Genomic DNA, 181,030 nt, shown 5'->3' with positions numbered 1-181,030 from the left:
GCCACTTGTTTCTGGCCGAAGGCACCGATTACCGATTACCGGGCGAAGCCACCCTTTTCTGTCCGAAGGCACCGATTACTGATTACCAGGCGAAGCCACCTGTTTCTGTCCGAAGGCACCGATTACTGATTACCGGGCGAAGCCACGTTATTAAGCACACAATTGCCTTTCTACCCTTTGCAATAACGTCTCATGGTTAAATGGCTTCAGTACTACATCGTTTGCACCAACATGCTGGATTGTATTGTAAATTTCGGGTTTACCAGATATAATAATGATGGGGATGTGGCTCGTCTGAGGATTATTTTTGATAGACTGACAGATGATACGGCCATCTACATCACCCAGAAATATATCTGTGATCACCAGGCTTGGCTTTTTCTCTTCGACTAAAGACATAGCATCTAATCCGGTGGACGATGTATATACATCAAACCCCTTAACCGTCAGGATTGACTCTATTGTTGCAAGTACGTCGGCATCATCTTCTATTACCAATATCTTATGTTTCTTGCTGTTTTTCATGAACAGAAGTAATACAAAATAGATGCCATTTTAATTTGGGTAAGGCGACGATTCAATACCCACGGCCAATTGCCCTCATTCAACAGGCCTCGGCGGTCACTGCGCCTTCTCCCAGCGTTCAGCATCTCTCAATTCTCCACTCTCAACTCCCCACTTTTAAGCGTTTAGTAACTGTCAACCCTCAACTCTCAACTTTTAAGCGTTTAGTAACTGTCAACTCTCAACCCTCAACCCTCAACTTTTAATCGTTTAGTAACTGTCAACTCTCCACTCTCAACTCTCAACTTTTAAGCGTCTAGTAACTGTCAACTCTCAACTCTCAACCCTCAACTTTTAAGCGTTTAGTAACTGTCAACTCTCAACTCTCAACCCTCAACTTTTAATCGTTTAGTAACTGTCAACTCTCCACTCTCAACTCTCAACTTTTAAGCGTCTAGTAACTGTCAACTCTCAACTCTCAACCCTCAACTTTTAAGCGTTTAGTAACTGTCAACTCTCAACTCTCAACCCTCAACTTTTAAGCGTTTAGTAACTGTCAACTCTCCACTCTCAACTCTCAACTTAAAAAATAATTTTTAGCAGAGTCTTCATACTTACCACCTATTTCGCTTTCGATGGACAGATTCATCTACTAACGGCACCATTGGGGACTTGAACCCTGACTGTAATGCACCAGCCTTATTCAGTTGACGGTGGACGGTTGACGGTTGACAGTAGCATGATGCATAGCCAGTCGGATAAGTAGCGCTCCTCTCCGTATAGCCGCTGTCAACCCTCACCTGTCAACTATGAGGGAGGTCCCCGTCCACTTAACCGCCCCAATCTTTGCTCTTTGTTCCCTGCCTTGCCGGCAGGCAGGTTTGTTCCTTGCTCCCTCATTCCACGTACCTGGCTACCTTATAAATCGACCGCACCAACAGCTTCCTTCGGTACACCCCATCTCCTGCCCGACCACCGCCCGCTCAGCCCGTGGGTGAATACATTAAATTTTGATCTTGCCATTTTAGTAAACTTTAAAAGTTTAAAAAATCAGCGCCTCTGTTATACCGGTATGTGGTGCTCGGATCAAACATCGCAAGGATTCAAAAGCCAGCGAAATTCTGACCGGATTTGACCGAATTTGACCGGGTTTGACCGACCTCGTGGCATAAACCCGCAGAAAATGGTGTGATTATGAAAAACCCGCAGGTTTACGCAAGGTTAAAGACAGTGCTATCTCAGGGTAATCTCAGGGTGATCTCAGTGTGATCTCAGGGTGAAGAACAAAGGAGAATTTGGATCGGGATATGTGCGGTTTTTAGGTACAAACCTGCAAGTCTTACTGACATAAGCTCGCTGTGCACTCCGTGAACTTTGTATTCTTCCTCTGTGCACTCCGCGTTAAAACCTTAACGCTTTACAAGCCGGAGGCTTTCACATAATGTTAATTTCACCGCGAAGGACACAGAGGAAGGAATGGAGCACACTGAGGAAGACAGGGGTAAGATTTTTTGTCCTGGGTTTAAGAATTTATTGGGTCCTTAAATTTAACAGACTAGAGGTTCCAGCCTGCGCTGGAATGACATGGCTTTTTAGTAAAATTAGGAGATTCCAGCCTGCGCTGGAATCCTATTTCATAAACCTGTTCACCAAGTCTAAAACTGCTTGCCGATGGTAATAACATCTGCCCCCAATTTTGAAGTACGGCAGGATGCCATCCCTACGACGCCGATAAACGGAGCTGGTACTCCAATGTAGATTATTTCTCAGGTCGGTATCATCCCACCAGTCGCCTAACTCGGCAGCTCAATTCCCTTTATCTGCATATGCAAAATCAGTTGCTTCCCGGCTTCCAAATAGCTAGTTCCGGAACTACCTTGGTTAAAACTTAGTCCCACTTGAAATATTGGGTCCGCCAGGAGCACTGCAGCCACAATTACCATCAATTGTTTTGAGGAACTTTCTAAGAAAACAACGATCGCAGGCTATTCCGTATTTGTTCGACTGTTTGCTGCCAAATCTTGAAGACATGCTTCATCAAAATACCTGAGGGGCTGGTCCTGGTTCCTGTCTATTACCGCGTACATTATACAATCCTCATTTTCGCAATGGGCTTCGCGTTTCCGGTCATCATGATCGCTCATCATTGGGGACCCTTTATTAACCAGGCCCAGCAGGTGACCAAATTCATGGAGTAAAAGCTCGGTCTCTAATATTTCCGACCTTGACGCTTCGAAAGCGTTGAGGCGATTCCGTAGTGACTTTCCATAAATAATTATTGTCGTGTTTCGAAAAGCCTGCCCCAGGATATATTTATTATGAAACTGCCCGTTTGTATATAGAATGTAAATTGCGATTTGATCTTTCTTAGTCTTGATCACCCGGTTCGCCCTTCTCAAAGTGTCCACTTCATTCCTTGTTAAAAGCGTATCCTTTACAGCGGCAATTTCCTTTACGAAAATCTTTACGCCTTCCGGTTTATTCAAACACTGATTTAAAAATACCCTGAGATTCGCTATGGCATTCATATCTGGTCTGAAGCCAGTCATGTAATGTATTTCCACTCGTAAGGACTTGTATTTATCGGCACGCAGCAGATCCCCTGCCGACTCCCCGAAGTTCTGTTCGTGGAAAGAGAAATCCACGTCATCCTGTAAGCTCAACTGCTTCCTGTTTTCACAGCTTATACCCAGTAACACTAATGCTAAAAGTACCACTCCCCCAGTCTTAATCAATCGCATGCAGAGTCCGATCTTATGTCAAGATGAATGTTAAATGGTTCGACGATTTGTCAGATATTTTCCTAAATCGGGACGATATTATTTTTTCCAAACTGTCCTTATGAATTTTGCACTTGAAAATTCTTTCCCGTTAATTTTATTGTTGCACATGCCGTGATCCCAGCCTCGACGTATTTCTGTATTACTGGTTTCTGTGTAGTATAGGGTATCATTACAATTGCAGACAGTAGGATCAGTATTAATACTTTCATTACTTATGTATTTATTATCAAGTCGGTAGAATAGTCTCCTGTGATGAACACTTCAGCTATTACTTTGTGTGAACTGATTTGCTTCTTTCTCTCCCGTTTCCCTAATAGAGCCGTTTAGGGAATACCCAATTATGGCATTAAATGCATCACCTTTCTCGCGCCAACCAGGCAGATCAGTATCCAAGACCATTACTAATTACCTGATTACCTCGATCTCCGATTACCCGATTACCGATTACCAATTACCGATTACCGTTCACCTCGATCACCGATTACCCAATTACTGATTACCGATTACCCGATTACTGATTACCGATCACCGATTACTGATTACCAATTACTGATCACTGATCACTGATTACCGATTACTGATTACTGATAACCGTTCACCTCGATCACCGATTACCCGATCACTGATTACCGATTACCGATCACTGATTACCGATCACTGATTACTGATCACTGATTACTCATTACTCATTCTCAACACCCGCACATAAAAAAAGCGCGCCACCCTCATCGGATGCCGCGCTTCGTTTATTAATTTGATCGATTAGTACCCCGGATTTTGAGGCAGTAATTTCGGGTTTCTCGCAAGTTCTACAGATGGAACTGGCCAGATTGATTTATTTATATCGGTAATACCAAGGAACGATTGTAATCGCCCGGTTCTGACAATATCATGCCATTCATGTCCTTCAAATGAAAGCTCAAGTCTGCGCTCCTTATAAAGAGCCGCTCTGAAGTCGGCAAGGGTAGCAGGATTAACAGCTCCAAGCCCCGCCCGGCGCCTAACTTCGTTTAAAAGCTTCAGGGCGTCAGCACTGGGATAGGCTGTTTCCGCTAGTGCTTCAGCTTTCGCTAACATCACTTCCGCCGTACGGAAAACAATGATATTATCATCCCTGGTCCCGCCCCGCGAATACTTTTTCATATAGTTCGCAGCATTAGCAAAGCCGATAGTGGCATCTTTCCGAACATCACCGGTTTCATAGGCATTGAAAAGATCGTTATTGACATCAATGGTTCGTGTGCCTGACAGCGAGCCCGGAAGAAAAGTAGTTGCCAGGTTATTTTGCAGTTGGGTATCATAATTGATCTCAAAAATCGATTCCGCAGAGTTTTTAGTAAGGAACAGGTTCGCATAAGCCACTGTTAAAGTTTCCCCTTTCCGCGATAAAACCTGGTTAGCATCAGCAATTGCTAAAGCGTAGTTCTTTCTCGTCAGATAGATGCGAGCCCCTAATGCATATGCCGCAGCTTTTGTTGCCCTTGCCGTTCTGCCTAATCCTGTGAATGTTTCAGGCAAATTTGCCTTTGCAAAATCAAGGTCGAGAATGATCTGGTTATACACTTCTGCGACTGGAGTTCTTGCAATCTGCAGGCTAGCCACATCCGGACTTTCTGTAGGCTCAGTAACCAATGGCACCGCCCCAAAATATCTGACCAGGTTAAAATACGTGAATGCCCTCAGGAACCGCGCTTCTGCAATTACCGAATTTTTAGCTGCATCGGCCATGCCCGGGATCTTAGGAACATTTTTTATAACCACATTAGCGGAATTAATAAGCACGAACTGCTGGTCCCAAAGCCCCGTATACTGTGAATTATCAGCTACGAAAATCAGGTTATTCAATTGCTCAAACTGCCTGTTGAGGGCATTACCCTTTGTATTTTTTGTTGGCAATTCTGCAAAAAAGATATAATTCGGACCAAGGTTCGCCAGATGGCGGTATGTTCCGATGATGGCTGCTTCAGCGTCCGATTCCCGTGTAAACAAGGACTGGGTACTTACCGAATCTATGGGTTCCTGATCGATCACATCACATGATGAAACCGTCAGGTATAAAAAGATTATTAAATATATTTTCTTCATGATTTCTTTTCTTAAAACTTAGAACGTGGCATTTAAACCTAATGAGAACGACCGGGCTTGAGGATATGAACTCATATCAAACCCAAGCGTGGTGTCATTTCCATTGGCATTTACTTCAGGGTCATATCCACGGTAGTCAGTCCATGTTAAAATATTCTGGCCTGCAGCGTAGATGCGAATATTTTTGATCCCCGCCTTCTGTATTAATGCATTTTGGAAATTGTATCCTAAAGCCACATTTTTTACGCGCAGGAACGAACCATCCTGCAATACCCGGTTAGAAACGGATCCGTTCCGTGTTGGATCACCCCAGGCCGCACGATGCAGCTTTGTGATATCTCCCGGCTTTCTCCAACGCTCACGGGCCAGGGTCGAAGAGTTGAACCAGGTATGCAAGCGGCCGTAAGAATACTCAGCCTGATTAAAGATCATATTGCCATAAACAAAGTGCATAAATACAGAAACATCAAAACCTTTATAAGAAACCGCATTGGTAAAGCCGCCGGTAAATTTAGGTTGTGCGCTGCCTAAGACAACGTTATCAAGAGTCGTTGAAGCCAATGGATTGTTGCCATCACCGTCTACGTCTTGTATGATGTAATTTCCTGTTGCGGGATTGACACCTAAAATATTCCAACCAAAAAAGGTACCTAAAGGATAACCCTGCTTAACAACGCTGGCATAACCATTAAATCCAAGGGGTATATCCCCCCCAGGCAGATTAGTTACTTTGTTCCGGTTAAATGCAATATTGAAATCAGTAGTCCATTTAAAGTCGCCTTTATCGAAATTCACAGTGTTCAGACCTAGCTCTAAACCCTTGTTCTCCACATTTCCTACGTTTTGAACTGAGCTTGTAAAGCCAGAAGAACGTGGCAAAGAAACAGCCAGTAATAAACCTGAAGTGTTTTTCTTATAAATATCTGTTGTGAAATTAATCCTCCCCTTCAGGAAACTTAGGTCCAAACCTATATTCGTCTGTTCGGTACTCTCCCAGGAAAGATCCGGATTCGCTAACTGGGTTTGCGAAAGCCCGCTTGCTCCGATATAATTGAAGCCTCCTGCAAATAACCCTCTTGATGTGAAATTACCGATTTCCTGATTACCGGTTTTGCCCCAGCTTGCCCTAAGCTTCAGATCTTCAAGCCAGGTCAGACCTTTTAAAAAGTTTTCCTGGCCCAGGCGATAAGCTGCCGACACCGAAGGGAAACTTCCGTATTTGTTATTTTCAGCAAATCTCGAAGAACCATCCACACGATAACTGGCAGCTAAGTTGAACTTATCTTTAAATGAATAATTTAACCTGCTGAAGTAAGAGGTAAGTCCCCAGCTTCCACCTGTTGAGGTTGAATTCTTAATTGATGCAGAACCCAGTGTCTGTATAGACTCTAATGCAAAATTGGTAGCTGAAGCAATCGTTCTGTTAAATTTCGATTCCTGGTTAGAATATCCTAACAGTACATTAAAGCGATGATTTTCACTAAGACTCTTGCTGTAATTAAGGGTATTCTCATTAATCCAGCCAATATCCTGGGTCATGCTGTTAGTTCCCGAACCGTTAGAAGTTCTACCCAATACCGTAAGCTTATTAGGTGGAACAAAGAATACCTCTTCCAGTGTTAAATAATCTAATCCGATACTACTTCTGAAATTCAAGCCCTCTAGGATCTTCAACTCTACAAAAGCATTTCCTAAAGCTCTGTTATTAAAGGCATCATTTCTAACCTGGTCGGCAATGATCAGCGGATTATCAATGTTACTGATATAAGGATCATTTGGATTTAAAGAACCGTCGGCATTTCTGGCAGGAACAGCAGGTGATTTAACAATGGCTACCGCCACAATTCCATCGCGGTCGCCCGCACTTACCCGATCTGTTTTTGAGCGGTTCATACTCATGTTGATACCAGCTTTCAGATTTTCATTTATTTTTTGATCGAAATTGAACCTAAAATTCCCCCGGCTGAAACCGCTTCCAATAACTACACCGGTTTGATTCAGATAACTCCCTGACAGGAAATATTGAGTTTTCTGCGTTCCTCCCGACAAGGAAAGTTCATTGTTGGAAATTGGAGCCCTCCTGAATATTTCTTCCTGCCAGTCGGTGGTTGGCAGCGCAGCCGGATTGGCGATCGGCGGGGCATTTCCTACATTTACGTTGGCCTCATTGATCAGCTCTCCCCATTCTGGTCCGCCTAAAAGCGGGATTCGTTTTGCGACTTCCTGAAATCCGAAATAGGTATTGTAGGTAATTTTTGTCTGATCCTGCTTACCTCGCTTGGTAGTGATCACGATAACTCCATTGGAAGCTCTTGACCCATAGATAGCTGCGGCTGAAGCGTCTTTCAGAATATCTATGCTCTCGATATCATTTGGACTGATATTCGAAAGCGGGTTTTGAGCAACAGAGCCTGCAGCTGCTCCAGCATAATTTCCTGTATTCATGGGCACGCCATCAATGACGTATAAAGGATCATTGCCTCCGTTAATCGAACTGGCACCCCTGATCCGTACAGTTGCACGACCGCCGGGAGTACCTGAATCCTGAGTAATATTTACTCCTCCTACTCTACCCTGCAGCAATTGTTCCGGACTGGTAATTGGAAGGTCGGCGAGTTTTTTGTTTGCAACAGATAGTGAACCAATTGCACTCGAAACATCTTTCTTGCTCTGTGTACCATAACCTACCACCACAACTTCATCCAGGGCCTTCTGATCTTCGAGCAGCGTGACATTGATAGCTGTCCGGCTGCCGGACGAAATCTCCTGATCTACAAACCCCAAATAGCTGAACACCAGGATACCTGGCTCGGGAATCGTAATCGTATAATTGCCATCAATATTTGTCGAGGTACCGATGCTTGTGTTTTTCAATCGCACACTAACTCCCGGAAGCGGTGCGCCTTTCGAATCTGTCACGCGACCACGAATTTCCTGTGGCGGCACCAGCCGATCTAACTTCCGGTTTTCAGTTGCCTTGAATTTGTTGTGGGATCCCAGGGACTCGCGGCCCTCCGAATTCATCCCAAAGCTGGCAGTTAAGGAGAGGAAGATGACTCCGTTTACAAGACCCGCAGTCCTGAGAACTGAGACGGGTATCCTGCTTCTAAATAATGGGTACAATTTTCTCATAGTTTTTTATTTGGTGCGTTTTGTAAGAGTGAAGAATGCGACATCTGAAACACCTCATTCAGTTTCACTAATCTAATGAATTTATTGTAAAATGAATCGCTTAAGATTCGGGTTCAGCCAAGGTTGGCGCTTTGATGAATTTCCGTAAATTGCAAGGCCTGCCCTGAAGAATTTTAATGATAAAACTTAGCCTCGCAATATTTACGTGTTTGCTTTACACCCATTGTGCAAATGCCCAACTACCACCCAAGAAAATTGTAGTTAATGGCGTTACCGCCCATCGGGGCCATTCTGCAGCCTTTCCGGAAAATACCCTGGCATCAATTCAGGGAGGAATAGATGCCCGTGCAGATTGGGTTGAACTTGATATTTTTAAAACCAAAGATGGAAAGATAGTGGTATGCCACGACCCTTCTACCGGACGGGTAGCAGATAAAAACCTGGTAATAGCCGACGCTACTTTTGAAGAGCTCTCCAAACTTGATATGGCAACGGATTTTCGAAAGCGCCAGGGACTGACCATCGCTCAATGCCCAATTCAGCGAATTCCTTTATTGAGTGATGCCCTTGCTATGATCATGAAGCAAAAACTGACTAGTTTATCAATACAGCCTAAGACAGATATTGTTGCTGACGCTATTGCGATTGTGCGGGCAGCGGGAGCCGAAAAAATGGTCGGCTTTAACGACGGAAATCTAAAACTAATGTCGGATGTGAAACGTATTGCTCCTCAAATCCCGGTCTTCTGGGATCGTCCTGCGAACACTGATATTGACGAGGACATCCGAATCGCTAAACAAAGAGGCTTTGAGGCACTTATTATCAATTATAAAGGGATAAGTCCTGATATGGTCAGAAAAGTGAAAAATGCCCGCCTACAGGTCGGGGTATGGACAGTAAACAAGCGCGAGGATATGCTGGCACTCCTAAAGATGGGTGTTGAGCGGATTTATAGTGATGATCCGAGCTTATTGATCGAAGTTAAGAGGTCTTTAGGCAACAAATAATTTGCGCAGGCAAATTTCAAACCGGTAAGTATTTCGTTGTGTAAGTCATAAGGCTAGTTCTCACGATCACTAAATAGCTTTAAATTTCACCTGTCTGTCGTCTTCCCAAACACAAAGTATTTTCCCATTAGGCATAACGTAAACCCGCGGTGAAATCCCATTCCCGATCTCCATTGTCGTTTCCGTATTTACTTCTCTGACTTTGACAGTTTTATTATCCTGCCAGGCTATTATAGTCCTGTTCTTGATTTGTGCCATGCTGACGTCCCGGCCAGTTCCCACTTTCATTTCAGCTTTCTTTTCCGACCAAAAATAGACTTCACTATTTCGTCGCCAGGCAGTTGATACAATTCCGCTTTCATTGATTGACAAGCCACCACCGTCCATCGGACAGGCATTCAGGCGCCAGGTATCAGTTCCTGATTTCTTAGGTTCTGAGAAAGATTTGCCTTTATTAATTGAGACTGAATAGTAAACATCCCTTGAGCCCATTAGCCAATTGCGGAATCCAACCACCAGTCGATTATTACTGTAAGTTATGTTAGGCCTGCAACATTCACAAACATGGCCCTCAGGTGATTTGTAGATCATTAGATTTTTTGACCATGCGGACGACTTTCCATTAATGGATGAAAAGAAGATATTATTCTTTTTCTCCATTCTTATATCAAGCCATACCGCATAAAAGTTATCCTCCTTATCGGCCGCCAGAGCCATTAATCCTTCAACTGCTGATCCCTTAATATCGTTAACATTGGCAGACTTACTCCATTGTTTAGTTGAATGATTCAATCGGAATGAATGCACAGTACCTGCTTTATCGATTGCAGAAATCATGGTAAAATTCTTAGAAGATGTAATTTGAGGCCCACGGGTATGACCTAAATGCATTTCTTTTATTTGGCCTACCATAACCGGCTCAGAAAAAGTAAGTCCATTGTTTGCAGAGGTCATACAAAAGATGCGCTCCCCTTCGCCATACACCATGCGAACAATTCCCTTAGTATCTATCGATATATTTGGTTGCTGGCCCTTAATATCGTAAACCCTACTACCGGAAGATATCAGCATAAGGAAGGCAATGGCGAAGTTTATCATATGAATCTAGTTCAGCTTTAAAGATAAGTTGTAATTATCTGTTTACCCGTACTGCTTAAAATTTCATGAAATTAATTTTAGAAAACAAAAAAGCCCTCCGGAGAGAGCTCTGTTCGGTATTTTCAGACTAAACTTTTTCCGCTTCAAATCCTGCCTCTTTAACAGCTGCAATGATTTCTTTTTCTGAACCCTCAGTTCCTACGGTGAGAATCCTTTGCGGATTGTCGAGATCCACCTGCCAGTTATTTTCTCCGGCTGCTTTATTCAAATGAGGAGTTACAGTAGCGAGGCATCCGGTACATTTGATATTGGTCTTAAATTTTAATGTGTTCATTGTTGTAAATATTTATGAGTTAAAATTATTCGAGATTTGATGCTTTTAAGCGTAAGCTGTTTGTTACTACAGATACAGAACTTAAAGCCATAGCTGCTCCTGCAATCATCGGATCGAGCAGGAAACCATTGTAGGAATAGAGAACACCCGCAGCGAGAGGGATTCCGATGACATTATAAATAAATGCCCAGAAGAGGTTCTGTCGAACTGTTTGGACCGTCCGTTTAGATAATTTCAATGCCTTAGGTATCGCTAAAAGGTCGGAAGTTATGAGCGTCATCTTAGCTACGTCCATCGCGATATCCGATCCTTTGCCCATCGCAATGCTAACATCGGCCTGCGCAAGGGCATGCGAATCATTAATTCCGTCTCCAACCATTGCTACTATTTTCCCCTGTGATTGAAGTTCTTTTATAAAATCCGCTTTGTCTGATGGCAGGACTTCAGCTTTATAATGCGTAATTCCCACTTCATGGGCAACAGCAGCAGCAGTCTGTTGATTGTCACCGGTAAGCATATACACCTCAATATTCATTTCCTGAAGTGCTTTAATAGCTTTCGCAGAGGTTTCCTTTACTTTATCAGCAATAGCGATTATCGCCAACACCTCATCCTGATCGGCAAAATAAACTACGGTATTGGCCTTTTGCTGGTATATTTCTGCTTTTCCAGCTAAACGTTCATCGATCCGAATATTATTTTCAGATATCAGTTTTCTGTTCCCCACATAGAATGTGTTGTTCCCTGCGACACCCTTTACCCCCCTGGCGGTAATGCTTTCAAATGATGAAACTTCAGCTCCGGAAACTCCACTTTCTTGTAAGTGTTTAACAACAGCTTCGGCCAGGGGATGCTCCGACTTTATTTCCAGGCTATACAGTATTTCTTTCAACGTATTCATATCAGCCGCCTTTGAATTCCAATCCACACTATTTACCACCGGTTTCCCTTCGGTAATGGTCCCTGTTTTATCGAGAATGACAGCATTTACCTTATGTCCCAATTCCAGGCTTTCGGCATCCTTGATTAGGATATTATTATCAGCACCCTTTCCTATACCCACCATAATTGCTGTGGGAGTTGCAAGGCCTAATGCACAGGGGCAGGCAATAACCAAAACTGTCACCGAGGTCAGCAATGCATGCGTGAATGCATTTTCACCGCCAAGGAGCATCCATGTGAGGAATGTAAGTATCGCAATGCCAATGACTACCGGAACAAATATTCCAGAGATCTTGTCGACAAGCTTTTGAACAGGCGCTTTACTACCTTGTGCTTCCTGTACCATTTTTATGATCTGCGCAAGAAGGGTATCACTCCCTACTTTCTGTGCCTTGAACTGGAAGCTTCCTTTTTGGTTGATGGTTCCGGCAAATACGCGCTCGTCTTTCATTTTTTCCACAGGTACTGGTTCTCCGGAGATCATGCTCTCATCTACATAGGAAGATCCGGAAATAACTTTTCCATCGACGGGGATCTTCTCCCCTGGCCTGACCATTATAATATCACCTTTATCTACAGAAGCAATAGGAACTTCCTTTTCGGCACCATCAATTATTATTTTGACCGTTTTAGGCTGTAAGCCCATCAGTTTCCTGATTGCTGATGAGGTATTGGACTTCGCTCTTTCCTCGAGCAATTTACCTAATGAAATAAAAGCGATGATTACGGAAGCTGCTTCATAATAAACGTGGGGGTGCAATCCCCGTTGATGCCAGAATTCAGGGTAGAACGTATTAAAAGCACTAAATAAAAATGCAATGCCTGTACTCAAAGCTACCAGCGTATCCATGTTAGCCTTGCCATGGCTCGCCTGCTTCCAGGCATTGATAAAGAAAGATCGGCCAAACCAAAACAGCACCGGGGCTGTAAGGATCATGGAGATCCACGGTGAATAAGGTGCGTCCATAAAGAACATGCCCAGTACAACAACTGGTAAAGAAAGTATTGATGCCCAGATGGTCCTGTGCTTTATTTCCTGATAATGCTTGTGCTGGAGCTCTTCCTGAACTTCCGTGGGGTTTTCGACATCGACAAGTATATCATAGCCAATAGAACGAACTGCCTTTTGTAATTCCAAAGGACTCGTTTGCTTCTCATCATATTCTGCCCAGGCCGTCTGATTCGCGAAGTTGACACCAGCATCCGAAACACCAGATGAAGATTTGAGCATCGATTCGACACTGACGGCACAGGCTGCACAAGTCATTCCGGTAACCGGAAAAGTCTTTCTGCTAGCTTTATTCGATTTGCCTGAGGTTTGAATTGCTGTAGTTGCTGACATAAGCTTGTTTGTATACTACAAAATTACGCCAGTTTCGGTGCCGGATTCTTACAAAATTCAGTGAAAGAGTTACATTACTTCATGTTTATACAGGGCATTCAAATAGAATCTAAGGATTTCCTGTTCTTATCAATAGCCCTGGTTTTTTTAAATTGTGAAGGAGTTTGCCCTGTGATCTTCTTAAACTGCGCTGACAGGTGGGCTATGCTGCTATAACCAATCCTATCAGCTATCTCACCCAGACTGAGTTCATCGTAGAATAGAAGTTCCTTAACCTTTTCGATTTTTTGCCGGATAATATATTGTTCCAGGGTAATCCCTTCAACTGACGAGAATAAGGCACTCATGTAATTGTACTCATGAAAGAGCTTGTCGGAAATAAGCTTCGGCCAATTTATTTTCTCTTCTAAAGTATCAGCGCGGTGAATTTTCTCGATAATGAGATTTTTTATCTGTTCAATCAACCTGGTTCTGTTATTATCCAGCAATTCGAATCCAAGTCCTTTTAACCTCACCTGAAGTAGAGAACGAGTATCCTCGTCGAGCTCATTTTCTTCTAACCTTACCACACCCATTTCGACAAGGATAGGGTGCAGTCCGAGGCTGTTTAATTCGTTGCTTACCGCTGCAATACAGCGGTTGCAAACCATATTTTTTATATGCAGTTCGAGCATCTTTTCAAAATTCAGTGTTCAAATTCCTAATCTAGAATTTCAAAATTTATTAATAAGTTACGGTAATTCCGCCCCCTAATCCCATATCACTATCGTAATGGGTGGAAAGCGAGAAATACTTAGTTACTATATATCTCAGACCTCCCATATACTCTTTATCGGTATTACCCATTAAATTGAATCGAAGCCGGGGGCTAAGCGGAATATCTTCTCTCATCAACTGAAACCTGAATTTCCCTTTGCTGTCGGCCCTCATTTCTGCTATAAATAACATCGGCAGCGTGTATTGCACCCCTGCAACAAATGCCTTGCGGTTATCCTGGTTACTCATTTGACCAAACATGTTTTTCTCGACCATGCTCCCCATACTATTCTGATGGTAGTCAAAGCCGATAAACGGAAACCACCACTGCATCCGGCCGATATATCGGCCAAAGTAAGTTTCCACCTCGTTTCCATGATCCTGCTTTAAGCCTAATCGCCACTCCGTAGACAGCCGGAGCCTTGTATTAGCCAACATGAATTCCCCATCACTTCCATTACTCTCCAGGCCTATAGAACCCATCGGATGAAACATACGGTCGTCTCTGAATAAGCGGCGCTGGGCAAGCTTAGGATCTGGTACGTCTGGATTAGGGGCTGAGTTTTCATAGCTAAAGATTCTTCCCATACCGCTCATCATATGATATAAAATATGGCAGTGGAAAAACCAGTCGCCGCCAGGCTCTGTTGCTGCGAATTCAATCGTGTCCAATTCCATGGGCATAATGTCTATGACATTTTTCATCGGAGCTTGCTCGCCCTGGTCGTTCAGCACACGAAAATCATGACCATGCAGGTGCATGGGGTGACGCATCATACTGTTATTAAAAAGGATAATTCGTAAGTTCTCCCCTTTCTTGATCAGGATCTTGTCTGACTCAGATACGGTCTTATTATCCAGCGTCCACACATACCGGTTCATATTGCCTGTCAGATCAAATCGTAACTCCCGCACAGGGCCGGGAGGAAGTGTCGTTTTCTTGGGGTCACGAAGCATGTTATAGTTCAAAGTCACGATATCTCTTGCATCACTATCCTTATCAGCCATATTGTGACCGGAATGATCCATCGGTTTTACCGCGTCATTCATCTTCATTTCAGATACAGTATCTATTTCGGCAGTATCACTCGCAATCTCAGGTCCTGTGATTTCCGGATACATCACGGTATTCATGTCCATGATCTGGTTTTGCATCTTCATACCTTCCATCTGAACCATATTTCCCTGCATATCCATCATCTCATTCATCATCTTCATTCCTGCAAAATATTTCAGCCTTGGCAATGGTTCCGCAGGCACCTTAGGTCCGCTGCCTAACCATAGTGATGTTGACTTGGTGCGGTCTTCGGCAGTCGCTAAAAACTCGTAAGCTTTGTTTTCAGGAATTGTAACGACCACATCGTAAGTCTCTGAAACAGCGATGATCAGCCGGTCTACTTCAAGCGGCTCTACATCATTCCCATCAGTAGCAACTACCGTCATCTTCCCTCCGGAATATTTTAGCCAGAAGTAAGTGGAAGCACCTGCATTTGCTATGCGAAGCCTTACTTTGTCACCTGCTTTAAATTGCGGCTGTTCGTATTGGTTCTTGCCGTTGATTAGAAAGCGGTCGTAATATACATCACTCACATCCATGGCGTTCATGCGCTTCCATTCATTTGCAACCTTGATGTTAAAATGCCCTCCCCTGATAGCTTCAGAATAACTCTGTGTGCTTCCCTTTTTTATAGCAAACCAATCGGTAGCTGCATGCAAACTTCGATCAACTTCCTTAGGATTCATGTCGGTCCATTCACTTAACATGACCGGTACGGTGGGAATATCCCATTCGTTGCGCTTCAGCATGATAAATGCACCATACATTCCAATCTGCTCCTGTAATCCGGTGTGGCTATGATACCAATGCGTACCGTGTTGAATGATAGGAAACCTGTATACGTGAGTAGTACCGGGCTTAATAGGCATTTGAGTCAGATTTGGAACGCCATCATAGCGATTGGGCAGAAAAAGGCCGTGCCAGTGCAATGACGTTTCTTCTTTTAAGCGGTTATGAACGTGTATTTCCGCAGTGTCGCCCTGGGTAAATGTAAGTGTTGGCATGGGGATCTGTCCATTAACCGCGATAGCCCGTTTGGCTTTGCCTGTAAAATTCACGGTCGTATCGGCAATGTACAAATCATACTTCACTGTCCTTGGCGGGGTATTGTTTGCAATAGTTTTAATCGGACCAAGGTTAGCTTTGGCAATTTTAATTGGATCCGTCTCGTTTATACCGTCCTCCACTCCACTCTCTGCCGTGGGCATCACATGGTTCCTGTGATCTTCTGCGGGTTCTGCAATGGGTTCAGGCTTTCCCGGTAGGCCTTCATTCTTTGACGGGACGGCCGGGCTCGCTTTTTTCGCTGGAGCGGCCTTTTTAGCTGGTGCAGAACGTTCCGGAGCTGCCGATTTCTGAACTACCAGTTTCATCCCGCATTTAGGACAATTACCAGGTTTATTGGATTTTACCTCGGGATGCATAGGGCAGGTATACACAACAGCCGATTGTAGAGCGGGGCTTGCTTTAGCAGGACTTGCAGCTTTCGCAGGACTTAAAGCTTTTGGAGCGGGAGTCTTTTTAACCGGGGGACGGGCCGCAGGCTTTGGGGCTTTCGCCTTCTGTAATACTAGCTTCATCCCGCATTTAGGACAATTGGCTGGTTTAGCCGACTTCACCTCTGGATGCATTGGACATACATAAACAGCCTGCACAGCTGCGGACACGGAATGAGTATGCTCTGGGCGCTCCGCATACAGCGATTGCCCGAAACAAAAGCTAATGAGCAGTAGTATAAATAGCTTATTATTCATCATTGATTAATTAGAAATTTCATTCAAGGCTCCTTCAAGCCATTCGTTTAACAATTTTTGATCGGTTTGGGATAGATCAGCCTCCCTGTGAACAGCCTTGTAAGAAGGTAGCGGCATACTTTTGTCTTCAATTGAACCTTGTATTGACTTCAGTTTACTGCGCTGCCGCCGTTTTGAGTATTCCCCAAACTCATCAAAATTTAACTCTGCCTTACCCTCCTTAATGTGCGAAGCCAACCACCAGGCCCCAGGTTGCAAAACAGCATACCAGGGATACCGGGTATTATTGCTATGGCAATCATAGCAGGAGTTCTGCAAAATCGCCTGAACTTCAGAAGGCACTCTGATCACCGTGGCAATACCTGCCTTTGAAACCTCCGAGCTTCGATTACGTGCTGGCTGGAAAAATTGGATTAAAACAAAAATTGCCAATACAATCATTGAACCTTTCTTAATCCGGTTCATTGCTTAATTCAGCTCTTCTTTAACAGTGCCACACGTTAACATTGCTTGACCTAAATAAGGGTTGCTCACTTCTTTGCTTTCGCTTAACCAGTTAGCACCTTTGTTTTTATTATACATCGGACAGTTTGTATAGTACAGCTTTTGCCCTGCCCCCATCACTTTAACGAGCTCATACATCTCCGCACTCAGGGTTTCAAAGTGTTCCCGCTGATGAACCAGGTTTCCTTTGTTTGAAGCAATATGTTCCGCATGTTCAATCGCGTCAGCTTCAATATCATTATATACTTTGGTCTGGTCGGCATTTAATGCAGTTTTATCAAACCCTTGCAACGAACCGGCAAGCTTAGTTGCCGCACTAGCGGCATCCGCATCGTTATCCTTTGTAAGGGCATTCTTAATTTCCAGATAATCTCCAAGGATGTTGCTGACAGTTTTTGCAGGAGTGCTACCCTCATTCGATACCGACGTTGTACTGTCCGCCAGTTTTTTTTCAGATCCAACATTGTTGCAGGCAACAAAAAGAGTTGCTGCCAGGGTAAGGCTTAATAGGATTGTCTTCATGTCTTTAATTTTTACGATAGCAATCTTGAATGATGCAATCGTGTCAGTTTTAGAAAAGTTTCAGTTAATGATGAATTGAATTTTATAAACCATAGGTAAAATGACACCTATGGTTTTCCAAACTGCTTATTTCAGAGTTTCCACTACCTTGCCGCAGCTAAGCATGGAACTGCCATAATATGGGTTCTTAATTGCCGGGGCATTGCTCAACCAGCTGGCTTTTACCATTGGGCAAAACGCTTTGTAAACCGGATCAGAACTGAGCCTGGTGGCCTTGGCGAGTTCAAACATATTCTCAGAGAAAGCCGAAAAATACTCCCGGTGCTTTTTGAGTTCCTTGGTTTTAGCAATACTTGAAGCATCTTTCACTAACGCTGCCCTGCTTGCCTCAGTTAAATTTGAAGCTTCTGCTGCTGCCTTAATAAAGTCATTGGCTTTGGCACTGGCCAAACCTGCGTTTCCGCTAACTAAGGCATCTTTAATCGCATAATATTCGGAAAGTATGGTACTTAAGGCCGCTGTTTTTTCCTGAGCAAAAGAGGCCTGACTAAACGTGGCTGCCACCATAGCAACCATTAAAAATATCTTTTTCATATGTTTTGATTTAATGTGTAAGCAAAAACAACCGTGATGGAAAAACCATTAAGGACATTGGCAAACGAAAAAATCAAATCAGGAAACTTTGAATAGCAATGCGGGTATCTGGTATTGGGGGGTGATGATTCCGGGTTAAATACCTAGAATTCGGATGATGTAATGATCTGGTGAAAGCTTCTGCATTGTAAAAAGCCTTGATAAAAAGTATTATGAAGTCCGGCTGGAAGTTGAAATTGACTGCCTTTTGGGTTAGCTTATCACATTTCTCAAATTTCGCTGCTTCGTCTCTGCAACAGTCATCCGGGGTACTTTCTGTTCGCTTACTGTGGTCTGACTCCCAGTGCGAATTATCAGCCCTATGATCATGTGTATTCTTCATGTCTGCAGATCTATGCTCATGACCAACTACTGAAGAATGACTATGCTTGTTTCGAGCCGTTGCGGGCGAGCTTTTACCCTCCCCTGCATTATGATGGTTCTTATTATAACCCATATCAATCCCTGTTGCACATGCAAAACTCACCACCGTACTCAAAGAAAATACGATCAGGAGAAAAATTGCCTTAAGCTTTATGGATTGATTTCGCTTCATCTATACGTGCAACAAAGATATGTCCTATTTGATTTCAGGGTTTATATAATTCATTGAATTTTTTATAAAATTTCCGCATTAGGCATAAACCTTCTGGCACTCATCGCACCAATGGCATTTGCGGCCATTCTTCCCAATTTCTTCATGCTTGATGGGTGTACCATGAACCGGGCATGTTTTCTTAAGATATACCGAAAAGTGATTTTTTGCCACCCCTTTCTCTTCCCAATCCAGGTAATCAAAGGAAAAATCAACGGCCTCTTTGATGATCTCCTTACGCTTATTTATGGGCAAAGCTCCAACTGTACTGGCAGGATGGACTTTCGTTCTGTAAAGAGCTTCATTTACACCTTTGTTCCCTAACCCGTTAAATATATCCTGATCGATCAGCATGTCTGAGATTAGTTCATCCTCATGCTTTGCTAGCTTCCCCAGGGCCTTTGTCGCGTCCCATTTCGGGTTCATAACATCCGTGGTCCAATCGAATACCTCATCCAGCGGCTCATCGATATAGTAGATCGTGCCAGCATAGAAGCTGAATTCGCCCTTGCTAAACTTCAAACCGAGACGTAGTTTCCCCTTCTCATTACTTTCATTGATCTTCACTTTCCCAAACATCAGCAGGTGGTAGCGCACGGTAAAATCAGAAAGTCGAATCAGGATCTGCTTTCCAAAAACCAGGATTTCTTTTATGGTTTCCCCTTCAAGCCGCTTTGGCTCGAAATCCTTTTCCTGGGTTGTGGCTTTTATGATTTTTTGTCCTACGAAGGGCTGTAGATCTTTAACAATAAGTCTTATCTGAGGAGCTTCTGGCATAGTGTAACTGCTTTAGGATTACAAATTTAATAAAAGGCCGGATTGTTTCTGATCCTGGTAAACTGGAAAAAATATCTCATTCAGAAAAACTTAAGACCATCATCTTCAACATGTTTACTGCTTTCACCGAAATTGATAATGAACTTCGCTACTTGTTCCTGTTCAGCAATGGTCAGGACATCTCCATCGTAGATCCAAAACCCTTCGGTGTCAAATAAGATACGTCCAAAATAATCTGGGTTTTCACTGTAAGCCGTGAATAACTCGTAGCTAACAATTCCGCTGGCCGCTGTATTGCCGATAATTTTTACAACTTCATTAGGGCCGCGTTCGCGCTTGATCCAGGCTTTTGCCTCATTCATCAGACTGGTGTTGTGCATCATGATAGAACAAAAGTGGAAATAATTCTGGTGATAACAGAATTATTTACTAATTATTTTAGCAAATCTTATGCCATCCGAATCTTGATTATTCTTTTATTGACACCAACTCCCTTTCAGTATTCAGATCGATCTCTTCAGTTTTGAGAGTTATTTCGCGAACAATTCCGTCGAGTTCTGTCGCAGAATCAAATACATACCCGAGAAGTTCCTTTTTCAGCTCTTCATCACTGGCGGGATGTTTTATCAGATCGACAAGGCCCATAAGCCGTGCAATTGGCGCCCTGACGACATGCGATTGTATCCAGGCAATTTCGCTGAATCGCTGATTTTGCTTTTCTATGGCTTCAATGTAATTCGTTCTTTCTAGCTCCGCAATCTTACGGTTGTTGATGTTCTGGAAGTTTCCATACAGCTTCACTACATTCCCATTCACCCTTTCAACCTCTCCTATCGACCTGATCCATTTTCTTTTGCCTATAGCCGTAAGGATTTCGAGTTCCATATCCCAGGGAACACCAGTTTCTATTGCCCGGTGAATTGCGGTCCTGACCGTATCCCTGATTAAACCTTCATCGTAAAAGCTCAGCCAGCTTTCAATGCCCGGAACGAAGTCTTCTTCCAGATCATGAATTTTTCTTGCGATAGGACCCCAGTAAAGCGAGCCCTGCTGAATATCTAATTCCCAGCTGCCAATCTCAGCCAGCCTGTTGGACTTTTCGAGCAGAAATTCCAGATTTTTCTTTTCAGTAACATCTTTTGCAACAGCAAAGATCAGGTTGTCTTCTGGCGAAGGAGTGCTGGCCCAGGCGAGCCATACAACCTTCCCTGCTTTGCTGATACAGCGATTTTCAAAATGGACAGTTTTGCGTCGTCTTGACAAATTCCGGATGACCTTATCGGTGCGCTTTTGATCATCAGGATGCACAAAAGTGGCAATTGGGTTGCCAAGCAGTTCTTCTTCCGAATATCCCAGGATTTTACACGCTGCCGGATTGATCTTTTTGAAATATCCGTCGTTCCCAGCGACTGTAATCACATCAGGGGCGAAGCTAAATATCTGGCTAAGCTCCTGGTCTAGTTGTTTTCGTTTGATCTCAGAACTGAGGTGCTTGCAAAATTCATCTCTGAATGATTCATGTTCAAGGAAATTCTGGCCCTTCTCCTGGATGCCTAGTACAAGGGTACCAAGCAATTCGTCGTTATAGCTGAGCGGCATCCCGAGAGCAGTTTTAATGCCAGACATAAGCGCAGCTTCATGTCGTGGAAACTGCAAGTCCTGATCGATACTATCCCAAATAATAAAACTACGGTTTTGCCATACTTTGCCCGGAATTCCCTCTCCTATTTTTAAGCTCTTGATATTACGCGATGCCTGGTAAAATTCCTCCATCTCAGGACTTTTCGCAGATTTTGATACCAGTGTCATAGATTTAAGGTCGGATTCCAAAAGCCAGATCTCGGCGATAGCAATATCACCGTAATGGAGAAGGTTGCCCAGTACCTTACTGAGAATATCATTCAGATGCTCCCTGGGGCTGTTAAAAATGAGACTTGTTTCTGCCTGTAAGGTCTTTTGTTTTTCGGCGATCCTGCGCCGGGTAATATCCTGGATTGCTCCAACCATCTTCACGGGTACCCCCTCTTTATCGCTGATCAGGATACACTTATCCTGCACAAAAGCATAGTCACCGGAATCTTTCTTGAAACGATATTCTAAGGTCCAGCGCTTTATTTGCCCTTGCTTTGCTTTCCTGATAAATGTTCTTACATGTTCTATATCGCCCGGGTGAATAAATTCTTCCCAAAAGGTTTGACCCGGACCGGCCTGGACAGATCGGCCAAACAAAGCCTTGAATCCGCTACCCCTGTAAACTTCGTCAGTTCGCAGGTCCCAATCCCAAATAGCATCAGATGTAGCCTTGGTGACATATTCATAACGCGTATTGCTTTCTTCAAGTTCCTGCTGGGCCTGTTTCCATTCGGACACGTCAATACCAATACATTGTATTTCGCTTGGACGGCCTTTGGAATCAGTGAGGCATATGAAGTCCCACAAGGTAGTCACTACCCCTACACCCCCTTTTCTTGGTTTATCAACAAATACCTGGAAAACCTTGTTCAGGTTTGCAAAACATAGACTTACTGTTTCTAGCACCTGATCATGGTGGTATTCCATTACAGAACTCAGCACACTCATGCCAATGATTTCACGGCTCCCATATAGCCAGCCAAAATCCTGCACAAACTTTTGATTATAGAAAGTATAGTTACCTTCCAGATCTGTACGGATCATGTAATTGGTCTGCGATTCAAGGATCCCGCGATGCCGTGCTTCGCTGATTAGTAATTTCTCCAGGGCCAGCTTATCTTTTGTTATATCCTGTACCGTACCTTCAAAAATTAGTATTTCACCCTTTTCATTCCGAATCAGGTTTCCCAGGGCATGTACCCATTTAATGGATCCATCAGGTAGCAGAATACGATGTTCGACATCATGCTGTACACCATCCTTGAAAGCCCGTTCGCGGCTTAACATAAATTCTTCCTGGTCGTCCGGATGGATAGTATTGAAATGTGATTCGAAGTCAAGTTTGAAAGTTCTTTTATCACGTTCCCAGATATTGTACACCTCATCAGACCAGTATAAACCTTTTTTATCGGGAAATGATTGCCAGTACCCTACCTTGGCAATCTTCTGCGCGGCCAGCAATTTCGTTTCGTTTTCTTTGATTAGCTGAAATGCGATATCCCGTTCGGTTACATCGTTACAAGCAGCCATCATACAATCACGCCCGTCGTACTTAATTTTATACACGGAAACATCAGAATGAACGAGGGCGCCATGTTTTTTACGGTGTTTAAAAATTCCAAAGTTCAGCGCTCTGTCAGCTATCTCAATATGCTCATGCATTTCCCTTAATCGATGAGATTCGATTTCTGATTCGGAGAGAATATCCAGAATGCTTCGTTTGAGAAACTCGTCACGGCTATAACCGTATTTCTCTATTGCCGTATCATTAACATCAAGGATGCCGAAGTTTAAAAAGTCGTATACAAAAATTGGCAGCGGACTCGAATGAAAAAGCAGCCTGTATCGCTCTTGGGAGCTAGTCAGCTGTTCCAGAACCTGATGACGTTCGGTGATATCCGTGGCGGTAACAAATGCGCCAATAATCTCTCCGGATTCTCCCCGGGCAGGTTTATATTTTAGCGAAAATATGCGCTTTTCTTTTGTATCAGGTTCGTAGACGGTTACTTCAGAAAGTTCGGATCCCCCCAGCAATACGTTCGCGTATAGCTGCGCAAGTCCAGGACGTCTTTCGGGGCTGACATATGTAAGAATAGAATCACCTTTAATTACGGTGGTATTAAAATATCTCTGGTAAAGGTGCTGGAACTGGTTATTGTATGAAACTATGTTCAGATCAATATCCAACAAAACAAATGATTCCTCAGTATTGCTGATCATCAAATTATTCTCAAGCTCTGCTTCCTTTTTGTCGGTTACATCACGGAAGTTGTCGACAATCCCATTGATCATTGGATCATGGAACATATTGGTCAATGTTGCTTCGATCCACCGCCAGCTGCCATCCTTATGCCTGATCCGGGCGGTTTGTCCATTTATCGTTTCTCCGGGACGTACCATTGCCTCTGCCATTCTCCGGGAAACGCTGACTCTGTCAGCAGGGTGTAGGATATCTTCAAGACTCAGGGCAAGGGCCTCTTCTTCTGAATAACCTAACACACGGGTGATTGATGGCGAAACATATATTGCTTTGCCATTTGCTCCAAGAATGACTATCGCATCATCGCCATGCTCAACCAAGGTCCGGTATCGTTTCTCACTCGTGATCAGCTCAAATTCTGCAGCCTTCTTCTCGGTCGCATCCTTTGCTATACAATACATGATCTGGTCTGCCTCATCCCACCGGGCGGACCACACAATATTTACAAGTGTCCCATCTTTTCTGACATAACGGTTCTCAAAGTTGGTCATTTCAGTGCCGCCTATGATATCGTAAGAGGCTTTCAGGGTTAAATCTTTGTCTTCGGTAAAGACAAGATCAATATACGGTCTGCCGATTAGTTCTTCAGGCTCAAAACCCCAAATCCTTTTAGCCGCGGCACTGACACTTACAAAACATCCTTCACGATCAACTGTACAAATTACGTCCAGTGAAGATTCCATGATCTTTTGAGTGGAATTCCTCGCACGTTCAAGGTCAAAAGAAGACTGGGATGCTAACTTAGGCAAAACAATCGTTTGGCAGACAAATTTAACCGCTCCGTCATCCAGGATCGGCGAATGGTCGAAAAGGACGAAATCGTTTGAGTCACCGTCCTTTACACCATATTGGACATTGACTTTGCTAACCTGGATAGCATTCCCTGTTGAAAACACATCTTGAATGGCTTGCTCCAGGCGGTTGACATCGTGGATGTCCAGAGTTGACACACCAGTAATAAAATCCTTATAAACCAGATCGATGCCAGCTTGATCCGGAAGTCCCAATAACTTTTGGTAGCAGTTGTTTGCAAACAGAAGCTGGTTTGAATTTTGAGAAAGACCTATTAAGGCCAGGGGCGCAGGGGAAATTTTAAGAACCTGCAATAAATCGTCAACACTAATCATAATTCATCATTCGTAACAGGAAACACGCCATGAATCCTTTACGCAGAAAAAACTAATATCCTTCCGCCCGTTAAAGTATTGACAACTGCTAAATATGCATAGTTTTATTTGGGATTGAAAGAAAGTTTTGTGAAAAATTAATCTTTTTTTCAACAGTGCTGGTCGCAACCCAGAGAACCCTATTCCTTACTAGTCTACAAGAGATATGTGGCCTTTGAGCTGTCCGGTATTATTGCCCAGATCAAGGTGGTAATAGTAAGTGCCAACTGGCAGCCTAGTACCCTTATATCTGCCATCCCAGTTATTCTCGTAGTTTTTTTGCCTGAATACTATCATGCCACTGCGATCTACAATCCTTAATTCATTGCCCGGATACTGTTCAATGTTCCTCACAATAAACATATCGTTAATCCCGTCAGCATTCGCGGAAATCAGGTTTGTACAGCTAACTGCTGGCTTGATGGCAGCAGGTGCAGCAATTACTTCAAATGTTCCCGGTTCAAGTGTCAGGGCATAATTTTCACCCAGACTTAGGTTACCTATTGTTATAGGATAAGTCCCGATTGAACTGCCGGGCGCTATTTGTAAGCTCCCTGTAAACTCATCCGTTTTTAACACCATTCCGGCAACAAGTTCAAATTTAATCGGCGGGACAGCTTCGCCGCCAAAACCCGATTGGCCGGGAACAGGCCGAATGATAATATTTCGCGGCACCACTGTTACAGCACGCTCGAGACGTGCTGCTGCGAATTCGCTGTTGCCTTCCTGCACTGCAATTATCTTTGTACTGCCAGTTTTTAAGATTTTTACAGAATCCCCTGCGACTTGCAGTATTTCCGGATTCAAAGTATAATATCTAACAGGTAGCCCAGCTGAGGATTGCATCGGTCCGGCATTAAAAGCCGGGTCACCGTAAATTTTACCAGGAATATCACCTAGTTCGATAGCCTGCTGCTGCAGTGGCTTGGTTGTCAAGGTCCAGGATTGAGATTGGGCGGAGGTGTTTTTAAATAAGTTACCAGAAGTATCGCTAACCATTCCAAACTCTGCATTCACCGAAATGGATGCACCTGCAGGCATACTTTTCACTTTAAGGGTAATAGTTTTATCATCGTCTGAAATAATAAGCTCATTGGCGGCAAATGCGTCAGACAAGTTATACTTACGCACAAGCTGGTCTCCGGTATAAAAGGATAGAGATCCGGATTTGTTTAAACGTATCTCTTCTTCAAAATTTATCATCAGATCGAAATTTCTCCCTAATCCTGTCGTCCCGTTCTCCGGAAAAATCTTTGTTATTAGGGGAGCGATAGTATCTCTAACAAGCACAGCGATAGATTTCACATCACTTCCGTGTTCATTACTGGCTTTAAGTACAACCTTATACTTGCCCAACTGTGATTTTTCAGCAATACCTGCTAGGCTTGCCTCAGCGGATATCTCTTTAATTGAATGGTTGTTAAAGTCGGCCACCATGAGCTTACCTTCCTTATTTATACATAAGCCCATGGGATTCTTAAACGACTGAGTATCGTCCTTCACCTCCCCTACAGCAAATGGAGTGATCGTACTTACTACACCTGAATTACTTAATCTCCTGATCGTGTGGTTCAACTGATCTGAAACATAAAACCCACCTTTTGGATCAATAATTATACTTGTAGGATACCTGAAGGCTGCATTCTTACCATTACCGTCAAGTTTCGAAAATTCGCCGCTTCCAGCAAGAGTTGATACTAGGCCATCAGGGCTAATTTTCCTGATCCGGTTATTGATCTGATCGGCCACAAAGACATACCCTAAACTGTCAACAGCAACACCTGTTGGCGAACTAAACTTTGCAGCGGATCCTTTCCCGTCTGCAAATCCAGGCTGACCGCTGCCAGCTAGAGTTGTTACGATTCCGTCGGGTGAGATCTTTCTTATACAATGATTACCGCGGTCTGCCACATAGAGGTTTCCCTTTATATCCCTGCAAATTCCTGATGGATATCGGAACTTTGCATCTTGAGCAGCACCGTCTACGTACCCGCTTGTTTTACCACCTGCAAACGTTGATACCATACCGTCCGCACTGATCATGCGGATAGCATTATTTTCCTGATCAGAGATAAAAAGTGCACCGGTTTCGCCCACCGCAATACCAAATGGGGAATCAAAACGGGCTTCAGCCGCAGCACCATCTTTGAAGCCCGCGCTTATACTGCCAGCTACCGTTGAGACAATTCCTGCCTGATTTATTTTCCGGATTCTATTGTCAGCCTGATCGGCGATATAAAGGTTTCCTTCAGAATCTGTAGTCAATGCACAGGGTGCATAAAACCGGGCTGACAAGCGCGGACCATTTGCTGTTCCTAAAACTGTACTCCCGGCGAACAGTCTAAAAAACACGCCAGAACGGAAAGTCAGAAAATCAGGTTTAACATCAGCACTGATCCTTGTTTCAAAAGGATTAGCCGATGCTACTTTAATAATGCCTTTGTATTCTTTTCCATAACTTATTGACGCAGGGAAATCGCTAGCAATTATTGGAGCCCCCAGGTTTACAGCTGATTTTCCCGCATTTGATTTTATAGAATCATTATTAAACCGGGTATTTGAAGGAACTGATCTATATGAGTTCGAAAATGGAGGTATTTCGTAATGCGAAGTGATCATAACATCACTTCCTAAAACCAAGCATGGGCAGAAAGTCAATGCTATTATCAGAAAAAAATTAATTCTCCGCGGATATCGGCGAAAAAACTGCAACGCAACATTTACTGCACTCATATTCTTCGATTTGGCAAACATTATTCACGAAACTCAAACCAATAAAATATTCCCCTTGGGGACACTACAATCGCCTTCTACTGAGTAGAGCTAAATAGGTTACGCTTATTCTGAAACAATTAGATATGAGTCAGAATTTCAGTCGATTAATTTTTTCGCAGCATTGCTTTATGGGATAATAACAGGTATTAAATCGGGCACAAAAGGTTCCATTGAAACAATTTCTTACAAACTCAACAATGGAATGGGGGTGATGGGAGAAGGTATATATTCCGAGTGACTGCAGCCTGAAACCGTTAAAAAATACGGGTATAACGCCAAGGATAAACCCAGTCAGGCTAATCGGGCATGGACTAAATAGGACATTCCATGTTCAAGCCAAAGTTGGCCTGAAAGACAGAGGTAAGATGAGAGACGTGGAATATTTTATCAATATTGCCGCTAAGCATTTTTGATTTACAGTCTATCTACACACCCTGATCAATATAAAAGATCTTAACAGTACGATGAATATGCTGGATTTTAAATTACCACAGCCCGAGGGAAATCCGCAGTTGACGTAAGGCCTTATTCAGGTGATTTTCAACAGTTTTGGTAGAAATGTCCAGCTTGGTAGCTATCTCTTTATGAGAAAGCTGTTCTTCTCGGCTCAGCTTATAAACTACCTTGCATTTTTCAGAGAGATTATTCACGATTGAATTGACATATGAAAGCAACTCACGATGTTCAATATTTCCGTACTCCGATGGTGTTTGCAGTCGATCCTGAATATTCTCAAAAATATCCTCTCTCACCGAGCCGTGACGTACCTGGCGGAATACTTCGTAACGAACAGATGCAAAAAGGTAAGATTTCAATGAAGCTTTTATTTCTATCTGCTCCCTTTTATTCCAAAGGTTGATAAAAAGTTCCTGGATAATGTCCTCGCAGGCCTGTTGATCCTGAAGCATATTGAATGCTGAGTTGTAGAGCAAGCTCCAATATTTTTTATAAATGACTTTCAAGGCCAGATCATCTCCTGCACGCAAACGATCCATCAGTTCTGTGTCATCTATAAATATCATCTCAGTCATAAGAAGTTTAAACTTATTTAAAAATAATTAAAATTCAAAATATAACATTTCGACAATTTGCCCTTAACAAACGATCCTTTTGAATTAAATCAGTTTTCAAACACCTGCTCCTGTAAAAGTGCATAATCTCCATATTATCTTATTAATATTTTTATACACACTAGGGGGAAAAGTATTTTTTAGACTCTTTTATTATAATGTAACTAAAATAAGATAGAATTAAACCGCATCTGACGGGAGAATTCTGCAAATCAAATGTATTTTCACGCTGCAATCAATCATAACACTAAATCCTAATTTATTTACAATGAAACAAAAACAACTCTTACTTTTTTCTATGCTGATCTTCTTCTGCACAGGGCTTATGGCTCAGCAAAACGAGCCAGTTAAGCCTTATAGTATTGTCATCAAGGGCGGTCATATCATCGATCCTAAAAACAATGTGGATGCGGTAATGGATATTGCCGTTAAGGACGGCAAAATTGCACTGATTGCTAAAAACATTGATGGTAGCCAGGGCACTCAGTTAGTTAATGCAAAAGGAATGTATATTACTCCGGGACTGATCGACCTGCATGTGCACTTCTTTTGGGGACAGGATGGTACAGGTTATATGAATGCCCGTGCTGGTCTCCCTGCAGACGGCTTTACTTTTCCAGCAGGCGTTACCACTGTTGTAGATGCCGGCAGTCCGGGTTACAAAAGTTTTGAGTTATATAAGAAACAAACTATTGATCAGTCGCAAACACGAGTACTGGCAATGCTTAACATTGTTAGTGAAGGTATGGACAGCCGGAACGAAAGTGACATAGAGCACATGGATCCGAAAGCCACAGCCGATATGGCGAAGAAATACCCGGAGCATATCGTTGGCGTTAAGCTGGCGCATTTCAGCGGCCGCGGGCCTTTAGCGCACTCCTGGATTCCTACGGACAGGGCCCTGGAGGCGGGAAGACTCGCAAATATCCCTATCATGGTGGATTTCGGCTCGGCTACGCCATTCCTGCCGCTTGATTCACTTTTTAACGTAAAATTCCGCCCTGGCGACATGTATACACATGCGTTTGGAGGAGATCCGCAAGTCGGCCTGACCACTCAAAGCGGACGCGAATCGATCGTAAATGTTGACACGAAAAAGGTTAAGGATTATGCGATCAAAGCACAAAAAAGGGGCGTAATATTCGACGTAGGTTTTGGCGGTTCCAGCTTCCTTTTCTCTCAGGGTATCCCGGCTATCAAAAGTGGCTTCTATCCTAATTCGATCAGCACTGACCTGCACACAGGAAGTATGAACAATGCCATGAAGAACATGCCTAATATTATGTCACTATTTATGGCAATGGGAATGCCATTTAAAGATGTCATCAAAGCTTCAACATGGAATCCGGCACAGCAGATAAAACGCCCAGAATTGGGGAATCTATCAGTGGGCTCCGATGCTGATATCGCTATCTTCACTCTCAGAAAAGGTGATTTCGGTTATTATGCACGTGACGGTAAGATTGCCGGAAAAGAACGTCTTGAAACAGAAATGACGATCCGGGCAGGAAGAATTGTTTACAACCTGAATGCTATTGCTGAGCCAAATGTAATACCAAACGCGCCAAGAGTAAGGCCAGCAAATGGTGGCCCAAGACAATAAGATCCATTAATTAGAAAAATACAAATGCAATCATTTAATTGCAGCATCAGACAAACAGGGCTTTTAGCCCTGTTTTTGTCATGTGCACTATCTGCTGCTTCCCAACAAACAACTACAGCACCTTCGCCTGCACCCACCAGACAGGTGGCACCCATAAAAACTCCGGTATCGCTGCGTCCGGATGTCACCATTGAAAAAGTAATGGACATCGGACCACTCGGGGTGAGGCTTATACGCAACCCAAAGACGGGGGAATTTTGGTACTCTACATTTGATGGAAATGTTTTTCGCATATCCGATTTTGATACCCCTAAAGCCGCAGAACATAAAGTATTCTCGGCGGCCGATCACGGTATCACGAGGCTTCAGGGTGCGACTTTTTTAAACAATACCCTGTATTTATGTGGGAACATCAGTGCAAACGGCGGCAAAGGAACTAAGGGGAGGATGGTAAAATATGATGTGTCAAAAGCAAAGCCGGCATTAGTCGAAGTTTTTAACACCGTTGAATATGGTACCAATGCCACAACTTTTGATCATGGCTGGAATGCCCTGGAGATCAGTCCCGACAAAAAATACATCTATGTAAATTCGGGAGCCCGGACAGACCACGGAGAAGTTCAGGATAACCGAGGTGCTTACCCGAACGCCCGCGACAATGGATTGACTTCTAAAGTTTACCGGTTCCCGGTTGGTGCAGAAAACCTGGTTTTGCCTGCTGAAACTGAAAAAATGAAAGAACTGGGATACATTTATGCCGAGGGGATACGGAATGCCTATGATATGGCATTCGATGGAAACAATAACCTTTTTGGCGTGGTGAATTCAGGCGACTACGACCAGTCAGAAGAAATGTTCTGGATCAGACAAGGCCATCATTTTGGATTCCCATGGCAAATGGCAGGCGTTGAAAATCCGCAGCAGTTCTCTCCATGGGTGCCAGATCCGGCTACCGATCCGTTCATTAGCCCGGGAGCGCACGCATGGGTAGTTAAATATTTCAGAAATGATCCTGATTTTCCAAAAATCCCTGCGGGTGTTAAATTCTCGGCAGGTGTCCAGAACATCGGACCGGCAGCTAATGAGTACCGTGATATTGCTACCGGGAAAATTGTAGATGGCGACATAACCGGCCGCTCCGTAAGTACATTCAACGCGCACAGCGTGCCACTCGGATTAGTTTTCGACACGAAGAACGCTCTTTCACCTGAATTTAAAGGCGATGGTTTTGTTTTCAGATATGGCGGCGGCTCCGACCGTCCGGGCACTAACCTGCTACGAAAAGGTGGGAAAGATCTCCTCCACATGGACATGCAGTACAATGCCGCAGCCGACAATTTTTACATGAAAACTACCAGTATCGCAAATAACTTTAATGCCCCGGTGGACGCAGTTCTGCTCGATAATAAAATTTATGTGATCGAGCATGGAGCTGAGGGTTCGGCTGGAGGGAGGATTTGGAAGGTGACATTGCCGAAGAGGTGAAGAGGTGATCGGGTGATCGGGTAATAAGTGATCAGTAATCAGTAATCAGTGGTCAGTGGTCAGTGCAAACGTACCAATATGCATAAAGAGCGTTTAGTACTGGCCGAAGGCTCCGATTAATGATTACCGGTCGCTGCCACTTAAAAAAGGGCGAAGCGACTTAAAAAACAGCGGTTAGTACTGACCGGAGGCTCCGATTACCTATTACCGGGCGCAGCCACTTAAAGCTGCCCTCCATTTAAAAAATTATCTTACTTTTAAACATAAACCATAGACATTACGAAATGCAAAACCCAACTCCAGATCAAAATTTTGAAAAGCTTGGATTAACCCTTCCTCCTGCCCCAGCGCCGATTGGTGTTTATAAGCCCTGCTTAATTGACGGAAAGTACCTCTACGTTTCAGGACATGGACCGGTACAAAACGACAAGCAACTTATCAGGGGAAGAATTGGAAAGGATATGACACTTGAAGAAGGAAAGTTTGCTGCGCAGCAAGTTGGCCTGACCATCCTGTCTACTATAAAAACTAATCTTGGCAGCCTCAATAAGGTTAAACGAGTTATTAAAGTCCTTGGGATGGTTAACTGCACGTCTGATTTTGAGGCACATCCTAAAGTTATAAATGGCTGCAGTGAACTTTTTGCAAAGGTATGGGGAACTGAGAACGGTATTGGTGTGCGGAGTGCTGTAGGTTTCGGTTCGCTTCCTGACAATATACCTGTAGAAATCGAGTGTTTATTTGAACTGGCTAATAGTCCGAGTAATCCGTTGAAGTGAGGGTGAAGAGTAATAGGTAATTGGGTAATCGGGAGATTAGTAATCAGTGATCAGTAATCAGTGCTAACGTACCATACTGCTTACGGCGATTAGTTACCGGCCGAAGGCACTAATTACCGATTACTTGGCGAAGCCACTTAAAAAACGCGTTTAGTTACCGGCCGAAGGCACTGATTACTCATTACCGGGCGAAGCCACTTTTAAAAAGGGCGAAGCCACTACTTAAAGCGTTTAGTCACTGGCCGAAGGAACTGAATACTGATTACCGGGCGAAGCCACTTTTAAAAAGGGCGCTGCCACATATAAATGCACTAATATCAACCATACATTATAACCTTTCTCGAACTAAACATGGAAACAATCTGGGCCCAAAATTACGACCCTTTGAATAACCCCTGGATGTCAACGATACTGGCTGCTCTGCCGATCATTGTCCTCCTCGGATCCATTGCGATTTTTCATATGCGGATCCACCTTGCAGCGATACTAGGATTAGTCGTTGCCATTGCTGTTGCCCTATTTATATTTAAAATGCCAGGAACCGCAGTAAGTGCCACTACACTTTATGGAAGTGCATATGGGCTTTTCCCTATCGGGTGGATCGTACTCAATTTGATTTTCCTATATCAGCTTACCGTTGACAAAGGCCTCTTTACGTTGATACGAATGCATTTATCGACTATTGCGCCCGATCCACGGATCCAGGTGATATTGATTGCTTTTGCGTTCGGGGCATTTTTTGAGGGAGCCGCTGGCTTCGGCACACCCGTTGCGATAACGGCTGCTATCCTTATTCAACTTGGTTTCAGGCCGCTGGCAGCTTGCGGACTTTCTTTAATAGCCAATACCGCTCCGGTTGCTTTCGGTGCTTTAGGAACGCCGATAATCGCCCTTGCTGCGGTTACCGGAATTGACATTCACCAGCTTTCTGCAATGGTTGGCCGTCAGCTTCCGTTTTTTTCGCTCATCGTTCCATTCTGGGTGATCTGGGCAATGGCGGGTTTTAGAGGCATGGTCGCTGTCTGGCCGGCTGCATTAACCGCGGGCTTGTCCTTTGCAGTAACCCAATTTTTAGTATCTAACTATCACGGCCCATGGTTGGTTGATATTTTTGCTTCGATAGCATCTATCGTTTCTTTAATCGTGCTACTTAAGTTCTGGCAGCCGAAAACCATTTGGGAACTACCTGTTTCCGAAGATACTGTGGCAATAGGTAAAGAACCTGCTGTAGTGAAACGTAAAGATATGATTAGAGCCTGGACACCATGGGCAATACTCGTAATATTCATATTTGCCTGGGGAGTGCCAACCGTTAAGACTGCATTAAACAAAATATCCGCACCCGAATACAAAGTGGCCTATCTACATAATCTGGTTAAACGAACTCCCCCAATTGCGCCGGAACCGACGGCAGATAAGCCGGCCAAAACTGAAGAAGCCGTTTTCAAACTCAACTGGATATCTGCAACCGGAACCGGGATTCTCGTAGCCGCAATTATTGCAGGGTTTGCGATTGGATATTCGCTCAAAGAAATGCTTAGAGTATATGGACAAACCTTCTGGCGTGTACGGTTTTCACTGATCACCATTGCTGCGATGCTGGCACTGGGGTATGTTACCAAGTACTCGGGGGCTGATGCTACTATGGGGCTCGCGCTGGCAAAAACAGGTGTGCTTTATCCCTTCTTCGGCACAATGCTAGGCTGGCTGGGTGTGGCCCTGACGGGTTCAGACACAGCCTCGAACGTGCTGTTCGGAAGTCTTCAGACAATTACGGCTAAGCAAACCGGCGTAAATCCGATCTTGATGGCAGCTGCAAACAGTTCGGGCGGTGTAATGGGAAAGATGGTCGATGCACAGAGTATAGTTGTAGCGAGTACAGCTACCAACTGGTATGGTCACGAAGGTCAGATACTGCGCTATGTATTTTTTCATAGTATCGCGCTTGCCGCATTAGTTGGACTATTGGTATTTCTGCAGGCTTATGTTGTGCCGTTTTCGGATATGGTTGTGAAGTGAGTTGGACAGCGATACCCATCCAGCTCACTGAGTTTTTAATGGTTGCCATGCATTGCGAGGAGGCACGGTGAAGCAACCTAGGCATCCCATTCGTGAAACTTGATACTTGATTCTTGCTACTTGATTCTTGCTACTTGATACTTGATACTTGATACTTGATACTTAAAAAAGCCCAATAACCATCAAAGTTATCGGGCTTTTCAATATCAACAAGGCTTCTAAACCGCAGCCTTAGTAAATTCCTCTTTCAACCTGCGGGCAACGATCTTCTCCTCGCCCGGGATCATTACAAAAGTTGCAATTGACATACTATTTCTACCAGGGTTAATTTCAATAGAAGGATTGCCGTTTCGGAGGTTTTCCGTCATTTGCTGAGTGCTAATCTTTACCACTGCCGGATCCCATTTCACTTCTAATGTAGGAACATGATTAGCAAATGGGGGAACGAACTTCCGAGTTGTTACACCTTTTAATACTTTAACCGTATTATCAATCGTTGCGATCTGGTCTTCCCATAATTTCCATTCTGAGTCGGCAGTGTTGATAAATCGTTCAAGAGCTACATATAAGCCTAGTATCTCTTCTTTATTAACCTTATGACCCCGCCCGATCGTATTGGAACGAGGGGAGGCGCTCAGGCGTGCCGCAGCGATCAGGTCTTTTTTACCCATCAGTATTCCAGAACTTTGAGGTCCGCGAATTGCCTTTCCTCCGGAACAACATACCAGGTCGTATCCTAAGTCGTTAAACTTCCAAAGATTCTCTACAGGTGGCACATCTGCCGCCATATCAATCATGGTGGGAATGTTATGCTTCTTTGCAATCCTCAACCATTCTTCATGACCAATCTTTCCATTATTTGCATTAGCATTCAGGAAGTGCAACAGCGCTGTTTTATCGGAAATAGTACGTTCAAGCTCCTCTACCCCATCGACCTGGATGATCTTCACGCCACAATTAGTTAGTGCCTGATTATATCCAATATCATGACCTTTCTGCATAATCACCTCGGTCTTCATGCCGGTACCCTCTAAATGGGGAAGCATAGCCGCTTTCTTCGCGTCCAACCCGGTTAAAACACCTGCCATTCCCAGCATCAAAGCAGAAAATGCCCCGGACGTTACTGTAGCTGCTTCCGCATGTGTTAGCTCCGCAATTTTTGCACCTACCTTATCCTGAAGCTCATCGATCATACAGAATGATTTAGAAGAATTCTTGATCGTGTCAACCACTTCGTCGTGCATTAATGAACCTGTCATAAATGTGATGGTCCCTCTTGTATTAATAAAGGTTCGTACACCAAGCTCCTTATATAAATCTCTTTTTGCCGCTGGTGCAGGAGAGATAGCTGCCTGGGCGGTTTCAGCAATTGCACCTCCAGCCAAAGGCAGTAATGTAAGTCCTTTTATGAGGTCTCTTCTTTTCATCTTATTTTTTTTATTGTAATTATTTCTCTGAACCAACACCTAGGTAAGTTCTTAATTTTTCACTCTCAAATTTATCCGCAGCTTCCTGATCAGGCTTCATCAGGGAAACAATGATTCCCACAATGAATGCAGATGTCATAGACACTAATGCCGGATTCTTCAATGGGAAGATTGCTTCAGCGTTACCGAATACATCCACCCAAACTGTTGGGCTTAGTACTATCAAGATCAAAGAAAGTGCAGCGCCGAAGACTATGCTCCAAACGGCTCCGGCAGTTGTGAATCCTTTCCAAATTATAGACATTAGCAATGCAGGGAAATTGGCACTGGCAGCTATCGAGAAAGCCAGACCCACCATAAATGCAACGTTTTGTCCTTTAAATATCAACCCCAAGCCAATTGCTAATAATCCGAGGAAAATTGTTGCCCGTTTGGCAACTTTTATCTCGCCTTTCTCATCTGAAACACCCTTCTTTACCACATGCACATAAAGGTCATGAGAAATGCTGGATGCACCTGACAAAGTTAACCCTGCAACAACAGCAAGGATCGTGGCAAATGCAACGGAAGCAATGAATCCAAGGAATGCACTTCCTCCTACATGTTCAGCAAGTAACAGTGCTGCCATGTTACCACCTTTATCCAGGCCTTCAATTGGTAGTTTACCTACCAAAGCCATAGCTGAGAAACCGATAAAGAATGTCAGGATATAGAAATAACCAATAAAACCGGTTGCAACAAATACCGACTTTCTTGCGGCTTTGTCATCAGGAACAGTATAAAAACGCATCAGGATATGTGGCAAGCCGGCCGTTCCAAGCATCAATGCTAATCCTAAAGATATCGCGTCTAACGGATTAGTGATATAGCCTCCGGGAGCCAGCATATCGGCCCCATACTGAGTTCTCACTGAATCAAACAGATCGCCAGGACTAAAATTGAATTTCGCCATAGCGAGCAAAACAAGTATGGTAGCTCCCGATAAAAGTAATACTGCTTTGATAATTTGTACCCAGGTTGTCGCGATCATACCGCCAAAAAGAACATAGCAGGTCATTACAATTCCTACCACAACTACGGCTATCTCGTAATCAAGACCGAACAATGTTTTAATTAATGTTCCTGCTCCAACCATTTGAGCAATCAGGTAAAAAGAAATGGTTAAGAGTGATCCTACAGAAGAAGCAATTCGGATCGGTCTTTGTCTTAATCGGTAGGCAACTACATCGGCGAAAGTATATTTTCCAAGATTACGCAAGGGCTCAGCGATAAGGAACATAATCAATGGCCAGCCAACAAGAAATCCGATAGAGTAAATTAATCCATCATAGCCTTTGGTTGCAACCATTCCGGCTATACCAAGAAAAGACGCCGCACTCATGTAATCGCCTGCAAGAGCCAGACCATTTTGAAATCCTGAAATATTACGGCCGGCTGCGTAAAATTCTGAACCAGTTTTTGTTTTCTTGGCTGCCCAATATGTGATATACAATGTGACTACAACAAAAAGGAAGAAGATTGCAATAGATACAGGGTTAGCAGTTCCCAATGTGGATTCAATTCCTGAGGGGGCGGCTTGTAGAAGTAAGTTTAGAGACATATAAATTTTTGAATATTTGTTTGATTAGAGATCTTTCTTAATTTCTTTTACCGCGGCATCATAGTAATTATTTGCCCAATACACGTACACACCGGTAATTAGCCAGGAAAATATAATAATACCTAGCCCCACAATGATTGCAAGGTTGAGGGAATCTCCTATCGGCATTTTTAGGGTTTCCTTCTGATAAGCAACAACCATTAAAAACCCGATATATACAAAAAGCATCAGGAAAGTAAATGTCAGAGAAATGCTCCATCTGTTTTTTACCAGCTTCTGGAAAGCGGGACTTTGAAGTACTTCATGTGTTTTAGTCTTACTCATAAAATTTAGTGAAATAGTTTAGTGGTTGGATTTAAAAATTTGACTGGCTGCATTGGCTTGCATGCTCATAAAGTGTATGATTATGGTGACAATTAAATCAGTTTATAAGTCTATGAAAAAAAAATGAAATAAGAAGGGAATTGGCTGGCAAAGTTTGCAGGTAATCAAAAACGTTACGGTGGGGTGTGAGGGATTAGGCATTAGGGATCAGGTACGACCTACGGCCTAAATACCCAATACGTAATGCCTCGAAAAAATGAAGAATGATAAACGTCTCATCTGCTATCAAAAACTGAAATATTTTGAATTTACTCGTGTTCTAAGACCTGATGCCTAAAACCTATAACCTAACCCCCTTTTCCCCCATTGTCACAAATACACTATATCAACAAATCAAGTACTTAATTTACTAATATTGACCCAGATAACAACTTAATCACATATGATTAGAATATTTACGAATAAACAATCGGGGCATTTATCCTGCCTTTATACTATTGCATTCATGCTCCTGGGATCAGGATTCGCATCAGCACAATCTGACGATCCGAATTTGGGAATTATACCCGCACCATTTTCGGTTCAAAAAGCAGCCGGCACATTTACATTCAGTCAGCTCACGCAGATTAAAGCGGATAATCCTGCTGAAAGATCAGTTCTGCTATTGAAGGATTTCCTTTTAACCAACCAGCATTACAATAATAAATTATCGAAATACGATCCCAAAGCCCGTCCGGTTCGTGGCGTTACGACACTGATCATAACAAGTGCTGGTTCTGAAAATCTAGTCGCTGAAGCTTATAAATTAACGATTGAACCAAACAAAATAACTCTCATAGGGAAAGATGCCGGATTATTCTATGGCATACAGTCGCTGATTCAGCTCTTCCCCGTGGTTCCCCAAGGCAGCGTGACACTCCCATGTGCTATAATAGAAGACAAGCCAAGATTCTCATATCGCGGGATGATGCTTGACGTATCAAGACACTTCTTTACCGTTTCGCAGGTAAAGCAAATCATCAATATAATGGCTTCTTACAAACTAAATAATTTTCACTGGCACCTTACCGATGGTCAGGGCTGGAGAATTGAGATCAAGAAATATCCTAAGCTAACAGAGGTCGGTGGAACCAGATTATTGACCTCATTCGGCGGTAACAGGGACTGGCCTGATAATGTTCCATACACCGGATTTTATACTCAGGATGAAATTAGAGATGTAGTGCAATATGCCTCAGAACGCTTCATTAATATCATTCCTGAGATCGAGATGCCCGCGCACTCAGACGCAGCTTTACGCGCCTACCCGGAATTAAAATGTATCCCGGCTCCCGGTTCTACAAATCCTAACCGCGGCAATAGCATCTACTGCCCTACCGAAGAAACATTTACGTTTCTTGAAGGGGTCTTGACGGAGGTTATGGCCTTATTCCCGAGTAAATTCATTCACATCGGTGGAGATGAAGCTAATAAACAGCCCTGGATCGAATCACAATATGCACAGGAGCTTAAGAAAAGACTGAATCTGAAAGACGAACATGAAATGCAAAGCTATTTTATACAGCGTATAGAGAAGTTCATCAATTCAAAAGGAAGAAGCATAATTGGGTGGGACGAGATCCTTGAAGGAGGTCTGGCTCCAAACGCCACAGTAATGAGCTGGCAGGGAGAACAAGGTGGAATTGCAGCAGCTCAGCAAAAACATAATGTCATCATGAGTCCTCAAACAAACGGCTTATATTTCGATCATTATTACAGCCGCAATTCCCAGGAACCGGTTTCATTTCCTCGATATGCATCACTTGCCGACACTTATAACTATGATCCTGTTTCGAAAGTTTTAACACCTGAGGAACAGAAGTATGTTATCGGCGCACAGGGAAATTTATGGACAGAATACGTGCCGACCTTTGCTAAACTTCAACTGCAAGTGTTTCCTAGGATGTTTGCACTGTCAGAAATTGCATGGAGCGAGGTTGCAAATAAAGACTATAAGCAATTTGCTGAAGTAAGGCTTGCGAAGCATTTTGCAAGGTTGGAGGCTATGGATTTCAACTTCCGTGTTCCGCCAGCATTGGAAGTTATTGACACTATGGTCGTCGGACCAAAGTTCACCTATGCCCCGAAATCGGTGATACCCGGCGCTAAGATTTATTATACATTAAACGGGCGAAACCCTTCTGATGCAGATTGGGAATATCAATTGCCACTTACCTTTGAAATTCCCTTGAATGAAAAGAGGGAGTTCAGAACAACGGTCATTACTCCGGATGGCCGGAGAAGTTTATCCACCCGCACGCTAATGCTTAATAAAGCACCATTGCAGGCCACAAACATACCAGGTACTAATGCTGGCTTGAATTTCAAGACTTTCAACGGTTCCTTCAGCATGCCTGAACAACTTGACAAGGCCGTTGCTGACAGTTCGGGCAAGGCATTAGACGTGCTTAATGAAGCGATCAAAAGAACACACCCGAACGTAGGCATCATCTATGATGGATATTTGAATATTCCAGCAGATGGCATCTATAATATGTCATTATCCTCATTCACAGATGCGGCATTATGGATAGACGACCAACGAATTATTCCGGGTGAAGAGTCGGTCCCTCTTATGAAAGGAAACCATAAAATTAAAATTAATTATATCTACAATGCCCCGGCAGCTCCGCCGGCAGGATCTCCAGCTAACTTCCGCATTCAGCGTCCGGCTCCATTGAGAGTGTATGTTTCTGAAGCGGGAAAAGCAAGGAAAGAAATTGATAGGGAGAGTTTGTTTTATTAAGAGAAGTCACTCGGCGCAGCCACCGATTTCTCCAAGCCTAAACATAAAAAGCCCCTTGCTTCCAAAGAAACAAGGGGCTTTTTAATTATCGTTACCTCCTATTTATCCCACCAGATCCTGGTTAGGAAATTATCAGGGCCTTGGTTCGCTACAGCCTGATTGTAATTTTCGGTATTAATGCTTTGCTCTGCCGCTGGATAGCGCAAGCGGCGCTGAATAATTCCACCTGTTTCGTTCCCTGGATAGTTAACAGGGACTAGCACGGGATAACCAGTTCGTCTCCAGTTTGAGAAAGATTCGATATTATTCATGTATCCAAATAACGCTACCCACATTTCACTGTGGATTTGTTCCATTTGCTGTGCAGTAGTTCCTCCGGTATAGGGATTGGCCGCAAGGTAACTAGCCGCTGCTGCTGTTGGATTCGGAATTACCAGAGCATAGTTTGGATATAAGGTTGCTGAAGTTATACTTGCTGTCACAGCTTTATCAAAGTGTTCCTTTGCCGTACCTGGTCCCCAGCCGCGGAGTGCAGCCTCTGCAAGCAGAAATTCAACTTCTGCATAGCTTTGGTAATGCGTTGGAGCTTCCAAATGAGCGATCGTATGCTGGTTCATTTCAGAGTAGTCTCGTTGCATGTTAGCATTCCAACCCGGTATTGCGGTAGCAATAGACGTATAATCAAATCCACCCGGTAATCCCTTTGCTTTTGCATGGGTCGATTCGGCCGGAAGATTTGCAATGTTGATATTACCTTGCCACAATGTAGAGTAGAATGGCAGTCTTGGATCATTTTTAGCTTTCAAGCGATTAATCAGGGCTTCATTAAGTTTCGAAAAACCTAATCCCGCTGCAGAAGCAGGATTACCCTCAACAGTTTGCATCTGACGTGAATTCCAATTCCAGTTAGTACCGGAAGCTGATGTGTGAGGTACTTTCGCATTATCAGCGTTGCTTGTCATAACACCACCGGCAATTGCCTTCTTAACCCAAGTTTCAGCAAGGGTTGGATTCGCTTTAGTCATGCGCATTCCCAAACGCAGCATTAATGAGTTAGCAAATAACTTCCATTTGGCAGGTGCGCCATTGTAAACAAAATCAGCGGCACCATAAGACGGTTTTGCCGGATCCAGAGCCTTCGATGCTTCCTCAAGTTCTTTTAACATGTCAGCATAGATATCGGCCTGCTTATCGTATTTTGGTTTAAAGATCCCGTCAAGTGCGCGTCCAGCTTCGGTGTAAGGCATATCTCCATAAAGGTCTGTAACCCTATGTAAAATATCTACACGAAGAATGCGGGCGATGTTATATTGGTTTACCATATCAGTCTTTCCCTTCGTCAAATCGAGGATCTGCTGAACCTCCTTCAGTTCAGTACTAAAAGCTGTATTCCATAAACCATTATTGTAATCAGCCTTACCCTGATAAAGATACTTTACACCTGTCCACTGAAAGGCGTTCAATGATGAAAAATATTGTATCAGAGACCCGGCCTGTTTTGAATTTGGGTAAAGTGTGTTGCCATCCCCAACGCCAGCATGCCTCATGATCGCTGCTGAGAAAACCGCAGGAATTACAGGCTCTACATATGCGTTTGGATTTTTGTTCATCTCCTCAAATCCTTTATCACAGGATGACAGCAGCAAAGCCGCCAGAACCCCAGCCTTAAGGGTCAGTCCTGTTAATGTTCGTTTTAATTTCATAACTATGAATTTTAACAATGAATGCTTTCTTTAATACTAGAATTTAACCATCAGATTCAAACCGAAGCTGCGAGTTGTGGGTACTCCAAAGTTTTCAAGTCCGAATGAAGTACCGCTAACGCTGTAACTTGATTCCGGGTCGACATTTGGCACGTTGTTATGCAGCATGAAAAGGTTTCTTGCTACTAGCGACAAGCTGGCTGACTGTAAAGGTGTCTTGGCAATCAACGTTCTTGGCAATGTATACCCAAGGGTTAATTGACGAAGCTTTACAAAATCAGCATCGTAGACAAACTGGTCGGTAATGGCAAATGCAATTCCCTGGTAATACTGCTGGGCTGGAATGGTTTTCACGAAAGGAGCACCTGTTTGATCAACACCATTCAATGAAACCCCGTTTTCACGAACACCATTTTCGATGGTCCGCTTATCAAGCCCGTAACTTGTACCGTAAGCATTTGTAGATGTGTACAAAACACCGCCAAATTTACCATCAAGAAGAACTCCAAGAGATAAATTTTTGTATCTGAAGTTATTTGACAATCCCATAGTTAGCGGTGGCACCCCGCGGCCAAGATCGACGATTGAGGCACTTTGCATTGGCAAGCTGCTTCCGCTATTATACATAATTTTACCGCTTGCATCCGTCCTGAACGTATAACCGGATACCATTCCGAACGGTTTGCCGACATAATGGTTTACAAAAGCATTCTGTGTTCTTGGAGATCCGCCTGCGAGTGTACTCAAGCCCGGTGCAATACTAACAACCTCGTTGTCATTATATGCTACGTTCAAACTAGCATCCCAATTAAATCCAGTACTTGATTTGATTGGGGTACCGCTCAACAGCATTTCTATCCCACGATTTCTCATTTCGCCCACGTTCAATCTTACAGATGTGAACCCACTTGTATTTGGGATGGTGGCATTGACGATATCATCCGTAGTAATTTTTTGGTAAAGTGTCAGGTCAAGGCCTAATCTCCCGCCAAGCATTCTGGTTTCTAATCCCGCCTCAGAGGTTGTCGACGTGAACGGCTTCAAGGGATTTGGAACAGTGCTTCCGTTTACCGTCATCAAAGGCTGACCAAGGTGCGTTATTGCGCCAGCAGTGTAAGTCAAATCCAATCCATAAGGACCCGGGGTACCACCACCTACCTGTGCCCATGATCCACGGATTTTCGCAAAGTCAAGCCATTCTGGTTTAGATTTCCATACTTCGGATGCTACAAAGCTAAGTCCAGCAGACGGATAAAGTACATGGTTACTTGTCGGTGAAAGTGTTGAGAACCAATCCTGACGAGCGGTAAGAGTCAAATACAGGTAGTCGTTAAATCCAATATCAGCAGAACCGAAGAGAGAATTAATAGCTGATTCTCCGAAGCTCTCGCTGAATGACTGACTTTTACCGTTCGAAATAAAATAGTTATAAGGAACATTCAAATCACCACTATTCAAGCTGTTGGTTGCACTCTGATTGTACATCATGTTTCCGCCTACAAAAGCGTTCACGGAAAATTTGCCAAAGACATTATCAAATCCTAACAATCCCTCGATGTTAGTTTCATAACCAGTGGTTCTACCTTTCTGGTAGGTTCCTGCAAGATTTGTCAACGCACCTGTTGCTCCAATTTGCCAGTTCTCACGCGTGAAGTAATCGATACCAGCACCACCACGAGCGTAAAGAAAATCAGTGATATTCCATCGGGTCCTGAATGAACCAATTATACGGCGCCTCTGGTCTTCGTTCTGGTGTTTATTTACAGCGAAGTATGGATTTGCAACAAATGGATCATCAGCCCATTGAACTTCCCTCAAGGTGGTAGGATTGTACCCCGGCTCCAGGCTTCTAACATCAAGACTTGTAGCCATTACCCCAACTGACGCATTTGGATTCTGAGTGAAATCGCCAATATTAGTCCTGTTTTTATTTATTTCAATATTGTATTGTGCACTGCCTTCAAACGTGATCTTATTATTGATATTAGCATTTGCCGCAAGGTTAAAGGTATTCCGGTTCAAGGAAGAATTTGGAACAATTCCCTTATTTTCCATATCAGAAACCGAGAACCTGAAGTTCGCATTTTGGTTTCCGCCTGTTAATGCAAGGTTGTTCGAGAAAGTAGTACCGGTATTATAAAAGTTTTTGTTGTTATCTTTTTGTGCAACATACGGGCGACTTTGGCCATCAAACTGAACCACGCTCGATCCATCTAATTTCGGTCCCCATGAAAGCCTACCCTGGGACATGGCCTGTGCTGCGTCTGTCGGCTTTAATCCAAGACTTCCCTGACCGTAAACATATTGCCAGTCCGGAATTGTGATCACGTTATCGGTAGTGAATGTGGAATTATAATCCACACCCAAACCTTGCGATCCACGTCCTGACTTTGTGGTAATAAGGATAACACCCGCAGCTGCCCGTGATCCGTAAAGTGCGGCTGCTTGTCCCCCTTTTAAAACCGAAAGTGTTTCGATATCATCAGGGTTGATACTAATCAAACCATCACCCCCATCACGGCCTCCAAAGGTTCCTGGAGTACCATTGTTTGAATTGTTAATCGGAACCCCGTTCACCACATACAATGGCTGGTTATCTGAAGAAAACGAGCCATTACCTCGAATAACCACACGGCTTGAACCCCCTGGACCGGTAGCTGTGCTACTCGCATTCACCCCAGCTACTTTTCCGGAAAGAGCATTTCCTAAGTTATTTTCCCTTGCCTGTGTAAAAGAATCGCCTTTTACCTCGGTAAGTGCGTACGATAATGCTTTTTTATCTCTGGATATACCCAATGCTGTTACAACAACTTCACTCAGTGCCTGAGAATCGTCAGCAAGCTGAACGTTGATTGTCGAACGGCCATTCATTGGAATTTCCTGGGTAATGAAGCCTATATAACTGAAAACGAGGGTTGAATTAACTGGAAAATTGAATGAGTAATTTCCTGAAGCATCGGTAGAAGTTCCAATATTACTGCCTTTAACCTTTATACTAACCCCTGGCAAACCTTGCCCCGTTCCATCAGTAACCTGTCCTCTGACAATGTCTCTGACATCTGCTGCAGATGTCTCGGAAAGCTTAACCACCACTACTTCATCAACCACCTCAAATGTTAGTGGCTGGTTTTGAAGAACCTGGCTCATGACATTTTGAATAGTACCCTGTTTTGCGAGGACACTAATTTTTTGATCCAGGTTAACCTGATCCAGGCGATAAAATATTGAGTACTTACTGTTTTTCTCAATTTGTTTGAACATCTGTTTGACAGTGGTGTTCGTCTCATTGAAGTTGAACGATTGCGAATGAACTTCGGCATGAAGCTGTACAATCACCGCAAACGTGAATAACGCTATTAATTTCATAGCCCGGATAGTTTTTCGCCGAAATTCAGCGCATAGTGTTTTTTGATAAAGAATAATCATAATTTTGACTGTTTTTAGTTAATACTGGCTTCCCAAAGCATTGGGTATTAGCTATTGATTGCAGGACCGGGGATGTTAGCGCATCCTCGGTTTTTTTTCAGGGTCTGGCTTTATATCATAGGCTTTCGCTATTTAAATTTTCACTTCCCCAGATCGTGATGATCCGACCTTTTTGTTCATAATTTATATCTGTTGTTTCCTTCAATATCTGTAGTGCCTTCTCCACCTTATCAACCTTCTTAAAGCTCCCGGTAAAGGCATAATTTTTAAGCTTTATATCGTTCATCACAATTTCAACATCATACTTTCTTTCCATGATCTTGGAGATTTCCTGAAAGGTCTTACCTTCGAAAACCAGCAAATCTTCAGTCCATCCTGTATACACTTCAAGCTGTGAGGAATTGACCTTTTGAACCTTTGCTTCGATGAGGTCGGCAGGTGCAGACTTTTTCTCTCCAGCAACAGCCAGCGGAGCATAGTTCAGCTTGAGGACCTGTTGTTGTTTGACGGACACAGTCTCCGCTTTATCAGAATTAAGAGACAGCTTTCCTTCAATAGATACTTCTCCCTCAATTACCGCAGTTTCGAACTCCAGATCATCAGCATAAGCTTTAACATTGAAAATAGTTCCTATATCCCTGATGGTGTGGCGGTTAGTTTTCACTATAAATGGGCTTTTATGTTCGGCTATATCAAAGTAAGCTTCTCCATCGAGATATACCGTCCTTGAACCGTGCCCAAAATCCTTGTCAAATTTTAGTACGGTACCTGCATTAATCCAAACAATGGTACCATCAGGTAAGACTGTTTTTCGGGTAGATCCCTTCGGAACATTAATTTCATTTTGTGCCAAAGCTGCTCCGGCAAAAGACGTCGCCTTACTGCTTTGATAAAAATAAATGCCGATCGCACAGATCAAAATGACCGAGGCTGCAATTGCAATTCGTGCAAGGCTTATGATTGGTTTTCTTACTATGACCGCATTTTCGCCAACACCAGTCAAAAAGTTTGAGTAAGCTCTTTCGGTATTGATTGCATCGAGATCATAGAGTAGTGATTTTTGCCATGCCTCATAATACTGTACATAAAAATCCTCATGCACCTTACTGCTGCCAATCAAATATTTAACCATGGCCGTTTCTTCTTCCGACGACTGGCCGGTTATATATTTAACAATTAAAATTTTGTCGTTTTCGTTCATGCTTGTAGAATAAAGACAATCAGCCACCCCCCTTACCCCCAAGTGGTATTAAAAAAATATTAATTTTTTGTTAATTCACTAGAGAAAACAAACCAGAACTGCGCCCAGGATATATTCAAGGCTCTTTTTAAGCTTATCGAGGGCGATAGTGATCTGGCGTTCTACCGTTTTCTGAGATATATTCAGTCTTTCGGCAATTTCCCGGTTTTTCAAATATTCAAACCTGCTCATCACAAAAACCTGCCTGCATTTTTCGGGAAGGGTATCAATTGCAATTTTTATCTGCTGCGCCATTTCTTTTTCCAGATATGGGTCAGTAGGATGCTCCGGAACTTCGTCAATCAGTTTATTTCTAATCAGATAACCGACATAGTCATTCTCGATTTTTTGATGCTTCAGGTAATTTAAGGACCGGTTCTGGACCATTTTATACAGATAACCCGTAACTGAGGAGGTAAAAGCCAAGGTTTCGCGCTTTTCCCAAAGGAAAGTAAGGGATTCTGAAACAATTTCCTCTGAAACATTAACATCATTCAGAAACTTATTCGCAAAAAGGACAAGATTGGCATAATTGGATTTAAAAACATCTTCGAATGCCTTTAAATCCCCATTATTAATCTTAGTGATGAAGTCGACTTCAGTCATAGTCCCGTTACTGTCGCGTATGGATAGATTCGACCTACCAATATAGCGAAATTAGGGAAGAGATGTAGCAGGAATTGAGTAGCGAGAATTGTATTAGGAATCGAGACAAATTCAGGGAAAAGATTTCAGGGAAAGATGTCCAAAAACGACCAAGGAATAATATAGAAAGACCGAAAAAGGAATAAAGAACAAAGAATAAGGACTTTGGGTATTACATTTAAAATGGTCCTCCCATCAAAATGGTTACGTTACGGCTTTTATTCTTTGCTCTTTGTTCCTTATTCTTTGCTCCTAAACGAACAAGCAATTCCCCATTCCAATCCCCTCAACTCTGCCAATCCCCGCAAACGGCCAATAGCAGAATAACCTGGATTAGTATGCTTTTTGAGATCATCCAGCATTTGATGGCCATGATCCGGGCGCATAGGGATCGAGATTTTTCTTCTGCGCGAGATCTCTACGATTTGTTTAACCACAGCGTACATGTCGACATCCCCTTCCAGGTGATTATCTTCAAAGAAATCACCGAATTCATTTCTTTTGGTACTGCGGAGATGTATGAAGTTAATCCGATCGGCATAGCGGCTAACCATTTCAGGCAGATTATTATCCTCCCTGACCCCAAATGATCCTGTACAAAAGCACAGGCCATTATTTAATGAGGGAACTGCGGAGATTAAAGCATCGATATCTTCCGAGGTACTTACAACCCGTGGCAGGCCTAGAATGGCGTATGGCGGATCATCCGGGTGAATGACCATATTTACACCAGAGTCCTGGGCAACAGGGATGATTTCGCTCAAAAAGTAAATAAGGTTGCTACGCAGCCTGTCCCGATCAATGCCCTTGTAGGTATTTAGGGCTTGCTGAAACTGTTCGATTGTAAAGCTTTCTTCACTTCCTGGTAATCCTGCGATAATATTGCGGGTTAACTTATGTTTTTCCTCATCCGACATTGCGGAGAAACGCTTCTCAGCACGCTCAATATCCTGAGCAGTATAATCCTTTTCTGCATTGGGGCGTTTCAAAATATACAGGTCAAAGGCTATAAACGCAGCTTTTTCAAAACGAAGGGCCTTCGAACCATCCTCCACAGTGTAAGAAAGGTCCGTTCTGGTCCAGTCGAGGACAGGCATGAAATTATAAGTGACGCATAGTACTCCGCAGCTTGCCAAGTTCCGGATGCTTTGTTTATAGTTTTCAATATATTCCAGGTAAGGACCTGTTTGTGTTTTTATATTTTCATGTACAGGTACACTTTCCACGACACTCCATATCATACCCGCCTGCTCCACTTCAATGCGGCGTTTCTCTATTTCTTCTACAGTCCATACCTGACCATTAGGAATGTGATGCAAGGCTGTAACGACACCCGTACAACCGGCTTGTCTGATATCACACAGGCTCACTGGATCCTTCGGTCCATACCAGCGCATCGTTTGCTGCATAAGAAAGTTCCGGTCCTTTTCCGTATTAGCACTCATTATACACCTCCAAAAATTGAGAAACCACCATCGACACAAACCATAGAACCAGTAACAAACTTCGATGCGTCGCTTAAAAGCCAAACCAGAGCGCCCTGCAGTTCATCCGGATGCCCGAATCTTTTGAACGGTGTCTGGCTAATTACTTTTTGACCACGCTCAGTGAATGTTCCATCTGGATTGGTGAGCAGGTTCCTGTTCTGTTCCGTAAGAAAAAATCCGGGTGCCAGGGCATTCATGCGGATTTTATCTCCATAACGGTTAGCAAGCTCTACGGCAAACCATTGGTTGTAGCAATCAACAGCTGCTTTCCCCATATTGTATCCAAGCACGCGGGTGATCGCCCGTTTCGAGTTCATGGATGATATATTCACGATGCTCCCTTTTTCAGAGGTTTGAGCAATCGCCTCACCGAATATCTGGCTGGGAATAAGGGTTCCCCAGGTATTAAGATCCATCACTTTTTTCATTCCCTCGATATTCATTTTAAAAATATCGGCTCCCGGGAGAAGGACTCCTTCAGGCTGGTTCCCTCCAGCTCCGTTAACAAGCCCATCGATCTTTCCATAAGCATCCAGGACCTTATTCTTCGCATCAACGAGTTGTGATTCGTCCATTGCATCTGCAATCAGCGCAATTGCTTTACCACCATTTTTATTGATCAGATCGGCTCGCTCGTTCGCTACATCCTTATTCCGGCCGAGGATACCAACTGTACCACCGGCCTTTACAATTCCTTCGATGAATGATTTACCAAGAATACCGGTTCCTCCGGTGACGATAATTACTTTGTTTTCGAGTGAGAATTCGCTCATTTACGTTGTACGTTTAAAGTTCTACATGATACATTATGTATCATCATTCATGCGCAAGATAATAAAGATAAAAAGGAGTCAAAACCTATTACGTATAACTTATAGCGTAATACTCAAAAATCCTTCTCCTGACGGAATATCCAGAGAGATTGTCTTACTGTTACTATCATAGGTGTAATTGTGAACTGCTACACCGTCTAATTCTACTTTAGTTGGTTTTGCTGCGCTACCAATTTTCAGTTTCGCACCCTTGTCAACTGAATATTTCAAGCCTTCAGGAGAAAATTCAAAACTGAGGGGCACATCCGAGCTTAGCGATCTGCCGCCCGAACCGTCATTAAATACTTTAGCAAGCGCGACGAACACCCGGTCCGGGCTCCAGACAATTGCAGCGGCGTCAGACTGAGCATCGGGAGCATTATACGTCTTGCCTGGACTGGTACTAAACGCGAAGGTTTTGCCTGATGCAGTGCCGCTAACGAAGCCGTCGCCCTGTATAGCCTTTATATCCGCAGTAAGGCCCTGCGTTGTCGTCAGTAAATTAGCCATCACCAGAGGCTGACCGTTTTTGGTGGAAGCCGATACTGTTAGCATGCCCTCTTTTTTTAAATGCCGTTCCCTTTGTAAAGTGTACAGATAATGGGGAGTTTCAACTGCCTTACTTTCAACTGCTGATGGTGCTATATGCATTAAATTTAAGGTAACACCATTCTTGGTAATTGTTGAATTGCTATTGTCTGCTATTATGTCATCCAACTCAGCCGTCTGATACAATAGGGTAAGTTTCGCATCCTTTTCAGATGGTATGGCTGTGTCGAGCATCAGGATGGTTCTAGGTTTGATAAAAACAACATTTCTTGATAGCGATTTTACTTTATCAAAATACAACCTGCCGATATTGCCAGATGAAAACGCAGCATCTTTACCATCCAGGAAGTTCGCGATAAACGCGTGGTCGTTGAATCCCGGTGCAAAGTTCAGATGATCACCCGTACGCTGACTTTGTTCATTATCATCAATCAGAATGGTTGAATGCGCAACTGGCTGGATCAGCTTAGGCTGATACAATGGATCATCATAGTACGTTGAATTCTTTAAATGTCGTTCCTCAATGAAGATCTGCCCTTTGTCGGCAAGCCAAAAACTCCCCTGATCGATGTGCTGGTGATTATAGAATGCGCCCGTGCGCATCACAAAAGCAAAATCGTCTTTTTCCCATCCGCTTTTAAATACAGTTGTTCCGATTTCACGAAATGCCTTAACAGGGTTTTCATCAAAAGGGCTATCCTGCGGGATTCCCTCAACGTCGAATAATACGTCTTCAAATGTCTCACCTGTTTTCATGAAATTATAGAACCAGCTAAGCCGAGGTTCTCTGCGTTTTTCAAGCAGAAATGCCCAGAAGTTAGCAGGGGTCATTTCACCTTTTGAGTCGCCATATTCAAACCAGAGTTTGTTCTTTATATTTCCAGCATAGACGAACTCCTTATAGGTGCCCTCAAGTGGTGCTGTCAGGTCGACATTAAACACATTTTCTAATGAGGGTAGACTATATGACATATTTGAAAAAGAGTAGCTGTTATAACCATAGCCTTCTCCCCAGGCGCCATCCTTTGAATCCACCACTCTATTGATAAACTTGTAATATTTCAGCATTGCACCGGTAAAATACGGCTCGAGATTTTGAGTCTCCGGTCCATCATCAAAAACTGCCGCCATATTCATAAGTGAGCCTCCAAGGATCATAGCCAGCCAATTGGATGTCGCTGCCGTGATATCGTCGTTATAAACGTAAGTCCTGTGCGCGCCATCTACGATATTTGTCATAATCGCCTTGCGAACTTTAGTGCGTTCTTCAGGACTCATCACATCATATGCAAGATCATACGCTTCAGCCACTCTGTGGGCCCAGCTTCCAGTGCGATGTTCGCTGTAGCGCCCACGGTTTGTCTGCCAGGGATGTGTCCAGTCCGGCCATTCCGAAAGCTTTAAGAGCACATCTTTAACATATGACCCTGCTTCTTTATCTCCGTGAAAAGCATAGGCCCTGGCGTTTAATCGCAACGCTTCACCTGTGTGATAAATCTTATTCCCCCATGCATTCCATGTTGGCAGCCAGTCTTCTTTCGGAAATTGATCAAGGTCATAAATTAACGTACTAACCGGTATGCTCTCACGCTGCTTCTTTGCAGAAACCAGAATATCATCAAAAACTTTTTTGAATTCAGGCTGCTGAAGTTTGGTTTTAAGCGCATTTTTCTTGTCGGCGTCAAACATCAGGCGGGGATGTTTTCCCGCGATATTTTCCGGCGCAATGTGAATGGTAAATTCTGTTGCGGCCAGTATCTTGGTTCCGTCCCGTGCAGTGAGCTTTCCAATGTAAAGGCCATTAGGAAAGGAAAGAGTCAAAGGTTTCAGCGTCCAGCCCGTCGCTCCTTTGTTGAGGTCTGATTTATGGAATGATTTTGTTGGATCGGCAAATGATACTATTTCAAGGCTAACTTTTTTTGCAGGTACAGGCCAGTCTCCGGATACTTGAAGTTTATCGTTCTGGTAATAGTGTTTTTTGGGAATATAGGATGCATACTCCGGAAGTTTAAACATCTCCGGCATTGAAAAACGGAAATTTGCTTCACGTGATGCTGTTAGTGAAATATCGTCTATCCCAAAGTAAATGGGCATGTTAGGATCTGCCGAAGGGAATTTAGCAAGAAACGCCAAGGCATAAATCCTGACCTTACTTTTTCCAGCAACCGATGGGTTTTCCCTGGCAATATCATTAAAACTTAGTGATGCGATTACCCATTTGTTCCGTTCAGGATTACTGATTGTATAATCTAACTTACCATACTCTCCCGCAGCGAATCTTATCTTATAATTCTCAGCAACAGTATTTGATTTCAGATAATACCTGAAAGTAAGTTTTGAATCCGGGGTCAGATACATATCGAGGAGCTTTTGCGCGCCAGCATAGGCATCAACATTTGTAAATGCTGTGACTTTTTGAACAACTGAAATATTAGCATCACCGGGCACCATTTCGTTCGGCCGAAAATCCTGATTGTAGGCAATATCCTGCCAGTGTGGGTATGAAGCCCAGGCACCGAGCTCGCGGTCTTCAAAATTCTCGGTATAGGTCCATGGCTCTAACACCACATCGGGATTTGACGGTATAACCTTGGCTTGCTGAGCCTGTAAATTTACTGCTGCTAACACAGCAATTATGAATGATAATTTTCTCATTCTCTGGCTAATTAAAGAATTACTATTTGGCTGTACCAATCCATAACTGTGTTTTCCCTGCAGGAACTTTAACTGTTATGGACTTGCTTTCCTGATTATAACTCCAGGCAGACGTTGCTTTTCCATTTAACTGTACCCTGCCAGGCTTCTGCGAAGCAAAAACGGTAAGGGAATTACTATCGTCTGTTTCCACCTCAATTTCGGTATTATTTTCATCGATAGCAATTGTGCCTGTCAAAGGTTTGAGAGCTTTTACTGAAATGCTTTGTCCGGCAAAAGAACTTCCTTCAAAATATGCTTTTACAAATTTTCCTGCTTTATCAAAAGAGGCAGTAAAACGGCTTGCATCCGTTGTAAAATCGCCTGCCGTGGTCGTCCCTGTGTGGTCAGTTTTGAAGAAGCCCAGATCAGAACCATTGCCGTGGACGATTTTTGCCCCAATCCACCCTGGAGCATCTATGCGGGTGGTTGCCGGCGAAACATATACTCCTGTAGAGGGCTTTGCTTCAGGTAAAAGTACTGCGAAGAAATTTGTTGAGACTAGGTCTTGCCTGGTCTCCAAACTTAGGAAGCTTTCGGAATAGGTCTTATTGGAAAAGCGGTCGCGAATCCTTGAGTTTGCAATATCTGGTGAAATTACATCCATTGTAAGACGTGCATTTGGTCGCTGTATTTGCATCCTGCGATCCTTATAAGTAATTGAACTTAGGTTTCCGTCATTCGCCGGGGCGTGGAACAACCAGTCGTATACATGTCCCTTCGAAGATTTACTTTTAATTTGATCGAACAAGAATATAGGACCCGTCTTTGTATAAAGGAGTGTGCGGGTATACTTTTCAAGTTTATCCTTGTAAACAGTTGCGAGGTCGCTTTCAAGGGCATCTGCATTCTTCCCAATGAAAGTGTGAGTCATGCGCGGCCAGTCTGTCAGGGCTTTAATACCATTATCGTAGTGTGCCGGCGCCTGGCTTTCTGGGTCGTGGTCCACCAAAAGTACATTATGAGCGATGGAATTTACGTTATATCCCAGATAGTCCAGATTCGCGTAATAGCCTAAATATCCCACTCCCGGATCTGTCAACAGCGCTTCCCCGTTTGTTATGATCTGGAAGCTCCCCTGGTCGTAATGATAGTGATTGGAATTTGGTCCCACTCTCGAAGTGATGATAGTAGCCGGCTCATCCCAACCCGAGCGCATCACCATTCCCTGAGCCGAAAACACTTTGGATGTTGGAAGAATCTCTCGCTTTGACGGTGTTATGTCGTCGCGGTACCAAAGATATCCAAGAAATCCACCCTTCCCGGATTCCCAGTATGGCTTTACATAGTGATATAAAAAAGGATTTTTTGTTCGATTCACCAGCCATTGTGCATGCACCTGCGGACCAAACGCGACACCGATACCCTGCGGTCCACCTCCGTCACCAAAGTCTTGTAATAAACCATTTGATGCACTTGCCTGAAGCGGATATTTATAGTAATTAGGCAAATTAGTGGTAGTAGTATAATCCACACCAAAATTTCTTTCAATAGCCGCGAGCATTTCAACAATATCTTTGGTCGCCATATTCATATAACCACTTTTTGGCTCTCCGTAACTTCCATCTTCGTAGTAAGTGCGATCGATAAAGGTTTTTGCTTTTGTAATGATTCCAGAAAGGTAAGGCTCCAGATATGGATTGGAGGGATCGTCACCATAAATAGCTGTTGCAGCCATACCGAAACCGGCAACGAGTACGGCAATATGATTGGTTTGATTCGACGGCATGCGATTCATTTCAACCATATCGCGTTGAAATAACTTGATACCTTTTTCCATTATAGCGTTTCGAACAAGAGCACGCTCTTGCTCAGTAAGCAAGTCATAAAGCATATCATAGCCATATGCTACTGGTTTGATGGTGTAACCTACAGGATAATAAGTCCAGAATTTACGTTCAAGCATCCAGTCACTGTTCCATTTGGTAAAAGAGGCCAGTTTGAGTAAAGCTTTTTTTGCCTGCTCACCTGCAGCTTTGTCGCCGGTAAATGCATAATGAAAACTGCCTTCCTCAATCACCTTCCCTAATGCGCCGTTTGGATTATTCCATTCCGCATAGGCATTATAACCCACAGAATTTCTCGCATAGGGCCCCCCAACAAGGTTTTCCGCCGTACGGTCCACACCTTCCTTTATTGCATCGACGTTGACCTTCATGAAGTTCTTTTCTTCAAGCGCATGATCAAGAATACGTTTGGCAACTGGTGATTTCTCATTGGCAAGTCGTGTTTTAAGCTCGTCTGCTGAGAAAAATAATCTAGGATGCTCACTGATCTTATTTCCAGGGACAAGAAAACGGAAACTTTGGCTTAAATCACCACCATTCTCATCCTGAGCTTTCACACGAAACTCCCATTGACCGCGAACATCTTTCGAATTGAGTTTATAAACAGGACCAGTTTCCCATTCACTTCCATTCTGTTTCAACGATACATTGTCCTTTACAATAATTCCTTTGCTATCAACTAATGTTCCTTTTACCTGCTTCAGCGCAATATTTCCTTCCGGAGCTACCCGCAAATTAATGTTGTCACCATAAAAGAAATGCTTATTGAGAATTGTGGTCTCAAACATTTCGAAATTAGTTGAAACTGGCTCAGACGCTGTGAAAGAACGATCCCGCTCACCATTGATCTGGAAGTCGTCCATTAAAATTGTGTAGGTGAAGAGGTAATTTACAATTGGGTAAGATCCTTTGATGGTGATTACCTGAATGTGTTCATTGGGTGTAAGAGCCTGCCCATTCAGGTTGAAAACAGAAATGGGAAGATCCAGTTCGAGCCAGGTGTTTGCCAGTGGTTTTGTAATTGTGTGCATATACCTCTTCCCATCAAACGTTCCTAAGGACAATTCTAGAGATTCAGGATTTCGGTCACTTTGGAAATAAATTGCAGCCTTAATTCTTGTGTCGGCCGATGTGTATAAATTTAATCTCTTCGTGAAACCTTGGTAAAGCTCGTTTGTATCGTGTGCTTTAAACGGTCTTGCAAGTGCATACTTGCTGTTTTTATACGTCGGGGTTTTTCTAGCGTAATAAAGCGCATCGAAGGCAATATCCTGAGCATAAGGATAGGTTTCCCAGCCGTAAAGTTCTCCAGTCTCAAAGTCATTAAACAGCTTATAGGGCACCCGATTCTGTGCTTCTGCACGATTAATAGTCAGGGTTAAACCTACCAGCAAAAAAAGTACTAGTTTATTCATATCAGTCTTGTTTAATTATATAATCGAAGTCTTTTGATCGAAAAGTCAGGCAAAACAATTCTTGATACCAGGTGCTTTGTACACCAGTCATCCCCCATAAACCAGAATCAGGTAATCGTTTTGTTACCTTGACCAGCTTCTCAATGCATAACCTTTGAAAGCATAGAATATTAAATACATATAGCATGGGAATAGTACCCAATATGCTTCACGTGCGTTCGAGATATCAACCAAGTACCCATAAACAAGAGGGAGAATGGCGTTTCCTGCCAAACCCATAACCATCAGCGATGCGCCGATCTTAGTAAACCTGCCTAATCCATCCAGCGCAAGCGGCCAAACTCCTGCCCAAACTAGTGAATTGGCCAGACCCAGCATTACTACAAACCATATTGAAACATCGGTAGTATGACCGAGAAAGGTTACCTCTCCTTTCGCGAATATAATGAGCAGGGTTAGGACCAGGCCGAATACTGTACTTACTTTTAGCGCTGTTAGCTGGCTGAAAAATTTCGGGATAAATATAATCCCGACAAAATAGGCACAGATTTGCGCAGTGAGGGTATAAGATGGAAATACCTTTGCTTCGATCAGGTTCAGATTCATTGTTCCTGCATAACTTATCACGGTGTCAATAGAGATAACCTGTGTACCTACATGCAAGAATATAGCGATAGCACCTAAAACCAGGTGTGGAAACTGGGTAATACTTGTTTTTGATGAGTTAGCTAATGCAAGGTCTTTATCTTCATGTTCGGTATCGATTTCAGGCAAGGGTGAAAAACGGATAAATAAGCCTAATAAAAATAAGAAAGCTCCAACACAAGCATAAGGTATGATAATGCGTTGGATCAATTCATGTAATGCCGCATTTTTCTCGGCTTCGCTCATCATCGCCAGCTTGTCAAACATATCACTGTCAGACACCCTAAATATAACTGCCGCGAACAAGAGCGGGGCCAAAATTCCTGCGCCTTTGTTGCAGATCCCCATTATGCTAAATCGCTGTGCTGCTCGTTCCTTCGGACCCAAAATTGTAATGTACGGGTTTGCCGCGGTTTGTAGTAATGCGAGTCCCGCACCAATAGAAAATAAACCAAGCAGAAACAGCCCATAGGTCATTGTGATCGCTGCAGGCACGAATAATAGCGCCCCCGCAGACATAACCCAAAAGCCGATCATCATCCCTTTCTTGAAGCCGACATTTTTTAGGAGGTACGATGCTGGAACTGAAAATATGAGGTAAGAAATATAAAATGCAAATGTCACCAGGTACGAGGCAACGTGGCTAAGCTGGAAGGCCACTTTGAAATAAGGAATTAATATGGCATTGATCCAGGATGTGAACCCGAACATAAAGAACATAAAGCCAATAATGATCATTCCTGTGACAGTATCCCTTTGACTTAAAGACCCGGCTGCAACGGTGGTATTTTTCTTCATATTACATTTATTTCTATTCAGTTTATATTTCTTAATTTTTTCGCCTAAAGCTTTGATGCACTGTTCTCATCGATAAAAAGAGTGGCATTATCATGCCTTCTAAGTATTGTTGACGGATAAAGTTCACTGATATCGCTGTTTATCGTGTGTGCAATTGCGTTTGCTTTGAAAGTACCCGGAACGATTGCATAAGCAAATGTTGACTTAAACAATGCGGGCATCGTAATCGTCAGAGCATGGGTGGGTACCTGATCGATACTCGGGAAACACCCGTCATTTACTTGCTGAATACGGCAGTCGTGGTCCAGATCTACGACCTTTACGATCAGCGGATCATTGAAATCAGCAACATGCGGGTCATTGAATGCGAGGTGAGTGTTCTCCCCTATTCCAAGGATAACAATATCGGTCGGATATTCGGTTAAAAGACCAGCGTAGCGTTTACATTCTTGCTGGATATCCGAAGCATTTCCGTTCATATAGTGAACTTCGCGGCAGCTTACATTCTGGAAAAGGCGGTCTTTCAGAAAATTCCCAAAACCTGCCGGATGGTCTTTATCTAGTCCAACATATTCATCCATATGGAAAGCATTGATCCGATCCCATTCCACATCTCTATTATTTAATTCCGCAAGAAACTCATTTTGTGATGGAGCGGATGCAAAAATTACATTGACATACTCCTTAGTTTCCAATAATTCAACAACCTTTTTAGTAAAAGTGTCGGCGGCGGCAGTACCGAGCTGAGGCCTGTCTTCAAATACTTTAACGTTCAGCTTCTCTTTCTTAAATTCTCTCATTTCCTTATCGTCTTAACTACTCAATCTTTTATAAATCGATTTCAAACCTAGTTGTTATTATAAATTACCCTTCCCCCTACAATTGTGGTGCTTACGCGGATGTCTTCATCAAAGATCACTATATCGGCATCCTTGCCTTTGATAAGGGAACCCTTACTTTGACCAAGACCCAGAATATTAGCTGGAGTTTGCGAAGCCATTTTAATGGCTTCAAGCAAAGGAACCTCCGCCATATTGATCATATTCCTCACCAGTCGGTCGCACGTAGCTACACTGCCTGCAAACGACGCACGATCTGGCAGTTTGGCTACCCCATCTTCCACAATCACTTTCAAACCGTTATGCTTACTTCCCAATATGCTTTCACCAGGAGGCATACCTGCGGCCCGCATTGAATCCGTGATGAGCGCAATCCGGTCCGGGCCTTTGATTTTGTAGATCAGCTTTAAAAGCGGCGCAGGAAGATGAATCCCATCAGCAATAATCTCAACATCCATCTCATCCAATAGGTAAGCAGTTTCTATCACTCCAGCATAGCGGAAGCATTCGCGCCTCGAGACACCTGACATACAGGAATAGAAATGCGTAGCCAGTGTGTACCCAGCTTCAAAAGCCACGAGTGCTTCTTCATAAATGGCATCTGTATGCGCCATAGCAACCAAAATATCTTTGGAACGAAGGTGGTTGGCAAATTCAATAGCTCCCGGAAGCTCCGGGGCTGCGCTCCAGCGTTTAATATCGGAAGATCGGGAAAGAATATCCATGTATTCTTTGGGATCCGGATTGCGGATATAACGCGGATCCTGCGCTCCGCGCTGAGCCATGGAGAAATAAGGTCCTTCCAAGTGCATTCCAAGGAACTGAGCACCTTTGGTATTATTCTTATCCGCTTGTTTGTAAAGATCAAGAGTATGATACAGTTCATCCAGCTCGCTGGTCAAAGTGGTAGGCATAAGGCCGGTAGTTCCATACTTGGCATGGGTTTCAGCGATCTTCAAAAATGCCTCCTCCGAACCATCCATAAAGTCGTGCCCGCCACCTCCATGCACATGGATATCGATAAAGCCAGGGGAAACGTACTTACCGCCTGCATCGATCTCAAGAGCATCGGAAAAATCGACCTTTTCCTGGGTAACATGACTTATTTTGCCATCACTAGCAAGTATCGAGGCGTTTTCGAGGATCCTGTATGGCGTTAGAACTCGGGCGTTATATATCTTTAGTTTTTCGTTACTCATTCTGGAAAGTGATAATCTTTATCGTTAGCAATATGTAAAATTAAACAGTGTACGTAAACGCATTTGTCCTAAGGAAGCTGAACATTTCATCGTTACAATTATTTGAAGAATATCTGATTCACATTGCTGATAGCAAGCACCAATAAGATAAGCAATCCGAGTGCGCCAAAAATCTTAAAAAATGTTGAATTTACCCGGTCACCCATAATTGCACGATCGTTTGAAACTGCGTACATAGCAATTCCTATAAACGGCACTAAAAAGATAGTTACACTTTGGGCAAATACGATCAGCTCAAGAGGCAGCTTACCAAAGATGATTGCGATAATTGCCCCAAAAATCATTACAGAGGCAATAAACAGTTTTGTAGTTGTAGAGCTCAGCTGACTTCCAAATCCCAGGGAGTCACCTAATAAAGTTCCCCCTAATGTTGCATTTCCAACAAGCGCGGAGAATGAAGCTCCGAATAAACCTATCAGGAACAATGTCGATGCGTAACTGCCAAAAAGTGGTTCCAAAGCCTTCGCCATGTCAGAAGCAGTAGCGACAGTAATTCCCTGCTTATTAAGAACTGCTGCCGCGCAGATCATAATGATAGCAGTCATCACTCCTAGTATACAAATGCCTGTTATACTATTACTGTTATGTTCCTCGATTTCAGGGTTAAACTTTATACGTTCCTGTACAAGGTATGACTGGTAGAAAGCTGCTACTATCGAAAAGCATGACGCGAAGAATGCAATTACCAATCCGAGAGATCCTGGGGTAATACCGGGAATGAAACCTGCCGCCACTGCAGCGTAATCTGGTTTTACCAGGAAAAAAGTAGTCACAAAAGCAAATAGTTTAAGCAAGATCAAGAAAATCATCAATTTCTCAAGAACTTTGTAAAATTTTCTGAAAAATAAAAGGCTGATTCCTAGCAAATTAAAAAAGATAATCCAAACAAGAAGCGGAGTACCGGTCGCCTCTCCCAAGGCTATACCTACGCCAACAGAATTCCCGGCTTGAAAGGAAACTGTCACTAAAAATATTCCAATCCCTACAGCAATGGCTGCCAATTTTCCCCATTTTTGCCTGATCGTGCTAAGTAGTGATTGCTTAGTTGCCACCCCAATTCTGGCTCCCATAATTGTAAAAATTGCCATAAAGAACATGGCTACCACAATTATCCAAAGCAAATCGTATGCATATTGCGAACCCAGTTTGGACGTAATAGTCATTTTGCTCGGCCCGAAAACAAGCGAGGCGATAATTATTCCCGGCCCCAGGGAAAGAAAAATTGTTTTTATTTTACTCCAGGTACTCTTTTCAGCAGTCGCTGCTGCAGATGATTCATTTTCTGATCTCTTCATTAAAATACGGCTTTACTTCTAATATAAATTACTTGCGGTTACGTACCCGAATGTACTAACTTTATTAAGGAAAACAAATTAAAAACCCCTTGTGGAAAAGTAAGATTATTTTGAGGAAATTGGACAAGGGCGATCGAATATTTTACATTTTACCTATTTCATCCGTTTAAGCGGAGCAGAAATTCAATTATCTTATCATTATGAATAAAATAGTAGCAAATTTAACTCTGATTTTCTCTCTCCTTGTTAACACTTCGTTTTCCCAGGAAAAGCCCGAATCACTTTTTACATCATCTGTTTTAACACCTGTCAAAAGTTTTACATCAGGTATCGAAGGACCGGGTGTAGACAAAAATGGAGTATTATATGCCGTAAACTTCTCGAAGGAAGGAACGATTGGAATGGTTACGCCCGATGGTTCGGCAAGCTTGTTTATCGAACTTCCGGCAGGAAGTATTGGCAATGGTATCCGTTTTAACAAGAAGGGAGATATGTTTATTGCCGACTACACAAAGCACAATATCCTGAAAGTGAATATGAAAACGAAGGCAATATCAGTTTATGCTCATGAGCCAGGAATGGCTCAGCCTAACGATATAGCTATTGATGACAATGGCCGGCTGTATGCCAGCGACCCGGATTGGAAAGCCAGAACCGGAAAAATATGGACTATCGATAAAAATGGTAATGTCAACCTGCTTGAAACTGGCATGTCAACCACAAATGGAATTGAGGTTAGTCCGGACAATCGAACCCTCTATGTTACACATGCACGTCAGGTTCTCGCATACAATCTCTCGAAAGGTAAAATCAGTAATAAACGGATCCTGTACGAATTTGCGGATTTTGGAATGGATGGAATGCGATGTGATGTGGAGGGCAACCTTTATGTAACACGCCCTGGCAAAGGTACTGTGGTAAAACTGTCACCGCAAGGAACAGTCATTCGTGAAATTACTTTAATCGGAAAAAAACCATCCAATATCGCGTTTGGAGGCAAAGATGGCAGAACAGTGTACGTGACTATGCAGGATCAGGGCAATATTGAAAGTTTTCGCGCGGACCTACCCGGCAGAGAATGGAGAATGAGTACACGTTAATTCAGGCTCCCTCGGATTTATACACCCCATGACTCAAGCTCATGATGGGCTTTGAGCATCGATATGAATCGTTCACTAAATGTCAGCCCTTGACTTTTGTGATAAGCTACAATGTCGTTACCCAGTCGCGTATTCAAATGATTATAGAGAACCCCTTTGTTTATTTGAATAAAGCCGATTCTATCCACTAATTCCGGGTGTGCAAGTTCGTCTACCCGGGGTGCATAAATTATACAATTTGTGAAGCTCGTCCCTAGAGTTGCCGCAATGCTGTAATATGGTTTTTCAGTCTTTATAACTGAAGCTTCAAACTTACAGTTTGTGAAAGTCAACGATCCTCTAAGTGAACCGTTCAATGCCCCGGTAAAGCGGATAATCTTACAATTACCGACACTCATCTCAACAATACTGCCTCCAAGATGAGCGGCGAATTCATTACAACCGTTCACTTGGATACTTGGATACAACGCATATTCATCAGTATAGGTTGAATTTGAAGTATTTTTTAAGGATAAGTGAACCTGATCGATTGCCTGCGGATCCGAAGCGCCTAACTTCTCAAGGTGAATATCTTCAAATATCATTTTGCAATTCGTCCGGACTTGAACGCCATCGTATGAGCCACGTTTGGAAAGCTGGAAATTTTGCGGATCAGGGATATTGAGAAGTCGCATTCCTTGCTCCCTTCCCTCTACTACCACATTCTTAAATTCCATGTGGGATGGAAAAAACACCCTCCCTCCATAGCCAGCTCGAGAAAATGGAGACAGACGCATCAACCAGGAAATACCTTTTGAATTGGGAACTGTACTAAAATCGACAACCATATTTTCGACCTTAATAGTACGCCCATAACCTATTGGATATTTATAGTCAATATCATCAGCGGCCATGGTCAGAATTGCGGTCTCTCCCATTCCGGTGGGAACATGTTTACAATTATTTATCCTTATGTCACCATCCCATTTCCCGCCATAATCCCGACGAAAACTGACAAAGCTATTGCTTCTACAGGTTGTATTTTCAATAAACAAATCTCCTCCTCCGGTGATTGTTATTCCATTTGTGCCAACTTTTGAATCTTTAATATATAAGTTCCAGCAGTAGAAATGAACATCGATCCGGTTTAGCATACATTGCTCAACCCGGAAATTCTTGAATAAATTGGTACCGAAAACTCCCCAGTGAATCGGACTACCTTCAGCGGTAACGTTCCGGAATGTTGCATTTAAAGCATAACTGCCCCCGATGCCATAAGTACCGTTAGGAACATCTTTTTCGGTACCAGGCCGATCTTTCTCCCAGGGAATAAGCGTTGCATTCTCAAGCAGGACGTCATAGACATATGAAAAAGTATAAAAACCCTTGCGGGGAGCCATTGCCACGTCTGCATTCCCTTTTTCGAGCCCAATCCATTGGTTTCTTATTACCGTTCGGCTGCGATTTACAGTGATTCCCATACTAAAATAAGAACCGCCGCCGATATTAGAACTTTCACCCGAAAAATAAAAGGTACCTCCATCAATGATTAAATAGCTGTTACTACCAGGGTAGGCAACGATCTTTGTATAGTCTTTAAATCCCCAGGCAAGATCGCCGATAACTCTGCCGTGTTCTTCGATAAAGAAAAACTCCTCTCTCGCCTTCGTGGATCGGCCAGCATAAACATCTCCGCTTCTTACACCAACTCGGTCATTACTATCAGTTACAACAATTAGATAGTTTTTGTACGGAGCAAGTTCCGGAATAATAGTAGCACCTGGCCTCATTTGAGCCAGTAGCCTGGCTTTTGTTTCCGCATCAAACTCAAGAGTCATAGGTTTTTCCCGTCCGGAGACGATAAAAATATTTTCATTCAGGGAATTGAATTTTTCGTCGATATGAAAAATTGTATGACCCCAATTAACGTTGGTAAGAATTTGAATAAGTTTTGCTTGTTTGATCCAGAATTCTCCATGAGTATTCACAACAGGGATGTCCATCCTGTTTGCAAAATCATGAGCTTCTTTGATCTGTATCCCATCATCATTTTGCCCATCACCTATGGCGCCAAACATCCTATAGTTTACACTGGTCGAATTAATGATCGAGGCATAAAGATCGTTGGTGATAATGATGGTGCCTGTCAAGTCTTGTATTTTCCCTTCTGAGATAATGTACTCGGCCCCACCCCCATCCCCTACGGTATAATATCCGTATGTTCGAGCTATATTTCCAGCCTTTAATGTTTGGTCCATCTTTAATTGCTGCACAGTGGCATAATCATTACAGACTAACTTCTTTAATGGAAAATTCGAATTCTCATCTGGAATTGAAGCAGAAGCAATTCCTCCTGAAAGACTTGCAATACTTGCCAGGCTAAATGCTTTGATTGCGTTACGCCTGTTTAGCGAATTTTTACTGACGTAGGCCTCAGAGGAGTGATTATCCATTTTGATGGTGGCTGTGTTTTAAAATCTTATATCGATCTACTTGGTTCCTTCCAGTTCTGCAGCGGTGAATGAACCCTGCCTGCTTTCAAATTTCTTACGGATTTTGATCACCTCTTCCCGACTAATTTTCTCAGCTTCATTGCTCCATGAATTTCTTATGAAACTTGATAACTGAGCGATATCCTCGTCGACAATATCTTTATTGCTTCCGATTCCAGGCATGTCTCCATTTATTTCCGGTGCCTGGTAAACCTTATTGTTAACTTTAACCGGACCACTTAGGCCATGTAGCAGTATCGCTATCAACGTCTCTTTGCTTCCAGTCACCCACTCAGATCTGTTTAGAGGTGGTGCTAATGCACGAACCCCATTTCCATCTGCGCCATGGCATGGCTGGCAGGTCGATCTGAAGAGGCTCGCTCCTCGTGGATACTGCTTCCTGAGTAGGTTCGCATCCTTATTGCTTTCATTGCTTTTTATGTCGGAAATTGTCTTTCTTAACTGAACAAAAATTGCCTGAGTTGTGTCAGGGCGCGATTGTACCATTCGTCTGTAAAAAGTTGCTTCCTGGCCTTTAAGATTACTGACGACTGCGTCGGTGACATAGATGTTATTTGGGTACTTTCCGGAAATCTGCTGATAAAGATCGGTGATGACTTTTGCATCGAATGGCTTCAACTTTCCAATCTGAAATGCCAGATAGGGTGCTATAAGCGTATCGGTCTGCTCAATCATTTCCTGCAGAACGGGTTTATATTTGACTACATTGTCATTGGTCATTGTTGACGGTAAAGCACTAAGCGCCTGTGCCCGTATATTCCAATCTTTATGCTTAAGCAATGGAAGGATGTCTGAAGATTGTAATAAGCCAAGGCCTTCCAACGCCCACAATGCGTGTATTCCCGCGAGGTCTCCGGCATTCTTTGTCATTAATTCCCTTAGTTTGCCCTCTGCCTTTACATAGTTTCCATCGATAATCATCTGTTGTGCCTTATCCCTAACCCAACCGTTTGGATGTTTTAGCATTTCGACCAACTTTGAGGGACTTGCAGGCATTTCCACAGCTTTAATTGAACTATTTTTAGGAACTATCCTGTAAATTCGTCCGCAGTTTACAGGCTTCTCGAGCGAGCGCTTTTTAATCTCATTTTTAAGGTAGTCAGTAAGAAAGGATTTGTGCTGAATAATTCCCCGGTACATGTCGACTACATAAAGCGCGCCATCTGGACCATTATACAAACTTACAGGGCGAAAACGCTCATCAAAACTTACAAGAAATTCCTTTCCCTGATATGCTTGCTTTGCTTCGGTGGTAAAGCCTTTGCCTGACAATATATTTCTTTTGATAAGATTTGCGGCGGGTTCGGCTACAAAAACGTTGTTGTAATATTGTTTGGAAAATAGATCTCCTCGATATAATGCAGGTCCACATGCTGCAGTAAAACTAACAAGGCGCTTTGCACTGTCAAGGACATTGTCTTTATATCCTCTGTTCACCCCAGGAGTTGGTCGTGCTGGGTATACCCGGTTGTCTGAAATAATCCTTTCATTGAATCCCCTTACCCTTTGTAAATTTTCATTGCCCGAACCGAGGCCCGGCAGGAAATAATCGCCCAAAATATTTTGAGAGTTGTTATTGTAATATAAGCGACCAAAATCGTCCTGCGTAATTCCCCATTGCCCCCGCAAATGCGTGCGCTCGGTCAGCCATTTATCGCCCACCTTGCGATAACGTTTTTCAGATCCTCCGCTGTAGATCCAGTTGTCCATGGCCCTGAACAAGCTGTTAGCCTGGGCTTCGACATTGCCTCCTTCAGTGTACGATTCGTCAACCAGAGTCCTCTTTCCAGCCTTGTCATTATTTATTTCGACAAACCAAAGTCGCGGTGGCTCGGCTACAAGAATTCCATTGTCTACGAGGCACAGAGCTCTCGGCATCACCAGTGAATCAAGAAAAACTTTGCGCTCATCCACCCTACCATCTTTGTCTTTGTCTTCGAGAATAACAATTCTGCCATTTTTCTTGTCCTCTTCCGAACCATCTGCATCCGTCATGTAGCCCTGCATTTCAACCACCCACATCCTATTCTTGTCATCAAAGTTCATTGCAACAGGCGAGCTGATATCTGGCTCAGCCGTAACAAGCTGTATTTCAAATCCATCCTCAAGGATCATTTTTTTAACAGATTCTTCGGGAGATACAAATGGTGCCGAATCGTAGTTATTTGCACCTATCGACGCACTAGTCTGCTGTTGGGTAGCAGGCTTTTTCGGATAGCAACTAACTATAAAAATTACGGCGAAAACTAGAGCAGAATATATTTTAGACATATGGTATTAGATCAGACAACAAAATTTAAAACATCGATTACACTTTAAGTTCCCAACCTTTGTGATACTCGCGCGTCCACAGCTTTGATGCTTGTTTATCTCGCAGTATATGCCCGTTTTCGGGATTAATATCAAGTGTACGACCAGTACGTTGAGCAATATTGCCAAGCTGTAAAAGCAATGTGCTTTTATGTCCTTCAGCAATTTCAGAATTTAACTTCGCCCCTGTTCTTATCCCGTCAAAGAAATTGCGAAGATGAATTGCATCCAGTTGCTGAGAGGGTGTTGACAGACTCCTTGCATCAGTTACGACAGGATCTCCTTTTACATGGCGAAGAAGTTTCCCGGTAATGTCGAAAACCTTATAAGATGTACTGTCGCCGATTAAGATAGATCCTTTCTCGCCATACCACATCACACCGGCACCACCACCTTCAATTGGCTGATTGTTACAGCTTCGCCCCTCCCAACTGATCATCTTATTGTCGGCAAACTGCATGTTCATTATTTGAGTATCGGGAGTTTCCCAGTCGTCCTGATATCTGAACCTTCCTCCAGATGAATTAACCTTTACCGGAAAATCGACTCCAAGACCCCAACGGGCCAGATCCACAGTATGTGTACCATTGTTTGGACCTTCCCCAGTTCCCCAATTCCAGAACCAATGCCAGTTATAATGGATGAGGTTATCCTGATATGGGCGGCGCGGAGCAGGCCCCTGCCATAATTCGTAATCAAGCCAGGAAGGAACTTCTACTTTTTTACCAATTCCTATGGATGCTCTATTATTTGTATACCAGGTTTTAGCCAGGTAAGGTCTGCCTATTGCTCCGGCTTTGATCTCGGCTATGGCTCCAACAGAATTTGGCCAGGACCGACGCTGGTTTCCCATCTGTATTTTTCTATTATATTTCCTAGAAGCTTCCACAATCATTTCGCCCTCGGCAGGACTATGACTTGCAGGTTTTTCAAGGTAAACATGCTTACCTGCCTGAACCGCCATTATAGCTGCTGTAGCATGCCAGTGGTCTGGGGCAGCAACCATCAGTATATCAACATCCTTATCCTCCAGAGTTCTCCTGAAATCCGGAGCAGCTTTAGGAGCCTTAGTTTGTATCTTACTCACGGCGTCAATGAATTTATCAGCTGCTCGTTTATCAACATCAGATGCATACACAACTTCGCAGTCCGGCTGGTTAGCAAAGTTGGTTCCTACAGCAAAACCCCGAGCATTTAAGCCCATACATGAGATCATCAAACGGTCGTTTGATCCGAGAATACGGCTGTAGCTCTTTGCGCTAAAGCCCGGGAGGATGCCCCCAAATGAAACCGCGGCGGTTCCAATCATTGCTTTTTTAACGAAATCTCGTCGTGAATTTTTCATTCGTATATTTCTTTATCTAAAAATTCTTAATGCTTTTAGGAGATGCAGCATCTCTGACACATCGGAATCCAAGGTTATTACTCGCACTGTTCACCTCTCCTTTTCCCCGGCTTCCCGGTTTATAACGAATACAGTATTGGTCACTGCATAAAAACGACCCACCCCTTTGTACTCGTTTTATTAAGCCAGGCTCATCCGGGTCAAAACTATCTGTTGGCCCCTTTGGATTGGCTTGTGGACTTTTTGCATAGTAGTCCGCACGGTAAAAGTCACTGCACCATTCCCAAACATTTCCATCCATATCATACAGGCCATAACCATTAGCGGGAAAAGATTTAACCGGAGCAAGATCTTCAAACCCATCCTCGGATGTATTTGCATCAGGGAAATTTCCCTGATAAATATTCGCCATCCATTTTCCTCCAGGTTTGAGCTCATTCCCCCAATAATACGGTTGCCTGCCTTTTCCACCCTGAGCTGCATACTCCCACTCTGCTTCAGTAGGAAGTCGCTTTCCAGCCCACTTAGCATAGGCTTCGGCATCAGTATAGCTAATATGTACCGCAGGATCGTTTGGTCGCCCGGTAACGGAGCTTTGCGGCCCTTTCGGGTTACGCCAGTTTGCGCCATGAACGTATGCCCACCATTGCAGTGGGTTATCGTAGGAAACAGGCTGAGCTGTAGGCGTAAAGACACCCGAGCCAGGCACAAGATTTTCGACAGGCACTCCCGGGAAATCAGCAGGGTTTATTGGTTGTTCTGCCACAGTTTTATAATTGGTGGCATTTACAAACTTTTCAAATTCAGCATTGGTCACCTCATGTTCATCCATCCAAAAGCCCTTCAGTGTAACTTGATGAATTGGCTGTGCATCCGCGAAAGCGGGATCACTCGACCCCATAGTGAATGTACCGGGAGGTATCCAAAGCATTTTCTCAGGTACAGTATCAATTTTCGTTTCAGTGAATGTAATCTTGTCCGAAGGGTTCTTTTTTTCCTGAGTGCAGCTTAATAATACTGAGCAGAAATAAAAAGCGAGAAAAATAAGAGGAAGGCTTTTCATGGTCCGGAATATACAATTAAAAAGAGAATCTAAAAATAGGACTCATGCAGCAACAGTTTGTATATGTACCGGTTTTTGTTACATCAAACTATTATGAAATAAGTTCGGCAACCAGCTTTTTATGTTCGTCGGAAAGTGAAATATTACCGGCTGCAGCATTAGATTCCAATTGTTTTATGTTGGAAGACGTCGGGATAACTGGGCCCATTCCAGGGATAGATAACATATAAGCAATCACCAACTGATTAAGTTCGATGGTTAGCTCGGCGGCGATCTTTGAAAGTGACTGTAATTTTTTTATTGTTTCTTTGCCCGTCCTTTCCTGTAAAAGGCCCTCATCAAATAATCTGTCACCCGGACCAGCGGTGCTAGGGTCAAGGTACCTGTTGGTAAGAAGACCGCGCGCCATCGGACTCCAGGCGATAAATGAAATATCGGAACGCTCAGCATACTCCAAGGCGCCCTCAAACCCCTTGCCCTCACCGTTCAATATGTCAAATTGGTTCTGAAGTGCCACAATTCTCACACGAGAGGACAATTTCGACTCCACAGACTGGTACAATTTAAGCTGGTCTGCGGTAAAATTTGAAACTGCAAAATACCTGACGAGGTCCTGCTTTACCAGATCCTCAATGGCAAGCAGGCTTTCATCCGGCGGCGTTAGGGGATCAAATGAATGAAAGTAAAGGAGGTCGATATGATCAGTCTGCAAACGTTCGAGGCTGGAATAAACGGATTCCATAATATTTGTTCTGGACAGCCCGCAGTGATTTGGAGTAAGTCCATCCATCCCGCCTGACAGCTTTGTTGCAAGAACTATATTTCTACGTTGATCGGGATTGTCTTTAAACCAGGAGCCGATCAATCGTTCCGAATTTCCTGATGCATTATTGTAACGATTTGCGGTATCCCAAAAAGTTACTCCAAGTTCCAACGCACGGTCAAAAATTTGCATCGAACTCTTTTCATCAATTCTCGATCCGTCACCTGTATGTGGATATCCCATTTTCCAGGTACCGAGTCCGACATCTGATACTTTTAGACCCGAATTACCCAGATGCCGGTAAGGCATGTCATTGAAGCTCTGTATTTCAAACGGGATGTTATAAAAACGGGTACTAACGTTCTTTCCTTTCATAGAGCCTATTGTAGTGATTTTGATGATCTTAATAAGTCAATAATTTAAGCGTTAAGATCATTAAGAGTAACTGTTATTTCTTTACTTCGTAGCCATGCACGCTAATAACAGGCTGATTGTTGTATTTCAGGGCCTCGTCTTCAACATATTTCACAAAGTCTTTCTCGTTGTTATTTACCTGCCCGAAGCTCCAGGCACCGACGATCATATATTCATAAGACAAATCTGACGTGACAGGCATCTTGAATACATGATTTTCACCGAAGTTTTTAATGGCTTTATATTCAGGTTTATATTTATCCTTTATTACCAGTCCGATCCCCTGCCATGGCACTCGCAAAACCTCATCGCCAATATCTTCATCCGGAATACGTGCATCAACATCCTTCCCCATCGAGATTGCGATTCCTTTTTTATTAACGGAAGCATATTCGTTCATTATTTTACGAATGCCAGCCCCGAAATTAGCATTTGCTGACGGCGGCAAAAATTTAGTGAATTTGGTTTCGACGATGCTCCAGCTCTTATTTGCAATAGCTGTATAATATTGTTCAAGCTCATAAAATCCTTTACCTGAGTTCCAGTTAGTAGTTGTGACCTTAATCATGCTTCGCAAGGGCCCATTATATACTTGTGAAAATGCATAACGTGTATCTTCAAAGGGTCCTTTGTTTTTAAATGGAGAATGGTAAGCTCGCGAAGGATTTTCCATATCTGCTGGATTTTCAAACACACACATTCCACCGGCTCCAAAAGTATTGGCTACAGTCATAATGTCTGTACCCATTTCCCATGGCATGTAATACCCGGATTTATTGGTTGAATATTCATAGTATGCGGTAAGCATTGGTGCACGTTTTCCGTGCAGGTCGACATCATGAGGATACCATAATTTCCATCCCATATCCTTTGATTCCCATAGAGGAACAGTATGCCTGCCGTAATTCGACAAAGAGCCATGAACCTGATGTTCATAAAGCCCACGCTCATAAGCATCGATGTAAATATAGAAATCACGGCTTTCTTTTGGTGCAAGGTCTGTCATAAAGAATATTTCATCCCAAATACCGTCGTTGTCCTTATCATCTACCTGAAGTTCAACATAATGCCCGTTGGTTTCTTTCCGTCTAACATAGCCGCTCATTGCTTTTAGCTGAGCAACGGTAGGTTCAGGATCTGAGGGTAAAGCCGGGTCAACAATTCCTATCCAGCGTTCCGGAATATTCTGATAGGGTAAGGTATTTCTTGGGACAACCACTGGGCTGCCTTTGACAGGAATATCCAAGGGATTTGAAACCGTTATACGTATACGTCGGCTAGGATTATAGTCTTTTCCTTCGGTATACCAGCCGGTCTTGACCTGGGCGTTCGAGGAGGCCGCCAAAAAGAGGAATAAAAACGCCGGTCTCATGTTCATGGCAAAGAGTTTAGCAATCATTGTAGTTTGGTTATAAATTATAGTTTGAGTAGGCGTTTTGAATTTTCATAGAGAATTTTCCGTTCCACTTGTTTACTTGGTGCGACACGCTTTATGCCAGCAATGATCTTTGCACCGGTACATTTATCCCCGTGCCCAAATGCATCCGGACAATCGCTTCCAAATACTATTTGGTCCTGATGGCGCTGCATAAATGCTTTCATATGTTCTTCGTCGCGTAAAATGGCGTTAAGACCGGAGGGAGCCGAAAGGTCGGCATACAGGTTTTTGTATTTCGTTAATAGAATGTCGATTAATCCGCCAGGAGTAACTTTACCTTTAGGGTATATATTGTTTTGGTCAAGCTGCTCCTTCCCCATATTTGCCCACCATGATTGAGAATGGGCTAAGAACTTCACATTAGGATATTTCTCAAGCATGGTATGGAACCGCTCAAGCCCCCGATTATACATTTTATGCTGCCAATGCATCAGAATGGGCACATCATACTTGTCAGCCAGCATATAGATTTTTTGCATTTCCGGAGAATCGCATTCCACATTAAATTTCGATTCACCAATAAATAGAGCCCCTAACTTCAGGTACTTTTCAATCTCTTCAATTGCTCCGGGGAAGTCAGGCACCTCATTCGCCCCAAACAGAAACTCCTTGGGATATTTTTTTGAGAAATTGTAGCAGGCTTCATTCCCTGTAGCTTCAGCCTGAAGCCCATTTCCGACACCATAATAGGTCGAACCATAATCTAGAGGGCGTCCTGCAGGTTGCAACACAGTTAAGGTTACGCCCATTGCACGCTGATGTGCTAGAAGCTGCTCATCCGTCCTGTTCACATAATTAGTATGTTGGTGAATATCAATTATCGGCTCTTTCTCCTGCGCAGATAAGCTTTCGCTCAAAAAGATGGATGGCATGGTTAGACCAGCGACAACACCTAAGCCAGCCAATGAATTCTGTTTGATAAAATTCCGTCTCGAATAGTTTCTCATTCTCTGTTGATTAAATTTGTACATCAAAAAAACTTTGTGTTTCCGCTCATACTTTCCAAAGGCAAGTATTCGGTTTTACGTACTAATCCTTCCGCTGTTATACTATATCCTTTCGGATTACCACCTGGCCACTTCAAATGATTTACCTGCTCCAGCAATAATCTCCTGTGATCAGCAATAACTTTTTTGCTTGATCCTTTGTAAGCGATGTTTTCCCATTCGTTATCATCTGTCTGATGATCATACAGTTCTTCGAGATTAATAAATGGATAATAGATGTACCTGTATTTGTCGGTGCGTATGGTATATGCATCCCCACCAGTGGCTTCCGGACCCTCCTTCAACTCATAACCCGTTACCACGCCACGATGGTTGAAATTTTGACCTTTGAGCATAGGAACGAGACTTTCCCCATCTACATAAGCTGGCGCCTTTTCCCCAATTAATTCTGCGAGGGTCGGATAAAGATCTATAATGCCAACAGGCTTGTGAGTAGAAGTTCCTCCCTTAGTTACTCCTGGTGCGAACACAAATAATGGTGCCCGGGTTGAGCGCTCCCATAAAGTGAATTTCTCCCAGTTCTCCTTTTCTCCCATATGCATTCCATGGTCCGACCATAGAACAATGATGGTATTATTTTTATAAGCTGACTTTTCAAAAGCGTCAAGTAATCTTCCAAGCATGGCATCTGTAAAAGAAATGGTCGCCATATACGCCTGGACAACTTTCTTCTGCTGGTTATTATCAAGAATAAATTTATGGAGAGGACGTCTTCCATGAACAAACGCATCCTCCAGATCATTTTGTTTAATCTTCACATCCGGCACAGATTCAAGCGGATACATATCGAAATATTTTTGAGGCACTTCCCATGGATCATGTGGCTTCGTTAGGCCAACTGCGAGAAATAAAGGCTTATCATACTTCTGCGCGAGTTGGTAGTTTGCCCAGTCGACAATTTGATAGTCTGCCATATATTCGTCGCCCATAGCAATGGGACCCCAGCTAAAATAATCAGGTTGTTTTCCGACAAATAATTTTGGATCGATTACACTTAAAGGCGCTCTGACCTGAAACGGGATTGGTATTGCAAGGCTTGGATAATAATAATCCCATCCTTTAGCTTCAGACTGATTTACCGTAGCACGAGGCGGTGCAAGTGTATGATAAATCTTTCCACCTGCAAGAGTTGTATAACCTTTATCCTTAAAAAACTGTTCGATCGTTTGAACATCCTTAAGTGCAGGTACTTTGCGCCATTCCGGATGTTTCCAGCCAGTTATGCCAGACTTTGCCGGGTGGACTCCAGTCATGATAGCTGCCCGTGAGGGTGCGCAGGCAGGAGAAGGCACATGTGCATTTGTAAAACTCATCGACATTTTGGCCAGGCGGTCAAAATTAGGTGTCTTAAGTCCAGGCATACCCCCAAAGGCTGCGGGATTAATCCAGTCATTTAAATCATCAACAGAGATGAACAGCACATTTGGTTTTACAGAGCGGTTTGTTTGGGCACTACCCTTTAAGCTGAGAAGTAACGACATCGTAGCAAGTAAAAAGATCTTCATTAAAGTCAGCTTCGCAATCATTAAATTTGAGTTCATTAGCAATATTTTATCAACTGGTTTTATTAGGAAAATAGTCCGGAAGGTTTTTCATTACGCTTAAGAATTCTTTCGAATGCCAAAAGACTTACCATTAGTTGCCTGGGATAATGATAGTGTTCTGCCCTGCTAGATGAATGCTTCTCTACTTTTCGGTCCCCACTATCAATGACGAAAGCATATTCTGGTCTGACAAATTTATCTCTAACATAGTGCTCTGTTTCGGCAAAACATTGCAAAGCCCATTGGTCACCGGTATGCTCGATAAGGATGAGAGCACCAATCATAATTTCTTCCTGCAGCCAGCGTACTTTCGTCAGCAAAAATGTATTTGCAGGGATGTTTTCAAATGCATAATAGTGTCCGCCGAATACATTGTCCCGGGCCATTTCTACATGCCGTTTAAACTCGTCAGATGATCTCTTAAAAAGAGATTTATCATTTCGAAGTACCGCATAATTCATAACAAACGCAAGTGTTTCGCAACCATGGCCTATATCACCATATTGGGAGGCAATCAGATCAGACAGCGGACTAAGATCGTGAGACAACGCTTCAGTCAAGACACCATATTCCTTTGAGATATGGTGATTTAAAATCGCATCTACACAACGGTCGGCCAGTGCAACAATTCGTTCATCCTGTCTTTGCCTAAGAATTTGTGTAGACAGACTGAGCAAGATCATCCAGTGTCCTAGTATCCGTGGTCCTTGAATCCGTTTTTCAGCTTTATACGGGTATTCAAAATCCGGGCGATCATATCGCTCAACGGCCTTCAGGATAATTTCAATTGCCTGGTCTAAATATTGTTTCTCACCTATTGCTTTGGAATATTCTGCTAGTCCTTCAGCTACAAATAGGTTTCCGTAGATATCACCGGGTGTATTGCCAATCGGTTTTCCTTCACGGGTAAAATTCGTGACATAAAAACTTCCATCTTTCGGCAAAAGCTTTAAAATAAAATCTTTCGATTTTGTTGCGATTTCCAAGTAACGCGGATTTTTGTCCAGGTTATTATATAGAAATGAATACATCCAAATTCCTCTTCCCTCGAACCATGCGCGCTTATTTGTAGTAATGGTCTTCCTGTTCAGAATATCCACTGCGCACATAAAACCGCCATACTCATGATCTACAACTAGTTTATCCATATTAGGAATAAATTGCTCAAGCAAGGCTTTTCTGTACTGCGTTATAAGGTCCCGGATATTTAAATCCTTTATACATTCAACGGTTGATTTTTTTTCAGGCGGTATACCAAATGCTTGCACAGGAATCAAACCCGAAAGTAAGGGAGCACCCATTGCTGCAAACCCTGTTAGGGAAGTATTTCTCAGAAATTTGCGTCTTGTGTTTTCCATCACTAAATAAACAAACCAGAAATTTTCCCCTTGCGTGCTATTATCCTGTTTAATGCAAGCAGATTGAGCATAAGATGACGAGGATGATGGTAATGCTCTGCGCGATTTTTCTGGTGCTCTTTCATCAGTCGATCGCCGCCGGCAGGCCAAAATGCATATCCGGGACGATCGAAGTTCTTATTAACATAACCAAGAGTTTCTTTAAAACAGTTTTGAGCCCAGGCATCGCCTGTATGCTCAGCGAGGAACAAGGTCCCAATGAGGATTTCTTCCTGAAGCCAAAGGACTTTATCCACCTTCCATATATTATTGCTTACATTATCAAGCGACCTAAAGTATCCGCCGAAAACTGTATCATGGGCAACGGTGACGTGCCGTTTAAAAATTTTAGCAGTGCGACTGAAAAGCTCCTGATCCTTACGGCGGGCGGCTTCAAATATCATCATCCAGCAAGTTTCGATGCCGTGCCCCATGTAAGCAAAATCACCAAATGAATTTTGCGGCCGGCTGAAGTCATGATTAAGTACTTCATTGAAAAGATGGTATTCTGGATTGAGATGATGATTAAGAAGTGCGTCCAAACATCTGTCTGCCAGCTTTTCTATTTCGGGATCAGGTCCAGTTTCAAGCATTTGAGTTGCCGCCCTTAAGAAAACCATCCAATGGCCCACCACGCGAGGTGCCGGTACCTTTGGAGCTTCGGGATTCAAATAGGCAACGTAGTAGTCGTAGCTCGGACTATCGAAACGAGCGAGGCAAGCCATTACAATTTTCTTTGCGAGATCGCGATATTCGCTTTCACCGGAAGCTTTTGCATATTCTGCCAGGCCTTCAGCGATGAACAGGCCAGTGTAAATATCGCCCGGACCTGAAAGTGCTTTACCTTCACGTGTAAATGAAGTCGGCCAGAAACTATTATCAGCCGGCTTTAATTTCAGGATAAGGTCTTTTGACTTCCTGGCAACCTCAAGGTATTTTGGATTCTTTCCGAGGTTGTTGTATAGAAATGAATAGGTCCATAGCCCACGGCCTTCAAACCATGCACTTTTATTCGTACCTAATTGCCTGCGGGTTACTATATCTACTGCACAATTAAATCCGCCATATTCATGGTCAATAACAAGACTGTCCATATTTGGCAAAAACTTATCAAAGAGATCAGAGTGATATTTGTTTCGTACGGTGGCAAGCATTGCGCCAAAATCTTTTCCACCAAATGCATATTGATTGTCACTGGTTATTACTGATTCGGGTTTTATAATATTACATCCTGAGATGCTAAAATTACTCAAGCCGGCTATAACCGCACCTGACATAAACTGCCTTCTTTTCATCTTATTTCAACGAATTACAATAGTCGTTTCCTCCCTCATTTCACAATCCTATCAGCTCAACTAAAATACAATTAATTTGACATCGTACACCAAATTTTAAAAGTAATTTATGCGTATTAAAACCTTCGTGTACGTAAACATAAGCAGAAACCTTGAGAGATGTGTCTGTATGTTGTTCAGGCATCGAAATTATCTCCTGAGTGCTCAAAAAACTGCCTATTTCCCCCAATATTGTGACAATAGTAAACTGTAACATTACTGATCATTAGGCGCTTTAACTAAGGGCTTGGCATATCTTTGGCATTCATTTTTATTCCGATCACCAATAACGTTTGATATTTATGTTAAGAATTCTGCTTACTTCTATATTCCTTTTAACCGTTGCGGGAAGTTATGCCCAGACTTATAGTGTTAAAGGAAGTGTAAAGGATACTGCAGGGGTACCTCTAACTGGCACACTTATTAAATTAAAATGGGGATCTGACAGTACAGCAACTTCAGTAAATATTGCTGGTGAATTTAGTCTCCAAAATGTAAAGTCGGCGGAATTCACATTAAGTGCCGCGTTCATTGGCTTTCAAAGTTTTGTTAAACAGTATAAAATTGAGAATGGAGCTAGTCTTGTTATACCGCCGATCATTCTAAAGGAGGGTGTTAACTCATTGAGCGAAGTAGTGATCACCGCAGTAACAGCTATGAAAGTTGGCGAGGATACCGTAACCTTCAATGCGTCGTCATTTCCAGTAAGAGAAGGTGATGCCGTTGACGAATTACTGAGAAAGCTTCCAGGTGTCAAAGTTGATGCAGATGGCAATGTAACCAATCAGGGTCAAACGATCACGAAGATCAGGGTAAACGGTAAAGACTTTTTCGGCGGAGACGTGGCAACAGCGATAAAAAATCTTCCCGCGGATGTTATCAAAAATCTTCAGTTTATTGATGATTATGGAGATCAGGCAAACCTTACCGGTATTAAAACCGGAGAACCGGAGAAAATCCTTAACGTTACGATCGCAGAAGACAAGAACAAGGGGTATTTTGTCCGGGCCGGGGTAGGTCTCGGTAACGAAGACCGTTATAACACCGGGATCAGAGGAAATTTATTTAAGGGGGAAGAACGTTTTTCTTTCGACGGTACCATCACAAACGCTAACCGCGGGGGCGGCGGGGGAAATGGTATTACATCAACAAATGCAGCTGGATTAAGCTATCAGAACCAATGGAACAAAAAGCTTTCAGCTGACGCGGGGTACAGCTTCAATAACCGGAAAAATATAACCATTGGGAAAGCTTTTACCCAGAACTTCCTTGAGACCTTCACCCGGCTGGAGGATGAAGCAACAAATAATGACAGTGATAATTACAGCCACAGTCTTTCAGGGAATCTGGAATATCGTAGGGATTCGCTGAATTTCCTCAGAGTTTCACCCAGGATCTCTTATAATACAGCTGAATCAGATAATTTGGGATTCTACACCATCACCCAGGAAAATCTCTTAACCAAAAGGGACAATCAAACATCGAATGATAATTCGTCGGCCAATATTTCTACAAATGTGTTTTACAACCGCAAGTTTCGTAAAAAAGGCAGAAATATCAGTTTGCGGGGGAATGTAAACTTCTCCAATGGTGATAGTTTTCGGGATGTATTAAACAATTACGTCATTACACAAAACGGACTTGACTCCCTGAGATTACAAAATCAATTGATCGATAATACGAATAGGAACTTCTCTACTAGTGCAAACTTTTCATACATGGAGCCTTTGGGCAAAAGAAACTATATGGAGTTTAGCTATAACTGGAACCGCTCGGTTTCAAGCACCAACAGAAATACCAACGACATTTTAAGCGGAGTACAGGTATTTAATCCGAACCTGAGCAATCAGTATGAATATCAGTTTGTCACAAATCGTTTTGGTTTAAATTATAGGTTTATAGAAAAGAAATACAACTATACGCTTGGGTTAAATGCACAGCCAGCCTTGCTAACGGGACAAAATCTCAGCAAGAATATTAATACAAGGAACAGTACATTTAACTTCATTCCTTCGGCCAGGTTCGTTTATAATTTCACCAAACAGCAATCACTGCAGGTGAATTATTGGGGAAGAAATAATCAGCCAGGATTTCTGCAGCTGCAGCCCATTTCTGATAATTCAAATCTTCAAAATGTGGTAACCGGTAATCCCAACCTGAATCCGGAGTTTATCCATGCTGTGAATGCCAGGTACAATCAAACAGATTGGAATATGGGACACTTTCTAACTGCAAACCTTTCGTACAATCAAACACAGGATAAAATTGTAACAACGAAGGTATTAGTGCCTGGTACGATAAACCAAGTAACAAGTTATACAAACACAGATGGCTTTTACACCTTGAGCGGTGATTATTCCTACGGAAAGCCATTCGCTGATCGTAAATTTACCATTACTTATAGCGGAAATGCTTCATTAAATAACAATGTTGCTTTCATAGATGCCAGCAAGAACATTGCTAAGAATTTCAATATCAGGCAGGAACTCGAATTTGAATTAGATATCAAAGACATTGTTGATGTGGAGTTTGAAACTTCTTATGGCATTAACACCACGAAATATTCCCAGGAGAACTTCGACGATCGCCGCACTAATTCTATGCGTTACTCACTTCGAGGCAGGAATTTTTTCTTTAAAGATCTAACGTTAGGCTATAATCTGAGCAAGACAGTCAACAGCGGATTTGATAATTCAATCGTGAAAAACCCAACTATCCTCGGAGCTCACCTTGAATACCAATTTCTTAAGGGCAATGCTGCCCGTATCCGTTTCGAAGCTTTTGATTTGCTAGACCAGAATACTGGTATTTCAAGGGATGTTTTCGACAATATAATTATCGACCGCCAGACCAATCGATTGGGTCAATATTTCATGCTTTCTCTAAACATGACCTTAAGAAAATTCGGAGGCAATGGACCTGCACCACGAACTAATAATCAATACGGGCCTGGAAACAATAACAACAGACCAGGAGGCGGCAACAATAATGGCGGTGGTTATAGAGGGAATAACTAATTCAGTTCGATTGGAAAGTGGAACGAAATTCTTCACTTATTCTAAAATTACTCCGTAGTTCGTTGCTTTAGCCATACGTGAATAATAATCGTAGAGCACTTTGGATATATTAGCAAAAACGTCCTGATTTGACGGCCCTGCTTTATAATTCTCCATTACCGCAACAGCATAAGGTTTTTTGGCGAGATAAATGATGCCCCACTCGGTCGACACCCCTCCCATCCCACCTGGCTTGAAAGCAATTTTAACGCCGGAAGGAATTCCCCTGACAAGCTTACTGTTCTCAACAGGGTTTTTCTGAAGTGTAAGCAGAATCTCATCTGAAGTAGCCTTGTCGACAAATTTCCCATCGTAAAGCAGTTTCATAATCTTAGCGGCCTCCGCGGGTGTAGAGATATTTTCTTCATTCCTTATTGACGCAGGCTGATCAATCATCTTTCGCTGAACGCGAGTATTCTTTAAACCCAATGACTGCATCGTATTATTAATATTATTTAGACCTACAAGTTCAATCAAGGTATTTGTCGCTGAATTATCACTCAAGCCGATCATCAGCATACAGTAGTTACGAATGCTTAGTGAAACCGGATCAACCATTGCATTCAGTATGCCCGAACCTGCAACAGTGTTTGTGGTGAGCAAAGGCCTGGTATCTGTCAAAGCAAATTTGTTTTCTTTTGCCTGCTTGTAAACCTCCATTAGTATGGGGATCTTAATTGCGCTGGCTTGCGCGAAAACAATATCCTGATTACTACTAAAGCTATCGCCCGTTGTGAGATCGATCGCCATCATTCCGGTAAGGAAGGGTGAGGAACTCACAATATCTTGAAGTTGACGCTCAGTTTTTTGCTTCAGTATTTCCCGCCCTGTTTGAGCTGAAACGACGGTTAATGAGAATAAAAGACAAACAAGGAGAAAAGGCTTTTTCATCAAAGTGGTTATAAACAGTGGTAATTTATTAAATGTAAAGTAAAATCTTCTTTCAACAGGCAGGTTCTGCGCCATGCTGGAATTTCTAGGGAACAAAGTCCAGGTTCTCAGTAATCCTTTTTCCTTTGTCTTTAAATTCAGTGGTATATTTCTTTATTCGATTTTGGGCTATTTCAAGATCAGAATTATTCAAATTAATATTTAAAAGGTCAATGAACCAGGGTATCTTGTATTCGTTGACGACGTATATGTCAGCAATTTCTTTAGAGATTGGCAGTGTGGTCGTTTTTGATGCTTCATACACATCTTTATTTCCAGCTTTCAACAGTTTAGAATATTCTTCTTCCATAAGGCGTTCAAGCAGCTCCCTTGTGAACGTGTCTCCAGCTTTTACACCAGTTTCTGAATCGTCTTCAGTGAATTTAGCACCCTTACTTAACCACTCCCACACAATGCTTAATCTGATCTCCCCAGTGGCCATATCTTCCATAAGATAAAGTATATCATCATTTCCGAAGTAATCTGCCGCCTTGAGTGCTGCAGCCTGCATCCCCTGCCCAAACGCATTTCCGTACTGCAAAGCAACGCTTAACAGGTTTCTTGCCCCTCGTATAGTGATGGGCGCAGGCTCGATCAGGATCAAGCCATCAGCGTCTTCCTGTGTATAGGTGAGCGCCGGGAACTTTCTTCCAAGCTGATTCGGCTCTCCTACTTTTTCCCAAACAGGCCTCACAATATTGACCATCTTCCAATGAGCAACCCATTTACCGCTGGCACCTTCACGCTGTTCGCGCTCCGCTCCCGCCACGGCTTTCTGCATGCTAGAGGATACCCCTTCCGCAGAACCAACCGGTATGTTTGGTTCCATTCCACCTTGCCATAGTGCGAAGTTCCCATTAATATCCGGAGTATTAACGGCTCTTCTCACACGGTCTTCGTAGTTCCGCATGTAGCCGTAAGTCATCGTTATTGATTCAATATTGGGGTTAATAAATGTTTTATCCCATGCCATGGCATCAGAAACACTGTTTATATAATCCCACCTACCTGTATTATATCCAACAAAATGCCTACCCAGCACGGCACGGATCTCCATGAGCATGTGAGTAGCTTCCAGTTGCTCAACTAGTAAATAAACCTTAATAGTCCCTTCAGTCATGCCCAGATGGGCTTCGAGTGCTGTAAGCATCTCATTCCACAAAGCTGCTTCCTCCGCAGTCTGGATCTTTGGAAGGTAAAGAACAATTGAAGAACCTGCCTTATTCAATTCCTGATAGTTGTTAACGACGTATAAAGTAAGATCGGCAATTGATGCTGCCAAAGCAAGCCCATCAAAATCGCGTATATGGCGGTCGTCGAGGTGCAATCCACGACAGCGGAAAATCTTGGTTGTAAAGTCTAGCTGCTGCTTCCAATCTTTAACCATTGGGTAACCTAAAAACCCTTCCGACCAGCGGTTCATCTCACCAGCAACCTGTTCAGCTACTTTAAGAAAAACGGGATCTTTCCGAATTGCGAGCTTCAGGTTACGCTGATTATCAAGCGACATACTATCTATTTGCCCCAGCGCGTCCTCCCCATCGAACATCCAGCCATCAGCACCAGACAAGAGCGCATAAGCAACATTCCGTATACTGCTTTCCAGGCTCGCGTTAGGTTTCGCCGCAGGGCCTGTTCCCTGGATCCATTGACGCTGAAGATCAGCAGGAATCTCAGACCCTTCAAATCTGCCGTCGCGTGCATCCTGTACTTTGATATTTGTCCGTGGTATTGAACTCTCAGGATCGTAAAAAGTAATTCGCTGTTTGTTCTTTTGACGTTCGGATCTTCGTTGAATCCGTTTGGTCATTAAATCTTTTACATCATTGTTGAAATGCGCCATGTGCGATAAAGCAGCCAGTGCTTCCGGGGTGTACACATCGTTGTACTCTGTTTGTAAATTGTCTCGGATAATAATATTCAGGTTGCTCATTAATAGTTGTTTTGTGATGCTTACGCGGGAAGGATTTTATTTAACCAAAAAAATAGTCATGCTCAATGGGCCATGTGCACCTAAGACCAGGGCCTGTTCGATATCTGCAGTCTTGGAAGGACCACCAATGAAACCTCCAAAACCATAGTCTTCAGTAGCGATCTTAGCGTATGCATCGTGCATCGTGGAAACGAGGCTATCCTCATAAACCACAACAGCAAGGTGCTGGCAGATGTAAGGAATAATTCGCTGTCCCATTACACTTTCAGTCAGCCAGACGGCGCCGTTTTCTGCTACCCCGAGTCTCGCTTCAATAATTGCCAGCTCTACATCTTCAAAGCCATGAGGATCAACATTGGCAGAGATCAATTCGGCAATGTCATTTAATTCAGCAATGGTTGTCACGATGCGTTTACTGGTATCAAAATGTTCCGGTACTATTTCTTTTATGGTATCCAGCTGGGTAACGGCAAACACCTGTCCCCCAATACCAGTAAAGGTATCTGTGTATTTCGATGCAATGTCAACTTCGACCACATTAAACATGGATATATCTGGTAGCGGCGACAAAGGCGGCTGATTTTGCTTTACCGCTGCCAGTATTTTTTCTCTGCTGCTCATGCGTCTTTATTATTTTCCTTTACATTCTTTTTATACCACTCCCCAAATGATTGCTTCGGACTTTCCGGCATATCCCTCTGCTTGTACCAGGGATTGAACTTATTGTTAACGGCAAAGGGAGCATAATTCAGGATCCAGCGTCCAGTTAGGCCTGCTGTTCTATAAATATCAGGCGAAGCAAAAGTCAGCGACATTGCTTTCATGCTAAACGTTTTGCGATTGGCTACATAGCCTTCTTTTACAATTACCTGGCGCCATTTATACAGCTGATCATGAATTGGGATCTTCACAGGGCATACATTAGAGCATGATCCGCAAAGCGTTGAAGCAAATGGAAGATCCGCGTGCTGCTGCATATCCAGATTCGGGGCGAGGATTGCGCCAATTGGCCCGGAGATGGTATTGTGATAGCTTAAGCCGCCGCTTTTACGGTAGACCGGACACGTATTCATACAGCCCCCGCACTTAATGCATTTCAGCGAATCTCTGAAGTCAGGGCGCGCCAGTAAAGTGCTTCTGCCCTTGTCAACAAGAATCAGATGCATCTCTTGTCCGGGGCGCGGTTTCTTAAAATGACTTGAGTAAATAGTTATCGGCTGACCGATAGCACTCCGTGCAAGTAACCTCAAAAACACGCCCAGGTGTTTCCTTTCAGGGATGAGCTTCTCAAGTCCCATGGATGCGATTTGCACTTCCGACAGATGTGCTCCCATGTCGGCGTTCCCTTCATTGGTACAGACAACATATTCTCCTGTTTCAGCTACGGCGAAGTTCACTCCTGTGAGAGCAGCCCTGCGAGTAAGGAACACATTACGTAAATGTTTTCGCGCCACCCTCGTTAGTAAAGTCGGATCTGAAAGCCCTTTTTCTGTTCCCAGATGTTCGTGGAACAACTCTCCTATTTCTTCCTTCTTTTTATGGATGCACGGCAGCACAATGTGGCTGGGCGGTTCATTATCAATCTGCTGAATATATTCTCCCAGATCCGAGTTTATAACATCGATACCTCGTTCGTGCAAATATTCATTTAATCCGCACTCCTCCGTAAGCATGGATTTACTTTTAACCATCTGGGTAATTTCCTTTGCCTTGAGGATCGAGTAAACGATTTGGTTATGTTCCTCTGCATCTGAAGCCCAGTATACTTTAACGCCATTCTTTGTCAGATTCTCCTCAAACTGCACGAGATAATCGTGCAGATTAGAGATAACATTGCTTTTAATCGCAGAAGCAGCTTCTCTCAACTCTTCCCATTGCGGCGTTAAGTTTGCCGATCGGTCGCGCTTCTGCCTGATCCACCAAAGTGCACCATCATGCCAGTCAACCCGTTCCTCATCCCGGTTGAATTTCTCCGCCAGCGTAGCGTGGTCTGCGGTACTTTTCATATTTGAGTAACTGAACTGTTTAAAATCTCAGCAATGTGGATGATCTTCACATTGCTTTTATTTCTCTGAAGTATCCCTTCCATGTGCATCAGACAGGAAAGGTCGGGTGAAGTAATATACTCCGCGCCATTTTTGGTGTGATCCGTAATCCTATCCTTCCCCATTTTAACAGACACTGCCTCTTCTGCGATGCAAAATAGTCCGCCGAAGCCGCAACATTCGTCCTTGCGATCCAGGGTCACCATTTCTATTCCCTCCACCATATTTAATAAGTGCTGGGGTTTTGAAAAATCTGCGGCGACCAGCTCGCTCATCTGTGCGAGATGCAGTCCGCGCAAGCCATGACAGCTCTGGTGCATGCCAACCTTATGAGGGAAGCGGGCATCAAGTTTTTCAATCTTAAGTACATCGGTCAGGAACTCCACCAACTCATATATTCTTCCACGTATCTCTGTTGCTGCATCTTCATCAGCATGGGAATGAAGATGATCTTTTATATGTAAAACACAACTGGCAGACGGAGCAACGATGTAGTCGTATCCAGAGAAATTCTCTATAAACAGGTCGTTACAGGACTGAGCCATATGCTCGAAACCAGAGTTAGCCATTGGCTGCCCGCAACAGGTTTGTTTAGCTGGGTAACTTACGTCCACTGCAAGTTTCTGCAGGAGTTCCAATGTAGCAATTGCAGCTGATGGATAGAGCTGATTGACATAACATGGAATAAAAAGTGCAACTCTCATAAATCTTCTGGTGTAGAAACGGCATTCAAACCCGCATAGTTCCGCATATAAACTTTTAACAAATTAGCTTATTTTTGATTAGAAAAAAATATAAAACAAGAGTAGTTCACAACTCTTAATGAATTGATCTCCTTAAATTAGAATCTCCCAACCATATTCAAAACTATTATTGGCAACAGTGCTGTTACGCTCTAAGACTTTAGCAACGAATGCAATAAAATTTAGTGATAATTGCGATCCAATATTATTCAAATGAAGACAAAATCTTTACTCGCCACACTGATCCTGATTAATATCGCTTGCGCCGTCCTTGCCCAATCGCCTAAAGCCCCCGGTGTACATACCGAAACGGTTAAATTTGGTGGCCTTGATCGTAGGTTCATGTACTATATACCGCAGCGCTATGATGAGAAAGCAAAACTGCCGGTCGTGTTTTTCTTACATGGAATGGGTGCAAGCGCACAGATTGGTGTAAATGTCCTGGGCCCGCAGTATCATGCCCGAGCAGATCGCGACAAGGCGATTGTTGTCTATCCAGACGCTACCTCGAAGCACTGGAATGATAAGCTCGGCGGCAGCTACCCATTAACCGATAGCGTCGATGATGTAGGCTATATTAGCTCCCTGATAGATCTGTTTATAAAAGACTTTAAAGGCGACCCATCCCGGGTTTATGTTTCCGGAAGCTCAAATGGCGGCATGATGACTTACCGCCTGAGTGTAGACATTCCGGAAAAAATAGCGGCAATAGCTCCCTTTGTTTCATCTATAAGCAATACAGTTGCTGAGCAGTTCCCTAAAGCTCAACCAATCCCTATTATTATAACCAGCGGCACGGCGGACACGGTAATTAAATGGAGCGGTGGCCCGATCCGGGTAACCCGCACACCAAGCATCCTGTCTGGCGACGAAAATGTGGCATATTGGGTAAAGCGCAATGGCGCAAGCAAGAAAGCAAAGATCACGACCCTTCCGGATGTTGAGCCCGGTGACAAATCAACAGTAGAAGTGCAGGAGTATAAGGGCAAATATGATGTGATCCTTTACAAGATCATTAATGGCTACCACCAGCACCCAACGCTTAGAGAACCTGGAAAGCCTTTGTCATCCGGCAAGAACATGGATTATAATTCTTTTGAAAGGGTGTGGGATTTTATGCTCGCGTATAAGAAATGACATGTAAAGTGCAAAAGGTATAGTTAAATTGGAAGGGTTATAATTACGAATTAAAAATTACGAATTACGTGCAACCCGGCAGTCTTATCTTGTACCAAACCTACTTATGTTTTTGTAATTTGCCTCGGTAATGAGTTCCTGTTCCTTCGTAACTTTTAATTCGTAATTCGTAATTGCCCTTATGCGCGATATCACCAGCAAGCAAATCACTCTCCGCACCGCCAGAGCAGTAGGAATCATTTTTTGTTCAGCTAAATCAATAGAGCTGATCAATTCCGGCTCCCTGCCTAAAGGAAACTTGTTTGATGTGGCACGTGCCGCCGGCTTCTTAGGAGCAAAGCTTACTCCTCAGCTCCTTCCCCATTGTCATCCGGTAACTATAGATGCCATGGATTTCACCTTTGAATTTCTAAGTAGAGAGGACCATTCAGAATTATTTGATGCAGCTGTAATGGAACGCACAGGTATCGTTATCCGCGGAGAAGCGAAATCCATTGGGCGCACAGGGATTGAGATGGAAACGCTTACGGCTGTCTCAGTCGCCGCCCTGGAGATTTATGACATGCTCAAGCCTGTAGACAAGTCTTTGGAAATTGGCCAGATAAGGCTTCTGGAAAAGAAAGGCGGCAAAAGCGACCGTGATCGTTTTACTGAAAAGACCCCTACCTGCGCCGTGCTCGTGTGCTCAGATTCAACTGCAATAGGTACCCGGGAAGATAAAAGCGGCAAGCTGGTATCGGCTATGCTCGAAAATGTTAAAGCAAAAGTACTGCACTATAAAGTTCTGCCTGACGACAAAGACGCTATTCAGGCACAGATTAGAGAGTGGGTAAGCGCCGATGTGGAATTTATCTTCACCACTGGCGGTACAGGTTTGGGGCCAAGAGACAACACAACCAATGCTGTTCGCGAAATCCTCGAACGTGACGCCGACGGGATAACTGAAGCAATGCGCAGCTTTGGCCAAATGCGTACCCCGCTGGCTATGATGAGCAGATCTATCGCGGGCACTATCGCTAACACGCTAATCGTTACCCTTCCGGGAAGCACCAATGGAGCACGTGAGTCGCTGGAAGCCATTTTGCCAGGAGTTTTCCATGCCAGGAAGATGATGGAAGGTGAAGGCCACTAAAAGTGAGTCTATAACTATTGCTTCACTAAGCAAGCTTCATCCTACGTTTATCTTACGTTTATCCTACGTTTATCCTACGTTCAACACTATGTTGAGGCTGGGAGTAGATTTAGTATTCTACCAGCCTAACCCAGCGCAGGCATATGCGAAAATCACTTATTGAATCGGTGAAAAAATCGCCTCCCATTTTCACCTAGTATTTTCCGCCGTTCACCGAAAAGTTCCCGCCATCTGCCTAATTGGTGTATACCAGGGGCATTTTCTGATATACTTTTGATCAACGAAACAAACCAGAAAACAATACCTGCCTGCCGGAAGGCAGGTTTAAACAAAAGACACAAACATTAAACTTTAAACTCAAACATTATGAAAACTCTAAAAACAATCACCGCAGCATTATTAATCGCTTTCTCATTTTCATCATTCGCAGCTGATGGTACAGCTAAAGAAAAACTTGAAATGAACTACGCTTTGAAAACTTACATCTCAGCAGTAGCTGAAGGAAAAATTGCAGCTCTGCCGGAAGTACTTGACAATGGCGTTAAGTTCTCTTCATCCCGCGGCGAAAAAATTGTTAGCCACAACAAAGCAGAAATGCTGAATGCATTAAAAGCAAGCGAAAACGTTAAACAAAACTGCTCTACAAGCTACACTATTGTTGAAGGAACCCCAACTTTCAGCGTTGTTAAAGTAACCATGAAATATGATACCTTCTCAAAAGTTAGCTATCTGAACCTGTCAAATACAGGTAAGGGCTGGAAAATTACAAGTGTTTCCACTTCCTTTATATAATCACGATCTTCCAAAGATCAAAGGCCTGTCTCATTGGAGATGGGCTTTTTTGTGTTAGCCGAATTGCAGAGACGTTTTGAAAACGTTTTATTCTTGAAAAGCACAGACAATTGATCATAGGTTTATCCAGCCCCGCTCTACGCTGCCTGCCTGCCGGTAGGCCGGTAGTTTTTGCCCGAAAAGGCAAAAAGCTGCCGCTTCGATCGGGTTTAGATCGGGAATTGTTCTGCTGCTATTTATGGTTTAAGCCCGGTTCCTTTAAAATTCGGACTCCTCGCGAAGAATCAGTGGAAACACCACATACTCCCATACCTTGGACAAAGGTCACAAGATCTTTTGTATAACAGGCCACACCTTATCCGCAATTATCCTGTAACCCGCAGCTGAGGGGTGCAATCCATCCTTCATGTTAAGATGTGCCAGACCAGCAACACCTTCCAGGAAAAAAGGAACAAATACCATATCGTGCGATTCGGCAAGCTTTCTGAAAATACTTCGAAATTCGGCAGCAAAGGCTCCGGGAATAAATGCCGGTATTTCCATCCCCATTAAGGCCAGCTTCACATCAGGGTACTTGGCTTTAACTTTGCGTACAATCGAATCGAGGTTGGCTAAGGTGCGTGATGGTGGTATTCCCCGTAAAATGTCATTAATGCCCAATTCCAGTATAAAAACCTTTATCGGCTGACTAATCCAGTAATCCAATCTTGCCAATCCGCCGGAGGATGTGTCGCCACTAAGTCCTGCGTTTATTATTCTATAATCCAAACCGGCGTCTTTTATCTTCTGCCCCATCAAAGCCGGAAATGATTCGTTGTCTACATTGCCCAGGCCATACCCGGCGGTCAGGCTATCGCCAAAGAAAAGAATGTTATTCATGAAATAAGAAAATGAGAATTGGCGCGTATTGTTTGAATTCCTACAAATTATGCAGCTTTTTATAATCTGATGGCAGTGCGGCTAATATTTCTTTCTCGAATTCTTTTTTTACACTGATTACAACAACTCCATTCGTTACCGCCCCCGCACCAAACTTCCTGGCCTTATTACGTGTAAGTATATTAATAGCTTCGATTGAGCTTGCAGGAACCTTATCGGAAAGCTCCATGGGCAAGGGAACTGATTTGCCTTTGATCGTTAATATATAAACAGGCTTATCCCCATGTTGACCGCATGGGCCGCAAATTATAATCTTGGCAACTGTAGGCTGTGACCGCGGCGGTACGAGACTATCTATTGGAACTAAAGGCGCCGATGATAACAAGGCAAAATTATCTCTGGAAGGGTTTGCAATAGGCGGAAGTCGTTCTTGTCCCAGGCTATCGAAACTGAACGAGCAAAACAGTATAACAACAAGAAACTTAATAGATTTTCTCACGAGTAGCGACATTTATTATCCGCTAATTATCGATAGGGATAATCTTTCTGGAATCTTCCCGAATCAGTGCGTACACTCGTTTACTATCCTTATTATTAACTTCAATCACGACAACCCCATTTTCTCCTCCTTTACCGTATTTCAAACCATCAGACGACTTTAGAATCTTTATGTTTTTAATCCATTCAGGTTTGAAGGTTTTGGGAGTTGAATTCACAGCCCACTCTTTGTTCGCAACTTTAAAAACGAAAAGCGGCATCGGACCAGTGGGTGTGCCTTTACAATCCAGTATAATACGAGTAGGTTCATTCTGCGCAAATAGACGTGCGCCGGTGCTTAGAAGAAATAGGAGTAAAATATTTCGAACACAGATCTTCATTATTTACAAGATACAAAAACTTTAATTATTAATCATCGGACTTAGATTACTATCCTTATTTCTGAGATCTATTCCCCCTTCATAAATCGACTTCAAGTTTGTTAGGTAAAAGCCCCAGCCATTAGAACAGCCAAGCCTGATGAACTTCTTTGAATTATCATCCGTGGGAATATTGTGATGCCTGAGTTCGACGATCGTATATCCATTATCTTCACTAAGTTTTACATCTACCAAACATTCACCCTCGAAAGTAAACTGCAGAAAGTCTTTCCAATTTGCAGCCGTGATCCGGCCATTCATAGCATCCTCATACAGATACCAAATCCACGTATATGAATTGCCTGCGTATGCACTGACTCTTGGCTCCAGGGACTTATCAGAATTATAAAAAGTAGCCTTTTCCAGGAACCACTTCTGCAGTTCTTCACTCTTAGTCCAGGCATCGTAAATCTCCGCAATTCCTGCCCTGATAGCAATTCTTTTTGTAAACGAGGTCCAGTCAAAATCGTTCATAATAACGTTTTAGTGGTTCAAAAATAGAAATAATATAACTAAGCACGTTGGTCGTCTAACCTGAAACTACCTACATACAATCCAACACTCTCACAGCGTCTAGTCCATTTGCAACTCTTCACTTTCAACTCTCAACTATTTAATAATTGCATTGACTATACCCTTCCAGCCAGCAACTTAAGGCCGGGCTAGTTTGGTAATTAATAACTATTTTCAATTCTTGTAACCTTTCGTGTCTGGCTGATATCCTATGGGTAAATATTAATTAAACTATATAATTATGAACCTATTACTTTATAGCATTGATCCGCAATCTGCTGCCTTTGTCCTCTTTGGAATATTAATGGTTTGTCTTTTCATTTCCGCTATCTTTTATTTCAAGGCGAAGCACAATGAGAAAATGCTTCTCATTGAAAAAGGACTGACGAATAGCCCATTACCACGGCGTAGCGAGAATTCGTTACAACGGATTGGTATTATAATTATCGCAATAAGCATTGGAATAATGATCGTGACCATCCTTCACAGCCTATCTATCAATGTTCCCGAGGGTCTCGAAGTGGCTTTGGTTGGAATAATCGGTGGATTAGGCATGGTCTATGCTAACCGCCTTGACAAAAAAAGCTAGAAGCTTAAATGGACGATATCTACATCGAAAAAGTCCTTAGCGGTGATCGCGAAGCATTCAGGTATTTCCTGAAAGAGTACAAAGACATGGCCTTTTCAGTCACCATGTCTGTTGTTAAAGATGAATATATTGCTCAGGAAGTGGTTCAGGATGCGTTCGTAAAAGCATTTAACGCACTGAAGTCGTTCAACCGTCAATCTAAATTCAGCACCTGGTTCTACCGGATAGTAGTTAACGAAGCTCTTACCCGCTTAAAGAAGATCAAGAAAGAGATCATCTCTTTTAATGCGGATTATGAAGCCTATATCCCAGACGATTCATTCTTGGCATCGTTAAAAGAAGAAGAACAAACTTATCTGATTAATGAAGCGCTGAAAAAGTTGATTCCCAATGAAAGCCTCGCATTACGCCTGTTCTATCTGCAGGAAGAAAGTATCAAAGAAGTTTGTGAAATAACCGGCTGGTCGGAGTCGAATACTAAGGTTACACTGCACCGGGCACGGAAAAATATGCATGTGGTACTGAGTGACCTTATGAAATCAGAATTTAACTATTAAGTGATGGAAAGATCTAAAGACAGATTTTCAGTCCTGATGCAAAAAGGCAAATTAGAGATGCCGTTCAGCGACTTTGAAGAGAATACAATGAACCGAATACACGCTGAGATGAAATACAAGACCTCAATTCATCGCAGTTTAAGGATCTCGTTTATATTCTTTGTACTCGGCACAGGTTTCGGACTGGTTGTTAACAGCATGCTCGCCAACGCTGATGACTTTATTATGGGCATATCACCAGACACTATTCTGATGGCTTTTCAGGTGATCTTTGTGCTCACGGTGATTATGCAGTCAGAGAATATTTATAAGCTATTTACTAAACTTAAAGCTGATTAGAAGGTTTAAATTCCCGCTCTCCTGCCAGTCACTAATACGGTAGATCGTATGGCCTTTTCTTTCAGATGCAGAAATTGCTTTCGCTCATCATCCTTCAGAAATGCATTAAAATCCTCTTCTGATTCAAATTCCCCTAAGTGTATTTCGTAAGGGCTCTCAATACTCTGTTCGATGAAAGCGTCTTTACCCGGCCTGATCCGTGCCAACATCTTGCCCTTATACTTTGACATAATTGGGATAGCGATCTTCTCGAATTCGTCAAAGACTTGCTCCTGGCCAGGGTTTATGTAAATAAGATTAGTGATGAATACCATAAGGGACCTTTATTTAGATTTATCACTGAGCATATAACTGGCAATAACTTTTTCGTTCATATCGTTGCTGTGTGAAAGAGCTTGAATGATTTTGTCCTTTTCGCTTTCAGATCTGTTCTGGCTTAGTTTCTTCTTCCCCTGCAGGTCATCCACAACCACTTCAAAGGCGACTATGCCATGAAGCATTTTGGATTTATACTCATCAGGAAATGAATCCCATTGCTTTCCATAAGATTGTTCGAAAGCCTCAATAGTAGAGTTTATAACTTTCATTGCTTCTGCGGGCTCAGTCAGTAGCTGGGCCTTGCCGTAAGCATGAACAGAAATATAATTCCAGGTGGGCACATTTAGTTCCTTATCATAATTTGATGTGGAGATATATGCGTGCGGCTCACTAAAGATGACAAGTGGCTTATTGCCTTCCAGATCTTTCCACTGCTCATTAGCTTTTGCGAAGTGGGATGTTAGTACCACCTGATCATCACGTATGGTGACAATAAAAGGCAAATGAGTAGCTACAGGAATATCATTTTTGCTGCTTATGATCGTAGCAAAGCTGAAGCGCTGCATAAACGAGACTATTTCATCTCTGTCAGTAGCTAGGTTAAATTTGGGGATATACATACACGTCAAATATAATACTCTGTGAATAGTATCTAACGTGAGCTGATCTGAATTTAATTATACGCTTGCCGCTAGCCTGCTGGTACTCCTGTATACAAAGTTGTTGTAAATGTGGCGTCGTGCGAACCTACCTGGCGAATCAGCATTGATCAGCTTGACATACACAGCTTTCGGTACATCGAAATACTCGTAAACACTTCCGTCGGTAAAGCTAACTTTAAGTACCTGCGACTGATATTCAAAGTCCAGGATCATGGAAGTAGTAGTGGTAATGGTGTACTCAGCAAAAGTCTGGTTGCGGGTTTCAGGGGCAATACTTACCAGAAAGTGGTAAGCTTCAATAATGGTCTTGCTCTTTTCTTCAGCTTCTTCCCTTGCCTCAACTGATTCGGTAAATTTATCCGGGTGCCAGGTCTTCATTAAGGACCTGTAAACTGATTTCAGTGTTTGCAGGTCTGCATTTTTATCTACTTCCAGTAATTTCCGGTAGTCAACTATCTTCTTCATGGGTAAGCTTTTAATATGAAAGCACTACACCTTCAAATAATTCTGCAAAGGTACGGAGAATCAGTGAGAAAAAGCAGAAAGCCCGGGATTTGGTCTTATTTCTGCGTGAGCGGGACAAGATCTGTATACCAAAAGCCTGCCCTTTCATTCTGTTTAGGTCCTGGAGATATACAACTATCATCGGCATCTTTCGGAGCCTTGAACTCTTTAAACACCTTCTCTCCCACTTCAAACCTTATCGGATGTTTGAATATTGGTCCATCAAACGCAAAGGTGTGGAACTCGCCATTCTCGCCGCACACATCGATATCTTCCGGAAATGTTGTAATTAGCTCCTTTGTAATTTCCTTTCCGGAAAAACTTTCAAGATAATGCTGAGTACAGACGATCATTGTACGAAATCCAAGACGCAGGAATTCATTAATCAGTTCGGTTGTATCCCTCTTCCACAGAGGAAAAATGGCTTTTAAGCCGGCTTCTGCTAATCGGTCTTCCCTGTACTTCCTCAAATCCTCAAGGAAAATATCACCAAATATTGAATGCGTTACACCCTCGTCTTTGAACTTCTGCAGATGCCGGGACATTGCTTCATCATACTCTTTCATACCTGGCATTTCCGGAAGCCTGATCTGATATAAGGGAATGCCAATTGATTCAGCCTGCCGGATCAGCAGCTCTTCACGTACCCCGTGCATCGATACTCGATTCGCACTGTCATTTACGGTCGTAACAAGATATCGAATATCAAGTTTAGGATCATTAAGGCAGTGATAAAGCGCAAGCGAACTGTCCTTTCCGCCGCTCCAGTTAAAAATACAGACCTTCTTTTTCTGACCGTCCATTTAGATATCGTTCAAATCAGGTTTATTAATAAGGTCTGAAAGCTTTTTAGGCGCTACTTCGCAATAAGCCATAGTTAATATATCCATAAGCATATCCTCTCTGACTTTCTCCAGGTTAACGAGTGTCCAGCCCATCTTTCCCCATTTGTTGGGCACCGGATAAATTATATCCTTGTCAAATGAGGAGAATACATCTTGATCAATTTCCGACAGCTTTACACATATCCTGTTTTCCTTCAAATTCAGTGTGGCAAAGATCTTCTTAGCTACTCTAAATGACGGCTTCTCAAAATGCGACGCCAAATTTGTTTCAGGAAAGGAAAGTGCCAGTTTACGGCAGGTCTGTTCGTTAACCATCATTTTTTCTCATAAGTAAAGTCAGTATTCTTGGTACTGATGTACGGTCATCGTCATCGAAATATTCCTGAACTTCAACAAGTGCTAAGCCAGTTTTCTTGCCTGCCTGTACGAAATCGGAAACGTGGTGATTAAAGCAGGTAACTATCTGTTGTCCGGCTTCTGTTTCAAATCTGGCCTTGCTGCCAGAATACTGTTTGAATGGATGAAGCTCTCCAATATAAATGTATCCGCCGGTAGTTAAATGAGCCGCTGCTTTATTAAAAACCTCCTGGAGATCTTCGATATGCTCTAGCATAAGACTGAAAGTGATCAGATCAAATTCGCCTTCAGCGAAATCCCATTCTCTGGTTATATCTGCTTGCGTAAAAGTTACTCCCGAATTAACAATCTTAGCTTGTGCTTTATTGAGCATCGCTTCAGAAAGATCGACGCAAACTATCTCGTCAGCTTTTGTAATGAGCCATTCGGTATTCTTACCAGTTCCGCTTCCAATTTCAAGGCATCGCTTAAAAGTCTTACCGGAAAGGATCTCTCTGATCGCTTTTGCTTCCAGGTCCCGGGTTTTATTAATGTTAGTGTCGTAGATGTCAGACCAGATATCGTACGCCTGTTGAGTGTTCATAGTGGTGCTTTATCGAACAAATGTAACAATTCACTAAATTAGTTCTTCGATAACATTGAATGGTAAATAACGATGAAAGTAAGGTTTCACGAAATTGAGTTTGGGGTAGAAGATACTGATCGGAGTGCGAACTTCTATTCAAATATCCTGGGGCTTAAAGAGTCTGTAAATCTTCCCAAGTTAAAAGTATTCAGGACCGGCAACCCTGGCCTTGACCTAAACGTATCTAAACATGTCAGCCCTAAAACAACAGTAATAAGTTTCCTGACGGATGATATTCAGGAGGTCATAAAAAAGTTGCAAAGGGAGAATATTATCTTTCGTGGTCCGGAGGAAAGCCATTTAGGCATGCGCGCGATAGAATTTACGGATCCGGATGGAGTAATCGTGAGGGTGAATCAAACCGGGAAGGATTCACCGGAATGGTTGAGTATATAATATATTGTGATTCAGGTCTATAAATTAATTATATTTGATTTAAAGCGGGTAGCCAGCCCGTATATTCATCACATTAGCAATACTAACATGAAGAAAAACTATTTTGTTCTTGCAGCAGCAGTCACTGCTATCGGACTCACCGCTGCCATGACTCGCTCTGACAGTGCTTTGAGTGGCTTCACAACGGGTACACCTGCTATCAAATCGGTAAGCTCGCTCACGTTCGGCCCAGAAGGAGTTTTATTTATCGGGGATTCCCAGGGTGCTTCTGTATTTGCTATTGATACCAAAGATTCCAAGCGCAACGCTAAAGCGGAGTCTTCAGACATTCAGAATATTGACCAGAAGATAGCAGCTTCCCTGGGTACGACCCCCGACAAGATCACGATTACGGACATGGCCGTGAACCCACTGTCGAAAAAGATCTATTTCGCCGTACAAAACAGCGACGGAACACCTCTTGTTCTTCGCCTGGAAAACGGACAACTGCAGTCGGTTTCATTGAAAGATGTATCATATTCTTCACTTGCACTTAATAACGTGCCTGCCGAAGACGCAAAAGACCAACGTGGAAGATCAATGCGGGTAGCAGCGATATCAGATATTGCTTACGCTGATGGGAAACTAATGCTGAGCGGTATATCCAACCAGGAGTTTGCTTCAACTTTTCGCAGTATTCCTTATCCTTTCAATACGCAGCAGGAATCATCATCATTGGAAATATATCATGCTGCTCACGGTCGGTATGAAACAAATGCGCCAATTCGCACATTTACTACATCCACTATCAATGGTAAAAATTATCTGATAGCAAGCTATACTTGTACTCCTCTTGTCGTTTTTGCACTGGATGATCTTAAACCTGGAACACATGTTAAAGGTCGTACGGTAGCAGAGATGGGTAATGGAAATACTCCGGCAGATATATTAACGCTGAATAGTGATGGAGAAAAATATTTGCTGATGGCTAATTCAGCCAGGCCAGCTGCGAAATTAAAACATAAAGATATTGAGTCGTTCCAGGGTTCTTTAACTGAGAAAGTTACATCTACTTATGCAGGTGTACCTTTCGAAGTTTCTGCCCGGAAGAATGTTACCCAAATGGATAAATTAGATGATAGCCGAGTCGTTCTGATTCAAAAAAGCGCCGCTGGCACTACAGATCTTCTAACTATTAATGGAAAAGATCTGTAAGCAAGTCATATCGTTAAAAACCAGGTTATACACATTGTGTAACCTGGTTTTTTTTGTGACGCTATTTTCGAACTGCGGAGATCATTCAGAGCTGAATGACATTACTGTATTAAAAGAAGGTGAAAAGTCGGTTGCTATTTTTATCCCGACAGAACTACTCCCTGGATTAACGAATGAACGCCTTGAAGAAAAGATCTTTATAAGGTTAGCCGGACAGCCGGATAATGTGCTTGGTGAATATCAGATGAGCAGCGACGGCGTAGTTTTTAGGCCATTGATAGAATTGACTCCAGCTAAGGATTATCAAATTATCTACCAGGGACGCCTGCTATCACTCCTTTCCATTCCGGAAAGGCTTGCGGATGGAAAAACATCTCTAAATGGAATTTACCCTGTTACGGACACCGTGCCTGAAAATCTTTTAAAGATTTACCTGAGTTTCTCAAGGCCAATGCGACAGGGGGTATCGGAAAACTATCTGAGTATACTCGATAGCAAAGGTGATACCCTGAAAGACATCTTTCTCAATCTAAATACGGAGCTATGGGACGAAGAAGGCAAACAACTTACCATCTGGCTTGACCCGGGACGAATCAAAAGAGGCCTGCAGCCAAATGAACGCGACGGCAATCCTCTTCACACGGGAAGCATGTATACGCTTGTCGTATCCCCGGAGTGGACAGATCTTAGTGGAGGGAAACTTGAAAAAGGGTACTCCAAAAAGTTTGTAACCATAGAGAAAGACATCCAATCCCCGGATCCGGTTAACTGGAACATGAAACTTCCGAAAGCTGGCACCAGAGAAGATCTTTCAATCTCTTTCCGTGAGTCACTCGACCATTCACTTCTTTTAAATACCATAACAATCATCCGCCGCGACGGAGAATCTGTTAAGGGCAAGATAACGGTCAAGGATAAGGAAACGTCCTTATCATTTTCTCCGGAACAGCAATGGACAGCAGGAATTTACTATCTTAAAGTAGATTCAAGACTTGAAGACCTTGCTGGAAACAACTTAAACCGGCTATTTGACCGCGACCTGTTAAAAGACAAGCCAGCCGGCAAAGATGAATTCCACACACGGCAGTTCATTATAAACTAGAAAGCATTAACGAGTATAACTAGAAGTCAAAAATGTCGTCAAGGAAGGATTTCTTCTTCTTGTGCGGATTTGCACGGTAGTAGTCGTCATCGTGTTTATTGTACTCGTATTTTCTTGAATCTGACTCGTAGTTTTCTCTTTTAGAATAGTGCTCGGCAGAACGCTCTGTGATCTTTTCCAACTCGCCACGATCCAGCCAAATGCCACGGCAATCCGGACAATAATCTATTTCTATTCCTTTTTTATCAGTGATCAGCAAGGTAGTCTGGCAGTTCGGACATTTCATAGTATAGTGGTTTTAATAGATTCAAATTTAAAAATTATAAATTGGTTCAGTTAGCACTTTTCTGATTAGATGTAATCGTACCGTAAAAAGAAATAGGTTGACGATTGACGCTGTTGACTTGCAGCGTACTGTACCCTGATGGTGACACCGAAAGGGTAAGCATGTCAGGATCATCAGGACTGTTAATTTTTATCGTTACAGTCTTTCCGCCCCGTTTTGAAGTTTTTGTCTCATAAGTAAAATCAGCGGATGAAAACATCAGCGGACTCTGGGTAGATCCATATTGTGACCGAAAGGCTACACCAAAATAAGGAAGAAAGCTTTCTAATGAGTCCTTATAAAAACTAACCTGGTAATTCGATGAGTTCAGGCGGATATTCCCGCCAGTCATGGGGGTCGCTGTTTCCGCAAGGAATGTGAAATTCTTACTATCCAGCAGCTTTCTAATTTCCGCTTCCTTTTCAGATCTATTTTGAGCAACAGCAGAGCCTGCAATTAAAACAAACAAGGCTGCAAGCTGTAAGAATGTGAATTTAAACCGTTTCATAATTGTAAAACTAGATAGTATTAGAACGTTAGAAACTGGGAAAACGTTTGTCTAAATAAAAAAACCGGTCTGTTATTCCAGCCGGTTTTGAACAATAATATTCACAATTCGAATTGGATTCTACCTAACTAATCGCCTTAAAAACATCCTGGTCTATAAATGGTTGGCTCCTTAAGCGTTTTCCAGTGGCTTTAAAAATAGCATTGGCCACGGCTCCGCCAGTTGGAGGTAGCGCAGGCTCCCCTAACCCAGTTGGGTCGATACCATTATCAACAAAATGAGTTTCCACTTCAGGGATCTCTTTCATTCTGATCAGCCTGTACGTATTATAATTCTTTTGTTCAGCGGCGCCATCTTTGAAGCTTAGTTTACTATACATCGCATGTCCAAAGCCGTCAACTACACCACCCATTACCTGCTGACGTGCGCCACCCAGGTTAACCACCTGACCACAATCCGCGATGGCAAATATTTTCTTGACTACAGGCATCCCGCTTTGCATTTCTACTTCCGCTACCTGAGCCACATACGATGCATGAGAGAAGTACACACTGAAACCCTGAGATACGTTTTTGTTCTTACCCCATCCGGATTTTTCCGCGGCAAGCTTAATAACGCCGATCATACGGTTTATATCATAGCGGATATCCCCAACCGGCTTCGCTTTAGCTTTTTCCAACAGCTCCAGTCTGAAAGCCACCGGATCTTTGCCGGCGGCCTGTGCCACCTCATCTAAAAATGACTGCTCAGCATAAGCGAGGAAGTTGGTAATTGGAGCACGCCATGCGCCTGTAGTAATTGGGGATTTATGCTCTACCGAATCAATTAAAAGGTTATCAACTGCGCCTGAAGGGAAATTATTTTCGCGGGTAGAATTACCTGAATTTATGCCCACTCCTCTCAATTTATATCCAGTCAAATTTCCTGAAGCGTCTAAAGCTGCTTCAAAACGATAGCGGACAGCAGGACGATATACTCCGCCAGTCATATCATCTTCTTTACTCCACACCAATTTTATCGGCGCTTTCATTAAGCTGGAAACTTCAGCGGCTTCCAAAGCGTAGTCGTTTTGTAACCGTCTGCCAAATCCTCCACCCAAACGGGTTAGCTGCAGGGTGATTTTATCTTCAGGAACATTTAGAAGTTTCGAAACCTGTGATCGTGCACCTGCCGGCGTCTGAGTTGGACCAATCAGCTCAATACCATCGGCACGCACATCTGCGAAAAAGTTCATTGGCTCCATCGGACTGTGTGAAAGAAAAGGACATTGATATTCTCCCTTTACCACTTTGGCTGCATTTTTAAACGCAGCATCTACGTCCCCATCTTTTCTCCTTACCGTTGCAGTCCCGGTATCCATCAAGGACAGAAACAATTTATTATGATCATCAGTACTTTCTATCGCCCCATCCTTTTCATATTCAACCTTTAAGAGCTTTCTTGCTTTCATAACCTGCCAGGTTGATTTACCTACGACTGCTACGTTATTTTTAAAAGTAACCACGTCCACAATACCCGGCATGGCTTTGGCGGCAGCCGCGTCAACCGACTTAAGTTTCATACCAAAAGACTCCGGACGCTGTACCATTGCGAAAAGCATTCCTTCACGATAGACATCCATCCCGAAAAGCGGCTTTCCGGTAACTATTTTCTTGTTTTCAACGTTTCGGACCCGTGTTCCGATGATCTTGAAATCCTTGCGGTCTTTCAACTTAACATCTGTTGGAACTGGCACTTTGGAAGCAGCTTCAGCCAAGTCGCCATATCCGGATTTCTTACCCGAAGGATGAGTCACAAAGCCGATTGCTGCCGAACATTCGGCTGCAGGGAATCCCCACTTTTGAGCTGCGGCCTGAATAAGCATCGCTTTAGCCGTTGCACCTGCCGTTCTCAATAGTTTCCATGAGTGAGGAACTGCACCGCTTCCGCCTGTAAGCTGGCGTTGAAATTTATTATCCAGGTTTGCCTGCAAAACTTTTACTTTGGTCCAATCGGCTTCCAGTTCTTCTGCGACAACCATTGGGAAGGAAGTCATGATATTTTGCCCAAGTTCAGGATTTGGGGACATGATAGTTATTATCCCATCTGCCGCGATCGACAAATAGCTGTTGAACCCTATATTCCCGGCTGCTATTGCTGAATCAGCGACAATGACCGGGGCAGCTTCAACATTAAACCAGTTAAACCCAAGCACCAGACCGCCGCCGGTCATAGCGCTCTTTTTTAAAAAATCACGTCTGCTGTTTGTTACATTTTCCATAAGGTCAGGCTTTAGTACTTGCTAATTTAACAGCTTCACGTATACGATGATATGCACCGCAACGGCAAATATTTCCATGCATAGTATTTGCAATATCTTCGTCAGACGGCTTTGGTGTTTTCTTTAGCAGCGCGGCAGCAGTCATTATCTGACCAGCCTGGCAATAACCGCATTGTGCAACATCCACTTCATCCCAGGCCAACTGTAGCGGATGGTCCCCTTTCTCTGATAAACCTTCAATTGTTAAAACTGGTGAACTACCAACAGCAGACACAGGATAAACACATGAACGGGTTGCACCTCCATTAACGTGGACAGTGCAAGCACCGCATTGAGCTATACCGCAGCCATATTTGGTTCCAACCAGGCCAAGATGATCACGAAGCACCCATAAAAGTGGAGTGTCAGCCTCAACATCAGCCTGGAGCATTTTACCATTGATTTGAAGTTTATAAGTAGGCATATCTTTTAAATTAATGAACCAAAATAATTAATTTTTTGAATAATATAGTGTAACATATCTGCGTGGTGGACATTCATCTGAAACCACAGTTAGCCAAACAATTTTGAGTCAGCTAATAATAACCCTCATTGCAAGAATTATTTCGTAGAAAATCGATAAATTTAAAATCATGTAAGGGGAAAGATTTGCAGAAGCAATTATCCTGAAAATTCTATTCGCCAATCCTGGTTATACTCCAGGATTGTAATACGCCAGATTGCCAAAATCAGGATCTGCAGCAAGTAAGAACCATAATGGTAGCGAGGTAATATCTCATAGCACTCAACATCTCTGGTAACATTTCTATAGGTACACTTTTTACCTAAAATTCTTATTTATATTAGAACATATTTAATCCATATGGCACTAAACAATTACAAAAAACTGAGCAGAGCATTCTTCGCCGCAGCACTATTAACTATTTCGGGCATTTCGTTGGCCGAGGCCCAGGAAATCGACCTACTTTTAAAAGGTGGCCACGTCATTGATCCAAAAAATAATATTAACGGAATAATGGATGTGGGCGTCACAGCAGGGAAAGTTTTTAAGGTTGCTGCGAATATCCCGGTAAATACGGCCAGGAGAACGGTCGATGTAACTGGGCTGTATGTTACTCCTGGAATAATTGATATGCATACTCACGTTTTTGAAGGCAACGAACCTGGATCATACATCGCTGACGGCCATACAAGCGTCAATCCTGATGCTTTCAGTTTCAGATCAGGAGTAACTACGATGGTCGATGCCGGGTCATCTGGATGGCGGAATTTCAGGAAGTTTAAAGAACAGACCATAGACCGGTCCCAGACGCGTGTTTTAGCATTACTTAATATTGTTGGGACGGGAATGTATGGACGATTTGAAGAGCAGGATGTAACTGATATGAATCCTGAGATGACAGCTAATATGATAAAACGACTGTATCCTAAAATCCTGGTCGGCATCAAAGCTGCACATTATTGGGGTGGCTTTACACAAGTAGATAAAGCTGTAGAGGCCGGCAAACTGGCGGAAGTGCCGGTTATGGTTGACTTTGGTGAACACAACCCACCTAATCCGATCAAATCGCTTTTCTTGGAACACCTGCGTCCGGGAGATATTTTCACGCACACTTATTCTTACGGCCCTACGGCCCGTGAAACTGTTGTGGACGAGGATGGGAAGGTGAAACCTTTCATATTTGATGCTAAAAAGCGAGGAATCATTTTTGACGTCGGCCATGGCGGAGGTGCCTTTTCATGGCGGCAAGCTGTTCCAGCGGTTAAACAGGATTTCAAACCGGATGTTATAAGCACCGATTTACATGCAGAAAGCATGAATGGCGGAATGAAAGATATGGCAAATGTGATGTCCAAATTTTTGAATATCGGAATGACATTACAGGAAGTGATTCAACGGTCAACCGTATCACCTGCGAACGTAATCAAACGTCCTGAACTTGGAAATCTCAGTGTGGGTGCGGAAGCGGACATCGCTGTTTTTAGCCTGCAGAAGGGTAATTTTGGTTTTCTGGATGTTCGCCGCACACGGGTTAATGGAACCCAAAAACTGCAGGCAGAGCTTACACTTAGGGCCGGACGAGTTGTTTGGGATCTTAATGGCATAGGAAGCCCTGTTTACGACCCAGCTTCAAAAACAAATTAACCCTTCCGACATGCTTATCTTCACCGATCCACTTCTCAGACGTATAACTCGACTCCTAAGTCTTGGAGTGCTTTTGACGATTCCAGTCATATCTCAAGCCCAACAAATAGACCTCCTGTTGAAGGGCGGGCACGTCATCGATCCCAAAAACAAGATTGATTCTAAGATGGATGTGGCAATCGTTGACGGAAAGGTCTTTAAGGTAGCTGCTGACATCCCGGCAAGCGCGGCGAGGAAGACTGTCAATGTCACCGGCCTATATGTTACACCAGGACTTATTGATATTCATGGGCATGTTTTTCATGGAACTGAACCTGACCATTACCTTAGTAACGGCCTTGATGCCCTTCCCCCTGACGGTTTCACTTTTCGCTCTGGTGTAACAACCATCGTTGATGCAGGCGGCGCAGGCTGGAGGAACTTTGATGTGTTTAAAAAGAACGTTATTGATGTGTCTCAAACGCGTGTCCTGTCCTTTATAAATATCGTAGGTGAAGGCATGCGTGATCTGGTTGCTTATGAACAGAACACGTCCGATATGGATCCAAAGCTGACGTCAAGCATCGCAAACAAGTATAAAAGCCTGATAGTAGGTGTAAAAATTGCGCACTACATCGGCCATGATTGGACTCCGGCAGACAAAGCAGTTCAGGCTGGCACAATCGCGAATATCCCCGTCATGGTAGACTTTGGAAAAGCTAATCCTCCTCTTCCTATCGAGGAGCTTTTTATGAAGCATCTTCGTCCGGGAGATATATTCACTCACGTTTTCCGTTATGATCGGGAATTTGGACCGGATGGTAAAATGCTTGAACACAAGCAGGCGATCGTCGACATGAAAACTAAAAAAGTTAAGCCTTTTGTTTTTGAAGCACGCAAACGCGGGATTATATTTGATGTAGGTCACGGTGGCGGAAGTTTTATGTGGAGCCAGGCGATTCCGGCCATGCAGCAGGGATTCGCTCCTGATGTTTTAAGTTCAGACCTGCATACTGGAAGTATGAATGGCGGTTTTAAAGACATGGCTAACCTGGCATCTAAGTTTTTAAATATTGGCATGTCCTTGCAGGACGTTATCGCTGCCTCTACCTGGAAACCTGCAAATGTGATTAAAAGAACAGAGCTCGGGAACTTGAGCGAAGGGACAGAAGCAGATATCGCAGTATTTAATCTAAAAACCGGCGACTTTGGATTCTCCGACTCAAACGGGATAGCGATAAAAGGAAAACAAAAACTCGAGGCGGAGTTAACTATCCGAAAAGGCAGAATTGTTTGGGACCTCAACGCAATAAGTGCGGCTTCTATGCCTGGACAATAGAAAACGAATGTTAGTAATAAGGACACAATCACCCTTCGCTTTACCTGTCCCTAGATACTGCTGTTTTTTGCTCACTAGGTAGCAGACCTGCGACATGACAAATAAAAGCAATAACGATTTGCTAAGAAATGGATTTGATTTTCAAACAATAAAGACGTTTATCAATAAAGTATATAAGATGAATCGATTCAAAAACCCTTCAATTATTTTTGCTGCTGTTTGCTGTTTACTAACTCCCGCCTTTGTAAATGCGCAGGAATTCGATCTTCTATTGAAAGGTGGACAGGTTATTGACTCGAAAAACAACCTGAATGCAAAATTGGATGTCGCTATAACTCAGGGCAAGATATCAAAGGTGGCTGCAGGTATACCGGCAAACTCTGCTAAGAAAGTGGTTGATGTAAGCGGAATGCTAGTAAGCCCCGGTTTAATTGATATTCACACTCATGTCTTTACGGGTCCCACTGCAGGATTTGCCAATGGCTCATCAAGCGTCAAACCAGATGACTTTACTTTCCGTGCAGGGATAACCACAGTTGTGGATGCTGGCACTTCAGGTTACAAGAGCTTCCCGGCGTTTAAAGAGCAGGTTATTGACAGATCGCGAACCCGGGTTCTTTCTTTCCTAAATGTTTTTGCACCAGGGATGATCGGTGGTAAGGCAGAGCAGGATACAATGGATATGGATCTTCAAAAGGCAGATGAGCTTATCAAAAAATATCCAGATATTATTGCAGGTGTTAAAATCGGACATTATTCTGGCAAATCATGGAGCCCATTTGATGCAGCATCGAAGCTCGCTTCATCTAACAATCGTCCTCTTTTTGTCGAATGTCACATAACCGAATTTTCGCTGGAGGATCAATTAAATCATATGAAACCGGGTGATATTATTACACACGCCTATGAGAATGTGTCTGAACGGATGCCTGTTGTTGACGAAAGAGGTAACGTGAGGCCATTTGTAATGGCAGCACAAAAGAGGGGGATCTTATTTGATGTTGGTCATGGAGGAGTGGGATTTTGGTTTAATCAGGCGGTTCCGGCCGTAAAACAAGGTTTGTTACCAAATACCTTTGGAACCGATATGCATCACAACAGTGTGAATGCGGGAATGAAAGACATGCTGAACCTGATGTCGAAATATTTGAACATCGGAATGTCCAAAGAAGAAATTCTTAAGCGCGCAACATCCGGGGCCGCAGAGGCTATTAGACGGCCGGATTTAGGAAATTTAAGCGTGGGTTCCGTTGCGGATATCGCTGTGTTAAGAGTCAACACCGGGAAATTTGGGTTCATGGATGCCGCTGGGTACAAACTTGAAGGTGATAAGAAGTTTGAAGCTGAAATGACGGTAAGGAATGGCAGAATTGTATGGGACTTGAATGGCACAAGTGCCGTTGGATGGAGTATGGACAAGAAATAATATGTCAAAAGTTAACAGAAGAAAATTCATTAAACTATCAGCCGGAGCTACTGCAGCTGCTTCAGTTTGGTCTTCCTGGCTGCAGGAAGCACTTGCGGTCGAAGCTAACAATGCAACGCGATCCATTCGGGATGTCGAGCACATCGTTATCCTCATGCAGGAGAATCGTTCTTTTGATCATTATTTTGGGACAATGAAAGGAGTTCGTGGATTCGGAGACCGATTCCCTATTCCGCTGGAGAGCGGAAAACGCGCATTCTTTCAATCTGATGGCAACAAGGTCATTCCACCGTATCACGCAAACAAAAAAACTACCAATGCGGCTTTGATAAATGGTACGCCACACGACTTCCCGGATATGCAGGCCGCATGGAATCAGGGGAAATATGGCTTTTGGCCTCTTTATAAGACGCCTTACTCCATGGCCTATTACACCAGAGAAGAAATACCTTTCCAATATGCGCTAGCTGAATCTTTTACAATTAGTGATGCTTACCATTGTTCAGTAGCTACCGGTACTGATCCAAATCGGATCGTTTTCTGGTCGGGTTCAAATTTTGATCCTCTGAAAAGGGCACAAGGAATTAATTGTACTGATCAGGATTCAGAACCGGTAAACATCAGGTGCTGGATTCGGGGCAAAATGCCCGATCCGGGATACACCTACCGCGGAAATGCCTTCAATTGGCCAACAATACCCGACGTTCTGCAAAAGGCCGGTGTGAGCTGGCGCATCTTCCAGGATCCTAATAATAACTGGACTGGAGCAATGCATGGATGTCTGGCTTTCGAGAGCTTTAGAAACGCAAAACCGGGTTCGCCTATCTATGAAAATGGTATGCGGCACTGGACTATAAAAGACCTGGAAGAACAGGTTAAAAACAATACACTTCCGCAGGTAAGCTGGGTTTTGCCATCTCAAATGGACTCGGAACATCCAGGGGCACCTTCAAGTCCATACCGTGGTGCTGATTTTACTCACGAAGTATTATCAGCAATTACATCAAACCCGGAAGTGTGGAGCAAAACAGCTTTTTTTCTAACGTTTGATGAGAACGACGGGCTTTTTGATCACCTGCCTGCACCTGCTGTGCCATCGTACAATCTAGATAATACACTTGCCGGAAAATCAACAATCGATCTTGCCGGAATGTATTTTAACAATGACAAGGGTACAGCGCCCTTCCCTAACCCGTTTAATGCCGACTCGCCGAACGCTGCTGATAGAGCGAAGACGAGGACCTATCAGGATAAGAGGGATACAATCAGTGGAAATATCCGACCATGGGGTATGGGGCCGCGGGTGCCAATGTATATTATTTCTCCATGGAGCAAAGGTGGCTGGGTAGATTCTCAGGTAGCTGATCATACTTCCGTAGGGCAGTTCATAGAAAAAAGGTTTGGCGTGGTTATTCCTGCCATTAGTCCATGGCACCGGGCTGTAAGCAGCGATTTAACATCCGCATTTGATTTCGCCAGCCCTAATGATCCTGCTTTTCCCCAAATGCCTGCTACATCAGAGTATGCATCCCTTGATGCAGCGTCGAAACTATTGCCTAAAGCTGAGGCTCCGATGGCGGCTTCACCATTGTTTCAGGAAAAAGGTACTCGGTTTTCAAGGGCACTACCCTATCGTTTGCAGACGCAATTTGAAGAAATAGAACCTGCTGATCAGGTCAGAATATCCTTTGAAAACAAAGGTACCGCTGGAGCCGTATTTCATGTGTATGACCTTTTACATCTTGACCGAATCCCCCGCCGTTATACGGTTGAATCCGAGAAATCACTAGCCGACGAGTGGGATGTTTCACAGAATCATGGGGCTTATGATCTGGAGATCTATGGGCCTAATGGTTATTTTCAGAAATTTACGGGGAATATCAAGTCACCGCAGCCCATGGTATCGCTGAGCTACAATTACAAAAAAGGATCAATAACAGTAAAAATCGATAACAATAATCCTATCTCCCTTGATGTGAGCATCGCTGCGAATGCATACAATCACAGCGTTCCTGCCCCATTCAAGCTTGAGTCCGGCAAGAGTAAGAAAATGGAATGGACTTTAACCAATAGTGGAAATTGGTATGACTTCTCGGTGAAGTCTGCCGGCACATATTCATATAGATTTGCCGGGCGAATCGAAACAGGAAGGCACAGTATATCAGACCCTGCGATGGCAGCGGAGATCTAAGTTATGATAACACTCATTCGCACAGAATCAGACAATCAGGATTTTAGGGAACTTGTGAAGCAGCTCGATGCTGATCTGGCAATCAGGGACGGATCCGAACACGAATTTTATGCTCAATTTAATAAGGTGGACAAAATAAAGCACGTTGTAGTGGCCTATGAAGATGATATCCCGGTAGGTTGTGGTGCGATAAAAGAACTGACCTCAGAAGCTATGGAGGTTAAACGAATGTATACCATTCCTGCAAGCCGGGGAAAAGGAGCTGCAAGCATGGTATTAAGCGAACTGGAAAGATGGTCGGCAGAGCTAAATTACAAGACCTGTCGGTTAGAAACAGGCAAAAAGCAGCCTGAGGCAATTGCCCTGTACCTTAAACAAAACTACAAGATCATTCCGAATTACGGACAATATGCAGGTGTGGAAAATAGTGTGTGTTTTGAAAAATCAATCCAATAGCAGAGAAATAGTTATCTGACCAAAATAATGTATATTGGATTCATAATGAGAGCTATGTCCCCAAAACGACGCACATGAAAAAGCCGATTATTTACAATCCGGTTATTAAAAAGCCTGGACGCATTCCATTAATCCTGGTCGGATTCTTAATCATAATGGGCATTGGATTACTCACTTTCAGACCAGTACCGATACTGCCCGAAAATGCTTTAGTAGTTTTTAAGGGCAAAGTTGTTGAAATTTATGAAGGTGGTGTTAATGATGTAAATTTTAAAATTGAAGGGCGTGACGAACTGTTCTATATCAATCGCGGCCTGGAAAAAGGACTTAATTTGCAAGAGCTAAAAGCACAGCTGATTAATCAGAAAATTACTGTTAAATATCCTGATCACTGGACGCTTCTTAATTTCAATAAAAGGAATATTCACATATCAAAAATTGAATATCTGGGAGAAACTCTTTTCACAGAAGTAAATTAACGGGCCTCGGGTTAATGTCATCAAATGACTTCCAGGATAGTGAAATAACTAATTCCTGATAAAATGTAGATCCATGAGTCAGGTTGAACTGGTGTATAAATTTTATTAGGCAAGAAAAACCTGATTTTTTCCGGCTAATCGCAGTGTACGACTAAAATTTCTTTGGATCGGCTGGAATTGTGGGCAATTTCTGTAACAATCTGTGAGTTTTTTGGTTCTTGCCCTTACTTGTAACATTAATACTACTTATATTAGGATAATTTCTTTCCTCAAGTACATAAATTAGTTAACTCATTCTCCGGATGAGAAGATACGCGCAAAACAAAATTTCAATATAACCTAAAACAAACAAATTAAATGAAACGTAGAGACGTTATTAAAGGTCTGACATTACTCCCATTAGCGGGCGGAGTTGTTGGAAGCGCTCAGTCAGCAAGTGCAGCTGAAGGTGCTGGCCTGCTTGGAATCCTGGGTGGGGAATCTGTTGTCGATGGCCCGCTAAAAGCTGGAGCTCAGGTTTATCAGTCAATCGGCGTTGAGCCGGTAATTAACTGTCGGGGTACTTTTACTATTATCGGAGCTTCTACATTAGTACCGGAAGCCAAAGAAGCTATGCAATATGCGGGCAATTATTATGTACAGCTTGATGAGCTTGCAATGGGTGTAGGCAAAAGGCTAGCCGAACTTTCTGGTGCAGAATGGGGCGTTGTTTCATCCGGTTGTGCAGGTGGTATGAAATTAGTGACAATTGCTGCAGTTACAGGTGGAAATCCTGAAAAATTGGTTCGCATTCCCGATCTGACCGGGATTGAAAAAAATGAAGTGATTATCCCTAGAGGTTCACGTAATGTGTATGATCATGCCGTACGTAATGTGGGGGTAAAAGTAATCACTGTAAATACTCAGGAGGAACTGGAGGCTGCTATCAATCCGCGCACAGCAATGATATACATGATGTCAGGCAGACCGGATGCTACAGGACCATTATCTTTGAAGGCAGTTGCAACAGCAGCTAAAGCCAAAGGTGTACCGGTTCTTGTTGATGCAGCAGCGGAAGCATTAACATTAAACCCGAATGTTCACCTGCAAAATGGTGCAACTGTTGTGGCTTATAGCGGAGGTAAGGCCATTCGTGGTCCACAGAGTGCTGGTTTGTTATTAGGCGACAAAAAGCTTCTTATGGCAGCATGGCAGGCAAGTGCTCCTCATCACGGACCAGCACGTGACAACAAAGTTGGCAAAGAAGAACAAATAGGTATGCTGGCTGCTGTTGAAGCTTGGGTAAAACGTGATCATCCGAAAGAAGAGGCGACCTGGACAAGCTACCTGGAGAACATTGCAAAACGTGTTTCTACCATAGATGGTGTAACAACAAATATTCGTCAACCTCAAGGTCTTGACAATCGTACGCCAAATCTAACTATATCCTGGGATCCAAATAAATTTAATGCTACTGGTGCAGATATTTCTACACTTTTGTCGACAACTAAACCGCGTATCGCCATGAGTTCAGGCGGTGGTGGCGGCGGTCGCCCTGGAGCAGCTGCAGGCACTGCACCGGCAACACCAAGCACTTCTATTTCGCTTGCAGCGTGGATGATGCAGCCGGGCGATGATAAAATCGTTGGAGATAGGATCTATGCAGCCTTAACTGCTAAACGTCCGCCGCTTGTGGAAACTATGGCAGCTCCCGCCGCAGATTTGAAAGGACGCTGGGACGTTACAATTGACTATTTCAATGAAAAGAGCGCTCACAAGTTTATCATCGAGACTCAGGATGGGAATTTCATGAAAGGATCGCATCAGGGAACTTTCACGACAAATGAGCTGGTAGGTACTATAGAGGGGAATGAAGTCAAATTCCAAAGCTCCTCGAGAATGCTGGGTGATAACGTTCCATTTACCTTTTCAGGAACCGTTAATGGCAATGACATGACCGGTAAAATCCATCATGGTGAATACCTGACTTCTACATTCACCGCCAAGAAGTATGTGTATCCAACAGGTAAACAAAAGATTACTGTACCAGTGGGGCCGCCGCTTTCAAGTTAAAAATCACAACCCTAATATTAGATACCCCGTTTTCGTAAAGATTACGGGGTATTTTTTTGCGCCTGGAAATGGACCAAAGAGTTGTGAGATGCCGAAAATATTAGAAGCTCAATGCTATCGTCAGAATTACAATGCGGCAAAGCCTCCAAAGCAACACGTAGATTATCCCACTATCGAGTTTACGCGGTATTTTTCTGTAAGGTCTCCTCGATAATCTGGGGGGAAACGATATCGATTGCCTTCAATTTTCGATATAAATCATCTGAGTTAAAGGGCTTGTTGATATAGTCATTCATTCCAGCTTCCCTTATTTTAAAGCTTAAATCATTCGAAACCGAGGCCGTTAATGCGATGACAGGGATAGAGGCCTTACTTTTATCACCCAAATTCCGAATAAGGCGGGTAGTTTCATAACCGTCCAGCAAAGGCATATGGATGTCCATGAGAATAACGTCAAAATTATTCCTTTCTATCTTTTCGAGAGCTTCATGCCCATTCTCAGCGAAAACGGGCTTATTATCCCAATTGGAGAATATTTTTTTAATAAGCAGGCTGTTTATAGGATTATCTTCAACTACGAGGACGGAAAGTTGGCTGAGATCATAAATAATCTTACTTGTATTCTGTGCTGATGCGTCGTCGGAAACAGCCGCCTTAAACGATATCTCAAAAACGAAATCAGATCCTTTACCTACAGTACTCGCAACTTTAATGTCGCTTTCAAAAAGCTTTAATAAACGCTTAACTATAGTTAATCCCAGGCCTGTTCCTCCAAAATTGCGGGTTGTACTGGATGATGCCTGGGTGAATGCTTCGAAAATTACTTCCTGCTGCTGGGTTTCGATACCAATACCTGTGTCTGAAACGGTAAACCGTACATCAACAGATTCGGGATTTAGGTGGATAACTCTTACTTCTAACGATACTGTTCCCTTGTGCGTGAACTTAACGGCATTTCCCAGCAGGTTATGGATTATCTGGGTCAATCTAGTCGGATCTGTTATTACATAATTTGACTTCAGTGCCTCGTCAATATTAGTGACCAAATGCAAGCCTTTTTCCTCAGCCTGAAACCGCATTCCAGAGCAGATATCTTTAACCAGAGAATATAGGTCCACATTTATTGCTTCCAGATTAAGTTTATCAGACTCCATCTTGTTAAAATCCAGTATGTCGTTTATCAGCATATGTAGGTTCATTGCTGAGAAGTTAACAATCTTCAGGTTTTCCGATTGTTCGTCGCTGTATGGTGAGTTTAATAGCAGCTGTGTCATCCCTATCACGGAATTAAGTGGTGTCCTTAGTTCATGTGACATCGTTGACAAAAAATCTGCCTTTGACTGCACAGCAAGGTTTGCTTCCTTAACGGCCTTTTGCAGCTGTTTGTTCAGCATTTCTTTCTCAGCAACGTAATTATTCAGAGCCTGGTAGTAAAGAAAATGTGCAATAACAATTGTCAAAAAGTTAAGCACTACAACGATTTCATAAGATGGTGAGGCTAATTCTTCAGGGGCAATACCGCTAAACTTTACGCCATTTCCAATAATCAAAAGCCCGGTGACCGGCAATACCGCTAAAAAAGAATAAATCAGGGCCCAACGCCAGTTAAACAAATAAAAACTGCTCAGAATAATTGTGACGACTACCTGGATGGTAACGATATTTATGGTTTGTGCGGTTACAAACACATTCGACCATGTCAGGGACAGCGCAAGCCAGATGAGGATGACACCTACCTTTCCTGCATAGTGTCTGCTTATCAACAGAAATTTTAACAACACAGCAAGTACGCCTAGAAAGAGAACGATACGGATAATTTGCACATCCTGGTTATGTATAACGGCTCCAGGAAGCGCAACAAGAAGTTTAATGATGGAAAATATTGTAATTGCAAAAATGATGCTTATCCTGGCTTTTTTAAGGCTATCCGGCTCCGTATCAAGTACTTTAGCCAGAGATAAGTTAAAAAAAGGGAGAGTGCGTTTTGTCATTGATCCTTAAATATAAGAATTTTTAAACCAGCAATTAAAAAACTTCCCCGTCAGTATATAACCATCCTGTTCAATCGATTAAATCGGCTCGAGAACAATATGTTTTATGTTCTTTCGGTCGAAGGTATAAGTAATATGAACTTTTCCATCGAGGGTTTGAATGATTGCAGGATAGCTATATTCTTCTTTTGTACCGTCTTCAAGCAGGGCAATATCAGTCCATCTTTTCCCATCCTGAGAAAGGGCTGCAGATATTTTATAACGGCCGTTAAACCATTCCTTACCAGGAACGAGAGGATTATACACAATAATTTGAGCGCCATTTTTTAGACTAACTGCATCCGTTCCTGAGTTTGGATTCAAGAGTTCTGTTCGGCTTAATTTACTCCAGGTTTCTCCCTGATCATTTGACCAGGATTCAATAACATTTCCATCCTTGCTCCGGCAGAGAATTTGTAGCCTTCCGTCCGGATATTCAAGAATACTAGGTTGTATCACATTAAAATGTGTTTCAGGATCGACTGGTATTATTTGCCAGGTCTTACCATTATCTTTTGAACGCTCAATATGCACTTTCCAGTCCTCTGTTTTGCTTTCGGTGCTTGAAGGAGAAAGTATTATATCATTCTTTAACTGTATGGGCTTGTTTTTAACCGGGCCAATAATCCCGTCTGGAAGTCTTACTGCAGACGTCCAACTTTTACCCGCATCTAAAGATGTTTTGTACATACCCCACCATTCTCTTGGGTTTGGACCAACTTTGTAAAAAAGAAATATCTTACCTTCATTAGATTTGAATAATACAGGGTTCCAGCAAGGATAAGTTTGACTTTCATTCATCACACCGTCCGCAATTTCTATCGGCCTCGACCATATATCTTTTTCATTTGACGACATCCAAATTTTGACGTCTTTATTGCCTTCATGACTTCCTCCAAACCAAACGGCTAACAGACTTCCGCGGTTCGTTTCTAAAAGGGAAGAAGCATGACATTGCGAGAAGGGCACCTTGTCGAAAATGAATTCATTTTTGATCATTTTCCATCTATTTTGCGCGGTGACAGATTGGCAGAACAGGAAGGTCACGCATGTTACAATGCACGATATTGTTTTAATATTCAAATTTTTATGTGTTTTATATAACATATTGGTTTATTATTTATCTTCCTTAAAATACTTAACATTCTAGTTTCAGTCACCATCAAATGCCGCTCAACTATTCCCTCAAAAAGAAATAAATAGAGTACATTTCCGGCAATTCTATCGATTTCAGTTTTTGTTAAAACAATTTCATTAGTTTTAAATATATCAATTTCAACTCCCCGATGAACACTTTTTGGCGAATTATTATCCTACTTCATATTACAATGATTTCATTCAAGTCTATGGCGCAGGAGACGGGGACAAAGATACTTCTGATTCCTCTTGATGACCGGCCACCCTGCCTTCAGTTCACCCAGAAATTGGGCATGATAGCTGATTGTGAAGTAGTGTCTCCTCCCAAAGAAATGCTCGGAAAATTCACTAAACCGGGTGAACCGGATAGAATTATTGACTGGATTCGTAAACAAGACCTGAAATCCTTTAAGGCCGCGATAATATCCCTCGATATGATCGCGTACGGCGGTCTGGTAGCTTCGCGAGTAAACGAAACTAGTTTGGCTGTAGCAGAAAATAGACTAAAAATCCTACATGAAATTAAAAGGAAATCTCCAGGATTACCGATTTACGGACAAAGTGTGATCATGCGCCTTGCCCCTACCAGTGATGGTAAAAACGAACCATATAGAGAAAAACTTGCCAGATGGGCAGATATTTCCCCTTATCCGATTAATAAACTGGAAACTGAAAAGTTAGAAAATGATATCCCTGCAGACGCATTGAAAAATTATAAACAGGCAAGGCGTAGGAATCTAACTTTAAATCAGGCAGCGGTAGAGCTTATTAAGACTGGCATATTAGAATATCTTATCCTTTCGCAGGATGACGCCAAACCAAAAGGCGTCCATGTCGCGGACCGGGAATTACTGAGCTCTTCAGTCGCAAAAAGCAAACTCGGCGATAAAATCATAATTCAACCTGGAACAGACGAAATTTCCATGCTACTCCTATCCCGGGCATTGAATAAATTAAATGCTACCTCTCCAAAAGTCTTTGTGAAATACTCATCTGAAAGCGCTGCAAATTCAGCAATGCCTTTCGAAGATCGGCCCCTTCGAAACACAGTGACCTACAACATCGTCGCGGCAGGAGCTACGGAAACTTTAAATCCAACACAGGCTGATCTGATTTTTTATGTTTTTGCCTCCAGAGCCGATGAAAGTCGCGCTGAAAGTTTTGCTTTAGAAATCAACAGAGATATAACTGACAAAAAGCATGTTATGATTGCAGATATAGACCCGAAAGGCAATATTCAGGGGGGCGACCCGACTTTCGCGAACGCATTGATAAAGATGAAAGTTTTTACCGAGGTATATAGCTACGCATCATGGAATACGGCCGGCAATACGGTTGGCACTGCTCTCCCCCAAGGTCTTATATTCAATCTTGCAGAAAAGAAAATGTTCGAGAATCAAGCGCAGAAAATGCTAACCTGGAAAGCGCAAAATTGGTTTACTATGCACCGTCTGCTGGATGATTATTTATTTCATACGATAGTCAGGCCAAAAGCGAACGAATATTTTAAGCAAAGTAATCGCTCGGGTTTCGAGAGAACAGAAAAAGTTGCCAGGGAAGTTGAAACTTATGCCAGAGAGCTGCTTGAGCCAATGTTTATTACACTTTCAGATATTTACTTGAAAAAAAGGCCTGGTAGCATTCAGGAAGACATCGAATGCCGGCCAGCCAATTTGAAATTTTCTTTACCCTGGAACAGAACTTTTGAAGGAGAGATAGAATTCGACATGGTTTGCCATTGATTCAGCTTAAAATAAAAATCAACTTTTCCATTCTGTTTCAACGCCTTGCGAACGAATAAACTCCTGAAATTTTATGAGGCGTTCTTTATCGTCTCTGATCTGGTAGGGAACCTGGCCGTTTTTAAGCCCGTAGGCAACCAGTAAGCCAACCGCCTCGCCAATGCTCCACTCAACCGGATGAAGCCTGTAGCAGCCGTTTGTAATATGTGTAGTGCCTATATTTTTACAGGCTGGCAATAAGTTCTCCATTCGCTTCGGCAATAAAGACCCCAAAGGTATTTGAAATGGTAGGGATGCAAAATCAATATAGTTCTGTTTGCGGCTGCTGGGATGAAGGTCAATATGATAATAGCCAACTCCAACACTATCATAGAAATGTGCTGCCCTTTTCCCAGCCTCAGCTCCTGCTACCCTAACCCGGTTTGCCTGACCAACATGCTCCTCAAGAACGGTGAATTGTGCCTTGATCCGTCGGGCTTCTCGAATGTACGGGTACTTCGCCAGCCCGTCCTCAGTGCCCATGATGTCTTTTCTCAACCTTAAGCCTGGCCAACCTTGTTTTCCATCGGGCCGTGGAGCTTCCGTTTGAAGCCAGTGGAACAAAGAGAGACTTAGCTGCTTAGCCCGGGCGACATGGTGAGAAAAGTCCTTTTCCGAAACACCTACGATGTTTCCAAGGGTGTAATCATTCTGCGGCCAGTTTACTGTAGAAATATCCCCGCCGTAAGCGCCAGGTGTGAAATTTTCTTTTGCAAGGATTCGACGATAATTCCACAAGTTCAGGTATGGGTCAGTTGGGGTTCCATCAGGATTGAATCCCAGGGGCTTTTTTTCAAGCGTTTTCGGATTCGAATAACTGAGATCAAGTAATTTTCCTGGCCAGGCGGGAGTCATATCTGGAACCAGATTTCGCCAGAATTCATATTCGGCTGGCTTATCACCAACATTATTGGTTCCCGGAATGTAGTCCATCGCGAAGCACATCGTGAAGGCCTGGTGGTTGTCTGGATCAGCTTTTTCAGGAGCATGCAGTTCACGGGTTTCAGCTCTGGATTCAGTCCCAGTTACGAATTCTGTACCCGTGAGTGGCAAGAGGTCGCCCATTTCAGTAGCATCTGCAAAATATGGTGCTGTAAGAATAGTCTCATTGCCAGTCTGTAAGTTAAAAACCTTCAAAGCTTTCACCTTGGTTCCTGAATAGTCGGCTGATTTCACCTTTGTGTCAAGCAGGATCGTCAATTTACCGGAACTAACATACGGACTCAGCATTTCATTCAGTACTGCCAGGGATACTTTCGGCTCATGGCATAATTCTGAAACCACGGCATTTCCGGGGTTGAAATATACCTTTTCTTTTGCTTTAGGTGTAACAGGATAATTCCTTTTATAATAGTTTCTTACGGAAGATCGATAAGTGCGATAGGATTTCGGTGACCCATGAGTTTCGATCCAGATATGTTCGTCTGGTGGAACACCCTGAGAGGTTAGCTGCCCTCCTATCCAATCGGTTTCTTCAGTCATGATCACTGAAAGGCCGTTGCGTAAAGCTGCCAGTGCAGCTGCACAGCCTCCTACCCCACCGCCGGCGATAACGAGATCGGATGCTAGCTCTGAACCCAAATTAGCAACGTTAAAGTCAGATCGAAAGTCAGCCAAAGCAGAAAATCCGCCGGATGTAATTCCAGTAATTCCCAGTGACGTAAGAGTTATGAAATTCCTTCTTCTCATTTGAATTAAAATTTTTGCATTATCAATCTTCGTTCTAAATCTTAATTTTTCAGGGCTTGTATTGCCATAGTTCGGCCGACCGGTGAAAATACAAACGGCCCTGATCATCCATTGCCAGCAAGCTAGCCGGCTTAAACAGAAATTCTACAGTAAAAGTTACAGGATCTACGCGAAACATTTGATTATTGCCCGTTCCATAAATTTTGCCATCGGGATGCCATATCAGAAAGGCATCTCGCCAAACATGACTGGTGAGTGGACGTGTTGGATAAATTTCAAGCGATTTCAATATTTTTTTTTGTCGCGGATCAAAAACAAAAAGTGTCCCGCCAGCCATTCCCCAGATATTATCATCTGGAGCGAGAATCATGGTTGTTATCGCGCTAGCCCCACTAACCGGGATTATCTCGTCCACGACCTGAGCTTTTTTATCATCCCATGAAAATAATTTTGCGACCGTGGTTGATGGAGCAATCCCTAGTCCTCCCGAAACACTCGTTCCGCCCCATAGCATATTGTTTGCAAAAACGAGACTTACGACGGACTGATCTTTCATCACTACTCCATAAGTTTTTAATTTACCTGATTCAATATCATACCCAACAAGATGCCCACCCAGCATCCCATATTCCGGAACCATTCCGAAAAAGATCTTTTTGCTCTTTGGTTCACTAAGCACCGCAAACGACCGGCTCTGATCGGGTATTTGTCCTAAAAAAAGAGGATTACCACCTTGAATATTCCAGGGCTTTGTAGTATTGTATTTATAATACATTCCCTTGGGATAAATTCCAAAATAAATGTCAGTGCCATTTACTGCCATGCCTTCCGTTTGGTGGAGACCAGGATAAGGCATTGTAACATCCTTTACAGGGTCATATGCTGCATGTCCTCCAGCGAGGTAACCACCAGACCAAATTCTTCCATCGGGACCCTTAAGAATCGATTGTAAGGAAATGGGCTGTCCGGGGATCATGAGTTTTCTACTGCTTAACACTTGTTTTTCCGTGTCGAACATGCTTAATAACCCTTCGGAATTAATGATCCACAACATCTTTCCATCCAATGCCATGGCATTGGCGGTACCCACATTTTCCGAATGTTTTACAGGTGCTTCGCTTCCCTCAGATATCCTACGGCTGTACAAACCTGATTTCCATGTATAATAAAATCGTCCATTTTTATCAGCAGGGCTAACTGCCTTCATGTCCATTTCATTAATTTTATATTCAATTGTCCGGGACTCCAGGTTATAAACCACTGTAAAACTTCCGTTTGTAACCAATGCCAGCATCCGGTCTCCATTAGGCCCTCCATTGAGGATCTCAAGGCTATAAATAAACTCTTTTTCTTTAAGATCCGCTGGCAATATTGATTTCTTCTCCCCCGTTTCCGGATCTAGTTCTATCAAGTCAGCATGAGAACCCACACCCGCATAAAGTTTTCCACTGGCATCGTGATAAACCAAACTTCTGGCATAATTTTCACTTTGGACTAACGGGCCTTTCGCAACATCAGAAAATCCACTTGAAGGGTGATATCTAAAGACACGACATCCCGGATAAGTAGCACCAAACATCTCACCATTGTTGCCGGCTGCAAGGTTCCATATAGTAGTTTCACCAGGCAATGGAATTCCTAAATTCTCGACTTTTTGAGTTCCCGGACGGTGACGATATAATATTCCCTTCGCGCCGGGAATATATAGCCATCCATCCGAAGAGACAGCAAGGTCCCACGCCCCATCTGAACCCGGTAGTGATTCATCAACCACAAGGTTTCCTGTATGGCTATAACCAAGGAGGTGAGCAGGGTTCCCTCTAACAACGGTATAAACCATTTCAATGCCAGACGAATCTTTCAGGAAGATACTTCCCTGAATTACGGATGCTTTAATCTGTGGGCCGAGATTTCTAAGCCCGTTCTCTTGACCCTGAACTTGACTTGTCAATGAAGCTAAAAAGCTTATAATAAAAAAATAGCGGACTATTAGGTTTGTCATGGCTTCATTTAACTGATATCTCTGCACGTACAATGTCGACTGATCGAGGATCTATAGCTTCATATTTATCTGGCTGTAATTTCCTCACATAATTGGCAATTTCTTCTATTTCTTTGTTCTTGAGAAATGCGAACGATGGCATTTGACCCTCATAGCGGGCTCCCCCTATGACTACAGCACCCGCAGAGCCCTGGAAAATCTTTTTAATCAGAGGCAATTCGCCGCTCTTCACTAAAGCTGAAGCCTTTAAGGGCGGGAATACACCCTTCAACCCCGTTCCATCACCTCCATGGCACGAGGCACAATATTGCTGGTAACCAGTAGCATTACTGACATTGGTCGACGCTTTTACTCCACGTAAGGCAGTGGATGTTTTGGATGCTGGCGAGATCTTAATAATCCGGTCGTCTTCCGGCAATGGATCACCCATGGTTCTGTTCCAGTCACGGTTGCTTGTCGAAATATATACATCACCTGTTGGCGAGATACAAATGTCCCTCAGGCGTCCAAACTGGCTATCAAGAAATACTTCTTCACCTATGATTTCATTTCCAGCTGCGTCCAGTTTAAGGGCACGCAAATTTTTGCCCTTGAGGCTCACCAAAAGCAGGGAATTATTCCATTGAGTAATATTTCCTCTCCTATAATAGTCAATTCCTGCGGGTCCGATAGTGGGCGTCCACGCTTTGAGGGGCGCCGCAAATGATGTCATTTTGGAAAGTTCTACTTCCTTCGTATTATCAGCATATCCTTGTATTCCGGGCCAGCCGTAGTTTTTGGTTTTCTCAATTAGATTTACCTCGTCGTCTGTCGCATCTCCGTGTTCTGAAGTGTATAATTTGTTATTTGCAGAGAACACCATACCCTGAATGTTCCTAAAGCCCATTGCCCAAACCGGGCTGCCATTAACCGGATTATCCGAGGGAATAGAGCCGTCAATATTAAGTCTTAAGATTTTTCCATTAGGGGACTTAAAATCCTGAGCGAAAGTAGTACTGGCAGCATCGCCGGTAGCCCAAAACAACTTTCCTTCTGAGAATGCCAGACGTGAACCGCTGTGCCCATTATTGGCTGCTATCTCCATTAGCACCTTCGGGTTGGTAAGAGTATCCGGTCTCCAGGTATATCGAACTAACCGGGAATAAGGTTTCTCGTCCCTCAAAAACGTGTAGTTCAAAAAGACGTAGGGATGATTCTTCATATCAGGATGGAGAGCCATCCCAAGCAAACCTGCCGTTCGTAAAAACCAAACATCCTTAATCTGAAGAATGATATTTCTTTGACCAGAAACAGGATCGATCCTGCTTACAACGCCCTTTTGTTCCGTTATCCAAATTTTATTGTCGGGTCCCCATGCTATTTCCCAGGGCACATCTAATCCTGAAGCTATTACTGTAGCTCCAATTTTTGTTGTCGAATCGCGATTGAAAGAGTGTTCCTCCAGAATTTTGAATGGAATTCCTGTCAGAATTCGATTATCAAAAACTCCCGGCGGGGGCATTAACAAGGAAAGAAGAAAGACAGGCAGAAGTGCGAAAAACAGGTATTTCATTGTGCTAAATCAGAGGCAGAATATATGAATAAATGCTTAAACCATACTCACGCTCTTTTAACATAGATGTGCCAGTTATGCTGCCGCTTCAATCCAACTAGGGGATTTTGTCAATATAAAAACAGCAAAACTTCAATTCGTCAAACTCTACTTTAGAACTTACTTTCCATTCCGCAGATCATCTGTATCATCCTGATTTTCAGCAGAGGAGTTTTCTCCATCCCGAAAATCCTGATCTTTGTGTTCAAGTTCGTTTTGTTCCACAATTTTAACGTTTTGACGGCTCGTTTCGGCCTCTGATTGCAATTCATCATCTTCTGATGATGTGAACTCTGCGGCGGGTTTACTATTCCTTTCATTTTGATGAAATTCAGACTTTCCCGGCTGGTTCAATGGTCCTGATCCGTTATCCTGTTGCCATTGATTATTTTGTGATGCCGAAGGCTGTTCATTTGTAGGGCTGTCACCGCTTGTTCCCCCGATTACATTATGAGCCTCATTTTCAATACCAATAGGCTTTGATTCTGCATTCTGAGCCCCTCCTTGTTTTTTGGAAGTCGCTTTATCCTGACCTTCGTGATTCGTTTCCATAGATAGATTTGATTAGAATACCTTATCAATACAAATCTTATACCATCGCCGGTATAACAAACATTATTTCACCAAAGGTTCGTCCATAAAATCTTCTTATAGGAATTTCCAGTTCTGATCTCAATATCCAAATTGACATCGATTCACGAACCATACACCTTATTGTAAGGTTTTCCCCTGGTAGAAATCAAGTACCTTTTTCCTCAAAATGAAATCGTAGCGATTGGTTGCCAAATTTTGATTTGCTCTGTCCAAATTATTCTTAGAAACCAGGTAATCCACCGAGTTAATTGCTCCAGCATTAAAACGGATCTCCATAGTCCGGAAAGATTCTGCAAATGATTCGGTTTGCTCAAGCAAATTTTGGTAACGCTCCCTCGAAGCTTCCATGTTTAAAAAAGCCTGACTGGTTAACTGCTGCAATTGAACCCGTACATTCTCTGCCATAAGGTCGCTCTCACGTTGTACCAGCTTTGCTAAAGAGACATTATTTTTGGTTCGGAAAGCGTTAAATATCGGTATGTTCACGCCCACACTGAAACCTTGACTAATGTTATTATTGTACTGCCTGAAATAACTTACGGGAAGATTTTGTGCATCGCGGGCGGCATTCGAAAAGTTACTGCGGATACCCGCATCAAAAAACACTGATGGGAAAAACCTGGATCTGTTCGCCCGGACATTGTACAAGGCACTCCTCTGTCGGAAGTCGGCGGCTTTGACACCCGCGTAATTGTTTAAGGCTAATTGGTAGACTTGCTCAGCCCCTCTCTCATAGCTCAAACCAAATTCCTCCACCTTCAGAGGGTCAAGTGATAGTTCCTTGTGATACTTGATATTTAGAAGGGATGTTAACACTATTTTCGCATTTTCAAGGGCGTTGCCGGCATTTACCACAGCCAGTTTATCACCGGAATATTGTCCTTTCACGTCAAAAAACTCTGCCGGGGCAATCGAACCGTTTTTATTCAGAATGTCAAGCCTTTCCAACTGCCTAGCCGTAACTTCCTGCTGAGCTAGTGCCAGATCATAAAGGTCTTTTGAGGTCAGTACCTGAAGGTAAGCAAGGGTAACATTTAATGCCAGATTATCTTTTGCCTGCTGTTCCTCCTGCTTTGATGCCTGATACAAAAAAGAGTTTTGTTTAATCAGGTTTTGCAAGGCCAGGCCATTAAAAAGAGTTACGCTACTCGCGAGATATGGCTGGGCATAGGTCACCTGCTCATTACTGAACGCATTGGTAAATGGATCTATACTCCGGCCAAGATTGATCCCATGAGTAACGCCTCCGTTTAAATCGGGAAGCAGATTGGCCCTGGATTGTTGCAAACCAATCCTGGCATTCTCCGACTGAATCATGCTCCTCTGAACATCGATATTATGTTTAAGTGCCAGGGAAATGCTTTGCTCCAGGGTGAGACTAGTTACAATGGTTTCCTGAGCATACGCAAGACAGGAAATTACAAACAAAATAAAGCTAAAGGATATTCTTTTCATTACAGGCTATGCGTTAACGATCTCATCTATTCTTCCATCCAGCAAATGCACTATTCTTGATCCGTATCCTGCATTTTTCTCAGAGTGCGTTACCTGGATAATCGTCACTCCGTCTTCTTCATTGAGCTTTTTGAACAGGTCCATGATCTCTTCACCCTGCTTCGTGTTCAGGTTCCCTGTAGGCTCATCTGCAAGAATGAGTTTGGGGTTTACTGCTATGGCGCGGGCCACTCCTACCAGCTGCTGCTGCCCGCCGGATAACTGGGACGGAAAGAGATCTTTCTTACCTACTATCCCAAAACGGTCCAGCATATCCGCAACTATAGCTTTGCGCTCAGAGCTTTTTATATCCTGATAGATAAGGGGCGTTTCAATGTTCTCGTAAACCGTCAGCTCGTCAATCAAATGATAGGCCTGAAATACAAATCCGATATATTGCTTGTACAAAGTCGAGCGCTGCTTTTCCTTTAGTGTAAACACAGATTGATCAAGGAAAGTGTAGATGCCTTCATCAGGCTCATCGAGCATCCCAAGAATATGCAGCAATGTAGATTTACCGGAACCCGACGGTCCCATGATAGAAATAAATTCACCTTCTTTAACTTCAAGATTAATATCCCGAAGTATAAAGTTTCGCGTGCCACCGGCAGTATACCATTTGAATATGTGTTCTAGTTTAATCATTGGGGTTTAGGTCTATGAGCTGTGAAATGTCAGCTTTTGTATTTAAATATTGAATAGTATGATCGAAATAATGTTGTTATTAACTTACCAGTTTTCAGCTCAAAGCTCACTTCTCAAACCTACTCCGCTCTCAAACTCTTTACGGATTCATCATCGCTGGGTTTACAGCCTCGATGGTCAAGGGTTTTAGCTTAATCACTATAATTTTAAAAGCATTATAATCATTACGTTTAAAAATGTCTTTCCAGGCTTTATAAAAATAATCTCTATGCATAATTCCAGGATTCAGTAATGAAATGAACGGCTAATCTCGTCCAATCATAAAATATACCCGGCTTCATTGGCACAAGCAATACATACTTAAAGCCAATTAGTTAACGTATTAAAGATCAATAGTTTAATTGGGTTAATGATTCTACAAACGTTCGAAAACGGACACCTGAGGTCCGATTCTGAACATACCCGATATCAAACCCATGAAATAATCGAGAAAGAATAAAACAGCCAAATTCCGAGCAACTTGATCTGACCAATTACACTGAATACCTTTCTACTATTTTCATAGCGATGCACAAACAGCGCTCGGCAATGATTGCTGATATAGAAATTCGGCCATGGGCTGTGAATATAAACTCTGGCAAAGTCTTCGAGCTCGTCGTAGTCGCACTCAGGCTCGTGACTGACAGTCCAAAACCCATAGCCAAACCCCTTATTTCTGACATCAACACATTTGTTACCGTTCACAGTATACCATATTTAATTTTTTAAATAGATTTATAAGACATTGGAATCTAGACCTTAACAGTAAACTTATTAATCACATGAAAACTAAAAGAAGAGCAGTGCTTAAAAAACTACTGGCGACAGTGGCGGGCGTATCGGGCACAGCTTCACTGGCAAGTGCGGCAGATGATGCGGCACTGCTACAAGCATCGAATACATTTGAAAACCTGGTATTTATATCAGGTGTTGGGGCACATGTAGAGCCTTTCACCATAGAAAACCACACTGAGATCGTTCTAAAGGGTGTCGAGGCTTCCCTTAAACGGGCAGGCTCATCTATGACTCAGGTGCTAAAAGCACAGGTTTGGCTTGATGACATGAAAGATTTCGAAGCGATGAACAAGATATACAGAGGTCGCTTTGGCGATAAACCTCCAGTACGCACTACCGTGGCAGTTGCAAAAGGTGGAGTGCCAGACAGGTCACTTGTCGAGATCGATGTAATTGCTTACAAAACGGTGTAGTACCTAATTCCTAACCCCAACACCCAACTAAAATAGAATGAAACTAAAAAGAAGAGCTGTACTGAAAGGAGTACTCGCCTCAGCCGCTGGTATTGGATTAACACAAATAGCAAGTGCAAAATCTTTACCCGCCTATCATGAAGCTGGAGGAGTTGTAAATTCTCAGGAAATACCGATGTTTTCAGCCTTTACCAAATATGAGAACTTAGTATTTATTTCCGGGATAGGTTGTCATGAAGGTCCTAAAACCATCGAAAACCATACGAAGGTAGTAATGCGAGATCTCAAGAAAGCTATTGAAGCTGCCGGATCTTCCATGAGTAAAGTATTAAAATGTTATGCTTACGTCGATGACATAGCAAATGTTGACGGCATGAACAAGGTCTATGATGCTGCCTGGCCCAAGGGAAAAATGCCGGCACGTACCTGCATTGCTGTGGCAAAAGGCGGAATCCCGGGAGCTTCACTTTGCGAGGTGGATGCTATCTGTTATATATAAAACTCACAAACTAGTTTCAATAATTTATGAAAACCCAAAGACGAGATATATTGAAAGCTTTTGCAGCTGGCATCGTCGGCATAGCCGGATTAGGATTTGCAAATAAGGTAAAGGCAGACGCTGTACACATAACAGGAGAATCAGCCATTAAGAACCGCTACCCTGAAGAGCCTGTGAAATTCACAAAACTGGGCAACCTGATCTTTGCATCAGGCTTTATTTGTCTTCCGCACGAAGGTCCGCGCACCCTCGAGAACCACACTAAAGTTGCTATGGGCAAGCTGGAGGCCGCGCTCAAGGAAGCCGGATCGAGTTTAGATAAACTACACCGGGTTACCGCATGGATTGATGATCCGGCGAACTATTTCCCGCTGAATGCACCCTATGCCGCGGCCTTTCCGGGCGGCAGGAGAAAAGGAAACCGCAGCTGCATGGCAGTATCACCGGGGAATATTCCGGGGAATTCGATGGTTGCGTTTGATGCAATTGCGCGGGTCTAGGAATTAGGTTTTAGGCACGTACGCATCGACCTAAAGCCTAAGGCCTAATACCTCAAATAGCCCTTCACTCCGATCGTAAGCTTTCCACCGGGTTTGCAATTGCCGCCTTGATTGCCTGAAAGCTAATCGTAGCAAAGGCAATCAGCGCTGCAGCTCCACCAGAAAGTGCAAATACCCACCAATGGATATCAATCCGGTAAGCAAAATCACGCAGCCAGTTGCTCATCAAATAGAAGCTGATAGGGCTTGCTATCACAAACGATACAACAATAAGCTTCATTAGTTCAGAACTTAACAATATCGTAATCTGTGCTACTGAGGCGCCGAGCACCTTACGAACCCCAATTTCTTTGGTACGGTGGACTGTCACCAGAGAGATCAAAGCAAGCAGGCCCATCGAGCTTATCGCGATGGCAACAGCCGAAGCGATCCATATGAATTTCTGTTGCAGACTTTCCCTTTGATAGAGTTTTGCTATTCGTTCATCAACAAACTGATAAGTAAAGAGTTGGTCAGAAAAGGCGTCCTCATACACCGTTTTCACTTGTTCCAGACTTGCCTGGGTTTCTGATCCCGAAAGCTTCACAGCAAGGTTGGTGATCAAAAAGTCATCCTCCATAAATACTACCGGTTCGATAGGGCTACGTAATGACCTGAGGTTGAAATCCCCGCTAACACCTACAATGATTCCTTCAAGGTCGCCAGCCATTAGCTTTTTGCCCACTACCCTGCTGAAATCCTTCGGCTCCAGGCTCCGCGCCATAGTCTCATTGATCACATACTCAGGCCTAGCAGCACTTGGGGAAATAGTCCTGCCATATTTCAGAGGAATCCTGAAGGTGCTGAAATATGCTGAGTCACCGATAGAAAACCGCGCCGGAGAAGGTTCCCATTCAGCACGTACGTCATATTTGACAGTTGCCCCTCGCCGGGTATCGCTTGCAGGTGATTGATAACAAAAACTAAAAGATTCCACACCGGGTATACCCTTTAGCCGCTGATTCATCAGTTGCTTCTGCTGATCAGTTATCTTTTCAAAAGGTATCATCACCACCGATTCCCTGTCAAAGCCTTTATCCGTGTTTTTGAGAAAACGAACCTGCAACAGTACAATAATGGTCCCGATAATAAGAACTTGAGCTACTACATTTTGTATAACTATTAATGATCTCGTAGTGAGACTTGAGGAACTTTTTACATTATTCTTTAATGCGTTAGATACATTTAATCGACTCAATATATAGGCAGGATATGCCCCGGCAAATAGGGTTAGTGCAGCGAGCAGGGAGAAGGAGAACAAGAAGAGCCGGCTATAAGAGAGTATTTGTAATGGCTCGTCGTAAAAAATGTGTGAATTTATTTGCGGAATAAGCAGGATGATTATGACCAAAGAGCTTATAATAGCAATTACTGAGACAAGGAAAGACTCGATTAGAAACTGAAAAAAGATTTGCTTTGCTGAACCTCCTAATATTTTACGGGTGCCAATTTCCGCGCTGCGTCTTGTCTGTTGCGCGATGACCAGGTTTATGTAGTTAATACCAGCTATGCACAAAATAACCAGGCCAATCAGGCTCAGTGTTATGATTAAAGATTTAGAGATTGTGCCTGCATAACGCATATCAAAGTGCATATCCTTCAATGGCATTAATTGAAAGCTAAACAACCTGGAGTATCCTGCTCCCATATGCTGGTCGACCAACGAGGCAAGCTTATTCTCCACTTCTTTCTTTTGTCGGGCATCTTTGAGCAAAATAAAAGCATCATGAGTGGACATAGTATATCCCCAGCTTGTGAAATAATCCTTTCCTACCGCAGGGTTCAAATCGGCAAAAGAAGACAGGGATATATACATTTCCCCCTTCATATCAGTATTTGCAGGATCCTTTACTACACCAGCAACCTGGAATTGCTTCCCGACTATGGAGATCATCTTTCCGGTCGCTGATCCCGCACCGAAATACTTTTCTGCAACTTTTTTGGTGAGTATTACACCACCTGGCCGATTGAGCAAATTCGGATTACCCTCGATCCATGAGTATGTAAAAACATCAAACCACTCAGCGTCTGTAAAGCTAATGTTCCCTTCTTCCCGGAATCTTCTCTTTGGGTTAGCCTCCACATCAATTACAAAGCTTTGCCGGTTTATCGAAACAACTGCCTTTTCCACCAGCGGGAACGCGGATTTTAACGTATTAACCATAGCGATAGACGAACCTTTATCATACTCCGTTTCATTTTCAAGCCTCAGTTCGAAAACAAGACGATATAATCGCTCAGTGTTTTTATGATAGGTGTCAAAGTTCATCTGATAGCTCACATACATATATATAAGCACGCAGCAACTTGCTCCCAGGGTCAATGTTACAATGTTCAACAGGGAATTAAATTTCCTTTTGAATAGGTGACGCAGAGCTAGTTTGATATTGGTTTTGAGCATGGTTTGTAAATTTGTTGCGAGTTGCGAGAAGCGAGTTGCGAACTACTTCCGTTTTCGATTTGAAATCTTCAATCATAGTATCATTTTCGGATCACCTCCCAGTCTCATTTCTCGTGTCTCTCTTCTCGTGTCCCATTTCTCGTTTCTATTCACTCCTCAAACTCTTAACAGGATTCATCATTGCAGCCTTAATTGCCTGAAAGCTCACGGTAACAATAGCGATCATTATTGAAACAACACCGGCGGCGGCAAACATCCACCAGCTTACTTCGATTCGATAGGCGAAATCCTCAAGCCACATACTCGTTAAATACCAGGCTACAGGGCTGGCAATAACAATGGCTATAAGCACCAGTTTAATAAAATCCCTTGAAAGAAGACTGGCGATTCCAGCCACAGAAGCACCAAGCACTTTCCGTACGCCGATTTCTTTTGTTCTTTGCTGGGCAGTAAATGCTGCAAGCCCGGACAGACCCAGGCAGGCTACAAAGATGGTTAGGCCGGCAAAAGTGTTAAGCACATTTCCAACCTTCTGCTCGGCGCGGTAAGTATTATTAAACCGCTCATTCATAAACGAATAAGAAAAAGGCTCTTCGCCTGTCCATTTAGTCTTTATGGAAGATATCAGGTCGGACACTTCATTCGTTTTCACTTTTAATATCATATTGTCCCGATCATTTCCAAGGACGAGCATAACCGGAGTAATTGCGTCATGCAGGGAAGTGAAATGGAAATCTTTCACAACACCGATGATGTGATAGCTTATCTCAGTACCTGCATTATCAGATGTACCAGTTATCTTATGTCCGGGGGCATCGTTCTACCAGCCATAGGCCCTGGCAGCCGTTTCGTTAATAATTACAGCCAGCGAGTCAGAAGCAATGTCTTTGGAAAAGTTCCGCCCCTGCTTCAGTTGGATTCCCATGGTCGGTAAGTAATTGTGATCGACAGTGTGCCTTGGGGTCTTAACCAACTGTCCCACCTTATCGTCCGGATAAACACTGAAATTGTTAAAGTTGCTGTTACCTGCTGGCAGAAATGAAGAACTGCTGAGATTCACAATCCTGGGATCCTGCAAAAGGCCATTCTTAAAAAATTCATTTGTCTCGCCGAGCTGCCAGGTGTTATGGATAACCATTACCTGCTCTTTTTCGTAACCGAGTTTCTTATTTTGGATGTATGACAGTTGTTTATGCACTACTATAGTGCTTATGATCAGGACTATCGAGATAAAAAACTGGAACACAACAAGACTGCTTCGCATCGACGGACCGCTCGACATTGCTGGCAGAAATTTACCCTTCAGAACGGCGATAGGCTTAAACGAGGAAAGGAAAAATGCAGGATAACTTCCGGCTAGAGATCCCACAAAGAGAGCGAAAATAAGCAGCGCCGGCAACAGCCAGATATTTAAAACAAGTCCGAGCGAAAGATCAGCTTCAGCGAGTCTATTAAATATCGGAACTGTCATATAAACTAACAGAATCGCGAAAGCAAAAGCGATTACAGTAATCAGGACAGACTCTACTAAAAATTGACTGATCAGCTCGGATCTCATTGATCCCATAACCTTACGGATCCCCACTTCCCTGGCACGTTTAGACGCACCTGCAGTGGAAAGATTCATGAAATTTATACAGGCTATCAAAAGCATAAACAGCGCTATAGCTCCAAATATATAGACGTAACGAATGTCGCCGTGAGTAGCCAGATCGCCATTTAAATCTGATAGCAAATGAATATCCGTTAGTGGTTGCAGGAAAAGTCCTATGTCATTCCCTTTCTTCCTGAATTCCTGTATACTCATACCAAAAGCCTTATTCAACTGGGGAGCTGCGTATTTATCGATAACCTGCGGCAGCTTTGCTTCCAGATCTTTGTAATTATAACCTTCCGGTAAAAGCAGGTATGTAAAATACCCGGAGGTCATCCATGAATCCGCCTTCTCATCAGGATTGGTAACCAGTGATGCGATCATATTTGAATGAAAGTGCGACCTCGCAGGAATCTTTTCGTAAACTCCAGTAACCTTATAGCCAGACTTCCAACTTTTAAAATTGAGGATTTGTCCAATAGGATCGTCAGTCCCGAAATAACGTTCTGCAGTTTCTTGTGAAATAACTATTGTATTTGGCTCGAGCAGCGCTGTTTTTGGGTTTCCTTTCAGAAGCGGTACAGTGAAAACCGCAAAGAAATTTGCATCAGCAAAAAGGACGTCTTCTTCTTTGAAAGTCTTCTCACCAAAGCTTACCATCGGGGAGCCGCCAGTCTGGATCCTGGTCGCTTCCATCACTTCAGGAAAATCCTGCATTAGTGTTTTAGCGACGGGTGGCATCACGTTCGCCTCATTCATCTCCCCTCCGCCCATGAATCCGCGAAAAACTACACGCACAATACGGTCCGCCTTCTCGTTATAGCGATCGTAACTAAGTTCATGAAAGATATATAACATGATGATCAGGCAGGTCGCAATACCAATGGCAAGCCCTGATATATTGATCAAGGTGAAGCCTTTTTGCCGTAACAGGTTTCGCCATGCGATTTTAATGTAGTTGCTTAACATTTTGCTATGGTCTATGAGCTGTAAGAAAATCAGCTCTGTGCATATTTAAATATCAAATAATTTGTCATACTTCATTTTAAATAGGGTGCTCAACGCTCATTGCTCGTAGCTCAAAACTCTTAACCTATTCCGATCGAAGACTCTTTACCGGGTTCATTATCGCAGCTTTGACCGATTCGTAACTTACCGTGAGCCAGGCTATGAACAATGAAGCCAGTGATGCTCCCATAAAAACAAGCCAGCTTATCTCTACCCTGTAAGCAAAGCTTTGTAGCCAGCTATCAATAGAATACCAGGCTACTGGAATTGCTACAATCATAGCGACTAAAATCAACCGGGTAAACTTGCCGGAAAGCAAGAAGACAATACTCCCTACTGACGCACCGAGCACTTTTCTCACTCCAATTTCACGAGTACGCTGTTCTGCGGTAAATGCTGAAAGGCCATATAATCCCAGACAAGAAATAAAGATCGCCAGGATCGCAAAAACATTAAATATTTTGCCCATTTGCTGCTCACCACGGTATAAATTTGCAAGATCCTGATCAATGAAACTAAAATTGAATGGATAGGCTGGGTTTAGCCTGGAACTTATTCTTTCAAGTGACTTTATCGTTGCTTCTGTACTTTCCGGCAAGGTGCGAATCACCACTGTGCCGCTCCCGCTAATCTTTCTCAAAACCAATGGTTCAATAACATACTGTAAAGGTTTAAAATTAAAATCTTTGACAACTCCAATAATTTGCCCTTTCTCACCGTCCCAGTCAAGCTGTTTACCAACAGCATTATTCACTGTCATACCCATTAACTTTACAGCAGTTTCATTCACGACGAAATTTGCGGAGTCCCCTTTGAACTCCTCTGAAAAGCTACGGCCGTTTAAGATTTTAGCTTGAAAAACATTTATAAAGTTTTCATCGACGCTAATCGAAGGGATTACTGGCTGAGATCCTTCAGCCTTTCCTTCCCAGTATACACTCACAGTTCCAGATGTTATATTTACCGGTAGGTCAGATATAATGGAAAAGTTACTGGTTAATTTATCCTGTTTAAGCGCATCAGTGAGTGCTTCCTGTTTTCCCCACATATCTCCTTTCATTGGCATATATAATAGGTTTGTCTTCTCAAAGCCGATATTCCTGTCCCTGATATAATTAAGCTGTTTGAAAACAACGGCCGTGCCTGCAAGCAGAACGATTGACACAACGAACTGCGTAATAACAAGTGAATTCCGAAATACTTGATCGGCCATTCCAGTTCTCAACTTACCCTTAAGCACACTAATTGGCTTGAACCCTGATAAAAATAGTGCAGGGTAGCTTCCTGAAATTAACCCTGTCATCAAAGCAATACCAGCGAGACTTAGCAACAGTTTCGCATCAAATAGGGCTAGCGTCAGGGTTTTACCTGAAAGTGCATTGAAAGCAGGCAATAACAGCCACACCACCAATACTGCAAGCACAATTGAGATAAATGAAATACCCAGAGATTCGCCCAGAAATTGTGCTATAAGTTGTCTCCGACCGGCGCCAACAACTTTTCGAAGTCCGACTTCTTTTGCTCTTCTCGCCGATCTGGCAGTTGCCAGATTCATGAAGTTAATACATGCAACTGCAAGGATAAATAACGCAACGACAAAAAAGATATTTACATATTGGATATTCCCCCGTTCGGCGTTATCAAGTTGAACGGTTGCCTTAAGGTGTATATCCTGTACTCGCTGGAAGTCGAAACCAGGCTTCATCCCATCGGGATTGTGCTGCTTATAGACACCCTTGACCCGATTATTAAGGGCTATAATCTTTGAATCTGAAAGGTCAACGTTTTCTTTAAACTTGACATAGGTATAAAAATTGAAATTTTCGTAGCTCTTTGTTTTAAGATCATTACTCTCAGGATATAGTGCCGACATAGGCATCACTACATTAAAGCGTAGGTGTGAGTTTGGTGTGTTATCAGAAATAATTCCGGTTACAGTCAGGTTCTTTTCATTCGCAATTCGCATGGTCTTGCCGAACGCGTCCTCATTTCCAAAATATTTCTTGGCTATGGATTCTGTGATAACTACTGCATCCGGCCGATTTAATGCGGTGGTAGGATTACCCTTCAGGAATGGAAATGAGAAAACCTGAAGAAAGTTTGAATCCGCGTAATAAACGTTGGTCTCGTCAAACTTAAGATTCCCCGCTTCAAATAATCTGGAAAACGTCGTACTAGTACGAACTGTGGTTTCAACCTCTGGCATTGCCGTCTGCACCCCTTCAGCCAGTCCTGCCGGGGTTACAGCAGCGTTAAAATCTTCTACGTAACACGTCAGGCGGAATAGCCTTGCGGAATCCGGATGGGACTTATCATAGCTAAGCTCGTTCTGCACCCAAAGTAAAATGAATATACTGCAAGCCATACCTATTGCCAGTCCGCTGATATTCAGGAAAGAGCATGCCTTGTGGCGGATGATATTTCTAAAGGCGATTTTAAAGTAGTTTTTGAACATAGTGGGTTTAGGTATTAGGGTTTTAGGGTTTAGGTTTTAGGTTTTAGGTCATAACCCGGGTTAAACTTTATTCGTATCTTAATCTCATTTTTTCTCAACTCTCAACTCTTAACTCTCAACTCTCAACTCTCAACTCTCAACTCTCAACTCTCAACTCTCAACTCTCAACTCTCAACTCTCAACTCTCAACTCTCCACTCTCCACTCTCAACTTTCAACTCTCAACTCAAACAAGTATATTCTCCGTCACCGTCTGTCCATCCAGCATCCTGATAATCCTGTGGGTATATTTTGCATCGTGTTCGGAGTGAGTTACCATGATAATGGTAGTACCCTGTTCATTCAATTCAGTAAGAAGTTGCATTACTTCATTACCGTTTGATGAATCCAGGTTTCCAGTTGGCTCATCGGCGAGGATTAGTTTGGGGTTGTTCACAACAGCTCTTGCTACCGCCACACGCTGCTGCTGACCACCGGAAAGCTGCTGAGGAAAGTGATTTTTGCGATGCATTATCTGCATTTTGTCAAGCACTGCTTCAACCCTTTCCTTGCGTTCACTCGCTTTAACTTTTGTATAGATCAATGGCAACTCTACGTTTTCGTAAACCGATAGTTCATCGATAAGATTAAAGCTCTGGAACACAAAACCGATGTTGTGCTTTCTCAGATCCGACCGTTTCCGTTCATTAAAATTGGCTACTTCGATCCCATTGAAGAGATAGCTTCCGCCATCAGGGTCGTCCAGCAAGCCCAGAATATTTAGTAAGGTAGATTTACCACAGCCCGAAGGGCCCATGATGGCCACGAATTCACCTTGTTTAACTTCGAATGACAGGTTGTTTAATGCGATTGTCTCTACTTCTTCGGTGCGGTAGAATTTTTGGAGGTCTGAAATTTTGATCATGATTGCTACGTTCTTTTGGCTTTAGGCATTAGGATTTAGGCCCGACTACCGTTAGCTAATTGACTTTATAATTCTTTTAGATGTGATTTATATTTATTAAAACAAACTTTAAAATGCCTGATTTCAACAGTCTTGCAATATGGCAGCTCAGCCATACTTTAACTCTGAAAATATATTCCGTTAGCCATGATTTTCCAAAACAAGAAATATATGGATTAACCTCCCAAATCCGTCGCTCCTGTTCATCAATACCTACTAATATTGCAGAAGGTTGTGGAAGATCCAGCAACGTAGAAATGCGCAGGTTTCTAATTATATCATCTGGCTCAGCCTCTGAACTGCATTACCAATTAATACTTGCCAAAGACTTAAATTACATTTCGGAACCTCTTTACAAAGAACTATGTGCCCAACTTTTAAATATTAGAAGGATGATATCAGCATTTATTAAAAACATCCCAATTAGATAACTCGCCTTCTATCAAAAGGTCAAATATCCAACTAGCCTTACCCTAAAGCCTAATGCCTAATGCCTACACCCCAAAACCTCGTTCCTACTTCTCCTTCAAAACCAACTCCTCCATCGTACCATAATTATCATACCCCGACGTAATCACCCGATCTCCCGGCTGCAGACCACCTAACACTTCATAATAATCAGGGTTCTGGCCGCCTAGCTGAATGTCGGTTTTATAGGCTATACTTCCATCTTTGTTTAATTTAAATATCCAGTTTCCGCCGGTTTGCTGGAAAAATCCACCGCGAGGTAAAAGCAATGACTGTTTGGCGTCGCTAAGTGTAACTCTGATCTGCAGGCTTTGTCCGCGGCGGATATCTTTTGGAACGTCGCCAACATATTCCATATCAACCTGGAAACGGCCGTTTGTTACCTGGGTGTATACCTTCCGGATTTTTAACACATAGGTTTTGCCGTTCATGGGATAATCTGCCAGCAGACCAACGAATATCCGGGAAATATAATGTTCGTCAATCTCAGCGCGAATTTTGAAACCGCTAAGAACATCGATTTGCCCCAGGCGTTCCCCTTTGTTCTTATTTTGTCCTATCTCCGCATCCAGGGAGGTCAATTGACCGTCAACCGGTGCGCGAACAATCAGGTCGCCAACTTTCTTTCGCATTACGGCTAGTGCATTTCTGGTACGCTCGTAAGATTGGGCCGTTTGATTTAACTCCTGTTTATTAGAAACCTCATCCTCCTTCAGGATCTGCTCTGTCAGGGTTTTGCGTTTAACCTGGTAGTCATAAGCTATCTTTGACTGCTGGAATTCCTGCGACCCGATGACCCGCTGATCATAAAGTTTCTTATTCAATGTGTAAAGACGCTCCGCCTCTTTAAATCCGTTATCGACATCGGCCATTTGATTAAGCTTGCTAATCGTGTTCTGACGGGCAGCATTTCTGGATATTTGCATCTGAGTCAGCAGGTTAAACACCGAAGTTTCCTGGTTTACCAGGCTTAATTCAAGGTCCGTGTTCGACAATCGGAGAATGGGCTCACCCTTTCGCATTACAGCTCCATCTTCAGCATACTTCTCTTCAACCCTCCCCCCTTCTGCCGCATCTAAATAAATTGTGCTGACGGGTAAAACTATTCCATTAACAGGAATGGATTCCTGGAAAGTTCCTTTTTTTATTTCGCTGATCGTGATTCGCTCAGTCTCTACATTCAGCCTGCTCTTTCCTGAGGTGAAATAATAACTCGCGCCAATTAGAAGTACAACTGCAGTGATTCCTGCTATCAATAATATTTTCTTTCTTGTCCACGTCTTCTTTGGTATTGCTCTGTCCACTTGATTTAATATCTATTCCGTTTCATCCCTTTAATGCAATCTTGTGCCAAACCTATACCCTCCTGATATACAATATATTAGCCGTATTCCCAGCATGTACGCTCGTTCGCTACCGTGCATCATGTGTGCGGTTATGATACAATAGGTTTGAGTTGCTATTTATTGGTTTATTGATTTACAATGGATTAGGAAAATGGTATACTTGTGGAGTATGGGCCATAGGCTTTAGGGATTAGGCTTTGTGTACTGTGGATATACTGGTTTACTTATGTTTTTAGTAGGTAAAATTCAATATCTTTCAAATGGCCAAGACCTAATCCCTAACGCCTAAAGCCCAGAAATCCGATATGCAATTAAAAGACGCCACTATACTTATTACCGACGATGATCCTGATGTACTCACCGCCGTAAGGTTATTACTGAAGCCGCTGGTTAAAGAGATCGTCACGGAAAAAAACCCTGAGAATTTACCAGCTATTTTATCCAGACAGCAATTCGATCTGGTATTACTGGATATGAATTTCAAAAGTGCTATTAACACTGGCAACGAAGGTTTCTTTTGGCTTAACAAAATTAAAGCAACTCGCCCTGACCTGTGCGTAATTATGATAACTGCTTATGGGGATATTGATCTGGCCGTCCGGTCTTTAAAACAGGGAGCAGCTGATTTTGTGATTAAGCCCTGGCATAATGAACTCCTGATAGAAACTATCAAAGAGGCAATAAAGCCTAAAGGAAAAACTACAACTACCAAACCAGGGTCGAAAGATAAGGGCCCTCAGATGATAGGCGACTCTGAAATTATCCGGGATATACTTTACAAACTTGATAAAATAGCCCCTACCGACGCTAATATTTTAGTTCTGGGAGAAAATGGTACCGGTAAGGATCTGATTGCAAAGGCCATTCATAACGCATCCCTGCGATCGGAAAAACCTTTTGTAAAGGTGGATGTTGGGGCGCTGACAGACAGCCTTTTTGAGAGCGAGCTTTTCGGACATAAGAAGGGCGCATTTACGGATGCGAGGGAAGACCGTATCGGTCGGTTCGAGGCTGCTCAGGGAGGTACTCTGTTCCTTGACGAAATCGGGAACATTTCCCTTCAACAGCAGGCCAAATTATTAAGTGTGCTTCAAAACCGTCAGGTCATCAGGCTGGGCACAAACGAGCCAATCCCGGTCGATATCCGTCTTATATGTGCAACAAACCTTCCTTTAAGCGAACTGGCCAATGAACACAGATTTCGGAAAGATTTGATATACCGCATTAACACAATGGAACTGATGATCCCCCCACTGAGATACCGGGGAGATGATATCGAACTTTTGGCAAGGCATTTTGGCAAAGTTTACGCTGACAAATACATGAAGCCCGCTCCTGACTTTGATAATAAAGCTATTGAGAAGCTAAGGCAATATTCATTCCCTGGAAATGTCAGGGAACTTCAGTATACCATTGAAAGGGCGGTTATTATGGCTGAAGACTCTATTTTACAGCCAAAGGATCTGATTTTCTCGCCACTGGAAACACAAGCCGCGGCACCTGTTCAAACAGACTTCAACTTGAATAGCCTGGAAAAAAATGCGATACTTCAGGTGATTGAAAAACATGGGGGCAATATCACAAAAGCCGCCAAAGAACTTGGGCTGACTCGGACGGCTCTTTACCGCAGGCTTAGCAAGTATGATCTGTAGTGGAGAGAGTTAAGATCAATATCTTCCTTCGCACAGCAGGACTTTTTTTAACATTGTGCCTTTCTGCATACCTGATAGTAACCGAGCGGTACACCTACTTTCTGGTAATCGGTCCGATCATTTTCTATCAGCTTTACATTATCTATGTAAAACAAATAACTCTGTACAGAGAGGTTGATCAATTTTCCCAGGCCTTGTATTACCGCGACTTTTCAAGAAACTTTAACTCGAATTCCTTGTCTGAGCTTAGTCCCTTGTACAGCAATTTTAATGACATTAGCCGCTTGTTTCAACAAGTGTCACGCGACAAAGAAACTCAGTACCAATACCTGCAAAAAATCCTTGAGCTGGTGAATACCGGGATTCTTTCTTTTGAAACAGACAGCGGAGAAGTGATCTGGATGAACGAATCCCTGAAAATTATGCTGGACCGGCCTTACATTAAAAATATCAGCTCCTTATCGAAACGGGATGAGAGTCTTTATAAAGACATTATCTCATTAAAACCCGGCGAATCAAAGATAGCAGCAATCATTACAAAACGAATGAGCGCTAAGACTTTGCTTTCCGCGACAGCTTTCCAAACAAAGGGTGTTAAATATCAGCTAATCGCATTTCAGAATATTAATGAAGCCCTGGATGAAACTGAATCAAAAGCATGGCAAAAGCTTTTAAGCGTCCTCACCCATGAGATCATGAATTCCATCGCTCCTATCTCTTCTCTCGCAGATACCATAAAGAATCGCCTGGCCAGCCTGGATAAGCGTCTGGACGAAGGCAATAACCTTGTGGATCTAGAGCTTGGCATTAGTACTATAAAGAAAAGAAGCGAAGGCTTACTTCGGTTCGCCGAAACTTACCGAAACCTGAATAAGATAACCAAACCGAATATCCAGCCTTTATACGTTCGCGATCTCTTTGAGAATCTCCACTCCCTGATGCAGCCCACATTGTTACAAAAGAACATAGAGCTTGAAATAATCCTCAAAGACCCTAATCTAATGCTTGATGCTGATTTGGCGCTCGTTGAACAAGTATTGATCAATTTGCTTGTTAATGGAATAGAGGCAGTCAAAGCCACATCTGGTCCAAGGATAATCTTGTACGGTGAGATTGGCCAAAATGAAAAAACCATTATCAAGATTATTGATAATGGTGTAGGTATTGACGAGGAAGTACTCGACAAAATATTTATTCCTTTTTTCAGCACCCGGAAAACGGGGAGTGGGATCGGGTTAACTTTATGTAAGCAAATAATGATGCTTCATAACGGTAGTATTCAAGTAGCCTCTAAACCGGACGAAGGAACTAGTTTTATACTTCAGTTTTAAAAAGCGGACAGCTTTTAAAAAAACTGAAAGTTGAAAACTGAATTTGGATCGTGACTATAGCCGATTCTGTACACCAGCTTCAACTTTCAGTTTTCAGCTTTCAGCTATCGATTCTGAATTCTCAATGCTCAATTCTCAATTCAATTAATGTCCCTTCTCATTCCTCCACCATTCTGCTGGCCGCCCCCATTTTGCAGTCCACCACGATCAAATCCCGGGCGTTGACCACCTTCACCTCTTTCAAAATTACCACGATCACCTTCAGGACGTTCTGTACTGCGTTGAACACCACCGGCAAATTTGTTTATCCGAAGGTTCAGCGTTAACATGAAATAGCGGGTCAGGCGATTTGTCTGCGTGTCGGTGAAACCATTCTCAATCACAGCCCTGTTGATATTATTCGATTGATCAAAAATATCGAAGGCTTGAAGGCGCAATGTCGCCATGTTCTTTTTAAATTTCTTCTCGATATAGGAGTTAACAACAAGGGGATTAGTATTTAAATTCCCTACGTAACCAGTATTGAATGTCTTTCCTCCATTAAATCCAAAGATCAGTGATTTATCCTTCATGAATAAGAAGCGGCCATCCATGTTCAAACCATAGGTATTTATCTTCGTATCAGTATTTGTTGGCAAGGTATAATCCGTTACCGTTCTACCGTACATCAATTGAGGGCTCAATTCCATCCATTCGCCTGGATTTATCTGGAGACTTAATCGCTGACTTATATTTCTTCTGTTTGAATAGTTTTTAATATTGTCGGCTAATGATACACCTCTTGTAAATCGTGTATCCCCAGACAATCTAACAGTATATTGGCGGTCTGCAAAAGACTTGGACCAATTATATCCTCCATAATATGAGTAATAACCGTTCGTGTTCACATAGCGAACTTCCTGCTTGCGGCTACCGAAAACATCCGGAATTAAGACAATATTCTGTACGATTTGATTTGAAATTGCATTTCCCTGAATGTTGAACATAAGTGACGATCGCTTCTCGATATTAGAAAATCTAAGTTCTGCATCGACATTATGTGAAAACGAGCTATTAAGATCCGGATTACCAACTATTGGCCTTTGTGGATTAGACACGTCGCGTACAGGTTGCAATTGCGCGAACTGAGGCTCGGCAGCTGATCCAAAGTAATTCACCCGGATTGATTTCGTTCCACCAAAACGATATTGGTAACGGGCTATCGGAGCAAAGAACAAGTTTGAACGGCTGATTGACGTTCCTAAAGTCGCTGAACTACCCGACAACTGAGTCGGATTAGCTGTAAGCCCCAATGATAGTTCGCTATTTTTATCACGGTAATTATAGTTCATACCAATCCGTTGTGAAACAAATGAATAGTCGAAAATATTACTTAAAGAATCTATTGGCTGCGGAACACCTGCTGCATTTGCCAGGCTGGATATCCTGCTGTTATCGTATTTATTATAATTGATATCGTAGTTAAACTGCAATCGTCCAGTTTTACTGATTGGCTCATTGTAAACTAACCGGCTGGAGGTGCTAAAGGTCCTGTTCGCCGTAGAATTAAGCCTAAAATTAATGGAGTCTTTAAGTGTGTTTCCCGCAGGATCGTTATAAACAATATGATTATCGTTTTCCTGATCAGATTCAAGATTACTATTTCTGAAACTCAAGTTTAACGAATAATTTCTTCCGGCCTTAGGGAACAAATGATTGTACAACAAGTTAGCATTAACGTTCGGTGTAAAGGAGCTGTTGGTAGCAACTGTTGTTTGGTTTTGATTAATCACCCCAGTCTGTGAAACCGACCCTGTGCTTTCACTGGTTGTGTTCCTGAACGTTAAAAAGGGAGTAAATACCAATAAGTTCGACTTGTTGATATTGTATTCTAACCGACCATTAAAGCTGTGACTGGAAGTCACGTTGCTGGCATCGCTGAACTCATTGCTTAAAATGGTACCAAGTGTATTTGCATTGCTCCTAAAAACATTGCTAATTGTACTTCTGTCCTGGTTATTGAAATAATAGGACGAAGCAAGACGCAGCTTGTCGCCAAATTTATTATTATAGTTAAGTGCTACCGAACTTAAGTTGGTGATCCCTTGTCCGCCACCTCCGCCTTGAAAGCCGCCACCTCCGCCACGTTGTCCCATTCTACCGCCGAAGTTCTCGCCACCAATCTGGGTACCATTGTTATTCAAATTGGCATTGATCCCCAAAATACGCTCACCCTGCATTTGTTGGGCAAATAATCCCATCTGATATCTTTCGTCGGTACCCCCACCTACCGTTGAATTGACCATGTACCCACGATCGCGTCCCGGCCGGGTAGTTATATTAATTATGGTTTCCGGATCGCCTTCTTTAACACCTGTAAAATTAGCCTGGTCCCCGTAATCCTCTACTAATTGGATTTTATCTATCGCGTCAGCAGGAATATTCTTAGTAATGGTTTTCATATCTCCCCCAAAAACTTCCTTACCATTAACCTTGATCTTAGTAACTGGTTTACCAGCAGCAGTTACATTCCCATCTTTATCTACTTCTGCCCCATCCAGTCGTTTTATCGCATCTTCCACAACTGCATCTGGCTTTAGTTTGAGGTCAGAAACACGGTATTCGACAGTGTCTGTTTTAATTAAAACCGGTGGAGTTCCGTTAACTACTACTTCCTGAATTAATCTGCTGGTCGCCTTTAAGATTATTGTCGGTAAAACAATCGGAGTAGCTCCATCCGTATTCGTTGAGTTAACCGTTGTTGGTGCAAATCCAAGGCTCGATACAAGAACACTAAAGTTTGAATTTGAGACGGCACGAAAAGTGAAATTTCCATCCACATCCGACCGGGTCATTAACGTGTCACCGCTTCCAGATGGCACCAATCTAATGGTAGCGCTAAACACGCCAGTACCGGTACTATCCTGAACTACGCCACTAACATTTCGTGGGGTTTGTGCGTACAAGGAATTACCCAGCAAAAATATTGAAAGAAAGAGTATAAGTTTTTTGTTCATAGTCGTTTGAAGAATACCGTATTGATTACCGGGCATCTGAAACTATGACTTTAAAATGTGTATCAGGTTTAAATCTATGCTACTCGTGCTATGTTATTGTTACAAAGCATAGTGTAATTAATACACACAGAAATTAAACCCGGTAACACTGGGTGTAAATTTGTTGATTAATTTTACAAATCATGTGTATGTTTTTATCTTACACCCAATCACGGCTTCTGAAAATTGTAACTTTAAGCAACGGAGAGGCGCTTTACCAAAAATTAAACCATTAAGAAAATGAATAATTGTTTCAAAGTAGTGGCGGCAATGTTGATTGGTTTAATTTGTTTTTCGCTTGACCTATCAGCCCAAAACCAGCTCTCATCAGATGATCTTTTCCAAAATGCCCGAAAACTTGCATTTGACGACAAGAATTACCCTGACGCAATTGCACTCACAAAGCAGGCACTGACCATAAGCCCTGATTATGCTGATATCCGAATCTTTCTTGGCCGTTTATATACGTGGACTGATAAAGTGGATAGCGCAAGAATCGAATTCAAGAAAGTTCTGGATAAAAATCCAGGGCATGAAGACGCATCATTGGCCTATGGCTACCTGGAATACTGGAATAAAAGTCCTGAGACGGCTTTGAAAATTACTGAAGAAGGTTTAAAGTTTCACGAAAAATCACAGGATCTGCTTTTATTGAAAACGAAGATCCTGGATGATCTGAAACAATTCAAAGAGGCAAACCTAACATTAAATACCTTGTTAAAAATCAACCCAAAGCTGGGTGAAGCTCGCGCGCTTGCTGGAAAGATCGGTGACTTTGGGCAAAAAAATAAAATTGGGGTCGGGTATGATTACGTGAGTTTCGACAAGCAATTCGCCGACCCATGGCACTTAGGCAGCATTGATTATACAAGACAAACCGGCATAGGATCAGTCAGTTTCAGAGCGAATTTTGCAAATCGTTTCAAGACTAACGGTACACAATTTGAGATAGATGCTTATCCCCGAATCTCCAAAACATTTTACTCTTACATAAGCGGAGGATATTCGAAATCAAGTATTTTCCCAAGTTACAGAGCAGGATTTTCCCTGTACGCCAACCTCCCTTCGGCATTCGAAGCCGATGCTGGATTTAGAATGCTCGATTTTGGAACAAAAACATGGATTTATACCTTAGCCGTAGGGAAGTATTACAAAAGCTACTGGTTTAATCTCCGCACGTACCTTACGCCTTCTAATAACTCCCTTTCCCAATCTATATCGTTTACCACCCGATATTATTTCGGTGGGGCAGATGATTATTTAAGCTTTACAGCCGGTTCCGGACTTTCCCCTGATAACCAACGGAACAATATCCTCTATAATAATGGAAATACCTATAAGCTCAAGTCAACCAGCGGCTCCATTGGTTTCAGGAAGTCATTCAATGCCACGAATATCTTCTTTGCAAAAGCTTCTTTAGAAAATCAGGAATATCTTAAGGATACAAGGGGCAATCAAATTGAATTGGGACTGGGATTTGTAAAAAGGTTCTGATATGCTCAAGAAGTGGATCGCAGGCATATTTATACTAATCATATCGATTCCAGTGTTAATGTGGCTGGCCTGGCTTCTTACGCCTAAAACAAATCTTGTAGCAGCCATCATTGATAAAACTGTTTTAACTACCGCCGGACAGGAACACATATCCCTAAACTGGATCTTAAATCACGAGCGGCTTACAAAAACTCCGTCCAGGTCATATAAAATTGATCGCGACTATTATGGCTTCTTCCCTTTAAAAAATGAAAAATACCAGTTAAAAGGTCTCGAACGATTTTCATCAGCCCAATTGGCACAACTTAGTAATGATGCTGATCTGGTATATGTCACAGACACTTATGGGATATTTAATAATGAATGGTATACCGGAAAGAATGTCAGTGAGCGGTCCGGGAAATTATATGGTGGGTTAAGTAAACAGGACATGCAATTCCTCTTGTTAATGAAAGCCAGAAAGAAACTGATCATGGCAGAATTTAACACCATTGGTTCTCCAACAGACAGCACTTGTCGCGAGACATTCGAAAAGACCTTCGGCATCAAATGGAGCGGGTGGACTGCCCGCTTTTTTGACAAATTAGACACCGCAGCAAATAAGGAAATTCCAAGGTGGCTTATTAACGATTATAAAAAGATGCACAATAACCAATGGCCATTTAAAAATTCCGGAATTGCCTTTGTTAGCCTCAACGATCAGGTGATTATACTTGAGGATAAAAAGCACCTTATCAATCCCATGCCGCAAATATTCAGCAAAAAGTACGGACGTGAAGTCCTCAGTCTGCCTGCCGCAATGAAATATCCTTTTTGGTTCGATGTAATTAATACAGACCCGCAAGTGAACCAGACAGCTGCTGTGTTTAATTTAAATGTAAATCGAGAGGGTGCTGCAGAACTTGCTAAATGGGGTTTACCGTCTATATTTCCCGCAGTTACATACCACAAGGGCAGTGATTACTCTTTCTATTATTTCTCTGGTGACTTTTGCGACAATCCGGTCCCATTGACTGCCTCCTACTTTAAGGGTATAGGTGTTTTCAAGTCATTTTTCTATGATGAAAATGATCCTTCTGAACGTTCATCCTTTTTCTGGAAGTTCTACCGGCCAATGGTTACTAACATCCTGAAGGAATACTCGCGGACAAAAGTAAATTAGTTGGGTGACGTATACTTCCGGTAAATTGAATCGGGAATAATTTTTTTGCCGCCTGTAATAAGTGAATTACGCTTTTTGAATTGGTTAAACGCATTAATCAGCTGTTCTTTCATTTGAGGATCCTCAACCAAAACTTCGTTCATATCTGATGACAGCTTGAAAAGATCATTGCCGTTGAGATGGTATTCGCCCATAATATAATCAAGTATATCTGATTTATTTTGAATGAACGGTACAGCATGAATGTTTTGAAAACTTCTGGTGGTGTCTAGCCCCTGGCCAATCCAACTGCTCTGCTTTGGCAAGTTTATTTGGTGGTTAGCCTTCAAATACGCCAGAATGCTTGGTGCAAGATCGAAGTGTGTCGATACCGATGAAATTTTTGCGGTCCTTTTCAATAATGGAGAGAAAATGACCAGGGGAACATGGTAGCGATCAATCTTAGTTCTCATCGGTATTTCAGGCATACGGTGATCACCCGTAATAATAAATATTGTATTAGCATAATCAGGCCTGCTGGAATAATTTTTAATAAATCCACGAAGGGCATCGTCTGCATATATGATGCTTGCAAACTGATCACGGTAATTATTCCGGTACCTGCTCTTTTCAGCATCTGTCAATGAAAGACTCTGCAGCCTCTCTTCAAACATTTTCACATATTTTTCAGATTCATTAATAACAAATGGATTGTGAGTCGACACCGTTAGGATGACATCGAAATTAGGCTTAATTTCCAAGGGCACATTAGTTGCTAAATAGTGACGGAAGAGCTCCTTATCGTTATAACCCCAGGTAAATCCATTAACAGAAGGAAGTTTTGTATATGAGGAAGGAAAAGTATTTTGATCCAGAATTTTGTCGACCGAGTTCTTTCGCAGATACATATTCATATTATCAAACTCACTGATTCCTCCGTAGTGGAAAGAAGTTTGATATCCATTTGCCTTCAGCAGGTTCAATAGTGAAAGCTGATCTGGCATTTGTTCGCCCAATTCCAGGAATCCGTTTTTGGCAAATGGCAGCGAACCCAGCAAGGACGGTAAGACGGCAAAGGTACGCCCCCCCTGGCTCAGAAAATTCTCCCAATAGAGACTGTTCCCAGACAAGGAATCTAAGAATGGCGTAAAACTACCCAGGTATGCCCCTTCATTTGAATACGCCCGCCCCAGGCCCTCCATCAAGATGACTACAATATTTGGCGCTTTTGCCTGGGGCTCAAAAAACGGTGAAAGGACATCTTCAGCAGCTTCATCATGTAAGAATGGGAATTGCTGTTCGTCGACATAGGAAAACTGAATCGATCTACTGTCACCCTGGTAATCCCCAATATAGCTTTCAGCATAAATATCATTTTCGACAGTATTAGGTAACAAGTAAGAATAGGTGGCCTTAAAGAAATAATCAGATTTGTTGACGGCGAGATCACTTTCAAAGTTCGAAATAAATGCAGGCCTGTTAAATATTTCAGGATATCCCGCAATAGTGAACAGCACTGAAATACAAGTAATAAACAATGAAAAAATTTGGCCGGGCTTCCAGCGTCTTGAACCAAAATTCAATGCAATAGTGATTATAATTATCAGTATCAGCATCAGAATAACATTCACAAAATTTAAGTCTCCCGAAGCGCCAACCGTTTGAACAATATCGTTTCTGGAATAACTAAAAATATCAGCTCCGGCCAATGCGAGAGATGTATTGTAATAGATTGATAAACCCGCATGAACCACAAAAAAGCTTACAATAATTGCTTTCAATGCATGCCTGGCAAATCGGGTTGACAGCAGGTGAACCAGGATATAGATGATAAAAAATGGTACGAAAATCTTTAACCAAAACGCAAGATCTGACCATAAGCCCCAGCTTAATATCCTGGAATAATCCAATGGTAAGTCTTTACTTAAACCGATGGCAAAAATTTCTATAAGTCTAAAAGCAACAATAAATAACAGCGCAATAAACATAATCCCCGTAAAATATCTTAACGGTTCAAGAAAAAGCCATTTTTCACCCGTGCTTGGTGGATGAGTATTTTCCACGATTTCAGGTTCCATCTCTTCCTCCTTTCCGTCTACAGGTTGGGGTGGAGTCAACGTATCAGGTGTGTCAATATATGGGGTGAACACCGGCGGCTGATTCTCAGCAATTACAGTTTGTGCTGGTATTTCATCAACTGCAGATGGCGGAGCGTCAGCCACCGGCTGGGTCTGGCCTTGTGGTGAAAATCCTGTCCTGGTCATTTCTCCCCAGGAATTCTTTTTCCTGAGCAAATCGATATTGCCTTTAACCGCCGACCAAACGACAAATGGATGGAAAAGAATCGGTTCTACCACCGCAGTAAGCAGGAGGCTCAAAATATCTTTTCGCGACCTGTACTGATTGTATGACAAGACTTCCATCAAAATAGCAAAGATGGAATACAGTACACCGAATGTATAGATAAGGGCAAGAAGCGAAAAAAAGAAGCCCCAGTCCATATGCCCGGTTAACACGCAAAAAAGGAAGTATAAAAATCCACCAAATTCAACAAGCGGAGCAAGAAATTCAAAGAAGAACCAATAAGGGTAACTAAACATGCCCATAATCCCATACTTTGGGTTGAAGAACATAATTCGGTGAAATTTCAAAGTTTCGATTGTTCCGCGGGTCCATCGGTTGCGCTGCCGACCTAATATTTTATACGATTCGGGCGCCTCTGTCCAACATAGCGGGTCGGGGATGAACGCAACCTTGTAGGGCAAATTGCGCTCTTCCATATACCGGCGCATCCGTACAATAAGCTCCATATCCTCACCTACAGTCTTATGGTCATATCCGCCGCACTTTATAACGATCTCTTTATCAAATGCTCCAAATGCTCCCGAAATAAGCATCAGGCCATTCAAACGGGCCCATGCCATACGCCCCAGTAAAAAAGCCCTGATATACTCTAGCGTTTGAACTCTTGGAAGAAACTTATCAGGAAGATGTATCTTAATGAGCCTTCCGTTGGCGATCTCACAACCATTTGCAATTCTTACAACACCTCCTGTAGCGATTACCCGTTTCACCGGCGATTCGAGAAAAGGTTTGATGAGCTTTAAAAGAGCGTCCTGTTCAAGTATACAATCGACATCAATACAAACTACATAATCGTTTGAAGCAATATTAACCCCCACATTCAATGCATCAGCTTTTCCGCCGTTTACCTTATCCACTACTATCAGCTTACTGTAAATGAAATTACGGCTGCGGTAAACGCCCCTAACGGGTTTGGTAGCAATCTGTTGGTCAACGAAAAAATCAGCTTTATAAAGGTCATAGACCTTAATCAGCTTTTCCATAGAATTGTCCTTACTCCCATCATTTATAATAATCACTTCCATGTTATTATAGTGGATCGATAAGAGGGACCTTACGTTTTCAATGATATTTGCACCTTCATTGTATGCAGGTGCAAGCACGCTTATGCCGGGAGTTTGGGTAGAACCGGCGAGCAATCTGTAATTAGTAAAACTGTTCTTATGACGGTATTTCTTTACAACTCCGATCGAGTAAATACCAATAAAGATGTATCCTCCCAATAAAAAGAAAGAGTATGACAACAGTCCATAAGTGATGATATCCGATATGATCAAATCCCAACTCATTTCCGTTCCGTTTTAACCTGTCGAATAATTTCGTTGTATGGATATTGGTTCGAGCTAATCTGCAATTCCAGTTGCTCGACACCATTCTCTATAGCAACAATAGCTTTTGCAGCCGCAATTTTAAGCTGGTTGCTCTCTTCCAGGAATACATTCAGCAAAAATGGAAGGTTATTTTCAGAACGGAGGTCTTCCAGTACCCGTATAATTGCCAGCTGGTTTCTCTCAGTATCAAACTCATAAAATTTAAGAATGTCTGAAGCTGTGGTTTCTGTCTGTAATTGTTTAGCTGCAAGTATGGCATTATACCTTACTTCCGGATTAGCATGGTTCAGACAGCTTATAACATGATCATACAGTTCAAATCTGAAGTAATTCCGAGCGAGTTTTAACGCGAAAATTACGACTGTATCATTTGAAGATTTTAACCACTTTTCAATTCCGGTGAAATGTTCCGTCGGGAGCTGTGCGAGCTCTTCAAGGATTTTGATCTGTTGCCACTCGGTGATCGGAAATGAGGCGTCGTCCAGAAACCGCAGGCCATCGAAGCCACTAAACTTCAAGATTGCATTCTGAGCCTCAACCCTGACCAAGCCACTTTTGCTATTTGTAAAAGGCATTACGAGGTTTTTATGCTCAGCCATTTCCATAATCCCCAGGTATTGTATACCCGAAGCCTTCAAATACCATGAATTGCTCCTGACCATTTCTAAAGCGTCCTGGTCAAGTTCTAACTGCCTGAACAGATTTTTTAAGTTCACTGAGGCCGCACCGGTCATATTTTGCTTGGCGGCAATTAACTCTCTCATCATCAGCTGACGAAAATGAGGATCAGGAAGAATCTTTTTTACCCGTTCAGGTATTGGAAAAATATTGACCTCTAATACCTTTAAAAGCGATGTTGCAGATGATGCACTTTGGTCCTCTTCAAAAAAAATCGCATTCCGGATGAGCGTATCGGCAAGAAACTTCCACCGCTCCAACTTTGAGTCGCGTTTATTAACAATAAAAAGGTATGTCAGGATATAGAAACCAAGTGCAATTATGGAGATTGTGAAAATAATAGTGATGATGCCGAGGCCAGACAGCCCGGAAAAGGAATCCGAAAAGTTGTTCATCCCAATCTTAATCAAACCGGAAAATTCTAAGCAGTATTTTTCATTCCGGCTAAAAACCGATTTACCCTGACTGACAGCTCGTTCGGACTGAATGGTTTTGTAATATAATCATCAGCGCCCAAGCGAAAAGCTTCTAATATGACATTCTCCTGCCCCATTCCGGATAAAATGATAACCTTAATTTCGTTATTATATTTTTGCTTTAAAAACCCTACGATCTCCATCCCCGAGGAATAGGGCATCATGATATCGGTAATTACCAGGTCTGGCAACTTTGAATCAATTTGTTCCAACGCTTCCCGTCCGTCTCTTGCCATAAAAATAGTATGTCCGTCCTTTTTCAAACGAAACTCTAAAGTTCTCAGCATCAATTCGTCGTCTTCGGCTATCAAAATCTTCATTTCAGCTACTAAATAAGTTTCCGGTTATACGTAAAAAGATCAAGACGGTTGTAGATATATTAAAAGCTTTCGCTATAGAACAAATATAAGGCTTATTAAAGACCTATGCACATTATCGTCGAGTTTTTTAAATAGAAATTAGCGACGAAGTTTTATATTTACGGTATAAATAAACTTGATGAGTAACAGTCCTATTCCGGAAAACGAAGTTGAAAGGTTATTGAACCTTGCAAAATTAGACTTAGATTACACAGACCTGAAAAACGACTTTGAAGATATAGTCGCTGTTGCTTCAAAAGTGTCTGGAATGGATGTTTCCCTTATCAACCTGATTGATCCATATACGCAATGGACTGTTGCAAAGCATGGTTTGGATGTGGACTCAATGCCTAGAGAAGAATCTGTTTGCCAGTATACAATAATGGAAGACAGCAGCTTTGAAGTTGCAGACCTTTCGAAAGACGACCGATTTAAGGATCGATACTATGTCAGTGGCTCACCTAACCTTAAATATTATTTTGGTATTCCTCTTACCACCAAGCAGGGTGTAAATATTGGAGCACTTTGTGTACTCGACCCTGAACTCAAAACTATCAGCCCGGATAAAATTGAGATTCTGAAGCTTCTTGCCAGTGAGGTTGTTAACAAGTTAAAGCAATACCATGCTATGGCAGACCTCAAAAGCGAATTATCAACTGCCAACACCAGGCAGAAGAAAATAGCTCAGGATGTGAGGGATCCGCTGGCAGGGATTATCGGAATTACAGAAATACTCCTTGAACAGGAATGCGAGCCTAAAGAAAATACAATTGAGTATATTTCACTAATCAATGAAAGCAGCCAGCTGATCCTGAGCATAACGAACCATGTGCTGATCGACGAAACTGAAGAAGCTAATATTTCTCCAAATGAAGAGTTCAACATGAATATATTAAAAGGAAAATTGGAGAAGCTCTATGTTCCCCTGGCTGAAAACAAGAAAATTCAACTCGAATTCGAGAGTCAGGCTTACAAGAATTTATTTCCTATACCTAAGAGTAGTGTATTGCAAATTGCTGGCACCCTGATCTCTACCGCCATAAATCTCCTGCCTTCCGGTGAGACTCTGAAGGTTGTAACAGATGTTGACGTTCAACCCCTTCAAAATAAATTAAATATTGAAGTGACAGGAGGAACAACGCCAAGCAATAGTACAAGTAAAACTTTAATTAAACGAGTACTTGATCTTGCTCAAAACTTGGCTGAGAGATCCGGTGGAAAAGTCATGGTTTCAGGAGAATCCGAAGTGATAAAATACACGTTTAGCCTTCCCTATTCGGCATAAACCTTTTTACTGGTGAATTTCTGTAAAAGACCAGAATTATCTGACAGCCTTAATAAATATTAGTGCCCTTTCTTGTGAGCCGGCAATTTCTGCCTGGACCGACTTATCGGCATTTTGCCAAATATTATCTTTTACCTGGATCATACTCGACTTAATCGAATCTATCTCTTCTTTCAAAGCAGGCATAGGCGCGTCATGTTTGATGTAAGCGCATACTTTTGCACCTTTATAAAACGTGAAATAAAACGATAATTCGCGGTTTTTGTCGCCAAATACCAGCACATCAAATTCTTCATGTTCGATACTTCGCTGCTGGACGGATGCATAGTCCTTCACATTTTCCAGGATAAATTCTTCAGAAGTTCCGATAAATGCAGCGGTCTGCCCACTCACGCTTAGCGCTACAAATAATAAACTAAAAACAAACAGGTATCGAATTGCGGCCATAATTCTTTTCAATCCCCAAATGTAAGCCTTGGCAGTACAAAATTTCGTTAATTCGATTATATACCTGAAATATTACTGAGCAGGTTTGGCCTGTGCGTCGTAATACTTACGAAGTTCGGTTGATATCCTCCGTACCATTTCCTGACGTGCCAATATCAGGAGATAATCATTCTCCAGAGGCTCCATTTCAATTCCCCTTGTCATCACGCCGGGATCAAGAGCTCGCGGATCGCCTTGTACGTTGTCGACATAGGTGTGTACATAATTATAGTTGGGTACAAAGGTCCTTTGAAATTTCAAACCCGGTGTTCCCTTAACAGTAAGATTCGTAACAAACCTGGCATTTGACCGGCGTTGTACCTGAACAATATCCACGCTTGCGGTAACTGTCTGGTAAATAGGTTTACCGGCGGCATCAGTGCCAACAGGAACACTGCGGCTTACCCGCCTTCTCACCATCCTTTCGTCACGGGGCCAAAGGGTAAAGCTGCTGATATCTAAATTCAACACAACCTCCGGATTGTCTTCAGCACCGACAAGTGAGAAGTTCACCTCCTGAAACTGATCGAGATCCTGCACCAGCTGGAGCGCAAAATAATCTGTATTGACAAAATTAATTGTCGCATTGTTCTGAGCTTTTATATTGATCGCAATGGGCACTTCTCGTTTCGGCACCTTCGGCGTTCTCCCGGATTTCGAGGAGTTACAAGCCATTGAAGCGGTAACAATCAGAAGCAGAATATATTTCAGATTTTTCATTACAAAGTGATTCCTTGACGAGATATCTCACCAACTTAACTAACTAACAATGGTCCCGGTTAAATAGTTTGATTTTTACTATAAAGGCCATCAGAATTGATCGTTTGTTCGAAGGTTCAAACTGGTTATACCCAGTCATAACTATTAATTTTCATTTAATCTTTTAATCCTGTTGTATGTAATTAAATACACTAAGTCTCTTGAAACTACTTGCTGAGCTGAAATAGATCTTCAAGCTCAGCAAGGTTAAAAAATGCACCGTTAACAGAAGCTTTCAGAAATTGAATTTTTTCCGCGGTGGGAACTAACTCATTAAACCACTAAAAAATTAACCTATGACCATTAAATCGCCTTAGAATGGAAAAGTCTTCGGGTATCTGATTGGCGGCTCTCTTAAGTACTGTTTTAAAACCACTCCATTTTGCCTGCTAAGTACCTTCTAGTGTTCTCCTGCGTATCTTCTTTGCCAAATATTAGCCTGGCGGGTCTTAAAATGGGGTCGTTGGCAGAGAAGATACAGAGAAGGTACGGAGAAAACCTATCTTTTAGACTAATTTTCGTTTCGGTTCAAAAACTATTATGACGCCGGCTGCCGGGGGGCCGGTAAAAAATAGCCATCATTTAGAATTTATCAATAAAATACACGAAGTAATCAAAATCAAAAAAAAGTTCAAACACCAGACACAATTCCCTTTGTAAAATATTTATATATGTTGTACGTTTAAATCTAATTATTCTCAACTTTAATAAAACTAAAAAGAAAATATTATGGCAGGTTTAGGTGGCCCGGAAATCATTCTGATTTTGGTAGTTGTATTACTCATGTTCGGTGGAAAAAAGATTCCCGAAATGATGCGCGGCCTTGGAAGAGGCATGAAAGAATTTAAAGATGCTAAAGATGGCACCTCAGAGGATCTGGAAGCAAAACCAGCTCCGGTAGCAAAGGAAAATTAATAAAAAAGGATCCAGGTATGGATCCTTTTTTTTGAAATTGGTATTCCTTATGAAAGTAGTTGTATAGGGGTAAAATTTTCAATGTCAACTTTATTAGCTAAATTATGGCAGATAAAGAAAAACTTAAAAATGAGTACTAATTACAAACAGACCCTGATTGTTGCAAGCGCTATTGTTATTTTCATTGTCGCCCAAAGCCTGTATTCCAGCCGGGTGAATGATGAGACGAAAATATCAGCGAAGGTCGTAAACGTGAGTGAAGGTGGTTTGAAGGACATTGTAGTTGGTCTGCAGGGCATTAGGGGGATCCATTACATCAGCAAAAGCAATACTAAGGGGCTTAAAGTTGACAAGCTGAATGAATTGTTATCCAATAAAGAAATCAATCTAACGTATATCCGTCCAGGCATCGTCAGCAAAATCAGCCCGGGAACAGAAACCAGGCTAATTTCTCAGATAGAACTGGGAGATTCCATTATATATTCCCGTTCAAATTAATCAGCCAGCAGCTGCATAATTCATACTAGTATTCAGACTGGCATGGAGGTACTGAGCAACCTCGTCATTTTCAAATGGGTTTTTAATCCTTTTCATAACGCTTATTTCCCAGTCCTCAATAGCTTCTTCCGGTGTGTGTCCAAACCCTTTGACGCCATACCTCAGATCAGGACCCAGCAAACAGCAAAAAAGCCGATCATCTACAAATACTACAGGCTTTAGAACGTTAAATAGTCTGTTAGATTCACTATTGCTTAACTCGATATCAACTATTAAACTAGGCTCAATATCCATCTGTTTCATAACACCCTCCATAACTACTTAACAGCTATGCGTGGGGAATGTTCGGATACATTGAATTTTTATAACTGCTGCAATGCAATGACCGCAGGAACCATTAACTGCCGACCGGCAGGTATTAACTGACCTGTTTTCTTATCCCTTCTGAAAATCACTACATTGTCGGTATCCCTGTTAGCAACCAAAACAAACTCACCCTTGTTATCAATCATGAAATTTCTGGGATGCTTCCCTCCCGTGTTTTGATGCCCGGCAAGAATTATTTCCCCGGTACTTGAATTAACCTGATAAATCACCAGGCTTTCATGTCCGCGGTTGGATGCATACAAAAACCCACCATCCGGCGAAAAATGAATATCTGCAGCTGAGTTCCTATCTGTAAAGCCTTCCGGAAGCATCGTCGTTCTTTTAAGTGGTGTAAGCGCGCCAGTTTTTTTATTGATACCGTAAGATGAAACTGTTGATGTGAGCTCCTCAGCAGAATAGGCAAATTTCCCATTTGGATGTATTTCCAGATGCCTTGGACCAGAGCCGGCAAGACTATTAACAAAAGGTATGGAAGCAGGAAGAAGTTTACCGTCGTCTTTAACCTCATAGATCATAATCTTATCGATACCCAGGTCGGAAACGTAGATAAATTTTCCATCTCTGGAGGGAATCGCAGAATGCACATGGGGACCTTCCTGCCGGCTCGAGACAATGCTTTTTCCAAAATGCTGAATGACATCGCTCGCTTTTTCAAGGCTTCCATCTTTATTGATCGGGTAAACTGCCAAATTGCCCGCACTATAGTTCGACACATAAGCAAACCGACCCTTAGGATCAATGCTGACGTGGGCCGGACCTGCGCCTTCTGACGACTGTTCATTGATCTTTGTTAACATCCCCGTTGCCGCGTCAATCGAAAACGACATAATGCTACCTTTACCATCAGAAATTGTTCCCTTGCTGTAAACAGCGTAAAGGCGTTTACGGTCGGGGCCTAAAGCCAGAAAATTGGGACTCTCCCCACCACTAACTGTTTGGATCTCCCTCAGTTCATTCTCCTTGCGATCAAATTTTAGAACATAAATTCCTTTGCTACCCCGGAGCGAATTTGTACCGGCGTAGATGATGTCTTTTGGCTGGCAAACAGTTGTTGCCGAAAACATAAAAGAGAACAAACTTGTCAGTTGTAAAATACGATTCATGGTTGATTTATTTAGACATCAGTGAGGTTTAAACATGGATAATTCTCCCCTCTAACTCATTCAGCTTATCCACTAGAGCAATTCCAACACCTTTATCCATCATATTCGGAATTTCTTCATGGCTGGCCCTGATCTTCTCCAAAGCCTCCGGATTTTGCGCTTTAAGAACTAAAATTGATGCTTCAGTAGCCAGGATCTGCGCTTTGGCGAGCATTGCTGAAGGCTGGAATTTGTTCCAGAATATTGTTGATTTTTCAAGATCCGTCCGTCCAAATGCATAGAAAAAAGCAGCATCAAGCCATACGCTGTTTCGTAATCCATCAGGGATCTTATCCGCATTTTCAATGTATGTCAGCAAATATTCTTCTGCTTTGTCCAGTGAACCACCGTCGAATTCCGCCTGGTGCTGAACCCCTGAAATGTACACTCCCATAGCAGCACCGGTTTTCATCGCCAGCAGCTCGGCTTCCTCAAGTTCAGATTTGTCCAATAAGCACGGGCGAATTCCGCCAGCTGAGCTGCTTACAATTTTTAGTGTCAAAACTTCAAATCTGGCCTGATCGCCGCCAGAAAGGAGGCGCAATGCACGGCCGCCGTCCGAAGAAAAACCTCCTGTTTGCAGAGGCAGTATCGTTACAAGCATAATCAAGCATGAGAATATCGATACCATAAGCAGAAAATATTTTGCTACTCCTATGGAAGTTTCCGAATTTCCATATTTAAATGTGATCATTGTAGATAGCAGATACGCTGTAATAGTCAGCAAAAGGCTCGCAAAAGGTCCGCCGAGCGCATATAATGAAAATCTATTTGCGAGATTATTGCTGCCAGTTGGAAGACATATTACCATTCCCCCCGCTGTATTTACATTCTTATTCCACTTGAATCTCCATCCCCCCGATTCTTTCTCCCACATAAACGGACCAACAACATACATCTTGAAATCAAATTTCTGAAGAATACCTGTGATGGCGTGGCCTGCCTCATGAATTCCAATCACGAGGAAAAAAGCTGGAATGAAAAGTACGATCATCCACATCTTGACTAATTTCGGCACCGGGGGTATGAAATGTACGCCATTCCTACCCACATAATAGCCAATGATCGCAGAAATTATTATAACAATTGAAAATGAAATAAACTTTCTTGACGAGCCTTTTTTATCCGACATGATGATACTGTCCCTAACCTGATACCTAAAACTTAAGCCCTACTTCTGCACTGCCCGGTAAATCACATCCTGAATTCTGCTTCTGATATTTAACTGATAAAGTTTGTCGGTGATCTTTGGATGGACGCGGTTTGATAAGAAAACATAGATTAAATTGTACTTTGGATCAACCCATACGCAAATTCCTGTAAATCCTGTATGGCCGTAAGTTCCTGGGGATGCAAGTTTTGAAGGATAGGCTTTAGTAGTATCCGGATCATACATATCAAATCCTAGTGCCCTTCTGCTTACCGCAGATTGTTTTGACGTAAAAAGATTTACCGTTTCGGGTCTCAAATACCTGTCGCCTCCATAAGTTCCTTTGTTAAGCAGCATTTGATATAATATTCCCAGGTCATTCGCACTCGAAAATAAACCTGCATGTCCGGAAACTCCACCTAACAATGATGCTCCCGGATCGTGAACATAACCGTGCAACAGGCTTCTCCGGAAATTTGCCTCGTCTTCTGTAGGAACTATCTGATCTTTTTCAAATCGGTTTCTTGGAAGATAACCAGCCGTATACATTCCCAGAGGTTTGTAAAACTGATCCTGGATATATTTTTCGATAGGTGTTCCTGATTGCCATTCCACAATTTCCTTCATGACATACATATTCATATCGGTGTATAAATAAGTGCCCCGGTTGCGCAAAGGGGCTTTGAGGAAGGCCGGCCAGAACATATCTTTAAAATAACCTGATTTGAAATAATAATCGTCGGCAACTTTAACAGGATAGGCCTGTGACGAATCACTGCTATACTCCTCTGGTTTCAATTTCAGGTAGAAGGAAACTGCCGTTACACCTGACTGATGGGCCAGCAGCTCCCTGACCTTTAAATCTTCCTTATTTGACTTGCGTGCGTTTGGAATATAGTCACCCACCGTTTTATCTAAAGAGATCTTGCCTTGCTCGTAAAGTTTCATCGACGACAATGTCGTTGCAGAAACCTTTGTGACAGAGGCCAGATCATATATGTCAGTTAGTTTTGTCTTTTCAGTGCCTTCGTAAGTATGCGAGCCATAAGCTTTATTAAAAATGACATTCCCGTCTTTTATAACCATTACAACCGCACTTGGGGTTGCCTTTTCCCGTATTGCCTCTGCGGCAATCAAGTCTATACTATCCAAATCAGCCGAATTCAATCCTACCGCTTCCGGAGAGGAATATCTGAGACGAGTTTTTGCTGTTGCATAGCCAGAACCAGCCTTATATTTTGCACTGATAGTTTTACTCAACGTACCTTTGGCAGCAATGCCTCCAAAGATCAACTGTGCTGCGCTGCTGGCAGCATCTACGTTTGATGTCGTACTCCAAACGACAGGTCCTGTTATGAAATCAAGACTTTTCAGTGAACTGAGTTCTCCAAAGCCAGCAATTATAATGTTCTTGCGCTTCTGATTTTCTGAGATAAATCGTAATATGTCCGGATCTTTTAGCGACTGGCTCGTAACCTGAATTATTAAACAGTTGTAAAACTTGAGGTAGTCGCCCGTAAGATTATCCAGGTTAAGCGAATCTGTTCGGTAAGCCGGGGTGTTGAAACTTTTAATTGCCGCATATTTCTTCAGTAAACTGTCGAAAACTGACGAAAACTCAAAACCTGTATTGATACTTGAAATGTTCCTCTCTGCAAGAGCCCGTAATGGTATGACTTTAGCCTGATTGTTGAAAAGAAATTGTGATCCGGAAGAGCCTTTACCAGGTTGAGTCTGACTGAAAACAGTATTTCCGATAGTTGAAAACACAAAGGAAAGAAGGAGAAGTTTGCCAAGGAATTTGTTCATTTAATGTAGCTTAGATTGAAATTATTAAGGATAGATAAGGTATTTTTTTCGCATCTGTTTATAAGCTGCGAGGCCTGGCTCCCAGCTTTTCCTGATATCGGCCTCAGGCACACCCGCAACGATTTGCTCTCTTAGCTTACGTGTACCGGCAAGACGATCAAAAAATGGCTTAAAGAATTCCTCTTTTTGAGGATAATCGGCATACAATTGTATGAGCCATGCAATATTTATTTGCCCTGATTTTGCAAATGTTCCAGTATCGAAGGTTCTAAAATCTAAACCGAAACACGGTTTGTCCTTGTGGGGCGGGTCTTCGCTCATTCCTGGAATTGATACTGGAGTAAATGAAAAATCGTACTTACCTTTTAGGGAAGGTGCTCCTATCATGGTAAATGGAAACCTGGTTCCGCGCCCCTGGCTAATAACTGTTCCTTCAAATAAACAGAGCGACGGGTAAAGCATTACAGCCTGCTGAGTATTAAGGTTGGGTGTCGGGCCCACGGGGAGCGTATATGGTGTAGTATGGGTATAACTGGTGTTTTTTATAATCTTGAGTTTGCACTGAACTTTATTTGCAAGCCAGCCTTCGCCATTTATCATCTGGGCCATTTCGGCAAGGGTCATACCATGGGTTATCGGTATAGGAAACATCCCTACAGCAGATTTGTGCTCCATTTCCAGTATTGGCCCATCAATATAAGAAGCATTTGGATTGGGACGGTCAAGTATCAATAACTCGACATTACTCTCAGCACAGGCTTCCATCACCTCATGAAGGGTCCTTAACTTCGTAAAGAATCGCGCTCCACCATCCTGTATGTCATACGTTACGAGATCAATGCCTTCGAGATCTTCTTTAGTGGGTTTGATTTTTTTTCCATAAAGGGAAATTATTGGAATACCGGTCTTCGAATCAATTTCATCTTCAACCTTTGCCCCGTTACTGGCATTTCCGCGGAAACCATGTTCCGAGCCGAAAATTTTAACCACATTGATATTTAGCGACCGCAAGCTATCAACGAGTGGTGTTTTTCCAACTAATGAAGCCGGGCTTGCAACTACTGCTATGCGTTTACCTTTCAGATAAGGTACATATTGCTCAGTATCATCTGCGCCGGGGCGCATCATTGTTTGTTTTTCAAGAGAGTTTTCAGAGTGAATCAGCGGAAATGGAGGCACCAACCCTTGCAGGCATATGACAACAAGTATCGCAGCCAAAAACCTCGACAGGGTATAAAAATATGCTCTCATTCAAGAAAAATTAACTCTGGCCGCTTACACACAAAGGCGATTAAAGTTAGTTAATATTGGAATGAAATAAACTAAAAACAACACATTGAATTAAAGCTGAGAAGCAGCTAGCTATATCGGATCTATATCCTTATGTTCCTCTGGTTTAATTTCAGACTCATTAACTGCTTTTTCAAAGTTCTTTTGATCCTTCCTATTCCTTTTTATCATGAGTATTATTACAATGATGGCGATTAGAAGGATCAGGCCGGCAATGGGATAATTAATTTCCATATATTCAATTTAAGGCAGTTTAGGCTAAACACCCTTATCTTATTAAAGTTAGTAATCGTCGGTACGACAAAAGAATGAACTCAGAAGCTGAAACGTACAAAGACACCCGTTACTAGCAGGTGCCTGTATATACTAGCTAACCAATTAATTATTTAGACTCACACAAAAATAAGTGTGTAGTGATAACTTTTATTACGGTCAGGATTACGTTTGTGTTAAGCTTTTGTTACCAGCAATTGATTAAACAATTCTTCCCATTAACGGATCCGTTTTCCCCGCCTCCCCCGTCTCAACTCTTCCTGCGAAACGCTCCTCAAATCTAGAATAGCCTTTTACTTTGAGACTGTGATCATACCAGCCATAGCTCTTGGACAAATCAACATTTAGTGCGGCTGTTGCACCCGGAGCGATCGTTCTGGTCTGACTGCCACCCTTGTAGCTATTATCGGCCAGGAGAACAGTGTGAGGTTTTGAATCAAGATTTTTAACGGAGATGATGATATTACCGCTCAGTTTCTTTTTATTGATCCTGCTCCGTTCGTAAGCCATGTCTACCTGCATCAGCGGGTTTGAAGCATTACCTAAAAATTCCCTGTAGAATCCATTGGGACCATAAGCCCTTAAATGATACTCGCCCCCGCCAAAATTATTCAGGTTCCATTCGTCTTTAAGGGTGTCACCAGCAACTGCAGAATAATTCCATGATTTGAGTGCCTCCCCTTTGTATGGATTCATAGAATATACATAGAACGGTGAACCAGCCGCCTTTTCACCAAAAACCATATTGCCGGCAGTAAATTGAATTCCAAACGTGTTCTTTACCTTGTCGAATTGCCCGTTTACATACAATTCGTATGGGAGCGCACAAGCACCACGTATCCCTTTCTCCTGCTTTGGAAAATATGGTGAAGTAAGTGGATCTTTGTTAATCGCAGCAATCTCCCCGGCGCTGAGCTTTTTGAAGTTTCTTGGCTCCTGTTTGAATTTCGCGTTATTAATGTTTTTAATAAAAGGTTCCTTTTCCAGGAAAGCCGGCTTGACTATAGTTTCATTATTGTAGGGTCTGAATGCCGATGTAAGGTCTCCGCATACTGCCCGCCGCCAGTTTGTAATATTCTCCTCTCTTACTTTCTTATTGAACTTCTTCTCAATAAAATTTTCTACGAACTGAATCGATGAAGTATGATCGAAAACTTCAGAACATACAAATCCCCCTCTTGACCATGGCGAGGCAATAACCATCGGTACACGGTACCCCAGGCCAATAGGAGCATCTCGTAATCTGTTTTCCTGAGCAGATGGATTGGTTTGCTGATCCTTTGTTGAAAAGTCCAGTTTTGGATCAATACCCTGAGAAACTTTCCCTGTATCATCTTTATAAGGATTCGGAACAACAAAGGGCGGCAAGTGATCAAAATATCCATCGTTCTCATCATAGGTCATGATAAAAATGGTCTTCTTCCAAATCTCCGGATTTTCAATAAGTATATTGATCACCTCGCTCACATAAAGCTCGCCGAACCAGGGCATTCCCGGATGATCCGATAAATTCCCCGGAGCATGTAAATAGGAAACAGTAGGGAGCTTGCCAGATTTTACATCCTGGCGAAACTGATGCAGCACATCCCCTTTCGGAATATTTATTTCACGCTCAGTTCCATTGTCCGAATATTTCAGTGGCGCAAGCGTGTGGTAGTCGGGATCACCGACATTAGTTGAGAAAGCCTTGGAGATTAAATTCTTCTGGTGCTGGTTTAGCTTGTTGTAATTTTCTATTGTAAACTTTTCCTGATCAGCTTCGATAAGTGCCAGTACTTTTTTTGCGGCAGCAAGTCGTGTTTCAGATTCCTGGCTTGCAGGAAGCTTCGAAAGAGAATCTATCTGTTTTAGGATATTTTCTTTCTTCGCAGCCAGGGAGCTGATTGCTCCCGGATGAAGTCGTACGTTATATTGCTTATAGAACTCCAGAACATTCGTTCCAAAATTTCCAAGCCATCCCGAAGCTTCACCACTTAATGGTGTGGGCATAGACAGCTCATTCTGGTAAACCTTCCATGAAACACCGCTTTCTTCTAAACGTTCCGGGAAAGTCTTCCAGGTTAAATACGGGTTCCCTGAACTTGCCAGGTTCCAGAGGTTCGCTGGTGAAGCCGGTTCGTTCTTTTCACGTACTGTTCCCGACATCCAATAGTGCCTGTTAGGATGCGTGCCCGTGATACTGGCGCAGAAGTTATGATCGCATACGGTAAAGGCATCGGCCAGCGAATAATAGAAAGGGAAATCCTCGCGGGTACAGTAACCCATTGTAAGCGGCATTTCTGAATACTCCTTGCGCGAAGGTTTTTTTACATCCAGCCATTTGTCATATTTTCCTTCGTTACGTGCATCCGTCTGGTCCGCCCATCCGTGTGGGACGGAACCCATCCACGCCACTTTGGTATCTTTTATATCAACATGAAAAGGTGCATATGTTTCATTGTCTTTATTTGTCTGCAGCCAGACTTTATTTTTATCCGGCTGTTCGATGGCGCGCGGATCGTTGAATCCCCTCACACCCTGCAATGTACCGAACCCGTGATCAAAAGATCTGTTTTCCTGCATTAGGAATACAATATGTTCGGCGTCATAAAATGTACTGCCCGGTTCCGGAGAAATGGCTATCGCCTTTTGAATTACCGGAGGCAAAACATTCATAGCAGCTGCAGTACCCGATAACAATGCTGCCTTCCTTAAAAAATCTCTGCGATTATCCATATCAATTAATTCCTGGATTTAAGCCGTAAAACTATCAATGTCATGTTAAAATACCTTTAATTCTGCGTAATCAGAATAAAACTAATATTTAGTTATTGCAAGGTCATAAATTTTATTCAGCATTTCGAGTCCGCCGAAATCCGTATCAGTATTCGCCGACAGTATCGCAGAAAAATCAGCGTCTACCATTCTCATATAATCAGTCTTAAAGCCCATAATTTCACCGCCATGAGCCAGCTGCGTTCTCCCGGACCTTCTAAATCGAAACAGGCCATGAGTCATTTCAAACTTCAATTTCACGTCTGGGCCTGACAAAACGGAACCGTCTTCTTTAAAAAAAGGTTGAGTCAACATAGCCAGCGATCCCTTGCTTAAAATTTCACCATTAAATAACGCTCGTTCAAACTCCAGAAAGTCGTGGAGTGTTGCTGAAAAACCTCCTGCCGAAAAAGTACCGGAGTTGCTATAATATGGCGGTAGAACAAACTTATCGCCTTTGCGTAAATATCCGGTCACCTTGCCCGGTGAGCTAAGCCGATCGTCTGTCTTTAATATTTTTAATCCGGGTCTACATTCACTGATCAGCTTCAGCGCAAAATCAAAATAATCCAGTTTTGAAACCTTCTCGATGATCATCCCCAAAAGATAAAACCCCGTATTACTATATTTCCAATTGCTTCCGGGCTCGAATGTTAGTTCGCGATCGTTCACATACTCCAGAATCCTTGCCTTTGGAACATCTAAACTACATTCAGCCCAATAATCCGGAACATCTGTATAATTTATTATTCCGGAGCTGTGAGTAAGCAGATGAGAAATTTTGACTGAGTTCCATTGCGATGGAATTTTCGAAATCAATTCGGTGATTGGAGTATTTAGAGTGAATGAATTTTCTTCTGCCAGTTTCAATATGCATACAGACGTTATCAGTTTACCGACGGATGCGATATTGAAAATAGAATTCACGTCCAGCGAACGCTTTGATTCAATATCACATAAGCCATAGGCATAGGATTGTATTTGCTCTCCAAATCCAAAGGAACACGACAAACCAGGCAAAGCTAATTGCTCAAATCTCTGCTCTAAATATTCATCAATTCCCATGCATTTCAATGATCGGCAATTTTACGAATTATTGTTTCAAAACGAATTTGCACAAAAAAAGCGGGTAATCTGAGTTCAGATTACCCGCTCGTAATATTGATAAAATTACTGCCTCGGAGCCGGTGTTGTTGATGGCGGTCGTGAGGTATTAGCAGCTCCGCCCCGTTGAATCGTAGGAAGGTTGATCGGCTTTACCCTTCCGTTAAGATTATACACGAGTTCTCCTGCACGCAAGGTCATTTCATGGGAAAATCTTTTCGTTCCATCGATATAGCCATCGCGCGCCCAGAAGCCGAATTTCCCGTTACGAATTTCAAAAATCGCGATATCAGCAACAGACCCTACGGAAAGGTTACCGAGGTCAGGTCGCTTTATTTGCTGCGCTGGACTCCATGTAGCGGCTTTTATAACGTCATTAAATGGCATCCCCATCGCCATTAGTAGACCCATGATATTCTGCATATCTTTCATCGCATTATTCATGCTGCTTATATGCTGATCGGAGCTTATAGAATTCGGGAAGAAGCCAGCTTTAACCGCCGGTGTGGCTACATTAAAGCCAAAACTGGAGCCGCCAAATCCAATGTCAAAAATTATCCCCTTTTTACGCGCAGCAAGTACAAAAGGCTTAACATTTCCTGCTGAATCCATAATTGCACGGCCGTAAACGTGAGTGTAAATATCGCCGGGACGGAAACGTTCGAAAATCTCTTCATCCAGACGGCCATCGAGCATGAAAACACCACCCATTTGTCTGGCAGCCTCCACTCCGCGTTCAACCGGAATTAGATATGCTTTAGGGATGTTTCCGCCACCGCCCCCAAAGTGGGCATTTTTAACTCCCACAATAATATCAGGATATTTTTTTCCCATCTCAGCAGTTTTCTGAGCATCCATATCATCCAGGTTACTTTCAGATCGGCCATTCATGCCTGCTCCATTAATGTTAAGCAAGGCCAGAACACGTGTTAATGATAAGTCTATTGTCTGTTTCTTAAATGTTTCGAAATTTCTCCAGCCGGAGCTGCCGGCATCTACAACAGTTGTCACACCTGAACGAAAAGTAAATCCGTCTGGCGGGATGCTATATGGTCCGTCGCTGTAATTGATACCGCCGATGTCATTTCCCCAAAAATTATGCGTGTGAAGATCGATAAACCCTGGCGTGATATATAACCCTGTTGCATCTATTACCTGTACACCCAGATCAGGATTGATATTTTTCGCAACGAGGGCTATTGTACCATCTATGCGTGTTACGGCTTCCTGGGCCGGCCTTGCGGGACGTGCAGGCACACCATTTGAGGCTGGACGCTCAGGCTCTGCAGGCATTGCAGGCGTAGCCGGGCGACCGCCTTTTATAGCGATATCCATTATCCCGTCGATATTATTTTTGGGATCAATTACGTGACCACCCTTGATCACAAACTTATAAGGCTTTGCCGGACTTGCCGCTGGTTGCTGTGCCCTGACTCCCACGGTCAGGAAGACCAGGGCAGAGATAATAAGTAAATTTCTTTTCATTACTGAGAATTGAGGTTTCTTAAGCCAATATACTTTTAATGGCAGAGAAAAGTAATAGGTGACGAAAGAGTTACACTTTGTTAATGGAAAGTGGAGAATGTAGAGTTACTTTCCCGCGGACAAAAAAGGAACGAGAATCGCCAGATGTTTATATGGCAATTACCGAGGGGTTACAGATAAGAATTACCAAATACTCTATACCAAATCGTTCTCCACTCTCAATTCTCAATTCTCAATTCTCAACTAATTTAAGTTCTGCATCGATCTTCCTGTTCCAGAATTCTTGTATTACAGCCGATAACCCGTGGGATGTTTGGTCATCATATTCCTGCTGGATCTTGTTCATCTCACGATAGAATTCCAGGTATTCAAAATTAATAATGCCCTGATAATTTTCTGGAGTCAGTTTTTCTGTCAGGAGCTTCTTCTTAAATCGTTCAGCCACGAGCTTTACCAGATCGAAGTGTCTTTGTTCATGCTGAAGATTATAATTACTTCTGGTGCCGCGTCCCACCCAGGAAGCGCTTTTCACTACAAACACCTTTAACACGAGCTCAATAGCTATTTTCCCGTCCTCTGTTTTAATTCTTTGATCGTAGCCGAAAGAAGGAAACACAGATGCAGCGAATTTACTTTCGGACCTTTTTTCACGGAAATCTTCCCATGTCAGTGGTCGCGAGGGATCGTAATACACTGTGTCATCATGTTGGTCAAGGTATTCTCGAAAAGATATCTTCAACCCCTTAGCAAGCTTTGGATTAGTGCTTTTTTCAGCCTGGAGCCAGCCATTTAGAAACTTCAGACTGTTACTCAGGACTTTTTCCAGGGTAGGCTCTACGATGCTTAAGTTTGTTAATGAACGGGTATACCGGGCAGTGCTTTTATATTGCGTGAGCGGGACAGACCCAGCTTCTTTTTCGAGGTCGAACATAAAAATGAGGTTGACCTCACCGGAAACACGATCATTACCGAGAAGATTTTCATTAATCCTGCATTCTTTGATCCGTATACTTATTGGAGTTAATGTAGTGTTCCTGACAAGATGTTTTCCCAGAGTTTTTGTTATACCTGCAAGGCTGGCGGATTGTAAGGCAAGCTTGTGGGTGACCGACTTTTCGTTCGTACTGAACAGCAATGTGCCAATCGAATCCTGGCCAATCCTTTCATCGAATATGGAACTTATATAGAACTCGGGAGAAATAATGGGATTTGCAGGCGTTGGCTGAGCTGACTCAAGCTTCTGAGCTTGTCCGAAAAGGTTCTGAAAAGCTGCTAAATTAAACGCAGTCAGAAGTAATATTGTCCGGAAGTTTTTCACACTAGCTTAACGATAAATCAAGATGCCTCTTACCGCTCAAGTTAATGTTTTCACCTGATTTCTGAAACGAATCCTTCCATGGTAAAAAAAATCTTCTTACAGCTTTTCTCTATTTTCGTACACCTTCATAATTGCATTGATCACATCATCCATATCCTGCCTGGTTCCCATCAGACATGATGATCCCGGTAATACTACCATTTCCTCATTACAGATCAGATCACAGTTTGGGCAGGCCATTTCGTCACTGTATTGTTTTAGCCTTGCTGCACTATACATGTTCTGGTATTCTCTGAGGCCTTTAATATGTGCAATCCAGGGTTCGATATGTAAGCCCCGGGCAATATAGGGGCTCAAATTCACACCTTCGGCTGCAACTGCTTTTAGAAACTTACTGCGTTCAACATTATTAAAATGTTCTTTATGATAACTCATGGCGAAATGATAGTAACCGCCGCTCTCAGTCCCAGCATACTGTTTTTGAGGCACAAGACCCGCGAATCCCTTGAGTTTTGAGATCAAATAATTCGCATTTTCATTGCGACGGTTAAAACGATCTCTTGCTGATGCGATCTGCCCCATGAGGATCGCACCCTCAAACTCATTCATCCTGTACTTAGGACCAATAGTTACATTACTGCCTTTACGATTTGTACCGTGATTCTGAACCGTGTAGCATTCATCCATTAAAGCAGCATTATTGCTGATAATAGCACCACCTTCACCGCAGGCAATTTGCTTGCTTGCCTGGAAACTGAAACAACCGACATCCCCTATTGTGCCTAGTTGTTTGCCCTGATAATGAGCAAAGTTAGCCTGACATGCGTCTTCAATTATTTTTAAGTTATGTTTTTTTGCGATAGCCATTATTTTATCCATCTCACAAGGCATTCCCATCATGTGCACCGGAATTATGGCTTTCGTGTTTTTATTTATCTTTTTCTCAATCAATGCGGCGTCAAGCTGGTATGAGGCCCGGTCCAGGTCAACTAAAACTGGTAAAGCCCGGCTCGTGAGAACCGCCGAAATCGTTCCAAAGTCAGTGTATGGCGAGGTTATCACCTCATCCCCCGGGCCAATATCCATCGCTTCAACACAAGTTGCTAATGCCTGTGTACCCGATCCTGTACCAATGCAAAATTCCGTGCCCATGAGCTTTGCATATTCCTTCTCAAAAGTCGCAACAGTGCCCGTGGGCGATTGTATCCTGCTCCAAATACCGCTTTTTGTGGTCTTATTAATGGATTCCATCATTTTTTCATCGGCAAGCATGGCTGGCCATTGGGGCCATACTTTGGCGCGAACAGGTGTGCCACCAAGCAGTGCTAATTTCCCGGCTTTGTTTGTTGCTGGTTTAGCAAAGGATGGAATACTGCTGGACAATGCTGTTGCAACAGTTGTAGTAGTTACCGCAGCAATGAATTTTCTTCTTGACAGATCATTAAACATAACAGTTGTTTAGGGACAGGTTAATATTTTACAAATTAGCGTGTACGTAACCGAATATGATCCAAGTTAACAAATATACTTGACATCATAGCATGATTCTTTAGAGAAGAGAAACTACATTGCCTGTCCTGACAGACTCATCGCATGCAAATGCAATTCGAAGACTATTTACAGCATCCTGGATATGATCAGTAAGATCGACATCCTCTTGAATTGCCTTCAAAAAATATCGTTGCTCACGGTTGCAAAGCTCCTGATGATCTGGTTCATCGGTTAGATTAATCCAGGTGTCTTCCTTCACAAAATTATTGTCCTTATCGATACTGGAGTGATGGAATCGCAGTGATTCAGTTTTTGTATGCGATTCCACAGAGTCTGACTTCCCTGCTCCCCCTGCATCTTTTGCTACTATAGAAACGGAGCCTTTAGGCCCGATCACATCTTTTACAAAGAATGCGGTTTCACTTATCATCGGTCCCCATCCTGCTTCGTACCAGCCAACTGAGCCGTCTTCAAACCGAATTTGCAGCTGTCCGTAGTTATAATTACCCTCCGGTATATCGTCAGTCAGCCTCGCACCTATGGCATTCACCTGCACCGGCTTTGACCTTACCATCTGACACATTACATCGATATAATGAACTCCACAATCCACAATAGGGCTGAGGCTTTTCATCAGGTTACGGTGAACATTCCACATGTTTCCATGACTCTGCTGGTTCAGATTCATTCGCATCACAAGCGGCTTGCCCAATTGCTGGCTAAGTTCCACAAACTTCTCCCATGATGGATGGTGTCTCAGAATATATCCTACAACCAACTTCTTTCCAGCCTTTTTAGCGGCCTCAGCTACGCGTATAGAACCTTCTACGGAATCAGCAAGCGGCTTTTCGATAAATACGTGGCAACCTTGTTCTAATGACTTAATCGCATAGCTCTCATGCGTATCTGGATAGGTAGAAATGCATACCGCGTCGGGGTGAGTCTGTTTCAGGGCATCCTCAAAATCATCATATAAATCATATTTGTTACCCAGGGCTTCGTTTAAAACATTCTTGCTTTTTCCGGGCGAAACCAGCCCGCATATTTCGAATTCATCGAATGCATGATAAGCTTTCGCATGAGACGCACCCATGTTTCCGCATCCTACTACCAGTATTCTTATTTTTTTAGTTGTATCGGCCATTTCGAAGTATCTGCTATTTTGTTGTTAAGAATTTCGAAGGTATTAAATCATGAACAGCAGACATAATAATTTCTTCAACACCCTGTGCAAATGGGGATGGCTTGTGATAATAATACATGGAGCTGACAGCTTCATAGCTATATCTTGGCTCCTTCAGAGCACGTGTTGAAGCAATATAACAGGGGACGTCATTCGAGTAAGCATTAACCCATACACGTTTTATGTCGAATTCCCTTTTTATACGAAGAGAATAGTCTGAAACGACTTCGCCGGCTAAAAAAACCATTGCCAGTTCCTTGCCAAATGTCCAAACCTGAATTGGGTAGGTCAAGCTTGGGGATATAACCTTGCCCCTGGCGATCTCGTTTAATGCTAACCGGTAATAATATCCTTTAACAGTTTTATCCTCGGTTTGCGCAACCATTTCCTTTATAGTCGGAACATGCTCATATGGAAGTTCTATAATCTTAACCTTGCCTTCAGGAGTTTTATTTAGCGGCTGAAAATTAGTGCTCAACAGTCTGTTCACTTCGTCGGCAATCTTTAAAGCGTAATGATCTATTCGCTGCAAAGGAGTTTTTCCTTCCAGTCCTGTTAGTGTCGGATTTGCATCGGCACCACAGCCAACGGCATGCAGTGCGGTCACCCCCGGATGATTTAATTCAATAAGACGCTGGGCCTCACCTACCCAATCCCCGTGGTATTTATTATTAGAGCCATCGAGTGTAACAGCGTGGCAGGAATAATTTAAAAATAAGGCCTTGAGCTTTCCCGCTGTATCAGTTACTCTAAGCAAGGGTAAGGAATGATCTACGGGCCCGTCGGCCAATCTCCGGTTTTTAGCAAAATCGACTTTACCTTGAGTCCATGCAACATAAGATGATTTGCGGTTATTTAAGGACTCTATAGCAACCTGCTCAAGTTTGTCTGTAAGCTGTTCCACGTATAATGAAATATGATTCATCTGGTCTTTGGATATCAAAGAATCACTAAAAGCGGTAGCGCTTCTATACTGCAAAATATTTAATAGATCGCCCAGTTCAGGCCCTGAGTGTGTATGAGATGCGCTGATCGCTAGTTGAGCGGGCTTCAAACCTGTTTTAACTGACAGACGTCTTGCAACCTCTTTAGTAACCTTCCATGGGATACCGATAAGGTCGACAGTGATTATCACTGAAGCACCCTGACTATCATTTCCAAGTGCCAGGGCTTTTGCATGCAATGGCAGCGAAGTACCTTCGGCTTCAGACTTACTTCGAATTGCAAATCCTGCAAGCCGCACAGGCCATGCCGGCGTGATATCGATAGTCGAAACACCGGCGTCTATCATTTGGTGGGACGAATTTATTTTCTGGGCGAACGCTTGGTCCAGACTCAGCAAAATACAAACTAAGGCAAAGAACTTCTTTATCAGACCAATCTGCATTTTCCGGAGCACCAGCTTGCCTATGAACAATGGTTTCATCTAATGATCGTTTATTTTTCCAATAATTTGCGAATCGCTTTCATTAAGATTCCCTCAGCGTCGGCTGTAACTCCAGAGGCCTGCCCAGTTTCGTAGCCGCCTTGCCCGTAAGCTACCGCTGTTCCGATATAACCAACCCCATAATCGCCATATCCGGCAACAGCCACGAACAGATCAGGTCTGAGGCCTTTCGCTGCAAGTTGATATTCTACAAAGGGTTCGCCGGGTAGGTGAAGTATTCTGGCTTTACCTAATGCCAGGCTGGAAATATCGATTTTCTTTCCTGCCTCCAGCCGCCGCAGCCATACCAGTTTGGAAATGTTATTAGCGATAAATACGGATGTCTCGGTTTTCAATCCCGCTTCCAGCTTTTCAATTCCCGCGGCGGGCACAAGTTTCACCGGTTCTGCGCTCCAGCGAATGGAAGCCGGGCTTACAGGTTCCCTTTTGGTGGTTTCCCAGGCACGTTTCATACCATCGGCGAGTCGCTCGGCTAATATCAATCGGTTCTCCTTAGCACCATCGTTGTATTTGCCGGCAGTTATGTTACCCCCGGCTCCGTTGAAATGGATATGTAGAGCATCGGGAACGGCGAGCTGCCGCATGAATCGTGCTATCCCGGGAAAATCCGGATTTGCCACACCCGTACGATAATAACTTTGAGGATGGGATGCATAATAGCTTAGCACCGCTAAGGGTTTGTCATTATTCCAAAAGCTGATTAATGATACCATAGGATCAATCAGACCTTCAGGTGCGGCCCGGATGAGTGAGTCTTTCGTGGCTGATGTTCGTGTATACTTGACCTTGCCGTCAGGACCAAGAATCCTGCGGTTTGACGATACTTTAAATACTTCCGCCTGTCCTGTTCCAACATGTGTGAATGGTGAGGCCGCAAGTACTGATTTTTTTATACCATTCCCTAAACGCTCGATCAGGTCGCGGGTATAAGTACCTTCAAAAGCGCCGGGTAAAACTCCTGCAGCCTTCATGATTACTTCGGCACCAAGATCAGATGTGGGAGCATCGTGCTGATGAATGGCATGGACTACCACCCTGGATGGAACTGTTCCGGCCGCTAAGGCCATCACCCGCTTAAATTCATCCTGACTTTCGTTGGAAATTCCAATCCAATCCACTGAACACATTACGATCGGGTCACCAGCCCCTAAAATTACAATGCCCTTCGCCCGTAACCCCATATCCCAGTTATTAACCATCGGATCATAGGTCAGCTGACTTCCTACAGGTGGTGTTGCATCAATATCGAATACAGCTAGCCTTAAAGGATTTGGTGTTACCTGCGACAGCACTGTCGTTGACGACAGAATTATAAGTGCACCTGTTAAACAGATGCTTATCCTCCATCGAAAATACATTAGATGTTTCATTTTTACTTCGCTGCGAGCGCTTTCTTGAATCTGGATTCAATAGTCACTGGTGTACCATTGTTCTTCTTACTTTCGTAAGCAGCCTCCATAAATGCACATATCTCGAGTGTTTCCTGAGAACTTACTGGTGGAATACCTGTTTCGAAAAATTCAATTATCTTAACAAGTAAAGGATCATAACCTCCGAAGTTTCCGATTTCTGAAACGCCCTTTTCTCCAAAAACTGTTCCTCCATACACCTGCTTTCCTTCATGAATACCGCGGAAGGTACCTACCCTGCCATTATCCCAGGTTCCAACAACAAGATCAGTATTTGGAGCATTTACCTGGACAACTGATTTACAGCCTGTGCCCATTACAGTATAAAGGGTTTCAACTCCGTGAATGCCGTACCAAAACAACTCGGTGTGTGTTGGTTCATATTTGGATGGGCTATAGGTGTCAGCTCCGAGAACTTTTCCAACTTTTCCTTTGGCAATTTCCTGGGCGCCATTTGAGAATCGCAGCGACGATGAGGAGAAAACAGGAACTTTATACTTTTCAGCAGCCTTAAAAATTGCTATTGCATCAGCCAGCGTAGCAGCAACCGGTTTATCGATAAATACTGGCTTGCCCGCCTTGAACACTTCCAGGGCCTGCGCTAAATGCATCCTGCCATCATTAGTTTCTAATAATACAACGTCAACTTTGCTGAGCAGATCCTTTATCGATGGACTAATCGCTACCCCTAGCTTCTTTACGTCCTCAATGTATCCCGGAATTCGTTCCGCACTGCTTTGAATGTCTTTACTTCCATAAGGATATGCCGCCACTACAGTATAACCTTTATATTGACTCCCTGCTCCGGGAGTATTCAGACTTTTTGTAAAGGCCACACTGTGGGAAGTATCCAATCCAATAATTCCAACTCTTTTGCCAGCTTTCTTCGTTGAATTGGCGTAGCTACTAAAAGGTAAAATACTCTCTGCCATGCCTAAACCAATCCCAGCTATCGCTGCTGCCCTGATGAATTTGCGGCGGTTATAATCTTGCTTCATTTCAATCCTTATGTTAAATTTTTATTGACGTTTACGTACCCGAATATACTAATTGTTTTAAGCTTAGGAATACTGTGTTAAAAAAAATACGAATCGGGAAAGCGAATTATTCTCAATTCCGATAAAAGTCGGCATTCTCTTTTGTGAGGATATCGATCGGCATGAAATGTATCTTTTCAACCGTCGTACCAAATGCAAGGTGTTGGTACAGGGACATGACTCCCCGGTATGCCTGTTGTTTGGGCTTCTGGCAGATCAGGAAATCTATGATACCTTTTTTCAGATAATCCACGTTTTCAGTAAGAAAGTCATACCCTATCAGAATGATATCATGCTTGGTCTTCTCAATAAAACGGGCGACTTTAGATACACGTGAATTTGTCACGAAAACCACTTTGATGTCCCCCGATTCATTAAATGCTTTGGAAAGACTTTGCTCTATGGCTTCATCTGCAACCTCCTTTATGTCCAGCTTTACAATGTTTCCGGTCCGATTGTGGTCTTTAAAATAAGCTCTTAGTCCTTCTTCTTTCTTGAGCAAATGATGCTGATTATCAATCTCCTTTGAAATATTAACAATCAATAATTTATCCCCTTCTTTTGTCAGATAACTTATAAGGTGCCCGCCCATGTAACCGCTGTGATAAAGATTCGGACCTATATAGCTTAAACTGCTTTTATTAGGGAGATCCGAGTCCATTAATACATAAGGAATGTTCAACTCCTGACATTTGTCTGTAAAAATTACAGATTCGTCTATAAATGAAGGCCCGAGCAAAATTCCATCCGGTTTACTTTCAAGTATGACTTTGGTTTGCTTAACGAATGAGTCAATTGAGTTTTGATCATAGAAGTATTTATCGAGGACGATACCGAATTGTTCAATTTCTGACCCTGCCTGCTCAATCCCTTTTAATGGTGCATCCCAAAAACTTGTTTCCTTTGAACTTTCAGGTATCAGCGTTGCAAGCCGAAGTATTTTTCTTGACGCAAGCCTCTGTGCTAGCAAGTTAGGCTTGTAATTAAGTTCATCAATAAGCTTGTTGATCTTTTCTTTTGTCTCGGCAGAAACTCCTTTTCTATTATGTATTACCCTGTCAACAGTCGCTATCGATACATTTGCTCGTCGGGCGATTTCCTTAACACCGGTCAGTTCAGTAACTCTTTTTTTCATTAATATCTCGCTTCATTAACACGTTCAACAATAATACCTTATATCTCTGGTTTTTCATAATTATCAATTGAAGACTAAAGGATTATTGTCCCATTGCGATAATATCGAACCACTTAGAATGAAAATGGGCGAAGTCTTTGATAATTTCTTTCGGAAGCTTGCTTTGCCGAGGCGCGAGAACATTTTTTTCACCATACAACAGACCCGACGATAACCAATCATTGGAGTATGTCTTGACATTACCTGATGATTAATTGCAGGCATTATAGTTCGGATACTGGTCGGGTATTGGTCGGATATTGGTCGGATATATGACAGTTAATGACGAATAAAATATGTATTAAATGTATGTTAAATATGAATTAATACTGAATAACATTTGGAGGCAATATTATTCTTTCATTATATTTATGTTAAACATTTACAGATACTTATGGGAATTCTATCAGGAGGACCGAACAGCGGTTTCAGCGGAAAGGCAGGAAGCTTTGTAGGATATTATCGGCTTGGCAAGTGGGTGATCAGAGGCATCCCCAGGCTATCGGCAAAAAACAAAAAGGGATCACCGGATCAAAAGGTAAGTCGAAGCAGATTTACCCAGGTGCAATCTTTTCTGAAACACATCATGCCTTTTATACGAATTGGTTTTCATCTTGAAGCCAGGCGGAAAGGGAATACTGCTCATAATTCAGCCAGTTCATGGAATTTGCTTAACGCGTTTAATGACAATGGAGAGTTGGATTATTCTAAAACGCGGGTTAGTTCTGGGATTCTGGAGGGAGCTCAAAATGCTTCCGCACAGCATGTTGATGGGAAAATTATATTCACCTGGGATGATAATTCGAGTTATACAGATTCAGGTAAACGTATAGTTCCCGAATGGCTTGATCAGGTGATGCTCCTTGCCTATCAGGTCAAATATCCCAGCATGGTGATGATCAGCAGCGGTGCGAGACGATCCGCAGGTAGTGACTCACTTGAAATACCCGGTGTGAAGGGTGAATGGCATACCTGGATTGCTTTTGTATCCGATGACCGCCAATATATTTCAAATAGTGAGTACCTGGGAATTGTAAATATATAATGGGCAGACATCCTTTTATGGCGCGAAAATGTAAAGCAATATTGGAATAATTATATGTTTCCCTTATCTTGTGTAGGTACCCGCAGAGAAGAACATACCGCCAAATGACAAAAGGAAACTCAAGACGACAATTTATTAAAATATCTTCTTTAACGGGGATGAGCACCGCCCTTGGCATTGGAATGCCCTTTGAATCACTGGGCCAAAATATCCCTAAAGCTCAGCCCGCTGTTCCTGATGGAAAAACCCTGCACTTAAGGCCACGCTATCACAGATGGCATGTGGACCCTGGACAGGAATGGCTGGAAACAAATACCCGTTACGCCAACCTGGACTGGAAGCTTCCGGTTTCTCAAACAGCATTGGTTCTGCTTGACGTTTGGCAGCGGCATTACATTAAAGAAACGGAAGATCGGGCCGAAAAGATCATCAATGAGAAATATGTGCCGCTGCTGGCTAAAGTCAGAGATCAAGGTATGCAGGTAATCCATGCACCTTCTCCGGAGGCAGCAATGAAGCATCCTAACTGGGTTAAACTCATTTCCAGGTCAGAGATGAATCCGCCTGCTGATTCGTGGCCGCCCGCTGAATTTCGTAATAGTTCGGGACCATACAAAGCATTCGGAAGACCTGCAGAACCCCGCGAGGCTGAAAGGCGGGCATTGCCGGAACTTACATTCCATCCTAAAGTAATACCGCAAGCAAACGAGGCAGTTGTTGCAAACGGGGAAGAACTTCATCGCTATTGCAAAAAGAAAGGAATATTATTTTTGCTCTACGCCGGGTTTAACACCAATGCTTGTATTATCAGTCGCGACTATGGTGCGACGCAGATGACAAACAGGGGCTATGCGGTTACTTTGCTTCGCGATTGCACAACAGGCATGGAAAATAAAGAAACCCAGGCTGAATTGTTACAGACAAATGGTGCGATCCTATTGCTGGAGATGTTCGGCCATTATACGACAACATCTGATGAAGTAATTAAAGGCTTTAATGTTTAACCTAAGCTGCTTTAACTTAATCCTAACATCTTCTTTGCATTACCGGATCTGAGCTGCTCTTTTACACGTTCATCCGCTTCCGAGGGTTGAAGAGACTCTATCCTCAGCTGCCCTGTTAAATAATCGAGGATTGGGGAATGAGTTCCAAAGGCAAATTTGTTGGTGCCATACAGCTTAAGAAATTCAGACATATTAGTTATCGTTCTGCCGGAGGTATCAAATATTAAATCGGCAGTTTTAACCAAATTCATCTCATCCGGTGTTAACACGGCTGCGTTCGCATAGTTCAGGATCATATATTTTGCATCGGGTACAGCCTTGACTATGGGCAGAATATCTTTCAGGTTCCATTCACGCTTGGTGGTTCCCACAACGTAATCAATATCCATCCACGAACGCTGCCTGCTGTCGACCATTCGATATTCGAATGCAACCGGGAGTCCGTAATCGCGAACACGTTTGACGAGCTCTATACAAGCCGGGTCGGTGATCCCAAAATCATGATATTTGGGATAAATCCTAACTCCCCGCATACCCATTTTTTTAACAGATGTTTCCAGGTCATCCCTCCACCCAGCATAAATTGGGTTTATAACCGCAAATGGAATAAAGCGATCACTGAATTTTCTGGCCGAGCGGATTTCCTGGTGTAGTTCCTCATTTGCTGATTGCGTGTTTTTGTAGAAAATGCCATTGAGGTTGCTGATCACTGAAATATCCACTCCAAATTTGTTCATCCGGTCCAGCAAGAGCTCGCAGGTATTATATTTCATTTGCTGAAATGGCCAGTTACCAACGTACGCATTTATATCAATCAACATTTCTGCCTCCTTTTCTTAGTATGTTATTAAAGTTTTCAAAGAATATTTTCCTTTTTTGGGTCTCAGTCAGGTTTGAAGCCAGGATCTTTCCGACGCTTTGATAATAGCAATTATCGGATCCAAATAGCACGCGATCTTCTCCAAGGTGTGCCACAGCAAAATCAACAAGATGCTCTTCATTATTACTACCTGAAGTATCCACATAAACATTTGGGCTATTTTTCAATGCCTTACACATATATTCCCAATCGCCACCTCCGCCAATATGTGCGTACTGGAACATCGCTTCAGGATATCTTTTCGCGATATCAACAAAGTCTTCCGGAATCGATACGTTTTTGGGCTTAAAGCCATTATATTTCATGCGATACCCCCCAACTCCTATTTGCACTTCAGCATGACAGTGAATGATCATCTTGAGATCAATCATCTTCTCGACGATAGGATAATAGGAAGGATCGTTTATCTTCGTTTGATAGTAGACTTTTGCATTTGTCATACCCTGATCTACACATCGCTTGATCTCATCCATCGATTCTTTTGCATGCACCGGGTTGAACGTAAAACTTCCAGTTAGTACTTCCGGATACAATTTCATCACTGCCAGAACGATGTTGTTATTGCGAATAAATGCCTCTGGGCTGCCGTCCGGAACTCCGTTAATAAGCCGGGTTACCGGGTTTGATAGAACAAGTTTTTGAACTTGCAGTCGTCTAGAATAATCGATCAGACTTTCCGCATATTTTTTCTGCACTTCCGCATCCGTGCTGGCTAGATTAACGTGAACATGCGAATCTAATTTCCGGTATTTCGCCACATCCTGCATGATATCATACTTAGCCCGCGGAGTATCCGTATCAGATGTCGGGTGTAAGTGCTGAGGCTCTTTAAATGCCATCAACCCACCTGAAAGGGCCAAGCTACCAGCCGATACCGCGGTACCTGCAATAAATTTTCTACGTGATAATTCGGACATAGCGAGTTGTTATTTATTCAAAACGATCATTTTATACTATTACCTGACTTTTCCAATATCTTATTATAATTCTCAAAAAAAACTTTCTTGCGCTGGGATTCTGTAAGTTCAGACGCCAGGATCTTGCCAACACTCTGATAATAACAGTTGTCAGAACCGAAAAACACCCTTTCTTCACCGAGTTGCTTAACAGCAAAATCTACCATGCCCTCGGGATTATTACTCCCCGATGTGTCTACATATATGTTAGGCAAATGGGTAAACATCTTACATGCATATTCATAGTCGCCACCGCCTCCAATATGCGCGTACTGGAACATGGCTTCCGGATATCGTTTAGCAATATCCGCGAAGTCTTCCGGAATAGAGGTATTAGGACGAATTCCCGTATCGTATTTCATCCGATATCCTCCAAGACCAAGCTGGCAGTGTGAATGCATGTGAATGATCATTTTAAGGCTGATCATCTTTTCAATAATTGGATAAAAGAGTGGATCGTTGATCTTAACCTGGGTATAGACTTTCAATCCAACCATACCCTGGTCCACGCGCCGCTGTATTTCCTCTAACGACTCTTTCTGATATGGTACATTGACCGTAAACTGACCGGTAAGCCTCCCCGGAAACTTCTTCATTGCTTTTAGGGTCAGATCATTGTAATGACGAAAATCCTTTGGGGTACCTTCTCCGCTAGTTACAGGTCTGGATATGAACATCTTTTCGATCCCAAGCCTATCCATAAATGCAATATTGTTTTCTGGTGGACCGTCGTAAAGATCAGAATGTACATGTGAGTCGATCTTACGATATTTCATCACATCCTTCATTAAGTCGTAAGGACGGGCGGAGGCCGGCATGAAGCCGGAATGGCCTCCGAACTCAGTTGCGTCCAATACCGGGCCGCTAACAATGAGCCCGGCTAAGGACATTGTCGATCTGCTTACAAATTTCCTTCTATTGATGTTTACTGACATAAGTTCTGTAAAACTTTATCCATTCCTGACCCTGTCTTTATTAATTGATGCCGTTACCCGACTTCCTTAAAACTTCATTATAATTATCAAAAAAAACCTTTTTCTTCTGGTGTTGGGTGATATCAGATGATAATATTTTCCCGACACCCTGGTAGAAGGATCCGTCACATCCAAAAAAAACGCGGTCTTCACCTAGCGATTGTACGGCAAAGTC

Annotated in this window: 142 protein-coding genes (1 of these 142 cut by a window edge); 38 read left to right on the top strand and 104 right to left on the bottom strand. The window is 42.8% G+C overall.

What is annotated here, in order from left to right:
• Positions 1-150: 150 nt before the first annotated feature.
• From B5X60_RS02705 to B5X60_RS02680, 5 genes are all read right to left on the bottom strand, one after another.
• Complete coding sequence (locus B5X60_RS02705; protein WP_079701117.1) at positions 151-525, bottom strand: response regulator; 375 nt, start codon at positions 523-525, stop codon at positions 151-153.
• 1,608 nt (positions 526-2,133) lie between these two features.
• Positions 2,134-2,274, bottom strand: coding sequence for a helix-turn-helix domain-containing protein (locus B5X60_RS18595; protein WP_170878415.1), 141 nt, complete (start codon positions 2,272-2,274; stop codon positions 2,134-2,136).
• Positions 2,275-2,489: 215 nt separating this feature from the next.
• Entirely contained in the window at positions 2,490-3,245 is a 756-nt protein-coding gene (locus B5X60_RS02695; RefSeq protein ID WP_079701115.1) for a zinc metalloprotease, read from the bottom strand.
• Between the two features lie 804 nt (positions 3,246-4,049).
• On the bottom strand, positions 4,050-5,372 hold the full coding sequence (locus tag B5X60_RS02685; protein ID WP_079701114.1) for a RagB/SusD family nutrient uptake outer membrane protein: 1,323 nt from the start codon (positions 5,370-5,372) through the stop codon (positions 4,050-4,052).
• Positions 5,373-5,390: 18 nt separating this feature from the next.
• Positions 5,391-8,504 (bottom strand): SusC/RagA family TonB-linked outer membrane protein, encoded by a 3,114-nt coding sequence (locus B5X60_RS02680; protein WP_079701113.1) that lies wholly within the window; start codon positions 8,502-8,504, stop codon positions 5,391-5,393.
• A gap of 176 nt (positions 8,505-8,680) precedes the next feature.
• Between B5X60_RS02680 and B5X60_RS02675 the strand changes: the two genes are divergently transcribed.
• Entirely contained in the window at positions 8,681-9,511 is an 831-nt protein-coding gene (locus tag B5X60_RS02675; RefSeq protein ID WP_079701112.1) for a glycerophosphodiester phosphodiesterase, read from the top strand.
• A 69-nt stretch (positions 9,512-9,580) separates the two neighbouring features.
• Here B5X60_RS02675 and B5X60_RS02670 read toward each other — a convergent pair whose 3' ends face one another.
• The 14 genes from B5X60_RS02670 to B5X60_RS02605 all read right to left on the bottom strand — a co-directional run bounded on the left by B5X60_RS02670 (position 9,581) and on the right by B5X60_RS02605 (position 28,689).
• The gene (locus tag B5X60_RS02670) at positions 9,581-10,609 is read right to left on the bottom strand and encodes a hypothetical protein (protein WP_079701111.1); all 1,029 of its coding nucleotides are present in this window, start codon (positions 10,607-10,609) and stop codon (positions 9,581-9,583) included.
• Positions 10,610-10,736: 127 nt separating this feature from the next.
• Positions 10,737-10,943 carry a heavy-metal-associated domain-containing protein gene (locus tag B5X60_RS02665; protein WP_079701110.1) on the bottom strand — a complete coding sequence of 69 codons (207 nt, stop codon included), beginning with the start codon at positions 10,941-10,943 and terminating at the stop codon, positions 10,737-10,739.
• A 25-nt stretch (positions 10,944-10,968) separates the two neighbouring features.
• Positions 10,969-13,227 carry a heavy metal translocating P-type ATPase gene (locus B5X60_RS02660; RefSeq protein ID WP_079701109.1) on the bottom strand — a complete coding sequence of 753 codons (2,259 nt, stop codon included), beginning with the start codon at positions 13,225-13,227 and terminating at the stop codon, positions 10,969-10,971.
• A gap of 98 nt (positions 13,228-13,325) precedes the next feature.
• Entirely contained in the window at positions 13,326-13,901 is a 576-nt protein-coding gene (locus B5X60_RS02655; RefSeq protein ID WP_079701108.1) for a helix-turn-helix domain-containing protein, read from the bottom strand.
• 49 nt (positions 13,902-13,950) lie between these two features.
• Positions 13,951-16,707, bottom strand: coding sequence for a multicopper oxidase domain-containing protein (locus tag B5X60_RS02650; RefSeq protein WP_456073010.1), 2,757 nt, complete (start codon positions 16,705-16,707; stop codon positions 13,951-13,953).
• A 93-nt stretch (positions 16,708-16,800) separates the two neighbouring features.
• Positions 16,801-17,259 (bottom strand): heme-binding domain-containing protein, encoded by a 459-nt coding sequence (locus tag B5X60_RS02645; RefSeq protein WP_079701107.1) that lies wholly within the window; start codon positions 17,257-17,259, stop codon positions 16,801-16,803.
• Positions 17,260-17,262: 3 nt separating this feature from the next.
• Positions 17,263-17,820 (bottom strand): DUF3347 domain-containing protein, encoded by a 558-nt coding sequence (locus B5X60_RS02640; RefSeq protein WP_079701106.1) that lies wholly within the window; start codon positions 17,818-17,820, stop codon positions 17,263-17,265.
• Between the two features lie 126 nt (positions 17,821-17,946).
• A complete protein-coding gene (locus tag B5X60_RS02635; protein WP_079701105.1) occupies positions 17,947-18,414 on the bottom strand; it encodes a DUF3347 domain-containing protein in 468 nt (155 codons plus the stop codon).
• A gap of 73 nt (positions 18,415-18,487) precedes the next feature.
• Positions 18,488-19,009 (bottom strand): HYC_CC_PP family protein, encoded by a 522-nt coding sequence (locus tag B5X60_RS02630; protein WP_079701104.1) that lies wholly within the window; start codon positions 19,007-19,009, stop codon positions 18,488-18,490.
• Positions 19,010-19,087: 78 nt separating this feature from the next.
• Positions 19,088-19,825 (bottom strand): DNA-formamidopyrimidine glycosylase family protein, encoded by a 738-nt coding sequence (locus B5X60_RS02625; protein WP_079701103.1) that lies wholly within the window; start codon positions 19,823-19,825, stop codon positions 19,088-19,090.
• Positions 19,826-19,905: 80 nt separating this feature from the next.
• The gene (locus B5X60_RS02620; RefSeq protein WP_079701102.1) at positions 19,906-20,208 is read right to left on the bottom strand and encodes a hypothetical protein; all 303 of its coding nucleotides are present in this window, start codon (positions 20,206-20,208) and stop codon (positions 19,906-19,908) included.
• Between the two features lie 85 nt (positions 20,209-20,293).
• Complete coding sequence (locus B5X60_RS02615) at positions 20,294-24,844, bottom strand: PAS domain S-box protein (RefSeq protein WP_079701101.1); 4,551 nt, start codon at positions 24,842-24,844, stop codon at positions 20,294-20,296.
• A gap of 189 nt (positions 24,845-25,033) precedes the next feature.
• Entirely contained in the window at positions 25,034-27,502 is a 2,469-nt protein-coding gene (locus tag B5X60_RS02610; protein WP_170878364.1) for a T9SS type B sorting domain-containing protein, read from the bottom strand.
• Positions 27,503-28,143: 641 nt separating this feature from the next.
• Positions 28,144-28,689 (bottom strand): RNA polymerase sigma-70 factor, encoded by a 546-nt coding sequence (locus B5X60_RS02605; protein WP_079701099.1) that lies wholly within the window; start codon positions 28,687-28,689, stop codon positions 28,144-28,146.
• Positions 28,690-28,996: 307 nt separating this feature from the next.
• Here B5X60_RS02605 and B5X60_RS02600 point away from each other — a divergent pair, with 307 nt between their 5' ends.
• From B5X60_RS02600 to B5X60_RS02585, 4 genes are all read left to right on the top strand, one after another.
• Positions 28,997-30,331 (top strand): amidohydrolase/deacetylase family metallohydrolase, encoded by a 1,335-nt coding sequence (locus B5X60_RS02600; RefSeq protein WP_079701098.1) that lies wholly within the window; start codon positions 28,997-28,999, stop codon positions 30,329-30,331.
• 24 nt (positions 30,332-30,355) lie between these two features.
• Positions 30,356-31,816 (top strand): PQQ-dependent sugar dehydrogenase, encoded by a 1,461-nt coding sequence (locus tag B5X60_RS02595; RefSeq protein ID WP_079701097.1) that lies wholly within the window; start codon positions 30,356-30,358, stop codon positions 31,814-31,816.
• A 284-nt stretch (positions 31,817-32,100) separates the two neighbouring features.
• Positions 32,101-32,595 carry a RidA family protein gene (locus tag B5X60_RS02590; RefSeq protein WP_079701096.1) on the top strand — a complete coding sequence of 165 codons (495 nt, stop codon included), beginning with the start codon at positions 32,101-32,103 and terminating at the stop codon, positions 32,593-32,595.
• A 351-nt stretch (positions 32,596-32,946) separates the two neighbouring features.
• Positions 32,947-34,614, top strand: a complete 1,668-nt coding sequence (locus B5X60_RS02585) for an L-lactate permease (RefSeq protein ID WP_079701095.1) — start codon at positions 32,947-32,949, stop codon at positions 34,612-34,614.
• Between the two features lie 218 nt (positions 34,615-34,832).
• Here the strand turns inward: B5X60_RS02585 and B5X60_RS02580 are convergent, their stop codons facing one another.
• Genes B5X60_RS02580 through B5X60_RS02570 form a run of 3 tightly spaced genes read right to left on the bottom strand, consistent with a single transcriptional unit; the run spans position 34,833 to position 37,965 of the window.
• A complete protein-coding gene (locus B5X60_RS02580; protein WP_079702279.1) occupies positions 34,833-36,041 on the bottom strand; it encodes an aminotransferase class V-fold PLP-dependent enzyme in 1,209 nt (402 codons plus the stop codon).
• Positions 36,042-36,060: 19 nt separating this feature from the next.
• On the bottom strand, positions 36,061-37,641 hold the full coding sequence (locus B5X60_RS02575) for a sodium:solute symporter family transporter (protein ID WP_079701094.1): 1,581 nt from the start codon (positions 37,639-37,641) through the stop codon (positions 36,061-36,063).
• 24 nt (positions 37,642-37,665) lie between these two features.
• Complete coding sequence (locus B5X60_RS02570) at positions 37,666-37,965, bottom strand: DUF485 domain-containing protein (RefSeq protein WP_079701093.1); 300 nt, start codon at positions 37,963-37,965, stop codon at positions 37,666-37,668.
• Positions 37,966-38,407: 442 nt separating this feature from the next.
• Here B5X60_RS02570 and B5X60_RS02565 point away from each other — a divergent pair, with 442 nt between their 5' ends.
• On the top strand, positions 38,408-40,750 hold the full coding sequence (locus tag B5X60_RS02565) for a family 20 glycosylhydrolase (RefSeq protein ID WP_245803452.1): 2,343 nt from the start codon (positions 38,408-38,410) through the stop codon (positions 40,748-40,750).
• Positions 40,751-40,848: 98 nt separating this feature from the next.
• On the opposite strand, the gene B5X60_RS02560 is transcribed toward B5X60_RS02565, so the two are convergent.
• From B5X60_RS02560 to B5X60_RS02505, 12 genes are all read right to left on the bottom strand, one after another.
• On the bottom strand, positions 40,849-42,453 hold the full coding sequence (locus B5X60_RS02560; protein WP_079701091.1) for a SusD/RagB family nutrient-binding outer membrane lipoprotein: 1,605 nt from the start codon (positions 42,451-42,453) through the stop codon (positions 40,849-40,851).
• A gap of 36 nt (positions 42,454-42,489) precedes the next feature.
• Positions 42,490-45,819, bottom strand: coding sequence for a SusC/RagA family TonB-linked outer membrane protein (locus B5X60_RS02555; protein ID WP_221406192.1), 3,330 nt, complete (start codon positions 45,817-45,819; stop codon positions 42,490-42,492).
• A 175-nt stretch (positions 45,820-45,994) separates the two neighbouring features.
• Positions 45,995-47,080 (bottom strand): FecR family protein, encoded by a 1,086-nt coding sequence (locus B5X60_RS02550; protein WP_079701088.1) that lies wholly within the window; start codon positions 47,078-47,080, stop codon positions 45,995-45,997.
• A gap of 78 nt (positions 47,081-47,158) precedes the next feature.
• A complete protein-coding gene (locus B5X60_RS02545) occupies positions 47,159-47,725 on the bottom strand; it encodes an RNA polymerase sigma-70 factor (protein WP_079701086.1) in 567 nt (188 codons plus the stop codon).
• A gap of 278 nt (positions 47,726-48,003) precedes the next feature.
• On the bottom strand, positions 48,004-49,209 hold the full coding sequence (gene uxuA, locus B5X60_RS02540; RefSeq protein ID WP_079701084.1) for a mannonate dehydratase: 1,206 nt from the start codon (positions 49,207-49,209) through the stop codon (positions 48,004-48,006).
• The gene (locus B5X60_RS02535; RefSeq protein ID WP_079701082.1) at positions 49,209-50,024 is read right to left on the bottom strand and encodes an SDR family oxidoreductase; all 816 of its coding nucleotides are present in this window, start codon (positions 50,022-50,024) and stop codon (positions 49,209-49,211) included. Before B5X60_RS02535 ends, uxuA begins: the two co-directional genes overlap by 1 nt.
• 99 nt (positions 50,025-50,123) lie before the next feature.
• Positions 50,124-53,267, bottom strand: a complete 3,144-nt coding sequence (locus B5X60_RS02530) for a heparinase II/III family protein (protein ID WP_079701080.1) — start codon at positions 53,265-53,267, stop codon at positions 50,124-50,126.
• Between the two features lie 22 nt (positions 53,268-53,289).
• Complete coding sequence (locus B5X60_RS02525) at positions 53,290-56,508, bottom strand: DUF4962 domain-containing protein (RefSeq protein ID WP_079701078.1); 3,219 nt, start codon at positions 56,506-56,508, stop codon at positions 53,290-53,292.
• A gap of 123 nt (positions 56,509-56,631) precedes the next feature.
• The gene (locus B5X60_RS02520) at positions 56,632-57,951 is read right to left on the bottom strand and encodes a sugar MFS transporter (protein ID WP_079701076.1); all 1,320 of its coding nucleotides are present in this window, start codon (positions 57,949-57,951) and stop codon (positions 56,632-56,634) included.
• A 44-nt stretch (positions 57,952-57,995) separates the two neighbouring features.
• Positions 57,996-58,751: a glucosamine-6-phosphate deaminase gene (locus B5X60_RS02515; RefSeq protein ID WP_079701075.1), complete on the bottom strand. Its 756-nt coding sequence runs from the start codon at positions 58,749-58,751 to the stop codon at positions 57,996-57,998.
• Positions 58,752-58,798: 47 nt separating this feature from the next.
• The gene (gene nagA / locus B5X60_RS02510; protein WP_079701074.1) at positions 58,799-59,989 is read right to left on the bottom strand and encodes an N-acetylglucosamine-6-phosphate deacetylase; all 1,191 of its coding nucleotides are present in this window, start codon (positions 59,987-59,989) and stop codon (positions 58,799-58,801) included.
• A gap of 98 nt (positions 59,990-60,087) precedes the next feature.
• Positions 60,088-61,344 (bottom strand): Nramp family divalent metal transporter, encoded by a 1,257-nt coding sequence (locus tag B5X60_RS02505; protein WP_079701073.1) that lies wholly within the window; start codon positions 61,342-61,344, stop codon positions 60,088-60,090.
• 200 nt (positions 61,345-61,544) lie between these two features.
• On the opposite strand from B5X60_RS02505, the gene B5X60_RS02500 reads away from it, so the two are divergent.
• Positions 61,545-62,444, top strand: a complete 900-nt coding sequence (locus B5X60_RS02500) for an SMP-30/gluconolactonase/LRE family protein (RefSeq protein ID WP_079701071.1) — start codon at positions 61,545-61,547, stop codon at positions 62,442-62,444.
• Positions 62,445-62,461: 17 nt separating this feature from the next.
• Here the strand turns inward: B5X60_RS02500 and B5X60_RS02495 are convergent, their stop codons facing one another.
• From B5X60_RS02495 to B5X60_RS02450, 10 genes are all read right to left on the bottom strand, one after another.
• The gene (locus B5X60_RS02495; RefSeq protein ID WP_079701069.1) at positions 62,462-64,876 is read right to left on the bottom strand and encodes a hypothetical protein; all 2,415 of its coding nucleotides are present in this window, start codon (positions 64,874-64,876) and stop codon (positions 62,462-62,464) included.
• Between the two features lie 36 nt (positions 64,877-64,912).
• A complete protein-coding gene (locus B5X60_RS02490; RefSeq protein ID WP_139377344.1) occupies positions 64,913-67,207 on the bottom strand; it encodes a DUF7133 domain-containing protein in 2,295 nt (764 codons plus the stop codon).
• Between the two features lie 37 nt (positions 67,208-67,244).
• Positions 67,245-68,591: a Gfo/Idh/MocA family protein gene (locus tag B5X60_RS02485; RefSeq protein ID WP_079701067.1), complete on the bottom strand. Its 1,347-nt coding sequence runs from the start codon at positions 68,589-68,591 to the stop codon at positions 67,245-67,247.
• Between the two features lie 16 nt (positions 68,592-68,607).
• Entirely contained in the window at positions 68,608-69,654 is a 1,047-nt protein-coding gene (locus B5X60_RS02480; protein ID WP_079701065.1) for a formylglycine-generating enzyme family protein, read from the bottom strand.
• 91 nt (positions 69,655-69,745) lie between these two features.
• On the bottom strand, positions 69,746-70,792 hold the full coding sequence (locus B5X60_RS02475) for an aldo/keto reductase (RefSeq protein ID WP_079701063.1): 1,047 nt from the start codon (positions 70,790-70,792) through the stop codon (positions 69,746-69,748).
• 73 nt (positions 70,793-70,865) lie between these two features.
• A complete protein-coding gene (locus B5X60_RS02470; RefSeq protein WP_079701061.1) occupies positions 70,866-72,230 on the bottom strand; it encodes a DUF4861 family protein in 1,365 nt (454 codons plus the stop codon).
• A gap of 17 nt (positions 72,231-72,247) precedes the next feature.
• Entirely contained in the window at positions 72,248-73,216 is a 969-nt protein-coding gene (locus B5X60_RS02465) for an amidohydrolase family protein (protein WP_079702277.1), read from the bottom strand.
• 23 nt (positions 73,217-73,239) lie between these two features.
• Positions 73,240-74,817 (bottom strand): sulfatase, encoded by a 1,578-nt coding sequence (locus tag B5X60_RS02460; protein WP_079701059.1) that lies wholly within the window; start codon positions 74,815-74,817, stop codon positions 73,240-73,242.
• Between the two features lie 26 nt (positions 74,818-74,843).
• On the bottom strand, positions 74,844-76,178 hold the full coding sequence (locus B5X60_RS02455; RefSeq protein ID WP_079701057.1) for an AGE family epimerase/isomerase: 1,335 nt from the start codon (positions 76,176-76,178) through the stop codon (positions 74,844-74,846).
• Between the two features lie 2 nt (positions 76,179-76,180).
• Positions 76,181-77,512 (bottom strand): AGE family epimerase/isomerase, encoded by a 1,332-nt coding sequence (locus B5X60_RS02450; RefSeq protein WP_079701055.1) that lies wholly within the window; start codon positions 77,510-77,512, stop codon positions 76,181-76,183.
• Positions 77,513-77,853: 341 nt separating this feature from the next.
• Here B5X60_RS02450 and B5X60_RS02445 point away from each other — a divergent pair, with 341 nt between their 5' ends.
• Positions 77,854-80,568, top strand: coding sequence for an outer membrane beta-barrel protein (locus tag B5X60_RS02445; protein WP_079701053.1), 2,715 nt, complete (start codon positions 77,854-77,856; stop codon positions 80,566-80,568).
• Between the two features lie 36 nt (positions 80,569-80,604).
• On the opposite strand, the gene B5X60_RS02440 is transcribed toward B5X60_RS02445, so the two are convergent.
• The 5 genes from B5X60_RS02440 to B5X60_RS02420 all read right to left on the bottom strand — a co-directional run bounded on the left by B5X60_RS02440 (position 80,605) and on the right by B5X60_RS02420 (position 86,219).
• Positions 80,605-81,498 (bottom strand): serine hydrolase, encoded by an 894-nt coding sequence (locus B5X60_RS02440; protein ID WP_170878363.1) that lies wholly within the window; start codon positions 81,496-81,498, stop codon positions 80,605-80,607.
• A gap of 85 nt (positions 81,499-81,583) precedes the next feature.
• Positions 81,584-83,470 (bottom strand): aldolase/citrate lyase/malate synthase family protein, encoded by a 1,887-nt coding sequence (locus B5X60_RS02435; protein ID WP_079701051.1) that lies wholly within the window; start codon positions 83,468-83,470, stop codon positions 81,584-81,586.
• Positions 83,471-83,506: 36 nt separating this feature from the next.
• A complete protein-coding gene (locus B5X60_RS02430) occupies positions 83,507-84,091 on the bottom strand; it encodes a LutC/YkgG family protein (RefSeq protein WP_079701049.1) in 585 nt (194 codons plus the stop codon).
• Positions 84,088-85,476, bottom strand: coding sequence for a lactate utilization protein B (locus B5X60_RS02425; RefSeq protein WP_079701047.1), 1,389 nt, complete (start codon positions 85,474-85,476; stop codon positions 84,088-84,090). Before B5X60_RS02425 ends, B5X60_RS02430 begins: the two co-directional genes overlap by 4 nt.
• Complete coding sequence (locus tag B5X60_RS02420; protein WP_079701045.1) at positions 85,473-86,219, bottom strand: (Fe-S)-binding protein; 747 nt, start codon at positions 86,217-86,219, stop codon at positions 85,473-85,475. The genes B5X60_RS02425 and B5X60_RS02420 overlap by 4 nt, the downstream gene beginning before the upstream one ends.
• A gap of 252 nt (positions 86,220-86,471) precedes the next feature.
• Here B5X60_RS02420 and B5X60_RS02415 point away from each other — a divergent pair, with 252 nt between their 5' ends.
• From B5X60_RS02415 to B5X60_RS02405, 3 genes are all read left to right on the top strand, one after another.
• On the top strand, positions 86,472-87,395 hold the full coding sequence (locus B5X60_RS02415; protein WP_079701043.1) for an alpha/beta hydrolase family esterase: 924 nt from the start codon (positions 86,472-86,474) through the stop codon (positions 87,393-87,395).
• Between the two features lie 181 nt (positions 87,396-87,576).
• Positions 87,577-88,527, top strand: a complete 951-nt coding sequence (gene moaCB / locus B5X60_RS02410) for a bifunctional molybdenum cofactor biosynthesis protein MoaC/MoaB (RefSeq protein WP_079701041.1) — start codon at positions 87,577-87,579, stop codon at positions 88,525-88,527.
• A gap of 366 nt (positions 88,528-88,893) precedes the next feature.
• Positions 88,894-89,319 carry a nuclear transport factor 2 family protein gene (locus tag B5X60_RS02405; RefSeq protein ID WP_245803451.1) on the top strand — a complete coding sequence of 142 codons (426 nt, stop codon included), beginning with the start codon at positions 88,894-88,896 and terminating at the stop codon, positions 89,317-89,319.
• Positions 89,320-89,643: 324 nt separating this feature from the next.
• On the opposite strand, the gene B5X60_RS02400 is transcribed toward B5X60_RS02405, so the two are convergent.
• The 4 genes from B5X60_RS02400 to B5X60_RS02385 are packed head-to-tail and all read right to left on the bottom strand — an operon-like array spanning position 89,644 to position 91,589.
• Entirely contained in the window at positions 89,644-90,198 is a 555-nt protein-coding gene (locus B5X60_RS02400; protein WP_079701039.1) for an arylesterase, read from the bottom strand.
• A gap of 40 nt (positions 90,199-90,238) precedes the next feature.
• The gene (locus tag B5X60_RS02395; protein WP_139377343.1) at positions 90,239-90,697 is read right to left on the bottom strand and encodes a hypothetical protein; all 459 of its coding nucleotides are present in this window, start codon (positions 90,695-90,697) and stop codon (positions 90,239-90,241) included.
• A 22-nt stretch (positions 90,698-90,719) separates the two neighbouring features.
• On the bottom strand, positions 90,720-91,076 hold the full coding sequence (locus tag B5X60_RS02390; protein ID WP_079701035.1) for a hypothetical protein: 357 nt from the start codon (positions 91,074-91,076) through the stop codon (positions 90,720-90,722).
• Positions 91,077-91,097: 21 nt separating this feature from the next.
• Positions 91,098-91,589, bottom strand: coding sequence for an SRPBCC family protein (locus tag B5X60_RS02385; protein WP_079701034.1), 492 nt, complete (start codon positions 91,587-91,589; stop codon positions 91,098-91,100).
• A 280-nt stretch (positions 91,590-91,869) separates the two neighbouring features.
• Here B5X60_RS02385 and B5X60_RS02380 point away from each other — a divergent pair, with 280 nt between their 5' ends.
• From B5X60_RS02380 to B5X60_RS02370, 3 genes are read left to right on the top strand one after another with little or no spacing between them, the layout of a single operon-like run.
• Positions 91,870-92,217: a DUF6249 domain-containing protein gene (locus B5X60_RS02380; protein ID WP_079701033.1), complete on the top strand. Its 348-nt coding sequence runs from the start codon at positions 91,870-91,872 to the stop codon at positions 92,215-92,217.
• A gap of 8 nt (positions 92,218-92,225) precedes the next feature.
• Entirely contained in the window at positions 92,226-92,774 is a 549-nt protein-coding gene (locus B5X60_RS02375) for an RNA polymerase sigma factor (protein ID WP_079701032.1), read from the top strand.
• A gap of 3 nt (positions 92,775-92,777) precedes the next feature.
• Positions 92,778-93,113: a hypothetical protein gene (locus B5X60_RS02370; protein WP_079701031.1), complete on the top strand. Its 336-nt coding sequence runs from the start codon at positions 92,778-92,780 to the stop codon at positions 93,111-93,113.
• Between the two features lie 5 nt (positions 93,114-93,118).
• Here B5X60_RS02370 and B5X60_RS02365 read toward each other — a convergent pair whose 3' ends face one another.
• The 6 genes from B5X60_RS02365 to B5X60_RS02340 all read right to left on the bottom strand — a co-directional run bounded on the left by B5X60_RS02365 (position 93,119) and on the right by B5X60_RS02340 (position 96,382).
• A complete protein-coding gene (locus B5X60_RS02365) occupies positions 93,119-93,427 on the bottom strand; it encodes a DUF1330 domain-containing protein (protein ID WP_079701029.1) in 309 nt (102 codons plus the stop codon).
• Between the two features lie 9 nt (positions 93,428-93,436).
• Entirely contained in the window at positions 93,437-94,051 is a 615-nt protein-coding gene (locus B5X60_RS02360; RefSeq protein ID WP_079701027.1) for an FMN-binding negative transcriptional regulator, read from the bottom strand.
• Positions 94,052-94,108: 57 nt separating this feature from the next.
• Positions 94,109-94,558, bottom strand: coding sequence for a KTSC domain-containing protein (locus tag B5X60_RS02355; RefSeq protein ID WP_079701025.1), 450 nt, complete (start codon positions 94,556-94,558; stop codon positions 94,109-94,111).
• 95 nt (positions 94,559-94,653) lie between these two features.
• Positions 94,654-95,400, bottom strand: a complete 747-nt coding sequence (locus tag B5X60_RS02350; RefSeq protein ID WP_079701023.1) for a Dph6-related ATP pyrophosphatase — start codon at positions 95,398-95,400, stop codon at positions 94,654-94,656.
• Positions 95,401-95,760, bottom strand: coding sequence for an MmcQ/YjbR family DNA-binding protein (locus B5X60_RS02345; protein ID WP_245803450.1), 360 nt, complete (start codon positions 95,758-95,760; stop codon positions 95,401-95,403).
• Complete coding sequence (locus B5X60_RS02340; RefSeq protein WP_079701019.1) at positions 95,750-96,382, bottom strand: class I SAM-dependent DNA methyltransferase; 633 nt, start codon at positions 96,380-96,382, stop codon at positions 95,750-95,752. Before B5X60_RS02340 ends, B5X60_RS02345 begins: the two co-directional genes overlap by 11 nt.
• Positions 96,383-96,454: 72 nt before the next feature.
• Here B5X60_RS02340 and B5X60_RS02335 point away from each other — a divergent pair, with 72 nt between their 5' ends.
• From B5X60_RS02335 to B5X60_RS02325, 3 genes are all read left to right on the top strand, one after another.
• Positions 96,455-96,820, top strand: a complete 366-nt coding sequence (locus B5X60_RS02335; RefSeq protein ID WP_079701017.1) for a VOC family protein — start codon at positions 96,455-96,457, stop codon at positions 96,818-96,820.
• Positions 96,821-96,907: 87 nt separating this feature from the next.
• A complete protein-coding gene (locus tag B5X60_RS02330) occupies positions 96,908-98,014 on the top strand; it encodes a hypothetical protein (protein WP_079701015.1) in 1,107 nt (368 codons plus the stop codon).
• A complete protein-coding gene (locus tag B5X60_RS02325; RefSeq protein WP_079701013.1) occupies positions 97,998-99,116 on the top strand; it encodes an Ig-like domain-containing protein in 1,119 nt (372 codons plus the stop codon). The genes B5X60_RS02330 and B5X60_RS02325 overlap by 17 nt, the downstream gene beginning before the upstream one ends.
• A 19-nt stretch (positions 99,117-99,135) precedes the next feature.
• Here B5X60_RS02325 and B5X60_RS02320 read toward each other — a convergent pair whose 3' ends face one another.
• The 4 genes from B5X60_RS02320 to B5X60_RS02305 form a co-directional block, all read right to left on the bottom strand.
• Positions 99,136-99,402, bottom strand: coding sequence for a TFIIB-type zinc ribbon-containing protein (locus B5X60_RS02320; RefSeq protein WP_079701011.1), 267 nt, complete (start codon positions 99,400-99,402; stop codon positions 99,136-99,138).
• 46 nt (positions 99,403-99,448) lie between these two features.
• Positions 99,449-99,949: a DUF4251 domain-containing protein gene (locus B5X60_RS02315; protein WP_079701009.1), complete on the bottom strand. Its 501-nt coding sequence runs from the start codon at positions 99,947-99,949 to the stop codon at positions 99,449-99,451.
• A 124-nt stretch (positions 99,950-100,073) separates the two neighbouring features.
• Entirely contained in the window at positions 100,074-102,209 is a 2,136-nt protein-coding gene (locus tag B5X60_RS02310; protein ID WP_079701007.1) for a xanthine dehydrogenase family protein molybdopterin-binding subunit, read from the bottom strand.
• A gap of 4 nt (positions 102,210-102,213) precedes the next feature.
• Positions 102,214-102,672 carry a (2Fe-2S)-binding protein gene (locus B5X60_RS02305; RefSeq protein WP_079701005.1) on the bottom strand — a complete coding sequence of 153 codons (459 nt, stop codon included), beginning with the start codon at positions 102,670-102,672 and terminating at the stop codon, positions 102,214-102,216.
• A 399-nt stretch (positions 102,673-103,071) separates the two neighbouring features.
• Between B5X60_RS02305 and B5X60_RS02300 the strand changes: the two genes are divergently transcribed.
• The 7 genes from B5X60_RS02300 to B5X60_RS02270 all read left to right on the top strand — a co-directional run bounded on the left by B5X60_RS02300 (position 103,072) and on the right by B5X60_RS02270 (position 112,277).
• A complete protein-coding gene (locus B5X60_RS02300) occupies positions 103,072-104,355 on the top strand; it encodes an amidohydrolase/deacetylase family metallohydrolase (protein ID WP_079701002.1) in 1,284 nt (427 codons plus the stop codon).
• A gap of 10 nt (positions 104,356-104,365) precedes the next feature.
• Complete coding sequence (locus B5X60_RS02295) at positions 104,366-105,673, top strand: amidohydrolase/deacetylase family metallohydrolase (protein WP_079701000.1); 1,308 nt, start codon at positions 104,366-104,368, stop codon at positions 105,671-105,673.
• Positions 105,674-105,851: 178 nt separating this feature from the next.
• Positions 105,852-107,099 carry an amidohydrolase/deacetylase family metallohydrolase gene (locus tag B5X60_RS02290; protein WP_079702275.1) on the top strand — a complete coding sequence of 416 codons (1,248 nt, stop codon included), beginning with the start codon at positions 105,852-105,854 and terminating at the stop codon, positions 107,097-107,099.
• The gene (locus B5X60_RS02285; RefSeq protein ID WP_245803449.1) at positions 107,059-109,290 is read left to right on the top strand and encodes a phosphocholine-specific phospholipase C; all 2,232 of its coding nucleotides are present in this window, start codon (positions 107,059-107,061) and stop codon (positions 109,288-109,290) included. The genes B5X60_RS02290 and B5X60_RS02285 overlap by 41 nt, the downstream gene beginning before the upstream one ends.
• Positions 109,291-109,293: 3 nt before the next feature.
• Complete coding sequence (locus B5X60_RS02280) at positions 109,294-109,746, top strand: GNAT family N-acetyltransferase (protein WP_079700998.1); 453 nt, start codon at positions 109,294-109,296, stop codon at positions 109,744-109,746.
• 74 nt (positions 109,747-109,820) lie between these two features.
• Positions 109,821-110,225 (top strand): hypothetical protein, encoded by a 405-nt coding sequence (locus tag B5X60_RS02275; RefSeq protein ID WP_079700996.1) that lies wholly within the window; start codon positions 109,821-109,823, stop codon positions 110,223-110,225.
• Positions 110,226-110,582: 357 nt separating this feature from the next.
• Entirely contained in the window at positions 110,583-112,277 is a 1,695-nt protein-coding gene (locus B5X60_RS02270) for an aminotransferase class V-fold PLP-dependent enzyme (RefSeq protein WP_079700995.1), read from the top strand.
• A gap of 179 nt (positions 112,278-112,456) precedes the next feature.
• Here B5X60_RS02270 and B5X60_RS02265 read toward each other — a convergent pair whose 3' ends face one another.
• Positions 112,457-114,268, bottom strand: a complete 1,812-nt coding sequence (locus tag B5X60_RS02265) for an ATP-binding protein (RefSeq protein WP_079700994.1) — start codon at positions 114,266-114,268, stop codon at positions 112,457-112,459.
• A gap of 78 nt (positions 114,269-114,346) precedes the next feature.
• Positions 114,347-115,306, bottom strand: a complete 960-nt coding sequence (locus B5X60_RS02260) for a sialidase family protein (RefSeq protein ID WP_245803448.1) — start codon at positions 115,304-115,306, stop codon at positions 114,347-114,349.
• Positions 115,307-115,635: 329 nt separating this feature from the next.
• Between B5X60_RS02260 and B5X60_RS02255 the strand changes: the two genes are divergently transcribed.
• Positions 115,636-117,186: a DUF4127 family protein gene (locus tag B5X60_RS02255; RefSeq protein ID WP_170878362.1), complete on the top strand. Its 1,551-nt coding sequence runs from the start codon at positions 115,636-115,638 to the stop codon at positions 117,184-117,186.
• 18 nt (positions 117,187-117,204) lie between these two features.
• Here the strand turns inward: B5X60_RS02255 and B5X60_RS02250 are convergent, their stop codons facing one another.
• The 7 genes from B5X60_RS02250 to B5X60_RS18085 form a co-directional block, all read right to left on the bottom strand.
• Positions 117,205-118,914 (bottom strand): FAD-dependent oxidoreductase, encoded by a 1,710-nt coding sequence (locus B5X60_RS02250; RefSeq protein ID WP_079702273.1) that lies wholly within the window; start codon positions 118,912-118,914, stop codon positions 117,205-117,207.
• 49 nt (positions 118,915-118,963) lie between these two features.
• Positions 118,964-120,916, bottom strand: coding sequence for an SMP-30/gluconolactonase/LRE family protein (locus B5X60_RS02245; protein WP_079700990.1), 1,953 nt, complete (start codon positions 120,914-120,916; stop codon positions 118,964-118,966).
• 4 nt (positions 120,917-120,920) lie between these two features.
• On the bottom strand, positions 120,921-122,468 hold the full coding sequence (locus B5X60_RS02240) for a PQQ-dependent sugar dehydrogenase (protein WP_079700988.1): 1,548 nt from the start codon (positions 122,466-122,468) through the stop codon (positions 120,921-120,923).
• A gap of 159 nt (positions 122,469-122,627) precedes the next feature.
• The gene (locus B5X60_RS02235; protein ID WP_079700986.1) at positions 122,628-123,059 is read right to left on the bottom strand and encodes a hypothetical protein; all 432 of its coding nucleotides are present in this window, start codon (positions 123,057-123,059) and stop codon (positions 122,628-122,630) included.
• A 159-nt stretch (positions 123,060-123,218) separates the two neighbouring features.
• Complete coding sequence (locus B5X60_RS02230; RefSeq protein ID WP_079700984.1) at positions 123,219-124,556, bottom strand: TolC family protein; 1,338 nt, start codon at positions 124,554-124,556, stop codon at positions 123,219-123,221.
• 6 nt (positions 124,557-124,562) lie between these two features.
• Positions 124,563-125,240 carry an ABC transporter ATP-binding protein gene (locus B5X60_RS02225; RefSeq protein ID WP_079700981.1) on the bottom strand — a complete coding sequence of 226 codons (678 nt, stop codon included), beginning with the start codon at positions 125,238-125,240 and terminating at the stop codon, positions 124,563-124,565.
• A 468-nt stretch (positions 125,241-125,708) separates the two neighbouring features.
• The gene (locus B5X60_RS18085) at positions 125,709-125,984 is read right to left on the bottom strand and encodes a hypothetical protein (protein ID WP_139377342.1); all 276 of its coding nucleotides are present in this window, start codon (positions 125,982-125,984) and stop codon (positions 125,709-125,711) included.
• A gap of 77 nt (positions 125,985-126,061) precedes the next feature.
• Here B5X60_RS18085 and B5X60_RS02215 point away from each other — a divergent pair, with 77 nt between their 5' ends.
• Genes B5X60_RS02215 through B5X60_RS02205 form a run of 3 tightly spaced genes read left to right on the top strand, consistent with a single transcriptional unit; the run spans position 126,062 to position 127,486 of the window.
• Positions 126,062-126,487: a RidA family protein gene (locus B5X60_RS02215; protein WP_079700977.1), complete on the top strand. Its 426-nt coding sequence runs from the start codon at positions 126,062-126,064 to the stop codon at positions 126,485-126,487.
• Between the two features lie 37 nt (positions 126,488-126,524).
• Positions 126,525-126,986 carry a RidA family protein gene (locus B5X60_RS02210; protein ID WP_079700975.1) on the top strand — a complete coding sequence of 154 codons (462 nt, stop codon included), beginning with the start codon at positions 126,525-126,527 and terminating at the stop codon, positions 126,984-126,986.
• A gap of 26 nt (positions 126,987-127,012) precedes the next feature.
• Positions 127,013-127,486 carry a RidA family protein gene (locus tag B5X60_RS02205; RefSeq protein WP_079700973.1) on the top strand — a complete coding sequence of 158 codons (474 nt, stop codon included), beginning with the start codon at positions 127,013-127,015 and terminating at the stop codon, positions 127,484-127,486.
• Positions 127,487-127,550: 64 nt separating this feature from the next.
• On the opposite strand, the gene B5X60_RS02200 is transcribed toward B5X60_RS02205, so the two are convergent.
• The 5 genes from B5X60_RS02200 to B5X60_RS02185 form a co-directional block, all read right to left on the bottom strand.
• Entirely contained in the window at positions 127,551-129,926 is a 2,376-nt protein-coding gene (locus B5X60_RS02200) for an ABC transporter permease (protein WP_079700971.1), read from the bottom strand.
• 145 nt (positions 129,927-130,071) lie between these two features.
• Positions 130,072-130,668: an ABC transporter permease gene (locus tag B5X60_RS18365; RefSeq protein WP_221406191.1), complete on the bottom strand. Its 597-nt coding sequence runs from the start codon at positions 130,666-130,668 to the stop codon at positions 130,072-130,074.
• A gap of 78 nt (positions 130,669-130,746) precedes the next feature.
• Positions 130,747-132,489 carry an ABC transporter permease gene (locus B5X60_RS02195; protein ID WP_221406190.1) on the bottom strand — a complete coding sequence of 581 codons (1,743 nt, stop codon included), beginning with the start codon at positions 132,487-132,489 and terminating at the stop codon, positions 130,747-130,749.
• A gap of 124 nt (positions 132,490-132,613) precedes the next feature.
• Entirely contained in the window at positions 132,614-134,983 is a 2,370-nt protein-coding gene (locus B5X60_RS02190; RefSeq protein ID WP_079700969.1) for an ABC transporter permease, read from the bottom strand.
• A gap of 225 nt (positions 134,984-135,208) precedes the next feature.
• Positions 135,209-135,886: an ABC transporter ATP-binding protein gene (locus tag B5X60_RS02185; RefSeq protein WP_079700966.1), complete on the bottom strand. Its 678-nt coding sequence runs from the start codon at positions 135,884-135,886 to the stop codon at positions 135,209-135,211.
• Positions 135,887-135,999: 113 nt separating this feature from the next.
• Between B5X60_RS02185 and B5X60_RS02180 the strand changes: the two genes are divergently transcribed.
• Positions 136,000-136,356 (top strand): four helix bundle protein, encoded by a 357-nt coding sequence (locus tag B5X60_RS02180; protein ID WP_079700964.1) that lies wholly within the window; start codon positions 136,000-136,002, stop codon positions 136,354-136,356.
• 84 nt (positions 136,357-136,440) lie between these two features.
• On the opposite strand, the gene B5X60_RS02175 is transcribed toward B5X60_RS02180, so the two are convergent.
• Positions 136,441-137,697: an efflux RND transporter periplasmic adaptor subunit gene (locus B5X60_RS02175; protein WP_079700962.1), complete on the bottom strand. Its 1,257-nt coding sequence runs from the start codon at positions 137,695-137,697 to the stop codon at positions 136,441-136,443.
• 347 nt (positions 137,698-138,044) lie between these two features.
• On the opposite strand from B5X60_RS02175, the gene B5X60_RS02170 reads away from it, so the two are divergent.
• A complete protein-coding gene (locus B5X60_RS02170; RefSeq protein ID WP_079700960.1) occupies positions 138,045-139,391 on the top strand; it encodes a sigma-54-dependent transcriptional regulator in 1,347 nt (448 codons plus the stop codon).
• A complete protein-coding gene (locus tag B5X60_RS02165) occupies positions 139,391-140,722 on the top strand; it encodes a sensor histidine kinase (RefSeq protein ID WP_079700958.1) in 1,332 nt (443 codons plus the stop codon). The genes B5X60_RS02170 and B5X60_RS02165 overlap by 1 nt, the downstream gene beginning before the upstream one ends.
• A 140-nt stretch (positions 140,723-140,862) precedes the next feature.
• Here B5X60_RS02165 and B5X60_RS02160 read toward each other — a convergent pair whose 3' ends face one another.
• On the bottom strand, positions 140,863-143,718 hold the full coding sequence (locus B5X60_RS02160) for a TonB-dependent receptor (RefSeq protein ID WP_170878360.1): 2,856 nt from the start codon (positions 143,716-143,718) through the stop codon (positions 140,863-140,865).
• A gap of 279 nt (positions 143,719-143,997) precedes the next feature.
• On the opposite strand from B5X60_RS02160, the gene B5X60_RS02155 reads away from it, so the two are divergent.
• Positions 143,998-145,251 carry a YaiO family outer membrane beta-barrel protein gene (locus B5X60_RS02155; protein ID WP_079700954.1) on the top strand — a complete coding sequence of 418 codons (1,254 nt, stop codon included), beginning with the start codon at positions 143,998-144,000 and terminating at the stop codon, positions 145,249-145,251.
• Position 145,252: 1 nt separating this feature from the next.
• Positions 145,253-146,413 (top strand): hypothetical protein, encoded by a 1,161-nt coding sequence (locus B5X60_RS02150; RefSeq protein ID WP_079700952.1) that lies wholly within the window; start codon positions 145,253-145,255, stop codon positions 146,411-146,413.
• On the opposite strand, the gene B5X60_RS18210 is transcribed toward B5X60_RS02150, so the two are convergent.
• Genes B5X60_RS18210 through B5X60_RS02130 form a run of 3 tightly spaced genes read right to left on the bottom strand, consistent with a single transcriptional unit; the run spans position 146,410 to position 151,561 of the window.
• The gene (locus B5X60_RS18210) at positions 146,410-150,045 is read right to left on the bottom strand and encodes a sulfatase-like hydrolase/transferase (protein ID WP_170878357.1); all 3,636 of its coding nucleotides are present in this window, start codon (positions 150,043-150,045) and stop codon (positions 146,410-146,412) included. The two genes, B5X60_RS02150 and B5X60_RS18210, sit on opposite strands and share 4 nt — an antisense overlap.
• Entirely contained in the window at positions 150,042-151,160 is a 1,119-nt protein-coding gene (locus B5X60_RS02135) for a HEAT repeat domain-containing protein (protein ID WP_079700951.1), read from the bottom strand. The genes B5X60_RS18210 and B5X60_RS02135 overlap by 4 nt, the downstream gene beginning before the upstream one ends.
• Positions 151,161-151,186: 26 nt before the next feature.
• Positions 151,187-151,561 carry a response regulator transcription factor gene (locus B5X60_RS02130; RefSeq protein WP_079700950.1) on the bottom strand — a complete coding sequence of 125 codons (375 nt, stop codon included), beginning with the start codon at positions 151,559-151,561 and terminating at the stop codon, positions 151,187-151,189.
• A gap of 178 nt (positions 151,562-151,739) precedes the next feature.
• Between B5X60_RS02130 and B5X60_RS02125 the strand changes: the two genes are divergently transcribed.
• Positions 151,740-152,885 (top strand): sensor histidine kinase, encoded by a 1,146-nt coding sequence (locus B5X60_RS02125; protein WP_079700949.1) that lies wholly within the window; start codon positions 151,740-151,742, stop codon positions 152,883-152,885.
• Positions 152,886-152,921: 36 nt separating this feature from the next.
• Here the strand turns inward: B5X60_RS02125 and B5X60_RS02120 are convergent, their stop codons facing one another.
• Positions 152,922-153,332: a hypothetical protein gene (locus B5X60_RS02120; protein WP_079700947.1), complete on the bottom strand. Its 411-nt coding sequence runs from the start codon at positions 153,330-153,332 to the stop codon at positions 152,922-152,924.
• Positions 153,333-153,404: 72 nt separating this feature from the next.
• Complete coding sequence (locus B5X60_RS02115; protein ID WP_079700945.1) at positions 153,405-154,091, bottom strand: hypothetical protein; 687 nt, start codon at positions 154,089-154,091, stop codon at positions 153,405-153,407.
• Between the two features lie 768 nt (positions 154,092-154,859).
• Here B5X60_RS02115 and B5X60_RS02110 point away from each other — a divergent pair.
• Together B5X60_RS02110 and B5X60_RS02105 are read left to right on the top strand one after the other, a co-directional pair.
• A complete protein-coding gene (locus B5X60_RS02110) occupies positions 154,860-155,045 on the top strand; it encodes a Sec-independent protein translocase subunit TatA/TatB (RefSeq protein WP_079700943.1) in 186 nt (61 codons plus the stop codon).
• Between the two features lie 81 nt (positions 155,046-155,126).
• Positions 155,127-155,543, top strand: coding sequence for a hypothetical protein (locus tag B5X60_RS02105; RefSeq protein WP_079700941.1), 417 nt, complete (start codon positions 155,127-155,129; stop codon positions 155,541-155,543).
• Here B5X60_RS02105 and B5X60_RS02100 read toward each other — a convergent pair whose 3' ends face one another.
• The 16 genes from B5X60_RS02100 to B5X60_RS02030 form a co-directional block, all read right to left on the bottom strand.
• Complete coding sequence (locus tag B5X60_RS02100) at positions 155,544-155,846, bottom strand: hypothetical protein (RefSeq protein WP_221406189.1); 303 nt, start codon at positions 155,844-155,846, stop codon at positions 155,544-155,546.
• A 59-nt stretch (positions 155,847-155,905) separates the two neighbouring features.
• On the bottom strand, positions 155,906-157,033 hold the full coding sequence (locus B5X60_RS02095) for a lactonase family protein (RefSeq protein WP_221406188.1): 1,128 nt from the start codon (positions 157,031-157,033) through the stop codon (positions 155,906-155,908).
• 28 nt (positions 157,034-157,061) lie between these two features.
• Complete coding sequence (locus tag B5X60_RS02090; RefSeq protein ID WP_079700935.1) at positions 157,062-158,204, bottom strand: M50 family metallopeptidase; 1,143 nt, start codon at positions 158,202-158,204, stop codon at positions 157,062-157,064.
• A 39-nt stretch (positions 158,205-158,243) separates the two neighbouring features.
• Positions 158,244-160,031 (bottom strand): serine hydrolase domain-containing protein, encoded by a 1,788-nt coding sequence (locus tag B5X60_RS02085; protein ID WP_079700933.1) that lies wholly within the window; start codon positions 160,029-160,031, stop codon positions 158,244-158,246.
• Between the two features lie 24 nt (positions 160,032-160,055).
• Positions 160,056-161,282: an exo-beta-N-acetylmuramidase NamZ family protein gene (locus B5X60_RS02080; RefSeq protein ID WP_079700931.1), complete on the bottom strand. Its 1,227-nt coding sequence runs from the start codon at positions 161,280-161,282 to the stop codon at positions 160,056-160,058.
• 111 nt (positions 161,283-161,393) lie between these two features.
• Positions 161,394-161,555: a hypothetical protein gene (locus B5X60_RS18205; RefSeq protein ID WP_170878356.1), complete on the bottom strand. Its 162-nt coding sequence runs from the start codon at positions 161,553-161,555 to the stop codon at positions 161,394-161,396.
• Positions 161,556-161,795: 240 nt separating this feature from the next.
• A complete protein-coding gene (locus B5X60_RS02075; protein WP_079700930.1) occupies positions 161,796-164,309 on the bottom strand; it encodes a phosphocholine-specific phospholipase C in 2,514 nt (837 codons plus the stop codon).
• Positions 164,310-164,390: 81 nt separating this feature from the next.
• Entirely contained in the window at positions 164,391-165,413 is a 1,023-nt protein-coding gene (locus B5X60_RS02070) for a serine hydrolase domain-containing protein (RefSeq protein WP_079700929.1), read from the bottom strand.
• A 105-nt stretch (positions 165,414-165,518) separates the two neighbouring features.
• Complete coding sequence (locus tag B5X60_RS02065; protein WP_079700928.1) at positions 165,519-166,937, bottom strand: amidohydrolase family protein; 1,419 nt, start codon at positions 166,935-166,937, stop codon at positions 165,519-165,521.
• Positions 166,938-167,169: 232 nt separating this feature from the next.
• A complete protein-coding gene (locus B5X60_RS02060) occupies positions 167,170-168,255 on the bottom strand; it encodes a hypothetical protein (protein WP_079700927.1) in 1,086 nt (361 codons plus the stop codon).
• Between the two features lie 96 nt (positions 168,256-168,351).
• Positions 168,352-169,704, bottom strand: a complete 1,353-nt coding sequence (locus B5X60_RS02055; RefSeq protein ID WP_079700926.1) for a DegT/DnrJ/EryC1/StrS family aminotransferase — start codon at positions 169,702-169,704, stop codon at positions 168,352-168,354.
• Positions 169,705-169,804: 100 nt separating this feature from the next.
• Positions 169,805-170,890, bottom strand: a complete 1,086-nt coding sequence (locus B5X60_RS02050) for a Gfo/Idh/MocA family protein (RefSeq protein WP_079700925.1) — start codon at positions 170,888-170,890, stop codon at positions 169,805-169,807.
• A gap of 13 nt (positions 170,891-170,903) precedes the next feature.
• Positions 170,904-172,355 carry a neutral/alkaline non-lysosomal ceramidase N-terminal domain-containing protein gene (locus B5X60_RS02045; protein WP_079700924.1) on the bottom strand — a complete coding sequence of 484 codons (1,452 nt, stop codon included), beginning with the start codon at positions 172,353-172,355 and terminating at the stop codon, positions 170,904-170,906.
• 11 nt (positions 172,356-172,366) lie between these two features.
• Positions 172,367-173,746, bottom strand: coding sequence for a hypothetical protein (locus tag B5X60_RS02040; RefSeq protein WP_221406187.1), 1,380 nt, complete (start codon positions 173,744-173,746; stop codon positions 172,367-172,369).
• A gap of 2 nt (positions 173,747-173,748) precedes the next feature.
• Positions 173,749-174,783 carry a Gfo/Idh/MocA family protein gene (locus tag B5X60_RS02035; protein ID WP_079700922.1) on the bottom strand — a complete coding sequence of 345 codons (1,035 nt, stop codon included), beginning with the start codon at positions 174,781-174,783 and terminating at the stop codon, positions 173,749-173,751.
• Between the two features lie 112 nt (positions 174,784-174,895).
• Positions 174,896-175,957 carry a LacI family DNA-binding transcriptional regulator gene (locus B5X60_RS02030; RefSeq protein WP_079700921.1) on the bottom strand — a complete coding sequence of 354 codons (1,062 nt, stop codon included), beginning with the start codon at positions 175,955-175,957 and terminating at the stop codon, positions 174,896-174,898.
• Positions 175,958-176,390: 433 nt separating this feature from the next.
• Between B5X60_RS02030 and B5X60_RS02025 the strand changes: the two genes are divergently transcribed.
• Positions 176,391-177,041, top strand: coding sequence for a DUF6266 family protein (locus tag B5X60_RS02025; protein WP_079700919.1), 651 nt, complete (start codon positions 176,391-176,393; stop codon positions 177,039-177,041).
• 158 nt (positions 177,042-177,199) lie between these two features.
• On the top strand, positions 177,200-178,045 hold the full coding sequence (locus B5X60_RS02020) for an isochorismatase family protein (protein ID WP_221406186.1): 846 nt from the start codon (positions 177,200-177,202) through the stop codon (positions 178,043-178,045).
• An 11-nt stretch (positions 178,046-178,056) separates the two neighbouring features.
• On the opposite strand, the gene B5X60_RS02015 is transcribed toward B5X60_RS02020, so the two are convergent.
• The 4 genes in view from B5X60_RS02015 to B5X60_RS02000 are tightly spaced (at most 40 nt apart) and all read right to left on the bottom strand, a layout consistent with a single transcriptional unit that may run on beyond the window.
• The gene (locus tag B5X60_RS02015; RefSeq protein WP_079700915.1) at positions 178,057-178,866 is read right to left on the bottom strand and encodes an amidohydrolase family protein; all 810 of its coding nucleotides are present in this window, start codon (positions 178,864-178,866) and stop codon (positions 178,057-178,059) included.
• The gene (locus B5X60_RS02010; RefSeq protein ID WP_079700913.1) at positions 178,856-179,842 is read right to left on the bottom strand and encodes an amidohydrolase family protein; all 987 of its coding nucleotides are present in this window, start codon (positions 179,840-179,842) and stop codon (positions 178,856-178,858) included. The genes B5X60_RS02015 and B5X60_RS02010 overlap by 11 nt, the downstream gene beginning before the upstream one ends.
• Before the next feature lie 26 nt (positions 179,843-179,868).
• Positions 179,869-180,816 carry an amidohydrolase family protein gene (locus tag B5X60_RS02005; protein WP_079700911.1) on the bottom strand — a complete coding sequence of 316 codons (948 nt, stop codon included), beginning with the start codon at positions 180,814-180,816 and terminating at the stop codon, positions 179,869-179,871.
• A gap of 40 nt (positions 180,817-180,856) precedes the next feature.
• Positions 180,857-181,030: the 3' portion of an amidohydrolase family protein gene (locus B5X60_RS02000; RefSeq protein ID WP_245803447.1), read on the bottom strand. Its footprint extends 786 nt past the window's final position; 174 of the gene's 960 nt are visible here — the last part of the coding sequence; its start codon lies off the right edge, out of view; it ends in the stop codon at positions 180,857-180,859.

The sequence above is a fragment of the Daejeonella lutea genome, from assembly GCF_900168015.1.
GTDB lineage: Bacteria > Bacteroidota > Bacteroidia > Sphingobacteriales > Sphingobacteriaceae > Daejeonella > Daejeonella lutea.
Note: the sequence above shows the minus strand (reverse complement) of the source record. Positions and strands in the feature narration are given on the sequence as shown.

Coding starts and splice junctions, on each gene's coding strand:
- B5X60_RS02705 (WP_079701117.1), bottom strand. CDS start 525: ATGAAAAACAGCAAGAAACATAAGATATTGGTAATAGAAGATGATGCC.
- B5X60_RS02695 (WP_079701115.1), bottom strand. CDS start 3,245: ATGCGATTGATTAAGACTGGGGGAGTGGTACTTTTAGCATTAGTGTTA.
- B5X60_RS02685 (WP_079701114.1), bottom strand. CDS start 5,372: ATGAAGAAAATATATTTAATAATCTTTTTATACCTGACGGTTTCATCA.
- B5X60_RS02680 (WP_079701113.1), bottom strand. CDS start 8,504: ATGAGAAAATTGTACCCATTATTTAGAAGCAGGATACCCGTCTCAGTT.
- B5X60_RS02675 (WP_079701112.1), top strand. CDS start 8,681: ATGATAAAACTTAGCCTCGCAATATTTACGTGTTTGCTTTACACCCAT.
- B5X60_RS02670 (WP_079701111.1), bottom strand. CDS start 10,609: ATGATAAACTTCGCCATTGCCTTCCTTATGCTGATATCTTCCGGTAGT.
- B5X60_RS02665 (WP_079701110.1), bottom strand. CDS start 10,943: ATGAACACATTAAAATTTAAGACCAATATCAAATGTACCGGATGCCTC.
- B5X60_RS02660 (WP_079701109.1), bottom strand. CDS start 13,227: ATGTCAGCAACTACAGCAATTCAAACCTCAGGCAAATCGAATAAAGCT.
- B5X60_RS02655 (WP_079701108.1), bottom strand. CDS start 13,901: ATGCTCGAACTGCATATAAAAAATATGGTTTGCAACCGCTGTATTGCA.
- B5X60_RS02645 (WP_079701107.1), bottom strand. CDS start 17,259: ATGAACCGGATTAAGAAAGGTTCAATGATTGTATTGGCAATTTTTGTT.
- B5X60_RS02640 (WP_079701106.1), bottom strand. CDS start 17,820: ATGAAGACAATCCTATTAAGCCTTACCCTGGCAGCAACTCTTTTTGTT.
- B5X60_RS02635 (WP_079701105.1), bottom strand. CDS start 18,414: ATGAAAAAGATATTTTTAATGGTTGCTATGGTGGCAGCCACGTTTAGT.
- B5X60_RS02630 (WP_079701104.1), bottom strand. CDS start 19,009: ATGAAGCGAAATCAATCCATAAAGCTTAAGGCAATTTTTCTCCTGATC.
- B5X60_RS02625 (WP_079701103.1), bottom strand. CDS start 19,825: ATGCCAGAAGCTCCTCAGATAAGACTTATTGTTAAAGATCTACAGCCC.
- B5X60_RS02620 (WP_079701102.1), bottom strand. CDS start 20,208: ATGATGCACAACACCAGTCTGATGAATGAGGCAAAAGCCTGGATCAAG.
- B5X60_RS02615 (WP_079701101.1), bottom strand. CDS start 24,844: ATGATTAGTGTTGACGATTTATTGCAGGTTCTTAAAATTTCCCCTGCG.
- B5X60_RS02610 (WP_170878364.1), bottom strand. CDS start 27,502: ATGATCACTTCGCATTACGAAATACCTCCATTTTCGAACTCATATAGA.
- B5X60_RS02605 (WP_079701099.1), bottom strand. CDS start 28,689: ATGACTGAGATGATATTTATAGATGACACAGAACTGATGGATCGTTTG.
- B5X60_RS02600 (WP_079701098.1), top strand. CDS start 28,997: ATGAAACAAAAACAACTCTTACTTTTTTCTATGCTGATCTTCTTCTGC.
- B5X60_RS02595 (WP_079701097.1), top strand. CDS start 30,356: ATGCAATCATTTAATTGCAGCATCAGACAAACAGGGCTTTTAGCCCTG.
- B5X60_RS02590 (WP_079701096.1), top strand. CDS start 32,101: ATGCAAAACCCAACTCCAGATCAAAATTTTGAAAAGCTTGGATTAACC.
- B5X60_RS02585 (WP_079701095.1), top strand. CDS start 32,947: ATGGAAACAATCTGGGCCCAAAATTACGACCCTTTGAATAACCCCTGG.
- B5X60_RS02580 (WP_079702279.1), bottom strand. CDS start 36,041: ATGAAAAGAAGAGACCTCATAAAAGGACTTACATTACTGCCTTTGGCT.
- B5X60_RS02575 (WP_079701094.1), bottom strand. CDS start 37,641: ATGTCTCTAAACTTACTTCTACAAGCCGCCCCCTCAGGAATTGAATCC.
- B5X60_RS02570 (WP_079701093.1), bottom strand. CDS start 37,965: ATGAGTAAGACTAAAACACATGAAGTACTTCAAAGTCCCGCTTTCCAG.
- B5X60_RS02565 (WP_245803452.1), top strand. CDS start 38,408: ATGATTAGAATATTTACGAATAAACAATCGGGGCATTTATCCTGCCTT.
- B5X60_RS02560 (WP_079701091.1), bottom strand. CDS start 42,453: ATGAAATTAAAACGAACATTAACAGGACTGACCCTTAAGGCTGGGGTT.
- B5X60_RS02555 (WP_221406192.1), bottom strand. CDS start 45,819: ATGAAATTAATAGCGTTATTCACGTTTGCGGTGATTGTACAGCTTCAT.
- B5X60_RS02550 (WP_079701088.1), bottom strand. CDS start 47,080: ATGAACGAAAACGACAAAATTTTAATTGTTAAATATATAACCGGCCAG.
- B5X60_RS02545 (WP_079701086.1), bottom strand. CDS start 47,725: ATGACTGAAGTCGACTTCATCACTAAGATTAATAATGGGGATTTAAAG.
- uxuA (WP_079701084.1), bottom strand. CDS start 49,209: ATGAGTGCTAATACGGAAAAGGACCGGAACTTTCTTATGCAGCAAACG.
- B5X60_RS02535 (WP_079701082.1), bottom strand. CDS start 50,024: ATGAGCGAATTCTCACTCGAAAACAAAGTAATTATCGTCACCGGAGGA.
- B5X60_RS02530 (WP_079701080.1), bottom strand. CDS start 53,267: ATGAGAAAATTATCATTCATAATTGCTGTGTTAGCAGCAGTAAATTTA.
- B5X60_RS02525 (WP_079701078.1), bottom strand. CDS start 56,508: ATGAATAAACTAGTACTTTTTTTGCTGGTAGGTTTAACCCTGACTATT.
- B5X60_RS02520 (WP_079701076.1), bottom strand. CDS start 57,951: ATGAAGAAAAATACCACCGTTGCAGCCGGGTCTTTAAGTCAAAGGGAT.
- B5X60_RS02515 (WP_079701075.1), bottom strand. CDS start 58,751: ATGAGAGAATTTAAGAAAGAGAAGCTGAACGTTAAAGTATTTGAAGAC.
- nagA (WP_079701074.1), bottom strand. CDS start 59,989: ATGAGTAACGAAAAACTAAAGATATATAACGCCCGAGTTCTAACGCCA.
- B5X60_RS02505 (WP_079701073.1), bottom strand. CDS start 61,344: ATGAAGAGATCAGAAAATGAATCATCTGCAGCAGCGACTGCTGAAAAG.
- B5X60_RS02500 (WP_079701071.1), top strand. CDS start 61,545: ATGAATAAAATAGTAGCAAATTTAACTCTGATTTTCTCTCTCCTTGTT.
- B5X60_RS02495 (WP_079701069.1), bottom strand. CDS start 64,876: ATGGATAATCACTCCTCTGAGGCCTACGTCAGTAAAAATTCGCTAAAC.
- B5X60_RS02490 (WP_139377344.1), bottom strand. CDS start 67,207: ATGTCTAAAATATATTCTGCTCTAGTTTTCGCCGTAATTTTTATAGTT.
- B5X60_RS02485 (WP_079701067.1), bottom strand. CDS start 68,591: ATGAAAAATTCACGACGAGATTTCGTTAAAAAAGCAATGATTGGAACC.
- B5X60_RS02480 (WP_079701065.1), bottom strand. CDS start 69,654: ATGAAAAGCCTTCCTCTTATTTTTCTCGCTTTTTATTTCTGCTCAGTA.
- B5X60_RS02475 (WP_079701063.1), bottom strand. CDS start 70,792: ATGAAAGGAAAGAACGTTAGTACCCGTTTTTATAACATCCCGTTTGAA.
- B5X60_RS02470 (WP_079701061.1), bottom strand. CDS start 72,230: ATGATTGCTAAACTCTTTGCCATGAACATGAGACCGGCGTTTTTATTC.
- B5X60_RS02465 (WP_079702277.1), bottom strand. CDS start 73,216: ATGAGAAACTATTCGAGACGGAATTTTATCAAACAGAATTCATTGGCT.
- B5X60_RS02460 (WP_079701059.1), bottom strand. CDS start 74,817: ATGAACTCAAATTTAATGATTGCGAAGCTGACTTTAATGAAGATCTTT.
- B5X60_RS02455 (WP_079701057.1), bottom strand. CDS start 76,178: ATGGAAAACACAAGACGCAAATTTCTGAGAAATACTTCCCTAACAGGG.
- B5X60_RS02450 (WP_079701055.1), bottom strand. CDS start 77,512: ATGAAAAGAAGGCAGTTTATGTCAGGTGCGGTTATAGCCGGCTTGAGT.
- B5X60_RS02445 (WP_079701053.1), top strand. CDS start 77,854: ATGTTAAGAATTCTGCTTACTTCTATATTCCTTTTAACCGTTGCGGGA.
- B5X60_RS02440 (WP_170878363.1), bottom strand. CDS start 81,498: ATGAAAAAGCCTTTTCTCCTTGTTTGTCTTTTATTCTCATTAACCGTC.
- B5X60_RS02435 (WP_079701051.1), bottom strand. CDS start 83,470: ATGAGCAACCTGAATATTATTATCCGAGACAATTTACAAACAGAGTAC.
- B5X60_RS02430 (WP_079701049.1), bottom strand. CDS start 84,091: ATGAGCAGCAGAGAAAAAATACTGGCAGCGGTAAAGCAAAATCAGCCG.
- B5X60_RS02425 (WP_079701047.1), bottom strand. CDS start 85,476: ATGAAAAGTACCGCAGACCACGCTACGCTGGCGGAGAAATTCAACCGG.
- B5X60_RS02420 (WP_079701045.1), bottom strand. CDS start 86,219: ATGAGAGTTGCACTTTTTATTCCATGTTATGTCAATCAGCTCTATCCA.
- B5X60_RS02415 (WP_079701043.1), top strand. CDS start 86,472: ATGAAGACAAAATCTTTACTCGCCACACTGATCCTGATTAATATCGCT.
- moaCB (WP_079701041.1), top strand. CDS start 87,577: ATGCGCGATATCACCAGCAAGCAAATCACTCTCCGCACCGCCAGAGCA.
- B5X60_RS02405 (WP_245803451.1), top strand. CDS start 88,894: ATGAAAACTCTAAAAACAATCACCGCAGCATTATTAATCGCTTTCTCA.
- B5X60_RS02400 (WP_079701039.1), bottom strand. CDS start 90,198: ATGAATAACATTCTTTTCTTTGGCGATAGCCTGACCGCCGGGTATGGC.
- B5X60_RS02390 (WP_079701035.1), bottom strand. CDS start 91,076: ATGAAGATCTGTGTTCGAAATATTTTACTCCTATTTCTTCTAAGCACC.
- B5X60_RS02385 (WP_079701034.1), bottom strand. CDS start 91,589: ATGAACGATTTTGACTGGACCTCGTTTACAAAAAGAATTGCTATCAGG.
- B5X60_RS02380 (WP_079701033.1), top strand. CDS start 91,870: ATGAACCTATTACTTTATAGCATTGATCCGCAATCTGCTGCCTTTGTC.
- B5X60_RS02375 (WP_079701032.1), top strand. CDS start 92,226: ATGGACGATATCTACATCGAAAAAGTCCTTAGCGGTGATCGCGAAGCA.
- B5X60_RS02370 (WP_079701031.1), top strand. CDS start 92,778: ATGGAAAGATCTAAAGACAGATTTTCAGTCCTGATGCAAAAAGGCAAA.
- B5X60_RS02365 (WP_079701029.1), bottom strand. CDS start 93,427: ATGGTATTCATCACTAATCTTATTTACATAAACCCTGGCCAGGAGCAA.
- B5X60_RS02360 (WP_079701027.1), bottom strand. CDS start 94,051: ATGTATATCCCCAAATTTAACCTAGCTACTGACAGAGATGAAATAGTC.
- B5X60_RS02355 (WP_079701025.1), bottom strand. CDS start 94,558: ATGAAGAAGATAGTTGACTACCGGAAATTACTGGAAGTAGATAAAAAT.
- B5X60_RS02350 (WP_079701023.1), bottom strand. CDS start 95,400: ATGGACGGTCAGAAAAAGAAGGTCTGTATTTTTAACTGGAGCGGCGGA.
- B5X60_RS02345 (WP_245803450.1), bottom strand. CDS start 95,760: ATGATGGTTAACGAACAGACCTGCCGTAAACTGGCACTTTCCTTTCCT.
- B5X60_RS02340 (WP_079701019.1), bottom strand. CDS start 96,382: ATGAACACTCAACAGGCGTACGATATCTGGTCTGACATCTACGACACT.
- B5X60_RS02335 (WP_079701017.1), top strand. CDS start 96,455: ATGAAAGTAAGGTTTCACGAAATTGAGTTTGGGGTAGAAGATACTGAT.
- B5X60_RS02330 (WP_079701015.1), top strand. CDS start 96,908: ATGAAGAAAAACTATTTTGTTCTTGCAGCAGCAGTCACTGCTATCGGA.
- B5X60_RS02325 (WP_079701013.1), top strand. CDS start 97,998: ATGGAAAAGATCTGTAAGCAAGTCATATCGTTAAAAACCAGGTTATAC.
- B5X60_RS02320 (WP_079701011.1), bottom strand. CDS start 99,402: ATGAAATGTCCGAACTGCCAGACTACCTTGCTGATCACTGATAAAAAA.
- B5X60_RS02315 (WP_079701009.1), bottom strand. CDS start 99,949: ATGAAACGGTTTAAATTCACATTCTTACAGCTTGCAGCCTTGTTTGTT.
- B5X60_RS02310 (WP_079701007.1), bottom strand. CDS start 102,209: ATGGAAAATGTAACAAACAGCAGACGTGATTTTTTAAAAAAGAGCGCT.
- B5X60_RS02305 (WP_079701005.1), bottom strand. CDS start 102,672: ATGCCTACTTATAAACTTCAAATCAATGGTAAAATGCTCCAGGCTGAT.
- B5X60_RS02300 (WP_079701002.1), top strand. CDS start 103,072: ATGGCACTAAACAATTACAAAAAACTGAGCAGAGCATTCTTCGCCGCA.
- B5X60_RS02295 (WP_079701000.1), top strand. CDS start 104,366: ATGCTTATCTTCACCGATCCACTTCTCAGACGTATAACTCGACTCCTA.
- B5X60_RS02290 (WP_079702275.1), top strand. CDS start 105,852: ATGAATCGATTCAAAAACCCTTCAATTATTTTTGCTGCTGTTTGCTGT.
- B5X60_RS02285 (WP_245803449.1), top strand. CDS start 107,059: ATGGCACAAGTGCCGTTGGATGGAGTATGGACAAGAAATAATATGTCA.
- B5X60_RS02280 (WP_079700998.1), top strand. CDS start 109,294: ATGATAACACTCATTCGCACAGAATCAGACAATCAGGATTTTAGGGAA.
- B5X60_RS02275 (WP_079700996.1), top strand. CDS start 109,821: ATGAAAAAGCCGATTATTTACAATCCGGTTATTAAAAAGCCTGGACGC.
- B5X60_RS02270 (WP_079700995.1), top strand. CDS start 110,583: ATGAAACGTAGAGACGTTATTAAAGGTCTGACATTACTCCCATTAGCG.
- B5X60_RS02265 (WP_079700994.1), bottom strand. CDS start 114,268: ATGACAAAACGCACTCTCCCTTTTTTTAACTTATCTCTGGCTAAAGTA.
- B5X60_RS02260 (WP_245803448.1), bottom strand. CDS start 115,306: ATGATCAAAAATGAATTCATTTTCGACAAGGTGCCCTTCTCGCAATGT.
- B5X60_RS02255 (WP_170878362.1), top strand. CDS start 115,636: ATGATTTCATTCAAGTCTATGGCGCAGGAGACGGGGACAAAGATACTT.
- B5X60_RS02250 (WP_079702273.1), bottom strand. CDS start 118,914: ATGAGAAGAAGGAATTTCATAACTCTTACGTCACTGGGAATTACTGGA.
- B5X60_RS02245 (WP_079700990.1), bottom strand. CDS start 120,916: ATGACAAACCTAATAGTCCGCTATTTTTTTATTATAAGCTTTTTAGCT.
- B5X60_RS02240 (WP_079700988.1), bottom strand. CDS start 122,468: ATGAAATACCTGTTTTTCGCACTTCTGCCTGTCTTTCTTCTTTCCTTG.
- B5X60_RS02235 (WP_079700986.1), bottom strand. CDS start 123,059: ATGGAAACGAATCACGAAGGTCAGGATAAAGCGACTTCCAAAAAACAA.
- B5X60_RS02230 (WP_079700984.1), bottom strand. CDS start 124,556: ATGAAAAGAATATCCTTTAGCTTTATTTTGTTTGTAATTTCCTGTCTT.
- B5X60_RS02225 (WP_079700981.1), bottom strand. CDS start 125,240: ATGATTAAACTAGAACACATATTCAAATGGTATACTGCCGGTGGCACG.
- B5X60_RS02215 (WP_079700977.1), top strand. CDS start 126,062: ATGAAAACTAAAAGAAGAGCAGTGCTTAAAAAACTACTGGCGACAGTG.
- B5X60_RS02210 (WP_079700975.1), top strand. CDS start 126,525: ATGAAACTAAAAAGAAGAGCTGTACTGAAAGGAGTACTCGCCTCAGCC.
- B5X60_RS02205 (WP_079700973.1), top strand. CDS start 127,013: ATGAAAACCCAAAGACGAGATATATTGAAAGCTTTTGCAGCTGGCATC.
- B5X60_RS02200 (WP_079700971.1), bottom strand. CDS start 129,926: ATGCTCAAAACCAATATCAAACTAGCTCTGCGTCACCTATTCAAAAGG.
- B5X60_RS02195 (WP_221406190.1), bottom strand. CDS start 132,489: ATGTTAAGCAACTACATTAAAATCGCATGGCGAAACCTGTTACGGCAA.
- B5X60_RS02190 (WP_079700969.1), bottom strand. CDS start 134,983: ATGTTCAAAAACTACTTTAAAATCGCCTTTAGAAATATCATCCGCCAC.
- B5X60_RS02185 (WP_079700966.1), bottom strand. CDS start 135,886: ATGATCAAAATTTCAGACCTCCAAAAATTCTACCGCACCGAAGAAGTA.
- B5X60_RS02180 (WP_079700964.1), top strand. CDS start 136,000: ATGCCTGATTTCAACAGTCTTGCAATATGGCAGCTCAGCCATACTTTA.
- B5X60_RS02170 (WP_079700960.1), top strand. CDS start 138,045: ATGCAATTAAAAGACGCCACTATACTTATTACCGACGATGATCCTGAT.
- B5X60_RS02160 (WP_170878360.1), bottom strand. CDS start 143,718: ATGAACAAAAAACTTATACTCTTTCTTTCAATATTTTTGCTGGGTAAT.
- B5X60_RS02155 (WP_079700954.1), top strand. CDS start 143,998: ATGAATAATTGTTTCAAAGTAGTGGCGGCAATGTTGATTGGTTTAATT.
- B5X60_RS02150 (WP_079700952.1), top strand. CDS start 145,253: ATGCTCAAGAAGTGGATCGCAGGCATATTTATACTAATCATATCGATT.
- B5X60_RS18210 (WP_170878357.1), bottom strand. CDS start 150,045: ATGAGTTGGGATTTGATCATATCGGATATCATCACTTATGGACTGTTG.
- B5X60_RS02135 (WP_079700951.1), bottom strand. CDS start 151,160: ATGAACAACTTTTCGGATTCCTTTTCCGGGCTGTCTGGCCTCGGCATC.
- B5X60_RS02130 (WP_079700950.1), bottom strand. CDS start 151,561: ATGAAGATTTTGATAGCCGAAGACGACGAATTGATGCTGAGAACTTTA.
- B5X60_RS02125 (WP_079700949.1), top strand. CDS start 151,740: ATGAGTAACAGTCCTATTCCGGAAAACGAAGTTGAAAGGTTATTGAAC.
- B5X60_RS02120 (WP_079700947.1), bottom strand. CDS start 153,332: ATGGCCGCAATTCGATACCTGTTTGTTTTTAGTTTATTATTTGTAGCG.
- B5X60_RS02115 (WP_079700945.1), bottom strand. CDS start 154,091: ATGAAAAATCTGAAATATATTCTGCTTCTGATTGTTACCGCTTCAATG.
- B5X60_RS02110 (WP_079700943.1), top strand. CDS start 154,860: ATGGCAGGTTTAGGTGGCCCGGAAATCATTCTGATTTTGGTAGTTGTA.
- B5X60_RS02105 (WP_079700941.1), top strand. CDS start 155,127: ATGTCAACTTTATTAGCTAAATTATGGCAGATAAAGAAAAACTTAAAA.
- B5X60_RS02100 (WP_221406189.1), bottom strand. CDS start 155,846: ATGAAACAGATGGATATTGAGCCTAGTTTAATAGTTGATATCGAGTTA.
- B5X60_RS02095 (WP_221406188.1), bottom strand. CDS start 157,033: ATGAATCGTATTTTACAACTGACAAGTTTGTTCTCTTTTATGTTTTCG.
- B5X60_RS02090 (WP_079700935.1), bottom strand. CDS start 158,204: ATGTCGGATAAAAAAGGCTCGTCAAGAAAGTTTATTTCATTTTCAATT.
- B5X60_RS02085 (WP_079700933.1), bottom strand. CDS start 160,031: ATGAACAAATTCCTTGGCAAACTTCTCCTTCTTTCCTTTGTGTTTTCA.
- B5X60_RS02080 (WP_079700931.1), bottom strand. CDS start 161,282: ATGAGAGCATATTTTTATACCCTGTCGAGGTTTTTGGCTGCGATACTT.
- B5X60_RS18205 (WP_170878356.1), bottom strand. CDS start 161,555: ATGGAAATTAATTATCCCATTGCCGGCCTGATCCTTCTAATCGCCATC.
- B5X60_RS02075 (WP_079700930.1), bottom strand. CDS start 164,309: ATGGATAATCGCAGAGATTTTTTAAGGAAGGCAGCATTGTTATCGGGT.
- B5X60_RS02070 (WP_079700929.1), bottom strand. CDS start 165,413: ATGGGAATTGATGAATATTTAGAGCAGAGATTTGAGCAATTAGCTTTG.
- B5X60_RS02065 (WP_079700928.1), bottom strand. CDS start 166,937: ATGAAAAGAAATTTACTTATTATCTCTGCCCTGGTCTTCCTGACCGTG.
- B5X60_RS02055 (WP_079700926.1), bottom strand. CDS start 169,704: ATGTTTAATGATCTGTCAAGAAGAAAATTCATTGCTGCGGTAACTACT.
- B5X60_RS02050 (WP_079700925.1), bottom strand. CDS start 170,890: ATGGCCGATACAACTAAAAAAATAAGAATACTGGTAGTAGGATGCGGA.
- B5X60_RS02045 (WP_079700924.1), bottom strand. CDS start 172,355: ATGAAACCATTGTTCATAGGCAAGCTGGTGCTCCGGAAAATGCAGATT.
- B5X60_RS02040 (WP_221406187.1), bottom strand. CDS start 173,746: ATGAAACATCTAATGTATTTTCGATGGAGGATAAGCATCTGTTTAACA.
- B5X60_RS02035 (WP_079700922.1), bottom strand. CDS start 174,783: ATGAAGCAAGATTATAACCGCCGCAAATTCATCAGGGCAGCAGCGATA.
- B5X60_RS02030 (WP_079700921.1), bottom strand. CDS start 175,957: ATGAAAAAAAGAGTTACTGAACTGACCGGTGTTAAGGAAATCGCCCGA.
- B5X60_RS02025 (WP_079700919.1), top strand. CDS start 176,391: ATGGGAATTCTATCAGGAGGACCGAACAGCGGTTTCAGCGGAAAGGCA.
- B5X60_RS02020 (WP_221406186.1), top strand. CDS start 177,200: ATGAGCACCGCCCTTGGCATTGGAATGCCCTTTGAATCACTGGGCCAA.
- B5X60_RS02015 (WP_079700915.1), bottom strand. CDS start 178,866: ATGTTGATTGATATAAATGCGTACGTTGGTAACTGGCCATTTCAGCAA.
- B5X60_RS02010 (WP_079700913.1), bottom strand. CDS start 179,842: ATGTCCGAATTATCACGTAGAAAATTTATTGCAGGTACCGCGGTATCG.
- B5X60_RS02005 (WP_079700911.1), bottom strand. CDS start 180,816: ATGTCAGTAAACATCAATAGAAGGAAATTTGTAAGCAGATCGACAATG.